The organism is Dactylosporangium sp. CA-152071 (genome assembly GCF_050936335.1).
Classification (GTDB): Bacteria; Actinomycetota; Actinomycetes; order Mycobacteriales; family Micromonosporaceae; genus Dactylosporangium; species Dactylosporangium maewongense.
Genome location: NZ_JBNJMZ010000001.1, coordinates 5,791,155 through 6,021,840, shown reverse-complemented (window position 1 = coordinate 6,021,840; position 230,686 = coordinate 5,791,155). Strand labels below are relative to the sequence as shown.

Sequence of the window (230,686 nt, the reverse complement as noted above, 5' to 3'; positions counted from 1 at the left end):
CCACGTAGGGCGCGCCGAACGCGTCGAGCGCCTCCGCCAGCTCCTCGGGCGAGGTGCAGACGAACGAGCGGGCGGTGGGCACGCCCGCCGCCCGCATCACGTCCTTCGCGAACGCCTTCGAGCCCTCCAGCTGCGCGGCCGCCTGCGACGGGCCGAAGCAGGCGACGCCCTTCGCCCGGACCGCGTCGGCGACCCCCGCCACGAGCGGCGCCTCCGGGCCGACGACGACCAGGTCGACGTGGCGCTCGACGGCGAGGGCCGCGACCGCGTCCGGGTCGAGCGCGTCGACCCCCACGTTCGTCGCGATCGCGGCGGTGCCGGGGTTGCCCGGGGCGACGATCAGGTCGGTCACGGCCGGGTCGGCAACCAGGGCGGCGGCGATGGCGTGTTCACGACCACCGGAGCCGAGCAGGAGTACGCGCACGCGACAGATTAAAGCAGGCTGTGACGCACCACGTTCTCGTCACGCCCGGGACCCACCCCGACGATCGACACCCGGGTGCCGGCGAGCTCCTCGATCCGCTCGATGTAGCGCTGCGCGTTGACCGGCAGGTCGGCGAACTCGCGCGCCTTCGAGATGTCCTCCCACCAGCCGGGGAGCTCCTCGTAGACCGGGGTGGCGTGGTGGAACTCGGTCTGCGTCATCGGCATCTCGTCGGTGCGCTTGCCGTCCACCTCGTAGGCCACGCAGAGCGGGACCTTCTCCAGGCCGGAGAGCACGTCGAGCTTGGTGACGACCAGGTCGGTGATGCCGTTGAGCCTGGTGGCGTACTTGGCGACGACCGCGTCGTACCAGCCGGTGCGGCGCTCCCGGCCGGTCGTCGTGCCATACTCCCGGCCGATCTTGCGCAGGTGCACGCCGAAGTCGTCGAACAGCTCGGTCGGGAACGGGCCGGAGCCGACCCGCGTCGTGTAGGCCTTGGTCACGCCGATGACCTGCGTGATCGCGGTCGGCGGCACACCCGCGCCGACGCAGGCGCCGCCCGCGGTCGGGTTGGACGACGTCACGAACGGATACGTGCCGTGGTCCATGTCGAGCATCGTCGCCTGGGCGCCCTCGAGCAGGACGGTCCGGCCCTCCTCCAGGCCCTTCCACAGCACCTGACGGGTGTCGGTGATGTAGGGCCGCAGGCGCTCCGCGTAGGTCAGGTACTCCTCGACCGTCGCGTCGACGTCGATCTCCTTGCGGTTGTACACCTTGAAGAGGACCTGGTTGCGCTCGCGCAGCACGATCTCGAGCTTCTTGCGCAGGATGCCCGGGTCGAGCAGGTCCTGGACGCGGATGCCCATGCGGGCGACCTTGTCGCCATACGCCGGGCCGATGCCGCGGCCGGTCGTGCCGATCCGGGACGAGCCGAGGTAGCGCTCCACGACCCGGTCCAGGGCCCGGTGATGCGGCATGATGAGGTGTGCGTCACCCGATATCATCAGGCGGGACACATCGACGCCGCGCTCGGCGAGACCGTCGATCTCGACCAGCAGCACCTTCGGGTCGATGACCACCCCGTTGCCGATGACGATCGCCGCGTTGGGCCACAGTGCCCCTGACGGCATGAGGTGCAGGGCGAATTTCTGCCCGTCCGGCGTCACCACGGTGTGACCCGCGTTGTTGCCGCCGGAGTAGCGCACGACGTAGTCGACGTCGCCGCCAATCATGTCGGTAACCTTGCCCTTGCCCTCGTCGCCCCACTGAGCGCCGATGAGCACGATCGCTGGCATCGTCTGTTGCCCTCTCCAAAGGGTCGGGCGCCCCAGCGGGTCGCCCGGGGTGCCAGGCTAACAACCGCGTGAAAGGCAGGTTGACAACGGTGGTCGACGTGGTGGTGCTCGCGCTGGGCGAAGGCAGCTCCTGCGGCTGCGATGGCGGCGCGTGCGGCACGCGTACTCCTATTCTTGCCTGCCGCGACGCGCTGCGCACAGCAAGCGCCCAGGTCGAGACGGTCGTCGCACACACCGACGCGGAGATCGACGCGGCGCTGAAGGCCCTGCCGGACGTGCGGCTCGTCGTGGCGACCGCCGCCGACGGCCAGCTCCGCGCGGTCATGCGGCGGCTGGTCCGGATGTACGCCCCGGCACCCAGCAAGCGGGCACTGTCGGAGGAGGCCATCCCCGACGACCGGACGCTGCCGGACCTGCCGCCGGTCGGCATCCTGCCGCTCGGCCCCGACTCCACGGACCTCGTGACCCGCCTCGGACTGCCCCGCAACCCCGCCGACGTGGCCGCCGCCGTCCTCGGGGGCAACACCCGCCGCCTGGACCTGCTGCGCAACGACGGCGGCGGGGTCACCCTCGACGGCGTCCTGGTCGGCGGGGTCGACGCGAGCGGCTCGGCCAGCACGTTCCTCGCCCGGGTCGAGGTCGACGACGCCGTCCTCGCCGACGGCACCGAGCCCGTGCTCATGTCGGTGGTGGCCAACGCTTCGCGGTATGCGACGGTCGACGGCCTCCCGCTGGTCCTCTCGCCCTCCGTGGACGACGGCGTCCTGGACGTGGCGGTGGCGGTGCCGCGGGCGTCCCGGTCGCTCTTCCGCCGGCCCCGCGTCGAGATCGAGGTCCGCCGCGCGCACGGCCGGGCGGTCGCCATCACCCCCCGCACCGAGATCCCCTTCGTCGACGACGGCGCCGAGGGCACCCTCACGCGGAAGCGCTCCTGGTGGATGGAGCGCGCGGCCTGGGCCGTGTACGTCCCCTAAGCGTCTCCTTCGCATACGGTGCCGACTCGCATACGGTGGGGGAGCGCGGGAGGGGAACAGCTGTGAACGACGCACTCTGGCCGCCCGACGAGTTCGTCTCGGGCCGGCGCACCGAAGCTCACGCCGGCCGGGAGGGCGGCGGCGCTCCGCAGGAGGACGACACTCCGCAGGAGGAGCCGGAGCACGTCGGGTCGCCCTGGTCACAGCCGCCGACCCGGACGCGGTTGACGCAGGCGAGCGAGCGGGGCGACGCCGGCGATCCGGGGCCGTGGCTCGAGCCCGCACCGGACGCCGACGACCGCGGCAGTGAGATTCAGCACGGTCAGCCGGTCCCGCACGTGCCGGTCTCGGGCGCGGGCGCGATCCCGGTCTCCGGGGCCGGTGGAATCCCGGTCTCGGGCGCGGGAGCGGTCTCCATGCCGGGCGGCGGCGCGCCACCTGGCAACGGCGCGGTGCCGGTCAACGGCGTGCCGGTGCCGCGGCCCCCGGTCCTGTCCCACCCGCGGGCGGCGCCGCCGCCCGCGCCGCCCACCTACCGGGCGCCCGCCACGTATCAGCCGCTGCCCACCTACCAGGCGCCCCCCACCGATCAGCCGCCGGCACCGCCCGCGTATCAAGCTCCCCCGACGGATCAGCCGCCGGCGCCGCCCGTACATCAGCCGCCGCCACAACACCAAGGGCCTGCGGCCCATCAGGTGCCGCCCGGTCACCCGGCGCCGCCGGTGGCGCACCGGCCGCCGAGTGAGGCGCCGCCGCCGGCGAGCTGGTCGGACGGAAGCACGCCGACGGCGGACGAGTTCGCGCGGCGCAGGCAGGCGCGGCCCGCCGACCCGGTCGCGGCCCGCGGGGTGCGCGGGGCGGTGTCCAAAGGCACGCTCGGCGTGCTGTCGCTCAGCCCCGGACGACGGGAGCTGGAGTTCCGGCGCGACGTCGACCTCGTCCGGCGCAACTTCGGCGGGCTGCGGCAGGTGACCGTGGTCAACCCGAAAGGTGGCGCCGGCAAGACGGTCGCGGTGCTGCTGCTGGCGATGACGTTCGGGCAGAAGCGCGGCGGATACGTGCTGGCCTGGGACAACAACGAGACCCAGGGCACGCTCGGCATGCGGGCGCAGCAGGACTTCCACAACAGGACCGTCCGTGACCTGCTCCGCGACCTGGACCACTTCCAGGGCGCGCAGGGCCGGGTCGGCGACCTGTCGCAGTACGTCAGGGCGCAGGGCGAGGGCATGTTCGACGTGCTCGCCAGCGACGAGTCCGCGACCGCCGGCGAGATGCTCACGGCGCAGTCGTTCGGCGAGATCCGCGACGTGGTCAGCCGGTTCTACAAGCTGATCGTGGTGGACACCGGCAACAACGTCCGCGCGGAGAACTGGCAGGCCGCGATCGACGCCACCGACCAGCTGGTGGTCACGATGTCGGCCCGCAACGACTCGGCCGAGACGGCGTCGAGGATGCTCGACCACCTGGAGCAGCACGGCCGGCAGCGGCTGGTCCGGCAGGCGGTGACCGTCGTGTCGATGCCGCCGAGCCGCCGGCACCTCGACATCCCGGCGATCACCCGCCACTTCGCGGCGCGGACCAGGACGGTGCTGCTCGCGCCGTACGAACGCTTCATCGACTCGGGAGAGCCGATCCGCTACGGGGGTCTGACCTCGGCGAGCCGCGACGCCTGGTTGAAGGTCGCCGCGGCCATCTCCGAAGGGCTGTGACGGGTTACCGCAGGGCGGCCGTGGCCGCCGGGTCGCTGTCGTCGAGGAACTTCGCGCAGCGCTCCGCCTCGTCGGCCTCGCCGATCGACTCGGCGGCGAGGCCGAGCGCGTTCAGCGCGCGCAGGAAGCCCCGGTTGGGCTCGTGCGACCACGGCACGGGGCCGGCGCCGCGCCAGCCGCTGCGGCGCAGCTGGTCGAGGCCGCGGTGGTAGCCGGTGCGGGCGTAGGCATAGGCGGTGACCGGCTCGCCGTCGGCGAGGGCGAGCTCGGCGAGCTCGGCCCAGGCGGCGCTGAACGCCGGGTGGGCCGCTGCGACGTCCTTGACGTCCTTCTCGGAACCGGCGGCGGCGGCGAGCTTCGCGGCGGCCTCGGGCTCGGCGGGAAGCAGCGTCGGTGAAGGCTGGGGCAGCAGGTTCTGCATCCAGCCATTCAACCAGGTTGGCTGAACGGTGGAGGCTGCGTCCCGCGAGCGGGGGGTGTGCCCGGTTCGGGCGAGTACTAGAAAGGGAGGTCCGGAGCCTCCCCAGGACCCGGTTACGCGGTGGCCCGATCTCCACGGTCGGGCCATCGCCCTTTGCACCACCTGGCAAGATGGCGTCGTGCCCACTCCGCCCCCGCCAGACGTGGTCGCGCTGCACGACCACTCGCCCGACGAGATCGAGTCGCCGGAGGAGCTGCTGTTCCATCTGGACAACGGCTCGCTCGCCACGAAGGTCGTCCAGGGTCTCGACCTCGCCGCCGTGGACCTCTCCGGCGTCGACGTGCAGGACACGCTCTTCGTCGGCTGCCACTTCGCGGCCACCGAGGCCATCGTCGACCTGCTGCGGCGGCGGGCGGTGGTGGTGCCCGAGTTCGCCGGGCTGCCCTACCCGACGCACCCGTCGCAGCTGTACGTGCCGGACGACCTCGCCGCCGGGTTCGCCTCCGACGGGTTCGACGGCATGTTCGACACGCTGGTCTACGAGCACTTCCGGGCGACCGGCGGCGCGACGCCGGAGATCCGCGAGGCGATCGCGCAGCGGATGCACGACTCCGGGATCGACAACGCGCTGGCCAACGTCACCGCCGGCTGGATCGGCGCGCGCGGCCCCGCCGCCGCGATCGGCATCATGGGCGGCCACGCCGTCCCGCGCGGCGCTTCCGACTACCGCAACGCCGCCGAGCTGGCCTGGCGTCTCGCCGGCGCGGACCGGCTGGTGGTCACCGGCGGCGGCCCGGGCGTGATGGAGGCCGCCAACCTGGGCGCGTTCCTCGCCGACCAGCCGCTGAGCGCGCTCGCCGACGCGATCGACCGCCTGTCCGCGGCGCCCGACTTCCACGACCACGACCCCTTCACGAGGGCGGCGCTGGAGGTACGAGCGGCGTATGCGCGACCGGTCCCGCCGACGCCCGACTCGGTCGAGCCCGCCGACCAGGTGGCCGTCGACCCGGTGACCTGGGCCCGCCGCGGCGGCCTGGCGATCCCGACGTGGCTCTACGGCCACGAGCCCGCCAACCTCTTCGCCGCCAAGATCGCGAAGTACTTCTCCAACGCGATCCGCGAGGACACCATCCTGCGCCTGTCCCGCGGCGGCATCGTCTTCGCCCCCGGCATGGCCGGCACGGTGCAGGAGATCTTCCAGGCCGCGACGAAGACGTTCTACGCCACTGACGGCGTGAGCGGCCCGTTCGTCTTCCTCGACGGCAAGCACTGGACCGAGCGTCTGCCGGTCCGCAGCCTGCTGGAGCCCCTGCTGGCCGCGTCCCCCGTCGGCGACCTGCGCCACCTGCTCCACATCACCGACGACGTCGCCGAGGCCGCCGAGATCCTGACCGCCACCTCATAATCCGGCAGCTTTCGCCACCCAGCAGCGTCTCGACCTGACGGATCGCGAGCAGGCGATCCGGAACCACTGCCGCCTGCCGCGTACGGACGGCCACCCCGGCTCAACCCGGCCCGGCACAGGCATCGCTAGCAGGTCGAAAGGGGCATCTCGGGGCATTGACCAACGTCTGAAAAACCGGTGGCAACGTCAACGACTGCACCCGGTTCACCAACGTGATGGGCACGCTCAGGGTCGCCCGGCACGGACCCGGCCGGGCCCGCCTGCGCCCGGACCACGTCCTCGCCGAAAGCGACGGACCACGGGTCAGATCATGACCGCCTGTAGTCCCTTGAAACACTGTCCAGCCCCACCTCGCTTCCGCGACTCCGACAGGCACAGACATTGGTCAATGCCCGGGAATGTGGCTTTTCGGCATCGAGGTTGCGCGATCCACGTACAAGATGATCTCTGAATTGGGGGTGGATCGCGCAGCGTCTATGGCGCAAAGGGTGCAAAGGCTGGCATTGACCAACGTCTGTGCGGGTGGGGGCGCACGCGAAGGCCCGGCGCCCTCGGGAGAGGGGCCGGGCCTCGGGAACCGCGGAAGAACTACTTGGACAGCGTGGTGCCGGTCGAGCGGAGGTGCTCGCAGGCCTCGACGACGCGGGCGGCCAGGCCTGCCTCGGCGACCTTGCCCCAGGCGCGCGGGTCGTAGGCCTTCTTGTTGCCGACCTCGCCGTCGACCTTCAGGACGCCGTCGTAGTTGCTGAACATGTGGGCGGCGACCGGGCGGGTGAAGGCGTACTGCGTGTCGGTGTCGATGTTCATCTTCACGACGCCGTAGTCGAGGGCCTCGCGGATCTCCTCGAGCAGCGAGCCCGAGCCGCCGTGGAAGACCAGGGAGAGCGGCTTGTCCTTGCCGAACTTGGCGCCGACCGCGTCCTGGATGGTCTTGAGGATCTCGGGCTTGAGCTTCACGTTGCCCGGCTTGTAGACGCCGTGGACGTTGCCGAAGGTCAGGGCGGCCATGTAGCGGCCCTTCTCGCCGAGGCCGAGGGCGTCGACCATGGCCAGGCCGTCCTCGACGGTGGTGTAGAGCTTCTCGTCGATCGCGCCGACGACACCGTCCTCCTCGCCGCCGACGACGCCGACCTCGATCTCCAGGACGACCTTGGCCGCGGCGGTCAGCGCCAGCAGCTCCTCGGCGATCTGCAGGTTCTCGGTCAGGGGCACCGCCGAGCCGTCCCACATGTGGGACTGGAACAGCGGCTCCTCGCCCTTGGCGACGCGCTCGGCCGAGATGGCGAGCAGCGGCCGGACGAACTTGTCGAGGTTGTTCTTCGGGCAGTGGTCGGTGTGCAGCGCCACGTTGATCGAGTACTTCTTCGCGACCTCGCGGGCGAACGCGGCGAAGGCGACCGAGCCGGTGACCATGTCCTTGACCGTCGGGCCGGAGAGGTACTCGGCACCGCCGGTGGAGACCTGGATGATGCCGTCACTCTCCGCATCGGCGAAGCCGCGCAGCGCCGCGTTCAGCGTCTGCGACGACGACACGTTGATCGCCGGGTAGGCGAACGCGCCGGCCTTGGCGCGGTCGAGCATCTCGGCGTAGACATCGGGAGAGGCGATGGGCATGACGGCGCTCCTTGGCTGTTGGATCGTGCGGTGTTGGAGCCGGGCGTGCGCGGCTCGTCGAGGACCGCGCTGTCCTGCAACGGAGTATCTCGCAGTGGCATTGGCTCATGTACGGCGGGAGGGTGGGGACAAGGTGAATTGCCCGGCTAGGCCGCGTTACCGCCGATTCGGTCGTACGGTTGGAGAAACCTGAGGGAGGACACATGGCTCAGCCCGATGAAGACCTGTTGACCGTCGACGACCGGCTCGACCCCGATGTGCGCGACCCGGAGGCATCGCCCGCCGACGCCGCCGAGCAGGCACTCCCCGCCGACCCGACGGAGCGCGGGACGGTGTTCAAGAGCGCGCACCCCTGGGACGCGAACGAGTACGACGCCGTCGAACAGGACCGCGACGCCGGCCAGGACGACGAATACCGCTAGGACACGAACTGCGGATGCGCGGCGGCCCACTCCGGCACGGTGCCGTTGCGCAGCGCGGCGAACAGGCCGTCGCCGCCGGGCACGATCGTGCGGTCCGCCCTGAGCGGCAGCTTCAGGCCCGGCACGTGCGCGGCGTCGTAGCGGGCCAGCATGCCGGCCAGCGTCGGCAGCGACATGTCGCCGAGGTGCAGGTCGAGGGCGCCGCCCGCGACCGGCATCGCCTTGGCCAGCTTCACCGGGTCGCCGAGCTTCCGGGCGAGCGCGGCGAGGAGCTGCCGCAGGTGCGTGTCGCGGTCGTCGCCACCGTTCGTGAGCGACTGGCGCTGCCGGACGAAGTCCAGCGCCTCCCATCCGGCGAAGTGGCGGCAGCCCGGCTCGTACACGACGGGGCGCATGCCAGGACGGAGCGGCGCGGCGCGGCCCGTGGCGTCGTCGACGCCGAGGTGGATGGAGACGGTCCGCTGGTCGACGCAGAGGTCGACACCGCCGACGGCGTCCGTGACCCGCTGCATGCCGTCGAAGTCGACGACCGCGCCACCGACGATCCCGACCCCGAGCAGGTCGCCGAGGATGCGGGCGGTCAGCTCGTAACCGCCGAAGACGTACGCGTTGTTGGCCTGCTGGCGGCCGAAGTTGGGCACGTCCACGACCAGGTCGCGCGGGATGGACAGCTGGTAGACGGTGCGGGTGTCCGGGTCGACGTGTAACAGGAGGATCGCGTCGGCGCGCACCGTGTCGCCCGCCGACTGCGGCCGCCGGTCGGTGCCCAGCAGCAGGAAGTTGCTGATGTCGGGAGTGCCCGCGTCCACCAGCGACTCGACCTGGGGCGCGGGCGGCGACGGGTCGCGCAGGGTGAAGACCAGGGACGCGGCGAGCGCCAGCACCAGCGCGCCGGAGGAGACCGCCCAGCGGCGGCGGCGACGCGCGCGGCGCTTGCTGGCACCGGCGGCGATCGCCGGGCGCAGCGCCATGGCGTCCGGCACGTCGTCCTCGTGCCGGGCGAAGGCGTCGGTGAGGGCGTCGGTGAGGGACGAGGTCACGGCGTCGTTCATCGGACGTCGCCGCCGATCAGCTCCGGCACGACCTCGGTGCGCAGCGTCGCGAGCGCCCTGGAGATCAGCGAGCGGACGGTGCCGATCGCGCAGCCGAGGACCTCGGCGATCTCCACGTCGCTGAGGCTCTCGTAGTACCGCAGCACGAGCGCGGCCCGCTGCCGCCGGGGCAGCCGGGCGAGCCAGATCCACATCTGGTCGCGGTCGGCGGACGCCCCGGCGTGATCGGCCACCACGAGATCACGGTTGGCCGCCTCGGAGGGCGGCTCCGCCCGCAGCACCACCCGGCGCAGCCACGAGCCGCGGTGCAGGTCGATATAGGCATTCGTGAGCATGCGCTTGACGTAGTGCTCAGGCACGCTGGCGGCGGCGATCCGGCGCCACTTCAGCTGCGCCCGGATCATCGTCTCCTGCACGAGGTCCTGCGCGGTGTGCGGATCGCCGGTGAGCATGACCGCGTAGCGCAGCAGCGCCTGCAGCCGCGCCTCCACGAACTCCTCGAACGTCAACCCGACCCCCTCCCCCTGACCCTATGACGGGTCAAGGGGAGGATCTGTTGCGAATGTCAGGGAATCAGCGGAGGGTAACCGGGGTCCAACAGCCCGCGGTCGCGCAGCGCCTCGTAGAGCGGCGTGGTCTGCGGGTAGTGGCCCCAGTGGTGGTCGCCGTCGGTGCCGTTGTCGTGGCCGTGTCCGCCACCGGTGTTCCCGACGCCGCCGAGCAGCTGCTGCTGGACCGGGTTCAGGCCCGACCACCAGGGGCGCTGCGGCAGGCCGGTGACGTCGTCGCGGATGGCGATCCACCGGTACGTGTAGCCGAGGAACACGCACTTGCGCGTGATGTCGGAGAGGTTGTCCGACCGTGCGTGCCAGATCCGCCGGTCGAAGAACACGACGTCACCGGCGTCGACCGCGACCTGCCGCGCACCGTCCGGCGTCGGCCACGGCACGTCGCGGGTCGGCGGGCCGGGCAGCCAGTTGGTCCGGTGGCTGCCGGGGATCAGGGTCAGATTGCCGCGGCCGGTCTCCGACACGTCGGACAGCCAGTAGGCGAGCTTCACCGACAGCCGGGGGCGCGGGTCGGTCTCCAGCTCGCGGTTCTGCCGGCCGCCGTCCTGGTGCCAGTGCCACCAGTCGGGCTTCGGCGCCGCCAGCGGCGGGTGTACGTCAAGATGCGAGTGGTAGATGTGCACGTTCCACCCGAGGATCGACCAGACCAGCGGGAACGTCGCCGGGTGGTCGATCAGGTCGATCAGGTCGGGGTGGTGGGTGACCGGGCTGAGCAGGTGCAACGAGCCGTCCGCGGCGCGGGGGTGCTGCTGGTGCGCGGTCTCCAGCACCGACGCGTAGTGGCGCACCTCGTCCGGGCTCAGCACGCCCTTGATCACGAGGTAACCGTCCGCGTCGAACTGCTCGCGCTGCTCGCGGGTCATCGGCGTCCAGGTCGCGGTGCCGTTGTCCGGCGCTGCCGCTATCGCTGACATCCCCGTCTCCAGTTCCGGCGCCGTCCGCAGGCGCCCTCACCGCACCAGACGGGCACGGGCTCCACGACCGTGGTCGCCCGTTCGTGCGGCAATTTCTGGACATTTCGCGTGCAACGGATGAACCCGTCCGCGACGTCTACCTAGTAAGGCGCGTGGGACAGGCGCACCGCCGGGTAGCCGACGACCCGGTCCTTCGGCCCGCCGGTGTCCGCGGACGTGGCGAGCGCGAGCCGGTCCACGCGCAGCGCGTGCCGCCGGCCCCAGGTGAGCAGGCCGCGCAGCGCGTGCCGGCCGCAGGCGTCGCCCGCGCCGATCCGCTCCGGCGCCAGGTCGTCGATGGCCGCCGCGGTGGCCGCGTCGCGCCGCCGGGCCTCCTCCTCGGTCAGGTAGTGCGACAAGTCGGTGCTGCACAGCACCACCGTGCCCGGTCCGGCGACGGCGTCGAGCAGCGCGGCGACCGCGTCCGGATCGTCGGGCCCGATGAGCACTGGCAGCAGTTTCGGCAGGTGTACGCGAAGCAGCAACGGCACCTGCACCTCGATCGAGTGCTCAGGGGCGTGCGGGCGGTCGTCGGCGACGGCGAGCCCGCGGTCGACCAGCAGCCGGGCGCCGTCCGTGTCGATCGCGATCTCGCCGAGGGGGGTCGCCCACGCGGTGGCGGTGGACACGGCGGCACCCCGCAGCGGCACGTGATGGGCGGGCCCGAGGACCACGGCCCGCTCGAAGGGCGCCGGGCGGTCGCGCAGCTCGCGGTAGACGTGGGCGGCGGTCGGGCCGGAGAACTGGTAGCCCGCGTGCGGCACGATGTAGGCCACCAGCCCATCGACGGCCGTGGTAGGGACCACCGTCTGTGCCGGGGCCGCGGCGTCGAGCATCGCGTCGATCAGGGTCGCGAGCTCCACCGGATCGGCCGGGTAGAACGTGCCAGCCACTGCCGCCGGGCGCGTCATGACAAAACTACTGGCAGGCGGCGCTGGCCCCAGGTCCCGGCCGGGCCGTCGTAGACGCCGGGCAGCCGGTGTCCGCAGTGGACACAGAGGCCGTCGTCGGTCAGGTGGTAGGCGCGCAGGTCGTACCAGTCGCGGACGACGACCGGCCGGTCGCAGCCCGGGCAGTGCGTGGTCTGGCCGTCTGGGTCGTGGACGTTGCCGGTGTAGACGAACCGCAGGCCGGCGTCGAGCGCGATGCGGCGGGCCCGGCGCAGCGTCTCCGGTGGCGTGTGCGGGATGTCGCGCATCTTGAAGTCGGGGTGGAACGCGGTGAAGTGCAGCGGCACGTCGGTGCCGAGGTGCTCCAGCAGCCAGTCGCACTCGCGGCGCAGCTCGTCGTCGCCGTCGTTCTGCCCCGGGATGAGCAGCGTCGTGATCTCGAACCACACGTCGGTGCCGCGCAGGTACTCCAATGTGGACAGCACCGCGTCGAGGCGGGCGAAGGTCACCTTCTCGTAGAACCGTTCGGTGAACCCCTTCAGGTCGATGTTGGCCGCGTCGATGTGCCGGTAGAACTCCTCCCGCGGCGCCGGGTTCATGTAGCCGGCGGACACCGCGACCGCCTTGATCCCGGCCTCGCGACAGGCGTCGGCGACGTCCATCGCGTACTCCATGAAGATCACCGGATCGTTGTAGGTGAACGCGATCGACCGGCAGCCCAGCCGTACAGCGGCCGCGGCGAGCTGCGAAGGGTCGGCGGAGGCGGCGAGGGTGTCGATCTCGCGGCTCTTGGAGATGTCCCAGTTCTGGCAGAAGCGGCAGCCGAGGTTGCAGCCCGCGGTGCCGAAGGACAGCACCGGCGAGCCCGGCAGGAAGTGGTTGAGCGGCTTCTTCTCGATCGGGTCGACGCAGAAACCGGACGAACGGCCATAGGTGGTGAGGACGATCTCGTCACCGGAGCACTGCCGGACAAAGCAGAATCCGCGCTGGCCCTCATGGAGCCGGCACGCTCTCGGGCAGACGTCGCACTGCACCCGGCCGTCAGCCAACCGGTGCCAGTGCACGGTCGGCACCGTCGCCATAAGCCCGACTGTACGCCCGGGAAAACCGCCTGACCCACCGATAATCACGGCGGGACCATGGCGTGGTGCTGCTGACCATCACCACCACCCACCGGCCCGCGACCGACCTCGGCTACCTGCTCGTGAAGCATCCCGGCAGGTTGCAGTCGTTCGAGGTCAGCGGCGGCACGGCGCACGTCTTCTATCCGGAGGCGGGCGAGGACCGGTGCACGGCCGCCCTGCTGCTGGACGCGGATCCGGCGGCGGCGCGCAGTGCGAAAGGGCCCGGGAAGGGGCCCGACACGTTCACGCTGCGCCAGCACGTCAACGACCGGCCCTACGCCGCGTCGAGCCTGCTGGCGGTGGCGCTCGGCCGGGTGCTGCGCACCGCGCTGCGCGGCGACTCACGGGACCGGCCCGAGCTCGCCGCCACCCCGATCCCCCTCGAGCTGCGGATCCCGGCGCTGCGCTGCAAGGGTGACGCGGCGACGTTCTTCGAGCCGCTCGGCTGGACCGTCGAGGCGGCGCCGATCCCGCTGGACGCCGCGCACCCGGAGTGGGGGCCCAGCCGGTACGTCGACCTGACGCTGCGAGGCACGATGCGGCTCGCGGACGCGCTCAACCATGTGTACGTGCTGCTGCCCGTGCTCGACGACGCCAAGCACTACTGGGTCTCCTCCGACGAGGTCGAGAAGCTGATCCGGGCGGGGACCGGGTGGCTGGCGGAGCACCCGGCGAAGGGCGTGATCGCCCGCCGGTACCTCGCGCACCGCACGTCGCTGACCAACGAGGCGCTGTCCCGGCTGTCGGACGTGGAACCCGACGCCGACTCCGTGATCGAACGGGCTCCCCGGCCCGAGTCGCTGGCGGCGCTGCGCCGGGCCGCGGTCGTCCGGCAGCTGGCCGAGGCCGGCGCGAGCCGGGTGCTGGACCTCGGCTGCGGCCCCGGCGCGCTGCTCGGCGAGCTGATCCGGGACCGGCGGTTCACCGAGATCGTCGGCGCCGACGTGTCGACCGTGTCGCTGGAGATGGCCGCCCGCCGGCTGCGCCTGGACCGCCTCCCCGACCGGCAGCGGGCACGGATCCGGCTGCTGCAGACGGCCCTGACCTACCGCGACGACCGGCTGCGCGGCTACGACGCGGCGGTCCTCATGGAGGTCGTCGAGCACGTCGACCCGCCGCGGCTGCCGGCGCTCGCGGCCGGCGTCTTCGGGCACGCGGCCCCGCGCACGGTCGTCGTCACCACACCCAACGTCGAGTACAACGTCCGGTACCCCGGCCTGGAGCACGGCCGGATGCGCCACCACGACCACCGGTTCGAGTGGGACAGAGCGCAGTTCGGCGCGTGGTGCGACGACGTCGCGGCCCGCTACGGGTACACCGTGACGCGCCACGGCATCGGCGAGGAAGACCTTGAAGTCGGCACGTCCACCCAGATGGCGGTGTTCAAGAAGTGACCACGGTGACGATCCCCGAGCTGTGCCTGGTGGCGCTGGTCGGCATCTCCGGATCCGGCAAGTCGACGTTCGCGCGGCGGCAGTTCGCGCCGACGCAGGTGCTGTCGTCCGACGCGTTCCGGGCGCTGGTCGCCGACGACGAGAACGACCAGTCCGCGTCCGCGGAGGCGTTCGACGCGCTGCACTACATCGCCGGCAAGCGGCTGCGGGCCGGCCGGCTCACCGTCGTCGACGCGACCAACGTGCAGGCGCACGCGCGGAAGGCACTGGTCGACCTGGCCCGGGCGCACGACGTGCTGCCCGTCGCGATCGTCCTGGACGTGCCGGAGAGCGAGTGCTGGGCGCGCACCGAGCTGCGCCCCGACCGGGACTTCGGCCGGCCCGTGCTGTCGCGGCAGCACCGCGACCTGCGCCGCTCACTGAAGCACCTCGGGCGGGAGGGCTTCCGCCAGGTGCACGTCCTGCGTGACGTGGCCGAGGTGGAGTCGGCGGTCGTGGCGTACGAGAAGCTCTTCAACGACAAGAAGGAGCTGACCGGCCCGTTCGACATCATCGGCGACGTGCACGGCTGCCGGGAGGAGCTGGAGCTGCTGCTCGACCGGCTCGGCTACGTCCTGGTCCGTGACGCCGCCGGACGGCCTGCGGACGCGCGGCACCCGGACGGGCGCACGGCGGTGTTCGTCGGCGACCTCGTCGACCGCGGTCCCGACTCCCCCGGTGTCCTGCGGCTGGTCATGGGCATGGTCGCGGCCGGGCACGCGCTGTGCGTGTCGGGCAACCACGAGGCGAAGCTGCTGCGGGCGCTACGGGGCGCCAACGTCAAGCGGACGCACGGGCTGCAGGAGACCCTCGACCAGCTCGAGACCGACGCCGAGCTCGGCGCCGTGCTGCCCGCCTTCCTCGACGGGCTCATCAGCCACTACGTGCTCGATGGCGGGCGGCTGGTGGTCGCGCACGCCGGGCTCAAGGAGGCCTACCACGGGCGGGCGTCGGGGCGGGTGCGGTCGTTCGCGCTGTACGGCGACACGACCGGCGAGACCGACGAGTACGGGCTGCCGGTCCGCTACCCGTGGGCGCAGGAGTACCAGGGCGCGGCGACCGTCGTCTACGGCCACACGCCCGTCCCGGCCACCGAGTGGGTCAACAACACGATCTGTGTCGACACCGGCTGCGTCTTCGGTGGCGCGCTGACCGCGCTGCGGTACCCGTCCCGGGAGCTGGTCTCGGTGCCGGCCGTCCGCGCGCACTACGAGCCGGTGCGGCCGCTGGCCGCGCCGGTGCCGGAGGAGCGCGGACTGGACATCGCCGACGTGACGGGACGGCGCACCCTGGAGACGCCCGCGGGGCGGGTGACGGTGGCGGCCGAGAACGCCGCGGCGGCCCTGGAGGTCATGAGCCGCTTCGCGGTCGACCCGCGCTGGCTGGTGTGGCTGCCGCCGACGATGGCGCCCGCGTCGACGTCGGCGGTCGAGGGCTACCTGGAGCACCCGGTGGAGGCCCTGGCCGACTACGCCAAGGCGGGCGTGCCGCGGGTCGTGTGCGAGGAGAAGCACATGGGCTCGCGGGCGGTCCTCGTCGTGTGCCGCACCCCATCCGCGGGCCTTCGGCGCTTCGGCATCGCCGGCGGCGGGGTGATCTACACGCGGACGGGGCGGCCGTTCTTCGGGGACCCGGCGCTGGAATCAGCGATCTTGGACCGGGTCAGGACCGCTGCCATGGGGCTCTTCGACGAGCTCGGCACCGACTGGCTGCTGCTGGACGCCGAGGTGCTGCCGTGGTCGGCGAAGGCCGAGCCGCTGATCCGCGAGCAGTACGCGAGCGTCGCCGCGGCGGCGGGTGCCGCGCTGCCCGCCGCCGTCGCGGCCCTGACCGCGGCCGCCGGGCGGGGCATCGACGTGGCGTCGTTGCAGGCCCGTTTCACCGGCCGGGTGGCGTCGATGGCGGCGTTCACGGAGGTGTACCGCCAGTACTGCTGGCCGACGGACGGCCTCGACGGGCTCCGGCTGGCGCCGTTCCACGTGCTGGCCGGGGAGGGCGCGTCGTACCTGCGCCAGGACCACGAGTGGCACCTGGCGATGGTGGACCGGCTCGTGGCGGCGGACGACCTGTTCGCCCCGACCCGGCGGCTGGTGGTCGACCCGGCGTCCCCCGCGGACGTCGCGGCGGCGACCGACTGGTGGCTGGAGCTGACCGCGGCGGGCGGCGAGGGCATGGTGCTCAAGCCTGCCGTCGACGCGGGACCGCGGGTCCAGCCGGCGCTGAAGTGCCGCGGCCGGGAGTACCTGCGGATCATCTACGGCCCCGACTACCTGACGCGGCTCGACCAACTGCGGGCCCGGGGGTTGCAGCGCAAGCGCAACCTGGCGCTGCGGGAGCAGGGCCTGGGGCTCGCGGCGCTGGACCTGCTGGCGGCCGGAGGCTCCGCGCGAGCTGTGCACCAGCTGGTGTTTGCCCTGCTGGCCTGTGAAAGCGAGCCGGTCGATCCCCGTTTGTAGCCGGGCTCACGTAGGCTGGTGCGCCATGGAAGAAAAGACTCGCGCTTTCAGCGAGCTGCTCGCCTTCAACCCGCTCGACGCGAAGGGCCTGCTCAACACCTTCGGCGTGATCGGCGTCTGGATCATCATGTTCGTGGAGACGGGCCTCCTCGTGGGCTTCTTCTTCCCCGGAGACTCACTGCTGTTTTTGGCCGGCGTCGGCGCGTCATCGGTCGCCGAGGAGCTGCTGGGCACCAGGCTGAGCCTGACCCAGCTGCTCATCGGCGCGCCGCTGTGCGCGATCGCCGGCGCCCAGTTGGGCCACTTCCTCGGTGCCAAATATGGCCGCAGGATGTTCGATCGGCCCAACTCGCGGCTGTTCAAGAAGGAGTACGTCGAGAAGGCCGAGCACTACTTCGTGAAGTTCGGCCCGGCGAAGGCCGTGGTGCTCGCCCGGTTCATCCCGATCGTCCGGACGTTCCTCAACCCGGTCGCCGGCACGATCGGCATGCCGGCCCGGCAGTTCTTCCTGTGGAACGTGATCGGCGGCATCCTGTGGACCGACGGCATCCTGCTCGTCGGCTGGGGCCTCGCGAAGCAGATCAACGACGCGATCCCGGACGGCCAGATCGACAAGTACCTGCTGCCGGCGGTGCTGCTGATCGTGCTGATCTCGGCCTTGCCGATCTTCATCGAGATCTTCCGCGGCTGGCGGGAGCGCCGCCGCACCCCCGCGGTCCCCGTCGAAGAGGGCCGCGCCGGCGCCCACCGCGCCGCGGAGTAGCGCTAGCTGGTCCTGATCAGCGCCTGCAGGAAGATGTTGCCGATCTGCTCGGGGTCGGTGACGACGAAGGACCGGCCGCCGGTGGCCGCGGCGATCTCCGCCAGCTCCTGCTGCTTGACGTCGGGCCCGACCCCCAGTAGCACCACGCGTACTGGACGGGTCGGGTCCGTCGCTCGTTCCAGCTCCAGTTTCAGCGTCTCCAGGCTCATCCCCGGCTTGGAGTTGGTGCCGTCGGTGAAGACGACGACGGTGTTGGAGCGGCCCTCCTTGTAGCCCTCCTTCAGCGCCTTGTACGCCGCCAGGACCGTCTCATAGAGCCCGCAGACGTCGGCGGTGGTGGCCTTGGCCCCGGCGACGGCGGTGCTCAGCCTGGCGCGCTGCCCCTGGCTGAGCGGGTTGAGCGGCACGACCTCCTGATGGCCGGAGGCGTAGGCCCACAGGCCCAGCTCGCTGTCGTCGGTGAAGAGGGCGAGCCCGTCGGTGGCCGTCTTGCGCAGCACCTGCAGGCGCGACGGGGAGCCGGCGCCGGCCATCGGCCGGTTCATCGACGACGTCGTGTCGACGAGCGTGAGGACGCGCGACGGGGCGGTCGTGGCGTTCCAGTACCCGAGGATGTCGGTGATCTTCCGTTCCTCGGTGAGCGCCTTCACCGTGACCGGAGCGGTGGCGGCGCCGCGGCCGGCGGGGAAGCCGGCGCTGGTCGAGCCGTCGGCGGCGCGGAAGCCGAGCCTGGCGAAGAGGTCGCGGTTGCCCTCCGCCGTCAGCGCGGCCCGGAAGCGGCCCGCCGCCTCGAGGCTGGCTCTCGGTTTGCCGTTGATCATGGCGTACGGGTAGTCGAGCGTCACCGCCGGATCCACGGTCAGGACGGTGAGCGGCACGACCGGTCCGCCCGCGTTGTGGGCGATGACGGCCTGCTCGCTCATCGGCGCCACCTGGGCCGGGCCCGTGCTCTTGTCCAGAGCGGTCTGGTCGGCGGCGACGGCGATCGACCGGTACGCCTTGACCACGTCGACCAGTCGCTTGGGGTCGGTGAGGATCGAGTCGTAGAGCAGGCCGGCCCCGGCGAGGCCGGCGGTGCTGCGGCGCGGGTCGACGGCGGCGAGCTGGACCTGCTTGTCGGCGACCTTCGCGAGCAGCGCCGCGACCTGGGGGGCGCCCGCGGTGCCGCCGGTGGCGTCGAGCGTGGCGGCGAGCGGATCGGGCACGGCGAGGGCGACCGGGCTGGTGGCGACGGACTGGGCGTCGGGCTCGAACGCCTCGCGGCTGACCGCCTGCATCCGCACCAGCCACGCGGTCGAGTCGGGGATCCACACGGTCGGCACGTCGGCGTCGGCGGGGGAAGGGACCGCGGTGGCGGCGACGTTGATCGCGCCGCCGGCCCGGGCGGCGAGCTGGCCGGCGACGTCGGCCGGCTCGGCGGCGCGCACCTGCACCTGGACGCAGTCGCCGCCGACCTCGGGCTTCGTGGCGCTCCAGCGGGCCGCGGCGTCGCGGACCGCGGGCGCGATGTCGGGCGCCGCGGCGACGACGAGCCTGATCCCGCCGTCGCAGTCGCCGGAGCCGCCCGCCACGGCTCGGACGGCGACCACGGTGACGCCGATCAGCGCCACGATCCCGGCGACCGCCAACGGTGCTTTCCCTCGCGCCACGTGCCTCACCGTGCCCTTCGCCGCCTGCTCGCGTCCCTGGACGGGTCTTCGCGTGCCTCTGCTCGCGTCTCCGCGTGTCTTCGCGCGTTGCCGCGTGTCTCCGCTCGCGTCGACGCGATCGGAGCAGTGTAGGCGCAGGTCAGGCGGTTGCTGAGGGAAGGTTCAGCCAGTCGGTCGGCACCGGCTGCGGGGTGCGACCCAGGGTTAACGCTCGGTAAGTCAGCAGCGCGGCTTCCTCCAGGTAGAGGGCGCGCTTATGGGCCAGCTCGACCGAGTCGGCGATCACGGAGCAGCCGTGATGGGAGAGGATCACGCAGTTGACGCCACCCGCGCACGCGGCCGCGGCCAGCTCACCGACCCGGGGATCGCCGGGCGGGCTGAACGGGGTGGTCACGACCTGCCGCAGGTAGAAGGCATGGTCGGTGGTGACGAGCCGGATCGGCTCGCCGATCGCGTCGAGCAGCAGCACCGTCTGCGGGTGGAGGTGCACGATCACGTTCGCGTCGGGTCGGACGCGGTAGGTCGCCAGGTGGAGCCCAAGCTCAGATGATGGCGCGGCATCTTTGTCAAGCGCCGCGCCATCGCTGATTCGGACCCGAACAAACGAGTCTGGCGACAGTCCGTCGAGCCAGGTGCCGGCAGCCGTCACCCAGCATTCGTCGGAGCCGGGCGCCCGGGCGGACAGGTTGCCGCCCGAGCCCACGACAAGCCCTGACCGCACGACCGCCCGCCCCAGGAGGGCAAGCTGGTCGCGCAGGTCGCCGGGCCGCTGGAGCAACCTACCGAGGTGCCTTCTTGGTCGCGCGCTTGCGCGGCGGCGTCAGAAGGTCGGCGATGGTGCCGATAGCGGCGGGCACCAGGCGGTAGAACGCCCAGACACCCCGCTTCTCGCGCTCCAGGAGACCGGCCTCGGTCAGGATTCGCAGGTGGTGGCTCACCGTGGGCTGCGAGAGCCCGAGCGGGGCCGTCAGGTCACACACACACGCCTCGCCGTCCGGTGCCGACTGGATCAGGCTCAGGAGCCGGAGTCGGGCAGGGTCGGCAAGTGCCTTCAGGACGCCGGCAAGACGCTCGGCATCGGCGCGGTCAATCGGCTCGCCAGCAAGTGGCGAGATCTGGGGCAGGGTCATCTCAGCCAGCGCAGTTCCCACGTATTCCATCCTTCCACCAACACCATCGACCCGCCTGCATATACGCAGGTCCGAATCGACAATTTTTCAGCCCTATTGGCCGAGGTCGGCCAACGAAAATGCTGAGCGATAGCTCAGCCCCGCGGCGCGGACCGCCTTTTCCGCCCCACGGTCGACGATAACCGCGACACCGACAACTTCCGCGCCGGCCTCGCGCAACGCCTCTACTGCAGTGAGGACGCTTCCCCCAGTCGTGGAGGTGTCCTCGACCGCCAGCACCCGCCGGCCCGCCACGTCGGGTCCCTCGACCCGGCGCTGCAGACCGTGAGCCTTGTCACTCTTCCGGACGACGAACGCATCGAGCTCGCGTCCCGTCCCCCGCGCGGCAGCCGCATGCAGCATCGCGGTGGCCACCGGATCGGCGCCGAGGGTCAGCCCTCCCACAGCGTCGAAATCCCAGTCGGCGACCAGATCGAGCAGCACCCGGCCGACGAGCGGCGCACCAGCATGGTGCAGCGTCAAGCGACGAAGGTCCACGTACCAGTCAGCTACTTGTCCCGACGACAGCGTCACCTTGCCTCGGACCACAGCCAGGTCGAGCACGAGTTTCAGCAGGTCGTCACGGTCGGTCATGACCGAAGCGTACGCGCTAAATCTGCTCGGCGAATCGATGACCCGCACTCTCGCAGAAATATAGGGCCGTCAAGTGGACAAGGAGGAATACGAAGGTGATCGCAGCGATCACCACGAGTGACACGAGGGGTGACGGTGACAGGGGTCAACGAACCGCACGTGAGGGAGATTCGCGTTGGTTTCACCGGTTCGTACCCCTCGCCAGACCCTGTCACATCAGCCCTGACCTGCGCGAACACCGCTTCTGGGATGGGCTTGTCCCAGGGACTCAGCCCTTCGCCGCACAAGTCCGACCGTTCGGCGGCATCGTGACGTCAATCATGCTCGATGCTGGCACCACTCAATGATCATCGCGGCCGATGCGGCTCCTCGTGCCGCGGGCGACACGCCGCATCAGTGCCTGCGGGGCGTGCCGCACCCCGAAGACGACCATCTTGTACTTCCAGCTGGGCACGCTGACGAGCTTGCCCTTCCCCAGGTCGCGCAGGGCGTCGCGGACCACGCTGCCGGCATCCAGCCACAGCCACGGCGGCGTCTTGCCCGCGTCGATGCCGGCCCGCTGGTGAAACTCGGTGCGGGTGAACCCGGGGCACAGCGCCATCACGCGGACCCCTCCGGCCCGCACCAGCTGGCCGGTCGACTCGCTGAAGTTGGTGACCCAGGCCTTGGTCGCCGGGTACGTGGAGCCGGGCATCATCGCGGCGAACCCGGACACCGAGGAGACGTTGATGATGTCGCCCCGGCCGCGGGCGGTCATCCCGGGCAGTGCGGCGAGCGTCAGCCGCATGACCGCGTGGACGTTGAGCCGCAGCAGCAGCTCCTCCCGCTCCACGCTGGAGCGGGGGAACGGCGTGTTGAGGCTCATCCCGGCGTTGTTGACCAGCAGGTCCACGGGCCGGTCCGCGGCGGTGATCCGGGCCGCGACCAGGTCGCAGCCCTCGGGCGTCGACAGGTCCGCCGGCAGCACCTCGGCGCCGCCCGCCCCGGCCGCCACGGTCTCGGCCGCCACGGCCTCGAGGCGGGCCTTGTCCCGGGCCACCAGCACGAGGTCGTGGGTCTTGGCGAGCTCGCGGGCGAACGCGGCACCGATGCCTGCGGTGGCGCCGGTGATGAGGGCGACTGGCCGTTGGGTCATGCGCGCCAATCTAGTCCCGGGCACGCCGAAGGCCCCGGTCTCCCGGGGCCTTCGAGTGTTTGCTGAGCCGCTTCGGCGGTGTCGCCCTACAGAGGCGGTGCGGCCTTACGGAGCCGGCGGCGGCTGGTGCGGCGGGCCGTCGGCGGGCGGCGGGTAGCCACCCGGGTAGCCGGAGTCGCCGGGCGTGCCGGGCGCCGGCGGCTCCCACTGCGCCTCGACCTTGCGGAAGTACGGGTGCGACGCCGGCAGCGCCAGCAGCACGATGACCGCCAGGATCGCCAGGATCAGCAGCACGCCGAGCACCGTGGTCACCGGCTGGAACCAGCCCGGCACCTCGGAGTAGAGCAGCTCGTTGTACTTGTCCCAGGTCGGCAGCTTCGGGTCGTTCTTGCGCGCCTGCTCCCAGAGGCTCTCCCCGGCGAGCGAGAAGGCGAACCCACCGAGCGAGCAGCACGCCGCGAGGCCGCCGAGCACCCACGTGAGGATGCGGGCGACCTGCTTGCCCTTGCCGACGAAGACGGCGAGCAGGACCAGCAGGACGATGATCAGAATGCCGAAGATCAGCGTGACGGCACCGTTGGCACCGGCGCCGAACCCGGCGCCCTCCTGCGACGTGCCGGCGACGGCCTTCTTGGCGCCGTCGGCGAGCGCACCGGCATAGACGAGTGAGATGATGATATTGATAAGTTCGATCCCGGCCGCCGCGTAGAGCAGGTAGACGGCCAGGTTGACGGTGGACGGTCGGGCTCGCGGCCCAGACGCTGGGTCGGCGAATGCCATCGGATCTCCTCCCAGGAAACCTTGAGGATCAACCGTATCGATGTCGGGCTGCGGGCGCAGGTTATAGGCTCAGCTGTTGAGGCGATCTTGCGCATACTGGGCCAGCGTGGTGCTGCCCATCATGCAGCCGGTGAACGTGCTGACCGCGGCGTCCTGCCCCGCCAGGCGCTGCCACGCGGCCCTGCCGGCCGCCGGGTCGATGCGGGTCAGCAGCTCCGCCGCGTACACCCGGCCGGCGGGCGTGGCGTGGTCGAGGAGCGCCTCCAGCTTGGGCCGCAGCTCGGCACCGTGCCGGTGGAGACCCTCCCCGACCGCGAAATAGGCCTTGGTGGCGGGCGTGAGCGTGCCGGCGAAGCCGACCCCGCCGAACGCCAGCGTGTCGGCGGCGGCGAGCTGGCTCAGCTCATCGTCGAACGCGCCCTTCCTCTTCCACAGCATCGCCCTCGTCCTTATCCGGCGCTGACTGCGAGCGCCTTCTTGTCGTCCGCCAGGTCCACCACGACGCGGTCGCCGTCGCGGATCGTGCCGGCCAGCAGCGCCTTGGCGAGCTGATCGCCGATGGACGTCTGGACCAGGCGCCGCAGCGGGCGGGCGCCATACACCGAGTCATACCCCAGACTGGCGAGCCAGTCACGCGCCGCGTCGGTGACGTCCAGCGTCAGCCGCCGGTCGGCCAGCCGCCGGCCGAGCGCCCGCAGCTGGATGTCGACGATCTCGCGCAGGTCGGCGGGCGACAGGGCGTCGAACACGACCATGTCGTCGAGCCGGTTGACGAACTCCGGCTTGAAGTGCTGCCGGACGGCGGCGATCACGGCGTCGCGCCGCTGCTCCCTGGTCAGCGTCGGGTCGTCGGCGAGCACCTCGGAGCCGAGGTTGGAGGTCAGGATGAGGATCGCGTTGCGGAAGTCGACCGTGCGGCCCTGCCCGTCGGTGAGCCGGCCGTCGTCGAGCACCGCCAGCAGCACGTCGAACACGTCGGGGTGCGCCTTCTCGACCTCGTCGAGCAGCACCACCGAGTAGGGCCGGCGGCGGACCGCCTCGGTGAGCTGGCCGCCCTCCTCGTAACCCACGTATCCGGGCGGCGCGCCGACGAGCCGGGCGACCGTGTGCTTCTCGCCGTACTCGCTCATGTCGATTCGGACGATGGCGCGCTCGTCGTCGAAGAGGAACTCCGCGAGCGCCTTCGCCAGCTCGGTCTTGCCGACGCCGGTCGGGCCCAGGAACAGGAAGCTGCCCGTGGGGCGGTCGGGGTCGGCGATCCCGGCGCGGGCGCGGCGCACCGCGTCGGAGACGGCCTGCACCGCGGCCTCCTGGCCGATGACCCGGCTGCGCAGCGCCTCCTCCATCCGCAGCAGCTTGGCGGTCTCGCCCTCCAGCAGCCGGCCGGCGGGGATGCCCGTCCACGAGGCGACCACCGCCGCGATGTCGTCGGCGGAGACCTCCTCCTTCAGCATCGAGCCGGCGGACTGCAGCTCCTCGAGCTCGACCTCCGCGGTGCGCAGCTCCTGCTCGAGGTCGCGGATCCGCCCATACCGCAGCTCCGAGGCCTTCGCGAGGTCGAGGTCGCGCTCGGCCCGGTCGGCCTCGCCGCGCAGCTGCTCCAGCTGCTCCTTGATCGAGGAGACGGCGGAGATGTGCTGCTTCTCGTTCTGCCAGCGCTCGGTCAGCGCGGTCAGGTGCTCGCGGCGGTCGGCCAGCTCGGCGCGCAGCCGCTCCAGCCGCTCCGCGGAGGCGGCGTCGGGCTCCTTGGCCAGCGCCATCTCCTCGATCTCCAGCCGCCGCACGGTCCGCTCGACCTCGTCCACCTCGACTGGCCGGGAGTCGATCTCCATGCGCAGCCGCGACGCGGACTCGTCGACCAGGTCGATCGCCTTGTCCGGAAGGAAACGGTCGCTGATGTACCGGTCGGAGAGCGTGGCCGCCGCGACCAGGGCCGCGTCGGTGATCCGCACGCCGTGGTGCACCTCGTAGCGCTCCTTGAGCCCGCGCAGGATGCCGATGGTGTCCTCGATCGACGGCTCGCCGACCACGACCGGCTGGAACCGGCGCTCCAGCGCGGGGTCCTTCTCGATGTGCTCGCGGTATTCGTCCAGGGTGGTCGCGCCGACCATCCGCAGCTCGCCGCGGGCCAGCATCGGCTTCAGCATGTTGCCGGCGTCCATCGAGCCCTCGCCCTTGCCGGCGCCGACGATCGTGTGCAGCTCGTCGAGGAACGTGATGACCTGCCCGTCGGAGCCCTTGATCTCCTCCAGGACGGACTTGAGGCGCTCCTCGAACTGGCCACGGTATTGCGCGCCGGCGACCATGGCCGCCAGGTCGAGGCTGACCAGGCGCTTGTCGCGCAGGGACTCGGGCACGTCGCCGGCCACGATCCGCTGGGCCAGGCCCTCGACGATCGCGGTCTTGCCGACGCCCGGCTCGCCGATCAGCACGGGGTTGTTCTTGGTGCGGCGGGACAGCACCTGGATCACCCGGCGGATCTCGGAGTCCCGGCCGATGACCGGATCGATCTTGCCGTCGCGGGCGGCCTGGGTCAGGTCGACGCCGTACTTCTCCAGGGCCTGGAAGGTCTGCTCCGGGTCGGCGGTGGTGACGCGCCGGTCACCGCCGCGGACCTGCGGGAACGCGGCGACCAGGGTCTCCTCGGTGGCCCCGGACTCCTTGAGGCGGGCGGCGACCGCGCCGCCGACCCGGGCCAGGCCGGCCAGCAGGTGCTCGGTCGAGGTGTATTCGTCGCCGAGCGGGCGGGCGATCTGCTCCGCGGCCGCGATCGCGTTGGCGAACTCGCGGGCGACATTGGGCTCGACCACGCTGGAACCCTTGGCGCTGGGTAGCCGGTCCACGGCGTGCAGCGCGGCGCGGCGGATGTCGGCGGGGTTGGCGCCCACGGCGCGCAGCAGGCCCGCGGTGGTCGAGCCGCCCGTGTCCAGCAGTGCCAGCAACAGGTGCCATGGTTCGACGGTCGCGTGTCCGCGCTGGCTCGCCGCGTCAACGGCGGCCTTGATGACCTCGCGACTCTTGGTGGTCAGGCGTTCGGCGTTCATCGGCTCCTCGTTCCGGTCCATACCTGTGCACCAGGTACGACGCTCGCGAGGTTGAGTCTATTCCACTCAAGTCTTATCGTGCAGCGACAGCGACCCTCGACCACTCACAATTCTTGTCTTTCACCTCGCACAGCCACACCTCACCCGACTGCTGCGCGGGGTAGCCGAGGATCGTCGTCTCCGACAGCCGGCGCAGCCGGAAGACCAGCCGGCCGCCCTGGTCGCGGGTGCGCCGCTCGCTGTCCACCGTCCAGACGCCCTGACCGCTGGCGACCAGCAGCAGGCCGCCGGGCAGGACCTCCGCGCTGTACACCTCGGCGACCTCACGCATCGCGCTCGCCTCGACCCAGGTCCCGCCCTCGGTGCGGCGGGCCGCGAACTGGTTGGCGGCGAGCCACACGTCGGAGCCGTCGGGGGCCACCACCACGTGCGGCTCCACGCCGCTCTGCTGCGGCAGCCTGGCCGTGCCCTCGGCGTGCCAGGTGCGGCCGCGGTCGGCGCTGCTCCAGACGCTGACCGTGATCATCGGCGGGACGCTGCCGGAGGTCTCGACGGACTGCGCGGTCAGCCACAGCTTGCCGTCCGCCTGCGCGACCAGGCTCGTGAAACGCTGGTTGCCCTGCGGGTGGCTGGGCAGCGCCACGCGCTTGCCGTCGTCGGTGATCTCCATCGGCTGGCGCGCCGCGCAGTCGACCGTACCGTCGAGGCAGCCGACGCTGAAGCGCGGCTCGGTGAGGTTGAGGTCTGGCGGCGGCGGGTTGAGCGGGTACTGCTTGAACGTGTGGCCGGTGTCCTTGGAGACGTACCAGCCGCCGGGCGCCGTGCGCAGCAGCAGCACGTTGCCCCGGCCGAGGCGCATCTCGACCTCGGTGGCGTCGTCGAAGGGCACCTTGCGGGGCACCCACGACTGCCCGCCGTCGAGCGTGATGACCAGGCCGACCTGGCAGGCCTGCCCGTTGACGCACGTGCTGAACAGGGCATACCCGGTGTCGGCGTCGGCGAACTCGACCGCGCGCGGCGAGGTGCCCTTCGGCACCTGGACCACCGACTGCCGGTTGTGCGGGTCTTCCGAGCCGGCCGGGGCCGGCGCCTCCTCCTGGTAGGACACGTCCGGCGCGGGGTCGTCGGCCTGCTCCTCGCCGGGGCCGCAGGAGCCGGCGGTCAGCGTCATGGACAGCGTGACGGCCAGGGCGGCGGCCAGCGCGCGACGCTTCCCCGACGCCACCTGCTTCACCACCGCCACCTGCTTCGCCACCGCCGCCTGTTTCACCACCGCCACCGCAGGAACCTCCGCTGGTAGCGCACCTTGACGCTGCTGCGCTTGACCTGGCCGCTGATGCGGAACGCGACGCCCGGCCCGGACGGCTCGACCTTCGACCGCACGTTGCTCGCGTCGGCGTCGATGCTGTCGAGGTTGGCGGCGGCGCCGGCGGGCAGGATGAGCTCGACCGAGCTGGACTGCGCGTCGAGCGCGATGTCCACGGCGGTGGCACTGAAGATCGCCTCGGTGAAGTCGATCTTCACCGACCCGGACCGGGTCGAGATCGACAGCAGGCGGGGGACGGTCCAGCGGCCCTGCCGCTTCAGCGCCGACGCCCGGTTGCGGATCTCGACCAGCTTGGGCGCGGTCACCTGCTGCACGGGAAGGTCGATCACATACGGCTCGACCTCGCCGAACGTGCGGGACCGCAGGACGCCGTCGACGCGCTCCTCGAACTCCGCGAGGGTGAGCCGACCCTCGGACACCGCCGTGTTCAGCTGGGCCACAACCCGCTCGCGCTCCGCGTCTGAGATGCGCATGTCGCGATGGTCCGTGCTCACGACGACACTGTAGACCCAGGCGAGATCCATTGATATAGCCCTGAACCGGGGCGACTTTTCACCCTAAAGCCACCCGTATGGCTGTATCCGGAGAGTAACCGGTCCCTTCGGCTCTTCCGCAGTCGCCAGGTGGCGGGCTAAGTTGTCGCCGACTCCAGGACCTCTGGCGATCACATACCCGCTGGCCACGGGAGCTGACAGTGAGCGTGCAACAAGCGGGATTCCGGGGCTTTGCCAATCCGGTCGACCCTACTCCAGCCGAGCTGCGTGCCTGGGCCTACCACCCCGACGCGGCGGTGCTGCAGACGATGCCGCCCGACTGGGACCTCCTGGTCGCCGGTGACCGGCTGATCGGCACGCTGTTCGACCTGGCGATGGACCCGGCCTGCCCGGCCCGCCGGTTCGCACTGCACTGCCTGTACATCTACGCCGCCGACGGAATCCGCACGCACTTCCGGGCCCACCCGAAGCGGCGGCTGCGCAAGTTCGTCGAGCAGGCCGAGGAGCAGGGCGACGAGCTGCTGACCACCTGGGCGCACAACGCCCGGATGCTGCTGGCCCGGCCGGAGCTGTTCGAGTATCACGACTGGTGCGAGGGCGGCCTGACCCGCGCACCCCGCAGGATCAGCTGAAAGGGCGCCGTCAGCGACGGCGCCCTCTCATTGACCACACCCTGCGAGCATCCGGTCAGCCCTCCGGATGACCACACCATTCCCTGCGCACCTGATGCCCTGCGGCGGGGAACGGCAAACACGTCATTTCTGCGAAGGCCGCCACACCACCAGCGCCGTCGGGTGCTGGTTGGTCGGCACCAGGTCGCGGCGCGGGAAGCCGGCCGCCTCCAGCTGCGCCAGCCTGGTCCGGGTGCGGATCAGCTCGTCCTCCAGGTCGGCCACCCGCTGGCGCAGGTCACCGACGAGCCCTTCCAGCTCGATGATCCGCTTGATGCCGGCGAGGTTGACGCCTTCCTCCTGGCTGAGCCGCTGCACCTCGCGCAGCAGCGCCACGTCGCGCTCGCTGTAGCGGCGGCCGCCGCCGGAGGTGCGGCCGGGCTGCACCAGCCCCATGCGGTCGTACTGCCGCAGGGTCTGCGGGTGCATCCCGGCCAGCCGGGCAGCGATCGAGATGATCAGCACCTTGGCGTCGGAGACCGCCTCGAAGCCGATGAAGATCGCACGCTCGTCATCGTCATCGTTCATAGCTGCTGCGCTCCCGTGCGATCGCGTCGAGCCGCTCCCTCGGAGCCGGCGGCGCCGCGGCCGCGTAGTCGGACAGTGCCTGCCGGGCGGCCTCGCTCAGCTCCGCCGGCACGTGGACGTCGATCGTGACGAGCAGGTCGCCGACCTTCCCGTCGCGCCGGGCGACCCCCTTGCCGCGCACCCGCAGCGTCCGCCCGCTCGGGGTGCCCGGGGGCACCCGCAGCGTCACGGCCGCGTCGAGGGTCGGCACCCGCAGGTCGGCGCCGAGCGCCGCCTCCGCGAAGGTCACCGGCACCGTCAGGGTCAGATCGTCGCCGGTCCGGCCGAAGACCGAGTCGGGACGCACCCTGATCAACACGAACAGATCGCCGGCCGCGCCGCCACGCGTGCCCGGCTCGCCCCGACCGCTCAGGCGGATCCGCTGACCCTCGGCGACCCCCGGAGGGATGCGCACGTTGATCGTGCGGGTCTTGGTCACGCCGCCGCTGCCCACACACTCCGGGCACTTCTCGTCGACGATCGTGCCCACGCCCTGGCACTCGCGGCACGGCTCGGTGAAGCTGAACGAGCCCTGGTTGCTGCTGACGACACCCTGGCCGCGGCAGTTGGGGCAGGTCCGCGGCGTGGAGCCGGGGGCCGCGCCGTTGCCGTGGCAGGTCTCGCAGGTGCCGGGCGTGCGCAGCGTGATCGGCAGCGTCGCGCCCTGGACCGCGTCGGCGAAGTTGAGGACCACCTCGGTCTCGACGTCGCGTCCGCGGCCGCGGCGGCCGGGCGTCCCACCGGGCGCGCCGGGTCCGCCGCCACCGGAGAAGATCGAGCTGAACAGGTCAGAGAAACCCGCACCGCCGAAGCGGCGGTCGCCACCGACACCCGCGCCGGCGGCGGGGCCTGCCCCGCCGCCCTGCGCGCCATTGGCGAACAGGTCGGAGAAGTCGAAGCCGGGCCCGCCCGGGCCGTGGTTGCCGGCCCGGGCGTTGCGCCGGAACGCGCCCGCCCCGAAGAGCGACCGCATCTCGTCGTACTCCTTGCGCCGGCCCGGGTCGGAGAGCACGTCATACGCCTCCGACACCGCCTTGAACCGCTCCTCGGCCGCCGCGTTGTTGGGGTTGCGGTCGGGGTGCAGCTCGCGCGCGAGCTTGCGGTACGCCTTCTTGACCTCGTCGGTGGTAGCGGATTTGGTGACGCCCAGAACCGCGTAGAAATCCTTTTCCAACCAGTCCTTCGAACTCATCGCGCCACCTCCTCCAGGCGTCTCTTACTCCGGGTCGGCAACGGCGACCAGGGCCGGTCGCAGCAGCCGCTCGCCGAGGAGGTAGCCGCGCCGCATCACGTCGATGCAGGTCGGCTCGCTCACCTCGGCCGAGGTCAGGTGGGCCACCGCCTCGTGACGGGTCGGGTCGAACGGATCGCCCTTCGACCCGAAGACGGTCAGCCCGAACTTCGTCAGCGCCGCCGTCAGCTGCTCCGCCACCGCGCCGAACGGCCCGACCAGGTCGCCGTGCTCGCGGGCCCGGTCCAGGTCGTCGAGCACGGGCAGCAGCGCGCCGAGCACGTTGCCGGTGGACTGCTCGACCACCAGCGCCCGGTCGCGGTCGACCCGCTTGCGGTAGTTGGCGTATTCGGCGGTGACCCGCTGCAGGTCACGGGTGCGCTCGTCGAGGTCGGTGCGCAGCGCGGCCAGCTCGGCGCCGAGGCCGTGCTGGTGCGCGTCGTCCGTGGTGCCCTGCGCGGCGGCCTCGCCCGGCTCGCTGGCCGGCGGCGCGTGCACCGTGAACGCCTCGTCCACGATCTCGCCCTCGACCGGTGTCTCGTCGGCCGCTTCCGCTTGCACCTCTGCCTCTTCGGTCTCCTCGACCGCCACTTCGACCTCCTCCGCGGTGTGTCCGGCGTCGGGTGTTTCGACCGGCTTGCTGTCGGCCGACACCTTCCGCTTGTCCTTGATCACAACGCGCTCCGCCGGCCCCTCCGGGCCGGCGGCGCGGGCTTCGTCGGTCACTTCTTGTCGCCCTCGTCGATGATCTCGGCGTCGACGACGTCATCCGGGCCGTTTCCGGCGGTGCCGGCGGTGCCGGCCGTGTCGCCGCCGCCGAACCCGGCGCCGGGAGCCTCGCCGCCGGCGCTCTGCTGCCGCTGCTGCTCGTAGAGCGCGCTGCCGGCCTGCTGCGAGACCTGCGCCAGCTTCTCGTGCGCCGCCTTGATCCGCTCGGTGTCGTTGCCGCCCAGTGCGCTGCGCAGGTCGCCCAGCGCCTCGTTCATCTGGTCGCGGGCGTCGGCCGGGATCTTGTCACCGGACTCGGCGAGGAACTTCTCGGTCTGCCACTGCAGGGCCTCGGCCAGGTTGCGGGTCTCGGCCTCCTCGCGGCGGCGCTTGTCGTCGTCGGCGTGCTCCTGCGCGTCGCGCATCATCCGCTCGATGTCGTCCTTCGGCAGCGCCGAGCCGCCGGTGATCGTCATCGACTGCTCCTTGCCCGTGCCGAGGTCCTTGGCGGACACGTGCACGATGCCGTTGGCGTCGATGTCGAAGGTGACCTCGATCTGCGGCACGCCACGCGGCGCCGGCGGCAGGCCGGTCAGCTCGAAGGTGCCGAGGCGCTTGTTGTAGGCCGCCATCTCCCGCTCACCCTGGAAGACCTGGATGAGCACCGACGGCTGGTTGTCGTCGGCGGTGGTGTAGACCTCGGAGCGCTTGGTCGGGATGGTCGTGTTGCGCTCGACCAGCTTGTGCATGATGCCGCCCTTGGTCTCGATGCCCAGCGACAGCGGGGTGACATCGAGCAGCAGGACGTCCTTGACCTCACCCTTGAGGACACCGGCCTGGAGGGCGGCGCCGACGGCGACGACCTCGTCCGGGTTGACGCCCTTGTTGGGGTCCTTGCCGGTGAGCTGCTTGACCAGCTCGGTCACCGCGGGCATACGGGTCGAGCCACCGACGAGGATGACGTGGTCGAGCTGGCCGACCTTGATGCCCGCGTCGCGGATCGCGTTCTCGAACGGGACCTTGGTGCGGTCGAGCAGGTCCTGCGTCATCCGCTGGAACTCGGCGCGCGACAGCTGGGTGTCCAGGTGCAGCGGGCCGTCGGGGCCGGCGGTGATGTAGGGCAGGTTGATCGAGGTGGTGGTGGCGGCGGACAGCTCGATCTTGGCCTTCTCGGAGGCCTCGCGCAGACGCTGCATCGCCATCTTGTCGGCGGACAGGTCGATGCCGTGCTGGCCGCGGAACATCTTCACCAGGTGGTCGATGACCCGCTCGTCCCAGTCGTCGCCACCGAGGTGGTTGTCACCGGAGGTCGACTTGACCTCGACGACGCCCTCGGCGAGCTCCAGGACCGACACGTCGAACGTGCCACCGCCGAGGTCGAAGACCAGGACGGTCTGCTCCTTCGGGCCCTTGTCCAGGCCATAGGCCAGGGCGGCGGCGGTCGGCTCGTTGACGATGCGCAGCACGTTGAAACCGGCGATCTCGCCGGCCTCCTTCGTGGCGGTGCGCTGCGAGTCGTTGAAATATGCCGGCACGGTGATGACCGCGTCGGTGATCTGCTCGCCGAGGTAGGCCTCGGCGTCGCGCTTGAGCTTCATGAGCACCCGCGCGGAGATCTCCTGCGGGGTGTACTTCTTGCTGTCGATGTCGATGGCCCAGTTGGTGCCCATCTCACGCTTCACGGAGCGGATGGTCCGGTCCGGGTTGGTGACCGCCTGGCGCTTGGCGACCTCGCCCACCAGCACCTCACCGTTACGGGCGAACGCGACGATGGACGGCGTCGTGCGCGCACCTTCGGCGTTGGCGATGACGCTGGGCTCGCCGCCCTCCAGGACACTGACCACCGAGTTGGTGGTTCCGAGGTCGATGCCGACCGCACGTGCCATAGCTGCTTGACCTCCAAGAGACAGCCGGTGCGAGAGCCCCGACTGCGAAGTTGAGTGACTGTCACTCAATAGTGCCATGCAAGTCACGATCGTCAAGTCCAACCTTGAGTGAGACCGACGCAACTTGTCACACCCGGGGCCGCCGCTGTGGTACGTCATGGGTGAGATTGCGCTGGGTGACATCGATGCTTACGGCCATTGCATGGCGCTCGACAGCGACATCGTGCACGCTTTAGCGGTGACCACACAGGGCGAGTCGGTGTCCGCCCGGTCGGCGGCTGCCAGCCCTTCAGCTGATGGCCCGTCCGCCGGTCGGCCCCCACGCGCCCGGGAGCCGGAGCGGTCCGGACTGGCCGACCTCGTCTCGGCGCTCGTCGATCTCCGCGACCTCGGCAAGGAGACCCGATTCGCGCTGCCGCTGCCCAGCGCCGAGCGCGCCACCGCGGTCGCCGCCGCCATGGTCGGCCAGCTCGACGACTATCTGCTGCCCAGGCTCGACCGGCTCGACGCGCCGCTGCTGGTGGTCGTCGGCGGCTCGACCGGCGCCGGCAAGTCGACGCTGGTCAACAGCCTGGTCCGCACCCCGGTCAGCCCGTCGGGCGTGCTGCGCCCCACCACCCGGGCGCCGGTCCTCGTCTGCCACCCCACCGACATGTCGTGGTTCGCCAAGGCCAACGTGCTGCCTTCGCTGACCCGCACCAGCGGCGCGAGCAGCGATGCCAGGACGCTGCAGGTCGTGTCCGCCCAGGCGCTCAGCCCCGGGCTGGCCCTGCTCGACGCGCCCGACATCGACTCCGTCGTCGACGCCAACCGGCAGCTCGCCTCGCAACTGCTCGCCGCCGCCGACCTCTGGCTCTTCGTCACCACCGCCGCGCGGTATGCCGACGCGGTGCCGTGGGGCATGCTGCGCACCGCCCGTAACCGGGGCACCGCCATCGCCCTGGTGCTCGACCGGGTGCCCGGCGGCGGCGCGGCCGACGAGATCGGCCCGCACCTGACCGGGATGCTGCAGGAGCAGGACCTCGGCGGGGTGCCGCTGTTCATCCTGCCCGAGGCCCGGCTCGACAGTCAGGGGCTGCTCAGCGAGGCGCAGGTGGCGCCGCTGCGCGACTGGTTCGGCAAGCTGGCCCGCTCCGCGGAGGCGCGCGCGGCCGTGGTCCGCCAGACCGTCGGCGGCGCCGTCGACGCGCTCACGATGGACGTCGGCGTGCTCGCCTCGGCCGCGGAGGACCAGGTCACGGCGGCGAAGTCGCTCGACGACGCGGTCCGCGGGTCCTACCGGGCCGCCGCCTCCTCGGTCGAGCAGGGCATCCACGACGGGGCGCTGCTGCGGGGCGAGGTGCTGGCCCGATGGCAGGAGCTCGTCGGCACGGGCGACATCATGCGCGCGCTGCAGGCCCGGGTCGGGCGCGCCCGCGACCGGGTCGTCGCCGCCGTCACCGGCCGGCCGGCGCCCGGCGAGCGCTTCCAGGAGGCGATCGGCTCGGGACTCGCGATCCTGCTCAAGGGCGCCGCGACCGACGCCGCCGAGCGGGCCGGCGCCGCCTGGAAGGCCCACCCCGCGGGCACCGCGCTGCTCACCGCCGCGCCCAACCTGACCCGCCCCTCCGACGACCTCGACGAGCGGATCGCCCGGCTCATCCGCGACTGGCAGCGCTCGGTCCTCGACCTGGTGCGCTCCGAGGCCGGCGACAAGCGGGTGCTCGCCCGGGCCAGCGCCTATGCGGTCAACGCGACCGGGCTGCTGGTGATGGTCTCCGTCTTCGCGGCGACCGCGTTCATCCCGACCGGGCTGGAGATCGTGGTCGCCGGCGGCACCACCGTCACCGCGCAGAAGGTGCTCGAGGCGATCTTCGGCGACCAGGCGGTGCGGTCACTCGCCGCCCGGGCCAGACAGGACCTGCTGGAGCGGGTCACCGCCCTCTTCGACGAGGAGGCCGGCCGCTACCGCAGCGCGCTGGCCGGTGCGGGGATCGACGACGACTACGCCGGCCGCCTGCGCGCCGCCAGCACCGCGGTGCAGCTCGCCCGCGCCGACGTCCGGCTGGAGCCGCAGAAATGAGCTTGGTGGACAAGATCAAGCAGGTGATCCCGCGGCAGGGCGGCGCGGTGGACGCCGACCAGCTCGCCGACCGGGTGGAGTCGCTGCGGCGGTTCGTGCAGGCGGCCGAGGACCACGTGCCCGACGCCAGGCTGGTCACGGCCCGCACGGTCATCGACCGGGCCGGCGAGCGGCTCGCTCTGTCCAGGGCGCACACCGTCGTCGCGCTCGCGGGCGCCACCGGCAGCGGCAAGTCCAGCCTGTTCAACGCGCTGTGCCGGTTTCAGCTGTCGCGGGTCGGGGTGCGCCGCCCGACGACCGGCGTCGCGCACGCCTGCGTGTGGGGCGCGCAGGGCGCCGGGCCGCTGCTCGACTGGCTCGGCGTGCCGCCCAACCGGCGCTTCACCCGCGAGAGCGCGCTCGACGGCGAGGACGAGGCCGGCCTGCGCGGGCTGGTGCTGCTCGACCTGCCCGACTTCGACTCCATCGAGGCACGGCACCGGCTGGAGGTCGACCGGCTGCTGCGCCTCGTCGACCTCGTCGTGTGGGTGCTCGACCCCCAGAAGTACGCCGACCGCGTGGTCCACCAGCAGTACCTCTCCCAGTTCCAGCGGCACCGGGACGTGACGGTCGTGGTGCTCAACCAGGCCGACCGGCTCAACCGCACCGACAGCGAGCGGCTCGTCGCCGACCTGCGCCGGCTGCTGGAAGCCGACGGGCTCGGCGGCGTGCCGGCGTTCCCGACGTCCGCGAAGGGCCAGCCCGGCCTCGACACGCTCCGCGCCACGCTGGAGCGCACCGTCGCGCAGCGCCAGGCCTTCCTGCAGCGGCTCGCCGGCGACGTGAGCGGTGCCGTCGGTGAGCTCGATCCGCTGGTGGCCGCCGATGTACGGGGCGAGCGCATCCAACCCGCCGCGATCGACCGCCTCGCGGAGTCCCTCGCCACAGCGGCCGGGGTGCCGATCGTCGTCGCGGCGACCGAGCGCACCTACCGGCACCGGGCCGCCGGCGTCCTCGGCTGGCCGGTCGCCCGCTGGGTCCGCCGGCTGCGACCGGATCCGTTGCGGCGCCTGCACCTGGACCAGCCTGCCGGCAGTACACCTGCCGCATCGTCACTGCCTGAATCGAGCGCCGCGCAGAAGGCCGCGGTCGCGCTCGCGTCCCGAGAGGTCGCCGAGCAGGCGGGCGCGGAGCTGCCGGAGCCGTGGCCGGCCGCGGTCACCGCCGCTTCCCGCGCACGCCTCGACGACGTGCCCGACGCGCTGGACGTGGCGGTCGCCTCGGCGGACCTCGGCATGGACCGCAAACCGTTCTGGTGGCGGCTGGTGGGGGCGCTGCAGTGGCTCGGCGCCGCGACCGCGCTGGTGGGGCTGCTGTGGCTGACGGTGCGGGCGGTCTTCGCGTTCCTCGGGCTGCCGGACGTGGCGGCGCCGCACTCCGGGCGGCTGCCGGTGCCGACCGCGCTGCTCGTCGGCGGGCTGCTGTTCGGGGTGCTGCTGTCGGTCGTCGTCCGTCCGGTCGTGGGGATGGCCGCCCGCCGGGCCAGGGCGCGCGCCGACCGCCGGCTGCGGGCCGCGATCGCGCAGGTCGCGGATGTGCACATCGTCGCGCCGATGCGTGGGGTGCTGCGCTCGTACGATGACGCGCGTGACGCTTTACGCGCCGCCGCCCGCTGACTTCGTCCGCCGCGCCGGTTTCTCCGTGATCGCCCTGGTCAACGTCGCCTGGGGGGCGTGGGCCGTGGTCTTCCCGGAGCGGTTCTTCGCCACGTTTCCCGGCTTCGGGCTGCACTGGACGGCCGCGTACCCGCCCTACAACCAGCACCTGATCGTCGACCTGGGCGCCACGATGCTCATGATCGCGGTGCTCTGCGGCGGCGCGGCCGTGCTCGACCGGCCCGCCACCAGCTGGCTCGCCGGGGTGGCCACGGCCGTCTTCGGCACCCTGCACTTCGGCTTCCACGCGCTGCACGCCGGGCACATGGGCGCGACGGATCGGGTGCTGAGCCTGTTGAGCCTGGTGGCCGGGGCGCTGGTGCCGCCGGCGCTGGCCGCGACCCACTTGGTTTCTCTGCGAAGGCAGCGCTGATGGATCTGGACTTCTTGCGCGCACACCCCGGGCAGCTGCCGGTGTTCATCAAGCACCAGCGGATCCGCGAGACGCCGGTGCCGGGCGGGTCGATCTGCACCGCGCAGCGGCTCACGCTCGACGACGGCAGCTCGATCTTCTGCAAGTCCCTCGATGACCCGCCCGCGGGGTTCTTCGCCACCGAGGCCGCCGGTCTGCGGTGGCTTCAGGAGGCCGGCACGGTGCAGGTGCCGTCGGTGATCGCCGAGCTGCCGGCCATGCTCGCCCTCGAGTGGATCGAGCACGGTGAGGCGACCCCCGACGGGGCTTCCTCGCTGGGGCGGCAGCTGGCGGCGATGCACCGGGCGGGCGCGCCGTCGTTCGGGGCCGCCTGGCCCGGGTTCATCGGCACGGCGCCGCTGCCCAACGACCCCTCCGACGGGCCGTGGGGACCGTGGTTCGCGGAGCGGCGGCTGCTGCCCTTCCTGCGGACGTCGATCGACAACGGCGCGCTGACCGGCTCCGACGTGGCCGATGTGGAGCGCGTGATCGCCGGCATCTCGTCGTACGGTGGCGACGAACCGCCCTCTCGAATCCATGGCGACCTGTGGCCGGGCAACGTGCTGTGGGACCGGTCCGGCGCCGGGTGGCTGGTGGACCCGGCGGCGCACGGCGGGCACCGGGAGACCGACCTGGCGCTGCTGGGGCTGTGGGGCGGGGCACCGCACCATGACCGGATCATGGCCGCGTACCGCGAGGCGTGGCCGCTCGCCGACGGCTGGCAGGACCGGGTGGCGTTGCATCGGCTGTACCTGCTGCTGGTGCACACGGCGCTGTTCGGGGCGGCGTACCGGGAGTCGGTGCGGTCGACATTGCGGGCACTCTGAACTGTCAGACCCCTGGGGTACCGTTTCCGGCATGAAGCCTTCGGAGCCACCTGATGCCGGTCTCGCCGACCGTCATGGCCGTGTGGCTACCGACCTTCGGGTCTCGCTGACCGACCGGTGCAACCTGCGCTGCACCTATTGCATGCCCGCCGAGGGCCTCGACTGGCTGCCGAGCCCGACCCTGCTCACCGACGACGAGGTCGTCAGGCTGATCGGGGTCGCGGTCATCCAGCTCGGCGTGACCGAGGTCCGGTTCACCGGCGGCGAGCCGCTGCTGCGCCGCGGGCTGCCGGGGATCGTGCGGGCCGTCGCCGCGCTGAAGCCGCGCCCGAGCACCATGTTGACGACCAATGGCGTCGGCCTGGCCCGCCTCGCCGGCACGCTCGCCGAGGCGGGCCTCGACCGGGTCAACGTCTCGCTCGACACCATCGACCCCGCCAGGTTCCAGACCCTGACCCGCCGTGACCGGCACGCCGACGTGCTCGCCGGGCTCGCCGCCTCGGCGGAGGCCGGCCTGGTGCCGGTGAAGATGAATGCGGTGCTGCTGCGCGGGGTCAACGACGACGAGGCGGTGCCGCTGCTGCGGTTCGCCCTCGACCGCGGCTATGAGCTGCGGTTCATCGAGCAGATGCCGCTGGACGCCGGGCACACCTGGCGGCGCGAGGAGATGGTGACCGGCGAGGAGATCCTCGCCCGGCTGCGGGAGTCGTTCGACCTGCGGCCCGACCCCGTCCTGCGCGGCGGCGCTCCCGCCGAGACCTGGCTGGTCGAGGGGCACACCGCCGTCGGCGGCGGACCCGCGCGGGTCGGTGTGATCGCGAGCGTGTCGCGCCCGTTCTGCGGCGCCTGCGACCGCACCCGCCTGACCGCCGACGGCTCGGTGCGCTCGTGCCTGTTCAGCCAGGAGGAGACCGACCTGCGCGGCGCGATGCGCGGCGGCGCCACCGACGGCGAGCTCGCCGACCTGTGGCGCAAGGCGATGTGGGCGAAGCCGGCCGGGCACGGCATCGACGACCCGACGTTCCTGCAGCCCGCCCGTCCCATGTCAGCGATCGGGGGATGACCGCGGTGCTGCTCGTGCGTTACTTCGCCGGGGCCCGCGCGGCCGCCGGCGTGCCCGAGGAGAAGGTCGAGGCGGCGACGCTCGGCGAGCTCGTGGCCGTGCTCACCCACGACCGGCCCAGGCTGGCGTCGGTGCTCACGGCCTGTTCGTTCCTCGTCGACGGCACGTCCTGGCGGGACCGCGAAGCGGCCCTGCCGTCGACGGCGACAATCGACGTCCTTCCACCGTTCGCGGGCGGCTGACACGTGTTGTTCATCGCACTGTTCCTGGTGGTCGTGCTGCTCATCGTCTTCGGCATCCACTGGTATCTGTGGAAGCGCCTGGTCAAGGACGTCTTCACCACCCGCCGCGGCCGCAGGATCGGCGCGCTGGTGGTAGTGCTGCTCGGGATCCTGATCCCGGTGACGCTGGTCGGCTCGCGGGTGCTGCCGCTGAAGCAGCAACCGATCCTGGCGTGGCCCGGATTCCTGTGGCTGGCCCTGATGTTCTACCTGCTGGTGACGCTCGCGCTGCTGGAGTTGCCCCGGCTCGCCCTGCGCCCGTGGACCCGCCGCCGCCCTGTGGATAACTCTGTGGAAACCACTGCCGGGCCTGTGGACAGAAGTCCCCGACCTGTGCAGGAGACTGTGGACGCGGGCGGGCGGGCTGTGGATATCGGCGCCGCCGCCGGGCCGGCACAGGCTGTGGACAACGGCGAGCTCGCCGAGGTCGTGGACGAGCGGTCGGCGGCGGAGCCGCTGCCGGAGGCTGTGGACAGCAGGCACGACCCCTCACGGCGGCTGCTGCTCGGGCGGTCCCTGGCCGCGACGGCCGGGGTGCTGTCCGTGGGCGCGGTGGGCATCGGCACGTGGCAGGCCAAGAGCGCGCCGCAGCTGAAGCGCGTCCCGATCCAGCTGGCGAAGCTGCCGGCGAGCATGTCCGGCTTCAAGATCGCCCTGGTCTCCGACATCCACCTCGGCCCGCTGCTGGGCCGCTCGCACACCGAGCGGATCGTCCGGATCATCAACTCGGTCGACGCGGACGTCGTCGCGATCGTGGGGGACCTGGTCGACGGTTCGGTGGCCGAGCTGGGCCCAGCGGCGGAGCCGCTGCAGGACCTGCGGTCGCGGCAGGGCAGCTTCTTCGTCACCGGCAACCACGAGTATTTCTCCGGCTACCAGGAGTGGATCGACGAGGTGAACTCGCTCGGCGTGCGCGTGCTGCGCAACGAGCGCCTCGACATCCAGGGCCTCGACCTCGCCGGCGTCAACGACGTCACAGGCTCGGACGTGGGCGACGGGCCGGACTTCGCGAAGGCCCTCGACGGCCGCGACGCCTCGCGCCCGGTCGTGCTGCTCGCCCACCAGCCGGTCCAGGCCCACGACGCCGCCAAGCACGGCGTCGACCTGCAGCTGTCGGGCCACACCCACGGCGGCCAGATGGTGCCCTTCAACCTGCTGGTGGGCCTGGAGGCCCCCGTGGTGTCCGGCCTCGGCACCGTCGACGGCACCCAGGTCTACGTCACCCGCGGCGCCGGCTTCTGGGGCCCCCCGGTCCGCTTCGGCGCCCCACCGGACATCTCGGTCATCGAGCTGCACCGCGCCTAGCTCTGCGCCCGGAACGGCGGGCCGAGACGAGACAGCTAGGCGAGCGCCAGGCCAGTCCGGACGCCGGGTTTGTCCGGACGCCGGGTTTGTCCGGACGCCGGGTTTGTCCGGACGCCGGGGCCGGGCTTGTCCGCACGCGGCGGAGTCGCTGTTGCCTTTGGTGATCGAAGGCGCGTGGCGGCCGTCCGGACGGCCATAGTCGTCCTTGGATCACGCCGCGCCGGAACCGACGAACAACCACCACGCACCGCCCCCATGATCCGGAAGACTTTACGTCGCCAGAACAGCACAAACTCTTCCGGATCACGGAAACCCGGCAGACGGCCTTCCGAAGTCACAGACAGTGTGAGCCGGAATAGGCCCGGCGGCACGGCGTCCGGTGGCACGATTGCCCGCTGCTCGTGATCCAAGTCGCGTGGCGGCCGTCCGGACGGCCATAGTCGTCCTTTGATCACGCCGCGCCGGGACCGCCGACAGGCGCGCCGCCTGTTCGCCGGTTTGCGGTGTCCGCGTGCGGGGGCGTTCCGCCGCGTGCCGTCGAGGGGTGTCGTTCGGTGCTTCCACGTTGTCGTTGGTTTCGCAACCAGTGCACGGTGCGCTCGCCATCGTGGGGTTGTGGTAAGTGCGGTCCCGGCGGTTCGCCGGATATTTCGGGTTTGTGGTGGTTGCAGGGGTGATGTCGAAGCAGCCTGTGATGGCGGCCGCCGGATGCGGCGCGCACGCGGGTGAGGCTGCCGCGCGGCAGCGTGGGCAGTGCGTCGCGGAGCGGCGCATTGGGGCTGCGGGTGAGAATCCCCGCCGGGCCCCGCCGCGACAGCGGTGGGGGGAAGCACAGTGGGTGAGAATCCCCGCCGGGACCCGCCGCGCCAGCGGTGGGGTGGCAGCACAGTGTGACAGTATTCGGCGTGCCTTCGAACGTCGCCGACCACTCGTTCGTAGCCGATCTGCACATCCACTCGAAGTATTCCCGGGCGTGCAGTCGCGACCTCAGCATCGAGACGCTCACCTGGTGGGCCCGGCGCAAGGGCATCACGCTGCTCGGCACCGGCGACTTCACCCACCCCGCCTGGCACGACCACCTGCGGGAGGCGCTGGTCCCGGCGGAGCCGGGCCTGTTCCGCCTCCAGCCGGACCGTGAGGCGGAGATCCTGCGGCGGCTGCCCGGCCGGCTGGCGAACGCGGCCGACGGGGCGCCGGTGCGGTTCATGCTGTCGGTGGAGATCTCCACGATCTACAAGCGGGGCGATCGGACCCGCAAGGTGCACCACCTGGTGTACCAGCCGGACTTCGAGGCGGCGGGGCGCTTCAACGCCGCGCTCGGCAGGATCGGCAACCTCGGGTCCGACGGGCGGCCGATCCTGGGGCTCGACTCGCGGGACCTGCTCGAGATCACGCTGGAGGCGAGCCCCGACGGGTTCCTGGTGCCGGCGCACATCTGGACGCCGTGGTTCTCCGCGCTGGGGTCGAAGTCGGGGTTCGACGCGATCGCCGACTGCTACGGCGACCTGGCCGGGCACATCTTCGCCGTGGAGACGGGCCTGTCGTCCGATCCGGCGATGAACTGGCGGGTGTCGTCGCTGGACCAGTACCGGCTGGTGTCCAACTCGGACGCGCACTCGCCGCCGGCGCTGGCTCGCGAGGCGACGCTGCTGACCAGTGAGCTGGACTACTTCAAGGTGCGGGACGCGTTGCGCACCGGCGACGGCCTCGCGGGGACGATCGAGTTCTTCCCGGAGGAGGGCAAGTATCACGGCGACGGGCATCGGGCCTGTGACGTGAACTGGCTGCCGGCTCAGACCCGCGAGGCACAGGGCCTGTGCCCGGTCTGTGGCAAGGCGCTCACGGTCGGCGTGCTGCACCGCGTCGAGGAGCTGGCCGACCGGCCGGATGGGTACGTGCCGCCCGGCGCACCGCAGGTCACGCACCTGATCCAGCTGCACGAGATCCTCGGCGAGATCCACGGCGTCGGCGCCAGGTCCAAGACCGTCGACACGCAGCTGGCGTCGCTCGTCGCGGAGCTGGGCTCGGAGCTGGCGATCCTGCGCGAGGTCCCGGTCGACGAGATCAGCCGCGTGGGCGGGGAGCTGCTCGGCGAGGGCATCGGCAGGTTGCGGCGCGGTGAGGTGCGGCGCACGCCGGGCTTCGACGGCGAGTACGGGGTCATCAAGCTCTTCGAGCCGGACGAGCTGCGGTCCCGTGGCATGCAAGAGGACGTGCTGTTCGACGTACCGATGCCGCAGCTGCCGAAACAGCGCAAGGCTGAGCCCACGCCGAAGCCGGCGCCGAAGCGACGCCGACCGGCGCCCGCCGCGGCACCCGAGCCCGCGCCGCCGATCTCGGCGCCCGCGTCGCCGCATGAGCCGCTCGAGCCGATGCTGGCCGGGATGGAGGAGGTCGGGACGGGGCTGCTCGACCGGCTCGACGCGCTGCAGCGGGTGGCGGCGTCGGCGCCCGGCGGGCCGCTGCTGATCGTGGCCGGACCCGGCACCGGCAAGACGAGGACGTTGACGCATCGCATCGCGTACCTGTGCGCCGATCTGGACGTGTACCCGGAGGAGTGCCTGGCGATCACGTTCACCCGGCGGGCCGCGGAGGAGCTGCGGGAGCGGCTGGAGGGCCTGCTCGGGCCGGTGACCGAGGCCGTGACGGTGTCGACGTTCCACGCGCTGGGCCTGTCGATCCTGCGGGAGAACGCGCCGGCGGTCGGGCTGACGCCGAAGTTCCGGATCGCGGAGGAGGCCGATCTGCTCGCGGCCCTCGACCCGCTGTCGGAGCGGGAGGCGCGGCGGGCGCTCGCGGCGATGGAGCCGTCGACCGTGGACGCGCTGGCCAAGGCGCTGCGGGCGAAGGACATGGTGTCGCTCGACGAGCTGCTGACGCTGAGCGTGCAGCTGCTCACCGAGTCGGCGGCGCTGGTCGACCGCTACCGCGACCGGTGGCAGTGGATCTTCGTCGACGAGTATCAGGACGTCGACCCCGTGCAGTACGAGCTGCTGCGGCTGCTCTGCCCGCCCGGCGGCAACCTGTGCGCGATCGGCGACCCTGACCAGGCGATCTACTCCTTCCGCGGCGCGGAGGTGTCGTTCTTCCTGCGGTTCGCGACCGACTTCTCGACGCAGGACATCGACGCGCGGGTCGTGCGGCTGACCCGCAACTACCGCTCGTCGGCGCCGATCCTGGCCGCGGCGGTGCAGGCGATCGCGCCGACGACGCTGGTGCCGGGGCGGCGGCTCGATCCGGCGCGGCTGGACCTCGAGGCGCCGATGGTCGGGCTCTACCCGGCGACGTCGGTCGCGGACGAGGCGGACTTCGTCGTCCGTACCGTCGACGAGCTGGTCGGCGGGCTGTCGCACCGGTCGCACGACAACCGGGTCGACTCGCGGGCGGCGGTCGGCGCGATGTCCTTCTCCGACATCGCCGTGCTGTACCGGACCGATTCGCAGGCGGCGCCGGTCGTGGACGCCCTGGCGCGGGCCGGCGTACCGGTGCAGAAGCGGTCGCACGACCGGCTGCTGGACCGTCCTGGTGTCGCCGCCATCGCCCGTGAGCTGCGGTTCGCGACCGGGCTCGGCGGGTCGATCGCGGCGCGGGTGCGGCTGGCCGGGCAGGTCGTCGCGGGCCGCTGCGGGCAGCTGGACACCGACGTGATCGGGCTGACCGAGGCGGACGTGTGGACGGCGGTCGAGCTGATGACGCCGCCGGCGTTGCGGGCGGGCAGCGACCTGGACGAGTTCCTGGGCGCGCTGGCCACGGGGGCCGAGGTCGACGGCTGGGACCCACGGGCGGACCGGGTGACGCTGCTGACCCTGCACGCGTCGAAGGGCCTCGAGTTTCCGGTCGTGTTCCTGGTCGGCTGCGAGGACGGCCTGCTGCCGTTGCGGATGCCCGGCTCGCAGGGTCGGTCGGAGGACGACGTCGCGGAGGAGCGGCGGCTGTTCTTCGTCGGGCTGACCCGGGCGCAGGACCGGCTCTTCCTGTCGCACAGCCGGACCCGTTTCCGCCACGGCTCGGAGCGGGAGATGGCGCCGACGCCGTTCCTGTCGTCCATCGATCCCGGGCTGTTGGAGCGGCGGGGTCCGGCGGCACCCAGGAAACCCAAGGACCGGCAGCTCCGGCTCATCTGAACGGCGTACAGACCGGCTTCTGTCGCTTATCCGTGAGACGAAAGTGTCGGGGGGTGGCGCTACCGTAGCTGCATCGACGCAACTAGGCTGCCTTGAGCTTCGCGGGAGCAGGAGGATCACATGTCCGGTTACGGACCGCCGGGCCCGTACCAGGGCCAACCCCAGGACCCCTGGCAGGGCGGCCAGCAGGATCCCTATGGCCAGCCGGACCCTTACGGTCCGCCGCCCGGGCAATACGGGCAGCCTGACCCGTATGGTCAGCAGCCTGACCCGTATGGTCAGCGTCCGGACCCGTATGGCCAGCCTCCGCAGTGGGGTCAGCAGCCGCAGTCGGGTGGCCCCTATGGGGGCAACTACGGGCAGACGGGCACCTATCAGCAGCCGGCCTATGGCCAGCCGCCCGGCCCGGGCCCCGGTGGCGACCAGTGGGGTCCGCCCGCCGCCCCGCCGCGGCGGCGGGGATCCGGCGGCACGGTGGCGCTCGTCATCGTCCTGGTGCTGCTGCTGTGCGGCGGTGGCGCCGCCGGCATCTGGTATGTCCTGAAGAACGACAAGACCGGCCCCGCGACCACCTCGCCGACGACGGCGGCGCCGAAGCCGAGCGGCTCGGGGAAGGCGTCCACGAGCGCGGCGCCGAGCGGTGGCGCATCGTCGCCCGGTGGCGTGCAGGCGGGCGACGCGAAGACGGTCAAGGTCGGCGAGTGCCTGACCAACACCGGCACGGCGACCGCTCCGGTGATGCAGAAGACGACCTGCGCGGCCGGCACGTTCGAGGTGTTGAAGCGGATCGAGGGCACCTCCGACAAGGAGAAGTGCAACGGCGTCACCGGCTACACGCACAACTACTTCTTCAAGGCGACGCCGGAGACGTTCTCCTTCGTGCTCTGCATGAAGCTCCGGAGCTGACCCTTTCGTCCCGTTTTCGACGGCGCGCCGGGCGACGGCGCGCCGTCGAACTTTTTGGGACCCCCCCTTGCACGGGGCCCCTCAGACCATGTAGTACATTAGTTCGAGCTGGTGAACAGGTGTTCGATCACCTTGTTATAAGCCTGTCTTGCGTCTGCCCTAGACTTCGCTAGACAAGGCACGACACGCCACAAGGATGTTCTATGCGGTTCTAGCGTTTTGGCTAGAGACGCCGATACGGTGCGATCGTGGACCCCGTTCGAAACCCGTATGCCCCCGGTGCGGGCCAGCGCCCGCCGGAGCTCGCCGGTCGCGACCGCGAGCTGCAGGCCTTCGAGGTTGTCCTCGAGCGCGTCGCCCGCGGCCGCCCAGAGCGCTCGCTGATGCTGACCGGCCTGCGTGGCGTCGGCAAGACCGTCCTGCTCAACACGCTGCGCTCGCAGGCGATCTCGCGGCTGTGGGGCACCGGCAAGATCGAGGCCCGGCCCGACCAGTCGCTGCGCCGGCCGCTGACGGCGGCGCTGCACATGGCGATCCGTGAGCTGGCGCCGCACCACCGCGCGCCCGACCGGATCGACGAGTTCCTCGGGGTGCTGAAGGCGTTCGCGATCCGCGAGGACCCCAACAAGCCGCCGGGCAAGCTGCGCGACCGGTGGCAGCCCGGGATCGACGTGCCGGCCACCGCCGGGCGGGCCGACTCGGGCGACATCGAGATCGACCTGGTGGAGCTGTTCACCGACGCGGCCAGCGTCGCCACCGACGTCGGCACCGGCGTGGCGATCTTCATCGACGAGATGCAGGACCTGTCCGCCGAGGACATCTCCGCCATGTGCGCGGCGTGCCACGAGCTGTCGCAGACCGGCGCGCCGCTGATCGTGGTCGGCGCCGGGCTGCCGCACCTGCCGGCCCTGCTCACGGCGTCGAAGTCCTACTCCGAGCGGCTCTTCCGCTACCAGCGCATCGACCGGCTCGACCGGATCGCCGCCGACCTGGCGCTCACCGCACCCGCGATGCGTGAGGAGGTGGAGTACGAGGCGAAGGCGCTGGACGCCCTCTACGAGGCCTCCGGCGGCTACCCGTACTTCGTGCAGGCCTACGGCAAGGCGACCTGGGACCACGCGCCGCACTCGCCGATCACCGCGGCGGACGTCCGGGTGGCGGCGCCCGAGGCCGAGGCGGAGCTGGCCGTCGGCTTCTTCGGCTCCCGCTACGAGCGCGCCACGCCGGCCGAGCGCGAGTACATGCGCTCGATGGCAACTCTCCTGCCCGCCGTCGACGTCTCCGAGGCCGTGCCGACCGCGGAGATCGCCCGCTCGCTCGGCCGGCGCCCGGCGAGCCTCTCTCCGGCGCGGGACGCCCTGATCAAGAAGGGGCTCATCTACTCCGGCGAGCGCGGCACGGTCGCCTTCACCGTGCCGCACTTCGCCCGGTACATCCGCTCGCAGCCCGCCGACTAGATCGCCCTAGGTTTTCGACTTCTCGATGACGCCGCGCAGGTCGCGGCGCTCGATGGCGGCGGCCATCAGGTCGGGGAAGACGTCCGGCGTACAGGCGAACGCCGGCACTCCGAGCGCCGCCAGGGCCGCCGCGTTCTCGTGGTCGTAGTCCGGCGCGCCCTCGTCGGACAGCGCCAGCAGCACGATCACCTGCACCCCGGCGGCCGTCATCGCCGCGACGCGCCGGAGCATCTCCTCGCGGACGCCGCCCTCGTACAGGTCGCTGATCAGCACGAAGATCGTGTCCCGCGGGCGGGTGATGAGCTGCTGGCCATACGCGATGGCCCGGTTGATGTCCGTGCCGCCGCCGAGCTGGGTGCCGAACAGGACGTCGACCGGATCCTGCAGCCGCTCCGTCAGGTCGACCACCGCCGTGTCGAACACCACGAGCGACGTCTTCAGCGACCGCATCGACGCGAGCACCGCCGCGAACACGCCCGAGTACACGACCGACGCCGCCATCGATCCCGACTGGTCCACACAGAGCACGATGTCCCGCTGTACCGACTGGGCCCGCCGGCCGTAGCCGACCAGCCGCTCCGGGACGACCGTGCGGTGCTCGGCCTGGTAATGCTTGAGGTTCGCCCGAATGGTCCGGTTCCAGTCGATGTCGTGGTGCCGCGGTCGGTTGATCCGCGCCGCCCGGTTGAGCGCCCCGGCCAGCGCGGTCCTGGTCGGCTGCGCGACTCGCCGCTCCAGCTCGGCGACCACCTTGGCGACCACCTTCCGCGCGGCCCGCTTGCTCTTGTCGGGCATGACCCGGTTCAGCGACAGCAGCGTGCCGACGAGATGCACGTCGGGCTCGACGGCGTCGAGCATCTCCGGCTCGAGCAGGAGCCGGGTCAGGTCGAGCCGCTCGATCGCGTCGGCCTGCATCACCTGCACGACCGTCGAGGGGAAGTACTGCCGGATGTCCCCCAGCCACCGCGCGACCCGCGGCGCCGACGCACCGAGCCCCGCGCCGCGCTGGCTGCCCGTGCCTTCCCCGCCGTCGTACAGCGCGCCGAGCGCCGCGTCGATGGACACGTCCGCGCCGGTCAGCCCGTAGCCGGTGCCTTCACCGCCGGCCGCTCCACCGAGCGCGAGCCGCCAGCGCCGGAGCCGCTCGTCCGTGTGCTGCTCGTCGCCGTGCTGCTCATCCATGGTCCGCCCCCTTCGCCCGCCGCCGTTCGGACCGCTCCTGGCACTTGACTGCGCAGTCGCGGCCGGTCGCGCTGGGGCGGGGTCTTACCTCGGTCGCGCTGCTGTGGTCAGGCATGTCGGAGCTCCTTGCCCAGGAGGCGGGCCACCACCGGAAGCAGCAGGGCGCCGCGGTCGGGGTCGACCTGGTCGTTGTGGTCGCCGGTGCGGGGGCGGCCGCCGGTGCCGATGTGGGCGGCCCGCTCGCCGATCATGCGGCGCTGCGGGGCCGGGTAGCCGCTGAACGTGCGGCGCAGCAGCGGCAGCACCTCGACGAACGCGTCGGCGGGGATGCCCGTCAGCCAGGCGTCGACCAGCGCGAGCAGCCGCTCGTCGTGGACCAGCAGCAGGCCGTCGCCGGCGAGGAAGCCCTCGATCCAGGCGGCGGCCTTGGCCACGGGTACACCCACGGTCAGGACCAACGCCATCCTGGCGCCGATCTCGTCGGCGTCGACCACTCCCGCGTCCAGCAGCAGCCGGCTCATCCGCCCGGTGAGCAGCCCGTGCAGGTCGTCGCGGGTGGACAGGCCGCCGAGCAGCGCCTGCCAGCGTCCGCTCGCGTCGGCGTCGTCGATCAGCGCGAGCGCGCCCTGCACGCCGTCGATCCGGTCGCGCATCACGGTGGCCGCCGCGTCGTCGAGCCCGCCGACCGCCGCGGGCAGGCCGACGCAGACGCGGGTGATCATGCCGAGGGTCACGGACCGCAGGGCGGAGAGGTCGGTGCCGCGGACATCGCCGTACCGCAGTGTCCGGGCCAACGCGGGCAGCGCGTCCATCAGGTGCGCGACGTCGGCGTCGAGCGCCATCCGCTCGTCCAGCGCGTCGAGCACGCCGGGTAAGGCGTCGGACAGGTCGGACAGCAGGCACCGCTCGACCAGCGCGGTCACGTCCGCGAGCGTCTCGGCCTCGGCGGCCTGCTCGGCGACGCGGGCCGTGGCCGCCTCGCGGACCGTGGTGCCGTAGACGCCGGCCTCGACGAGGTCGACCGCGAACTCCGGCTGCCACGCGATCTGCCACGACTCCCAGAACGTGCCCCGGCCCTTGCGGTTGGCCAGCACCTGACCCCACTCCACGCCGAGCAGCCGCAGCCGGTGCAGCAGCTGGCTGCGCTGCAGGTCGAGGTCGCGGCGCAGGTCGAGGTCGATCTCGCGGCTGCTGACCGCCGGCTGGAGCCGCAGCCTGCGCTGGCTGCTGGCCACGTCCTTCGCGATCGGCACGCCCGGCGTCTGCTCCGGCACCCGCCCGAGCCGGTCGCCGACGACCAGCCGCCGGTTGATCAGGCTGAGCCGCAGGTCGTCGCCGTCGCACAGCACCGCGTGCGCGGCGTCGGTGACCTCGGCGAGCCCGGCGAGCGGTCGTCCCCGCATCGTCGCGAGCGCCTCGGCGAGTCTCGTCGCCTCGATGACGTGGGCGCTGGAGACCGGGACGCCGTCCTTCCGCAGTACACCCGCCGCCTTGACCAACCATCGGGCCACGACGTGCTCGTCCACCGCCGTGAACAGGTGGTGGTACCAGCCCGGCGAGCGCACCCCGGCCCCGTACCCCTGCCACGACGCCAACCGGTTGTGCGTCCACGGCACCCAGGTCATCGAGACCTTGACCTTCGGCAGCCCCTTGAGCACCGCGGCGTCGGAGGACGCGCTGGGCAGCGGCGCGGTCAGCGCGGGCACGTGCCACGCCCCGCACACCACGGCAACCCTTTCGAACTCCTTCACCGCCGCTCGCAGCGATTGCCGCATGTACGCCTCGCGCCGCTCCTCATCGACCCGTTCCGCCTCGGGCGGTGCGGGCGCGTGGGCTCTGACGACGGTCATGGCCTCGGCGATCGCCTCGAACGGCGCGACGGCCGCGGCCAGCTGCTCGGCATCGATGTCGTCGCCCGGCGCTCCCTCCGGCGCCATCGCGAACAGCGCCCCCGCCTCGCCGGCACGCAGCTCGGCACCTGCAACGTCGCCGTCGCCGCTTCGCTCCGTCGCTCCCCCTTCGTCACCCGCCGCCGCTTGACCGTGACCACCGACAGCAGCGCCACCGGCCACGGCTTGAGCGGCGGCGGGGTCGGTCGCGGGCAGAGGGGGTGGGGTGCCCGGTTCGCGGCGGTGCTCGACGACGTCTTCCCACCAGCGCTCGGGGTCGTCGTAGCCGGCGGCCTCGGCCAGGGCGCCGATCGGGTCGACCCGCACCGCGTCGTCGGCGGGGGTCGGCGCGGACGGCGTGCCCGACGCGAGGCGGATCGCCGCGGGCAGGTCGATGAACCGGACGGGGATGCCGCACGCGACGGCCCAGCGGATCGCCTGCCACTCGGGGGAGAACTCGGCGAACGGCCAGAACGACGCCCGCAGCTTCGGGTCGGGGTTGTCCGCCGGATACGCGAGCAACGCCACCGGGGCGCGCATGTCCTCGTCGCCCGCGAACGGGACCAGCGGGTCGGCCTCCGGAGGGCCTTCGATGAGGATCACGTCGGGGCGGAAGGCCGAGAGGGCGCGCCGCACCGCCCGGGCCGACCCTGGCCCGTGGTGACGCACGCCGAGCAGCAGCGGATCACTCACCGCGACGGGCCGCCCGGTAGAAGTCGCGCCAACCCTCGCGCTCCCGGATCACGGTCTCCAGGTACTCCTGCCAGACGACCTGGTCGGAGACCGGATCCTTGACGACCGCGCCGAGGATGCCGGCGGCGACGTCGCCGGCGCGCAGCACCCCGTCGCCGAAGTGCGCGGCGAGGGCCAGTCCGTTGGTGACCACGGAGATCGCCTCGGCCGTCGAGAGGGTGCCGCTGGGCGACTTCAGCTTGGTGCGGCCGTCCTCGGTGGCGCCGTTGCGCAGCTCGCGGAAGACGGTCACGACCCGCCGGATCTCGTCGACCGCCGGCGGCAGCTCGGGCAGCTCCAGGGCCTTGCCCAGCGCCGCGACCCGGCGCGACACGATGTCGACCTCCTCCTCGACCCCGGCCGGCACCGGCAGCACGACGGTGTTGAACCGGCGGCGCAGCGCCGAGGACAGCTCGTTGACCCCGCGGTCGCGGTCGTTGGCCGTGGCGATGACGTTGAACCCCTTGCGGGCCTGCACCTCCTCGCCGAGCTCGGGCACCGGCAGGGTCTTCTCCGACAGGACGGTGATCAGGCTGTCCTGCACGTCGGACGGCACGCGGGTCAGCTCCTCGATCCGCGCGATCTTGCCGTCGGCCATGGCGCGCAGCACCGGGCTGGGCACGAGCGCGGCCCGGCTGGGCCCTTCCGCCAGCAGGCGGGCGTAGTTCCACCCGTAGCGGATGGCCTCCTCGGGCGTGCCGGCCGTGCCCTGGACCAGCAGCGTCGAGTCGCCGCTGATCGCCGCGGCCAGGTGCTCCGACACCCAGGTCTTGGCGGTCCCCGGCACACCGAGCAGCAGCAGCGCCCGGTCGGTGGCGAGCGTCGCGACGGCGACCTCCATCAACCGCCGCGACCCGACGTACTTCGGGATGATCACGGTCCCGTCGGCGGCGGCTCCGCCGAGCAGATACGTCACGACGGCCGCGGGGGACAGCCGCCACCCCGGTGGCCGCGGGCGGTCGTCACCGGCGGCCAGCGCGGCCAGCTCCGCCGCGAACTCGTCCTCGGCGTGCCGCCGCTGGACTGCCTGCACGTTCTCAGCCTCGGTCGCGGTGTCGGCCTCGTTCACGGTCACGGTCACGCGAGCTCCTCGAGCATGTCTTGTCGGAACCGGAGGGTGTCGGCGAATCGGCCGACGATGGAGGACATCGGGTCATCGGACGCCAGGCCGGACGCGAGCTTCGCGGCCCGGTCGGCGGCGTCGGCGGGAAGTCGCAGCGCGGCCAGCTCGCACAGGCCGGCGAGCCGCCACCCCGCCGACCGCCGCCCGCCGAGGTCGTCGAGCGCGGCGAACACCGCCTCGAGCAGCGCCGACGGCCACGGTCGCGGGCACAGCTCCAGGACGTGCTCGACGCCGACGGCGGCCGCGCCGGCCAGCCCGCGACGGAGCACCTCGACCGCGATCGCGGAGAGTGCGTCGGACGGCAGGGCGTCGTACAACGCCTCCAGCAGCAACCGGTCATCAGGCCGCCCACCGGCCGCGACCTCCTCGGTCAGCTGCCCGGTGAGCGCCGTCGCCCATCGTGCGTCGCGCTGCCCCGCCGCAGCCCGCGCCAGCCCGCGGCGCAGCACGGCGGCCCACTCGTCGGTCACCGGCAGCCGCAGGAACTCCTCAGGCTCGCCCCAGACCCGCAGGGGAGTCCGCGTGAGCAGCTCCTCCAGCCACCAGGCCCGCTCACCGACCCCGACCGGCGGCCGGGGCGTGATCCCGTCGCGCCGCATCGCCTTGTCGCACGCGGCCGGCGGCGTGACCATGATCCGCCCGCCGCTGATCCGCACGCATGCCGTCGACCGCTCGGCCATCCGCCGCGCATACGCGCTGTCCGGCAGCAACGCGAGCAGCTCCACCGCGGCCGCACGGACCTCCTTGCGCCGGTCGTCGAGCGCGGTCTCCAGGATCGGCTCGTCGTCACCGGACAGGCCGGTCGCCATCGCACCGAGCAGCGCGGCCCGGTCGTCGGGCGTCTCGGCGGGCCAGGCCGTGCGCAGCAGGTCGCGCGCCGCGTCGGGGTCCCGCCGCCGCAGCGTGGTCAGATACCCCACCCGGCGCCCGATCGACCCGAGCTCCCACGCGCTGCCGTCGTCGACGGGCCCGTCGACCGCGGTGGTGACCAGGTAGCCCCAGTCAGGCCGCTGCGCCGCCAGCCACGCCGCCCGAGGTCCGCCCACCGAAGCGATCAGCCCCCGCAGGACCCGGTGCCGCCGCCCGACCTCCAGCAGTGCCGGCAACAGCTCACCGGGCACCCTCCTGGCCCCGACGGCGCTGAGCCATTCGGCGAGGAGCTCCAGTCGCCCATCCGCATCACGCACTGGAGTCGCGTTGCTCGACCCATACCCCGCCGCGTCGACCGCGAGCAGGTCCGCCGCCCGCGCCGAGGCAGGCCAGGGCACCAGCGGAATCCCCGAGTCGTCGGGCGCGGGCGCCGGCACCGGCACCCCGGCCCGCGCCGCGATCCCGGCCCGCCGATACATCGTCAACGCCGCCGCCGCATCGAGCAGCACCTCGGCCGGGTCCCCGTCACCCGCCGCAAGGTGCCGCCGCTGCGTGCCGACGAGCGCCGTCGCAAGGACGTCCCCCCACTCCGGAAGCTCGCTCACGACACCTCCCCCTCACCAAGATCGAGCCCCACCGGCCATCCCCCGAACGCGCCCCCGCCCGCCACCCGCACCCCCGCCGGCGACACGGCAGCACCACCCACCGACGACAGTGCCCGAACCGCGCCACCACCTGCCGACCACCGCGACGAACACGTGGCCGCGACAGCCACCGGCAACAGTGCCCGAACCACAGCGAGGCCGGCTACAGCCCTGGTGGCGAGCACCGCATGCCCGGCCGCCGCGGGCCGGGTGGTGGTAACGGCTCGACACGCCGGCAACGCTCGCCTGGTCGCAGCTGCCCGAGTGGAGGAGAACGCTCCGCCCGTCACAGACGCATGCCCGGCCGCCGCGGGCCAGATGGAGGTGACGGCTCGCCACGCCAGCAACGCTCGCCTGGTCGCAGCGGCCCGAGTGGAGGCGAACGCTCCGCCCGTCACAGACGCATGCCTGGTCGCAGCGGTCCTGGTGGAGGCGAAAGCTCGGCCAGTCACAGACACATGCCCAGCCGCGGCAGGCCGGATGGAGATGACGGCTCCGCACGCCGGCAACGCATGCCTGGTCGCGGCGGAAGCTCGGCCCGTCACCGGCGCATGCCCGACCGTGGCGGGCCGGACGGAGGTGACGGCTCCGCACGCCGGCAGCGCACGCCTGGTCGCGGCGGACCGGGTGGAGGCGGAAGCCCGGCCCGTCGCGGGCGCGGCGGAGCGGGTGGAGGCTCGGCACGTCATAGGCGGACCAGCCGGCCTTCGGACCAGGCGCCGAGGGGGCGCAGGCCGCCGGCGGACCATTCGCCGGTGACGGTGGTTGGGCGGCCGGCGGTGATGGCGAGGAGGCGCCACGGGTCGCCGGCGGCCGGGTCGAGGGGGAGCGCGGAGCCTGACGGGTCGACGAGGTGCCAGGTGCCGGCGTCGCGGGTGGGGCAGACGGCGTCGAGGGTCATCGGCCAGTAGTCGAGCCAGGGGTCCTCGGCGAGGGCGGCGGCGTGGGCGCGCAGGTTGGGCTCGATGCCGGTGGCGCCGGCGACGGTGTGCATGCGGGCGGGCGGGGCGTGGCGCTTGGCGATCAGGGCGCGGGCGGGCTGGCCGCCCGGGTAGAGGCAGACGTCTGCGTCGAGCTCGGTGCCGGGGAGCAGGTCGACCGGGAGGGACTGGCCGGCGACGGCGAAGGACAGCACGAGCAGGGGGCGCAGGGTCGAGGCGCCGCGCAGCCAGGCCCGGCGGACGGTGAGCTGGTCCTCGATCTCGTCGCGGACGCCGTGGATCTGCCAGCGGTCGCGCAGCGCGGGGCCGGCGAGCACGGTCTCGGTCGCGATGGGCAGGCCGACGCGCATGCGGACGCTGGCGGCGAGGTCGTCGGGCAGATCGGCGAGCCGCCGGTAGCCACCGACGAGCAGGTGGAGGCGGGCGAGCTCGCCGAGGAGCCGCTCGGGGGAGCCGGTGACGGCCGAGGTGCGGCGCAGGATGCCGGCGGCCCCCGCGGCCTGGGCGTCGACGAGCCGGGCGGCCATCGTGTCCCAGTGCGCATAGCCGCTCTTGGCGACGCCGGCGAGCCCCGCGCGGGCCTGGTCGGCCAGCCAGCGGTCGAGCTCGTCGAGGCCCGCGGAGATCCGGTCGGCCCGGCGGGCCTGCGCCTTCTCACCGGGCAGAGCCCTGCCACCGCCCGTGGAGCCGCTGCCGGCCGGGCCTGCACCGTCGGCCGGAGGCGCCGCCGCCGAGACGCGCCGGGAAGCGCGCGAGGACTGCCACTCCTGCACCCAGCCGGGCGCGGTGGCGTCGGTGACGCTGCCCGCGGACCAGCGCAGCAGCAGGGCGAGGGAGTGCTTGCAGGGAAACTTGCGGCTCGGGCACGTGCACTTGAACGCGGGCTCGGTCAGATCGACGGCCGTCTGGTAGGGCGTGCTGCCGCTGCCCTGGCAGAGGCCCCAGATCGTCGGTGGCAGCTCGTCGGTGGCGCTGAGCCCCGACTCCAGCCAGGCGCGGTCGCCGGCCATGCCCCGGGCCGCCCGCTGGGCGGACGCGTCAGGGGCGAGCGCCATCACCTGGTCGGTGGTCCAGACCGTCGTCTCCGTCGAAGTTTCGGTCATGCTGCGAAGCGTAGTGATGGGGTACGACATTCCTTGGCTGGGTATGAACCCGGGCATGAGACCCGTGCGCACCGCGGCCCGCTCGATGCTCGCCGCGATCTTCGTAATTCAGGGCTGGGCCGCGCTGCGTGCCCCGGCGAAGCTCGCCGACAAGGCCAGGCCGGTCACGGACCGGTTGGAGCCGGCGTTGAAGGCGGTGCACCCGAGCCTGCCGACCGACGCCGAGACGTTGGTACGGGTGAACGGCGCCGCCCAGGTCGCCGGCGGGATCCTGCTGGCCACCGGCCGTGCGACGACCCCGGCGGCGCTGGTGCTGGCGGGGTCGCTGGTGCCGACGACGCTGGCGGGTCACGCGTTCTGGGAGGTCGAGGACCCGGTGCAGCGCAACCAGCAGCGGATCAACTTCCTGAAGAACCTCGGCCTGGTGGGCGGCCTGATCTTCGCCGCACTGGACAACGAGGGCCGCCCCAGCATCGCCTGGCGGGCGCGCAACACCGCCGAGCGTGCCCGGCGCGAGGCCGGGTACACCGCCAAGACGGCCCGGCGCGAGGCCAGGCACGCGATCCACACGGCGCAACGCGAGGCGAGGCACGTGGTCAACGCGACCCAGCGCGACGCCCGAATTGCCCGCCTGGCCAGGAAGCTCCCGTAAGCCGGTCAAAGGCCCTAAGGGCAGTTGACCCACTCCTCCTCGCCGTCGGTGAAGACCTGCCGCTTCCACACCGGCAGCCGCGCCTTCACCTCGTCGACGAGCCGTGCGCAGAGCACGAACGCGTCCGCCCGGTGCGACGTGGAGATGGCCGCGGCCAGCGCCACGTCGCCGATCTCCAGCCGCCCCACCCGGTGCGACACGGCGAGCGCGTGCACCGCGGGCTCGGCCGCGATCTCGGCCGCGATCTCCGCGAGCACGTCACCGGCGCTGGGGTGCCCCTCATACTCCAGCTCGACGACCCCACGCCCGCCGTCGTGGTCGCGCACCACGCCCGCGAAGGACACGACCGCTCCGGCCGCGCGGTCGGCGACCGCCTGCTCGTGCGACGTCACGTCGATCGGCTCGGCGGTCACGAGCACCGTGATTCGGTCGGTCACACCCGCTCCCCATCCAGTATCGGCAGTGGTACGAGCTGTGCCGGCGTCCCCGCGAGACCGCGCCCTCCGGGCGGGATGACGGCGAATCCGATCGAGTTGGCCAGCCCGCGAAGCATGGAAGACCCAGCGTGTGCGACCGGATAGGCCAGTCCGTCCACCGGGTCTCGGCGCACCAGGGCGAGATGGGTGAAGTCACCCCGTCCGGGGATGTCGGCGCCCAGGCTGACGGTCGCGTGCGTGGGCCGGGGTCGGCCGGCCAGTCCGGCGAGCAACGGCTGTACCAACGACACCAACGCAACGAAGGTGGACTGTGGATTGCCGGGGAGCCCCGCGACGAACTGCCCGCCGGGCAGCTGCGCCACCAGCATCGGGAATCCGGGCCGGACGGCCACCGTGTTGACGACATAGGTGGCACCGAGCTCGGCGAGCGCCGGGTGCAGGTGGTCGACGGGCCCGTGCATGGTGCCGCCGGTGGTGCAGATGACCTGCGCGCCGGCGTCGACGGCGGTCCTGAGCGCGGCGACGTGGTCTTCAAGGGTGTCGGCGACCGGGGCGCGGTGGTGGACGACCTCCGTGCCGGCGCGGCGCAGCCACGAGGGCAGCGAGGGGCCGAGCGCGTCGCGGACCCGGCCGGCGCCAGGCACGCCGGCGGTCAGCAGCTCGTCGCCGAAGACCAGCAGCGCGCTGCGCGGCTTGGGCCGGCAGCGCAGCGTGTCGTAGCCGCAGGCGGCCGCGAGACCGATGACGCCGGGGGTGATCGGGGTGCCGGCCGGCAGCAGCTCCTCGCCGAGGGCGGCCTCCTCGCCGATCATCCGCCAGTCGGGGATCTTGCGCGGCTCGCCGGACAGGACCCGGTCGCCGTCGACCTTGGAGTCCTCGACACGCACGACGTAGTCGGTGCCTTCGGGCACCATGCCACCGGTCGCGATCTCCACGCAGGTGCCGTCGGCCGTCAGTGGCCGCGCGACGTCGCCGGCGAGGACCCGGCCGGTGATCCGCCAGGGCGCGGCGCCGCGGACGGCCCAGCCGTCGACGCTCGAGGTGGGAAACGCCGGCAGCGCGGTGAGCGTGGTCAGCGGATCGGCCAGCGTGAGGCCGTCGGACTCGGCGAGGGGGACGGACACGGCGACCGAAGCGGCCGCCGAGCCGGCCTCGAACACCGCCTCGCGGGCGTCGACCCACGCGATCGGTAACGTCACGCGTCGAGCCTAGACCGTCAGTGATCGCCGCCGCGGAGCTGGTCGACGGCGTGCGCCAGGACCGGCCCGAGCACGGCGAGACCGTCCTTGGCGCCGCCCTTGGAGCCGGGCAGGTTGACGATGAGGGTGCGCCCGGCGACCCCGCTGAGCCCGCGGGACAGGATCGCGGTCGGCACCTTGGCCGCGCCCGCGGCCCGGATGGCCTCCGCGATGCCGGGCACCTCGTAGTCGAGCACGCGGCGGGTCATCTCCGGGGTGGCGTCGGTGGGCGTGACGCCGGTGCCGCCGCTGGTCACGATCACGTCCGCGCCGCCGGCGACCGCGGCGCGCAGCGCCTCCTCCACGGGTGGCCCGTCGGGGACGACGACCGGGTCGCCGACGTCGCAGCCCAGCTCGCGGAGGCCGGCGACGAGGACGGGTCCGCTGGTGTCGGCGTACACGCCGGCGGAGGCCCGGTTGGACGCCACGATCACGACGGCCTTCATGCGCTGCGCTCCCACAGTCCGGTCTTGCCGCCTTCCTTACGCAGCACCCGTACGCCTTCCAGCGAGGCCGCCGGGTCGACCGCCTTGATCATGTCAATGAGGGCGAGACCTGCGGCGGCGACCGCGGTGAGGGCCTCCATCTCGACGCCCGTGCGGTCTGCGGTCCGGGTCGTCACCGCAATATCAACCGTATCGTCACGCAGCGTCAAGTCCACGGTCACCCCGTGAAGCGCGATCGGATGACATAAGGGGATGAGATCGGGCGTGCGTTTGGCACCCATGATTCCGGCGATCCGAGCAACCGCCAATGCGTCACCCTTGGGTAACGCACCGTCGTGCAGCAACGCTATTACGTCCACCGTGGTGCGGACGGAACCAGCGGCAACCGCACGTCGGGCGGTGATTTCCTTGCCGGCGACATCCACCATCCGAGCCGCACCGGACCGGTCGACGTGGGTCAGTTCGTTTGCCACGACATCACCCTAACGGCCGTGCAGTGGAGTTCGATTTGATCATGCACGCTAAGGGGGTGGGTGCGTCGATTCCGCTACACGGAGAGTAACTTTCACGTTACCAAAATATGACAAGCCGTGCCCTTCTTCGCAAACTATGAGTCGACGGACATATTGGGATGGGCAACTCGCGCCCTGCACCCTAGGCTTCGTTCATCAAGCCAGGGGTTGATGAACATCAATCCCTTGTTACACGGGGACCGTTCGCCGCGATGAACGAACCTCGAAGGGGGCAGCAATGCGTATCCACGAGTGGCTCTGAAATCGAAACCGGGCTTGACAGGGACGCCCGACCATCCGTCACGATGAACAGACCGCGATGCAACGACCAATCGGTACCGACGACGCGACCAACCGGCGCCTCTGGCGTCTCGTTGGTCCCGTCGTCGTCGGTGCGGGCATCGCCGTCATTGCCGCGCTTTGGCTGATCACGGACTACGGCAGCCTCGCGCTCTTCCTCCCGCTGCCGACCGTGCTCGTGCTCGGCTGCCGCTACCTGCGGATCAGCATCCGCATCCGTTCGGCCAACACCGGCTCCACACCCGTATCGGCGGTCATCATCGCCACCGCCGTGTTCCTGCCGCCGCCGTTCGTGATCCTTTCGGTGGCCATCGGCAAAATCGTCGATCAGTCGCTGAATCGCACGCACGTCCCGGTGAAGATCGGTTTCAACATCGGCAAGGAGGTCCTCGCCGGTGCCGCGGCGGCCTTCGCCTGCGCGGCGACCGGCTTCGAGCCGCTCCTGGTGCACGTCGACCGCGCCGACCCGCTCACCTCGGCGCTCTCCGCGACCGTGGTCGCCTTCCTCGCGTACACCGTCGTCGACGAGCTCGTCTCGCAGGGCCTGTTCGCCATGCTCACCGGCACGCCCTACCGGCAGCGACTGGTCGCGGACTGGAACATCCTCGCCGTCCTGCGCGTCGGCACGCTCGGCATCGCCGTCACCACCGTCGTGCTGTACCACGTCAACCAGTGGCTCCTGTTCGTCCTGCCGCTGCTGCTGTGGTGCATCCACCTCGCCTCCGGCAACCGGATCCGCGCCCGCCAGGGCAACGAGGCCTGGCAGCGGCTCGCCGAGGCGACCGACGAGTTCAACTCCGTCGACCAGACCGCCGTCCTGCACGCCGCCGTCCGCAAGGCCGCCGCCCTCTTCTCCACCGACGAGGTCGAGGTCCAGATCCGCCCGCCGACCGGCGAGACCCGCCTCGTGCGCAGCAACGGCCGCGACATCCTCTACGACGGCACCCCCGAGGACGCACCGCCGGCGGGCGGCTTCGTCATCCCGATCAGCCTGGAGAGCTACCGCGGCGACGCCGACCTCGGCGAGCTGCGCCTGCGCTTCCGCGCACCGGTCAAGCTCACCGAGCGCGAGGGGTACACGCTGCACACGTTCGCCGCCGCGCTGTGCACCGCGATCCGCAACGCCTCCACCTTCGCCGAGACGCAGCGCCTCGCCGACAGCCACGCCCGCGCCGCCGCCCAGGACCCCCTCACCCGGCTCGCCAACCGGCGCAAGCTGCAGCAGTACGGCGACGAGGTCCTCGCCCAGGGCATCGTCGGCGTCCTGCTCATCGACCTCAACCACTTCAAAGAGGTCAACGACACCCTCGGGCACTCCGCGGGCGACCGCGTCCTGACCACCGTCGGCGAGCGCCTCTCCGCCGCCGTCCGCGAAGGCGACCTCGTCGCACGGTTCGGCGGCGACGAGTTCGCCGTCATCCTCGCCAACCTCAGCGCGCCCGCCCTCGCCGAGATGCGCGCCCACGCGATCCTCGACGCCCTCGCCCCGCCCATCCACCTCGACGACATGCGCATCAGCGTCGAGGCCAGCTGCGGCGTCACGACCGCCAGCGGCGGCACCATCGGCGAGCTGCTCCGGCGCGCCGACGTCGCCCTGTACCAGGCGAAACAGGACGGCCAACGGGTCGTCGTCTACGCGCACGCCCGCGACACCGCCGACATCGGCACCCTCACCCTCGGCGGCGACCTCGCCCGAGCCGTCGCCGAAGGCCAGTTCGTCGTCAACTTCCAGCCGATCGTCGACCTCGCCACCGGCCGGGTCATCGCCGCCGAGGCGCTCACCCGCTGGCACCACCCAGACCGCGGCGACCTCGCGCCCGACCGCTTCCTGCCCGCCATCGAACGCTCCGGGCAGCTGTCCGCGTTCGCCGACGCCGTCCTCGACCAGGCCCTGATCGCCGTCTCGCAGTGGGCCGACGCCGGCCACCCCATCCCGGTCGCCGTCAACGTGTCGCCCCGCAGCCTGCTCGACCCGTCGTTCCCCGACGCCGTCGCCCGCCGCCTCGCCGCGCGCGGCGTCCAGTCCTCGTCGCTCATCATCGAGCTCACCGAGTCCGTGACGCTCAGCAAGCTCGAGGTCGTCGACGACGTCCTCGCCGCCCTGCGCGACCAGGGCATCCGCCTCGCCCTCGACGACTTCGGCACCGGCTTCTCCTCGCTGGCCACCCTCGCCCGCGTCGCCGTCGACGAGCTCAAGATCGACCGAAGCTTCGTCGCCGCCATGAACGCCTCCGCCCCCGGCGCCGTCGTCCGCTCCACCATCGACCTCGGCCGCAGCCTCGGCCTGGTCGTCGTCGCCGAAGGCATCGAACGCGAGGACCAGCGCCAGCAGCTCTGGGAGCTCGGCTGCCCCGCCGGCCAGGGCCACCTCTTCGCCCGCGCGATGCCCGCCGACCGGCTCCTCGCCGCCCTGCGCCGCGGCCACGACGGCCAGCCCGGCTGCCTCGCGCCGCCCCTGCACGACACCGACACCGTGATCCGCCTCCCGCGCAACCGCCGGTCCCGCCGCTCCGCCGCCGCCGAGCCCGGGCAAGAATGGACCCCATAGCCACCTCGCCACGCTTCTCGACGACTGACGCGGTCCTCTACGGACTGTCGGCCGCCTTCGCCCTGCTCACCGCCCTGACTTCGACCCTGCTGCCGCACCGCGCGTGGGGGGCGATCGCCTGGTGGGGCTACGCGGCCGCCTTCGTCATCACATTCGTCGTGCTCCGCCGCCTGCTGCTCACGGCCCTGGTCTTCGTCGCCGTCACGGTCGTCCCCCTCGTCACGCAGGCCGTCCAGCGCGCCGGCGGCCGCACCGACCGCGCGCAGGAAGAGGTCCTCGTCGTCGAGCAGATGGGCCGGCGCCTCCTCGACACCGGCACGCCCTACCTCGACCGCCCCGCCATCGCCGCGCTCCCCGAGTCGGAACGGCTGCTGGGCTACTCCCCGTACCAACCCGGCATGTCGATCTTCGGCATCCCCCGCGCGCTCTTCGGCGCCCACTGGTGGACCGACGCCCGGATCTGGTTCCTCGTCGCCACCGTCGCCGTGATGCTCTGGACCCTGCGGCTGCTCGCCGACCTGGTCGCCCCGCCCGGCATCGTCCTCGTCGCCCAGTCCGTCGCCGTCCTGCCGATCTGCGCCCTCACCCTCACCACCGGCGGCGACGACCTTCCCGTGCTCAGCCTCTGCCTGCTCGCCCTGGCCTTCACCGCCAAACACCGCTGGCTCGCCGCCGGCATCGCGATCGGCCTCGCCGGCGCGCTCAAACTCTTCGCTCTCCCTGCGGCGTTGGTACTGGTAGCGCTCGCCCTCCCGCTCCGCCGCCGCACCCTGTCCTTCGCGGCCTTCGCGTTCGGCCTGCCGCTGCTGGTGATGCTGCCGGCGTTGGCGGTCGCACCCTCCGCCTTCGTCGAAAACGTCCTGCGCTTCCCCTCCGGCCACGGCCTGGTCACCAGCCCCGCCCAGTCGCCGCTACCCGGCCAGCTCATCGCCTCGTCCGTGCCCGCCGGCCGCACGATCGCGCTGTCGCTGCTGGTCGCCGCCGGGCTCGCCATCGGCGTCTGGCTCCTGCGCCGCCCGCCCCGGACCACTGCCGCCGCCGCCCTGGTCATCGCCGTCGGCCTGACCGCGGCCATCATGCTGATCCCGTCGACCCGCTTCGGCTACCTGCTCTACCCGGCCGCCTTCGCCGCCCTGTGGTGGTCGCTGCACGCCTCGGCACCTGGCGGCCGCTGGTCGACCCCCACACCCGCCCCGGCCTCGGCGCCGTCCTCGCTCGGCAGCCCCTGACCAGTTTCCTTTCGCCGCTCTTGTACGACCATGCAGCCGCTCGCTGGCGACCTGGCCGGGACGCTGGCCGGCCTCCTCACTCCTGGCGTACACAGGAAGCATGGCCTTCAGGGACCGGAGCGAGGCCGGCGCCGCCCTCGCCGACCTGCTCACCAGCTACGCAGACCGGCCAGACGTCATCGCCCTCGGCCTGGTCCGCGGCGGGATACCCGTCGCCGCCGAGGTCGCCACGCGGCTCCGCGTCCCGCTCGACGCGCTGGTCGTGCGCAAGCTCGGCGTGCCCTGGTCACCGGAGGTCGCCTTCGGCGCCATCGGCCCCTGCGACGTGAAGGTCCTCAACCGGGAGATCCGCCTCGCCCCAGAGGAGATGGCCCCCGTCATCCGCCACGAAACCGCCGAGCTCCGCCGCCGCGATCGCGTCTTCCGCCTCGGCCGCCCCCCGCTCGACCTCACCGGCCGCGTCGCCCTCGTCATCGACGACGGCCTGGCCACCGGCGCCACGGCAGGCGCGGCGGTCGCCGTGGCCCGTGCGCTGTCCGCCGCCCGCGTCGTGCTCGCCGTCCCCGTCGGCGCCACCCAGGCCGTCCACCGCCTGCGCACCCTCGCCGACGAGGTCGTCTGCCCCGTGACCTCCGACTTCTTCGGCTCCGTCAGCCGCTACTACGACGACTTCCGCCAGGTCCCCGACACCGAGGTCGCCCGCATCCTCAACCGCACCTGACACCCCTCCCACCGCACCAGCCCCGACAACCCCTTCGCGCTCATCGCCCCAGACCTTCCGCCCCGACACCGTCAACGCGCCCCCGGACAGCACCGGCAACGACAGCCCATCGGACACCAGCTCAGCGCGCCAGACGCCGACACCTTCAACACGGCCCCGACAGAACCGGCCACGACGATCTTTCGGACACCAGCTCGCCAGACACCCCTCCCACCGGCACCCTCAACACGGCACCGACAGGACCGGCCACGACGATCCTTCGAACGCCAGCTCAGCGCGCCTTCCGCCAGCCACCCGCACACGCACGCCAGACAACGCCGACCGCGAGGCCGACCGCCGCCCTCGACCGCCGCCCTCGACCGCAGCCGGACACTCCGGACAACACGCCCGCCGACGCACTCCAGACAGCTCCGGCCGCGGCGATCCGTCAAACGCCAGCTCAACGCGCCGGACGTCCCTCCGCCGACCCCGCACACGCACCGCTGCACCAGGCCGACCGCGAGGTCGACCGCAGCCCTCAACCGCGGTCGGGCGCTCCCGTTGCCACCGTCAACGCGCGCATCGCCAGCCAGATGAGGCCGGCCACGGCGACTCCCCAGATGGCAGCCGAGGAGGTGCCTTCCGCACTCACGCCGCGAGCTGGCGTGACACGTCTCCCCGTCACGCGGCATCGGGACGAGGAGACGTCGCCGCGGGCCTCCTCGGTCAGATCGCCATGTCGACGAAGCGGGACAGGTGCAGTTGTGCCGCCACCGTGATCGTGTCGGTCGGGCCGTTTCGGTGCTTCGCCACGATGAAGTCGGCCTCGCCCGCCCGCGGCGACTCCTTGTCGTAGTAGTCGTCGCGGTGCAGAAGGATGACGACGTCGGCGTCCTGCTCGATCGAGCCTGACTCACGCAGGTCGGACAGCTGCGGACGCTTGTCGGTGCGCTGCTCGGGTCCACGGTTCAGCTGACTGACCGCGACCACCGGGCACTCGACCTCCTTGGCCAGCAGCTTCAGGCCACGCGACAGGTCCGCGACCTCCTGCTGCCGGCTCTCGGTCCGCTTCGGGCTCGTCATCAGCTGCAGATAGTCGACGATGATCAGCTTCAGGTCGTGCCGCTGCTTGAGCCGGCGCGCCTTGGCCCGGATCTCCATCAGGTTCATGTTCGGCGTGTCGTCGACGAACAGCGGCGCCTCACTGATCTCGCCCATCCGCCGCGCCAGCTTGGTCCAGTCGTCGTCGGACAGCTGCCCGGACCGCAGCACGTGCAGCGGCACCCGCGCCTCGGCCGAGAGCAGTCGCATGACGATCTCGACCTTGGACATTTCCAGGCTGAAGATCGCGCTGGCCAAGTTGTGCTTCACCGACGCCGCCCGGCTGAAGTCCATCGCGGCGGTGGAGTTGTGGGTCGGGATCATCGCGCGCCCGGCCAGATACATGTGGTCGTCGTTGTCGACCTGCACACAGCGGACCGGGACGCTCGCCACCGGCCGGACGTCGACGATGTACCTGGAACCAGTCCTCGACGTGCTGGTGGTCCGCCGTCGTGCCTGATGCGTCGCGCGCTTCCGACCCAACCGGAACAGGTCGTCGGCCGCGGTGAAGTTCAGGGTGTAGGCGATCGAACTTGCCGGCGTCCGGCCCCGAACCGATCTCGTCGTCACGGTGCACCGGTAGCCGAGGCTGACCACCAGCTCCTGGACATCGCCGGCGAGCCGGGCCGAGGTCGACGTGAACTGTGCATTGCCCGTGGCCGTCACGGTGCCGTCGGTGTCCAGCAGACCAGCGAGGAGCGCGCGTCGCTGCTGCTCCGACCCGCGCAGATACTCGGACGGAACGTGCTTGTTGTTGAGGACACCGAGCAGCCGGAGGCTGTGGACCAGCGCGGGACCGTGATCGCCCGCCCGGCCGATGCCATACAGCATCGGATGTGCCGAGCTCGGCCTGATCTCGAACCCATCGGCTGCGATGTTGCCGACGATCTCCGGATCATCGGTGGTGATTCGACCGGCGGCGGAATGGCCGTCGCCGAGCCACGCGCCGAGCGTGTAGGGCGGCACCAGCAGGTCCCTGTCAGGAAGCCGCAACGGCATGCAGGTCTCAACGGCGTGGTTGAGGCGACCGTCCATCGAACACCGGAGAGTGTCGGCGATGTCCTGCGTGGTCACGACCCCGTCGTGCCTGACCTTCGTCTCGGCGTTCATGGTCCTGTTGACCCGCCGGTGCAGCGTCGTCAGCAGCGCGTGCTTGGAATATGCCTGAATGGAACGACGCCACGGCTTGCCGGCACGCTGATATTCGCGCACGACGTCGGCCGACGTGCCGACCTCGCTGCCCACGACATGCAGCACATGCCGGGACCGAGGTCCGACCAGGTCAACCGCCTCGCCGAAGGTCAGCAACGAATCGGGGCCGGCCATCGCACTGGCGAAGACCGCGCCCACCTCGGCCCGAGCGGCTTCCGGCCATTGCGGCGTCTGCGCAGCTTCAGCATGCTGGCGACGCGCCGCTCTCGTGGTGGTCTTCCAGAGGTGCTCCGCATCGGCGACGATCACGCTGCCGTCGGAGAACTCCACCTCGAAGCACGGACGGCCGTGCAGGACCTCGAAGGCGTTGACGATCGTGGTCGGCCGGCCGTCGGCACCCAGCAGCTGGTCGCCGGCCTTGACATCCCCCATCGTCGTCCAGCCGTCGGGCGTCGGCAGTGGAGTGTCGAGCGCCAGCGCCTTCCCGAGGCCGGGGCGGCCGGCGACGATGATGAGCTGGCCGGGGTGCAGGCCGTTGAGCAGGCGGTCGAGGTCTTGGAAGCCGGTGGGGACGCCGGTCATGACGCCGCCCTGGGCGCCGACGGCTTCGATCTCGTCGAGGGTGGGCTGGAGCACCTCGGCGAGGACGGCGAAGTCCTCGCTGACGCGCTTCTCGGTGACGTCGTAGATGGCCTGCTGGGCCAGGTCGACGACGTCGTCGACGTCGCGGCCGCCGGGGCCGGCGGAGCCGTAGCCGAGCTGGACGATGCGGGTGCCGGCCTCGATGACGCGGCGCAGGACGGCGCGCTCGGCGACGATGCGGGCGTAGTAGGAGGCGTTGGCGGCGGTGGGCACGGCCGCCATGAGGGTGTGGAGGTATGCGGCGCCGCCGACCTTGGCGATCTCGCCCGCGTCGGTCAGGGCCGCGGCGACGGTGACGGCGTCGGCGGGCTCGCCGCGGCCATACAGGTCGAGGATCGCGTCGAAGACGACGGTGTGGTTGGGCCGGTAGAAGTCGTGGGACTTGAGGATCTCGACGACGTCGGCGATGGCGTCCTTGGACAGCAGCATGCCGCCGAGAACGCTCTGCTCGGCGGCGACGTCCTGCGGCGGGGTGCGCTCGAAGGTCTCGGCGCCGCCGGAGGGCCGCTCAGATTCCTGGTCCTGGTCCTTGGGTGGCCGCCGGCGCGACTCGGCCGGGGTCGCGTCGTCCCATGGATCGCTTCGCCTGTCTTCGGTGATCGACACTCGCCCCTCCAACGTCATACCCCCACGCATCAGTAGACCTCGCGGGTATGACAAAACCTCGCGGCGCGCCTCGGAAGACGTGGAGCGCCCCGCGCAACGGTATGGAGCGACTGGCGTTCGTCAAAACTAGCCGGTGGACAACCCTGCGGACAACCTGTGGACCGTCGTCCACAAACGGGGGATCAGGTGTGCACAGGCCTGTGGAAAACTTTGCCGCCGGGATCCTCAAACAGGCTCTGAGCTGGGCGTACACAATCCACAGCCTGTGTGTGAAAAATAGTCGCCCCGATCGAGTGACGTGGCCGCCGGCTGGACGGATGATGGCGGCTGCTCTACCGGAGGGTGACGCGGGACGCAGTGCCAAGCGGATCGGTTCCCTTCGACGGGTCACAGCATCCTTGCGAGCTGATCACCGATGCTCACGCTTGGGTCTCTGTCCGGTTACGCTCGGAGCCGCTCGGAGGTGGGTCGTCGTCTGACTGGCCAAACACCTTTCAGGGAGGCTTCCATGGTCAGTCAGTTCCGCGTCGCCGCCGTGGCCGTGATCGCCGCGTTGTGCCTGACGGCGTGCGGTGCAGAGGGGAAGAACGACAGCACCAGCTACGAGAAGGCCCCGGCGGGGACGATGAACCCGCAGGGCGGCCAGCCCGGTCCGGCGATCACCGGCGGCGCGGGCGACGAGGCGCCCGGCGAGCAGGCGGCGTCGAGCCAGCCGGTGTCGACGTTCGCGGTCGACGTGGACACCGCGTCCTACGGCTACGCGAAGCGCCAGCTGTTGGCGGGGCAGCGTCCGGCGGCGGGCACGATCCGGCCCGAGGAGTTCGTGAATTCGTTCCAGCAGGGGTACCGGCAGCCGTCCGGCGACGGGTTCGCGGTTGCCACGGACGGCACCCGGCTGCCGAAGACTCACAGCAACTCCGGTGACACAGCCCGGTTGCTACGGGTGGGGCTGCAGACGAGAGCGGAGCCGGAGGGGCAACGCCTCGACGCGTCGTTGACGTTCGTCGTGGACGTGTCCGGTTCGATGGCGGAGCCGGGCAAGCTCGACCTGGTCAAGAGCGGGCTGCACACGTTGGTGGACCAGCTGCGCACCACGGACTCGGTGGCGCTGGTCGCCTACTCCGACGACGCGGAGGTGCTGCGGCAGATGACGCCGGTCCGGGACCGCTCGGCGCTGCACGGGGCGATCGACCGGTTGCGGGTGGCGGGCAGCACGAACCTGCAGTCGGGGCTGCGGCTCGGCTACGAGACGGCGCGCAAGAGCTTCCGGGAGGGTGCGACCAACCGGGTCATCCTGCTCTCCGACGGTCTTCCGAACGTCGGCACGACGAGCGCCGCGCCCCTGGTCCGCGAGGTGCAGGAGGCGGCGGCGAAGCAGATCACGATGATGGGCGTCGGCGTCGGCAGCGACTACGGCGACAAGTTCATGGAGGAGCTCGCCGACAAGGGCGACGGCTATGTCGTCTACGTCAGCAGCACCGCCGAGGCGAACAAGGTCTTCGTGGAGCAGCTCCCGGCCACGTTGTCGGTGCGGGCGCTGGACGCGAAAGCGCAGGTCGAGTTCGATCCGGCGGCGGTCGTGTCGTACCGGTTGATCGGTTACGAGAACCGCACCCTCTCGGCGTCGGCGTTCCGCAACGACCGGGTCGACGGTGGCGAGGTCGGCCCCGGTCATTCGGTGACGGCGCTGTACGCGCTGCATCTTCGCGAGGGCGCGGAGGGGCATCTGGCGGATGTACGGGTGCGCTGGCAGGACCCGCGGACGCGGGAGCCCAGCGAGCAGAACGTGTCGGTGACGGTGGCGTCCCTGGACCGTGTGTTCACGGAGGCGGGGCCGCGGCTGCAGGTCTGCTACACGGCGGCCTACTTCGCCGAGGTGCTGCGGTCCAGCCAGTACGCCGGGGAGGTCCGGCTCGCGGACCTGCTGCGGCTCGCCGAGGGCCTGTCCGAGGGGGACAAGCAGGTCGCGGAGCTCGCCGAGGTGATCCGGGCGGCGACGAAGCTCTACCGGTAGGGGGACAGCGAAGGGGCCCGTCCTGCCGGACGGGCCCCTTCGTGTTGCCGCGTGGTGTTACTTGGCGGCCGTGACCTTCAGCGTGAAGCTGGCGGCGACCTCGGGGTGCAGCTTGATCTGCACCTTGTAGTCACCGACCGACTTCACGTGGCCGGGCAGCTCGAGGCGACGCTTGTCGAGGGCCGGACCGCCGGCCTTCTGGACGGCGTCGGCGACCTCGGCCGGGGTGACCGAGCCGTAGAGGCGGCCGCCTTCGCCGGCGCGGACGGCCAGCTTGACGGTCAGGTTCTCCAGCTGGGCCTTGACCTCGTTGGCGTGGCCCAGGTCGCGGATCTCGCGAGCCCCACGGGCGCGCTTGATGGTCGCGATCTGCTTCTCGCCACCCTTGGTCCACGGAATCGCGTAGCCCTGCGGGAGCAGGTAGTTACGCCCGTAGCCGTCCTTGACCTCAACCACGTCGCCGGGGGTCCCGAGACCGGAGACCTCCTGCTTCAGGATGATCTTCATGTCAGCCTCCCCTTATCGCGCAGTCGCGGTGTAGGGGAGCAGCGCCATCTCGCGCGCGTTCTTGACGGCACGCGCGATCTGCCGCTGCTGCTGAGCGGTCACGCCGGTCACCCGCCGAGCGCGGATCTTGCCGCGGTCGGAGATGAACTTCCGCAGCAGCGCGGTGTCCTTGTAGTCGATGTAGGCGATGCCCTCCTTGTCGAGAGGGTTCACCTTCTTCTTCGGTTTGCGCAGGGCCGCAGCCTTCGCCATTGCTCTTGCTCCTGATGCCATTAGAACGGGGGCTCGTCGTCGAAGGATGAATTCGACCTGCCGCCACCACTGGAGGCGTTCGCCGGCGCCGCGCTGGCCCACGGGTCATCGCTGAACCCGCCGCCACCGCTGTTGCCGCCGCCACCACCAGAAGCGCCGAAGCCGCCACTGCCACCGGAGCGCTGCATCTTCTGCACCTTGGCAGTCGCGTTGCGCAGCGAGGGGCCGATCTCGTCGACCTCAAGCTCGATGACGGTGCGCTTCTCGCCCTCGCGAGTCTCGTAACTCCGCTGCTTCAGGCGACCGGAGACGATCACGCGGGTTCCACGCTGCAGCGACTCGGCGACGTTCTCAGCCGCCTGGCGCCACACCGTGCAGGACAGGAACAGCGATTCGCCGTCCTTCCACTCGTTGGTGTTCTTGTCCAGGAACCGGGGGGTGGATGCCACCCGGAACTTGGCCACAGCCGCACCAGACGGAGTGAAGCGCAACTCGGGGTCGTCGGTCAGATTGCCGATGACCGTGATCGTGGTGTCTCCTGCTGCCATATCGAGTCAACTCCTCGCGCACTGGGGTATGGCCCACCTTGTCACAGGGGTATGACAATTCCCGGTGACGTGTGGCGGGCGAAGCAGGTCGATCTCGCCCGGGATCCGCTTAGCGGACCTCGGGCCGGATGACCTTGGTGCGCAGCACGGACTCGTTGAGCCGCAGCTGACGGTCCAGCTCTGCCACCGACTCCGGCGATGCCTGGAGGTCGATGACGGCGTAGATGCCCTCGGTCTTCTTGTTGATCTCGTACGAGAGGCGCCGGCGGCCCCACACGTCGAGCTTCTCCACCGAGCCACCCGACGTCCGGATCACGTTCAGATACGTGTCGAGCGACGGTGCGACGGTGCGCTCCTCGAGACTTCCATCGAGGATCACCATGATTTCGTAATGACGCAAGACGTTCTCACCTCCTACGGGCTAAGCGGCCGCGGTCCATCCGCGGCAGGAGGTCGTGCGTCGTCGGCCGTCCGATGGACGGCAGACCGAGCAAGAGTACACGGTGCGTGTACACAGAAAGACCGCGGGGCGCGTCATCCGCTTCTCTGGGTGGGACCTGGGGAGGAACGACCACACCGGTGCGTTGGATGACGGCGCCCCGCGGAGCTACCTAATTGTACCTTACGCGTAGCTAGCGCGTGATGACCGCTGCGCAATAATAGCCCGAATTGCGGCGATTCCAACACCGACCACGCAGACCGTCGCGACAAGTGCCAGCAGACCCGTCGGGGCGTTGGTGGCCGGGCCGGTCGCGGCGACGGGCTGCTCCACGTATACCCGCTCGTCCGTCGACGCACTCGGGTTCGCGCCGGCGGCCGGCGCGGGCGACGCGGTCGCGTCCGGGCCGAGCAGCGACGGGTCGACCGGCTCGGTGCCCTCACCGGTGGAGCTCGAGGCGTTCGCCGACGGCTTCCGGGTCGAGCGCGTGCCCGTGATGGCCTTGTTCGCCGCGTCGGCGGCGGCACCAGCCGGGCCTTCGGAGGAGGACGGCCGGCCGGCCTGACCGCCCTGGCCCGCGCCGGGGTTGGCGGCGGGCGCGGCGGGCGGCGCGGTGACCCCGACGGAGACCTCCTTGAACTGCTCGACCACGCCGACGCCGCAGGAGAAGGTCATGGCGACGTTGACCGGGCCCTTCTTGAAGACGACCGGCACCGCCTGGTTGGGCTGCACCGTCGAGACCGGCTTGCCGTCGACCTTGAGGGTCGCGCCCTGGCCGAGCCGGTTGACGAAGTTGATCCGCGACTCGGCGGGCACCGAGACGCTGCCGGCGCTGGGCTCCGACTTGCACACCAGCAGGCTCAACACGCTCCCGCCGCTGAACTCGACGGTCGGGGTGGAGGGTGCGGCGTGCACGGGGCTGGCGCCCACGGTCAGGGCCGCGGCGAACAGCGCGGCGGCGGCTGCCGCCACGCGGAGTGCCGGTCGGTGTCCAGACAAGGTAGCCATCCAGGGTTGAGGATTGATCAGATGCGGTTCCATCGAGGTCGCGCGATCACGGGCGACCTAGTTGCGTAACGACGCGGCCGACAGGACGGTGACGGAACCCTGCTATTCCGGACCCTTCGGTCGGGTTGCCACCGAGGCCGGGCCCCGGGGTCGCGCAAACTGTCGGTCCCACGTCGTAGGCTCTGCGGCATGCGAATCGGTGCTCACGTCGACCCCGCGGAGCCACTGGCCGAGGCCGCGGCGCGCGGCGCTGACCTGGTCCAGTTCTTCCTGACCGACCCGCAGGTCTGGATCGATCCCAAAGACCGCCCCGATGCCGAGGCACTCATCGCCTCCGACGTCGACGTCTACATCCACGCGCCCTATCGGATCAACGTCGCGTCGTCCAACAACAGAATCCGCATCCCCAGCCGCAAGCTGCTCTTCCGCCACGCGTCGGCGGCGGCGAAGGTCGGGGCCAAGGGGCTGATCGTGCACGGCGGGCACGTCGAGAAGGCGGAAGGGCGCGACGCCGGGTTCGACAACTGGCGGAAGACGTTCGCGTTCGCGGCCGAGGAGGGCGGCTTCGCCACCCCGATCCTGATCGAGAACACCGCCGGCGGCGACAACGCCTGCGCCCGGCGCTTCGACGCGCTGGCCCGGCTGTGGGACGCGATCGGCGAGTATGAGGTCGGGTTCTGCCTGGACACCTGCCACGCCCACGCGGGCGGCGAGGACCTGCTCGACATCGTCGACCGGGTCAAGGCGATCACCGGCCGGATCGACCTCATCCACGCCAACAACTCCCGCGACGGCTTCGACTCCGGCCGCGACCGGCACGACAACCTCACGGCCGGCGAGATCGACCCCGAGCTGATCGTCTCGGTGATCCGGTCCGCCGGCGCGCCGGCGCTGGTCGAGACGCCCGGTGGCGCCGAGGGGCAGACCGCCGACATCACCTACCTGCGGGAGCGGCTGGCGTGAGCAACGTGTCCGAGACCGAGAAGGACCCGGAAGCGGGACCCTCAGCCGCCGAGCCCGGTGACCCGGCGGCCTTGACCTCGGGGAAGCCCGCGCCGGGCAACGGCAAGCCAGCAGCGGCGGACACGCCGCCCGCGGCCGCCGGCGCCGCGACCGGCACCGCAGCGTCGGCAGCCGACGCGCCGGCGGAAGACGCCACAACCGCAGCAGGCGATGCGGGGACGGGAGGCGCGAAGGCCACAGCGCGCGACGCCAAGCAGGCGGCGCGCGGCGCCAGGGCGGCCACCGGCGAAGCGAAGACCGGCGGTGCGACCCAGGCGTCCGGCGACACGAAGCAATCGGCGGCCAGCGCGGAAGGCGGCGCCGCACAGGGCGACACGACCACCGCTGAAGCGCGCAACACCGAGGATGGCGCCGCGAAGGCCAAGGCCGACACAGCCGCTGGAGAAGCGGGCAGCGCAAAGGACGGCGCGGCGAAGGACGGGAGCGCCACAACCACTGGCACCAAGGATGGTGCGGCGAAGGCCGGGGCCGATACGACCGCTGGAGAAGCGGGCAAGGCGGATGGCGCGGCCGCTCAGGGCGGTGAGCGGGTCAGTCTCGTCAAGGCGGACCCGTTCGGATCGTTCGCGCCCGTCCCCGACGAGGAGCCCGGCAAGGCCCGCAGGGTGACGGCGCGCATCGGCAACGCGGTCGGGGAGTTCCTCGGGCACGAGTGGACGATGGCGGCCGTGGGCTCGGTGCTGCTCGCCGCCGTCATGACCTGGCCGACGCTGCGGGAGCCGGGCACGACGATCCCGCAGGACACCGCCGACCCGACGCTGCAGGCCTGGCAGATGTCCTGGGCCGGGCACATCCTCACCACCAACCCGGCGCAGCTGTGGAACGCCAACGCGTTCTTCCCCTCGAACTACAGCTACGCGTTCTCGGACACGCTGCTCGGCTACGCGCCCGCCGGCATGCTCGGCAGCGGGCCGGTGGCGGCGCTCGTCCGGTACAACATCATGTACGTCCTGATCTTCGCCCTGGCGTTCTTCGGGGCATACGTGCTGGCCCGGCAGCTGGGTGCGCGGCCGACCGGTGCGGTGGTGGCCGGTGCCGCGTTCGCGTACGCGCCGTACCGGCTGGGGCAGGCGGGCCACCTGCACGTGCTGTCGATCGGCGGGATCGCGCTGGCGCTGGCCATGCTCGCCCGCGGCCACGGGTTCTCGCTGCGCGACGGCTATCAGCCGGACAAGCGGCGATGGGGCTGGGTTCTCGCGGGCTGGCTCGTCGCCTCATGGCAGATCAGCCTGGGCTTCGGCATCGGCATCCCGTTCGTGTACGCACTGCTGCTGGCGGTGCTCGCCACGGCGGTCTCCTGGGGCTACCGACACGTGCGCAAGTGGGGCGTGACGCGCCCGTTCGGCTGGAAGCTGTTCTTCGCCAACCTCGGCGGCGGGGCGATCTTCGCGGCGGTCGGCGGGTTGATGGCGTACCCGTACCTGCAGGTGCTGAAGGATTACCCGTATGCGCGGCGCAGCGAGGAGCTCGTCGGGCTGTTCTCGCCGCCGCTGAAGGGATTCTTCATCGCGCCGCCGGAGTCGTGGCTGTGGGGCGAGGCGTATGCCGACGCCCGCGGCACGCTGACCTGGGCGCCGGAGATGGCGCTGCTGCCGGGCTTCTTCCTGTACGGCCTGGCGTTCGCCGGACTGTTCGTCTCCACCTGGCGGCTCAAGCACCGCGTCTGGATGCTGGTCGGCGTCCTCGGCACGGTGGCGCTCGCGATGGGGACGCACGGCCCCGGCAAGGGCGAGTTCGGCTACCTGGCGCTGTACCGGGCGCTGCCGGGCTTCGACGGCATCCGCACGTCGGGGCGCCTGGTGGTGTGGACGACGCTGTTCCTGGGGCTGCTCGCGGCGGGAGCGGTGAGCGCGTTCGCGGAGCGGGCGGTGGAGCTGTTCGCCGACCGGACCCAGTCGGAGCCGGGTGACCGGGCCGGGTTCCTGCCGCGGCTGGCGACCCTGATCCCCGTCATGCTGGTGCTGTTCGAGGGCGCTCACAACACGCCGCACCCGGTGGTGCCCACCACACCGATCGCGATGAGCACGGTGCAGGGGCCGCTGATGGTGCTGCCCAGCCACGAGCTCTTCGACATGAACGTCATGCTGTGGAGCACCGACGGGTTCCCGAAGATCGTCAACGGCGGCAGCGGCTTCACGCCGATGGACCAGCAGGAGCTGCGGCAGACGATGCAGCAGTTCCCCGACGAGCAGACGGTGGCGCTGCTGCGTGAGCGGCACATCCGCACGGTCGTCGTGGTGCGCAGCCAGGCCCTCGGCAGCGCGTACGAGCGCGCCATCGACGCACCGATCGACGGCCTCGGCCTGACCCGCACGGAGCAGGGCGACGTCGTGCTCTACAAGGTCGAGGACAGCTGACGCCCGGCGGCACAGGCCAAGGAACGGCGGCCGCGGCGAAGGGGCAGGCCGGGGCCGGGCACGAGCCGCTCACGCACTAAGGCGCCCGGCACCCGAAAGCGCCGAGACACGAAAAGGGCCGGCGGGAGAAGATCCCGCCGGCCCTTGCCGTTGTGCAGAAGTGCGAGGTGCAGCAGTGCGAAGTGGCTACGCCTCCGCCTTGACCAGGGGTGGGGGTTCGATCAGGGGGCGTTCGACGGGTTCGGGGTTGAAGACGCCGCCGTCGGGGTCCTCGCCTTCGTAGGTGTCGCGGACGACGTCCATCTCCGGGTGCCTGATGTCGCGGATGACGTAGCCGACCAGGACCGCGAGGGTCACCAGGCGCAGGATCGAGGCGAGGACGAACACGCCCTCCGGGAAGACCTGACGGCCCGAGGCGCCCATGAGCTCGCCGTAGAACGAGACGAAGTACAAGACCTCGGCCGCTTGCCAGGCGAGGAAGGCACCCCAGCGAGGCCGGGCGAGCACCGCGAGGGGGATGAGCCACAGGACGTACTGCTGCGACCACACCTTGCCGGTGAGCAGGAACGCGGCCACGATCAGGAACGCGAGCTGCGCGAGGCGGGGCGTGGTCGGGGCGGTGAGGCCCAGGACGAGGATGCCCACGCAGCAGATCAGGAAGAGGCCGAGGTAGAGCACGTTGAGGGTGGCGTGCTCAGGGTCGGAGTCGAGGTTCTGGAAGTAGGGGAACCCGTACTGGCCGGAGCCGCGCGGGAAGTGCGCGCCGATGTACCAGAGGGTGCCCCAGTCGATGCCCCGCTGGGAGTTGAAGTCCCAGAACTTGATCCAGGAATCCCAGTAGAGGGCCGCGATGGGCACGTTGACGGCGAGCCAGGTGCCGGCGCCGACGCCGAAGGTGGCGAGGGCCTCCTTCCACTTGCCGGTGCGCAGGCAGAGGACCAGGAGGGCGCCGAGGATCAGGACCGGATAGAACTTCGCGGCCGTCGCCAGGCCGAGGAAGAGACCGGCGAGCAGTGGTCTTCGGCGGGCCCAGCACGCCATGGAGATGGCGGCGAGGCCGACGCAGAAGAGGTCCCAGTTCACGGTCGCGGAGACGAACAGCGCGGGTGCCGCGGCGAACATCGCGGCGTCCCAGGGCCTTCGGCGCCGGACGGCGAGTGTGGCGGCGACCGCGGCGATGCCGAAGGCGCTGAGCACGACCGCGTTGAGGTCGTAGAAGGTCTGGCCGGGGTTGTCGAGCGCCCCCTGCTGGCCGAGGGAGTGCACGGGCAGGCCGAGCACGCCCATGAATGCGCCGGTCAGGACCGGGTACTCGACCTGGTGGTCGGCGTAGGGGACCTGGCCCTCGTTGAGGCCCTCGGCGTAGTAGAGGGCCAGCACGTCGGTGTAGCAGAAGTACTTGTACTGCTTCATGTCCGCCCAGGCGCCGTCGCGGCAGGGGGACTTCTGCATCCAGGAGAAGCTGAGCATGGCGCAGATCAGCAGCAGGACCACCCGCGCGGGGGTCCAGAACCGGTTCGGTGTCCGCACGGCGTGACTACCCAGGGGCCCACCGATCGACTCGGAGAGGCCACCGACGAAGCGGTCGGAGGTGGCGGGCTCGTCATTCAGGCGGTGCTCGGGTCGCACAGTCGGCGGCATCGCATCACCGTACCGTCGCAACCTCCGAGGCGGGTGCACCACCCGACGTGGTTTCCTCGCCGACCCGCCGGATCGGCATCGCGAACAGCAGCGCGACGGCGAGCAGGACGTACCAGTTCTCGATGAAGAATCCGAGGACGCCCTCGCCCCACGGGTCGACGGGCAGGCCCTGGTCGTACAGCGACACCATGCCCACACCGACGGTGACAGCGATCAATACGGCGAGCCATCGCCGGCCGGCGTCGAACAGGACGACGATGGCGGGCGCGAACCAGTAGATGTGGTGGATCCAGGTGATCGGGCTGGCCAGGCAGCCGACGAGGCCGGCGATGGTGAGCCCGACGAGCTCGTCGCCGGCGAGCGCGGCGCGGCGGGCCCGCCACAGGCCGACGCCGACGACCGCCAGCACCAGCAGCACCCACAGCCAGCCGGGCGCGTCATACCGGGCGAGCAGCCCGCGCAGCGACTGGTTGGGGATGTATGCCGTCTTGCCGATCCCCTCGCCCTTCCACAGCGTGTCGGTCCAGAAGTCCCACGAGGCGCGGGGCGCGACCGCGGCGGTCAGCAACGTGGCGGCGGCGGCGCTGACGATCGCCGTGATTCCCGCCCGGTACCGGCGGCTGACCAGCAGATACACGATGAAGATCGCCGGGGTGAGCTTGATGGCGGCGGCGAGCCCGATGAGCACACCCGCCCACCGGCTCCGCCGCGGCAGCAGCACCAGCAGGTCGGCGAGGATGAGCACGATCAGCAGCACGTTGATCTGGCCGAAGCTGAACGTTTCACGGATCGGCTCGAGCGTGGTGAACACGACGGTCGACAGCACCAGCGCGAAGGGTAGCGACCAGCCGTGCCGGCGGGCCGCCGGGGCGACGAGCCAGTACGTGGTGATCAGCAGGCCGGCGCAGGCGAGGATCGCGTACACGGTGACGGCGGCGTTCTTCGCCAGCAGCGCGAAGGGGACCAGCACCATCGCGCCGAACGGCGGATAGGTGAAGCCGAGCTCGCCCTGCGTCATGTCGGGTTTGGTGAACGTGTAGAGGTCGTGCCCGTCGAGCCACCAGTCGACGGCCTGCCGGTAGATCTTGAGGTCGTAGAAGTGGTGCCGGATGCCGTACCACCAGTGCGCGTAGGCCACCAGCGCTACGAGCAGCGCGAGCAGCCCCCACCGGACGGCCTTCAGCCTGCCCGCTTCCAACGGACACCCCCCAAACGACAGCGGCCACGGTCCCGGCGAACATACCGCCGTTACCGTGGCCGCACATCTTCGGCCTACCTTGATCAGCGTCTTCGTGTCGGCGTGGGGAAGATGCCGCCACCGATGCCGCCCGGGCCCGGGCTCTGCGTGTCACCGGGGTTGCCGCCGTTGCCGTTCCCATTGCCGTTCCCGTTGCCGGGACCGCCCGGGAGGCTGGGTTCGACCGGGAGGCTCGGCTGCGGCGAGATGCCGGTGCCGACGTCCTGGTTGCCGACGTGCTTCGGACCCGGGAAGTTGATCTTCGGCTGCTTCATGATGGCCTCGGCCTTGTCCATGAAGTCCTGCCAGATCGGGCCGGGCAGGTTACCGCCGATGACGCCCTTGCCGCTGCTGTCGACGATCTTCTGCTCTTCGGCCTTGTTGCCGACCCACACCGCGGTCGCCAGGCCCGGCGACTTCTTGCCCGGGTCGTAGGCGGTATAGCCGACGAACCACGCGTGCGCGTTGGCGGTGGTGTCGCGCAGCTGCCAGGTGCCGGTCTTGCCGGCGATCTGGCGGCCGTCCTTGAGCTTCAGGTTGTAGTGCTTCGGCACGCCCTGCAGGACGGTGTTGAGGTCGTCGGCCATCTGGTCGGTGAAGCCCGGGATGCGCTTCGGGTTGATCACCTCGCCGTAGGTCTTCTTGCCGTCCTCCCACACCTCCTTCAGGAAGTGGGTCTTCGCCGCGACGCCGCGGGCGGCGAACGTGGCGATGCCGCCGGCGTGCTCCAGCACCGTCACCGGGTACTGACCGAAGGCGACCTCGGTGTTGAAGTACTTCGGGAACACGTCGGAGCCCTTGTTGGCCACGAGGTCGATCTTCTTGGACTTGTTGTCGACGTTGGCCCACATGTCGGTGATGCCGGCCGCGCGGGCGGTGTCGATCACCTTCGCCGGGCCGACCTTCTCGGCGAGCGCGAAGAACGGCACGTTGAGCGACATGACGGTGACCTCTTCCAAGGTGCACCACTTGCCGTCGCCCGACTTGCACTTCGGCGACGAGACCGCGCCCTCACCGGCGTTCTTGACCGGGTTCTTCGCGGTCCGGCCGCTGGCCGGGAACTGCTGCGGCGAGTCGCCGTTCCAGTAGGAGTCGATCGTGTAGCCGGCCATCAGACCGGTGGCGAGGGTGTAGACCTTGAACGTCGAGCCCGGCGGGTGGCCGCCGCAGCAGCTGTCTTCGCCGTTGCTGAGCACCGGGTCGTTGTAGTAGCCGGCGAAGTCGCCGCCGTTACCGCTGTCGCCGCCGTAGTAGGCCTTGACCGCGCCGGTGCCCGGCTCGACGGCCACGAGCGCGGCCTGCAGGTTGCCCGGGTACTTGTTGATCCGCGACTCGGGGTTGCGGCTCGCCTCCTGGACCGCGGCCTGCTGCAGCTTCTGGTCGACGGTCGTGACGATCTTCAGACCACCGTTGCGGATCTTGTCGAAGTTCTTGCTGCCGTCGGGGTCGACATTCTCATACAGCGGGGCGTTGGTCTTCGGGTCCTTGAGCGCCGCGACCTCGTCGAGCACGTGGTGCACGATCAGGCCCTCGGGCTTGTCCATGCTGCCCTGCGTCTTGACCGCGTTGGCCCGGGCGACGGCCGGCGCGATGACCGTCGTCGGGTAGGCCATCTTCGTGTCCGCCTCTTCGGGCTTCACGAACTTGAGCGAGAGCATCTGCCCCTTGATGTAGTTGAACCGATCCGTCGCCTGCTGCTTGTCGATGTTCGGATCGAAGGGGCTGCCCTTGGCGTTGTTGCCCTCGGGGTTCTTGATGATGCCGGCCAGGACCATGCCCTCGGCCATGCTCAGTTCCTTCGCGGGCTTGTTGAAGTACGCGATGGATGCCGCCTGGATGCCGTACGCCCCTCGTCCGAAGTAGACGATGTTGAGGTACATCTCCAGGATCTTGTCCTTCTCGAACTCCTGGTTGAGCTTCAGCGCGATGACGGCCTCGCGCAGCTTCCGCGCGTAGGTGACGCCCTCGAGATCGGCCCAGTGGCGCGCGTACTGCTGGCTGATCGTCGAGGCGCCCTGCCGGTCGCCGCCGGTCACGTTGTTCCACGCCGCGCGGACGACGCCTTTGTAGTCGACGCCGTCGTTGGTGTAGAAGCTGTTGTCCTCGGCCGCGACGACGGCGTGCTGCACGTCGGGCGGGATCTCGGTGATCGGGATGACCGTGCGGTTCTTGTCGCCGATACGGCCCATCGGGGTGACGCCGTCGGCGTAGTAGATCGTGGTCGACTGCTCCATGGCCAGGTCCTCGGGCAGCCCGACCTGGTCGAAGTAGTAGGTGCCGCTGACCATGCCGATGCCGGCGATCATGATGAACGAGGCGATCGCGGCGATGACGATGTTGCGGCGGCGCCGGCGCTTGGCCTTGGCGCTGCTGCTCCGGCCCCGGCCAGGGCCGCTGCCGCCGGCACCACCGGGACCGTCGGGGCCACCCGGGCCGCCTGGACCGCCCGGCCCGCCGGGACCGTCGCCGAAGCCCTCGGCACCCATCGACACCGACGCGCGGCCGACGGTGGCCCGGCCGACCGTCGCACGGCCGGCGGAGGAGCCGGGCACCGACGCGGACCCGGACACGGAGGCGGAGCCAGACACCGAGGCGGCACCGGAGACGGACGCCGACCCGACCGACGCCGACCCGGACGCGCCGGACACCGGCACGGACGCGCGCCCGGTGCGCGGCTCGTCGCCGCCCGGGCGCCCTACGCTGGCGCGGCCGACCGTCGCGCGGCCTGCGGCGCCGGCGCTCGGCGCGGGCGCGGGTGGCGGCAGGGCAGGCGGCGGTGGCAGGGGCGGCACGCCGAAGTCGTCACCGTCTGGTCCCGGAAAGGATCCAGGAACCTGCGCCCGGCCCGAGGGGGAGTTGGTCGGGTCACCGTAGTTCATTCGTCCCACCTTGCCGGTTGCGTCGTTGTCGCATGCTCCGTCGCCACCATGTCTGTGAGCTGAGGCACTCGTCGGTCAGGTCTCAAAGTCTGCGGTCCCGGGCGTCAAGCGGCCGTGAGGCCGCGAGAGGTCACCGCTCGTCAGGGCATCGATGCAAATCGGCCCGCAGCGATCGCGGGCCAGGTTCACTCGGCCGCCCCTCCTCGGACCCGCGTCGTTGACCGACCGCCGGCTCCATCGTCCGATCCGGCCGTCAGGCCGTCGCGCCCCAGCAGATATTGCTCCACGAGGTGGTTCCAGCCGCAGGCGCGACAGACCTCCACCACGTAGACGTGAAACTCACTCAGCGTCATCGCCAGGAGTGGCAGCTCGGTCAGGCGGCGAGCCTGACCCGACGACTGCCGCAGCTCATCCCCATAGATGTAATGCACATGGGTGAGGTTCTCCCGGCGGCACACCGGGCACAGCTCCTCCGTCGGCTCGCCGTGGAACTTCGCTGCGCTCTTCAGGTATGGCGACGCGTCGCACACCTCATAGGTGCCGACACGCCCGGAATGCACCTCACGCAGCAGGGCGCGTCTCCGCAAGGAGAAGTCGACCACCTGACGCTGGGTACGCATGCGCCGAGGGTACGCGGTCCCGCGCCGCTCGGCGACATCGGTCACGATCGGTAACCGTCGGATAGACGATCAGAGGTGTGGTCCAGGCCACTTGGTCACGCGCGTTGCATCCGTTCGGCTGGGGGCCTACCGTTGCGATGTATCGGGCCGATACATCGGATCGGGTAAACGGAGGGAGGCCGGGAATGCTCGAACTGGCGATCCTGGGTCTCCTGCACGAGTCCCCGATGCACGGTTACGAGCTGCGTAAGCAGCTCACGACCAAGCTGGGCGCGTTCCGGGCCGCGATCAGCTACGGCTCCCTCTACCCCACACTGCGCCGTCTACAGACGGACGGCTGGATCACCGAAGGTGCCCCGCCGACTGGCATGCCGGCGTCACCCGACGAGGTCCCGTTGCTCACCGGCAAGCGCGGCCGCGTGGTCTACACGATCACCGCCGAGGGCAAGGAGCGCTTCCAGGAGCTGCTCACCGCCGCCGGGCCCGAGACCTACGACAGCGAGGCCGGCTTCGGCGTCCACTTCGCCTTCTTCGCACGCACCGACCCGGCGACCAGGCTGCGGATCCTCGAGGGCCGCCGCCGCCGGGTGGAGGAGCGTCGCGAGGGCATGCGTGACGTGCTGAGCCGGGCCGCGGAGCGGCTCGACGCCTACACCCTGGAGCTGCAACGCCACGGCCTGGACGCGTGCGAGCGCGAGGTCCGCTGGCTCGAAGAGCTCATTGCGAACGAACGCAATGGCACCACCCCTCAGCCGCCTTCGGCAGATCCGGAGCGGTCATCGTGAACAACAAGAAGGAGGCATCCGCGATGGGCTCCGTCCGCGTTGCCATCGTCGGTGTAGGCAACTGCGCCTCGTCCCTGGTCCAGGGCGTGGAGTATTACCGCACCGCCGACCCGAATGACCGGGTACCGGGTCTCATGCACGTCAAGTTCGGCGACTACCACGTCGGTGACGTGCAGTTCGTCGCCGCGTTCGACGTCGACGCGAAGAAGGTCGGCCAGGACCTCGCGGCCGCGATCAGCGCCAGCGAGAACAACACCATCCAGTTCTGCGACGTGCCGCCCACCGGCGTGACCGTCCAGCGCGGACCGACCTTCGACGGCCTCGGCCAGTACTACCGCGAGATGGTCGACGAGTCCGACGAGCAGCCGGTCGACGTGGCCGCCGCGCTGCGCGAGGCTCAGGTCGACGTGCTCGTCTGCTACCTGCCGGTCGGCTCGGAGCAGGCCGCCAAGTACTACGCCCAGGCCGCCATCGACGCGGGCGCCGCCTTCGTCAACGCGCTCCCGGTGTTCATCGCCTCCAACCCGGAGTGGGCACAGAAGTTCACCGACGCTGGGCTGCCGATCGTCGGCGACGACATCAAGAGCCAGGTCGGCGCCACGATCGTGCACCGCGCCCTCGCGAAGCTGTTCGAGGACCGCGGCGTCGAGCTGCTGCGCACGTACCAGCTCAACTTCGGCGGCAACATGGACTTCATGAACATGCTGGAGCGCACCCGCCTGGTCTCGAAGAAGATCTCGAAGACCCAGTCGGTGACCTCGCAGATCCCGCACGAGATGGCGAAGTCCGACGTCCACATCGGCCCGTCGGACCACGTGCCGTGGCTCGACGACCGCAAGTGGGCCTACATCCGCCTCGAGGGCAAGTCCTTCGGCGACACCCCGCTCAACGCGGAGCTGAAGCTCGAGGTCTGGGACTCGCCCAACTCGGCGGGCGTCATCATCGACGCGCTGCGCGCCGCGAAGATCGCCAAGGACCGCGGCATCGGCGGCCCGATCCTGTCCGCGTCGAGCTACTTCATGAAGTCGCCGCCGGTGCAGTACAACGACCACGACGCGCACCAGTCGGTCGAGCAGTTCATCGCCGGCGAGATCGAGCGCTGAACCACTCCTTATAACTAGGAACGCCCCCTCTCCGGACCACCGGAGAGGGGCGTTCCTCATGACAGGCCGAACTCGCGCTCGATGCGGACCTTGGCCTCCAGCTCCAGCAGCACCTTCTTGCGCCAGATGCCGCCGCCGAACCCGACCATCTTCCCGTCGGCGCCGACCACGCGATGGCACGGCACGATGATCGGCAGCGGGTTGCGGTTGCAGGCGACCCCGACCGCCCTGGCCCCGTCTGGCTCGCCGACCGCGGCGGCGATCTGCCCGTACGTGCGCATCTCCGCATACGGGATGGCCCACAGCGCCCGCCAGACGGCCCGCTCGAACTCCGACCCGCCGCGCACCGACAGCGGCACCGTGAACGGCGCCGACTCCCCGCCGAAGTAGCCGGTCAGCTCCTCGACGGCCCGCTCCAGCACCGGATCGCCGGCGGGGGCGAGCGGACCGGCCGCGCCGCCGAAACGCACCGAGCACACACCGGTGTCGTCCACCGCGATCCCGACCGAATCGATCGGCGCCTGCATCTCCGCCCAACGCACGCGTCAATTGTGCCCGAAAACGCGAGTGTCAGATTTGCGTCGGATGGATACCCTGCTAGTTCCAACGGGGAGGGGGCGCGATGGATGTGGTGTTCCTGGTCGTCGGCGGCCTGGGCGTCCTCGTGCTGGCCCTGTCGCTACTGCTCGGCGACCTCTTTCATTTCGACGTCGACCATCCGGACGCCGGCGGCCTGTTCTCGCTACCGGCGGTCGCCGGATTCATCGGCGCGTTCGGGTTCGGCGCGGCGATCGTGTCGGCGCTCGGCGTCCCGGGGGGCTCGGCCGTCGCCGCCCTCTGCGGGATCGCGGCGGCCTTTCCGACGGCCTGGTTCGCGACCCGGCTCGCCCGGATGGCGATGAACATGCGTACCGACGCGACACCGACGCAACGGGACATGATCGGCACCATCGGCGTCGTCGTCACCCCCATCTCCGTGAACGGTTTCGGCGAGGTGCGGATCTCCCTCGGCGGACAGCCCGTGAAGCTCAGCGCCCGCGCGGACCATCCGATCGCGCTCGGCGCGCGGGTCCTCGTGGTGGAGGCGACCAGTTCCACCAGCGTGATCGTCGAAGAAACCCCTTTGTAGGTCGAGTAAACCCTTTTCAAGAAGGGACGTACATATGAATACGGTCCTGCTCATCGCGATCGGCGGCGGCGTGCTGCTGATCCTCTTCCTGATGCTGTTCATCGTCGCGCGGATCAAGGTCGCCGGCTCGAACGAGGCATTCATCATCACCGGCCGCAAGGGCAAGTCGGTGCAGGCGCTCGACGGGTCGCGCTCCACCGACCTGTCCGGGCAGAAGGTCGTCATGGGCGCCTCGGTGTTCGTGGTGCCGATCGTGCAGAAGCTGCAGGTCCTGGACCTGTCCAGCCGCCGCATCCACGTCGAGATCACCGGCGCGGTCAGCAAGCAGGGCATCCGCGCCAACCTGCAGGGCGTCGCGATCGTCAAGGTCGGCGGCACCGAGGACGCGATCCGCGCCGCCGCCCAGCGGTTCCTCAACCAGCAGCAGGGCATCGACCTGTTCACCAGCGAGGTGCTCGCCGGCGCGCTGCGCTCGATCGTCGGCCGGCTCACCATCGAGGAGATCATCCGGGACCGGACCGCGTTCGCCAGCGCGGTCGCCGAGGAGGCGGAGCACTCGCTGACCAACCAGGGTCTGGTGCTCGACACGTTCCAGCTCCAGGACATCCTCGCCGACGGGTCCTACCTGAAGGATCTCGGCCGCCCGGAGGCCGCCCGCGTGCTGCGGGACGCCGCGATCGCCGAGGCGCACGCCCGCCAGGCGGCCGAGTCGGAGCGGCTCAAGGCGGAGGAGGCCATCGCCGAGGCCAACCGCAACCTGGCGCTCAAGCAGGCCTCCATCCAGGCTGAGATCGACGCCGCGAAGGCCCGGTCCGCCGCGGCCGGCCCCCTCGCCCAGGCCGAGCGCGAGCAGGTCATCCTGGCCGAGCAGCAGAAGGTCGCCGAGCGCAACGCCGAGCTCAAGCAGCGCCAGCTCGACACCGAGGTCCGCAAGCCGGCCGACGCCGAGCGCTACCGGGTGGAGCAGGAGGCGGAGGCGGCGAAGAACGCCGCGATCTTCAAGGCCGACGCGCAGCGGCAGTCCGTCATCGCCGCGGCGCAGGGCTCCGCCGAGCAGGCCCGCCTCACCGGTGAGGGCGAGCGGTCCCGCCGGGCCGCGCTCGCCGAGGCCAACGCGATCGAGGGCGCCAAGGAAGGTGAGGCGGAGCAGCGCCGGCGCGTCGCGATCGCCGAGGCCCTGGAGCGGGAGGGTTCCGCCGAGGCGTCGGCGATCCTGGCCCGCGGCCAGGCCGAGGCCGAGGCGATGAAGCTCAAGGCGGACGCGTTCGCCGCGTACGGCGAGGCCGCGATCCTGGACCTGCTGGTGCGGGTGATGCCGGAGGTGGTCAAGGCCGCCAGCGAGCCGATGGCCAACATCGACAAGATGACCGTCATCTCCACCGACGGCGCGTCGTCGCTGACGAAGTCGGTCGCCGGCAACGTCGCCCAGGGCCTGCAGCTCAGCACCGACCTGACCGGCATCGACCTGGCGAAACTGCTCGGCCGCCTCAGCGGCATGGTCGCGGACGAGCCCGCCAACGGCCGCGCCGCGGTCGAGGCGCCGAAGCCCCGGCAGGCCTGACAGACCCCGTCGACGGCCGAGCCGCCGTCGACTCGCCGGAGCCGTGGGTGAGCCCGCCGACCGCGGGCCCGCCCACGGCCGAGGTGCGGTCAAGCCGCCAAAGGCCTGAACGAGCCGTAGGCTTTTGGCGTGTCCACCGCCACCGCAGCCGCTCATCCACAGTCCCACTTCGTACGGGCGGTCCTGCGGCAACGTGGCTTCCGCCGCCTGCTCGGCGTGCGGATGGTGGCGCAGATCGGCGACGGCCTGTTTCAGGGCGCGCTGGCCGGCACGGTGTTGTTCAACCCGGAGCAGCGCGCCGGCGGCATGGCCATCGCCGCCGGCTTCGCCGTCCTCCTGCTGCCGTATTCGCTGATCGGGCCGTATGTCGGGGTGTTCCTCGACCGGTGGCGGCGGCGCACGATCATCCTGCGGGCCAACCTGCTGCGCGCCGTCCTGGTGCTGCCGATCGCGCTGTACATCTGGCAGGGGCACGAGTCGCCGGTGCCGTTCCTGCTGGCGCTCGTGGTCACCGGGTTGAACCGGTTCTTCCTGGCCGGGCTGTCCGCGGCGACCCCGCACGTCGTCGACGACCACATGCTGGTGACCGCCAACTCGTTCGCCGCGACGCTCGGCTCGCTCAGCTTCTCCCTCGGCATCGGCGTCGGCGCGACGCTGATCAAGACGGTGCTGGCCACGTCGTTCCACGGCTACGCGCTGGTCGCCTCGATGGCGGCCGCCTTCTACCTGGCGTCCGCGCTGATCGGCCGGTCGTCGTTCGCCGCCGACGAGCTGGGGCCCGACGCCGCGCAGCAGACCAAGGGCTCGATCCGGCAGGCGGTCGGCGAGGTCAACCGCGGCACCGTCGCCGGGGTCCGGCACCTCGCGGCGAAGCGCGGCGCCGCCTATCTCGTCCTGGTGCAGGCGGTGTTCCGGCTGCTGTACGGCGTGGTCCTGCTGGCCTGCCTGCTGCTGTTCCGCTCCGTGTTCAACACCGGCAGCGAGGTCAGCGACTCCTTCGGTACCATCGCCAACGCCTTCGCCGCAGGCGGCGTCGGGATGCTGCTGGCGTCCTTCGTGACCCCGCCGGTGGCCCGCCGGATGGGCGGCTGGCGCTGGGTGACGGTCGTGCTGGCGGCCACGGGCGCGGCGATCCTCGGCTTCGGGCTGCCCTTCGACCCGGTGCTGCTGCTCGGGGCGGTCTTCGTCACCAGCCTCGCGGCCCAGGCGATCAAGATCGTCACCGACACGTCACTGCAGCACGAGTGCGCCGACGAGTTCCGCGGGCGGGTGTTCAGCATCAACGACACCGCGTTCAACATCATGCTGGTCGCCGGCATGTACATCGGCGCGCTGACCCTGCCCTACACCGGCCAGTCGGCGGTGGTGCTCAGCGGGGTGGCGATCTGCTATGTGCTGACCGCCGTGGGCTATGCGGTGCTCGGCGGCCGGTGGGCCCGCCGGGTCGGCGACGACATCGCACAACCCGGCGGGAAACGCCTCACGTCGTTAGCTTGAGGTCTTCTTCGCCTGCACCTGGGTCGTCGTGTTCGAGAACGACAGGGTGTTGCCGTTGCACGTGTACTTGCTCGGCGTGTCGTCGGCGGTGAACGCGTCCTCCTCGCTGGAGCCGGTGGCCGGAACGGCCGTCACCATCTTGCCGGTGGCCTTCACATCCTCGTACACGATGCTGCCGCTGGTGGTGTGCACCTTCGCGGTGACGGTCGCGTTGACCGTGACCGTCACGGCGACCGGCGTGCCGGAGACCGTCGGGTTGGCCTTGTAGAGGCTGTTCTCGTAGGTCTCGGTGTAGTTGCCGTCGGCGTCGAACTTCAGCTTCGAGCCGTTCTTGTCCAGCGTGAGCTTGAGGCCGCCCTCGACGCCCGCCATCGGTGCTTCCTGGCTGTAGCTGGTCGTCGTCCAGGTGCCGATGAGGCAGGTGTCGATCGCCGCGCTCGGCTTGGCGCTCGCCCCGGCGCTCGCACCGGCGGTGGTGGTCTTGCCCGGGTCGGCGACGTTCTTCGGGTCGTCGTCCTTGCGCAGGGCGACCACGGCGACGATCGCGATCACGAGGACCACGACCACGCCGGACAGCGCGATCAGCGGCATCATGAACTTGTTGCGCCGCGGCGGGGTCGGCGACGCGCCGTACTGACCGCCGTAGGTCGCCGGCGGGAACGCCGGCGGTCCGCTGACCTGGCCGGGGTAGGCCGGTCCGCTGACCTGGCCGGGGTAGCCCGGCTGGCCGCTGACCTGGCCCGGGTAGCCCGGCCCGCTGACCTGCTGGTCGGGGAACGAGGGTCCGCTGCTTTGGTAGCCGGCATAGGGCGCGCCGTACGAGTCGCCACCGTAGGGCGAGCCGCTCACCGGCGGTTGCGGCGCCTGCGGGACGCCTCGATAGGTGCGGCACTGCGTGCAGTAACCGTTCGTATCAATGCCCATGCCGCCGCATGTAGGACACGGCTGCATGTCTGCCTCCAGAGTTTGTTCAGGGGTGGCCGGACCCAAACCGGGGAGCGGCCGAAAGGGGGAACGTGTAGCGACGGTAGCTGACCGGGTCTACGTGCAGAACCGGCTGAATCGCCACATGCACGACGCAACCGGGGTCAGAGTTCTGACAGCGTTGAACCTGCCAGGAGTCCTCCAGGAGAATGTGAGCCGTGCCTCAGCCGCTGGTCGTCGTCTTTGCCGGAACGTCGTGGGACGGGGTGACCGGCTCTGACCGGCTGCTCGCCTCGGCGCTCACCTCACATGCTGACATTCTCTGGGTCGATCCGCCGATCTCTGCGGCGACTCCGGACCGATACCGTTACGGCGCCTCCCGCCTGGGCGTCTCCCCACAGATCCGTCAGGTGTCCGACGGTGTGACGCGGCTGACGCCGCGGGTGCTGCCGCTGCACACCCGCCCCTACATCAAGGTCAGCACCGCGGCGCTGATCCGCTCGCAGACCCGCTGGGCGCTGCGCAAGCTCGACCGCCGGCCGGCCGCGGTGATGGCCTGCAACCTCGTCGACGTCCTGCGCAGCTGGGGTCCCGGGGTGGCCAAGGTGCTCTACGGCACCGACGACTATGTCGCCGGCGCGGAGCTCATGGGGCACGACGCGGCGCGGGTCGCCGAGGACGAGCGACGCCAGTTGGACAACGCCGACCTGGTCGTGGCGGTTTCCACGGTACTGGCGGAGCGCTGGACGGGACTGGGCGCCAAACGCGTCGAGCTGATCCCGAACGGCGTGCAGACCTCGGCGTACCGGACCCCGGGCGAGCCCGCCGCGCTCCCGAAGCCGCTCACCGGGCCCGTGGCGGGTGTGATCGGCCAGTTCTCCGACCGCACCGACTTCGAGCTGCTCGCCGCCCTGGCCGACGACGGAGTGTCGCTGCTGCTGGTCGGGCCGCACGACGCCCGCTGGGAGCCGGACCGCTTCCCGGCGCTGACCGAGCGGCCCAACGTGGTCTGGGTCGGGCGGCAGCCGTTCGAGTCGCTGCCGACGTTCCTGCGGCACATCGACGTGGGCGTCACGCCGTACCGTGACACGCCCTTCAACCGGGCGTCGTTCCCGCTCAAGACGCTGGAGTACCTCGCGGCCGGGAAGCCGCCCGTGAGCACCGACCTGCCGGCGGTGCACTGGCTCGACACCCCGCTCGTGCGGATCGCCGGCACTCCGAAGGCGGTGGTCGCCGCGGTACGGGAGGCGGCGGCCGAGGCGCACGACCCGGCGCTGGTGGCCCGGCGGCAGGCGTTCGCCGAGCAGCACTCGTGGGCGGAACGGGCGAAGGCGTTGGCGGTGGCCCTGCCGCTTTGAACTGTTTGTAATCGTATGATCACATAATGTCATCACCTCCACCGCCTTTGTCCGCTTCGCCGCCGGATCCCGATTCCGGGCACGACCCTCGAGGCGCTCGCGACCCTCGCGGCGCTCAGGACCCTCGCGGTCCACGTCGGTTCGAGCTGGAGTCGGGTCCGCCGGCGCGGCCGTCGCTGCCGTCCCGCGCGCACGATCCCAACGCGTACGAGGAGTACGAGTACCGGGAGCCCGTGTACGGGTTCCCGTCCCTGGCGTCGGCCGCCCATCAGCCTTCGTCCGAGCACGAGGTGCCGGACTACGAGCCGCCGCGGCCCGGTGCGCCGCGGCCGCAGGAGCTCGCCGAGCCGTTGCCGCCGTCGGCGCCGGACCCGACCCTCCCCGCGTGGCTGCGGCCGGCGTACACCGCCGATGACGTGCCGGACTTCCATCCACCGGGCGAGTCCCACCATGGCGCTTCCCGCAGCCCTTCACAGGGTCCTCCGCACGGCCCCTCCTTCGATCAGCAGCCACCCGGTCCCGCCGGGCCCGCCGCCGGTCCGGCCGGTTCCGGCCCTGGATCTGGCCCTGCTTCTGGTGGTCCGCCCGGGCAGCGCAAGCGGCGGCGCTGGGTCATTCCCGTTGTCGGCGGGGCCGCCGCGCTGCTGATCCTGAGCGGGGCCGCCACCGTCCTGCTGTACGTGCGGGCCAACGACTCGGTCGACACCACCGCCGGTCCGGTCGTCTCCGTGGCGGCGTCGACGGCCGAGACGGGCTCCCAGAGCGCACCGAGCGCCGGCGACGGCACGAGTCGCGGTCCCGCGGCGGCCGGACCGAACGGCGCGGCATCCCCGTCGGCTCCCGGTGCGGGCGTGACGTGCACGTACTCGCCCGCGGACCGCGGCGGCGGCGAGCCCCGCCTGGTGGCCACGCCCGCGCCGCGCGCGACGCTGACCGGCAAGCCGAACGCCACGCTGGAGACCAACCTCGGTGCGATCGGGATCCAGCTGTACGCCGACCGGGCGCCCTGCACGGTCAACTCGTTCGTCCACCTGTCCCGGGACGACTTCTACAGCGACACGCCCTGCCACCGGCTCACGACCGAGGGTCTGTGGGTGCTGCAGTGCGGCGACCCGGGTGGCACGGGGACCGGGACGCCCGGCTACCAGTTCGGCGAGGAGAACCTGCCGACGACGCTGCCACCGTACCCGCGGGGCACGCTCGCCATGGCGAACGCCGGGCCGGGCACGAACGGCTCGCAGTTCTTCATCGTCTACAAGGACAGTGCCATCCCGCCGGACTACTCCGTGTTCGGCCAGGTGACGAGCGGTCTGGACCTGCTGGACCGGATCGCCGCCGCCGGCACCACCACGGGGGGTGCCGACGGCGCGCCGAAGCTGGCCGTGAAGATCACGGAGATCAGGGTTTCGTGAGGCCCTCGGCGGCAGCCCAGCGCAGCAGCTCGGCCTCGGCCTCGTCCCGGTCGAGCGGGCCGCGCTCCAGCCGCAGCTCTTTGAGGTGCCGCCAGGCTCGACCCACGAGCGGGCCGGGCGGCACTCCGAGCAGTTCCATGATCGCGTTTCCGTCGAGGTCGGGCCGGACGCGGGCCAGGTCCTCCTCGGCGGCGATCCGGGCGATCCGGGCCTCCAGCGCGTCGTAGTCGGCCGCGAGCTGCGCCGCCTTGCGCCGGTTGCGGGTCGTCACGTCCGACCGGGTCAGGCTGTGCAGGCGCGACAGCAGCGGCCCGGCGTCGGTCACGTAGCGGCGCACCGCCGAGTCGGTCCACTCGCCGCGGCCGTACCCGTAGAAGCGCAGATGCAGCATGACCAGCTCCGAGACGTCCGAGATCACGTCCTTGGGGAACTTGAGCGCCTTCATCCGCTGCTTGGTCAGCCGCGCGCCCACGACCTCGTGGTGGTGGAAGCTGACGCCGCCGTCCGGGCCGACCGCCTTGGTCGCCGGCTTGCCAACGTCGTGCATCAGGGCGGCCATGCGCAGCGTGAAGTCCGGGCCGTCGCTCTCGTGGCCGATGGCGTTGCGCACGACGATCAAGGTGTGCTCGTAGACGTCCTTGTGCTGGGCGTGCTCGTCGATCTCCAGCTTGAGACCGGTCACCTCCGGCAGGAACGTCTCGGCCAGGCCGGTGTCGACCAGCAGCCGCAGGCCCGTGATCGGATCGGCGCCGCACATGAGCTTGACGAACTCGTCGCGGATCCGCTCGGCCGTGATCCGTGCGAGGTCGCCGGCCATGGCGGTCATCGCCGCCCGTACCTCGGCCGCGACGGTGAACTGCAGCTGCGCGGCGAACCGTGCGGCCCGCAGCATCCGCAGCGGATCGTCGGCGAACGACTCCTCCGGGGCGCCCGGCGTGCGCAGAACACGCTCGGCGAGGTCGGTGAGGCCGCCGTACGGGTCGGTGAACTCGTGCCCCGGCACCGAGACGGCCATCGCGTTGACGGCGAAGTCACGGCGGCGCAGGTCGTCGACCAGGTTGTCGCCGTACTGGACGATCGGGTTGCGGCTGACGCGGTCGTAGGCGTCGGCGCGGAACGTGGTGACCTCGATGCGCAGGCCCTTGCGGGCGAGCCCGATCGTGCCGAACTCCTGGCCGGTCGTCCACACCGCCTCGGCCCAGCCGTCGATGATCCGCAGCGTCTCCTCGGGCCGGGCGTCGGTGGTGAAGTCCAGGTCGTCGCCGAGGCGCCCGAGGAGCGCGTCACGCACCGAACCGCCGACGAGGTGCAGCTCGTGCCCTGCCGCAGCGAACCGGCGGCCGAGCTCGTCGGCGACGGGGGAGACGCGCATCAGCTCGTGCACGGCACGGCGCTGGGCGTCGGTGAGGGCGCGGGTGCTCCCGGCGCGCGCGGCTTCGGCCCGTGCGGCTTCGGCCCGAGCGGCGTCGGTTCGTGTGGTTTCGGACATCGGTCGGTGAGCCTATCGCGAGGGCATGTGCGGTGGGCAAGGAGCGGACACCGAGGGTAGTCGCCGTGTCGGCGACCGGTCGCGTGATTTGTCGGCTCCTCGGTCGGGCGGTGGAAATGTCGGGGGGTGCCACTATGGTCTGTGCTGCGAGCGGAAGCACGGCCGAGTTGGGGTGTGGCGGATGGACCCGGCAGACGACGGGCGCTGGAGCAACGAGCCGACGGCGGTGCTGCGGCCGGTGACCGGGGGCGCCCACAGAGCGCCTGACCCGCACGGCGACCTGCCGACCCAGCCGCTCGACCCGGCCAACGCGCCCACGGTCAGCCTGCCACTGTTCACGCCCGCCCCCGAGGTCACCTCGGACGCCCCTCAGGTGGAGCAGTCGGCGCCGGCGCCCGGGCCTGCTTCCGGGCCCGGCGACGACGAGAGCACCGGCACGGTCGTGCGCAACAGCAGCACCATGGCGATCCTGAGCCTGGTGAGCCGTGCCACCGGCTTCCTGCGGGCCGCGGCGATCTCGGCCGCGATCGGCGGTTTCGCCGTCGGCGACGACTACACGCTGGCCAACAACCTGCCCAACCAGATCTATGAGCTCCTGCTCGGCGGCGTCCTGGCCAGCGTGCTGATCCCGACGCTCGTGCGGGCGCGCAAGCAGGAGCCCGACCGGGGCGAGGCCTATGCGCAGCGCCTGCTGACCCTGGCGGTGGTCTCGCTCGGCGCGGCGACGCTGGTGGTGGTCCTGGCCGCGCCGCTGCTCACCGCGGTCTACACGGTGGGCAACGACCGGGTCACGGCGACCGACCGTGACCTGATCACGCTGCTGGCGTATCTGCTGCTGCCCGAGATCTTCTTCTACGGGCTGGCCGGCATCTTCGCCGCGATCCTCAATGTGCGGGGGCACTTCGCCGCTCCCATGTGGACACCGATCCTCAACAATTTCGTGATCATCGCCACGGCCGGCATCTTCGTGCTGCTGCCCGGCCCCAACCTGCCGACGCCCGAGTCGATCACGCTGCCGCAGGTCCTGGTGCTCGGCATCGGCACCACGCTCGGCATCGTGATCCAGTCGCTGGGCCTGTGGCCGGCGATGCGCAAGACGGGCTTCCGCTGGAAGTGGCGCTTCGACTTCGGCAAGCTCAACCTGGGCGAGCTGGCCCGCCTCGGCACCTGGATGCTGCTCTACGTCGGGGTCAACCAGATCGGCATCACGGTCGTGATGGTGCTCGCGAAGAACAACTCCCTGCGTGGCGGCGACGGCCCCGCGATCTTCAACAACGCGTTCCTGATCTTCATGATGGCCCACGGCATCGTCGCCGTCTCCGTGATCACCGCGCTGATGCCGCGCATCTCGTCCGCCGCGGCCGACGGCAGGTTCGGCGACGTCACCGACCAGCTCTCCCAGGGCACCCGGCTGGCGTCGGTGATCCTCATCCCGGCCGCCGCCATCTACCTGGTGCTGGGCCAGCCGCTCGCCGTCACGCTGTTCAACTGGGGGCAGTATGACTACGACACCGCCCTCGCGACCGGCTGGGTGGTGAGCGCGGCAGGACTGGGCCTGCTGCCGTTCGCGCTGAGCCAGATGCAGACCAGCGTCTTCTACGCGATGCGCGACACGCGCACGCCCGCCCTGGTCAACATCGGCGGCGTGGCCGTCCGGCTGCTGCTGGACGTCGCCTTCTACTTCGTCCTGCCGATCGCGGCCGTGACGGCCTCGCTGATGGTGGGCACGGCGCTCTCGTTCGTCGCGGCCCTGGTGATGGGCTACTGGCTGCTGCGCACCCGCCTGGGCCGGCTCGGCCTGGCGAAGGTCGCCGACACCCTGGGCCGGCTCGCGGCCGCCGCGGCCGTCGGCGGTGTCCTCGCCCTCGCCGTCTCCTGGGCCATCGGCAAGATCCTCGACCCGGGCAAGATCACCAGCTTCGTGCAGCTCCTCGTGGGCTGCGCCGTCCTGCTGGCCGCCTACGCTGCGACCGCCCTGGCCCTCCGCGTGCCCGAGGTCCGTCAGTTCGCCGGCCTGATCAAGGGCAAGCTGGGCCGATGACCGTCCTCAAACCGGTTCCCAGGGCGGAGCGCTTCCGGCCGGAACCTCCGGAGGCCACCGCGCGAAGTTGTGCGGAAGGTCGCACGGGCGTGCGTCGCTTCCGGGTCCGTCGAGTCGCGCCGTTCCCCGCCGGTGGGCGGATCGCGAGACGGGGCGAGCCGGTGAAAGACGGGTGAAAGGTATATGACCGCTATGTCCAGGCATGGGTGATCAATTGGCATCGCCGTGGGTGGTCCGGAGAAGATGACGTGTCGGAACCCTTAGACCTGACCGGTAAGGTCAACCTCGACGCCCCGCCGGAGCGCTTAGGCTTAGTGACTGCGACTCGCGTTACGACGGACGCCCCAGGTGAGCACACGAATCGGAAGGGAGGACGGGTGGCTGAGCTCGACGAAGGGCTGGAGGCCTCGGGAGGAATTCCGCAGGTCCTGACCTTCGGCACCCCATCCGTCGGTGAAATCCTTGCCGAGCGATACCAGCTCGAAGAGCACATCGGCAACGACTCATTGGGCCGTCAGCTGTATCGCGGGATCGACGTGATCCTGCGGCGGCCGGTGGCGGTCGTCCTGCGCTACCCCGGTGGGGAGAGCGCCAAGGAGATGCTGGGCGCGGCCGTGGCCGCCAGCCGGATCGTCCACCCGCACCTGGTCGGCGTCTATGACGCGATCGACGAGGGCCACCGGGCCTATGTGGTCCGGGAGTGGGTCGACGGGATCGCGCTGCGCGAAATCGTGGCGTCGGGTCCGCTGGACGCGGGGCGGTCGGTGGCGATCGCGTGGGCCGTCACGGACGCCGTGGCGTCGCTGCACGGGACGGGGATGGCGCACGGCAACGTGCACCCCGGCACGGTGCTCGTCGCGCACGACGGACGGGTCGTGCTGACCGACGCGCGGGCCGACGACCTGGCGACCCCCGAGACGGACATCCGGGCCATCGGTGCGGTGCTCTACTGCGCGCTGACGGGATACTGGCCGCACCGCGAGGCCGGCACCTATTCGGTGCCGGACGGCGTGCGGGACAGCTCCGGCGCGCTGGCGGCGCCGCGGCAGGTGCGGGCCGGCGTGCCGACGCATCTCGACTCGCTGGTGACGGACCTGCTCAACCCTGACCTGCCGCTGCCGTCGGCGGAGTCGCTCGCCGGGGAGCTCGCCTCGTTCGGGCAGTTCGACGAGAGCGACCTGGCCGAGGGCGGCGCAGAGCGCGGCGGCGAGCAGCTCGACTTCGAGGCGTTCGACGCCGCGTCGCAGTCCACCGCGCCGCCGAAGCCCGCGGGGCGGAAGCTGGCCGTGGGCGTCGTGGGCCTGCTCGTGCTGGCGCTGGCCGGCACGCTCGCCGCGGCGAAGGTCCTCGGCGACCCGGCGACGCCCAGTGAGACGCCCCCCTCCGCGGCGGGCAGCAGCGCGCCGCAGCAGGCGAAGCCGCCGGCCGGCCAGCCGACGGTGCTGACGCTCAAGTCGTCCCAGGTCCGGATCGTCGACCCGAAGGGCAACCGGTCCGAGGTCAAGGACGCCGAGAAGACGATCGACGCCAACACCGAGACGACCTGGCGCACGGAGCGATACCCGAAGGCCGACTTCGGTGGCAAGAAAGACGGCATGGGCGTCTGGCTCGACCTCGGCGAGGCGAGGCAGATCGTGTCCGTGGAGGTCAAGCTCGCCACCCCGGGGGCCAGCGGTGAGCTGCGCACCGGCACCACCGACTTCGGTAGCGGCGCCACGCAGGACCAGCAGACCGTCGACCAGTACAAGGTGGTCGAGAACACGGCGAAGGCCGCGATGGACCCCACGAACCTGTACGTGGGTCCGGCGCAGCCGACGCGCTACCTGCTTGTCTGGATCACGAAGTTGCCCAAGGAGAGCAGCGGCAGCGGTTATCGAGTTGCCATCGCCGAGATAACCGTTCGAGTCCAGTAGTCCCCACAAGCCGTTCGCGGTCGATAAGGTGCCAGCCGTGGAGGCGGAGCCGGGCGTGCGTCAGACGCCGGATGACACCGCGCTTCTGCATGCCCACGCCGCGGGCGATCCGTACGCGTTCGCGGAGATCGTCCGGCGGCACCGTGACCGGCTGTGGGCGGTCGCCCTGCGGACCCTGGGCGACCGCGAGGAGGCCGCTGACGCGCTCCAGGACGCGCTGCTGTCCGCGTTCCGGGCGGCGGGCAGCTTCCGGGGCGACTCGGCGGTCACGACGTGGCTGCACCGCATCGTGGTCAACGCCTGCCTGGACCGGATACGGCGCCGGCAGTCGCGGCCGACCGTGCCGCTGCCCGAGACGGACGTCACACCCGCCCCGGCGACCGACCGCGACACGGCCATGGACGTGCAGCACGCGCTGCAGCAGCTGGCGGTCGACCAGCGCTCGGCGCTCGTGCTCGTCGACGTGCAGGGATACTCCGTGGCCGAGGCGGCCGTGATCCTGGGCGTCGCGGAGGGCACCATCAAGAGCAGGTGCGCGCGCGGGCGGGCCCGCCTCGCTGTGATGCTCGGCCACCTGCGGAACCCGGTCGGCACCAGCGGCGTCCCATCACCGAGCAGCGCTGAGACAGCGACTGGAGCCGCGGCGATCAGGAAGGAGGGCGGCTCGTGACGATGTTCTCCGACGCCGACTTCGACCTGCTCGCCGACTTCGTCGGTGGCGCGCTGGACGGCACCCCCGAGGCGGACGACGTGCGCCGCCGGGTCAGCACCGACGCGAGTTGGGCCGAGGCGTATGCGGCCCTCGTCACCGCCGAGGTGGCCGTCCGGGACGAGCTGACCGCCCTGGGCGCCGAGACGCCGGCCGTGCCGCCGGACGTCGAGCACAGGCTGAATGCCGCGCTGCAGGCCGCGGTCGTCGCACCGACCTCCGACGCACCGGTGCTCGACCTCGCCCGGGCCCGCGAGGCGCGCCGGCACCGGCGGCAGCGGTGGGCGGTCGGGCTGGCGACGGCCGCCGCGGTGCTGATCTGCGGCGGGTTCGGCGTGAGCCTGGTCGTGAGCGAGCAGACCATCACCAACAGCCCGGGCATGTCCGCGGCCGACGGCGGCAGGAACAACGGCGCGGCGCCGCAGGCAGGGCCCGCTTCGACCTCGGGCGGCACCAGGGCGTCCACCCGCTCCGACGCCGCCCTCGTGGCATCCGGCCAGGACTACGGGCCCGGCACGGTCGGCCAGCTGGCCCTGGGGTCGCCATCGTCCGCCGCGATGATGCCCGACGTCGAAGGCAGCCGCGGCACCGACGTGGCCAAGTCGGCGAAGCCGCCGGCCGGCGTGCCCGAGGCGTTGCGGCGGCTCACGGACCCGGTGGCCAGGGCCGCCTGCCTCAACGCCGTGGTCGGGGAATACGGTGGTCAGGTGGCAGTGGTCGACTATGCCCGGTTCGAGGGGAAGCCAGCGCTGGTCGTCATCGTCGACGGCACGCGGGTCGGGGCCGGCAAACGTCTGGTCATCGCGGTCGGGCCGGACTGCGGCATCGGCGGGGCGATCGCCGACGAGCTTTACCGCGGCACTGTCTGACCGTAGTGGTGATGTGGCACACGCGTCACCCCACAACGGGAATCATCGGTTCGTAGGATGACGTTTTGCTGGCACAGGCTTAACTCGAGGAGTCGACCGTGGACGAGGTCCGCAACCTGATCATCGTGGGGTCCGGCCCCGCCGGGTATACGGCTGCCGTCTATGCGGCCCGGGCCAACCTCAAGCCGCTGGTGATCGAAGGCGTCACGTCAGGTGGCGCGCTGATGACGACCACCGAGGTGGAGAACTTCCCCGGTTTTCCCGACGGCATCCTCGGCCCGGAGCTCATGGACAACATGCGCAAGCAGGCCGAGCACTTCGGGGCCGAGTTCGTCACCGACGACGCGACCCGCGTGGCCCTGGAGGGCCCCGTGAAGAGCGTGTGGGTCGGCGAGACCGAATACCAGGCCCGCGCCGTCATCCTGTCGACCGGCTCCGCCTGGCGCCCGCTCTCCGTCCCGGGGGAGCAGGAGCTGCTCGGGCGGGGCGTTTCGTCCTGTGCCACCTGTGATGGTTTCTTCTTCCGTAACGAGGACATCGTGGTCGTCGGCGGCGGTGACTCGGCGATGGAGGAGGCGACGTTCCTCACCCGGTTCGCCAAGTCGGTGACGATCGTGCACCGGCGCGAATCGTTCCGTGCCAGCAAGATCATGGCGGAGCGCGCGCTGGCCAACGAGAAGATCCAGGTCCGGTGGAACAGTGTGGTGACCGAGGTCCTCGACCGCGGCGGCCGCGTGGGCGGCCTGCGCGTGCAGGACGTCAACACCGGCGAGGAGACCGACCTCGAGGTGGCCGGCGTGTTCGTGGCGATCGGCCACGACCCGCGCAGCGAGCTGTTCCGCGGCCAGGTCGAGCTGGACGACGCCGGCTACGTGAAGGTGGCGTCGCCGAGCACCCGCACCAACATCGAGGGCGTGTTCGCCGCCGGTGACCTGGTCGACCACACCTACCGGCAGGCGATCACCGCCTCGGGCACCGGTTGCGCGGCGGCCCTCGACGCCGAGCGCTACATCGCCACGCTGTAACTCAAACGCGGAGCACGACAGTTTCACAACAGGTAGAGGAGTGCGCATGGGAGCCATCCAGCCGGTCAGCGACAAGACCTTCGAGGCTGACGTCCTCAAATCCGATATTCCGGTTTTGGTGGACTTCTGGGCTGAGTGGTGCCAGCCGTGCCGGAAGATCGAGACGATGCTCAACGAGATCGCCGTGGGCGACCTCGCCGACAAGGTGAAGATCGTCAAGGTCGACATCGACAGCAACCCGGAGACGGCCCGCGCTTACCAGGTGCTGTCCGTCCCGACACTCACCGTGTTCAAGGACGGCGAGCCTTTCCGGTCGGTCGTCGGCGCGAGCCCGAAGAGCGCACTGGTGCGTCTCATCGAGTCTGCGCTCGAGCCAGCCTGAGGCCAGCCACAAGCATTGATGCGCCCCGCCTTCAGGTAAGGCGGGGCGCGTTTTCGTCAATGGCCGCGTGATGACGCGTCCCTGTGCCGTGAGCGGTACGCTGCGGTGCATTCGCTGGCTTTTTCAGGAGGACCACATGCGGGCAATCCGGCGCGGGGCGCGGGGAGCGGCGGTCGCCGAGATCCGCAGCATTCTTGTCGTGCTGGATCTGCTGGCTGACACCGCACCTCAGACCGATCCCGAGTTCGACGAGGCCACCGAGCGCGCGGTCCGCGCGTTTCAGCAGAGCCACGGCCTGACGGTCGACGGCGCGGTCGGCGACGAGACGTGGCGGTCCCTCGACGCGGCGCGGTGGCGGCTGGGGCAGCGGGCGCTGTTCCACACCGTCGGCGACCCGTACATCGGCGACGACGTCCGTCAGTTGCAGGAGCGCCTGCTGGAGATGGGCTTCAACCCTGGACGCGCCGACGGGATCTACGGCAGCCGCACGGCGCACGCCGTCGCGCAGTTCCAGCGCGAGGTGGGCCTGCGGCCGGACGGCGAGTGCGGGCCGGCCACGGTCGGTGCGCTGCGCCGCCTCGGCCGCAAGGTGATCGGCGGCCGCCCGCAGCTGCTCCGCGAGGCGGAGGCCTTCCGCGCCTCCGGCCCGACCCTGCTCGGCAAGCGCATCGTCATCGACCCGGGCCACGGCGGACCCGACACCGGACACGTCGTGCCCGACGGTCCGCTCCGGTGGGCGGAGGCCGACCTCGTATATGACCTCGCAGCCCGTCTGGAAGGCCGTCTGGCGGCCGCGGGCATGCGGGTGAACCTCACCAGGGGTCCGCAGCCCACGGCGGCTCTCAGTGACCGTGACCGGGTCCAGCTGGCCAACGAGCTCGGCGCCGACCTTCTCATCTCGATCCACCTCGACGGCTACCGCAACCCCGAGGCCGAGGGCGTCGCCACCTACCACTACGGCACCGTCTCCGGCCCGACGTCGATCGTCGGCGAGCGGCTCGCCAAGCTCGTGCAGCGCGAGATCGTCGTCCGCACCGGGCTCCGCGACTGCCAGACGCACGCGAAGACGTGGGAGCTGCTGCGCCTCAGCCGGATGCCCGCCGTCCGGGTGGACGTGGGCTACCTGACCTCGCCGACCGACCGAGAGCGGCTCATCGACCCGGCGTTCCGCGAGCGGGTCGTCGAGGCGATGATGGCCGCGGTGCAGCGCATGTATCTGCCGGTCGAGATCGACGTGCCGACCGGCTCCATCGACGTCAGCCTGCTGCGGGCGCTGACCAACAACGCCGTCTGAGGCGCTTCCAGCGCCTGCCAGTGCCTCCCAGGCCGCCGTTCGGGCCGGGAGGCACTGTTCGTTGGACGGCCCTTCAGGGCCGCGTGGTCCGGGCCTCTCAGGGCTGCATGGTGCGGGTCGCCGGCCGCACCGGCAGCACCGGGCGGAGCAGCGACTCGGGGCTCATCGAGCCGAGCAGCTTCTCCAGCGCATACTCGACGTCCGACTTCCACGACAGCGCGGTGCGCAGCTCCAGCCGCAGCCGCGGGTAGCGGGGGTGCGGCCGCACGGTCTTGAACCCGATCGAGGTGAAGAAGTCCGCCGGCGCGAGGCAGCCCTGCTCGTTGCGGCCGGCCTCGTCGACCTCGCCGAACTTCGCGTCGCCGAACGCCTCGATCGCCTTCACGCCGCGCTTCGTCAGGTCGCGCGCGACGCCCTGGACGAGCATCCGCCCCAGCCCGCCGTCCGCGAACGGCTGCACCACGTGCGCGGTCATCAGCAGCACCGCGTCGGGTGACACCGGCGAGGTCGGGAACGCCATCGACCTCGGCACGTACGCCGGGGGAGCGAACATCACGAACCCTGCCGGCATTCCGTCGACGTACACCAGCTTGCCGCAGGAGCCCCACTCGAGCAGCGTCTGCGACACCCAGGCCTCTTTTTCGAGGCCTGGGTCGCCGTTGGCGCAGGCTCTGTCGGCGGCTACCGGGTCGAGCTCCCAGAAGACGCAGGCACGGCACGATCGAGGTAGATCCTCGAGGGTGTCGAGCGTCAAACTCACGAGACGTCGCGACATTGGCCCATCTCCGCGCGTGCTGCTTACGTACGGTCAACCGTCATGATGGTACGCACCGATCACGGGCCGCGGGAGTCATCCGGCGAGAGTTCCTCGATCGGCGCCGCCCCTGCGGCTCATCTGCCTCAGCAGCACCGTGCGCCGCGGCCAGGTCACAGGGCGTCTGGCTCCTTCTTGTCCAGCACCGGCGCCGCATCTCCTCCTTGGGAAGGCGCCGCCGCCGCACCTGACCCCGCTGCACCCGGCCCCGTGGCCGCTCCAGGCCCCGCTGCCGCTCCGGTCGCCGCTGCCGCGCCGGGCGCTGCTGGGCCGGATGTCGCTGGACCGGGAGCCGCTGCGCCCGCTGCGGGCGTTGTGGTGCTTCCGGCCGTACCGATGCCGCCATCGCCGACAGAAGGCTCGCTCGCCGCCGCCGGCTCGGGCGGGTCCACGTGAATCCCCGCGTCTCCGAGCGCCGCCTCCTCGCGGAACCGCGCCGGCGCCGTCCAGTTGATCCGCGGCGGCTCGGCGAGGGGTCGCCCGCCGAACTCCGCGAGCCAGGCGGCGACCAGCGCCAGGTTCTCCCGCCACTGGTCTTCCGGGATCGGCGGCAGGATGTCGTCCCACAGCGCGAGGAACGTCCCCTGCAGTTGCAGCCGCCCATACGGTCGCGCGAGGAACCACAGGTGCAGGTGCGCGGCGCCGTCGCCCCACCGGTTCACGTGGACGCGCGCCACCCCGTCGAGCGACCGGATCGCCCGCTCCAGCCGCACCGTCATCACGCCGAGCTCGGCGGCGAGCATGTTGGGCAGATCGCCGAGGTCGAGGTGCGACCGCGACTCGAGGATCAGCACGGCCGGCAGCCCGGTCGGCCGGTCGAGGCTGCGCACCCGCCACCGGTCGCTCACCCAGATGTATGCCTCGTCCGGCGCACCACACGCCCGACACTCCGCCGGGTTGTCCCCATGCCGCGGCGGCTCGATCGGCACCGGGTCGAGCAGACGCTTCACCCGGAGGTCACCCTCGAACGGGAACGTGGGCCAGTAGGTAAACGAGGGCAGCTGCGATGGCGTCTCGGGCACGAGCCGACCCTAGCCCAATCGCAACCCCGCTGTCCGCACCCTGTGGACAGTGCACCCCAGGGACCTTCGTCCACAGGCACCTAAGCCCTCTACCACGCGGTTTCACGTGAAACGGTGAGCCTGTGGATAACCCCTGTGGATAAAGTTCCCCCAGAACGATCCTGAGGCGGAATCCAAACACCCCAAGATTTCGCCCCCAGCCGTTCTGATTGGCGTTTTCGGCGTTTGTACGACTAGCGCCAGCCCGTCGCCCGTACCCGGCCGCTCCAACGGCACCCTTCGCAAGTCATTCAGACATACCGCCAAGCGGTGCCACGGTCAGCGCGCCCCCTCACCCACCCGACGGGCCACGACGGCCCTCCGGTCGAGCGTGACCGTTCCGTAGACGCGCCCGATCGCCGCGACCACATGCGGACCCTCTCCACCGACGCGACCGACGTCAAACAACAGCCGCACGTTCTTGCTCGAAGCCACGCCCCCGTCGTGCCGCGACCGCCGCCGCCCGGGGTCGCAACATCTCAACGCCTCGGTCTCCCGGGCGAACTTCGCCCAGATACACCGCGGTCCGGGCCGCTGCTCCGTTCTGCAGCTGCCCGGACCGTCGGCCGGATCGTTCACCGCGGACGTCGCCGCGGCCGAGAATCTCAGTGCTACTGCTCCCGCTGCTGGCCGCGCTGGTCGACACCGATGATGCCGACGATGCGCTCCAGGTCGTCCACGGTCGCGAACTCGATCGTGATCCGCCCCTTGCGCTGGCCGATGTCGACCTTCACCCGCGTGTCGAACCGGTCCGACAGCCGGTCGGCGAGGTCCGACAGCGCCGGCGCGTGCGGCTTGGCCCGCCGCTGCGGCGCCGCCTTCTTCGCCGTGGCGCCCTCGGACACCGCGAGCGAGACCATCTCCTCGGTCGCCCGGACCGACAGGCCCTCCGCGACGATCCGGTGCGCGAGCGTCTCCTGCTCCTCGGAGTTGTCGAGTCCGAGAAGCGCGCGGGCGTGCCCGGCGGACAGCACGCCGGCGGCCACGCGACGCTGTACCTGAGCAGGCAGGTTCAGGAGGCGGATCGTGTTCGAGATCTGAGGGCGGCTCCGGCCGATGCGCCGCGCCAGTTCCTCGTGGGTCGCGCCGAACTCCTCAAGGAGTTGCTGATACGCGGCCGCCTCTTCCAGAGGGTTGAGGTTGGCGCGGTGGATGTTCTCGAGGAGCGCGTCGCGGAGCATCGCGTCGTCGCGGGTCTCGCGGACGATGGCCGGGATCGCTTCCTTGCCGAGCGCCTGGGCCGCGCGCCAGCGACGCTCGCCCATCACGAGTTCGTACTTCTTCTGCGCGCCTGACTCGTCGTCCGACTCAACCGGCTCGGTGAGCTCGCGGACGACGATCGGCTGCAGGAAGCCGACCTCCTGGATCGAGGTCTTCAGCTCCTCGATCGCATCGTCGTCGAAGACCTGCCGGGGCTGCTTCGGGTTCGGCACGATCGACGTCACCGAGATCTCGGCGAACCGCGCGCCCGGCACCGGAGCGAGCTGCTCCACCGGGGAGTCGACGGCGGTCACGCCGTTGGTCGGGGCGTCGGTCTCGGCCGGGGGAGTCGCCAGCGCGGTGGCGGTGCCGCCCGTCGCGCTCTCGGCCGCCGGCGCGGCGGTGGGGATGAGGGCGCCGAGCCCCCGTCCGAGACCTCCACGTCGGTTCGACTTCATGCCACTCCTCCAACCTGCGCATCGTGCGCACCGCGCAGCGCGATCTCCTGCGCCGCCTCGAAGTAGCTCACCGCACCGCGGGAGCCCGGGTCGTACGTCATCACGGACTGGCTGTAGCTCGGCGCCTCGGACACGCGAACGTTGCGGGGGATGACCGCGTTCAGACACTTCTCGCCGAAGTGGTTCCGGACGTCCTGCTCGACGAGGTCCGCGAGGCGGGTCCGCCGGTCGTACATCGTCAACAGCACCGTCGAGATGTCGAGCTTCGGGTTGAGGTGCGACCGCACAAGCTCGATGTTGTTCGTGAGGGCCTGCACGCCTTCCAGGGCGTAGTACTCGCACTGGATCGGGATCAGGACCTCTTCGGCTGCGACGAGCGCGTTGACCGTCAGCAGGCCGAGCGACGGAGGGCAGTCGATGAAGATGTAGTCGTAGTTGCTCCCGCCGGCCTCGATCGCCCGCTTGAGGCGCGACTCACGGGCGACGACCGAGACCAGCTCGATCTCGGCGCCGGCGAGGTCGATCGTCGCGGGCACGGCCCACAGGTTCGGGATGCCCTCGACCTGCTGGGTCACCGCGTCGAGCGGCGCGCCGTCGATCAGGCAGTCGTAGACGTCCGGCACACCGGAGTGGTGGGGGACGTTCAGACCAGTGGAAGCGTTGCCCTGCGGGTCGAGGTCGATCACCAGGACACGATTGCCGTGCAGCGCCAGGGCGACGGCGATGTTGACCGCCGTGGTGGTCTTACCCACGCCGCCCTTCTGGTTCGCCACACACATCGTGCGCCGCCGTGGCGGACGGGGCATCGTGATCTCCCCGCTCGGGTTGAGGATCTCCACGGCGCGCTTTGCCTCCTGAGCCAGCGGGGGGTCTTCGGTTTCACGTGAAACATACGCGTCTGTCATGGCGCCCTCGGTATCCGCGGTGACGACGGACGGGTGTGGCCGGGGGGACGGACTGCTCCGTCGCTCGGACCTCATATCTGCTCTCGTCTCGGCTTTCGCTTCGTCTGCAGCGGATTGTGAATCGGCTCTGGGCACGACCGGTTTTCCGCCCCGGCCGTAAACAGTACCGGTAGATGCGCGATCGACTGGGCCGCTGCCGCGAAAGTCCACCGTGGTGCCGCGTGTCGTTTCGGCCGGGTTGTCGACCCGCGGCTGGGGCACTGGCCGCGCGGGCGGACGAACCCCCCAGCCCTCGATTTCCTGCCCGTCGGATCCCTGCGCATTCGCCGCTTGGGCGACCGGCCCTGGACTGTCCGACTGATGGGTCCCGTGCCCGTAGTCCGGACCGGGAACACCGGGCTCGCTCACTGCACCGAAACCGGGGTGTGCGACGTGCCCGGCGGGCGAGCCGTAGAGGCTTCCGGCGCCAGCGGCTGGTCGCGGACCTATCGGTGTTTCACGTGAAACATGAGAGCTGCCATCGCCGTAGTCCGGACCATCACCGCTGTCGCGCACCATGTCAGTCCCGTCCCGCTCGGAAAGATGTGCACTGCCGGCCGTCAGCGACGTTGTGCCCACCTCCGGCGCACCGCCCGACGCGAGGTCTCGAGTGACTGCGGTGACCGGCGCCGGGAACGCAAAAACGGCGCGCGGCCAGCCTACGGCGCACAGGCGACCAGAGCCATGGCCGATCGGCGAGTCGTTGGTCTTCTCACTCGCATTCGGCCGTAAGAAGACCAGAAAGCCGTCGACTCGGCGGAGGAGACCGCCGAGTCGCTTGGTCGGTGCGGCCGGCCAGCCGCTGTTGCAGTTTCTGATGTCCATCGTCGAACCCCCGCGTTCCCCCGTGTCCGGAGGACGCTTTCGGCCCGTCCCCCGGTTTACCGCCCGCGCTTGGCCTTCCGGCGCTGCGCGACTTCCCGCTCCCGCACGACCTCGACGACCGTCGTCGGCTCGGCGAGGACGGCGTCCCCGCACAGCCGTACCGACGGCGCGCCCGCTCCAAGCCGGCTCAGGACTTCTGCGTGCTCGGCGATCTCCGCCGCGGCAGAGGATCCCTTGAGCGCGAGCAGTCGCCCACCGACGGCGGTGAGGGGAAGACACCATCCGGCAAGCCGGTCCAGCGGTGCGACTGCTCTGGCGGTGACGACATCGGCGAGGGGAAGCTTCCCGACGCACTCCTCGGCCCGCGCCCGGACCACGGTGGTCCGCTCGAGGCCGAGCGCCGTCACCGCTTCGGTCAGGAACGCGGTGCGTCGTGCGAGCGGCTCGACCAACGTGACGAACAGGTCGGGACGAGCCACTGCCAGCACCATACCGGGCAGGCCGGCGCCGGAGCCGACGTCGACGACCGTGGCGTCCGATTGGATGAGTTCGCCGAGGACGGCGCAGTTGAGCATGTGGCGTTCCCAGATGCGCGGCGCCTCGCGAGGGCCGATCAGCCCTCGCACCACCCCGTCGGTGACAAGCAACTGAGCGAACCGCTCAGCCAACGGGAGCCGATCGCCGAACACCTTCTCGGCGGCCGGCAACACCTCGTTCGGAACAGCACCATCCATGCGGTCAAGCAAATCACGCCGCCCCCGCGCGACCGGCCACTGGGGACAGATCGGCGCACGGGGGCGGCAAGAAGAGGGCCGCTCGAAGACGCGGCCCCCGATGTTTCACGTGAAACGTCGCTCCGCGGCCGTCACGGCGTTGCGGAAGAGCATGGCGACCGTGGTGGGGCCGACCCCGCCGACGCGCGGCGTGATAGCGCCCGCGACCTCCGCGCACGACTCGTCCACGTCGGGCAGGAGCCGCCGGCCGGAGTACCGGACCCCGCCGCCGATGACCGTCGCTCCGGGCTTCACGTGCTCGGGCTGGATGATGCCCGGCACGCCAGCCGCGGCGATGAGGATGTCGGCCCGCTGCGTGTACCGCGGCCAGTCCGCGACACCCGTGTGCACGACCGTCACGGCGGCGTTGGCGGTCGGCCGCTTCTGCGACAGGAGCATCGCCAGCGGACGGCCCAGCGTCGCCCCGCGCCCGAGGATGACGACCTCCCTGCCGCTGACCGGAATCTCGTAGTGCGCGAGGAGCGCCTCGATTCCGGCGGGCGTGCAGGGGAGCGGCCCAGGCATGCCCGCGGCAAGACGCCCGAGGTTCAGCGGGTGCATGCCGTCGACATCCATGTCCGGATCGACCCGCTGCAACGCGACGTCGTAGTCAAGGTGCTGCGGCGTCGGGTACTGAATGAGCAACCCATGCACGTCGGGGTCATCGTTGAACCGGTCGATGACCGCGTGCAGCGCCTCCTGCGTCGTGTCTGCCGGCAGGTGCTCGTGCGGCGACTCGAACCCGAGCTCCGCCGCCTGCCGCTGCTTGATGCGGATGTATCCCGCGCTCGCGTCGTCATCGCCGACAAGGATGGTCGCCAGCGAGGGCACAACCCCCCGCGCGCGCAACGCCGCCACCCGCGTCGCAACGTCAGCCAGGATCTTCTCGGCGACAGGAGCGCCGGGCAGGAGAACAGCAGTGGTCGTGGACATACGACTCCCCGACGTGAGGACCCAGGCGGTCGACCCTCACAACTCGAGCTCCCCGATGGTCCGTCCCATCCCGGTGCCGCCAGTCGCGTCTGCCACCCATTGTCCCCGATCCCATCCTCTCCCGACCACGCGGGGACGAACCCCGACGAAGGAATGCAGGAACAACGCCTACAGCCGACACGCCCCACCCAAGACGCCATCACCAGCCCTCGTGACGCGCCGCCCGCCTTGTACGCCCCAGGCTCACGACCCACAGGTGATCGAAGGCTAGTCCTGGTCGTGATGACGGCCAGAACACTCCTTCGATCAAGCGCTGGTATAGGAGTCGGCACTTCGACTGCTGCGAGGCCGGGATCCGGAGGAACGGTCAGGACCCACGACCCGGACACGGAGAAGCAGCGCTGTGCTCGAACCCAACGAGCACGGCGCGTGGGTGACGTTCGGACGCAACGCCGAGAGCAAGAGGGCAGGCGGCCGACTTGGACGCAGGCGCAGGGCAGTTACACAGACGCACCGGGCCCGCAGCACGCGGCTACGGGCGCAAGCCACGGGTGCGAGGCACGGTCGCAACCGACGTCGACCGGGCGCGGAGCCGGGGGCGAGCAGTCGAAGTGCCGACCCCCGTGCCGGCTTGATCGAAGGAGTGTTCTGGCCGCCATCGTGACCAGATCCAGCCTTCGATCACCACGTGGCTGGATGCCGGCGCGGTTGCCGGTGGGTCGCGACGGATCTCCGCGGCATGGTCCCCGGTTGCGAACGCAGGCCAGCGGCACAGCGTCGCCCGCACGCGGCGGGAGTCGACGCAGTCCCGTCCGCCGGGTCTCGCGTCTTGCGCCCGGTGGCGTCCCAATAGCCCACAACCGCCGAACTGTCCCTGAAGCCCCGTGGCAGTTCTTCTGCATCACATGTGCCTCGGTCGTACAGGTGCGGACGTAGGGCACGAGCTCCGGAGGCGGGGCATCGTGCCACCGGACACGGGGGCGGGGCACGCGGCACAGGCGCAAGGCACGGACACCAGAGCGCGGAAGCACGGGGCGTGCGAAGAACAGGGCGCGAGGGCACGGCGAGCAGCGACCGACTGGTGCGTGGAAGAGCGAGGCCCGTATGCGCCCCCGTGAGATGCGTGCGGGGTTGGACGCGGGGGACAAGGCACGGAGTCGGAAACGTGCGGGGGCGTGGGCGAGCAGAGCGGAGACGCGTCGGGTCAGGACGCATCGTGTGGGGAGGCAGACAGGTGGGTGTACGGAGGTGAGCCGCAAACGGAAAGCGGGGCGCCCCGTCATGGGGCGCCCCGCTTCGCGGTGGGCTTGGGTCAGGCGACCGGGCGGACCACGATCCGGCGGGCCGGCTCGACGCCCTCGGACTCGCTCTCCACGCCGGGGAGGGCGTTGATGACGTCGTGGACGCACTTGCGCTCGAAGGCGCTCATCGGCTCCAGGCGGACGGCCTCGCCGTACTCCTTCACCTTCTCGGCGGCGTTCTTGGCGATCGCGCCGAGCTCCTTGCGGCGCAAGGCCCGGTAGCCGCCGACGTCGAGGAGGAGACGGCTGGGGGAGCCCGTCTGCCGGAAGACCGCGAGGCGGCTCAGCTCCTGCAGTGCCTCGAGGGTGGCGCCGCGCTGGCCGACGAGTGCCTGGAGGCGGCGGCCGGAGCCGTCGCCGCCCTCGACGACCTCGACGACGGGGCGGCCGCTGACGACGAGCTCGTCGATGTCGCCGTCGTAGTCGAGGATGTCGAGGAGGCCTTCGACGTAGTCGGCCGCGATCTCGCTCTCCCGGAACAGGTCGGCCGCGGCACGGCCGTTGCTGCCGCCGGAAGCCTTCGCCGATTCGCCGTCGCTGGAGTCGGCGTCCTCGTCGGCCTCGTCCGTGTCGTCGGCGTCCTCGATCTCGTCGAGGTTGGCGTCCTGATCCGCAGCGTCGTCCTCGGTGCCGCGCGCGTCGAGATCACTGGTGGTGTCGGTCACGAAACTCATCTCCGCTTGTTTGGGGCGCCGAGGCGCCGTCACAGGTCGTCGGTGAGGGGTGGTGGTGCACAGGGAGCGCCGCTCGCCGGCCCGAGGAGGGGTGGGCCGACGGGGTCGCATCAACCCGACTGCCGCTTCGCGGCGCCACCCTTCTTCGGGTTGATCGGCTTGGCGCCGGGCTTCGGGGCAAGGGCCTTGCCGTTGGCCTGGGCCTGCTTGGCGGCGGCCGCCGCGGCCTGCTGCGCCGCTGCCTCGTCCTTGGCCTTGCTGAGCATCGAGCGGAGGCCGCCGGCCGGCTTCGCCGCGGGGGCGCCGCCCTTGGTCAGCGAGGGGCCGCCCTTGCTCTTGTACGGGGTCGTGTTGGCGGTCGCGCTCGCCGGCGGCGGGTACTTGTGCAGGACCCAGTACTGCTGGCCGAGGGTGATCGCGTTGTTGGTGACCCAGTAGATGATGACGCCGATGGGGAAGTACCAGCCGGAGGTGAGGGTGAAGAACGGGATGCCGTAGAGCATGAACTTCTGGATCATGCGCTGCTGCGGGTCGCTGTTCCACCCGGTCTTCATAATCATCTGACGCTGGGTCAGGTAGGTCGTGGTGATCATCAGCGCGACGAGGATCGCGGCCACGATCTTCACGGTGGTCGAGTTGGCCTCGATCTTCGCGAGGTCGGCGGCGCTGCTGCTGAACTTGGCGACGATCGGGGCGTCGAAGAGCCGGGCGTCGACGGCGCCCATGAACTCGGGGATGCTCCAGCCGTACAGCTCCATCTGGTGGTTGGAGGTGCCGGGCTTCAGGTGGCGGAGCACGTGCAGGAGGCCGATGAAGACCGGGATCTGCAGGAACATCGGAAGGCAGCCCATGAGCGGGTTGACCTTCTCCTCCTGGTAGAGCTTCATGACCTCCTTCTGGAGGGTCTCCCGGTCGCCCTTGTGCTTCTCCTGCAGCTCCTTCATCTTCGGCTGGATCGCCTGCATCGCACGCTGCGACTTGATCTGCTTCACGAAGATCGGGAACAGCACGACCCGGACCGTGATCACCAGGAACACGATCGCGAGAACCCATTGCCAGTTGGTGCCGAGCGTGCGGTGGTCGGGCATGACCTTGTCCCACACGGTGTGCCAGAACAGCATCACCTGCGAGATCAGCCAGTAGATCCCGCCCATCAGCTTGCTAATCACGACACTGCTCCAGTCACGTCGACTCGGGCTCGGGCGAGGCTCCCCGGCGCGGAGGCACCGGATCGAACCCACCGGGGTGGAATGGGTGGCAGCGCAGCAGCCGCCAGATCGCGAGACCGATTCCCCGGATCGCGCCGTGAGTGCCGACCGCCTCCAGGGCATAAGCGCTGCACGACGGGTAGAACCGACAACGCGCCGGCAACGCCGGGCTTATCCAACGACGGTACGCGACGATGGGAGCGGCAACGACCCGGGCTCCGACGTTCATCGACGTCCCTCCCGGCTTCTGGGGCGGCGCGCGGCCGCCAGGGCCGCCTCGAGGTCGCGGCCCAGGTCTTCGTAGCTTGCTGTCGCCGAGGGGGGTAGTGCCCTGACGACGACCATGGCCGCCGGGGGGAGGTCGGCCAGGTGCGGCCGGACCAGGTGCCGGAGCCGGCGTTTCACCAGGTTGCGGACGACGGCGTTGCCGACCGCCTTGGAGACCACGAACCCGGCCCGCGCCGGCTGGACCGCGTCGGCCGATGCCTCGCCTGTACTGCTGGCGACTTCACGATCAAGGACAGCGTCAGACACGACGAAGCCGGCGCGCGCAGACGGTTGATCTGCTGGCGCCGGCTCGACAGTCGACTGCAGGAAATGCACCACGAGGGCTCCGCGACCGGCGCGGCGACCGTTGCGAATGGTGGCGGCGAAGTCTTCCCGCCGCCGCAGACGCTGAGCGGCCGCCAGCACGCTGCCTCCCGGAGGACCCGCGTCGGTCAGGCCGACAGGCGGTCGCGCCCCTTGGCGCGGCGCGCCGACAGGATCGCGCGGCCGGCCCGGGTGCGCATGCGCAGCCGGAAACCGTGGGTCTTCGCGCGCCGGCGGTTGTTCGGCTGGAAGGTGCGCTTGCTCACGTCGGGCTCCGTCTTCGTAGCGGCGTAGGGCTGGTCACTGGAGTTTATCAGGGAAAGCTTCCCCAGCCGAACCAGGGTACGCGCGGCCCTACAGACCGTCAACGATGCCACGGATCGGCCCGAAATCCACAGGTTACTTGTGGACAACGGTTGAGTGGTTGTGGACAACGCTGTTAACGTGCCCGGTTGCCGGTAGACACCGCGACGACCGGCGACGGGGCACAAAGGACTTTCCGCCACTAATCGGATGCGCCACAGGGGGCATGGCACCGCATCCGACCTGCAGAACCTCCGCCACGGGGCCACGACAGCCGCCAACTCGGCACGGGGCGAGGGGGAATCAGGACGATCCGTCCACGGCACATGACTCGTTGATACACAGGTTGTGGAAAACCTGTGGACAATGGGACCCGGGACGGGCGGAACTTCCGGCGCACGGTCCACTCGCGGTGGGGGGCGACGATGGGGGTGCGCGAACGGTGACTGACACCGACCTCGCAGCTGTATGGCATGCGGCAACGGACGAGCTCGCAGACGAGATCGTCTCGGCGCAGCAGCGTGCCTATCTGCGGCTGACGAGGCTACGGGCCATCGTCGAGGACACCGCGCTGCTCTCCGTGCCTGACGCGTTCACCCGCGACGTCATCGAGTCGCGCCTCCGGCCGGTCATCACCGAGGCGCTGTCGCGGCTGCTCGGCCGGGCCATCCAGGTCGCCGTCACGGTCCGCCCCCCGGAGGACGCGCCGCCGCTGCCGGCCCCGTCAGCCTCGCACTGGTCCAACGGCACCGCCGGCCAGCTGGCGGACACGGCTTCGGCACCGCAGTATCCACAGTCGCAGTACCAGCCGCCGCCGCAGCCGTCCTACGAGCAGGACCGGCTGATCCAGGACCGCATGCTCCCGGACCGGCCGAACCAGGACCGGCCGACCTATGAGCAGGCCCGGCCGGGGTACGAACACGACCGGCCGGGCTACGAGCAGGACCGGCGGGCACACGAGCCGCAGGACCAGCGGCCCCAGAGCGACCGCCTGTTCGATCTTCCGTCCGACACCCCCTCCAAGGGCACGACCGGTTGGTCGCCGGCGGAACGCACGGAGCACTCCGGCACCGCCTTCGAGGCCGCCCGCGACGAACGCCTGCGCCGCTCGCCGCTGCAGGACGAGGAGCCCCTGCCGCCCCGCCCGCCGTCCAACCCCGGCACCGGCCGCGAGGACCGCCGCAGCGCACAGACCCCCGCGGGCGACTCCGCCGGCAACCGGCTCAACCCGAAGTACACGTTCGAGACGTTCGTCATCGGCTCCTCGAACCGCTTCGCCCACGCCGCGTCGGTCGCGGTCGCCGAGTCGCCGGCCAAGGCGTACAACCCGCTGTTCATCTACGGCGGCTCCGGGCTCGGCAAGACGCACCTGCTCCACGCGATCGGCCAGTACGCCACGATGCTCGGCAACGCCCGCTTCGTGCGCTACGTGTCGACGGAGGAGTTCACCAACGACTTCATCAACTCGCTGCGCGACGACAAGACGCAGGCGTTCCAGCGGCGGTACCGCGACGTCGACATCCTCCTGATCGACGACATCCAGTTCCTGGAGACGCGCGAGCGGACGCAGGAGGAGTTCTTCCACACCTTCAACACCCTCCACAACGCCAACAAGCAGATCGTGATCAGCTCCGACCGCTCGCCGCGGCAGCTGGCGACGCTCGAGGACCGGCTGCGGACGAGGTTCGAGTGGGGCCTGCTCGCCGACATCCAGCCGCCGGACCTGGAGACCCGGATCGCGATCCTGCAGAAGAAGGCGGCGCAGGAGCGGCTGTTCGCGCCGCCGGACGTGCTGGAGTTCATCGCGTCGCGGGTCGCGTCGTCGATCCGCGAGCTGGAGGGCGCGCTGATCCGCGTCACCGCGTTCGCCAACCTGACCCGCGCGCCCGTCGAGCTCGGCCTCGCCGAGGAGGTGCTGCGCGACTTCATCCCCGACGGCTCCGGGCCCGAGATCACCGCGGACCAGATCATGGCGTCGACCGCGGACTACTTCGGCGTCAGCCTGGAGGACCTGCGCGGGCACAGCCGGTCGCGCGTGCTCGTCAACGCGCGCCAGGTCGCCATGTACCTGTGCCGCGAGCTGACCGATCTCTCCCTGCCACGGATCGGCCAGGCGTTCGGCGGCCGCGACCACACCACCGTCATGCACGCCGACCGAAAGATCCGCCAGCAGATGGCCGAACGGCGCTCGCTCTACAACCAGATCGCCGAGCTGACCAACCGCATCAAGCAGACGACGTAGGGGCCGACGTCCCGCAGAGGGCCGGATGGGCGCGTGACGGCGCCGGTCCGGCCCTTCTGTTTGCGGTCGCGGCAGGTGTACGACTGCCGCCCGCCGCCCTGTCCGCGACCCCGATCGGCGGGGCCGACGGGCTGTGCACAACCGCCGACCTGAGCGGTGCTCACAAACAGCCTGTGGACAACATTGTGAGTTCCCTCGCGACACCGAGTCGATTTGCGAAGAATGCACTGTCCACCGACGTTGCGCACAGCCTGTGGACAACCCGCGTTATCCACTGTTTCCACAGGCCTCCGACCTGGGATCCAGGCGCTTATGGCAATAAGTTGTCCACAGCGCCGTCCCCAGGTTGCCCACAGCTTGTGGGCATATACCCCCGAGGGGTTTGCCGGAGTTATCCACACATTTTGTCCACAGAACCTGTGGATAACTTCGTTTGTGCCAACTCTTCGCCACGCTGGGTGGTCGAGTGCTCACAAGTGACGGGGCGGCTACGGATTGCACACAAGGTCCGTCCACAGTCTGTGGATAACTCCTGGGGAGAGCGTGTGGAAGACGTGTGGATACATCCGAAGAGTGATCGAATCATCGACAGAACGTGAACACGGCTCGGGACGAGTTATCCCCAGATGGTGGAGGAACCCTGTGGATTCCCGGTGGATAGCCGGTGGACAACGCCTGTGGATGACCGCTTATCCACAATCCACAACCTTGTACACAGAGGGTTATGCACAGCTCATACCCAGAGACATAACCCCGCTGAGCTGCTAAAACAGGGGTTGTCCACAGAATCCACACCACCTATGACTACGAAGTAAATCTCTTTAAAAGAGAGAAAAAAGCAATCATCAGCAAGTGGAAAAGTCTCGGGCTGGAATTTTGGTGGGGTCGGTGCACGGCACCGCCGGGGAAGCCCTAAGGTTCGATGCAGCACCACGCTTGAGACGAGACGACGCGGGAGGACCGCGATGAAGTTCCGAGTCGAGCGCGACGCGCTCGCCGATGCCGTCGCCTGGACAGCCAAGAGCCTGCCCAGCCGCCCTTCTGTGCCGGTGCTTGCCGGTGTTCTGCTCAGAGTCGGTGACGGCCGCCTGCAGGTGTCCGGCTTCGACTACGAGGTGTCCAGCCAGGTGACCGTCGAGGTCCAGGCCGACGCCGACGGCGCGACGCTCGTCTCCGGGCGCCTGCTCGCCGAGATCACCAAGTCGCTGCCCGCCAAGCCCGTCGACGTCGCCGCCGTCGGGTCGCACGTCGAGATCACGTGCGGCAGTGCCCGGTTCACGCTGCCGACGATGCCCGTCGAGGACTATCCGACGCTTCCGGAGATGCCCGAGCTGGCCGGCACCGTCGACGCGGCCACCTTCGCCGGTGCCGTCTCGCAGGTGGCGATCGCCGCCGGCCGCGACGACACGCTGCCGATGCTCACCGGCGTGCGGGTCGAGATCGAGGGCACCAAGCTGACGCTGCTCGCCACCGACCGCTACCGCCTCGCCGTGCGCGAGCTGGAGTGGCGGCCTGACGAGCCCGACGTCAGCCTCGCCGCCCTCGTGCCGGCGCGCACCCTGGACGACACCGCGAAGACGCTCGGTCCGACCGGTGGCTCGGTCTCCGTCGCGCTGTCGCGGGGCAAGATCGGCGAGGGCATGATCGGCTTCGCCGGCGGCACCCGGCGCACCACGTCCCGGCTGCTCGACGGCGACTTCCCGAAGGTGCGGGCGCTGCTGCCCGACACGCACAACGCCCAGGCCCGCATCCGGGTCTCCGCGCTCAACGAGGTGGTCCGGCGCGTCGGCCTGGTCGCCGAGCGGTCCACCCCGGTGCGCCTGTCCTTCAGCGCCGACGGTCTCGTGGTCGAGGCCAGCGGCAGCGAGGACGCGCGGGCCAGCGAGGCGATGGACTGCACCTATGAGGGCGAGCCGATGACCATCGCCTTCAACCACCAATACCTGCTCGACGGCCTCAAGGCGCTCGACGCCCCGATCGCCGTGCTGTCGTTCACTGACCCGAAGAAGCCTGCGGTCATGTCCCCGGCCAAGGATGATGGAGAAATCATCCCTGGATACTGGTACTTGATCATGCCGGTTCGCATCGGCAGCTGAGTTTCGGAGGCACCAGACATGCAGCTCGGTCTCATCGGCTTGGGCAGGATGGGCTTCAACATGCGCGAGCGGCTGCGCGCCGCCGGGCATGAGGTCATCGGCTACGACCACCACCCAGACGTCACCGACGTGTCGTCGCTCAGCGAGCTGGTCGACAAGCTCGCCGCGCCCCGCGTCGTGTGGATCATGGTCCCGGTGCAGTACACGGAGCCGACCATCGACGAGCTCTCCGGTCTGCTGTCTCCCGGTGACATCGTCATCGACGGCGGCAACTCGCGCTTCAGCAACGACCGCCCCCGGGCCGAGCGGCTCGCCACCAAGGGCCTCGGCTACCTCGACGTCGGCGTCTCCGGCGGCGTCTGGGGCCGGACCAATGGCTATGCGCTGATGGTCGGCGGCGAGAAGAAGCACGTCGAGCACTGCATGCCGATCTTCGAAGGGCTCAAGCCCGAGGGCGAGTTCGGCTTCGCGCACGCGGGCGGCGTCGGCGCCGGTCACTACGCGAAGATGGTCCACAACGGCATCGAGTACGGCATGATGCACGCCTATGCCGAAGGCTACGAGCTGCTCGAGGCCTCCGAATACGTCGAGAACATCCCCGAGGTGTTCAAGTCGTGGCGGGCCGGCTCGGTCGTGCAGTCGTGGCTGCTGGACCTGATGGACCGGGCCCTCGACGAGGACCCCAACCTCGACGGCCTGCGGGGCTACGCCGACGACACCGGTGAGGGCCGCTGGACGGTCGAGGAGGCCATCCGGCTGGCCGTGCCGATGAACGTGATCGCGGCGTCGCTGTTCGCCCGGTTCGCCTCGCGGCAGGACGACTCGCCGGCCATGAAGGCGGTCGCCGCGCTGCGCAACCAGTTCGGCGGTCACGCGGTCAAGAAGGGCTGAGTTTGTACGTCCGCGGTCTCGAGCTCGTCGACTTCCGCAGTTACGAGCGGGTCGTCGTCGAGTTCGGGCCCGGGGCGTGCGTGCTCGTCGGGCCCAATGGTGTGGGCAAGACCAACCTGGTCGAGGCCCTCGCGTATGTGGCCAGCCTCGAGTCCCACCGGGTCGCGACCGACGCGCCGCTGGTGCGCTTCGGCACGAGCCGCGCGGTGGTCCGCTGCGCCATCGTCCACGAGGAGCGCGAGCTGCTCGTCGAGCTGTCGATCGAGCCCGGCAAGGCCAACAAGGCGCGACTGGGCCGGTCGCCGGTGGCCCGCACCCGCGACATCCTCGGCGCGCTGAAGCTGGTCCTGTTCGCGCCGGAGGATCTGTCGCTGATCCGCGGTGACCCGGGCGAGCGCCGCCGGATGCTGGACGAGCTGCTGGTCACCCGGCAGCCGCGGTTCGCCGGCGTGCGCTCCGACTACGACCGGGTGCTCAAACAGCGCAACGCGCTGCTGCGCAGTGCCTACCTGGCCCGCAAGACCGGCGGCAGCCGCGGCGGCGACCTGTCGACCCTCGACGTGTGGGACAGCCACCTGGCCCAGCACGGCGCCCAGCTGGTCCGGGCGCGGCTCGACCTCGTCGCCGCGCTCGCGCCGCACGTCGCCAAGGCATACGCGGCGGTCAGCGCCAGCCGGTCCGACGCCCGCATCGCCTACAGCCCGTCGTTCCCGCTGCCGGTACAGGGGGAAACGGCACAGGGGGAGATCGAGCAGGCGCTGCTGGTGGCGCTCGGGGAGGCCCGCAAGCAGGAGGTCGAGCGGGGGGTGACCCTGGTCGGCCCGCACCGCGACGAGCTGACGCTGACGCTCGGCGACCTGCCGGCGAAGGGGTACGCCAGCCACGGGGAGTCCTGGTCCTACGCCCTCGCGCTGCGGCTGGCGGCCTACGATCTGCTGCGGGACGACGCGGTGGAGCCGGTGCTGGTGCTCGACGACGTGTTCGCCGAGCTCGACGTGGGCCGCCGCGAGCGGCTCGCCGAGCTCGTCAGCGGCGCGAGCCAGGTCATCGTCACGTGTGCCGTCGACGACGACGTGCCCCGCGCGCTCCGAGGCGCGCGCTACGAGGTTGGCGGAGGCGAGGTGCGACGTGGCTGACACCGGTGGCGGCCCCGGCGGAGACCCCCGGACGGGCGCCGGCGACAAGAGCGGGCCGGAGCTGGCCCGGGCGGCGGTCGAGGCGGCCCTCGCCAAGCGGAAGGCGCAGCCGCGGCGCAAGGCCGTGCCCGAGGGCGGCGGCGACTCGCGGCGGCGGCGCGGGTACACCGGACCGGGGCCCGACCCGAGGGACCCGCAGTTGTTCGGCGCGCTCCTGGGGCGGGTCGTGAAGGCACGGGGCTGGCAGCGGCCGGCGGCCGAGGCGACCGTGTTCGGCGAGTGGGAGCGGGTCGTCGGCGCCGACGTGGCCGCCCACTGCCGGCCGATCAAGCTGGAGGACGGGGAGCTGACTGTCGAGGCGGAGTCCACGGCGTGGGCGACGCAGCTGCGGATGCTCTCCGGCCGGCTCATCGCGCGCATCGCGGGTGAGGTCGGTCACAACGTCGTGAAGAAGCTGCACATCCACGGTCCGTCGACGCCCTCGTGGAGCCGCGGGCCCATGCGGGTGCGCGGGCGAGGTCCGCGCGACACCTACGGCTGACCGGCCGCCACGCGGACCCGACCCTCGGCCCGATGGGCTACGGGTGTCGGGCCCGCTGAGTCCGTACAGATGCCGCAAACGCCGAATCTAGAAGTCGGCGTATACGGCGAACCCGCGGTTGGCGCAGCGCCGGTAGAACTTCGCGAGCACGTCCAGCTCGGCGATCGTGTAGCTCCACTGCGGAGCGTCGCCGGTGTCGTCACGCAGCGCGTCGAGGCGGCTCTGCAGCCAGCGCAGCTGCTGCTCGGCGAGGCGGGAGCCTTCGAGGGCCCGGCGCAGCACCGTGCTCACCGTCTCGAACGTGATCTCGTCGCCGAACTCCTGATGCCCGTTGACGAAGCGCTCGAGCCCGCCGGCGATCCAGGCGCAGTCGTCCGGGCTGATCACCGGATCCTCGTCCTCGGCGGCCGCATCGGTGGCGAACAGCACACCGTTGAGCCCGAAGAGCAGGTCCACCAACTCCGTATAACCGGTGACGCGCACCGTGCCGGTCTTCGCCACATGGTCCGCCAGTGCCGCGGCCGGCCCCGCGTGCAGCGGCAGCTTCTCTGCCAGCTCGGCGAAGTCGACGAACTCGGCCGGCGCCACCGGGTCGTAGAACCGTCCGGTGCGCGGCCACTGCACGGCGACGTTGTCCAACCCCATCGCGGACCCCTCGCTCTCACACTTGCCCCGCCCCCGCGGCGGGGAACATACGGCACGAACGGCCGCTTGCGCGACCCCCGCAGGTGCCGAACCCGGCGACAGCATCCCAGCGCTCGCCGTGCCGCCCGTCATCGCCCGTCCGGACCCCTCCCGCGTAGGGGGACCTTCGCCCCGTACCGTTCGGGCCGCTACGACGACTACAGGCGCCGTCCCGATGCGAAAATGTCGCAGGGGCACAGTAGGATTGCGGGCAGAGCGAAGGCTCTGAGAACCAGCCGACACATCCCCGCGTGCACGCGTCCGCGGTGTCGGCCCGCCGGTGGTCGCGGCGCCCGTTCGGTGGGGCGCAGGCCACTTGCGTGCCCGCATCCGCGACCGTAGTGCTCGCACGACTCCGCACGAGACCCGGGGCGCCTTCCAGCGTGGCCGGCCAGTGCGAGAAAGCGACCGAGGGTGGTAGCAAACAAGCCCGAAGGCCAATACGACTCCTCCGCGATCACCGTCCTCGAAGGGCTCGAGGCGGTCCGCAAGCGCCCAGGCATGTACATCGGCTCGACCGGCGAGCGCGGCCTGCACCACCTGGTGTGGGAGGTCGTGGACAACGCCGTCGACGAGGCCCTGGCGGGCTTCTGCGACACCATCGAGGTCACGCTGCTCGAGGGCGGCGGGGTCCGGGTCGTGGACAACGGTCGTGGCATCCCGGTCGACATCCACCCGAAGGAGCAGCGCCCGACCGTCGAGGTCGTCCTGACCGTGCTGCACGCCGGCGGGAAGTTCGACGGCAAGGCATATGCGGTCTCCGGCGGTCTGCACGGCGTCGGCATCTCGGTCGTCAACGCGCTGTCCACGCGCATCGACCTGGAGATCCACAAGGACGGGTTCGTCTGGCGGCAGGTGTACCGCAACTCGGTGCCCGACCCGCTGCAGAAGGGCGAGGCGACCGACCGCACCGGCACCAGCGTGACGTTCTTCCCCGACGGCGCGATCTTCGAGACCCTCGAGTTCAACTACGAGACGGTCTACCGGCGCATCCAGGAGTACGCGTTCCTCAACCGCGGGCTGAAGATCGCGCTGCGCGACGAGCGCACCGACGCGCCCGAGGAGAAGCGGGAGGTCGTCTTCTGCTACGAGAACGGCATCGCCGACTTCGTCCGCCACCTCAACGCGACCAAGACGCCGATCCACCGCTCGGTCGTGGAGTTCGGCTCCGACGGCGAGGGCATCTCCGTCGAGATCGCCATGCAGTGGAACGAGTCGTATGGCGAGAGCGTCTACACGTTCGCCAACACGATCAACACGCATGAGGGCGGCACCCACGAGGAGGGCTTCCGCAGCGCGCTGACCTCCGTCGTCAACAAGTACGGCGCGGACAAGAAGCTGCTCAAGGGCGACGAGAAGCTCACCGGTGAGGACATCCGCGAGGGCCTGGCCGCGATCATCTCGATCAAGCTGACCAACCCGCAGTTCGAGGGCCAGACGAAGACCAAGCTCGGCAACACCGAGGCCCGCAGCTTCGTGCAGAAGGTGTGCAACGAGTGGCTGGTCGACTGGTTCGACCGCAACCCGGCCGAGGTCAAGACCATCATCACGAAGGCGTCCCAAGCCGCCCGTGCGCGACTGGCCGCCTCGCAGGCGCGCAAGCTGGCCCGGCGCAAGTCGCTGCTGGAGTCCGGCTCGATGCCCGGCAAGCTGGCCGACTGCCAGTCCAACGACCCCCGGGTCTCCGAGCTGTTCATCGTCGAGGGTGACTCCGCCGGCGGCTCGGCCAAGCAGGGACGCGACCCGCGGGTCCAGGCGATCCTGCCGATCCGCGGCAAGATCCTCAACGTCGAGAAGGCGCGTATCGACCGCGTCCTCAAGAACAACGAGGTCCAGGCGCTGATCACGGCGCTGGGCACCGGCATCCACGACGAGTTCGACATCGAGAAGCTGCGCTACCACAAGCTGATCCTGATGGCCGACGCCGACGTCGACGGCCAGCACATCCAGACGCTGCTGCTGACGCTGGTGTTCCGGTTCATGCGCCCGCTGATCGAGCTCGGCCACGTGTATCTCGCGGCGCCCCCGCTGTACAAGATCAAGTGGAACAAGAAGGGCGACGACGCGCAGTACGCGTACACCGACCGTGAGCGCGACGGCCTGATCACGCTGCGCCAGCAGAGCAAGCCCAACGCGAAGCCCGACGACATCCAGCGGTTCAAGGGTCTCGGTGAGATGAACTACCCCGAGCTGTGGGAAACGACGATGAACCCGGCGACCCGCATGCTCCGTCAGGTGACATTGGACGACGCTGCAACCGCGGACGAGCTCTTCAGCGTCCTGATGGGCGAAGACGTGGAAGCACGCCGCTCGTTCATCCAGCGCAACGCTAAAGACGTCCGGTTCCTCGACATCTGACCGTCGACACTGAGAAAAGGGATAAAGAGTGACGGAACCGACTTCCACTCCGGAGACCCCCGACGAGAGTGGTTCAGCGGTCGCGAGCCGGATCGAACCGATCGGCATCGAAGTCGAGATGCAGCGGTCCTACCTCGACTATGCGATGAGCGTCATCGTCGGGCGGGCCCTTCCGGACGTCCGTGACGGCCTCAAGCCAGTCCACCGCAAGATCCTCTACGCCATGTTCGACGGCGGCTACCGGCCCGACCGCGGCTACGTGAAGTGCGCCCGCGTCGTCGGCGACGTGATGGGTAACTACCACCCGCACGGCGACGCCTCGATCTACGACGCCATGGTCCGTATGGCGCAGAACTGGTCGCTGCGCTACCCGCTGATCGACGGCAACGGCAACTTCGGCTCGCCGGGTAACGACCCCGCCGCCGCCATGCGGTACACCGAGGCGCGCCTCGACCCGCTCGCCATGGAGATGCTGCGGGACATCGACGAGGACACCGTCGACTTCGTCCCCAACTACGACGGCCGGGCCCAGGAGCCCACGATCCTGCCGTCGCGCATCCCCAACCTGCTCGTCAACGGCAGCACCGGCATCGCCGTCGGCATGGCGACCAACATCCCGCCGCACAACCTGCGGGAGATCGCCCAGGCCGTCCAGTGGTGCCTGGACAACCCCGACGCCGACGAGGCCGAGACGCTCGACGAGCTGATCAAGATCGTCAAGGGCCCCGACTTCCCGACCAAGGGCCTCATCGTCGGCACGTCGGCCATCATCGACGCGTACCGGACCGGCCGCGGCTCCATCCGGATGCGCGCCGTCGTCGAGGTCGAGGAGGACGCCCGCGGGCGGACCATCCTCGTGGTCACCGAGCTTCCGTATGCGGTCAACCCCGACAACCTGGCCGAGCGCATCGCCGACCTGGTCAAGGAGGGCAAGCTCGCCGGCATCGCCGACATCCGCGAGGAGTCCTCCGGCCGCACCGGCATGCGCCTGGTGATCGTGCTCAAGCGCGACGCCGTCGCCAAGGTCGTGCTCAACAACCTGTACAAGCACACGCAGCTGCAGGAGACCTTCGGCGCCAACATGCTGGCGCTCGTCGACGGCGTGCCCCGCACGCTCAACCTCGCGCAGTTCGTGCGGCACTACGTCACGCACCAGATCGAGGTCATCGTCCGGCGCACCGCGTACCGGTTGCGCAAGGCCGAGGAGCGCGCCCACATCCTGCGCGGCCTGGTCAAGGCCCTCGACATGCTCGACGAGGTCATCGCACTCATCCGGCGCTCGCCGAGCGCCGAGGAGTCGAAGAACGGCCTCATGAACCTCCTGGACATCGACGACATCCAGGCCACCGCCATCCTCGACATGCAGCTGCGGCGGCTCGCCGCACTGGAGCGCCAGCGCATCTTCGACGAGCTGGCGAAGATCGAGATCGAGATCGCCGACTACAAGGACATCCTGGCCACGCCGGCCCGGCAGCGGCAGATCATCTCCGAGGAGCTCGCCGAGATCGTCTCCCGCCGCGGCGACGACCGGCGGACCCAGATCATCCCGTTCGACGGCGAGGTCTCCATGGAGGACCTCATCGCGCGGGAGGACGTCGTCGTCACCATCACCCGCACCGGGTATGCGAAGCGCACCAAGGTCGACCTGTACCGCTCGCAGAAGCGCGGCGGGAAGGGTGTCTCCGGTGCGACACTGAGGCAGGACGACATCGTCAGCCACTTCTTCGTCTGCTCGACGCACGACTGGATGCTGTTCTTCACCAATAAGGGACGCGTCTACCGGGCGAAGGCATACGAGCTGCCGGAGGCGAGCCGGGTCGCGAAGGGTCAGCACGTCGCCAACCTGCTGGCGTTCCAGCCCGACGAGCACATCGCGCAGGTGATCGAGATCCCGAACTACCAGGTGTCGCCGTACCTGGTCCTGGCCACCAAGGACGGCCTGGTCAAGAAGACCAAGCTGGAGGAGTTCGACTCCAACCGGTCCGGCGGGATCATCGGCATCAACCTGCGCGACGAGGACGAGCTCGTCGGCGCCGCGCTGCTCGGCCCGGAGGACGACCTGCTGCTGGTCAGCAAGCAGGCGCAGGCGATCCGCTTCACCGCAAACGACGACACCTTGCGCCCCATGGGCCGCGCGACGTCGGGGGTGATCGGCATGCGCTTCGCCGAGGGTGATGAACTGCTGGCGATGGAAGTTGTGCGCGAAGGGATGGATCTGGACGTGTTGGTGGCCACCGACGGTGGCTTCGCCAAGCGGACTCCTATCGAGGAATATCCGGTGCAAGGTCGCGGCGGCAAAGGTGTCCTCACCGCTAAAATCACGTCTCGTCGCGGCGGGCTCGTTGGCGCCGCGGTGATCTCTCCGGACGATGAGCTTTTCGCCATCACCTCAAATGGTGGCGTGATCCGGACTCCCGTGAAGCCTGTACGACGTACGCGGGATCGGAACACAATGGGGGTCAAGCTCATGGACCTGCCGGAGGGTGTGACCATCGTCGCGATCGCCCGCAACGCCGATGAGCCCGACGAACAGGACTAGTTGATGACAGACACACAGGCGAAGTCGGGGAGCGCCTCGGCAGCAACCGATGAGGCCAAGCCGGCCGGAGAGGCTGCCATGACGGGATCCGACTCGGGGGCGCCTGCCGCCGGCGGCGACGCCGGCGCGGTCAACGGGACCAGCACGCCCGGCGAGACCACCATCGGCGGCACGCCGAAGTTTCAGCGTGCACCGGGGATGGCCCCGCCGCCCGACTCGTTGACGGTGCCGATCCAGTCGCCTTCAGCGGCGATGGGCAAGGCGGGCGTCACGACGCCTCCGCCGGTCACGCTCGGCGCCGGCGGGCCGGCGGCGCCCACCAGCGGCGCGGCGACCGGCACGGCCAGCGTCGCCGTCGCACGCGCCTCCGTGCGCCCGACCAACGCGGGCGCCACGCAGGCGCTGAACACGCCCGCGGCGGCGGTGAGCGGCTCCGCCCGCGTCACCGAGGCCGTCCGTGCCGCTCGCAAGACGGTCAGCTCCGCGGTCGGCCGCGGCCCGCGCCGGGCCCGGCTGCACCTCAAGCGCATCGACCCGTGGTCTGTGATGAAGTTCGCGTTCGCGGTCTCGTTCGTCCTGTTCGTCGTCGTGATCGTCGCCACGTCGGTGCTCTACCTGGCCCTCGACGCGATGGACGTCTTCAACAGCGTCAACAAGGCCCTTGCCGACATCGTGAGCTCCACCGGCGGCCAGGCCAACAACACCTTCCGCATCACCGCGAAGGGTGTCATCGGCGGCGCCGCCCTCCTCGGCGTGGTCAACGTGGTCCTCTTCACCGCGCTGGCCACCCTCGGCTCCTTCATCTACAACGTCTGCGCCGACCTGGTCGGCGGCATCGAGCTGACCCTCGCCGAGAAGGACTGACCTGCGTTTTCCCTCGCGGCGGGCGCTTCGACTCGCCGCGGGGGGAACCGGTTTGAGGCTTGGGTGTCGGGTGCGGTAACCTTCATCGTCGCGCTGATACGCCGCTTTTCGCGGGGATCGGTGTAACGGGGCTATAGCTCAGTCGGTTAGAGCGCAGAGCTGATAACTCTGAGGTCGCTGGTTCGATTCCAGCTAGCCCCACATGTGGAAAAAGGTGCTCGTGGTGGTCGCAGTCGTCGGTGCCGCTGCCTATGTCGCCAAGCGCGTGAAGACCGCAAGCGAGGAGCGCGCGCTCTGGCACGAGGCCACCACCGCACCTGACCTGCGCTAGGTCAACACCGAGGGATTCCCTCGCTCGGGGGCGTAGCTCAACTGGCAGAGCACCGCCTTTGCAAGGCGGGGGTTAGGGGTTCGAGTCCCCTCGCTTCCACCAATCGGCGCACTCTGCTCGCGCGCCTGCGGCGGGCTCGCCGGGGTGGTGTCAGCATTCCCCGCGCGGCCCTTCGGGCCGCTCCCCAGTGGGGGAGCTTCGCTCCACCCAACGCCCCCTCAAGACCAGTAGCTGGTGCTGCTGGTCTTTCGCCGTCCTATGGACAGTCCAGGCCGGTCACCTCGACGCAGTTGTCGGAGTACTGCCCGCCTTGCTGCTCGTGACCCAGGTCGCGCAGGGCAGGTCAACGGTCGCGCCGCCCTGCTCACCTGCCGGCTTCCTGTCTGCTGGGCGGCGACGGGTGGGCGGGCATCAGTTCCCGCAGCTTGACGCGTATGCCAAGGCCTCGTCACTGAGGCGTTCTGCTGCCTGGATCGCGGTGTCCCATGCGCCGCCGAACCCGAAGTCGATGACCACGGTGCGGCGCATCTCGTACAGTGCCGGCTCATGGGTTGGTACGGAACGCTCCTGCTCGCGAAGTCTGCCGACGGTCCTCTTCCGGCGTGCCGGGGGGTGCGGCAGGCGTTCGGGTCGTGGTTCGCCACGCCGAGCAGAATGCGGGTGTTCGGTAACCCGCTCGGGCTGTACGACCTGGGCGACGGCCGGCCCGGACGGGTCGACCCGCACCGTGTGGTCGAGGGGTTCGAGGCTTGGGCTCACGAGGCCGGGCGGACCCCGGTGCCGGAGACCATGGCCGGACCCGCAATCGAGTCATCGCTATGGGGATTGACGTGGCCTGCTTCGACTGGGGTCAGCGGGCCAGGTCGGGGATGACCTCGGCGGTGGGGAGGGTGGCCAGGGCGGCGCCCGGGAGGACGATCTTGCTGCGGCGTAGGCCGCTGCCCACGATGACCCAGGGGACGTCGACGACGCGGGAGTCGATGAGGACGGGCCAGTCGGCGGGGAGGCCGATGGGGGTGATGCCGCCGTACTCCATGCCGGTCAACGAAACAGCGTCGTCCATGGGGGCGAAGCTGGCCTTGCGGACGTCGAGGCGCTTGCGGGCCACGCTGTTCACGTCGGCTCGGGTGGTGGCCAGGATGACGCAGGCCGCGTAGCGCACCGAACCCTCGCGTTTGCCGGCGACGACGACGCAGTTGGCGGATTGCTCAAGGGAGACGTCGTACGCGGCGCAGAACTCGGCGGTGTCGGCCAAGGAGGGGTCGATCGGAGCGACGAAGATTTCCGGGGAGTGCAGCGCCGCGAGGACCGGGGCGGCCAGCAGGTCCGGGGCCGAGGCGGCCGGGACCGTCTCCAGCTTGCCTATCAACGGCCGTCGTCCAGGGCGAGTGCCTTCATGAAGATGTCTCCGATCTTGGACGGGTCCTGGGCGATGAAGACCGCACCGCCCGTCGCGTCGACGATCTTCTGCATCTCGGCCTGGTTCACTTCGGAGCCGACGCCGATGATGATGATCTGCACCGGCTGGTCCTTGTTCTCCGCTTTTCGCAATGAGCTGACGAGCGTGTCGAGGGACATGCCGGCGGGGTTGTTGTTGCGGCCGCCGGTGATGACCACGACCGAGTTGCCGCGGGTGGGGTCCCAGCCCTGCTGGACCGACTGGTACGCGGCGAACACGGTGTCGTAGAGGTTGCTGCCGCCCTTGGGGTTGGGCTTCAGGCTGCCCAGCGCGCCGCGGAGCTGGTCGCGCTGGGCGTTCAACGGGCCGATGGGCACCAGTTGCTGGTGGCCGGTGGAGAACGACCAGAGGCCGACCGCCCAGCTCTCGGGGAACATGTCCAGGCCTCCGAGCGAGGCCTGGACGGCGATCTGTTGCTTGGTGAGGCCGCCGGCGGACGGGACGGCCGTCTTCATCGCCGCGGAGGTGTCGAGGACCGCCAGCATGCGTGACGGCTGGGTGATCTCGATCCACATCTGCAGCGCCGCGTTGATGACCTTCGGCTCCGGCACGGGGGTGACGGTGCCGCCGGTCGAGGCGCTGGGGCCGAGGGTCATGTTGGCGCCGACGCTGCCGTCGTTGGCGCGCAGCTGGTGCGAGGAGAGCATGTTGCGGAAGTCCGCCCCGGACAGCACGGCGCGGAACTGCTCCGCGGCGGCGGCCCGGTTGGGTGACAGGCGGGGCATCGCGGCGTACGGGTAGTCCAGCGCGATCGGCGCCGGGTCCGGGTAGACAGCGATGAGCGGGACCGCCGGCCCGGTCGCGTTGTACGCGTGCAGCGCCTGCTCCGACAGCGGCGCGAGCGTGACCGCGGTGGACAGGGTCCGCGGGTCGGCGTCGCGTGGGAACCGGGCGATGAGGCCCGACTGCTGCTCCGACTTTCCACTGGTCAGAGCCTTGATCGCGCCGACCGTCAGGGCGTCGCCCTCAGGGCCGAACTGGTCTCGTACCGACGCCATCGCCACCATCGTGGAGATGCCGACGGCGTCGTGTTTGGGGTCGACGATGCCCGCGGTGATCCGGGTGTCGCCGACGATCTGCTGCAGCACCTGCTTCCAGGTGAGCTTGTTCTCCAGCCAGCCGAGTGACTTCGCCGTCGGCTCCGGCACCGCCAGCACTATCGGGCTGCGCGCCAGCGACGGTGCGGCCTGCGGCACCAGGTCCTCGCGGGCGGCGCGCATGCGCTGAAGCCAGATCGAGGAGTCCGGGATCCACACGTGCGGCACCAGCGTCTTGCCGTCGGCCTGGCCGAGCGTGTTGATGGAGACGCCGTGCTCACCGGCGATCGCCGCGGCGACCTCCGATGCGCCCACGGCGGCCACATCGACCGAGACACACTCGTTGTCGACCCGCGGCTCGGTCTTGACCCACCGATTCGCGGCGTCCTTGATGGCCGGCGCGATCTCCGGGCTCGCCGCGACTGACAGCCGCACCGTGCCCGAGCACCCCGCCGCCGACATCACTTGGTAGCCGCCATAGACGGCACCGATGACGACGAGGGGAAGGATCATGCCGGCGGCGAGTGCGACGAACCCGTTGCTTCTCAGGTCCGCCGCTGCGTGCCGTCCTCTCACGGGTACCAATATTCCCTAGATACGAGGTAAATGGGTCCCGCGTTCGGCTATTCGTCACACAAGTTCGCGCGACACGAGTACACTCCGCACCTCAATGATCACGTTGAGTCCGAAACTTGTTCGGATCCTTTCGGAAGCCTTTGCAGATCGTTTGGACGAACTCCCGCGCCTCGGCGCCGTTTCCGGGCCGCCAGGTGCACGCGAGGTCCACCGCGACCACCCTCCCCGTCGCGATGATCTCCTCCACCTTCGCGAGCACCGTCCCGAGCGACGGCCCGCCCGGCACGGGGAAGAGCAGACCGGGTAGCTCCGCCCCGTCCACCACGTCGAGATCCACATGTACGACCAGCGGGCCTTCCGGAAGTTCCAGGTCCTGCAGCCGGTACCGGCGGATCCCCGACCCCTTCAGGTATTCCTCCTCGGCCGGGTCGAGGTCCCGGGCGTCGACCAGCACGGCCCGCTCCTCGGCCAGCGCCCGGATCCCGAGCCGGTCGGCGATGAGCTCCGGCCGGTACCCCACCAGCACCCGCAACGGCATCCCGCCGATGTACCCCGAGGTGGTCGTCTCCAGCGTCTGCACATCCCCGTGCGCGTCGAACCACACGATCGCCGGGTCGACCCCGCGCCGCTGCAGTCCGGCGACGGTCCCCAGCGCGGTGGTGCAGTCCCCGGAGATCACCACGGGCGCCTCGGCGCCGCTCACCTCGTCGGCGACCCGTTCGTACAGCACCGCCAGCCGCCCCCAGATGTCACCATCCTTGGGGAACTCGACGGTGACGGTCACGTCCGCCGGCTCGTCGACCAGCCCGTCCAGCCGCTCGTCCAGGTGGTAGGGAACGTAGATCGTGGTCATGCCCTCAGTCTCCCCCGACGTCGCCTGGGGACCGCCGCCGGTGCGCGGCCTGCCGGCCCGGGTCACCGTCCTGTCCGGCCCGTCCGGAAGTCGGCAAGACCCGGCTCGCCGACGCGTACGCCCACCGGTGCATCGCCGACGGCTGGCCGCTGGTCCTGCGGCTGTCGGCCACGGACGAGATCAGCCTGCTGGTCGGCCTCGACCAGGTCGCGGAGTCGCTCGGCGCCTGGGACGCCGGCTCCGACGTGTCGCGGACCGTCCCGGCGGCGCTCACCCTGCTCCGTGACCATCCCGGCCCGGTGCTCATGGTCTACGACGACGCGCCCGACATGGATCTGGTGCACCGGTGGCGGCCGTACTTCGGCGCGATCCACGTCGTCGTCACCACGCGGGCCGCGGTCCCCGGCTCCGTCGAGCTGGGCGGCCACCCGCCGGCGGACGTGCCGCCCGCCCTCGCCGGGCTCGCCGCGCGGGTCGATCACCACCCCGAGGCGCTGGCGATCGCGGCGGCGACGTGCGGGCCGGGGCGGCGCTTCCCGGCCCCCGACGACCATCCCGGCACCGACGTGGTCCGCCTCGCGCACGAGTCGCTGTCTCCCGAGGTGTACTGGCTGCTGGAGTGCCTCGCCGTCCTGGCGCCGTGCGGCATCGACCCGCGGCTGCTCGGCGGGAAGCAGCCCCTCGACGTGCCGCCCGCGCTCGCGACGGTCACCGCCGACCGGGTCACGCTCACGAACTTCGTCCGGCACGCGATCGCCGCCCGCAGCCGCGAGCTGGGCCGGGCCGACACCGTGCTCACCCACGTCGCCGGCGCCCTGGCCCGCATGGTCAAGCGGATCGACGGATCAAGGGCCGCCGCGGCCGAGCTCGCGCTGCATCTGCAGGCGGCGTTCCTGCACGGCGACACCGCCACCGCGAAGACCCGCAAGCGGCTCGTCCACCTGCGCAGCAAGAGCACCGACCTGCTGCTGCGCAGCCACAACACCAGCGCCGTCGACACGCTGGGCCCGGCCATCCTGACCGACGCGACCTTCGTGCACGGCAATGTCGCGCACGGCGACCTGGTCTTCGCCCACGCCACCCTCAAGCGGGCCCGCGACGCGTTGGGCTACCCGGCCGACACGCTGCGGGCGGCGCGGGACCAGGTCGCGGCGGCGACCCGGGTGCTCGGTCCATGGCACTCCGAGACGCTGGACCGCCGCGTGACGCTGGGCATCGTGCTGCGGCGCCAGTACGCGTTCGAGGACGCCCTGGCCGTTCACGCCGCGCTCCTGGCCGACTGCCGGGCGGCCCTGGACGCCGATCATCCCGACACGCTGGAGGCCCAGTACCAGGTGGCCGTCGACCATCGGCTGCTCGGCCGGCTGGACGAGTCGGAGCCCCTGTTCGAGCACACGTACGCCGTCCGCCGCCAAGTCCTCGGCCCGCACCACGTCGCCACCTGCTACAGCGGTGAGTCGCTGGCCCTCGACTGGCTGGAGACCGGCCGCATGGACGAAGGCATCCAGCTCCTTTCACAGGTGCTGGCCGACCAGTTGGCGTCGGCGGCTCCTGTACCGGAGTGCGTCGCCAACATCGAGCACAACCTCGCCGACGCCTACCGGCTCGTGGGCCGCCACGCGGAGGCGAAGGCCCTGTATCAGCGGTGCATCGCCGGCTACCCGCGCGGAGGGGTCATGGATCTCATGGCGCGGGGCGGGTTGGCCGCGCTGCGCTGAGTCCCGCGGGTGGAGACGACGGCCGCGGCGGTGAGCAGGGCGAGCATCAGGGACGTGATGAGCCGGACGATCACGATGTGCGGGCCGTGGTACCCGAGGTGCCACGTCACCAGGGCGCCGGCGGTGAACACGGCGGCGGTCGTCGGCCAGAACAGCTTCGGGGCGGGCTTGACCGGCGGTGGCGTGCCGTGCCAGTCGCGGAGGAGGCGGTGGCTTCCGGCGTACCAGATGAACAGCGGCGTCAGGAGCAGGGATGCGTAGTCGCTGGTCTGCCGCACGGCGAACCACGAGGTCAGCGGGCCGGGGTGGGTGACGAGGTCCCACAGCAGGTGGCTGGCGACCCCGATCGCCGCCGAGCTCACCGTGATCCACCACCGGTGGCGGACCCGGCCGAGGACGCCGTAGTCGCGCGCCCAGCCGCCCTTGCGGCCCAGGTGCGCGGCGACGGCCGGGGCGCCCAGGCGGATGAGCCAGGCGACGAGCAGCGCGACCGGCACGCTGAACCACAGCGCGCCGAAGAGGTGGTCGGGCTCGTAGCCCCAGGCGTGCACGGCGTGCCGCGGCGCCGGGACCGGGAGCCGGTCGAAGAGGTAGGCGGTGTCGGGCGCCGCGGCCCCGGCCACCAGCGCGACGCCGTCGAACCACCTGGGCCGCCACAGCTTCAGTGGCAGGACGGCGAGCGGATGGGTCGGCAGCGTCGAAGGCAAAGTTTTCCGCTCCTCGTGTCGAAAGGGTTCGTCGTCGTTCGACGCGTCATTAGAACCCAACCTTAAGGAGCACCGAGATGCGCAAGATCGTTGCCGGGCTGCACATGTCCCTCGACGGCGTCGTCGAGTCGCCGGAGCGGTGGAGCTTCGACTACTTCTGCGACGAGGTCGGCCAGTCGATCAAGGACCGCCGGGACGCCACCGGCACGCTGCTGCTCGGCCGGCAGACGTACGAGGAGTTCGCCAAGATCTGGCCCGGGCAGAGCGGCGAGATCGCCGACTTCATGAACCACACGCCGAAGCTGGTCGCGTCGACCACGCTGACCTCGGTCGACTGGGCCGGGTCGACGCTGCTGGAGGGCGATGTCGCAGCCGCCCTGACCGCGTTGAAGCGCCAGGAGGGCGGCAACATCACCGTCACCGGCAGCGCCACGCTGGTCCGGTCGCTGCTGGTGGCCGGTGTACTGGACGAGCTGCACCTCCTGGTGTGCCCGATCGTCCTGGGCGCCGGCAAGCGCCTCTTCGACGACTCGCGGGTGCCGCTGCGGCTGGCGGCGTCCGAGATGTTCCCGACCGGCGTCGTCCACCTCACGTACGGGCTGGCCTGAGCCCCCCGCGTCGAGCCCGAGGATCGGCCGTTCCGCAGGTCGCGGCGACGTTGCACGTGAAACATGAGCCGTTCGTGCGAAGACCCGGTGATCGCGGCGTGCGAGGTTGTCAGTCGTGACAACGCTTGCCAAGGGTGGGAACACGGCGGTGCAGGTCGGCGCCGTCCGGGTGGTCGTCGGCTGGCAGCAGGGGGCCGGGGTGCCCGACGTCGACTGCACGGCGTTGCTGCTCGACGCGGCGGGCAAGGTGCGCGGCGACAACGACATGGTGTTCTACAACCAGCCGAAGCACCCGAGCGGCGCCGTCGTCCACGACGGGAAGCAGCAGGCAGGTGGCTGGGGGTACGACGCGGTGAGCGCCGACCTGCGGACCGTGGAGCCGGGCGTCGACCGGATCGTGGTCGCCGCCTCGGCGGACGGTGGCTCGTTCGGGCAGGTCCCCGGGCTGCACGCCACGGTCTACGACACCGCCACCGGCGCCGAGATCGCCCGGTTCACCGATATGCGGGCCACGACGGAGACCGCGTTCGTCGTGGGTGAGCTGTACCGCCGGCAGGGCGCCTGGAAGTTCCGCGCGGTCGGGCAGGGCTGGGACACCGGGCTGGCCGGTCTGGCGACCGCCTTCGGCATCTCGATCTCCGAGGAGGCCGCGGCTCCCGCGGCTCCCGCGGCGCCCGCGCCGGCTGTTCCGGAGCAGCGGCCGGGGGTGCGGTTCACCAAGGGCGAGGAGCGGCTGCCCGCCGCCGACCGGCAGCGGCTCAACCTGCGTAAACAGCAGGTGCTGGTGTCGCTGGCGAAGCGCGGCGCCGCCGGGATCCGGGCCAGGGTCATCGTGGTGCTCGACGCGTCGGGGTCGATGCATCGGCTGTACAAGAGCGGCATCGTCAGCCAGGCGGTCGAGCGCATGGCCGCGGTCGCCGCTCAGCTGGACGACGACGGGACCATGCAGGTGTGGGCGTTCGCCGACCTCGCCCGCCAGCTGCCGGATCTGACCATCGCCGAGATGCCGGGATGGCTCGCCGCCCAGACGCCGAAACGGCCCTCGGGCGTGGGCGGCAGCAACAACGAGGCGAGCGTCATCGACCAGGTCCGGCGCTGGACCGCCGCGAACCCGGTGCCCGACCCGACCCTGGTGCTTTTCTTTTCCGACGGCGGCGTCCACCGCAACGCCGAGATCGAGCGCCAGCTGCGCGACGCCGCGAGCGAGCCGACGTTCTGGCAGTTCATCGGCCTGGGCAAGGGCAACTACGGCATTCTCGAGCGGTTCGACCGGATGGCGGGCCGGGTCGTGGACAACGTCGGGTTCTTCGCGGTCGACGACATCTCGAAGGTCAGCGACGCCGAACTCTACGACCGCCTGCTCGGCGAGTTTCCGACCTGGATCCCGGAGGTCAGGAGGCTAGGCATCCTGCGCTGAGGCCGCCTCGCGGACCTGGCGCTGGAGGCGGGTCAGGACGGCGGTGCCGCCGCGGACGCGCAGCGGGCTGATCGCCGTGGCGAGACCCATCCGGTGGTACAGGTCGGTGGGGACGGCCAGGACCTCGGCGGCGGTGGCACCCTCGAGGCCTTCGCTCAGGATGCCCGCGAAGGCGCGGGTCGTCGGCGCCTCGGGCGGGCAGTCGAAGTGGAGCTCGACCTGATCCGTGGGTGTCACCACCGCCTTGAGGAAGAACGGCGTCTGGCACTCGGGCACCTGCTCCATGCCTTCGTGCCCGTCGAACGACGCCGGCAGCGGGCGGACCGCGTCAGCGAACTCGAGCAGCATCTCCAGCACCACGTCGCGGGGCGCGGAGGCGAACTCGTCGACGATGGCGGCCAGCTTGCCGGGCATGTCCATACCTCAAATCTAGCCGCTCAATTGTTGGGTGCGGCCTTGCTGATGCCGCCGAGCACCGAGTCTGGGTCGATCTCCTCGGCCAGGTCCCCGATCGAGACGATACCCACGAGGCCCTGCGCGTCGTCGCAGACGAGCACCCGCCGCACGGCCTGGTCGCGCATGAGCAGCGCCGCCGTGTGGATGGAGTCCTCGGGGCGGACCGTGACGAGGTCGCGGGTGACGATCTCGCCGATCGTCGTGGCGGCGGGGTCGCAGCGCTCCGCGACGGCTCGCACGACGATGTCGCGGTCGGTGACCACGCCGGTGAGACCGGGACCGTCGGCCACCACGACATCGCCGATGTCCTGCTCACGCATGGTGCGAGCCGCCTCGGCGAGGGTCGTCTCACTCGGGAGATACACAACATTGGTGGTCATCACGTCGCGGACGGTCTGCATCGTCATGGTCGCCCTCCCGGCTGTTGATGCCCGTTTGTTACCCGAACCCGGAAGGGCTGAACCAGGTGTGGCGTGTGGCAAAGTCGCTTCCAACCCCCCTGGTGCCCTGAAAAGATGCGATGCAGGCATGCAGACCATGGGGAGGTTGTGCGGTGGCGGGGTGGACGAGCTACGTCGCGGTCGGTGACAGTTTCACCGAAGGTATGGACGATCCGAGACCGGACGGCAAGGGCTACCGCGGCTGGGCGGATCTGGTGGCGGGCTGTCTCGCCCAGGACCTGCCGGACTTCCGCTACGCCAACCTCGCGGTGCGGGGCCGCCTCTTCGACAACATCGTCGCCGAGCAGGTGCCGCTCGCCACGGCGATGAAGCCCGACCTGATCAGCTTCGCCGGCGGCGGCAACGACGCGCTGCGGCGCGGGTTCGAGGTGGACATCCTGGTCGCGCGGTTCGACAAGACGATCGAGCGGCTGCGGGCCACCGGCGCCGACGTGGTCCTCTTCCGCTTCGCGGACCTGACCGGCAGGATGCCGGGCGGCAAGATGCTCCGCCCGCGGGTCGACGCGCTCAACACCGCGATCGACGGCATCGGCGCGAAGCACGGCGCCCACGTGGTGAACATGTGGGACGACGCCGAGTTCGGCAACCCGCGGCTGTGGGGGATCGACCGGCTGCACCTCTCGCCGGCCGGGCACCGCCGGGTCGCCGGCCACGTGCTGACGGCGCTCGGCGTCGACTGCGACGCATCGTGGCTGGCCGCACCACCACCGCCGGAGGATCTGTCGTGGATGTCGCGCAAGGCGGCCGACGCGCGCTGGGCGACGCAGCACCTGGCCCCGTGGGTGAAGCGGCGGCTGACCGGAAAGTCTTCCGGGGACATGGTGACCGCCAAACGGCCCGAGCTCGCGCCGCTAGATTGAACTCATGAAACTCGTCACCACCGACTGGCTGGCCGAGCGGCTCCACGACGACGGTCTCGTCGTCGTCGAGTCCGACGAGGATGTGCTGCTGTATGGCACCGGCCACATCCCAGGCGCCGTGAAGGTCGACTGGCATACCGAGCTCAACGACCAGGTCACCCGCGACTATCTCGACGCGGAAGGCTTCGCCGCGCTCTGCGAGGCCAAGGGCATCGGCCCCGACGACACCATCGTCTTCTACGGCGACAACTTCAACTGGTGGGCGACCTACGCGCTGTGGGTGTTCTCCCTCTTCGGCCACCGCGACCTGCGGATCCTCGACGGCGGACGGTCCAAGTGGATCGCCGAGGGGCGGCCGCTCACCAAGGACGCGCCGGATCGCCCGAAAACCACCTACCCGGTGCCCACCAGGGACGACACGGGGATCCGTGCGTTCCGCGAGGACGTCATGGGGCACATCGCCGCCGACCGCCCGCTGGTCGACGTCCGCTCGCCCGGCGAATACACCGGCGAGCTGCTGCACATGCCCGACTACCCGCAGGAGGGCGCGCTGCGCGGCGGCCACATCCCCGGCGCGGTCAGCAAGCCGTGGAAGCAGGCGACCCAGGAGGACGGCACCTTCAAGCCCGTCGACGAGCTGCGCCAGATCTACGTCGGCGAGCTCGGCCTCTCCCCGGACGACGACGTCATCGCCTACTGCCGCATCGGCGAGCGGTCGTCCCACACGTGGTTCGTGCTGACGCATCTGCTCGGTTTCCAGCACGTACGCAACTACGACGGCTCCTGGACCGAGTGGGGCAACCTGGTCCGCGTCCCGGTCGTTAAAGGCAACAGCCCGAAGTAGCGACAAACAGGACGGCGGCCCACTGCAGGGGGCCGCCGTCCTGCCCAAGCGGGTCGAACCTCACGCCGGCCGACGCCCTCGACCCGCTCCCCGCCCGGCACTGAACCAACCGACACACCCGTCTCTGTCTCTGGTCTCGTCTCCGCGCGAATACGTTGGTCAATGCCCCGATTTTTGGCATTTGTTCCACAGACGCTGCGCGATCCACCCTCAAATCAGTGATCGAACTGTGGGTGGATCGCGCTATGTCTATCCGGAAAAGGGGCATTTCGGGGCATTGACCAACGTCTGGGTGGATGGAGGGGTAGCCCCTGTGTGTTTCGTCGGTGGCGTTTCGGGAGGGGCTGGGTGTTGCGGGGGTATTGACCAACGTCTGGGTGGGTGGAGGGGGTAGGCCCTGTATGTGGGCGCCAGGTGCGTGGCGAGCGGCTGCCTGGTGTGGTCCGCGGCCTCTGTCCATCAGGAATGGGGCGTTTGGGCATTGACCAATGTCTGGGTGGGTGGGAGAGGGGTGGCCCTGTGCGTTTCGCCGGTGGCGGCCCGGGAGGGGTGGGGTTGGGTGGTGCTCGCCGGGCAAGGTCGGGTGGTGGGGCGCCTGGAACATGGCGAACGGCGGCCCTGACAGCGGGCCGCCGTTCGGCTGGCAGAGCTAGTTCGGATGGCAGGGCTATTCGTTCTCGGCGGGCAGGCTGACCAGGTAGTCGACCACCTCGGAGAAGCGGGCGCTGGCCATGGCGACGCACAGGTCGGCGGCGCCGTAGTACAGGCGGAGCTCGTCGCGGGCCTCGTCGTGGACGAGGCCGGTGGGGAAGACGACGTTGGGCACGTCGCCGACCCGTTCGTACTCGGCGTCGGGGCCCAGGACCCAGCTCGGTGTCCGCCGGATGATTTTCGTGGGGTCGTCCAGGTCGAGCATGAGCAGGCCCACGCGGTACAGCGACGTCGCGACCATCTGCTTGACGCCGTGGTAGACGCAGAGCCAGCCGTGCGGGGTCTCGACCGGCGGCGGGCCCATGCCGATCCGGGTGGCGTCCCACCAGGGACCGGAGCGGGACTGCATGACCGGCTCGGGGGTCGTCCACGCCTGCAGGTCCGAGGACTTCGACAGCCAGACGTCGGCCCGTGCGGACAGCACGGACACGGGCCGGTGGAACAGCACGTACTGGTTGTCGATCTTGCGGGGCAGCAGCGAGGCGTTCTTGTCCTCGGGCGGCATGACGATGCCGAGCGGCTCGACCGACTCGAAGTCCTCGGTGCGGGCGAGCGCGACGCAGGGGCCGCCGGGTCCGTACGCGGTGTAGGCGATCACGTAGCCGCCGAGCTCGTCGACGTACGTGACCCGGGGATCCTCGACGCCCCAGCAGCTGTGCTGGTCGGTCGGGTCGTCGGCGATCAGCGGCTTGGCGTCGACGACCCAGTCGGTGCGGCCGTCCTTGCTGCGGGCGACGGTCAGGTGCGAGATGCCTCGCCGGTCCTCGATCCTGCACAGCAGGACCGTGTCACCGTTGTGCAGGCAGGCGCCCGGGTTGAACACGCTGTTGATCGGATAGGGCCAATCCCCGGCCGTGAGCAGGGGATTGGTGGGTTCCCGGTGGAACAGCTCCGCGTCAAAGTGCATCAGGTTGGCCCTCCGTGGTGCGCAGGCGGGGCGGCTGGGCGGTCGCGCTGAAGCCGGCCGAGGCCCGTCCGACGGCCCGGGTGCCCGTCGGTGCCTTGTTCGGAGTCGGCCGTGACGGGCCGGTGACCGGCAATGACGTCGGGACCGGCGTCGTGGCGACGACAGGGTGGGGCAGAGCGGCCAAACCGGCCTTGAGCAGGCTGAGTAGCGCTTGGTAATAGGCTAGCGTGGACTCGGCACCCTGGTTCCCATTTGGCTCAGTAGCAGACAAACCATCGTGGCAGGCGCCCGTCGCGTCGACGTAGAGCCGCGCGCCGGCCCGGTTCCTGCCGAGGAACCAGGAGTAGCCCCAGCCCGCCAGCCGCGCCAGCGCCGGGTCCGCGGTGTACTGCCAGGCGTCGACCATCGCCTCGGTGATCGCGGCCGCGTCCAGCGGCTGCTCGTCGCCGTCGTCGGCCAGCCAGACCGACGGCGACTCGCCCCGCCGGTGCCACCGGTTGCCGACGCAGCGCAGGGTGCCGTCGGCGAGCCCGACGTGCTGGGCGTACCAGTCCAGCGCCGCGATCGCCCGCGCCGCCATCGTGTCGTCTTCCAGCAGCGCCGCGCCGAGCAGCATCGCCTGCGGCAGCCGGGCGTTGTCGTAGGTCAGCTCCGGCTCGAACCAGCGCCACGACGGGTCCACCGCCGACGTCGCGACCAGCGCCTCGTCGAGCCGGCGCAGCAGCGGCGCCGCCTGGTCGGTGCGGCCCGCCCGGGCCAGGCCGATCAGCGCGTACGCGGCGGTCCGCAGCCCGATGTCCGGCAGCTGGTGGGTGCGCGCGCCCAGCTCGTCGAGCAGCGCCGCCGCCGGCCGCCGGATGTCGTCGGGGACGGCCGGCGTGCCGACCAGGACGCCGAGCGCCCAGACGGCCCGGCCGACGTGGTCGCCCTGGTGCGGCCAGTCCTGCCACGTGCCGTGGTAGCTCAGCATGTTGTGCATCGCGCCCGACGGGTCGTAGGCGGCGGTCAGGAAGCGGATCGACTGGCGCAGCCAGCGCGTCGCCTGGGCCGTCTGCTTCGTGTCGATGCCGATCGCGAGCAGGTCCGCCGCGACGATCGCGAGCCGGGCCACGTCGTCGACGCAGTAGCCGGATTCCAGCGAAGGGTTGGCGCCGTGCGAGAACTGGATGATGCCGATCTCGTCGGTGAGCCGGTCCAGGTGCGCGAGGTTGAGCAGCGGGGCGGCCGCGGTCGAGTGACCGGGGCGGGCCGTCGCGGCCTGCGTCTGGCGCAGCACGTCGGCGACCAGCTCCGCCTCCCGCGCGGCGACCGCCGGCCAGGGCAGCCACACGGCGCACGCCTCGGCCACCGACTTCGCGGCGGCGAGCGCGCGGCCGTCGGTGAGCAGGTCGATGATCTCCGCGGCGAGCGCCGCGTCGTCGCCGCACGGCACCACCCGTCCGGCGCCGCCGGCGAGCATGTCCTCCGCGTAGCTGTAGGACGACGAGACCGCGGGCAGGCCCGCGCCCAGCGCGAACGTGAGCGCACCCGAGCAGATCTGCTCCGGCGACCGGTACGGCGTCACGAACAGCGTGCTCGCGTGCAGGATGGCCGACAGCTCGTCCAGGCCCAGGAAGGCGTCGACGAAGTGCACGTGGCCGGCCAGGCCCAGCAGCTCCACGCGGGACTGCAGGCTGTCGCGATAGGCCTCGCCGTCGCGCCGCTTGATCTCCGGATGCGTCGCGCCCGCCACGATGTACTGCGTGTCCGGGTGCTCCTTGACCACCGCGGCCAGCGCGTCGATCGCGATGTCGATGCCCTTGCCCTCACTGAGCAGGCCGAACGTGGTGAGGGTCGGCTTCCCGGCGACCGTGTCCAGCAGCTCGCGCAGCTCGGGCCGCAGCGTCGCGGGGTCCGGTGGCTGGCGCATCGCCTCGGGCGCGCCGTGCGGGACCACGACCAGCTGGTGGCCGGCGGCCACGCCGGTGCGGATAGCGACCCGGCGCGCGGTCTCGGTGAAGACCGTGACCCTCGCCGCCCGGGCGCAGAGCGCGCGCAGCGTCGCCGCCTGCCCGGACGAGGGCCGCGACAGCACCGTGTGCAGTGTCAGCAGGTAAGGAATGCCGCACGCGTTGAGCGCGCGGGTCAGTTCGAGCAGGTGAGAGCCGTCGGTGCCGCCGAAGATCCCGTACTCGTGCTGGATCAGCACGACCTGGACGCCGGCCTCCCGCATGGCGCGGGCGGCGGCGGAGTAGTCCTCGATGCGGTCCTGATTGATGGTGACGACGACCTCGTCACCGTAGCTGTGCCCGTCACGGTCGATGGCCACGACGACTGTTTCCAGATCGTCGCTGGCGACACCAAGTGCCTCCCGCAGGTCCGCGGTGTACGTCGCGAGCCCGCAACGGCGAGGCAGATAGGTCGACACGATACCGAGGCGATAGGTCGCGGCAGGGTGTGACATGAGCACATTGTTACCCCCGGGCCTGCCAAAAAACCTTGATACGCCCGGATGGGACTCCGGGGTGAATGTGCTGCTCAGTCCATCTTCGTGGAAACCTGGTCCGGCGTGATCGTTCGGGTGAATTACCGTTCAACTGTCACGTAGAGTGTTCAGCCCCACGTGGGTAGCGGTTCACGTGACTCGATCCATTCCGGCGGCACGCCGACCGTGTCACCGTGTGCGCCGACGCCCGTGTGCGCCGCGATGACGCCGCCGGCGATCGCGCACATCGAATCGGTGTCGCCGCCCACCCGTACACACGCCGCCAATGCCTCCGGATAGTCGTCGAGATACCGCGCGGCCACCCACAGCGCGAACGGCACGGTGTCCTGCGCCAATGCGTGCGCGCCGTTACCGACCTCCGCGGCGACCTCCCCGGGATCGGACGCCTCCGCCATGCGGGCGGCGCGGCCGATGCCGTCCCGGACGTCGGACGGCGGCAATGCGTTGAGCACCATGCGCAGCAGCGACTCGCGCGGCGTGTGCCGGGCCGCGAGCGCCCCCGCGAGGGCGACCGCGACGGCACCCGACACGCCTTCCGGATGCCGGTGGGTGACCTCCGCCGACAGCGCCGCCTGCCGCGCCGCGACGTCGGGGTCGCCGGAGAAGAACGCGCCCAGCGGCGCGACCCGCATCGCCGCACCGTTGCCCGCGGAGCCGCGGCCGGCGAACAGCGCGCCGGCGGCGACCCGCCACGGGACACCCTCGTCGATGCTGGTCAGCAGCGACCGCGCGCCGCGGCCGTAGCCCCGGTCGCGGCTCCAGCGCTGCGCGAACGCGCCCGCCAGCCAGTCCTGGTCGACCCGGCCGTCCCGGCGGAGCCCTTCCAGCAGCGTGCAGGCCATCTCGGTGTCGTCGGTCCAGCGCCACGGCGCCGGCGGCGGGGCGAATCCGGCACCGGCGGGCAGCGGCGGGTGCATCTCGAACGGCGCGGCGAGCGCGTCACCGACGGAGAGACCGGTCAGGCTGTCGAGCGCGGCACGGAGATCCACCCGCCGAAAATAGTCGATGCGGGCCGGGAACGGCGCCGGCGGATCGCGGCTCGTGGTGGGCATGAAGCGTCGTGAACTGCTCGGCCTGGGCGGGGCCGTCCTGATGGCGTCCTGCGGATCCGGCTCGAAGCCGAAGAAGGTGGAGCCGGGGGAGCTGCTCGCCGTCTCCGTCGGGGACGGGATGACCGTCGTGGAGTCCGGCACCGGCCGCCGGGTGGTGACACCCGCGGCGACCCTCGCGACCGCCGACGGCAGGCGGCTCGTCAGCGCCGTCGCCGAGCCGGGCGCGTCGCGCGTCGTCACCCGCGACGCGCGCACCGGCGACGTCGTCGCGCAGACGACGGTGCGGGGCGCCGGCCGGCTGGCCGCGGTCGCGCCCGACGCCGGGCTGGTCGCGCTCGTCGACGGCGATCCCGCGGGCCGGCTGGAGACAACGATCGTGGTCGCCGGGCCGGCGGGCGAGCGGCACCGGCTGAAGCTGCCGGGATTCGTGCAGCCCGAGGCGTTCTCGTCCACCGGCACGAGCCTCTTCGTGCTGGACATGCTGCCCCCGGAGCATCCGGACAGCTACCGGGTGCGGGTCCTCGATCTCGCGGCGGGGCAGCTCACCGCGCTGAACCTGCCGAACGCGGAGGCGGGCGTGAAGGTCCTCGTGCCGGAGGGCGCGGAGGAGCAGATGCGCGGCGAAGGGCGGCAGGCGGTCTTCGACGCCCGGCGGCAGCGGCTCTTCACCCTGTACAGCCACCAGCCGGACCACGTGCACGTCCGCGACCTGCTGCACCCGGAGACGGGGGCGCGGGACGGCAGGCCGGACGTGCACGCGTTCGTGCACACGCTCAGCGTCGCCGACGGGTGGGCGGTCTGCGTCGACCTGCCGTCGTCGTTCGGCACGGGGCCGGTCGAGGGGCTGACGATCGCACAGCGTGGCGAGGAGGTGTGGGTCGCCGACGCGGGCAAGGGTGTTCTTGCGGTCATTTCCGCCGATGTACTGGCCGTCACGCAGGAGCTCCGGTTCACGGCGGTGGCGGGCCGGGCCCGGTTGGCGGTGTCCAGCTCGGCGGCGTACCTCGCGGCCGGGCGGCAGGTGCAGGTGTTCGACACCGGTTCGAAGTCGCCGCGGGCGACCTGGGCCCTGCCGGGCGACGCGCGGGGCGTCGCGGTGTCGGACACGGGGCTGTACGTGGGGCAGGCGGAGGCCGTACACCGGCTGCATCCGGAAACCGGAGCACCGGTGGCGACCGTCGCCGTGCCGGGGCTCACCGCCGTGGAGCACGTCCTGGGGTGAGAACGGGGCGGAGAATGTCGGTGGGTCGCGGTAGCGTGCGCGCGTGGATCGGACGTTCCAGGTGGACCTGCGCGGGGTCGTGGACCTGCTCAGCCACCATCTCTATGCGAGCCCGCGGGTTTATGTGCGCGAGCTGCTCCAGAATGCCGTCGACGCGATCACCGCGCGGCGCGCGCTCGACCCGGCGGCGCCGGCACGGGTGCGCATCGACCCGCCCGACGTCACCGGCGACGGCACCCTGCGCGTGTCCGACACGGGGATCGGCCTGACCGAGGAGCAGGTCCACCAGTTCCTGGCCACGATCGGGCGCAGCTCCAAGCGCGACGACTTCGGCTTCGCCCGGCACGACTTCCTCGGCCAGTTCGGCATCGGCCTGCTCTCCTGCTTCCTCGTCGCCGACGAGATCCGCGTCCTGACCAGGGCGGAAGGCAGCCCGACGGTGCTGTGGCGCGGCTTCGCCGACGGCCGCTACAGCGTCGCGCCCGCCGGCGAGGACCGGCTGCACGTCGGCACGACCGTGACGCTGGTGCCCCGGCGCGACGCCGACCAGTGGCTGCTGCGGCGGACCGTGACCGAGCTCGCCACCCTCTATGGCTCGCTGCTGCCGGTGACCGTCGAGGTCGGCGACGTCCAGGTCACCGGCGACGGCCTGCCGTGGCGGGCGGGCGGCGACAACCGGCGGGAGCGGCTCGTCGCGCACTGCCGGGAGGTCTTCGGGTTCACCCCGTTCGACGTGGTGGACCTGTCCGTGGCCGAGGCGGGGCTGACCGGGGTCGCGTTCGTGCTGCCCACCCCGGCCAACCCGGCGGCCCGCGCCGGCCACCGCGTCTATCTCAAGCGGATGCTGCTCGCCGAGGGCGCCGAGGGCGTCCTGCCCGAGTGGGCGTTCTTCGCGCGGTGCGTCTTCGACGCCGGCGAGCTGCGCCCGACCGCGAGCCGCGAGGCGCTGTATGAGGACCAGCTGCTCGAGTCGACCCGCGAGACGCTCGGCGACCAGCTGCGCGGCTGGCTGGTCCGGCTCGCCACCCGCGACCCGCGGCGGCTGGCGGAGTTCCTGGAGATCCACCACCTCGGCGTCAAGGCGCTCGCCGTGCACGACGACGAGATGCTGCGCCTGGTCGAGCGCTGGTGGCCGATGGAGACCAACACGGGCCGGATGACGCTCGCCGACTTCCGCGCCCAGCATGGCCTCGTGCGATACACGGTGCAGGTCGACGAGTTCCGCCAGATCGGCGCGGTCGCGGCGGCGCAGGGCATGCCGGTGGTCAACGCCGGCTACGTGTATGACGCGCAGCTCATCGAGCGGCTGCCGCTGATCGAGCCGGGCGCGCTGATCGAGCGGGTCGAGCCCAGCGACCTGACCACGCACTTCGACGCGCTGGAGCCGGGGCTGGAGCTGGCCCGGCGGCCGTTCGTGGCCCGCGCGCAGCGCGCCATGGACCGGCTCGGCTGCGAGGTGGTCCTGCGCGCGTTCGACCCGGCGGGCATGCCGGCCATGTATCTGGTGAACCGGTCGGCCGCGTTCGCCGCCGAGCTGCGGGCCACCCGGGAGCGGGTCGACGAGGTGTGGGCCGACGTGCTGGACGCCCTCGCCCGCACCGACGACGAGGACCGGCCCCAGTTGGTGCTGAACCATCGAAACCCGCTGGTCCGGCGGATCAGCGAGCTCGCCGACGAGGACCTGGTGCGCCTCGCCGTCGAAGGCCTGTACGGTCAGGCGCTGCTGCTCGGACACCATCCGCTGCGGCCGGCGGACGCCGCGCTGCTCAACAGCTCATTCCTGGGCCTGCTCAACAAGGCGGTCGCGCATGAAGACTGAAGACGAGCTCTGGACCCTGCTGCGCGAGGCCGACCACATGCCGTATGGCAGTGGCCAGATCGCGCTGGTCGAGCAGATCGTGCAGCACGCCGACGCCGGCGGCTTCGACGAGCTGCGCTTCGCGGCGCGGATGCAGGCCACGACGGCGTATGTGCACGGCGGGGAGACCGCGAAGTCGTTCGTGACGTTCTCGTGGTGCCGCGCGGAGTATGACGCGCACCCGGAGCGCTTCGACCGGCACGCCGAGAGCCTGCTGCTGTGGCAGTTCAAGTACATGGTGTCGGGCCTGCTGAAGTTCCCCGAGGTGCCGCTCGGCCGCACGCACGACGTGCTCGACGACATGGAGCGCCGCTTCCGCGCCGGTGGGCACAGCCTGCAGGCCGTCTACTCCTACCGGCACGCCGTGGCCGCGCACATCGGCGACCCGGCCGCGGACGAGTGGTATGAGCAGTGGTGCGCGACGCCCCGCGACGACAACTCCGACTGCGTCGGCTGCGACCCGACGTCGAAGGTGTATCACCTGGTGTCGGCCGGCGACGACGAGGCGGCGGTCGCGCTCGCCCAGCCGGTGCTCGCCGGCCACCTCACCTGCGCCGAGCAGCCCCAGTCGATCCTGACGTCGCTGCTGGTGCCGTATCTGCGCACCGGCCGGCTCACGGAGGCCGCCGACGCGCACCGCCGCGCCTACCGCAGTCTGCGGGGCAACCTCGCCGACCTGCAGCGCATCGGCGAGCACGTGGTGTTCTGCGCGCGGACCGGCAACGAGACCCGCGGCCTGGAGATCGTCGAGCGGCACCTGACCTGGCTCGACAAGGCCCCGCACCCGCAGGCCGACATGTGGTTCTCCGCCGCGGCGGCGCTGCTGCTCAGCCGCCTCGACGCCACGGTCGTGATCACCGGGGTGCCGGCGGCGGAGCGGGCGGCGCCGGGGGGTGCCGAGGGGCTGCCGGCGCCGGTGCTCGCCGAGCGGCTCGCGGCCCGGGCGCGGGCCCTGGCGGCGCGCTTCGACGCCCGCAACGGCACGGCCAACATCGGCCGGCTCATCGAGGCCCGGCTGCACGCCGAGCCGCTCGTGGACCACCTGCCGCTCAGCGCCGTGGCCCGCACGCTGCGGACCGCCGCCGCGCCCGCCGTGACCACCGCGCCGCGCCCGCTGCCGACCGACCCGGCGGAGCTGCTCGACCGGGCGGAGGAGCTGTTCGAGGAGTACCGCTTCACCGAGGCGCGGGCCGCGTGGCAGCGCTTCGACGAGCTCTTCGACGACCCGGCGCCCGCGCTGGCGGTCCGGCGGGTGGAGGGCCGTGGCCGGATCGCGAGCGTCGACGAGGAGCCGGAGGTGGCCGAGGCCGCGTTCCTGGAGGCCGCCGCCGGTCACCGGCGGCTCGGCGACGAGCGGTCCGCGCTGATCGCCGAGGCCCGCGCGCTGCTCGCCCCCGACGCCGAGGACCGGCAGGAGGAGGTCCTGGCCCGGCTGACCGAGGTCACCGAGCGGATCGTCGCGATCGGCGACGCCGACACCCGGGCCGAGGCGCGGCTGCGGCTCGAGTATCCGCTGCTGGCGCTCGACCGGCTCGACGACGCCCTTGCCGCGGTCGAGGCCGCGGTCGCCGAGGAGCCGGCCCGCCCGGCGCTGCGGGCCGAGCTGGCCGGGCGGCGCGCCCGGTGCCTGCTGGTGCTGGAGCGCTTCGAGGAGGCGGTGGCGGCCGCCGCCGACTGCCGCGAGCAGTATGGCCGGCTCGGCGACCCGCCGCCGGTGGCGCTCGCGGCGCTGATCCAGGGGCACGCGCTGGCCAACCTCGAGCAGTTCGACGCCGCGGTGGAGGCGTTCGACGCCGCGCTCGCCGCCGCGGTCGAGCGCGACCCGCGGCTGTCGGCGCTGGTCGGCCGGGGGCGGGCCAGGCTCGCCGGCGGCCACCCGGCCGAGGCCGTCGACGACCTCGTCGAGGCGATCGCCGACCACGTCGCGCACGGCGAGGACGGGCCCGCCGCGATCCTGCGCTTCGACCTGGCCAATGCCTATGACCAGGCCGGGCAGCCGCTCGACGCGGCCGAGGCGGCGGAGAGCTCGATCGACGTGCTCGACCGGATCGGCGCCCAGGAGTATGCGGACCGCACCCGCTACCTGCTGTCGCGGATCTACCGGGAGCTCGACGAGCCCGACCAGGCGCTCGCGCTGCTGGAGACGCTCGCCGGCAACCTCGACGGGTTCGACAACCTGCAGTCCCGCGGCCGGATGCTGCAGGAGGCGGCCCAGCTGCTCTACCGGGCCGACCGCGACGCGCAGGCCGCCGAGCGGTTCGGCGCGGCCGCGGCCGCGTTCGGGGCCGCCGGGGTGGTCCAGGCCGAGCTGTACAACCGCCGGATGCGGGCCCTCGCGCTGCGCTGGGCCGGTAGCGTCGAGGAGTCGCTCGCCGCGCTCGCCGAGGCCGACGCGCTGGCCGCGTCGTTGAGCCAGACGGTCGGGCCGTCCGAGCCGTGGCTGGTCTGGCAGCGGGCGATGCTCGACTGCGACGCGGCGCGGGTGCTGCTCGGCGCCGGCCAGGGCGACGAGGCCCTGGCCCGGGTCCGCGGCGCCGCGGACGTGCTGCGCGGCATCGGCGCGCTCGGCGAGGCCCTCGAGGCCGACCTGCTGCACGCCGAGCTGCTGCTGCGCTCCGGCGATCCGGCACCGGCCGAGCCGCTGCTGCGCTCGGTGCTCGGTGCCGCGCCCGCGGGCTCGCAGGCGGGGCAGAACGCGGCCTGGATGCTGGCCGAGGCGCTCGAGGCGATGGATCGCTCGGAGGAGGCCGCCGAGATCCGTCAGCTCCACCTCGGGCAGTGACAAACTTAACGACCGTTCAGCAGTTGTCTTGACACAAGGTTAGGCTTTCCCCATGACGCTGGAGCAATCGTCCGTGCGCCCACCTGCACAGACCCGCGGTGCCGGGCCTGCCGGACAACGCCGCCGCTCACGGCGGGAGGAGATCCTCGAGATCGCCGTCGGGCTCTTCGCGACCCGCGGTTATCACGGCGTGTCGATGGACGACATCGGCGCGGCGGCCGGCGTGACCGGCCCGGCCCTCTACCACCACTTCGCCGGCAAGGAGGCGATGCTGGCGGCCGCGCTCATCCCGGTCAGCGAGCAGCTGCTCGACGGCGGGCAGAAGCGCATCGCCGACTCGTCCGACGACCCGGCCGCCGCGCTCGCCACGCTGGTCGACTTCCACGTCGAGTTCGCCCTCGCCAACCCGGCGGTCATCGCGCTGCACCTGCACGAGCTCGACCGGCTGCCCGAGGAGCCCCGCCGGCAGATCCGGCGCCTGCAGCGGCTCTATGTCGAGGAGTGGGTCAGCACGCTCACCGCGCTGCGCGGCGAGCTCAACGCCGGGGAGGCCCGCGTCCTCGCCCACGCCGCCTTCGGTCTGATGAACTCCACGCCGTTCCTCGGCGGCGAGGTCGACCGGACCCGCCGTGCCGAGCTGTTGCGCGCCGCGACACTCTCCGCGCTGCAAGGGTGACCCTCCGAGGGTTATCCACAGGCCAGTCACGTGTTAACCCACAGAGTTATCCACAGGAGCGGTCCGCATGCTGAGTTCGCTGCTCGTCGCCAACCGCGGAGAGATCGCTCGCAGGATCATCCGTACCGCGCGCAGGCTGCGGATCCACACCGTCGCCGTGCACTCCGAGGCCGACGCCGGGCTGCCCTTTGTCAGTGAGGCCGACGAGGCGGTGCTGATCGGGCCGGCCAACCCGGCCCAGTCGTACCGCAACACCGAAGCGATCCTGGCCGCGGCGAAGTCGACCGGCGTGGAGGCGATCCACCCCGGCTACGGCTTCCTGTCGGAGAACGCGGCCTTCGCCGCCACCGTCACCGAGCACGGCCTGATCTGGGTCGGTCCCGGGCCGGAGGCGATCGCCGCGATGGGCGACAAGATCAACGCCAGGAACCTCATGGCCGCCGCCGGCGTGCCGGTCGCGCCGGGCAGCACCGACCCCGCCACCACTGTCGAGGACGCCGTCGCCGCCGCGGCCTCGATCGGCTTCCCCGTGATGGTGAAGGCCGCCGCGGGCGGCGGTGGCATGGGCATGGCGGTCGCCGCCGACGAGGCCGCCCTGGTCGTGGAGTACGAGAAGGTCCGCGGCTTCGCCGAGCGGATGTTCGGCGACGGCTCGGTGCTGATCGAGCGCTACTTCCCCCGCGTCCGCCACGTCGAGGTGCAGATCCTCGGCCTCGCCGACGGCCGGGTCGTCGCCCTCGGCGAGCGCGAGTGCTCGGTGCAGCGGCGCAACCAGAAGCTCGTCGAGGAGACCCCGTCGCCGGCCCTCGACCCGCGGCAGCGCGCCGACCTGCTCGCCGCCGCCGTCCGGGCGGGCGAGGCGGTCGGCTACCGCAACGCCGGCACCGTCGAGTGCCTGTTCGACCCGACCTCCGGGCAGTTCTTCTTCCTGGAGATGAACACGCGCCTGCAGGTCGAGCACCCGGTCACCGAGGCCGTGTTCGGCATCGACCTGGTCGAGGAGCAGCTGCGGGTCGCGTCCGGCCTCGCGCCGACCTTCGACCCCGCGGCGCTGCGCGTCACCGGCCACGCCGTCGAGGTCCGGGTCAACGCCGAGGACCCGAAGCGCTTCCTGCCCGGCCCCGGCGCGATCACGACCTGGGTCGAGCCGACCGGCGACGGGGTGCGCGTCGACGCCGGGTACGGGCCGGGCAACGTCGTCACGCCCAACTACGACTCGCTGATGGCGAAGCTCGTCGTGCACGGCACCGACCGCGCCGACGCGCTGGCGAAGCTGCGCGCCGCGGTCGCCGGGTTCGAGGTCGTGGGGCCGAAGGTCAACCTGCCGTTCTTCGCCGAGCTGCTCGACAACGCCGAGTTCCTCTCCGGTGACTACGACACCGGCATCGTGAGCCGGATGCGCCCAGGAGGTGCGCGGTGAGTTTCATTTCCATCCGTGAGGTCGGGCCCCGCGACGGTCTGCAGAACGAGGACCCCGTCCCCGCCGCCGCCAAGGTACGGCTGCTCGACGCGCTCTCCGCGACCGGTGTCGGCCGGATCGAGGCGGTGTCGTTCGTCCACCCGAGGGCGATCCCGCAGATGGCCGACGCCGACGAGGTGTGGGCCGCCGCGGTCAAGAACCCCGCGGTGCACTACTCGGCGCTGGTGCCCAACTCGCGGGGCGCCGAGCGGGCGCTCAAGGCCGGCTTCGGCGAGATCGAGGTCGTCGTGTCGGCGTCCGAGACGCACAACCAGCGCAACGTGAACCGGTCGACGGGCGAGTCGCTCGACGACATCGCCGCGCTGATCGCGCTGCTGCACGGCGCCGGCGCCACCGCCGAGGTGATCATCTCCACCAGCTTCGGCTGCCCGTTCGAGGGCGACATCGACCCGGCGCGGGTGGCCGGCATCGTCGACCGGGTGGTCGCCGACGGCGCGGACCGTGTCGCGTTCGGCGACACGACCGGCATGGCCACCCCCCGCCGCGTGCAGGACGTCGTCGGCCTCGTCCGCGACCGCCACCCCGATCTGCCGCTGCTGCTGCACTTCCACAACACCCGCGGCGCCGCCCTCGCGAACATCCTCACCGCGATGCAGCTGGGCATCACCGAGTTCGACGCGAGCGTCGGCGGGCTCGGCGGCTGCCCGTATGCGCCGGGAGCCACCGGCAACGTCGCCACCGAGGAGGTCGTGCACCTGCTGCACGACATGGGCCACGACACCGGCATCGACCTCAAGGCGATGATCGAGGCGGCGGCGATGGCGCAGGAGATCGTCGGGCGGGAGCTGCCATCGGGCGTGCTCAAGGCCGGTCCGCGAATCCCTTTCTGACGCCTGCTGTCCCACTTGTGCCCGATTCGCCGGGATAGTGGCGTGTCCCCGGCCGGGACGATTCGTTGCTCAGTACGGAACTGTCAGATGTCGGGCGACCCGCCCGGCAGCGAGCCCGTACTGAGAGGCAGCCATGGCCCGGTCAAGGAGCGAGCGCAACCCGCGCACGGCCCCCTGTGCCCGGTCTGCTGCCCGTTTCGCCGTCAAGGGTCTGGTCGTCGCCGGTTTCGCCGGCGTGGCCTGGCTGCTGTCGGCGTCGGCGGCGCACGCCTCGGAGTCGTCGGGCTCGGACGGTTTCGCGTCCGGGACCTCCCTGATCGCGCCGGTGACCAACCTGGTCACCGGGGGCGGCGGGACGGGACTCGACCTGCTCGACCTCGGCGCCGGCGGCAGCCGTCACGGCGCTGATGGTCACGCCTCTTCCAGTGGCCACACCTTCGGTCACATCGGGTCCACCGGTGTGCCTTCCAGGGTGTCCTCCGGCGCGCCTTCCGGGGTGTCGCCGCGCGAGTCGAGGGGTGACCTGCTCACCGGGACGGTGCTGACCGTCCTGCGACCGGTGACGGGCACGGTCCTGGCCACGACCGACGGGGTCACGGACAAGGCGGCCGGCAAAGCCGCCACTCCGGCGTCCACCAAGATGCCCCGCTTGACGACGGTGAACGCGTCGAGCGCCACGAACTCACGAACCAAGAGGCCGGCAAAAGCCGGCATCACGATCGCCCGCAAGACGCAGACGCAAGAGCCGGCCGTCCAGGCCGAGCCGGTCGGCGTCGGGTCACCCGGCGACGTCGTAGCCGCGGCGACCGGCACCTCCCGTGCCGGCGTCGACTCGACACGCGTCGTCGTCTCCCGTGCCATGGGTCAGCTCGACCGGCTCGACGCCGGCGACGCCACGCACGAGAAGCCGGTCGCGGACCGGACCGAAGCGCAGGGCACGCGCCACGTGCCGCTGCTGCCCCGCCCGGCGCCCGTTCCGGCGCCGGCGGCCGGCATCACCTCGGGAGTTCCGGGCACCGGCTCGGGCCTCAACCACGACGGTGGCGCCGCCGCCACGCTGCCCGCCGCTCCGGCCGGCACGAAGGTGGTCACCTTCAGGCTGGATGCGGTCGAAGACGCCGAGCTGCGGCTGCTCGCAGCCGAGAAGCCGACAGTCTCACCCGACTGAGGCCGGCCGGCCAGCCGACGCGAAGCGAAGCGGGCCGAGCCGGAGCCAGCCAGGGTCCCCTGGGCCAGCATCGATCCGCATCGACCACATCGCGGCATCTCGCAACACCGAACACGCACCATCCGGGCGCACGTCGACAGGGCGGAGCCGGGCAGAGCCTGCCCGCACGCAGGTTTCGCGGCTCCGATCCGCGCCCACGCAAGCAGCACTGAACAGAAACACCTACCGAAGGGTCTCACTTTCACCATGAAGACGTGGGTTCGTAAGTCGCTCAACGTGGGCGTGCTTTCCGCGGGCTTCCTGCTCATCTCGGGCGGGGCCGCGCACGCCGACTGGACGACTGGCTACAACGCCGGCCTGCTGAACGGCAATCAGTTCGACACCACCCTCCAGCTGCCGGTCAACGTCTGCGGCAACTCGATCGCGGTGCTCGGCTTCGCCGACGCGTCCTGCGGTGGCGGCGCCGCGGCGGTCGACACCGAGAGCGCCACCACCGAGGACTGGACGACCGGCTACAACGCGGGCGTCGCCAACGGCAACCAGCTCGACACCACCCTCCAGGTGCCGGTCAACGTCAGCGGCAACGCCGTCAGCGTCCTGGGCTTCTCGAGCGCGTCCAGCCAGGGCGGCGCGTACGCCGTCAAGGGCGGCATGGCCTCCGACAACGGCCGGGGTCACGGGCACGGCCACGGCCGGGGCCACGGGCACGGCGGTGGCAACGGTGGCGGCAACGGCGGCGACAACGGTGGCTACACCGGGAACAACAACGGTGGCTACACCGCCGACGCCGACGACTACACCGAGAGCACCGGCAACCGCACCGAGGACTGGACCTCGGGCTACAACGCGGGCCTGCTCAACGGCAACCAGTTCGACACCACGCTGCAGCTGCCGGTCAACCTGAGCGGCAACGCGATCAGCCTGTTCGGCTTCTCCAGCGCGCAGAGCGCCGGCGGTGCCTGGGCGGTCAAGGGTGAGAGCGCCTCCACCGAGAGCGCGACCACCGAGGACTGGACCACGGGCTACAACGCGGGCCTGCTCAACGGCAACCAGTTCGACACCACGGTCCAGGCGCCGATCAACGTCTGCGGCAACGCGATCGCGGTGCTCGGCTTCTCCAGCGCCTCCTGCGGCGGCGGCGCGGTCGCCGTCGACGGCGATGGCTGGGGCGGCGGCAACGGCGGTGGCAACGGCCACGGGCACGGCCACGGCCACGGTCACGGCGGCGACAACGGCGACTGGGACGACGACGACAACGGCAACGGTGGCGGCAACGGCGGCTACGGTGACGACGACGCCGACAACGACGGCGGCTACGGCAACGGTGGCAGCAACGGCAACCCCGGCGCGTACGGCAACGCCGCGGGCAACGCCAGCAACATGAGCTCGCACGGCGCCTCCGCGTCGCACGGCAAGGCGAAGACCAAGAAGGTCACCAGCGAGCACAGCCGTGGCAACGGCGCCGGCACCGGCACCGCGAACGACGGCGGCTACGGCAACGGTGGCGGCAACGGCAACAACAACGGCGGTTACGGCAACGGCCAGAACAACGGCGGTTACGGCAACGGCAACGGCAACGGTGGCTACGGCAACGGCGCCGGCAACGGCGACGACGACCGGGGTCACGGCCGTGGCCACGGGCACCACGGGCGCGGCAACGGCGGCGGCTGGAGCAACGGTGGCGGCGCGACCGCCGTCAAGAACTCGTGCAGCGACTGGACCACGGGCTACAACGCCGGTCTGCTGAACGGCAACCAGTTCGACACCACGCTGCAGGTGCCGGTCAACATCAGCGGCAACGCGATCAGCCTGTTCGGCTTCTCGCAGGCGTCCAGCCAGGGCGGCGCGGTCGCGTACTCCTGCTGACACCGGTACCGGGGTCCCTCTGATCCGCAGGGGGACCCGGGGTCCCGCCGGGTGCACACCGACCCGTGCCCGACGAGCCATTGGTACTTGACCTCCGCTTCGGCTAACCTGAACGATCGTTAGGCATAACGATCGTTCAGGTTGCTGACGCGGAGGTCGCGCCATGTTGGAGGAGCTTCGGAAGCGTGTCGAGGCCGGCGGTGCCGAGAAGTACCACGCGGCCAACGCTGCCCGGGGCAAGCTCTTCGCCCGTGAGCGGATTGCCCTGCTCGTCGACGAAGGAACCTTCGTCGAGGACGGGATGTTCGCCAACGTGCTGGCCGAAGGCCTGCCGGCCGATGGCGTCATCACCGGCACCGCGACCGTCGACGGCCGCCCGGTCTGCCTGATGGCCAACGACTCCACGGTCAAGGCCGGCTCCTGGGGCGCCCGCACCGTCGAGAAGATCATCCGGATCATCGAGAAGGCCTACGACACCGGCGTCCCCATGGTGTACCTGGTGGACTCCGCCGGCGCCCGCATCACCGACCAGGTCGAGCTCTTCCCCGGCCGGCGGGGCGCCGGGCGCATCTTCCACACGCAGGTCCGCGCCAGCGGCAGCATCCCGCAGGCCTGTGCCCTGTTCGGCCCGTCGGCCGCCGGCGGCGCCTACATCCCCGCCTTCTGCGACGTCGTCGCGATGGTCGAGGGCAACGCGTCGATGTACCTGGGCTCCGACCGGATGGTCGAGATGGTCACCGGCGAGAAGACCACCCTCGAGGCGATGGGCGGCGCGCGGGTGCACTGCACGGAGTCCGGCGTCGGGCACTTCCTGTGCAAGACCGAGGCCGAGGCGATCGAGACGGTCCGTCGCTACCTGTCCTACCTGCCGTCCAACTGGACGCAGCCCGCGCCGGTCGCCGCGGCGGCTGCCGCCACCGGCCTGCCGGAGATCCCCGTCAGCGAGCGGCAGGCCTTCGACATGCGCAAGTTCGTGCGCGGTCTCGTCGACGAGGGCTCGTTCTTCGAGATCCAGGCGCTGTGGGCGCGGGAGCTCACCGTCGGCTTCGCCCGCATCGACGGCCGGCCCGTCGGCGTCGTCGCCAACAACTCGATGTTCAAGGGCGGCGTGCTCTTCGTCGACTCCGCCGACAAGGCGACCCGGTTCGTGCAGCTCTGCGACGCGTTCAACGTGCCGCTGCTCTTCCTCGCCGACGTGCCCGGCTTCATGGTCGGCTCGGCCGTGGAGAAGCAGGGCATCATCCGGCACGGCGCCAAGATGATCACCGCGATCTCCGAGGCGACCGTGCCCAAGCTCTGCGTCGTGGTCCGCAAGGCGTATGGCGCCGGCCTCTACGCCATGGCCGGCCCGGGGTTCGAGCCCGACGCCACCATCGCCCTGCCCACCGCCAAGATCGCCGTGATGGGGGCGGAGGCGGCCGTCAACGCGGTCTACGCCAACAAGATCGCCGCGCTGCCCGACGACGAGGCGCGCGCCGCGTTCGTCGCCTCGGCCCGGGCCGAGTACGAGCGCGACATCGACATCATGCGCCTGGCCAGCGAGCTGGTCGTCGACACGGTCGTCGAGCCGGGCGCGCTGCGCGACGAGGTGGCCCGCCGGTTCGCCGCCGCCACCGGGAAAGACCGTCAATTCTCGCGCCGCCGTCACGGCGTCACGCCCGTCTGAGAGGTACCCGTCATGGTCGACTTCACCCTCGGCGAGGAGCTCGAGGCCCTCCGTCAGAGCGTTCGCGAGTTCGCCAACGACGTCGTGGCACCGGTCATCGGCGACTACTACGAGCGGCACGCGTTCCCGTACGACATCGTGCGCCAGATGGGCAAGATGGGCCTCTTCGGCCTGCCCTTCCCGGAGCAGCACGGCGGCATGGGCGGCGACTACTTCGCCCTCTGCGTCGCCCTGGAGGAGCTGGCGCGCGTCGACTCCTCCGTCGCGGTCACCCTGGAGGCCGGCATCTCCCTCGGTGCCATGCCGATCTACCGCTTCGGCACCGACGAGCAGCGGGCCCAGTGGCTGCCGCGGCTCGTCACCGGCGAGGCGCTGGCCGCCTTCGGCCTCACCGAGCCGGGCGCCGGCTCCGACGCGGGCGGCACCCAGACCCGCGCGGTGCTGGACGAGGCCACCGGCGAATGGGTGATCAACGGCTCCAAGGCCTTCATCACCAACTCCGGCACCGACATCACCGCCCTGGTCACCGTCACGGCCGTCACCGGGGTCAACCCGGACGGCTCCAAGGAGCTCTCCTCGATCATCGTGCCGAGCGGCACGCCCGGCTTCACGGTCCAGCCCGGCTACTCCAAGGTCGGCTGGTGCGCCTCCGACACGCACGAGCTGAGCTTCTCCGACTGCCGGGTGCCGGCCGCCAACCTGCTCGGGCAGCGTGGCCGCGGGTATGCGCAGTTCCTGCAGATCCTCGACGAGGGGCGGGTCGCGTTCGCGGCGCTCGGCGTCGGGCTCGCCCAGGGCTGCGTCGACGAGTCGGTGGCCTACGCCAAGCAGCGCCGGGCGTTCGGCAAGGCGATCGGTGAGTACCAGGCGATCCAGTTCAAGCTCGCCGACATGGAGGCCCGCGCGCACACCGCCCGGCTGGCCTACTACGACGCGGCGTCCCGGCTGGTGAACGGCCGGGAGTTCAAGCGCCAGGCCGCCATCGCGAAGCTGCAGGCCAGCGACGCCGCGGTCACCAACGCCCGCGAGGCGACCCAGGTGCACGGCGGCTACGGCTTCATGAACGAGACGCCGGTGGCCCGCATGTGGCGCGACGCGAAAATCCTGGAGATCGGTGAGGGCACGTCGGAGGTACAGCGGATGATCATCTCGCGGTCGTTGGGTCTCTAACAAGACGGAGGATTTCGCCGCGCTCCACTGCCGTGCTTGCATACTGCGATGTTCGCGAAACTGGGCACGCTCATGGACCGCTACCGGTGGCCTGTCATCGGGGTGTGGCTGGCTGTGACCGTGGCCGGTGCCGTCTTCGGTGGCGCGCTGTTCGACCGGCTCGCCACCACGACCACCAACCGGGCCGACAGCGAGTCGGCGATCGCGCAGCAGCGCATCGACGAGCTGGCGCCCGAAGGGTCGATGGTCATCGCCGTCATCGAGGGCAAGGACGTCTACGACCCGGGGCTCAACGCGAGCGTCACCAAGGCCAGCCAGGAGATCAAGGCGATGGCCGGGGTGAAGGAGGTCAACGACCTCTACAACGGCCCCGGCGGGCAGATCGGCGCCGACAACATGAGCTCGACGGTGCGGGTCGAGCTCGACCCGAAGCTCGGTGAGGCCGCCCGCGAGAAGCTCGAGGACAAGGTCAAGGCGCGCCTGAAGCTGATCGAGGCGCCGAAGGTGACGGTCGGCGGGACGAAGATCGCGGAGCGGGCGTTCGGCGAGCAGTCGGTGCGGGACCTCGCGATCGGGGAGAGCATCGCGCTGGTCGCGCTGCTCGTCGTGCTGGTGCTGATCTTCGGCGGGGTGGTCGCCGCCGGGCTGCCGCTCGCGGTCGCGGTCGTCGGGGTCACGGGGTCGCTGCTGCTGCTGTTGGTGCTCAGCTTCGCGACGAAGGTGAGCGAATACTCCCTGAACGTCGTGACGCTGCTCGGGATCGGGCTCGCCGTCGACTACTCGCTGCTCATCGTCGCCCGGTTCCGGGAGGAGCGGCTCACGCACGAGCCGGCCGAGGCGCTCGTCGAGGCGGTCGCGCGGTCCGGCCGGGCGGTCGCGATCTCCGGCGTCGCGGTCGCGGCGACCCTCGCGGGGCTGACCGTGTTCGCCGAGCCGCTGCTCGCCGCGGTCGCGCTCGGCGGGGCCGCCGTCGTCGTGCTGGCGACGGTCGCGGCGCTGACGCTGGTGCCGGCGCTGCTCTCGCTCGCGAAGGACAGGATCCCGGCGACCGGCGAGGGCCGGTTCACCTTCAAGACCGACCTGCTCGCGAAGCTGGCCACCAAGGCGCAGCAGTCGCCGTCGGCGGTCGCGGTCGGCGTGACCGTGGGCCTGCTGGTGCTGGCGGCGCCGCTGCTCGGGGCGAACTTCGCCAACTCCGACGCGCGGGCACTGCCGCACAGCAACGAGGCGCGGCAGGCGTACGACGCGCTGCAGAAGAAGTTCAACGACGAGCACCCGGAAGACGTGGTCGTGCTGCTGGAGGCCGGTCCCGAGCGCGCCGACGTCCGCATGTTCATGAACCAGGTCAGCAAGGACCTCTCCGGCCAGGTGTTCCGCCAGGAGGTGCGCCCCGACGTGCCCAAGGGCTGGACGGTCCTCGACCTGACCCCGAAGGGCGAGGTCGGCGGGCAGGAGGGCCTCGACCTGGTGCGCAAGGTGCGGGCCATGCCCACGCCGTTTCCGAAGTGGGTCACCGGCCCGAGCGCCGAGGTCGTCGACTACCAGGACTCCCTCGCCCGCCGGCTGCCGATCGCGGCGCTCATCGTGCTGATCGTGACCGTCGCGGTGCTGTTCATGCTCACCGGCTCGGTCGTCATCCCGCTCAAGGCCGTCCTGATGAACCTGCTGACCCTGATCGCCACGCTCGGCGTCCTGGTCGTGGTGTTCCAGTGGGGCTGGGGGCAGATCCCGCTCTTCTTCGACTCCTGGGGCGGCATCGACCTGACGACGCCGGTGCTGCTGTTCGTGTTCATCTTCGGCCTGTCGATGGACTACGAGGTCTTCCTCCTGGCGCGGATCAAGGAGGAGTACGACCGGCGCCCCGACACCAACCGGGCGGTCCTGCGCGGCATCACGAAGTCCGGCCCGGTCGTGACGGCGGCCGCGATCTGCATCGTCATCGTGTTCCTCGGCTTCGCGGTCGGCGGGCTGGTCGCGGTGAAGGAGATCGGCGTCGGCATGACGGTCGCCGTGGTCATCGACGTCACGGTGGTGCGGGGGCTGCTGCTGCCGGCCCTCATGACGATGCTCGACAGCTGGAACTGGTGGGCGCCGACCTTCCTCAAGCAGCTGGGCAGGCGCAGGCCGGCGGCGGCCGGAAAGCCGGTCGCGGAGGATGAGACCGTCGAGGTGCCCGCCCTTGGCAACAACCGCGCCACCGGCAGGTAACGCATCGATAACCGTCGTAGTTCCGACGCCTGGCTACTTCCAGACGGCTCCGATAAGTACCCTTCCACAACATGTCTCCAGTTGCGGATCATGATCCGCGGGGCGCCGGGGCAGGGTTCGCCGCCGCGTTGCGGACCCGCCGCCTGGCCCGGGGACTGACCCAGGAGGAGCTGGCCACACGGGCCGGCCTCGGCGTGCGCACGCTGCGTGAGCTGGAGCGGGGCAGGGTCGCGCGGCCGCAGCGGGGCACCCTCGCGCTGCTCGCCGACGCCCTCGACCTCGTCGGCACCGACCGCGAGGACTTCCTCACCGGCACCGTCACCGCCGCCCCGGCGACCCTGCCGCTGCCGACCGCGCCGGCGCTGATCGGCCGCGACGCCGACGTCGCCGAGCTGCTCGACCTGCTGGCGCACGCCGACCTGGTCGCGCTCGTCGGCCTCGCGGGCGTCGGCAAGACCGGGCTCGCCCACGCCGTCGCGCACGCGACCAGCGGCACCGCGGTCTCCGTGACGATCACCGACGTGTCCCAGCCGACCGACGTGTTCGCCGCGGTCGCCGCCGTCTTCGGGGTCGCCCGCGCCGAGGAGCTGCCCGACCGGCCGGCGCTGCTGGTCCTCGACGGGATCGACCGCTCGCACCGCAGCGCGGTCAAGGCGATCGGCTGGCTGCGGGCCCGGGTGCCGTCGGTGAAGATCCTCGCGACCAGCCGGCGCCCGCTCGCGGGCGCGGTCCCCGGCGCCGTCGACTGGCAGGTCGAGCCGCTGGAGCTGCCGCCGTCCGCGCCGGGCTCCGCGGCCGACGCGCGTCGCGTGCCGGCGGTCGCGCTGTTCCTCGACCGGCTCCGGCAGGTGCGGCGCGAGCCGGTGCCCGACGCGGAGATCCCGGCGGTCGCCGAGCTGGTCCGGCGCCTCGACGGGCTGCCGCTCGCGATCGAGCTCGCCGCCGCCCGCGGACGGGTCCTCGAGCTGCCGGAGCTGCTGTCCCGCTACGGCAACCGCGTCCTCGACCTCGCCGCCACCGACCCTGCCGGGCAGCGGCTCCGCGACGCCGTCGCCGCGAGCTACCACCTGCTGGACGAGCCGGAGCAGGCCGCGCTGCGCCGGCTGGCGATGTTTCGGGGACGGTGGTCGCTGGAGCTGGCCGAGGCGCTGCTCGGGTTCAACGCCGAGGCGGTGCTCGACCGGCTCGTCGGGCTCGGCCTCGTCAGCGTCCGCGGCCCCGGCGACCTGCGCTTCCGCCTCCTCGACGTGGTCCGCGACTTCGCCACCGAGCGCTGCGTCGAGCACCTCGAACTGCGCGCCCTGCGCATCCGGCACGCCGAGGTCATCACCCGCCTCGCCGTCCGGCTGGCGGCCGACCTCGTCGGGCCGGCCAGCGGTGCCGCCGTGTCGCGCCTGGACTACCTCAACAGCGACATCCGGACGGCGCTGCGGTACGCCGCCGTCCGCGAACCCGTGATCGCGCTGCGCCTCGCCGGGGCGATCCCGCGCTGGTGCCGGCTGCGGGGCCGGGACGTCGAGGCGCACAGGCTGCTGCGGCGGCTGCTCGACGACCCGCGCACCGCCGGCTGCGACCCGCTGATCCGGGCGACAGCGCAGGTCGCGGCGGGGATGCTCGCGATGGCGCACGGGCGGGGCTTTGCCGAGCTCTGGCCGACCGAGGCGGCGCTCGAGGTGCTCGTCGCGCACGGGGACGCGGCGGGGGAGTTCGCCGCCCGCGGGGTCCTCTCCGGGGTCTGGCAGGCGGTCGGCGGCGCCGACGAGTCCCGCCGGCACGCCGAGGCGATGCTCGGGCTGGCGATCCGGACCGGCCGGATCCGCGAGATCGCCGTCTCGCAGAACAACCTGGCGTGGCACGACATCCGCACCGGTGACCTGGCCACCGCGGCCCGCCGGCTGGCCGGCGCCGGGCGGCGCGCCGCCGAGGCCGGTGACGCCCGCGTCCAGGCCCTCACCCAGGCCAACCTGGCGGAGGTCGCGCGCCTGGACCGCCGCTTCGACGAGGCCGTCGACCTGGCCCGCCGGGCGGCGTTCGCGTCCGCGGAGGTCGGCGACCCCACCCACCACGTCCGGGCGCTCGGCACGCTCGGGCAGGCGCTCGCCGAGTCGGGGCGCCCGCAGGAGGCGGCGGATGTCCTCGTCGAGCTGGCCGAGCTGCCCGGGAGCGCCGGGTTCACGGCGATGATCGGGGGCTATCTCGCGCTGGCGCGGGGAGACCGGCCGGCGGCGGCGGTCGCGTTCGAATCCGCGGCGAACCTGCTCGCCGGTCGCGATGACATCCGCGATGTGCTGGAGGCGCTCGTCGCACTGGCCGCCTGCGCCGCGCCGGACGACCGGGAGCGGGTGCTGGGCGAGCTGGCCGGGATCCGCGCACGGGGTGGGCTGGCGCTGCTGCCGCGGGAGCGGGCGCTGCTGGAGTCGCCCGAGCAGTAGGGCACGGACGAAGACCCCCCGGGCGCGTGTTGCCTTCCCACCTGCTTCGTCCGTGCCGGTCCCCCTGGGGTGTTTCTTCCCCGGGCGGACACTAACGAAGTCGATGGCCCGGAATGCGGCTTTGCGGGGGTTTCACGACCTCGGGTCGGCGGAAGCTGCCGGTGATCCTGCCGGTCGCTTTCTTTCCGTTCACGCGGCGCGGTGTCCGGTCGCCCGGCTGGTGTCTCGGCGTGCCGGTTCACGCGGTGCGGTGTGCTTCGTCGCGCCGGGCGGTTTCTACGCGGCGCGGTGTGCTTCGGTCGTGCCGGGCGGCTTTTACGCGGCGCGGTGTGTTTCGGTCGTGCGGCTCTGGTCCGCGACGCCGGAGGTGGCGCCGGGGCGGACGGCGTCACGGATCGTGCGGAGACCGCTGAGCAGCGTCTCCAGGTGCTCAGGCGACAGCCGGCCGGTGAACCACTCGTCGATCAGCGCGAGGTGGTCCGGCAGGACCTCGTGCATCTTGGCCACGCCGGCGGGCGTCACGACGGTGAACGAGCCGCGCCGGTCGGTCGGGCAGGCGCGGCGGGTCGCCAGGCCGTCGCGCTCCAGGCGGTCGACGACCCGGGTCACGCCGCTGGTCGACAGGCCGGTCTGCGCCGCGAGGTCGGTCATCCGCAGCTCGCCGCCCGGCGACCGGGCGAGCCTGACCAGCACCTCGAAGTCGACGTTGCCGAGGCCGTGCTCGGCCAGCTGGACGTTGAGACGCGCGGTCACACCGGTGAAGGCCTCGACGAACAGGCCCATGGCAGTGATTCGCGGATCTTCAAGCATCTCGTCGGTCACAGTGGCAGTCTATCAGAAGAGCTTGACAAGCGAGACTCTGCCGTGAGTATATTTGCTTCAGCAAACTTCTCCACCACAGCTCATCTGGAGGGCATCATGACCGCACCGGTCGGCACCCGCGAGTACAACGGCGTCACGATCCCGACGCCGGGCAAGTTCGACATCGACCCGGCGCACACGCGGGTCAGCTTCGTCGCCAAGCACCTCATGGTGAGCAAGGTCCGCGGCGGCTTCACCAAGGCGACGGGCACCATCGTCATCGCCGAGGACCCGCTGGAGTCGCACGTCGAGGTCGAGATCGACGCCGCCAGCATCGACACCGGCGTGGCCGACCGGGACGGTCACCTTCGCAGCGCCGACTTCCTCGACGTCGAGAAGTGGCCGGCGCTGACCTTCAAGAGCACCCGCGTGACCGGCTTCTCCGGCGGCGAGTTCAAGCTGGTCGGCGACCTGACGATCCGCGACGTCACGCGCCAGGTCGAGCTCGACGTCGAGTTCGAGGGCCACGCGAAGAGCCCGTGGGGCCAGGAGGTCATCGGGTTCAGCGCGACCACCGAGATCGACCGCGAGGACTTCGGCATCACCTGGAACCAGGCGCTGGAGACCGGCGGCGTCCTCGTCGGCAAGAAGGTCAAGATTGAGATCGGTGCCGAGGGCGTGCGCCAGGGCTGAGCCTGAATTACAGCTCTTTGCTCCTTAAGCCGGAGTTTGACCATGCTGCAGAGGGTGGGCGAAATCTCCCACCCTCCGCAAGGTTTCGATCACCGTAGGCTGAGGTTGCGCCCGTTTTGTCCCTAGCGGTACATCCAGACCACTCCTAACGTGGAGGGTCCACGGGGTCGGCCGGGGAGTTGGGGAACGGAATGGGGCAAGACGTCATACGGGGTGCGTTCACACGGGAGGATCGTGCCCGATATCGGTATAAAGTCCGCCGATGTCTAGACGTCTTCGCGCTGATGCTCAACGACTTCCGGTTCGATTCAGACCGGCCGATGACGGGGCTCGAGATCGAGCTCAACCTCATCGATCCCGAGGCGCAGCCCGCGATGCGCAACGCCGAGGTGCTCGCCGACCTGGCGGACCCGTCGTTTCAGACCGAGCTCGGGCAGTTCAACCTCGAGATCAACGTGGCGCCCAGGGTCATCGAGGGCGACGGCCTCGATGTGTACGAGCGGGAGGTCCTCGCCAGCCTCGTCCACGCCGACGAGCGCGCCCGCAAGTCGGACGCCCAGCTGGTGCTCATCGGGATCCTCCCGACGCTGCGCCCAGAGCACACGGTGCTGGCCAACCTGTCCAACAACCCGCGCTACCAGCTGCTCAACGAGCAGATCATCAACGCGCGCGGCGAGGACATCGCCCTGGACATCCGCGGGCAGGAGCGGCTCGAGGCGGAGTCCGACTCGATCGCCGCCGAGTCCGCGTGCACCAGCGTCCAGTTTCACCTGCAGGTCGCCCCCGAAGACTTCGCCATGCACTGGAACGCGTCCCAGGCGATCGCCGGGATCCAGGTCGCGGTCGGGGCCAACTCGCCGTACCTCTTCGGCAAGCGCCTCTGGGCGGAGACCCGCATCGCGCTGTTCGAGCAGGCCACCGACACCCGCCCGGAAGAGCTGAAGGCCCAGGGCGTCCGGCCGCGGGTCTGGTTCGGCGAGCGCTGGATCACGTCGATCTTCGACCTCTTCGAGGAGAACGTCCGCTACTTCCCGCCGCTGCTGCCCATCACCGACGACGAGGACCCCGTCGCCGTCATCGAGGCCGGCGGCGTGCCCAACCTGGGCGAGCTGCGCCTGCACAACGGCACGATCTACCGCTGGAACCGGCCGGTGTACGACATCATGAACGGCCGCCCGCACCTGCGCGTCGAGAACCGCGTCCTGCCCGCCGGCCCCACCGTCGTCGACCAGGTCGCCAACGCCGCGTTCTACTTCGGCCTGGTCGGCGAGCTCGTCCAGCAGGACCGTCCGATCTGGACGCAGATGACGTTCTCCGCCGCCGAGGAGAACTTCCACACCGCCGCCCGCGAGGGCCTCGACGCCCGCCTCTGGTGGCCCGACCGCGGCGAGGTGCAGGTCGCCGAGCTGGTCCTGGACGAGCTGCTGCCGCTGGCCTCGGCGGGCCTGGACCGCTTCGGCGTCCGCCCGGCCACCCGCGACCGCCTGCTCGGCGTCATCGAGGGCCGCTGCCGCACCGGCCGCAACGGCGCCGCCTGGCAGACCGAGACCGTCAACGATCTCCAGTCCAGACACCACCTCGATCGCCCTGCCGCCCTCCGCGCCATGCTCCAGCGGTACAGCGTCGGCCTGCACGCCAACGAACCCGTCCACACCTGGCCCATCTGACCCACCCGCCGATCCGCACCTCTCCGCCCTGCCGTTGGGGGAGCGGCCTCGTCCTGCCTTTCGGGTCGTTGGACGGTTGGCGCCGTCCGCATCATGCGTGACCAGGCACGGCGATCGTCCGGTGTGCGGACCGCCTCGGGTGTTGAGCTTCCCGCTGCTCTGGTCGTGTGGTGGGCGTGGCCGGACCGTCGGGGTTACTCGGCGGACTTGCCGCGGCCGCGGCCTCGGGTGCGGCCCGGGGCGGGTTTGGGCGGCTCCGGGGTCGCCGGGGCGGTGTCGGTGGGCCACAGGGGCTCGACGGAGCCACGGGCCGGGGCCGGCTTCTTGGGTGCGGGGTCGGTGTCGTCGGAGACGGTGTCCTCGGCGTACGCGCGGTTGGCGGACTCGGAGGCGTAGGTGCGGCCCGAGGACTCGCCGCCGTAGGCGCGGGACGGGGCGTAGGCGTCGGACTCGAGGTCCTTGGCCGAGTCCAGGTCGGCGGCCTTGGCGGCCGTGGCCTTGGTGACGGCCGCCTTGCCGGTGGACGTCGGGGTCGGGGGCTTGGGAGCGGCGGCCGGGGACTTGCCGCCCGCGCCGATCGTGACCGGCTCGGGGGTGCGGTCAGGGGCGGCGGTCCAGGGGTCGTCGGCGTCCTGCGGCTCGCCCCGCTCGGTGCGGCGGCGGGCCTCCGCGGCGTCGGCGTCAGCCAGGGCCTGGGTCCAGTCGGAGATGTCGGAGGCGGCCCGGGCCTCGCGCTCCGCGGCGGCGGCCTGGCGGGCGGCGCGGGCCTGGGCGCGGGAGCCGCGGGGGCCGATGGCGGAGACGATGACGGAGCCCGCGAGGCCGGCGAGGACCGCATACGGGGCGATGACGAACGCCGACAGCTGCGGGTCGCGCTCGCCGACGGCGGGAGCGGCCAGGAAGTAGGCGAGGGCGACCAGGAGCGGGCCGGCCGCGCCGGAGACCGCGACGCCGACGCGGTTGTCGCCGCGGCGGCTGGCGGGCCAGGCGGCGAGGGCACCGATGACCAGCGCTATGGCGAGCATGAGGAGCGCCCCGGGCAGGTTCACCATGTTGCGGATCCAGGTGGCGTCGGTGAACTGCCAGGTGCCGAGCTGGGCGGCGGTGGCGAGGTTGCCGTCGGCGCGGACCACGTCGACGACCGCGACGACCGCGAGGACCCACAGCCAGGCCGAGGAGGCGATGACGTTGGATGCGATCGCGCGGGCGGCCAGGGCGCCGACCGCGATCAGCAGGCCGACGATGATGCCGGCGATCGCATAGCCGCCGGCGGTGAAGTAGGGCGCGACGTTGTCGGGGCGGGGCGTGCGCGACGGCACGGCGACCAGCGGCACGACGATGAGGGCGCCGACCGCCGCGGACAGCGCGATCACGATCCGCCAGGCGGCGGTCAGTGCGTGTGCCCCGGGGGTCGAGGCGTTGCCCGCGACCGGGGTGTCGGCGGGGCTGAGCCGGTCCGCGCACAGGGCGCCGATGACCGTCGAGGACGCCGCGAGCCAGGCCACCCAGGCCAGGCTGCTGACCCAGATGGTCGCGCTGTTGCCCGCCGGCTGCCAGGAGATGATGCCCAGGCCATAGCCAAGACCGAGCTGCGCGGCACCCGCGCCCGCCGCGACACCGATCGCGGTGAATATTGAGGTTGCCCAGCTTCGTGCCGCCATGCCGCGCAGCGTACGCCCAGCCGTCCACCCGGGCGAGTCGATGTCAGCGGAACGTCAGGCCGTGCAGACGGCGGTCGCGGAGGGTGGGCCTGAGGTGGGCAACCTGTCCACTGGCAGGCGATATGTCGGACAAGGTGGTGAACTGGAACCTATGTCAGACGAGCCGGACGCCACCGCCCCGTTCGATCGATTGCCGCCGTCGGACGGGGGACCGACGCCGCCACGAGCGGAAGACCCCGACGCGACCCGGATCGGTCCGGGTGGCCAGGACCCGGACGCGACCCGGATCGGCCCGCCGAGCAGCAGGCCCACGGATCCGGACGCGACCAGGATCGGTGGCGGCACGTCGCCGCTGCGCCCCGACGACAGCGGCGCCACCAGGATCGGCGGTCCGCTCGGCAGCGACGAGCCGCCGCGGTGGTCCGCCCGCGCCAACGTCCCCCAGCCGGGTGACCCGTCGCTCCGCCCGGCCGCCGCGCCGGAGGAGTGGATCGAGGAGGAGGATCCGTACCAGGGACGCTCCTGGTTCACCCCGGTGATCATCGGCGTCGTCGCGCTGGTCCTCGTCGGCGCGCTGAGCTTCGGCCTGTACCTCATCTATCAGGCCACCGCGGACGGCGACAACGCACCGTCCGACCAGCTGCCGGTGCCGATGGTGGCCGGCAGCAGCGTCGTACCGTCGCCGACACCGCAGCCGACGACCGCCGCCCCGACCTCGGAGGCGCCCACGGCGACCACCGCGGCCGCGCCGACCAGCGTCACGATCCCGCCGCTGACGGGCAACACCCTGGCCCAGGCGACGATCAAGCTGCAGCAGCTCGGGCTCGAGGTGAAGGTCGTCCGTCGCGCCGACGACTCCGTGCAGCCCGGCGAGGTCGCGGGGACGGACCCGGGCGCGGGCGAGATCGTCGCGCCGGGTGAGACCATCACCCTTTTCGTGGCGACCGAGCCGACGAAGGCGCCGTCGAGCAGGTCCCCGTCAGCGGTACCCAGTTAGGCGCCAGCGCTTCGCGATCGCCGGCTCCTGCACCGACGTCGGCCCTATGCGGATGCGGAGACGGGCACCCGGCTGCCGGTCCGGGCGGTGCGGGTGACGAAGCCGGGCCGAAGGCCCTGGAGCTGCACGAAGATGGATCGGCGCTCGACGGCGTCGCCGGTGGCGTTGAGCTGGTAGCCGTCCAGCCACGCCCACCCGTCATAGGTCTGCCAGTCGTGCACCCGGATCACCCGGAACAGCATCGGCTGCACGAACTGCACGCTCGCGGCCTTGGTCACACGCAGCACGTCACCGGTCTTCGGTAACACAGGTAAGACTCCCGTCATCTGCCGGCAGGGGGAAGATCGGTCACGGGCCCCCGTAACCGCCGATCGGCTCGATCGTTTGTCGCTGCGTCCGCAGTGGTGTCCCGGTCGTCCTTGAGTCTCGTTGACGCGAAGATGAACAGACCGTGACCACCGCCACACCCACAGATTGCCCGAGGTCGGTGATCAATGCAACTTGCAGTGAGAAATTTCCATCTCACGCATGAGAGCGTCGCTCCCGAGTGGCGGGACCCCCGGGAGGTGGCGAGAATGTCGTGCCGATCCGGGTTGCGGACCTTCGTCAGGTTGCGCTGATCTATACGTATCGGAAATTCCGTGGGCCGGCGCGGAGGTGCAAGCGTGGCAAGTCGACGAGGCAGCCCGACGCTGCGACGCAGACAGCTCGGTATGGAGTTGCGCCGCCTTCGCGAGGCGGCACACGTCACCATCGATCATGTCGCCGAGCGACTGGAATGTTCCGGATCCAAGATCTCGCGGATCGAAACGGGACAGACCGGCGTCACCCCGCGCGACGTAAGGGACATGCTGGACATCTACGGTGTCGAGCCACAATACGCCGAGCAGTTGCTGAAATTCGCCAGGGAGGCACGCCAGAAGGGTTGGTGGCAGCTCTACGGTGACGTGCTCACCGGGGCCTACGTAGGCCTCGAAGCGGCCGCCGATCACATTCGTTCATATGAGGCGCTCGTCGTCCCCGGACTGCTGCAGACCGAGGAATACGCGCAGGCCATGATCCACGCGGCCCGTCCGGACATCAGTGTCACGGAGGTCGAGAAACGTGTGCGTGTCCGGATGAGCCGCCAATCGTTGGTCACCCAGGATGACCCGATAGATCTCTGGGTGGTGCTGGACGAGGCAGTGCTGCGCCGCCCGGTCGGCGGAAGAGCGGTCATGCGCCGTCAGCTCGAGCACCTGGGCACGGCAGCGGGATGGCCGAACGTGACCCTCCAGATCCTGCCCTTCTCCGCCGGTGCTCATGCCGGGATGGACGGGACATTCACGATGTTGCTGTACGACGAGTCCGCAGGGCAAAACTTCGTGTTCGCCTCGAACGCGGCCGGCGGTCTCTTTCTCGAGAAGGACGACGAACTGCAGCGCTACGGATTCATCTTTGACTACTTGCGCGCCAACGCACTCCGTCCGGACGAGTCAGTATCGATGATCGTGAAGCTGGCAAAGGAGTCGTAGTGAACATTGAGGCCAAGGGCTTCAGCGTGAATCTTGAGGGTGCCCGCTGGCGCAAGAGCACTCGCAGCGGTCCGTACTCGGACAACTGCGTCGAGGTCGCGTTCGTCGGCGGGGCTGTCGCGTTGCGCGACTCGAAGGACAAGGCCGGACCGGTGCTGCTGTTCACCCCCGAGGAGTGGGTGGCCTTCGTCGGCGGGACCAAGGACGGGGAGTTCGATCTCTCGTAGGCGAAACGCCAGGTCAAAATCGACCGGCCCGGCCCGCGACGGTGGTATCGCCGTTGCGGACCGGGCCGGTCATCGTTGTATTCAATGAGCGCTCAGGAACTTCACGCCAGATCCGAACACCCGAGTCAGATAAGGCTTGTATCCGATGAACAATGGCCCCGACAACTTCGGCAACGGTTCGTCGAAGACCGACGACCGTTTCTCCGGGCAGCTCGGTAGCTACCGCCCGGGCGGCCGCCGGGACGTCATCGGCGACGGGCCGATCGACGAACTGTCGCCGCGCAACGGCTCGCCGCTGGACCGCGCCTCGTCGCCGTTGGACCGTGCCTCGTCGCCGTTGGACCGTGCCTCGTCACCACTGGACCGTGCGTCCCTGCCGCTGGACAACTCGCCGATCGCCGCATCGCTGACGCCGCCGAAGCTGCCCGAGTCGTCCCTGGTGGCGGACCTCAGCCCGCTGACCGAGCCGATGTTCGGCCGCGGCGGCGTGCTGCAGGACTCCTGGCTCGACGGCCCCAGCCAGTCGATGGCCGACCACCCGCTGCTGCGGGGGCTCCTGCTGGAGCTGCCGCCGAAGGGCACCATGCCGCAGCAGGAGTGGCTGGACCGCTGGTTCGAGGCGGCCCGCTCGATCCTGGAGCTCATCTACTCGCAAGAGGCCCGAGGCCTGAAGTAGCTCGCCGGTCGACAGGTCGAATCCCATGCCGTAGAAAGCAGGGAGGCTCGACCTGGGGAGGTCGGACGGGCTCCGGTGCGCGCGAGCGCGCCGGGCCCGTCGATAAGTTGAACCCATGAGTTATCCCAAGATCGAGCTGCACGTGCACCTCGAAGGGGCGATCCCGCCCGCGACGCTGCTGGAGATCGCCCGGCGCAACGACCTGCCGCTGCCGGTCGACACCGTCGAGGGCGTGCTGGGGCTGTATGAGTTCACCGACTTCAAGAAGTTCGTCGAGGTCTGGATCCTCACCACGAACTGCCTGCGCACCGCGGACGACTTCCGGCAGATCGTGGTCGACTACGCCGGCGTGGCCGCGTCGCACGGTGCCGTGTACCTGGAGGCGATCTTCTCTCCCGGGGAGCGGGCCCAGCGCGGTGTGGCCTGGGAGGACCTGTACGAGGGCTACACCGACGGCATCGTCGAGGCGCGGGAGCGGCATGGCGTGATCGTCCGGCTGACCCCGGACCTCTACCGGGGCATGCCGGTCGACGTGGCGGAGGACGTCGCCCGGTGGAGCGTGCGCTACGCGGACCGGGGCATCGTCGGCCTCGGCCTCGGCGGCAACGAGCAGGCGGGCCCCGCGACGACCTACGCGAAGGCGTTCGAGCTGGCCCGCGACGGCGGACTGGCGATCGTGCCGCACGCCGGCGAGTCGGCCGGCGCCGAGTCGGTCCGCGAGATCCTGACCCTCGCACCCGACCGGCTGCGGCACGGCATCCGTGCCGTCGACGATGCCGGTGTACTGGCAGAGATCGTCGACCGGGGGCTGGTGCTGGACGTCTGCCCGACCTCGAACGTGCGGACCCGGTCGGTAGAGTCGCTCGCGTCGCACCCGTTGCCGGCCCTGCTGGCGGCGGGGGTGCCCTGCACGGTCAACACCGACGACCCGGCGATGTTCAACACCGATCTGGCTCAAGAGCACCGCGTCGCTGCCGATCTCGGTCTCAGTGCGAAGGACGCCTACCTGGCCGGCGTCGCGGGCGCTGCCTGCGACGACGACACTCGCGCACTGCTGAAGAGCAAGATCAGTGATATCGGCTGAATGTCCGATTGGTGCGCTACGTTCGGCCCGGGTCGGGTGTCGCAAAGTTGATGGTCGATCTTGAAATGTCCGCTTAGCTTTGGGCGGGTTCGCTGGTAGGAACGGGGAGGCAAGGGTGAGTGACGTGTCTGATTTGATGTTCGCATTGATGAGTGGCGGCGGCCTCCTGGCCCTCAGCATCGGTGCATTCGGCGTGCTTGACGCCTACCACAAGCGCGGGATCGGCGAGAAGCGCGTGGACTGGCTGATCGGCCTCTACGCGTTCGGCGTCGTCATGAACATCGTCGCTTACGTGTTGCTCGACCGCTGGTACATCGCGGCGCCGCTGGCACTCATGCTGGTGCCGGCCGAGCGCGCGCTGGAGAAGCGCGGCACCTTCAAGCGCCGCGCCGTCAAGGTCGACGCGATCACCGGTCGCTGAGCACGGACAAACACTGACGCCGGTCCCCGAGGGGGCCGGCGTCATGCTGTGCTTTCATGCTGTGCTTCCGGACGGGCTACCCGCCGGGCTTCAGACCGCGAACGTGCTCAGCGGCTCCGTGGCCGGCGCCGGCGGCGTGGCCCGCCACAGGCGGGTCTTCTGCGCGCCGAGCCGGGCCAGGTAGGCCGGGTTGAGCAGCACGTAGCGGCGCCAGAGCCGCTTGGGCTCCAGGCCGAGCCGCCACAGCCACTCCAGGGCGTACTTCTGCATCCACGCGGGCGGGTTCTTCAGCCCGCCGGCGTGATAGTCGAATGCCGCGCCCACCGCCAGCATCGGCGCGTCCACCAGGTGGCGCATGCCGTAGACGAAGATCTCCTGGCGGGGGCAGCCGAGGCCGACCATCACCACGCGCGCGCCGGACGCCTTGATCCGCGCCGCGATCTCTTCGGGCTCACCCGGCTGCGCCGAGCGGAACTTCGACGCCTCCATGCCGGCGATCTTGAGCGCCGGGAACCGCTCGTGCAGCTTGCTGATCAGAAGTTCGAGCGTCTGCTCGGTCGAGCCGTACAGGTACACCGGCAGACCCTGCTCCGCGCTGGCCCGCAGGACCCGCAGCGTGAGCTCCGGGCCATAGACCCGGTCGGCGAGCCGCGCGCGGTGCAGCAGGTTGAGCGCCCAGCGCACCGGCTGACCGTCGGGCGTCACGAGGTCGAACGCGTTGAGCCTGGCGCCGTGCGCCTTGTCCTGCACGCCGGTCATCACACCGTGCACGGCGAGCGCCGTCACCGCGAGCGGCCGGCCCTCCCGGGCGGCGCTCATGACCATCTCGACGGCGCTGTCGTAGTCGACGGCGCTGACCTGCACGCCGAGGACGTTCTGCTTCCCCTGGTCGATCAAGTCAGGCCGCCGGGGTCCACTTGCCGACGTTGGCCTCGTAGATCTCCTGACAGATCATCGGCACGTCGTACACCTGCTTCCAGTCCGGGTAGTCCAGCTGGAAGCGCTCGTTGGACCCGATCCACCACTGGTGGTCGCCGACCCGGTTGGCCTCGTGGTATTCGGTGACCATCTCGTTGCCGGTGATCCGCTGCGCGAGCGCGAACACCTCCAGGTGCGAGGTGTTGGAGTGCCGCCCGCCACCGAGGTTGTAGACCGCGGCGCTACGCGGCGCCCGGAAGAAGGCCTCGAACGCGGCGACCACGTCGTGCGAGTGGATCGCGTCGCGGACCATCTTGCACTTGTACCCGAAGATCTTGTACGTGCGGCGCTCCATCGCGCACCGCATCACGTACCCGAGGAAGCCGTGCAGCTCGGTGGCCGAGTGCGCCGGCCCGGTCAGCGTCCCACCCCGGAAGCACGCGGTCTTCATGTCGAAGTAGCGCCCGTACTCCTGCACCATCACGTCGGCGGCGACCTTCGAGGCCCCGAAGACGGAATGCAGACAGGCGTCGATCGACATGTCCTCCTTGATGCCGTTCTCGTACGGGTGACCCGCCTCGATCTCCCACCGCGTCTCCTGCTCGACCAGCGGCAGGCTGTTGGGCCGGTCGCCATACACCTTGTTGGTCGAACAGTGGATGAACGGCGCCTCGATGCAGTGCTCCCGCACGTTCTGCAGCATGTTGAGCGTGCCGCCGGCGTTCACGTCGAAGTCCGTGAACGGGTCTCGCACCGCCCAGTCGTGACTCGGCTGCGCCGCGGTGTGCACGACCAGCGCCACGTCCTTGCCGTAGCGCCTGAAGATGGCAGCCAGCGCGTCCCGGTCCCGGATGTCCACGTCATGGTGCGTGTATGCGTCCCCGAGGTCGCTCGTCAGCCCCACCACGTTCCACGCGGTCGAGGCCTCCGCCCCGAAGAACTGCTTCCGCATGTCGTTGTCGATGCCGACGACATCCAGCCCCAACGAGGCAAAGTGTCGGACAGCCTCGGACCCGATCAACCCGGCAGACCCGGTGACGATGACGACGCTCACGAGCAGAACTCCTTGCCACTCCAGCAGGACCGGCCGAGCATACCCCGCACGCGAGAGTCGCTATTTTGACGCACGACCAAGACAAAGTCCGACCACCCGCCGCTCTTGAGGGGGCGTGGGTGGAGCGCAGCTCCCCCAATGGGGAGCGAGGCGTCAGCCTCGCGCGAGGGAGGACGCAACGAAAAAGTGAGCGCACTCCGCGAACAGAGTGCGCTCACCGTTGTGTGGGGAAGGGGGGAGTTGAACCCCCACGCCCTTTCGGGCACACGGACCTGAACCGTGCGCGTCTGCCATTCCGCCACTTCCCCTGGCAGTGCCCCAGCGTAGCGTGTGCCAACTCGGCGTTTTCACCGGGTTAGTACTAGGCTGCCCTGGGCGCCACGGAAGAGTAGCACGGGCTAGCCGGTGAGGATGCAACCGGGCGTGCGACGTCCGGATACCATCATGACCTCGGAACCCGAGGAGGAACCGGTGAGTGTGCTGCAGCGCTTCGAGAAGCGCCTAGAGGGCCTGGTCGAGGGGGCCTTCGCAAAGGTCTTCAAGGGGGTCGTCCACCCCGTGGAGATCCTCAACGCCATGCAACGGGAGGCGGAAGCCCACAAGGCGATTCTGGCTGGCGGGCGCACGCTCGTGCCGAATCGCTACGTGATCGACCTGTCGCCCTATGACCACAGTCGGCTGGCGCCGTACGCCGCCGCGCTCGCCCAGGAGCTCGCCCAGTCGCAGGCGGAGTTCATCGGCGAGCAGGGGTGGACGGTCTACGGCGACGTGATCGTCGAGATCGAGCGGGGCGACGGCCTCGACACCGGCATGTTCCGGGTCACGGCCGAGGTCTACACCGGCGGCGAGGTCGCGCCGCAGGCCGCGCCCGACCCCTACGGCGGCTACAACCAGGGCGGCGGCTACGGCCCCGGCCCCGGCGGCCCCGGTGGGCCCGCCCGCAACGTACGACTGGTGTCCGGCGACGGGCGAAGCTACCCTCTGTCGATCGGCTCGACCGTGATCGGCCGGGGCGATCAGGCCAACATGCGCCTGCCAGATGTCGGCATCTCGCGCCGTCACGCGCGACTCGACTTCGACGGTGCGCAGGTGGTGCTCACCGATCTCGGCTCGACGAACGGCACGATGGTCAACGGGCAACGCGTCTCCGCGGTCGCGTTGAATCCCGGTGACATGATCCAGCTCGGCACGACCACGCTCACCTACCGCGTGGATGGCTGAAGTCCTGCACCACGTGGTCGACGTTAGGCGGATCTGCATGAGTGCACCTGCTCGACCGGGCCTCCGGGCCCCTGATAGGTCGTAGATGGAATTTGTCATTACGGTCGCCCGCTACGGGCTGCTCGTGCTGCTGTGGATCTTCGTGTTCACGGTGGTGGGAGTGATCCGGCGCGACCTGTTCGCGGGCTCTCGAACGAGCCGGATCGTCGCCGCGCCCCGGGGGGTTGGTGCGGCGACGGCTCCTGGCCGTCCGGCGAAGGTGAAGCGCGGCAAGACCGCCCACCAGCTCTTCGTCACCGCCGGCTCACTGGCGGGCACCCGGATCACACTCGGTGAGGCGCCGATCACAATCGGCCGCGCCGAGGATTCGACGCTGGTGATCACCGATGACTACGCCTCGGCGAAGCACGCCCGCCTCGTGCCCCGCGCCGGCCAGTGGTACCTCGAGGATCTCGGCTCGACCAACGGCACCTACCTCGACAAGACCAAGGTCGGCGCACCTACCCCCGTCCCCCTCGGCGTGCCGATTCGCATCGGCCGCACTTCTCTCGAGTTACGGCCATGACCCTCACCTTGCGCTACGCGGCCCGCAGTGACCGCGGTCTGATTCGGAGTGGGAACCAGGACTCCGTCTACGCCGGACCGCGGCTGCTCGCCGTTGCCGACGGAATGGGCGGCATGGCCGCCGGTGACGTCGCCAGCAACATCGTCATCGCCACCATGGCGCCGCTCGACGAGGATGTGCCCGGCAACGCCATGATCGACACGCTTCGCGGCGCCGTCGACCTGGCCAACCAGCAGATCCGCGACGCCGTCGAGGAAAACCCGGCCATGGAAGGCATGGGCACCACCCTCACCGCCATGCTGTTCTCCGGCACCAAGATGGGCATGGTCCACATCGGCGACTCCCGCGCGTACATCGTGCGTGACGGAGAGTTCGCCCAGGTGACCAAGGACGACACGTACGTCCAGATGCTCGTCGACGAGGGCCGGATCAGCCTGGAGGAGGCCAACAGCCATCCCCAGCGCTCGCTGCTGACGCGCGCCCTCGACGGGCGCGACGCCGACCCCGAGTATTCGGTGCGCCAGGTCAAGACGGGCGACCGCTACCTGCTGTGCAGCGATGGGCTCTCCGGCGTGGTCAGCGCCGAGACGATCGAGTCGACGCTGCGCGAGTACGTCGACCCCAACCAGTGCGCCGGCCGGCTCATCGAGCTCGCCCTGCGCGGTGGCGGCCCGGACAACATCACCGTGATCGTCGCCGACGTCACCGACGAGGACATCGTCGAGGAGCGGCCGATCGTTGGGGGTGCGGCCGCCCAGGACCGCGGCATGGCCACGTCCGCCGACCAGTCGATGTCCTCGGCCCGGGGTGCCGCGCTCGCCGCGCCGCGCCCGCCGGTGCCGGAGTCCGACGAGGATGCGCGGGCGCACGCCGCGGCGACCGCCCGTGACGAGGCCGGCCGCCCGAAGCGCCACCCGGTGCGCACCGTCGTCCTGCTGGTGGTGCTGCTGGGCCTGCTCGGCGGTGGCCTCTGGTACGGGTGGAGCGTCACCCAGTCGCGCTACTACGTGGGCGCGACCGACGACGGCACCGTCGCGATCTTCAAGGGCGTCCCGGGCAAGATCGCTTGGATCGATCTGTCCGAGGTCTACGAGTCGAGCGAGCTCAAGCTCGACGACCTGACCCCGGCCGCCCAGGGCACGGTCAAGCAGGGCATCCAGGTCGACAGCCTGGACCAGGCCAAGGACAAGCTCGCGGCGCTGACCGACCCCGAGAACCCGTCGCGGAAGCAGCCGTGCCCGAGCGGCGAGCCGACCACCGACGCGTCCGCCAGCCCCACCGGCGCGGTCGTGCCCAGCATGACCTCCAGCGTCTCGGCCGGCACGGGTGCCGCGTCGCCGGCGCCGACCACGGCCGCGGTGACCACCGAGCCGCCGATGGCGTCCGAGACCCCGACCCCGTCCGCCAGCTGCTGATCCGACGATGACCCTGACCGCGAGGCCAAGAGGAATTCTGCTGTGACCGCAACAGCCATCCCTTCCCCGTCGCCCATGGACCCGGGTGGCGGGGCAGGTGCGCCGCAGCCGGGCACCCGGCGCAACGTCGAGCTGGGGCTGCTGCTGTTCGTCGCCGCGATCCTGGTCATCTACGCGGGGGTCGTCGAGGGCAACGCGATCGGCGAGATCACCCCGGACTTCTGGGTGCAGACCGCGATCCTCGCGATCATCTTCGGGGTCGCCCACATGGCGATCCGGTTCCTGGCGCCGTACGCCGACCCGGTGATCCTGCCGGCGGTCGCGCTGATCAACGGCCTAGGCGTCGCCTTCCTGCGCCGGCTCGACCTCGCCAACACCAAGGCCCCCCAACGGGCCGACCTGAGCGTCTTCGGCGGCGACGGCTTCCGCCAGCTCGGGTGGACCGCCGCGGCCGTGGTCGGCGCGATCGTCCTGATGGCGATCGTGCGGGACCACCGGTCGCTGTCCCGTTACGCGTACACGCTGGGCCTCGCCGGCATCGTGCTGGTGCTGATCCCGGCGGTGCTGCCAGCGCGGTTCTCCTCGATCAACGGCGCAAAGCTGTGGATCAAGTTCCCGGGCTTCTCGATCCAGCCCGGTGAGTTCGCCAAGATCTGCCTGCTGGTCTTCTTCGCCTACTACCTGGTGCGCAAGCGCGAGGTGCTGTCGATGGCGAGCAAGCGCATCCTCGGCGTCGACTTCCCCCGCGGCCGCGACCTGGGCCCGGTCGTGCTGGTCTGGCTGCTGTCGCTGATGGTCCTCGTCTTTGAGAAGGACCTCGGCACCTCGCTCATGTACTTCGGCATGTTCGTCGTGACGCTCTACATCGCGACGGTCCGGGTCAGCTGGCTCATCATCGGCCTGGCGTTCTTCCTCGGCGGCGCGTTCCTCGCGTACTTCCTCGGCAAGACCGTCGGCGGCCCGTTCCTCAACTTCTCCGAGCGCGCGACCACCTGGCTCGACCCGTTCGCCGACGCGGACAACAAGGGCTACCAGCTGGTCCAGTCGCTGCTCGGCCTGGGCACCGGCGGCCTGACCGGGGCCGGCCCCGGTGCCGGTCAGCCGCTCAAGGTGCCCGAGGTGCGCACCGACTTCATCTTCTCTGGCATGGGCGAGGAGATCGGGCTCTTCGGCCTGACCGCCCTGCTCGTGGTCTACCTGCTGCTGGTCGAGCGGGGCCTGCGCGCCGCGATCAACGTGCGGGACTCCTTCGGCAAGCTGTTCGCCGGTGGCCTCGCGTTCACGCTGGGGTTGCAGGTGTTCGTCATCGTGGGTGGCATCAGCCAGCTCATCCCGCTGACGGGCCAGACCACGCCGTTCCTCTCGGCGGGTGGCTCGTCGCTGGTGGCCAACTGGCTGCTGATCGGTCTGCTGCTGCGCATCTCGGACGCGTCGCGACGCCCGGCCGGCGGTGCGCCGTCGATCGGGCTGGGCGGGGTGTCCACCGGTGGTGGGGGCGGCGCGCCGGTCCAGATCCAAGAGCTTCCCACGGAGGTCGTGCGATGAACGCCCCACTGCGCCGGGTCGGCGTCGTGGCGCTGGTGCTGTTCGCGATGCTGTTCGTGAATCTGAACTACCGCCAGGTGGTCAAGGCCGACGACTACCGGACGCACCCGCGCAACGGCCGGGTCCAGGCCAGCGAATACGAGCGCGCCCGCGGCAAGATCATCAACGCGCAGGGCATCGCGATCGCCGACTCGCAGGAGACCGGCGACACGCTGAAGTTCCTCCGCACGTACCCGCTCAAGGACAAGTACGCGCACGTCATCGGCTTCAAGCCGGTCAACCTCGGCGCGACCAACCTGGAGAAGCTCAACAACGACTTCCTGATCGGCACCTCCGACAAGCAGGCCGCCGACCGGATCGCCGGGCTGTTCACGGGCAAGGACCCAGCTGGCGGCAACGTGCTGCTGACGCTGTCGCAGGCGACGCAGGAGGCCGCGTACACCCAGCTCGGCAACAACAAGAAGGGCGTGAAGAGCGGCGCGGTCGTGGCGATGGACCCGGCCACCGGGGCGATCCTCGCCGAGGTGTCGCTGCCCAGCTACGACCCCAACCTGCTGAGCACCCACGACATCAACGCCGCCAGCGCCAACTACAAGAAGCTGGACAGCGACCCGGCCAAGCCGATGCTCAACCGCGCGGTGCAGGAGATCTACCCGCCCGGGTCGACCTTCAAGATCATCACGTCGGCGGCGGCGCTGTCCGCGGACTCGTCGCTGACGCCCGACTCGGTCGTGCCGGGTGGCGAGTTCTACCAGCCGCCGCAGACCTCGACGTTCCGCATCAAGAACGCCCACGAGGGCATCTGCCCCGACCAGATCACGCTGAAGCAGGCGCTGACCGTGTCGTGCAACACGGTCTTCGCCCGCATGGGCGTCGAGCGGCTCGGCGCGGAGAAGCTCAAGTCGATGGCGCAGGCGTTCGGCTTCGAGGCCCAGCCGCGCTTCATCGAGGACCAGGAAAAGAACTACTGCAACGTCGCGGCCAGCCACACCGGCCCGATGACCGCAGGCGACGACAACCGCGTCGACCCGCCGGCCGTGGCTCAGTCGAGCATCGGACAGCGGGAAGTGAAGATGTCTCCGCTGCAAGGCGCCATGATTGCGTCGACGGTCGCCAACGGGGGGCGCGAGATGCGTCCCTACATCGTCGACCGTCTGCAGAACGCCGACCTGTCCAACGCTGACCGGACCGACCCGAAGGAGCTGGGCCGCCCGATCAGCGGCGACGTGGCAGCTTCGCTGCAGCAGATGATGTTCAGTGTCGTCACTGCCCGTGACGGCACGGGCCGCAACGCCAACATCCCCGGCTTGCAGGTTGGTGGTAAGACCGGAACGGCGGAGGACGGTGACGATGCCGGTGACCACGGCTGGTTCATCGGCTTCGCAATGAAGGACGGCAAGCCGATCGTCTCGGTCGCGGTCTTCCTCGAGAACGCTGGCAAGGGTGGCAGCGCGGAGGCGGCTCGCATCGCCGGCCTGGTCATGAAGGCATACGCGGACGAAAAGGGCATCAAATAATGAGGTGCGCGACATGTTGAGCGCCGGCACCACGTTGGGTGGGCGCTACCGCCTGGACGAGCGCATCGCCGGCGGTGGGATGGGTGACGTGTGGCGTGGCACCGATGAGGTGCTCGGCCGCACGGTCGCGATCAAGGTGCTGCTGCCCTCGCTGCTGGAGGAGGCCGGCTTCGCCCAGCGCTTCCGCGACGAGGCGCGCACCATGGCCACCATCAACCACCCCGGCGTGGTGGACATCTACGACTACGGCAGCGAGGGCGGCACCGCCTTCCTGATCATGGAGTACGTGGAGGGCGACGCCCTCTCCCGCACGCTGTCCCGCGTCGGCCGGCTCACCCCGGCCCGCGCCATGGCGCTCGTCGCCCAGGCCGCCGACGCGCTGCACGCGGCGCACGAGAAGGGCATCGTCCACCGCGACGTGAAGCCCGGCAACCTGCTCGTGCGGCCCAACGGCACGCTGGTCCTCACCGACTTCGGCATCGCCCGCTCCGCCGCCGCCGCGCAGCTCACCGCGGCCGGCTCGGTGCTCGGCACCGCCTCCTACATCTCGCCGGAGCAGGCCTCCGGCGCGCAGGCCACCCCGCTGTCGGACGTGTACGCCCTCGGCGTGGTCGCCTACCAGTGCCTGTCCGGGCAGCGCCCCTTCGAGGGCGACAACCCGCTGCAGATCGCGATGCGGCACGTCCGCGACATGCCGCCGCCGCTGCCGGCCGACATCCCGCCGCCGATCGCGCAGCTCGTCGAGCGTGCGATGGCCAAGGACCCGTCGGCCCGCTGGCCCAGCGCCGCCGCGCTCGCGCAGGCCGCCCGCCGGGTCTCCGGCGCCGGTGGCGGCACCACGTCGGGCCCCGGCATCCCGATGGCGGCGCCGCTCGGCCCGCCCGGGTCGCCGGTCGGACCGCCCGGCTCGCCCGTCGCGTACACCCCCGTCTCCGGCCCTCCGGTCTCCGGCGGTCCCATGTCGGGCGCGTTCGGCACCCCGGTCTCCGGCGGCGCCCCCACCTCGCCGGGCGTCGGCGCCGGCGGCACGCGGATCATGCCGGGTGGCGCGGTCCCACCGCCGCCGGGTGTCGCCGCGGCAGGTGCCGGGCACGCAGCCCGGGGCGCGGCAGGTGTCCCGCCGCCGCCCAGCAACGAGACCGCGTACTTCCCCGGCGACGCCGGCAACTACCCGCCCACCGGCGGCTACCAGCCGGCCCCGCCGTCCAACAACCGGCCGGGCGGCAACCGCAACACGATGGTGCTGCTCGGCGCCGCCGCTGCCGTCCTGGTGCTGCTCCTTGGTGTCGGCGGCATCTGGTACGCGATGAGCGGCAACGACACGAAGGACGAGCCCAACGCCCAGGGCACCACGGCGGCGGCCTCGCAGGCGCCGTCCAGCGCGAAGCCGACCGGTAAGACGGTCAACATCCCGTGCGACTGGTCCAGGCTTCAGACGCGGGCAAACGTGGTGCGGCAGCTGCAGCGGCAGGGCTTCAAGGTGAAGGAGACCCCGCAGGACGGCAAGAAGCCGATCCCGGGCCAGGTGCTGAAGGTCGAGCCGTGCGGCCCGACGACCCCGGTGGGCGACATCGAGGTGTTCTACCAGGAGGGCGGCGGCAAGCTGCCGACCACCGAGCCGTCGGACGACAACGGTGGCGCCGACGAGTCGCCGAGCGCGGGCAACTCGTCCGCGCCGGCAGCCGGCAACAAGCCGTCCTGCCCGCCCGGCGAGACAAACGTCGGCGGCCTGTGCGTCAAGACAGGGTGATCCGTCCCACCGGACGGGTGCGTCCCGGCGGGCCGGATCGTCCCGACGGGCTGGATCGGAATGGGTTCTCGTCGCAAGACGTGGCAAGGTAAGAGTCGATGACCGAAGGACGACACGACATGACCGCCCAGCCTCGCCTCCTCGGCGGCCGTTACCAGGTCGGGGAGTTGCTTGGCTATGGCGGCATGGCCGAGGTCCATCGGGGCCGTGACCTGCGCCTTGGCCGCGATGTCGCGATCAAGACCCTGCGCACCGACCTGGCCCGCGACGCGACCTTCCAGCTGAGGTTCCGCCGTGAGGCGCAGAATGCCGCCTCGCTCAACCACCCCGCGATCGTCGCCGTGTATGACACCGGCGAGGAGCGGGGGCCGGCGGGCGAGGAGCTGCCCTACATCGTCATGGAGTTCGTCAACGGCCGCACCCTCAAAGAGGTGCTCGCGGCCGAGGGGCGGCTCATGCCGAGGCGGGCCCTGGAGATCACGGCCGACATCTGCGCGGCGCTGGAGTTCAGCCACCGGCACGGCATCATCCACCGGGACATCAAGCCCGGCAACGTGATGCTCACCCAGACCGGCCAGGTCAAGGTGATGGACTTCGGCATCGCGCGGGCCCTGGCCAGCGGTGCCACGACGATGACGCAGACCTCCGCGGTCATCGGCACCGCGCAGTACCTGTCGCCGGAGCAGGCCCGCGGCGAGCCCGTCGACGCCCGCAGCGACGTCTACGCGTCCGGCTGCGTGCTCTTCGAGCTGCTGTGCGGCCATCCGCCGTTCGTCGGGGACAACCCGGTGTCGGTGGCCTACCAGCACGTCCGGGAGGACCCGCGGCCGCCGAGCAGCACCAACCGCGACGTGACCCCCGACATCGACGCGGTCGTGCTCAAGGCCCTGGCCAAGAATCCGCTCAACCGCTACCAGAGCGCCGGCGAGATGCGTGCCGACGTCATGCGTGCGGCGGCCGGCCGGCCCGTGTCGGCGCCGCCGGTCATGACCGAGGACGAGATGCAGACCGTGATGGCGGCGCAGACCGCCTACCGGCCCGCGCCGCCCGCCTCGCGCCAGCCCGCCCGAGCCGCGCAGCGGCAGAAGCAGAAGAACTCCACCGGCATCGTGGTCGCGCTCACGGTGCTGAGCCTGCTCGCCGTCGCCGCGCTGTCGATCGGGCTCTACCTGGCCAACCAGGAGCCGATGGCGACGGTGCCTGACCTCGTCGGCAAGAGCGAGCAGGAGGCCCGCGACGCGCTGCGGCAGGCGAAGCTGGAGGGCGACGGGCGCCCCGGCGCCAACGAGAACTGCAAGACCGGCACGGTCACCCGGCAGAACCCGCCGAAGGGCCAGGAGGTCAAGGCGGGCACCCAAATCGACTACGAACTCTGCGGCGCGCCCACGATGGCCACGATCCCGACCCTGATCCGGTCCACCAAGGACGAAGCCAGCAAGCAGCTGGCCACCCTCAACCTGAAGCCCAACTTCGTCGCGAAGGACGGCTACCAGCCGAAGGACGAGGTCATCGAGTCCGACCCGCCGGCCGGCTCGTCGGTGAAGATCGGCTCCACGGTCACGATCTACGTCTCCAGATTCAACCAGGCGGTCATGCCCGACGTCACGAACAAGACCCTCGCCCAGGCGCAGGCGCTGCTCGAGACGGCCGGCTTCACGGCGGACCCGAAGACGACGGAGACGCAGGTGATCGACCCGACCAAGGACGGCCTGGTCATCAGCGCGTCGCAGCCGACCGGCAGGGTGCTGATGAAGACCGATGTGATCACCCTGAAGATCGGGGTGCTGGCGGGCGGCAACCAGTCCGGCTCACCGAAGCCGAGCGGCAGCGCCTCGCCCGGCAATTAGGCCCGGTTCACCCGGTTTTTCCACCCATCACCGTACGTACCCTGTGGATAACACGGCAGTTATCCACAGGGTTATGCACAGGCTCGCCCGCGTAGGCGCACACGAGGTGCGCCTACGCGAACGCGGCGATCCGGCGGGCTTCCACCTCGGCGACGAGCTCCGGGGCCCGCTCCAGCGCGGCGGGCAGGCCGCAGGCGGCCAGCCAGTTCGCCAGCATCTGGTGGCCGCCCTGGGTGAGCACCGACTCGGGGTGGAACTGCACGCCCTCGATCGGCAGCTCACGGTGACGCATCGCCATGATCACGCCCGACTCGGTGCGGCCGGTCACCTCGATCTCGGGCGGCAGCGTCGACTCCACCACGGCGAGCGAGTGGTAGCGGGTCGCGATGAACGGGTCCGGCAGCCCCTTGAGGACGCCCTGGCCGCCGTGGGTGACCAGAGAGGTCTTCCCGTGCAGCAGCTCGGGTGCGCGGGTCACGGTGGCGCCGAACGCCGCGCCGAACGCCTGGTGCCCCAGGCACACCCCGAAGATCGGGATCTTGCCCGCGTACTCGTGGATGACCGCCATGCAGATCCCGGCCCGCTCCGGCGTGCCCGGCCCCGGGGAGAGCAGGATGCCGGCCGGCCGCGCCGCGCCGATCTCCTCCACCGAGACCTCGTCGTTGCGGCGCACGTCGCACTCGACGCCGAGCTGGCCCAGGTACTGGACCAGGTTGAACACGAACGAGTCGTAGTTGTCGACGACCAGGATGCGCAAGCGGCTCACCTAGCTCGGTAGGACCTGCGGGGCTGACGGCGTCTTCGTGGGCAGCTTCGACGGCTGCTTGGAAGGCTGCGTCGACGACTGTGTCGACGGCCGTTGCGACGGGTCTGTGCTCGGCTGCTGCAGTTGTCCGCCGTCCTGGTCGGTGGTCTCGACCTGGACGTCGTCGAACGGCAGGATCGGCTCGACCGCCGGGAAGACCTTGTACCACAGCAGCGCCCCGAGCGCACCGATCAGGATCACCGAGACCAGCGACTTGAGCTGCCATTGCTTGAACGGGATGTGCCGCCAGATCCATCCGTACACGCGGCTATCCCTTCAGCTCGGCGGGGTCGCCGGCGGAGACGGGCTGGGACCGGTCGAGCTTCGCGTGCACGACGAGCCGCTGGTAGTTGTTGAACTTCGGGTTGCAGGTCGTCATGGTCAGCAGCGCCTCGGTGGGGGCCGCCCCGGGCTTGCCCGGCACGGGCGCGACGACCTGGACCGCCGTGGGCAGCACGATCTCGTGGCCGATCACGCGGTAGACATACCAGGTGTCCTGGGTCTTGATGACCACCGGATCGTTGGGCTTGAGCTGGTCGAGGTCCCACCAGATCGCCGGCGTGCGGTGCCCGGCCATCGAGAAGTTGCCGATCTGGCCCGGCAGCGCGGTGTCCGGGTAGTGCCCCGGCGCGTAGCGGATGTCGGCGGCGGTCACGCCCTGCACGACGGCCCACTTCTTCTTGAGCCGCGGGATGTGGACGGAGGCGATCACCGCCCCGTTGGCGGGCTTGGCGACCGGGGCCGGTGGTCCGGACGGCGACACGGTCGGGTCGGGCTCCGGGTGGGACCACTGCTGCTCCAGCTGGCGGTTGAGCTCGTCCTGGTGCGCCTCGACGATCGCCGACTTGCCCCAGACCTCGTAGCCGGCGAAGAGCAGCACGATGAGGCCGAACGTGATGAGCAGCTCGCCGGTGCCCCGGCTGACCGCCCGCACGACCGTGCCGAACGTGGTCCTCGTGTATTCGGAGTACACGCTGCGATAACCCTCCTGGGTGCGGACCGGCCGCAACGGCACGACCTTGACACCCTTTTCGGCGTCAGGCTCCGTAGTCGCTTCCGGTTCATCCTGGGGGGTGGCTTTTGGGGTTGTTTCCGCCGTTGCGGGGACCTTCGGCAGCACCGTGGTGGCGTCGGCCGCTCCCGGCGGCCCGCTGTGCTCGGTGAACTTCGGGATGTAGGCAGTGGCGTCCGCCGGTCCCGCCGTGGCGGTCTCGGCGGCGTCCATCGGCGGGCGGTCGTCCCGGATGCGGGGGATCATCCGGGTCGCGATGTCGTCCTGGTCGAGGGCGCGATGCCGGGGACGGTGTGCGTCGCTCATGCCGCCGCCTTCCGCGTCGGCCTGAGCCAAGCTGCGTTCATGGTTCGCGGCTCCTCGCTCCGCTGCGCCCCGCTCATGGTCAGGACCCAGTCGTCGCCGACCGGAGCGCGGTGGAGCCGTCGTAGGCCTTCGCCCGCACGTCTGCCTCCATCCGCACCTGGTAGCCCAGACCGAAGTTGTCCGCGGCGTTCCTGAACAGCGCAACCCCCTCCGTGTCGTCGAGGGAGCGCTGGAGGCGCACCTGGTCACCGATCGCGGCGATCTCGAACGGGGGCGAATACACCTGACCGTCGAGCAGCAGCGTGTTGCCAACGCAGCGTACCGCGCTCGTGGCGATGACCCGGACTCCCATGAGCGTCATCGCCTCGGCGCCGCCGGCCCACAACGCGTTGACCACGGCCTGTACGTCCTGCTGGTGGACCACGAGGTCGTCCGGACGGGCACCCGCCGGGCGGCTGCCGTCGGGCCGTCTGGGGGCGTCGTCGAGCACGACCACGAGCCCCGGGCCGTGCACAGCGGTCAGCCCGGCGCCGGCCAGCTGGCTCTCGCCGCGGCGGCGTTGCTCGCCGACGGCGCCGTCCGCGCCCTCCTGGCTCTGCTGCTGCGCCTCGATCTCGCCGCGCAGCCGGGCGGCCCGGGCGCGGGCCGTGGCGATTTCCTGTTTTCTTCCAGCGATCAGGTTGGTCAGCTCGGGGCGCCGGTCGTCGCGCAGGTCTGTGCCGCCCGCGGTCGCAGCCGTCAGCGAGAAGAGCAGCCCGGCCGCCGCGAACACCAGCGGAGTCGCCGCTGACCAGCCGAAACGCTGACCCTTGCGGGGGTGCGGCAGCATAGCGCGGCCGAGCCGGCGCAGGGCGCGGGCCCATGAGGAATCGCCTGATGTGTACTCCACCACGACCCCTCCCCCCGGACGCGTGCCGACTTGACTACGCTAGACGTAGAACATTATTCAGGCCGACGCTGGCGGAGGTGGCGGCGTCACGTGGATAGTGTTGGCCAGACGACCCCTCCAGGAGAGCGCCGTGCCGAAGTCGACAGTTCGTAAGAAGAAGGTGTACACGCCGCCGGCGGAGTTGCGCCCACAGGAGACGGTGGCCGCCAAGCGCCGTCCGAGCCCGGTCTGGGTGCCGATCCTCGCGGTGAGTCTCATCGTGATCGGCATCGGGTGGCTGGTGACGTACTACCTGACGCAGGGCTTCTTCGACGTGGAAGCGTTCTCCGCCGTGGCCAAGCTGCAGTACTGGAACCTGGCCATCGGGTTCGGGTTCCTCGTGGCCTCGCTCGGCGTCCTGTCCAAGTGGCGCTGATCTAGTCCCCTGCTCCGTCACAGCCCCTTCGGTGCGTTCGCGCGCCGAGGGGGCATTTGGCGCTATTCCGTCACAACTTGCGGCGTCGTCTGTGGTGTCGCTCCCGCGCGTCATAGCGTGTGCTGCGACAAACTTCACGTTACTCATGAGTAACCAAGGGGACTAAGGTCTCCTGAAGGACCAGCGGCGTGGGAGGCAAACGGCATGGGCCCAGTGCAGATCATCGCGACCAGTGTCGCGGCGGTGATCACCGTCGTGGCCATCGTGCTCGTCGTGCGCACCGTGCGCCGGATGCTCTCCGTGGTGCGGCTGGGTCAACCCGACCCGTCCCGGAGCGGCCCGCGCGGCCTGCGCCTCAAGACGATGCTCGCCGAGACCCTGGGGCACACCAGGATGCTGCGGTGGACCGTGGTCGGCGCCGCGCACTGGTTCGTCATGATCGCCTTCATGGCGCTGTCGTCGCTGGTGCTGGAGGCGTACTTCGAGGTCGCCGACCCGGACCACGGCCTGCCGCTGATCGGCGCCTGGAACGTCTACGGCCTGGTCACCGAGTGGATCGGCGTGCTCGGCTTCATCGGCATCCTGGTCCTGATCGGCATCCGCCTGCGCAACCTGCCGGGCAACCCCAACCGCCGCTCCCGCTTCACCGGCTCGACGATGTGGCAGGCGTACTACGTCGAGTACACGATCCTCGCCGTCCTGCTCTGCGGCTTCTTCATCCGCGGCTTCAAGGCCGCCAACGACACGCTCGAGTGGCCGGTGTGGGCCGCGCCGGTCAGCCACGGCCTCGGCGCCGTGCTGCCCGCCAGCGCCGCCGCCGTCAGCCTCATCGCGATGCTGAAGATCGTCGTCTCGATGACGTGGGTCATCGTGATCGCCAGCAACATCACGATGGGCGTCGCCTGGCACCGCTTCCTGGCGTTCTTCAACATCTACTTCAAGCGCGAGCCGGGCCGCGCCGGCTCGGGCCTGCGCGCCCTGCGGCCGATGATGAGCGAGGGCAAGCCGCTCGACTTCGAGGAGGCCGACCCGGACAAGGACCAGTTCGGCGTCGCGCAGGTCGAGCAGTTCACGTGGAAGGGCATCCTCGACTTCTCCACCTGCACCGAGTGCGGGCGGTGCCAGTCGCAGTGCCCGGCCTGGAACACCGGCAAGCCGCTCTCGCCGAAGCTGCTGATCCTGAGCCTGCGCGACCACGCCTACGCGAAGGCGCCCTACCTGCTGGCGGGCGGCCCGTCGGCGGCCGAGGAGGCGCTCGCCAAGGTCGACGTCCTCGCCCTCGCGGAGAAGGACCGCCCGCTGATCGGCGGCGTCGACGAGAACGGCGTCATCGACCCCGACGTGCTGTGGTCGTGCACCACCTGCGGCGCCTGCGTCGAGCAGTGCCCGGTCGACATCGAGCACGTCGACCACATCGTCGACATGCGTCGCTACCAGGTGCTCATCGAGTCGAACTTCCCGACCGAGGCGGGCGTCATGCTCCGCAACCTCGAGAACAAGGGCAACCCGTGGGGCGCCGCCCAGTCGACCCGCGAGGACTGGACCAAGGGTCTGGACTTCACGGTGCCCAACGTGGCCGACGGCGGCGACTTCGAGTACCTGTTCTGGGTCGGCTGCGCCGGCGCCTTCGAGGACCGCGCGAAGAAGACGACCCGCGCCGTCGCCACCCTGCTCAACGAGGCGGGCGTGTCGTTCGCGATCCTCGGCCAGGGCGAGACCTGCACCGGCGACCCGGCCCGCCGCATCGGCAACGAGTTCGTCTTCCAGATGCTCGCGCAGCAGAACGTCGAGACGCTCAACGAGGCCGGCGTCAAGAAGATCGTCGCGACCTGCCCGCACTGCTTCAACACCCTCGCCAACGAGTACGGCCAGCTCGGCGGCCACTTCGAGGTCATCCACCACACGCAGCTGCTGGCGCAGCTGGTCTCGGCCGGCAAGCTCACCCCGGTGCAGCCGGTCGACGGCGCCATCACCTACCACGACCCGTGCTACCTGGGCCGGCACAACCGCGTCTTCGCCCCGCCGCGCGAGGTGCTCGGCGCGGTCGCGTCCTCCCGGGACGACGCCGGCCTGGTCGAGATGGACCGCTTCGCCGAGCGCTCGTTCTGCTGCGGCGCCGGTGGGGCGCGCATGTGGATGGAGGAGCGGATCGGCAAGCGCATCAACGTCGAGCGCGTCGAGGAGGCGCTGTCGACCGGTGCGAAGACGGTGGCCGTGTCCTGCCCGTTCTGCCTGACGATGCTCGGCGACGGGGTCACGGGCAAGAAGGCCGCGGGCGCCGCCCCTGACGACGTCGAGGTCGTGGACGTGGCGTCGGTGCTGCTTCGGTCGCTGTCGTCCAACAATTCTTGACAAATCGGACTTTTCGCTCTAGTTTGCTGAGGGACGGGGTCAGCGCTGCCCGATGACGTTCATCGCCATCGCCAGCGCTACCAGTACCGCCGCCGCCGTCGCGATCACGCGAAGGCCTCGCAGGCTCTCCGACCACGCTGCCTTGCGCGCGCCCGGGACCAGCGCCTTTGTGCGCGAGTAGTCCAGCCGCGCGCGCTTGGCCTTGGTGTTGGCGCTGCCGGCGGCGAACCCCGCGACGACTGCTATGAAGACACCGATCAGTGCCGCTCCCATACCGCCCTCCTTGGGTCGTTTTCACAGCATCGAGGCTGCTTCGGGGTGCGAGAAGTCCCCGAAAGAGGGAGGGTGATCTACGCCTCTCGATACGGGTGACATTCGAGCGGGCCGCCGTCGGCGGAGCGTGGGTTCACGTGGAACAATCGGCTGTCACCTCGAAGGGATCGTCGCGCGCGCGTGTTCACCACCCTGTTGCCCCTGCTGGCCTTCGCGCTGCTCACCGCGGCGAACGCGGGCTTCGTCGCGGCCGAGTTCGCCCTGGTCACGGTCGACCGGGCGGAGATCGAACAGCAGGCCGCCAGCGGCGACCGCAAGGCACGCACCGTCCGGGTCGCGCTGCGTGAGCTGTCCTTCCAGCTGTCCGGCGCGCAGCTCGGCATCACCATCACCGCCCTGCTCGCCGGCTACCTCGCCGAGCCGGCCCTGGCGCACATCTTCGAGCCGCTGCTGAAGCCGGTGTTCGGCACCATGACCAAGGGCGCCGCCCACGTCGCGGCGCTGATCCTGGCGACCCTGCTGTCGATGCTCTTCGGCGAGCTCGTGCCGAAGAACGCCGCGCTCGCCAAGCCGATGCCGGTGGCCAGGGCGACCGCCGGGCCGCAGCGGATGTTCTCCAAGCTGTTCTCCTGGCTGATCAGCCTGCTCAACGGCTCCGCCAACTGGATCGTCCGCCGGTTCGGCGTCGAGCCGCAGGAGGAGCTCGCCAGCGCCCGCTCGCCGGAGGAGCTCGGCCTGCTCGCGGCGATCTCGGCCCGCGCCGGCGCCCTGCCGCGGGAGACCGCGGTGCTGCTGCAGCGCACGATCCGCTTCGGCGACAAGCGCGCCGCCGAGGCGATGACCCCGCGCGTCGACGTCATCTCGCTGCGCGCCGACGCCACGGTCGCCGACCTGCTCGCCACGTCGGTGCAGACCGGGTACAGCCGCTTCCCCATCTACGTGCAGACGCTGGACCAGGTCACCGGCGTCGTGACGGTCACCGACGCGCTCGGGGTGCCGCCGGTGCGCAGGCCCACGACGAGGGTCGGCGCGGTCGCGCGGGAGCCGGTGTTCGTGCCGGAGAGCCTCGACCTCGACGGCGTCCTGCAGGCGCTGCGCCGCGGCGGCTCCGACTTCGCGATCGTCGTCGACGAGTACGGCGGCACCGACGGCGTCGTCACCGTCGAGGACCTGGTCGAGGAGCTCGTCGGCGAGATCGTCGACGAGCACGACATCGAGGAGGAGCCGACCACCGCGCACGGCATGCCCGACCTGACCGCCCCCGGCGACGAGCGCACGCTGCTCGTCGACGGCGTGCTGCGCGAGGACGAGCTGGCCGAGGTGACCGGCTTCCGGATGCCCGAGGGCCCGTACGAGACGCTCGCCGGCTTCCTGATGGCCCGCCTGGGCCGGATCCCCTCCGTCGGGGAGATCTGGAAGGAAGAGGGCTGGGAGTTCACCGTCGTGGAGGTCGAGCGGCGCCGGATCGAGCAGGTGCGTGTCGTGCGCCCGGAGGCCTACGATGAGTGACCTGCTGATCACGGTACTGCTGCTGCTCGGCAACGCCTTCTTCGTCGCGAGCGAGTTCGCGCTGATCGCGTCGCGGCGCACGGTGATCGAGCCGATGGCCGCGACGTCCCGCCGGGCCCGCACCGCGCTGCGGGCGATGGGCGAGATCCCGCTGATGATCGCGGGCGCCCAGCTCGGCGTCACGATCTGCTCCCTCGGTCTCGGCGCCCTGGCCGAGCCGGCGCTCGCGCACGGGCTGCAGGGGCCGTTCGAGGCGCTGCACGTGCCCCACCAGCTGATCCATCCGGTGGCGTTCGTCCTGGCGCTCGGCGTGGTCGTGTTCGCGCACACCGTCATCGGCGAGATGGTCCCGAAGAACCTGACCCTGGCGTCGCCCGAGCGGGCGGTGCTGTGGCTCGGGCCGCCCATGCTGGCGTTCTGCATGGTGTTCAAGCCGGTCCTGGTCGCCATGAAGTGGGCGTCCCGGGTGATCCTGTCGCTGTGGCGGATCGAGACGACCGGCTCGGTCAAGACCGTCTTCACCGCCGAGGAGCTCGCCGGCCTGGCCGCGCAGGCCACCACGGAGGGCCTGCTGGCGCCGGAGGAGCACGCCCGCATCACCGGCGCGCTCGCGCTGAGCCGGCGCACGGCCCGCGACGCGCTCCGGCTCTGGTCAGAGATCACGACCGTGGCGGAGGACGTGTCGCCGGCGTCGCTGGAGGTCCTCGCGACCCGGACCAACCGGTCGCGGTTTCCCGTCGTGGAGCGGTCGTCGCGGCGGGTGCTGGGTTTCGTGCACGTCAAGGACGTGCTCGGGTTCGTCGGCCCGCAGCGGCGGGCACCGATCCCGCTCGACCTGATCCGCCCGCTCGGCATCGTGCCACCGACCAGGACCCTTGCCGAGCTGCTGCTGGCGATGCGCCGGGAGCGGCAGCACATCGTGCTGGTGAGCGACGGCCGGGTGCCGATCGGCGTGGTCACCCTCGACGACGTGCTCACCGCGGTCGTCGGGCAATCCGTCCCCTGATCGTGTTCAGCCGGGATTTTGTCTCCCGGATTTCGGCATAATGTCCGGTTATGCGTACGTGGCTCCTCCTCCTGGCTGCGCTCGTGCCTCTCGCCGGCTGCGCTTCCCCCACGCGACAGCAACCTCATGAGTCCGCGCCGTCGGCCCGGCCCTCGCCCGGGCACGCCACGGTGTCCGGGGCTGCCCCCTCTTCCCCGGCCGCGCCCTCGCTCGTCGCCGCCGCGCCTTCGGCCACGGCCCTGCGGTACAGCTTCGACAGCGGGATCACGGGACCGGTGCTGGACGGCGCGGGCCGGCTCCCGCTGCGGGTCCGCAGGGCCGGCGGCCAGCTGTCGACCGTGCCGCACAACGGCGGACTCGCGGTGCGATTTCCCCAGCCGTGTGAGCACTACGGTGCGGAGAGTTGCGCACGCGCCATCCTGCAGAGCGGCCCCGCTGAATTCCTCAATCCAGGCCAGGAAGCGTTCTCGTATGGCGCGAGCGTGCTCGTCGCGCCCAATGAGACTTCCAAAGGCGCCAATGTTCTGCAAAAAGGGTTCTCGGTCGGTGACAGTCAGTTCAAGTTGCAGGTGGACGGCGCCGCGGGGCGCCCCAGTTGCGTGATTGTCGGCGTGGGTGGATCTACTATTTACGTAGCCCTCGCATCGCTTAGCGTGGCTGACGGGCGATGGCACCGGATCGAGTGTTCGCGCAGTGACGCCCTGCTCACGGTGGCCGTGGACGGTCAACCCAGGGGTCGGGCGGCCATTCCTCCGTCACTGTCCATAGTGAACGCGGATCCACTCTGTATTGGCGGTAAGGGAACCAGTGCGAACAACGACCAGTTCGCCGGTGCAATTGATGATGTGTTCATCACTCGGGCGCCCTGACTTTTCGGTTAAATCGGACACCCGCTTGCTCCTCTGGGTCACTCGCCATACCGTAAATTCCGGTCGGATGGATGTCCGCGCCCACCACGGGTGCGCCAGACGGCACCGCCGAGTCGATTTTTGAACCGGGGACCCACCTGCGTCATCGGGGTGAATCCGCGATCTGCGGTAGGACGACCTTCCCGTCCGAACCCGTCAGCTAACCCGGTAGGCGGCTGGAAGAAGGAGTGCCCCCTCGATGCGGCCCAACCGTCTGGTTCGGCTCCTCGTTGCCACGCTCGGCTGTCTCTCGCTCGTCGTCGGAGTCACCGGACTCGCTCACGCCGACCCGACGCCCGCCGAGCTCGAAGCGCAGATCGACAAGAAGTGGAATGAAGTCGAGCCCATCATCGAGCAGCACAACCAGCTCAAGGGCGAGCTGAAGGCCAACCTGGCGAAGCAGGCGCAGCTGAAGAGCCAGATCGACCCGCTGCAGGCGCAGGTCGACAACGCGCTGCTGCGGGTGAGTGCGTTCTCGGTCCTGCAGTACAAGACCGGGCGGGTCTCCAGCTTCAACGCGCTGATGACGACCGGCTCGCCGGACACCTTCGCCGAGCAGCTCGTCATGCTGAACATGCTGGCCAAGGACGAGGCCGAGGGCATCAAGGACGTCATGGACAGCAAGAAGGTCCTCGACGACCAGAAGAAGCCGCTCGACGAGCTGATCGCCAAGCAGAAGGCCGCCGAGGCGGAGATGGCGACGAAGGAAACCACCATCAACGCCGAGATCAAGACGCTCAACGACATGCGCACGAAGGCGTATGGCTCCAGTGGCGCGACCGGCGAGCTGCGCCCCGTCGCCTGCCCCGTCGAATACTCCGGTGGCGACGCCGCGAAGGCCGCGCAGGTCGCCTGCCAGCAGATCGGCAAGAAGTACGTGTGGGCGGCCGAGGGCCCCAACACCTTCGACTGCTCGGGCCTCACGCTCTACGCCTGGAAGCAGGCCGGCCACACGCTGCGGCACTACACCAAGTGGCAGTACTCGGACACCAAGCGCGTCAGCAGAGCCGATCTCAAGGCCGGCGACCTGGTCTTCTTCTACAGCGACATGCACCACATGGGGATGTACGTCGGCGGCGGCTGGATGGTCCACGCCCCGACCACCGGCGACGTGGTCCGCATGAAGAAGATCGACACCGCACCGATCTCCGGGTACGGCAGAGTGGCTTAGGGCTTCGGGACCTGGCCGCCGGCGTTCACGTCGTCGGCCAGGTCCGCCAGTTCTGGTGGGAGCGGCTCGCCGTCGGGCCGCGCTGGCCCTGGTACCGGGAGCCGTACACCGCGGACCCGTACGGGTGCTCCGACGGCGAGGACAGCCGGAAGATGCACAGCTGCCCGATCTTCATCCCCGGCCAGAGCATGATCGGCAGATTGGCCACGTTGGACAGCTCGAGCGTCACGTGTCCGGAGAACCCCGGGTCGATGAACCCCGCGGTCGAGTGCGTCAGCAGCCCGAGCCGCCCCAGGCTCGACTTGCCCTCCAGCCGGCCCGCGAGCTGATCGCCGAGGCTGATCACCTCCAGCGTCGAGGCGAGCACGAACTCCCCGGGGTGCAGCACGAACGGCTGGCCGTCGTCGACCTCCACCATCGCGGTGAGGTCGTCCTGCTGGATCGCCGGGTCGATGTGGGTGTACAGGTGGTTGTTGAACACCCTGAACCACCGGTCGAGCCGCACGTCGATGCTCGACGGCTGGACCAGGTCCTTGTCGAACGGCTCGAGCCGCAACTGGCCGTCGGCGAGCTCTTTGGTCAGGTCACGGTCGGAGAGCAGCACGTCCTGACCCTATGTGGTTTGGTTCGTGGCTTTCGCGGTGGCCCCTCGGACTGCCTCGATGACCCGCTTCGTGGCTTCCAGATCGTGCTCGTCGAACTCCGCGAGCGCCTCCCGGATGTGTTGCCCGAGCGGCGCGAAGAACTCCTGCGCCAAGGCCTTCGCCGGCGGCTGCATCACGAGGTGTACGCGACGCCGGTCCTCCATGTCGTGCCGCCGCTCGACGTGCCCGGCCTTCTCCAACCGGTCCAGCAACGCGGTCGTCGCCGCCGGGCTCAGCCGCAGTGTCCTGGCCAGCTCCCCGGGCGTCAGCGGCTGCTGCTCCTCCGTCGCCCGCCAGATGTACGCCACGGCGTTCATGTCCGTGCGGTGCAGCCCGTGCCGGCGGGTGAACACCTCCAGGAACCGGTCGGCCTCGAGGTTGAACTTCCTCAGCAGGTCGATCAGCTCGCCGCTCGCATCACCCACAGGGTCATTGTCCTTCATTCGTGGAATCACACACTTTTCGTACACGTGTACGAGTAAATTGGAGGCATGGCGACGTGGGCTGAATTCTCCGCGGCCGAGCCTTTGCTGGCGACGGCCATCCGCACCCTGATCTGCCAGTACGGCCCCGGCATGGGCTACCTGGCCACCATCCGCCCCGACGGAGGTCCCCGCGTCCACCCCGTGATGCCCGTCATCACCGACGAAGGCCTCTACTGCTTCATCCTCCCCTCCCCGAAGCGCCACGACCTCGACCGCGACGGCCGCTATGCGCTGCACAGCTTCCCCGCCGAGGACACCTCCGACGAGGCGTACCTCTCAGGCCGCGCCGCCCCCGTCATGGATCCCCTGGTCGTGGCCTCCCTGGCCCTCCAGATGCGAGCCGCGCAACGCGTGGACTGGAAGCTCTACGCCCTCACCATCGAGGTAGCGATGATCGTCCAACGCGACTCCCCCCTCACCTCCACCAAGACCCTCTGGCGCGACCGCTTACCCCGACTTCCCAAAGCCCGCCGGAATGGTCCGTGCACGGCGGCCGCGGATTCGGTACAGTAGGCGTCGCTCGCGGGTGTAGTTCAATGGCAGAACATCAGCTTCCCAAGCTGACAGTGAGGGTTCGATTCCCTTCACCCGCTCCACGACGAAGGCCCTGGTCAGGACGGAAGTCCAGCCAGGGCCTCGTGCATGTCCGGTCACTCGGAACCCGCTGCGGGCCATTAGCGTGCCATTAGCCCGATTGTCAGCCGTCCTGATGCGACTCAGGCGGCAGCGTCGCGGTGAGGCTTGAAGGTGATGTCGAGCTCCGCGTCGAGTGCTGCTGCGAGTCTGGCCAGCAGCGGCACGGTAGGCGTGGCGCCGCCCGATTCCAGGCGTGACAGTTGCGGCTGGGTCATGCCGGCGCGCTCGGCGAGTTCGCCTTGGGTGAGGCCGAGTTCGGTGCGACGGTCGTAGACCATCTGGCCGAGCAGGAGCGCTGCCCGTGCCTCCTCGTAGGCGGAGTTGTGCTGCTCGGCGCCGGTGCGCTCCCAGCGAGAGTGACGTGCCGTCATGGCCCTTCCGCCCTTCCGTTGTGCTTCATTGCCATTTTCGCTCGAAGATCTCGGTCGCCGGCGCATGGTCCTCATGGCCCAGTTCGCACGTCTGCTGAGCGGCGATTGCCCGCATGACCTCAGCGCGTTCGACCTGGCGGGACTTGCGAAACACGGTCAGCAGCACCACCCGGGTCTGTGGCGCGAGCCAGTAACTGATGCGGACGGCCGACCTGTCGAGGTGGAATCTCAGCTCACGTGTCTTGCCGCCGAGATGGCGTGAGTAGGGTTCGCCGAGCGTCTCGGCGCGCTCGGCGAGGATGTCGGCCATCGCTTCGACTTTGGCGTACTCCGTGAGCCGCAAGGATTCGAGCCAGTCGCGCACTTCTGGCTCCAGCTCGATGATGTAGCGTCTCACTCTTCGAACGATATACCGTTCTTGGTATATCGCCAAGCTGTGTCCGGGCCATTAGCGGGCCATTCGCCCAGGCGACGGCTGGCCGCTCCAGGCCGGTTGCCGCAGGTGTGACCTGGTGGTCCGTGTGTCTGGTCAGGGGCACCTGTACGGTTCCCAAGCTGACAGTGAGGGTTCGATTCCCTTCACCCGCTCGGACCTGAGGGCCCTCTGTTCGCGGAATGCGCGAACCGGGGGCCCTCGCCATACCCGCCTGGGGTCCCGAACCCCAGACCCCACGATCTGTGGGCCTCGCCGTCGTGGTTGCTACGCACCAAGCACCCTCACTCTCCGCCGGCTGGCGCCTGCCCGGCGATGAGGCGAAGGCGGGTTCGGGATGACAGGGTCGTGTTGGCTCCCTATAGCATCGATGCTATGGCCTGGGGTACCGTCGAGTTGGAGCCTGAAGTTCAGGAGTGGCTCGAAGAGTTGGCGACCGCACAGTTCGCGCGGGTGGCCTTCTACATCGACCTGCTGGCGAATGAGGGACCGCTGCTGGGTGAGCCGTATACGAAGCAGTTGGATGGCAAGCTTCGTGAGCTGCGGTTTCATCTGGAGCGTGACGCCGTGCGGATCACGTACTGGATCGCGTCGGGGGAGCGAATCATTCTCCTCACGGTGTTCCGGAAGACCCGCGACCGCGAGACCAGTGAGGTCAAGCGGGCCCAGCGGGCGCTGGCGCGATGCGTCGCGGAGATGCACACCGTCGAAGAGGGAGACAGGGAATGAGCAGTCGCGGCGACTGGAGTGAGCTGCGGAGTCGGCGTATGGCTGAGCCCGGCGCAGCAGAGGCTTACGAGTCGACGAAGCTTGCGTTCGAGCTGGGTCGGGCGGTCCGTGAGCTCCGCGAGCGCCGCGGTTGGAGCCAGACCGAGCTGGCGGAGGCGGCCTCCATGACGCAGTCCGCGATCGCACGCTTCGAAGCCGGCGGGACCGTGCCGACGCTGCCGGTCCTCGAACGTCTGGCGCGAGCGCTCGACGTCGAGCTGGCGGTTGGTTTCCAAGCCAGGCCTGACGCGGCATGACCAACTCGGCGTGCCATTAGCGTGCCATCGCGGCGACTGTCAGCTGTCCTGTGACGGCTGCTGCGAATGCTCAGCATGGTCATCGAGCAGTTGCTGGCGCCAGTCGGCGAAGCGGGCCCGCATGGTGATGAGGTGGTCAGCGTCGGCACCGTAGAAGGCGAACCGTCTGTCTGGGTAGCGCTCCAGCATGGCGAAGAGGTCGGCAAGAATCTGACGGTCGAAGCCGGCATCGGCCTGCTCGGCGAGTTCGCACAGGTGTTGGCAGGTGTAGAGGCCTGACGTGATCGCGGCATCAACGTCGAGGAAGTCGCGCGGTTCGGCTCTGGTGAAGAGGGCAGACATCTTGCCGGCGACGACATCGTCGCGGTGCAGGACCGGGCCGATGTCCATCTGCACAGGTGGCTGTGCACGCCAGTTGGCGGCGAGTTCGACCTTGTAAGGGTGCCCAGGTTCAGCAGGGTCGGTGACTGCGAGCCGCGCGAACGTCTCGAACTGCTGAGTGATCTCGACGGCGTAACCATGCTCGGCGTAGGCGCCGACGACTGCGTCGACCGCGACGGTGAAGTCGTCCCGACGTTCCCAGGCGGTGAACAGGTCGACGTCTTCGCTCGGGCGGTGCAGGATGCCATGTGCCTGGACGGCGTATCCGCCGGCCAACGCGAATCCGTACTGCGCGGCTACCTGAAGCCCAAGTTCGGCCAGCCGAAGGTGAACGGGTTCCACTTAGCCGGCCATCGTTGCCGGCGGCGCGCTCAGTTCGGGGAATCGAGCCTGCCAGAGTGCACGCAACCGACCTGGTAGCCAAAGCTCGTGCCATACCTGGCGGAGCGTTTGCTCATTGAGCCATCGACCCAGCTCGCCAGCGGTGCCAGCCTGATTCAGGACCGTCTGGTACAGCACCTGAAGGTCGCCGGGATCGTCAAGGTCGTATCGCCCGTCGCCGGACCAGTCGAGTCGCTGGTCCAGGGTGATGACGCCAGTAGTTGGTCCACGAAGCTCGGTGAGGCTTGCAGGGATCACGTAGTGTCGCTGCTCCGCGTACGACGAGCCGGGCGGTGCGACTCTTCCAGCCATGAGGACTTCCTCCCGTCCGTACCTCACAGATGGTACGACCGTCCTCCGCCTCAGGAGAGGTAGCGCGGATGAGGCCATCGTCGGGACCTGGTGCGCGTACCTTTAGCGTGCCATTACGGCAGGCCCGTTGGGGGCGCTCCAGACCGCTCCGGACGGTTCGGACAAGCGCCCCACCCGGGACTACTCAGGCTGCCTGTCCAGTTCCCAAGCTGACAGTGAGGGTTCGATTCCCTTCACCCGCTCGGACCTGGGGCCCTCTGTTCGCGGAAAGCGCGATTGTGGGCGAATGGCTGCGGCCCGGAAGCGGGTGCTTCCGGGCCGCAGGTGGGGGATTGTCAGGTGAACATGAAGGTTGCGGTGTGGGTGGTGCCGTCGATCAGGGTGACGATCAGCTGGCCGCACGTCTTTGCCTGGGTTTTCTGGGTCTTCCAGACGTAGTTGTACTGGTCGGCTGCCGCGTCGTAGGTCAGTGAGCTTGAACCCGCCGTCACCGTCGTCTCGACCGGGTCCTGCGGGGCGGACGTGTTGCACGCCACCGTCTGCAGGGTGGGGGCGCCGCCGGTGAAGATGTTCAGGCCCTGGTTGCCGGAGAGGCCGAACTTCACCGGGATCGCGCTGCCGGCCTTCACGACGTTGAGCTTGTCGACGTTGATCGGCGAGCTGAAGTCGTGCCAGCCGTACACCACCTGGTAGGTGACGCTGACCGGCGCGGCCGTGTTGCCGGCGCGGTCACGGCCATCGGTGCAGGTGGCGGTGAAGTAGCCGACCTTCGGGCCGCCGGTGACGGACAGGGTCGCGGACTTCGCCACGCCGCTGCCCGCGTCGGTCGTCGTGCAGCCGGGGGTGACGGACACGCCCAGCGTGACCTGCTGGCCCTGGGTGACGCCGGTGACCGCCACGGTGGGCGCGGTGACGTCCTCGGCCTCGGTGACGGCCTTGTACGCGTTGACCAGCCCGTGTCCGAAGAAGCCGTTGACGTTCGGGTTCGCGGGGTCGACCTTGCACCGGCCCTGGGTGAAGTCGGTGCCGGAGGTGGGGCAGGCCAGCGGGATCGCCTGCTTGCGCAGGAGCTCCGCGATGTAGTCCGGGGTCGCACCCGGGTGCTTGGAAACCAGCAGCGCGGCGACGCCCGCAACGTGCGGCGACGCCATCGAGGTGCCCGAGAGCGTGCGGTAGCTGCTGACCCCGGTCGAGGGGGACGTGGAGTAGATGCTCGAGCCGGGTGCGGTCACGTCCACGGCCCCGAGGCCGAAGCTCGAGAAGGACGACCGCGCCGGCTGCGTGGTCAGGCCCGCGGCCCACGGCCCGACGGCCGTCGCGGGGACGGTCGGCTGGGTCGTGGAGGAGACCGTCACCACGCCGGGCAGCTCGGCCGGCAGGTCGAGGCAGCTCGGGTCGAGCGTGCGGCGCACCGGGTTGGTGTCGTCGGGGCTCGTCGTGTCCACCGTCTTGTTGGCGAGGTCCTGGTTCTCGTTGCCCGCCGCCGCCACGTTGAGGATGCCGTGCGCGGTGGTGTAGTCCACCGCGCGGCGGACCGCCTCGACGACCGGCGCCTGGTCGGACTGGCTCTCGCACCAGTACAGCCACGGGTCGATGTAGTAGCTGTTGTTCGTGACCTGGATGCCGTGCTCGGCCGCCCAGACGAAGCCGCAGATCGCGTACTCCGGGTAGATGAAGCCGTCGGAGTTGACCACCTTGATGGAGGCCAGCTTCACGCCGGGCGCGACGCCGACGATGCCGACGCCGTTCTTCGCCGAGGCGATGGTCCCGGCCACGTGCGTGCCGTGGTAGTCGGCGGTCAGGCTGGTGGGCCGCCACGCACCCGGCGTCGTGTCGGGAGCGCCGGTGCCGACGCAGTTGACGGACTTCGACTGGTCCACCACCGGTGCGAGGTCCTGGTGGTTGGCGTCGATGCCGTCGTCGAGCACACCGACCGTGACGGTGGGGCTGCCGAGGTTGGCCTCGTGCGCCGCACGCGCGCCGATGAGGACCATGTCGCTCTGCCGCGTCGCGTTCTCCATCGCGTCCGGCGTGTAGGCGTCCACGGCCTCGACGGCCTCGGTGTCCTCGGTCATGGCGGGCAGGGCCGCGGTCCGGGTCGCGCCCACGGAGAGGACGGCGTCGCCGGTGGCGGCGCCCTTCACCGCCTGGACGAACGAGGGGTTCGTGGAGCGTGCGATGACCACGCCGATCTGGGCGTACGACACCGTCACCGTGCCGCCGGCCGCGGTGACGGCGGCGGCGACGTCCGCCGTCCGATCCTTGTTCACCGCGTTGACGACGTAGCTGAGGTTAGGGCCGGTGGTTTCGGCCGCCGCGGCCATTGGCGCGATTGTTGCGCCCACCACGACGGTTGTTGCCGCTGTTGCGGCAAACAGGGCATACCTGGGTAACCGGGATTTCAATCCTGGCCTCCTGCGAAACGGGGGGTGACCCCGTGTTGTGATAGGGGTTCGGTGATCGTATTTGTGTCGTCAGACAAATTTCACTCGTCTGTACGGCGGATGGTCATTACCGCTCGGAAACGCCTATTTCCGCGAGCGCGCCCGAGCGCGCCTGAGCGCGACACAGTGGCATTTCTGTCATTGCAATAAACATGCGAAAAGCTACTTGTCGAAATGCGACATGGCTTTCGCACCCAGCACTGAACCGCACGATGCGGCGTCACCGGATCCCGAACGGGCGCATCGTTGCTGGTCAGTGGCGTCCCGGGGCAGTGACCGGGGTGAACACTCATGAGTGCGAAACCTTGACGACATCGGAGCGAAACCCAATACTGCTGACGGGTGATATTCCATTCGATAGTGAATAGATATTCACTAGAGAGGAGCTGCTATGCAGACGTCCGGACCCCGGGACGGCTCGGCTCCTGGTGCTCGGCACCGTTTCCGTGTGCTGGCGGCGGCGGTGGCCACCGCTGGGCTCGCGGTCGCGGCGAGCGTGACCGCGCAGCCGGTCGCCGCGGCGAGCCAAGGTGTGGAGCGGGCTCAGAAGCCACGCACGGTCGTCACCACCGACATGGAGCAGGACGACCTCGCGTCGCTGATCCGGTACCTGTACTACACCAACGATGTCGACACCCAGGGCATCGTCTATGCCAGTGGCCGGTACCACTGGGCCGGCGACGGGAAGGGCACGACCTTCTTCCTGCCGGGTCGCGAGTACAAGACCCCGCAGACGTCATGGCGCTGGACCGGCACCAACACGATCCAGGACGACGTCCTCGCCGGGTACGCCAAGGTCTACCCCAACCTGAAGAAGCACGACCCGGACTACCCCACGCCGGGCGAGCTGCTGTCGCGGGTCAAGGTCGGCAACATCGACTTCGAGAACGAGATGGACCACGACACCGACGGGTCGAACCTGATCCGGGATCTCCTGTTCGACAACGACCCGCGGCCGCTGTACCTGCAGGCGTGGGGCGGCACGAGCACGATCGCGCGGGCGCTCAAGTCCATCGAGGAGCAGTACTCCGGCACCCCGCAGTGGAGCAAGGTCAAGGCCGCCGTCTCGACGAAGGCGGTGATCCTGGCCAGCGGTTTCCAGGACGACACCTACGCGCAGTACATCGCGCCGGTGTGGCCGGACCTCCGGGTCGAGAACCTGCAGGCCGGCTACTCCACCTGGGGCTACAACTGCAGCCGCGGCGCGGGCAACACCCGCGGGCTGCCGCAGGACCGGGTGTACTTCAGCGGCGCCTGGATCAAGGCGAACATCCAGGTCGGCCCGCTGGGGTCGCTCTACCGCTCCTGGCTGGACGGGCAGGCGATGCCGGGCGACCAGCTCGACATCTTCGGTGACCCGAAGCTCGCCCCCACCGGCTGGTGCAAGCCGCTGTCGCCGTACGACTTCCTCTCCGAGGGCGACAACGTCGCGTTCAACCCGCTGCTGCACACCGGCCTGCAGGACCCGGCGAACCCGGGCCTGGGCGGCTGGGGCGGCCGGTCGGTGCAGACGACCACCTCGCCCAACCTGTGGACCATGGTCGGCACCGAGAAGGACGGGACCGGCGCGTCGGTCTCGGCCTACACCACGCTGCGCTGGGCCGCTGCCGCGCAGAACGACTTCGCGGCCCGTGTCCAGTGGAGCCTGGACGGCGACCACCGCGCCGGCAACCACGCGCCCGTGCTGAAGATCGCCGGCAACGGCACCGTCAAGGCGGCGCCGGGCTCGGTCGTGAACCTCAACGGCGTGGCCAACGACCCCGATGGGGATCAGGTCGCGACCAGCTGGTGGCAGTACCAGGAGGAGGGCACCTACCCGGGCAAGGTCGCGATCGCCGACCGCGGCGGCCACGACCACGTGACGGTCACGGTCCCGGCCGACGCGGTGCCGGGTCAGACGATCTCCGTCATCCTCCAGGGGACCGACTCCGGTCAGTTCCCGCTCACCCGCTACGACCGGGTGCTCATCCAGGTCATCTGACCACCGGATCGCCACAGCCAGGCCGGTGCGGACGTCGTGTGCGCCCGCGCCGGCCCGGCACCCATGAACGTTCTTGGAATTCCTATTCATGTCCGCATGTACATGCGTACGTAGGAACAGATGGAGGTTCTCCCTGTGACTCCGACCGTTCAACCCCCGAGCGGCAAGCGCCTGCGCCGTGGCGCCGTGGCGTTCGCCGCCGCCCTGGCCGTCCTGACACCCCTCACGACGCCCGGCGCCGCCTTGGCTGCCACGGAAGCCCCCGCCGGGACCTCCGTGGCGCGAGGCCAGTCGCCGTTCCGGATCATGGTCACCAGCGACGCCGAGATCGACGACGTCGCGTCGTTCCACCGGCTGCTGCTCGAGGCGAACGACCTGAGCGACAGCCTGGAAGCGGTCATCTACTCCAGCTCGACGTTCCACTGGGCCGGCGACCCGGCCGCGAACCCGCCGGTCCCGGCGTCGAACTGGGCCGGCAGCGACGTTTTCCAGAACATCATCAACGGCACCGGGCCCCAGGGCGTGGGCGGCGGCTACAAGGCCGTGCTCGACAACCTGCGCAAGCACGACCCGCGGTTCCCGTCGGTCGAGCATCTCAACAGCCTGATCAAGGTCGGCAACATCAGTTACCGCGGTGAGATGCAGAAGGACACCGAGGGCTCCGACGCCATCAAGGCGGCCCTGCTGGACAACGATCCGCGCCCGCTGTACCTGCCGGTCTGGGGCGGGACGAACACCATCGCCGCCGCGCTGCGCTCCATCGAGAACCAGTACAAGGGCACGAAGGACTGGCAGAAGGTCTACAACAAGGTCGTCGCCAAGGCGAACGTCTACATCATCTTGGACCAGGACGAGACGTACAAGGACTACATCGATCCGCACTGGCCCGACCTCAACGTCACGGTCAACCGCGACCAGTTCTGGAGCTTCGCCTACAACACGTACCGCTACCAGGGCGCCAGGGGCCTCCCGCGGGTCCCGAAGCCGCTGGAGGACGCGTACTTCGGCCCGGCGTACGTCGGCGCCATGCGCACCGGCCCGCTGATGGGCACCTACCCCGTCTCGGCGGACGCCTACGTCCTCGCGGGCGACCGGTTCCCGAACACCACGGAGTTCCTCTCCGAGGGCGACTCCCCGAGCTACTTCGGGCTGCTGGACAACGGCCTGCGCAGCTGGGAGGACCCGAGCTTCGGCGGCTGGGGCGGGCGCTTCACCCAGGTCTCGCAGCACCGCTGGACGGACTTCCCGTCCTACCTGGCCAACAAGGACCAGGCGTACAACCAGCGCAACTACGACCTGGAGCCCAGCCGCGTCCGGGACGCCAACCCCTACGGCGAGAGCTTCGACGTCGCCTACGCGCAGACCCGGTTCATCCCCGCCCTGCAGGAGGAGCTGGCGGCACGCTCCGAGTGGCAGACCAAGTCGTACGCCGACGCCAACCACGCGCCGGTCGTGCGGCTGCGCGGCAACACCAGCGTCACCGCCAAGCCCGGCGCGCGCGTCAACCTCGACGCGGCCGTCTCCGACCCGGACGGTGACAAGGTCACGACCACGTGGTGGCAGTACCGCGAGGCCGGCACCTACCCGGGCGCCGTGGCCATCGCCGGCCCGTCCGACCTGCGCACGTCCTTCACCGTCCCGGCCGACGCCCAGCCGGGGCAGACCATCCACCTGATCCTGGAGGTCAAGGACCAGGCCGGCAAGCCCATGACCCGCTACGCGCGGGTGGTCGTGACGGTTCACTGACGGGACCGCACGAGCACGTCATGTCGCGCGGCCCCGCGGGCCGCGCGACATGACCGGTTGCGGGCTCAGTCGCGCAGGAGCTCGGCGGCCGTGGTCTGGTCCGTGATGAGCACGTTCAGCCAGCCGCCGAGCAGCGCCGCGCGGATGGAGCGCCACTTGCGCTCCCCGCCGGCCACCCCGATGCGGCGGGGCACCTTCTTCAGGGTCTCGGCGCCGATGCCCAGCACCCGATCGTCCAGCTCCGAGGCGATGTGCTGACCGCGCTCGTCGAAGAAGCGCATGCACACGTCGCCGATCGCGCCGAGCTCGCGCAGCCGCTGCTCCTCCTGCTCCGCGATCGCATTGCCGCTCTGCCGCAGCAGGGTGGAGGGCTCGAGGCTGCCCACGCCGACGAGCGCGACGGTGAGGTCCTGCCAGGCGTCCAGCACGGCCGCGATGCTCGGCTCGCGCACCAGCGCCTGGCGCATCTCGGACGTCGCCACGAGCCCGGGCGCGACCAGATAGACCGCCTCGGCCCGGGTGTGGCGGGCGAGCCCACCGGTGAGCCGCGTCGCCTGGCCCTGCGCGGCGCTCGTGCCCACGCCGCCGAGGATCTGCACCACCCGCTCGGTCGCGAGGCCCGCGGCCGAGTGCATGGCGTCGACGGTGGCCAGCAGCGTCGCGCTCCACGAGGAGATGCCGACCCGGTCGTTGCGGCTGAGGGTGGTCTCCAGGTAGACGGCGGCCGCGGCGGCGATCGACCGGGTCACCGCGATCTCGTCGGTCTGCCCGGCGCTGTCGGCGACCACGACCTCGCTCAACCCGTACCGCTGCTCGACGGCGTCCTCCAGGTCCGCGTGCACGCCGCGCGGAGTGATCACCACGGTGCGGACGATGCCGGCTGCCACCGCCTGCTTGAGCAGCCGGGACACGCGAGGCTGAGAGATGTGCAACAGCTCCGCGATCTGCGGCTGACGCACGCCGCGCTCGTGGTACATCCGGGCGACCTTGGTCAGCAGCCGGATGTGTTCGGCAGCGACCCCATAGGGCTCCGCGCCGTCGTTCGCGTCGAGCCTCGGGCTCACTGGTGCCTCCTCAACGTCCTCAGCGAGAGCGTAACCAGACCGGCCAGGCCGGGGTAGCGGGAGTCCGACGCCGCCGCCCGCCAGGGCGAATCAACCCGTTGACAAACCCGACATGGGAAGTTCACAGTACATGCATGTCCAATCACAACTGAATGGATATTCAACATGAGGGTGACTCTTCTGCTGCGGTGCGCGATCGTGGGCCTGCTTGCACTGCCGGTGCTTTCGGCGTGCGGCCGCGTGCCGGGCGTGTACGTCTACGAAGCCCAGCAAGCCGGCGGCCGGCCGGGCGGTGCGGCGGCGTTCGATGCCAAGACCTACGTCGACGGCATCTGGACGTCGAAGATCGTGCCGGCCGTGCACGACGACGCCGTCGACATCTCCACCGTCGCGGCGGCTGTCGCCAAGGACGTCGACGCCGCCGGCAAGCAGTACGGTCACCAGGCCGGCACCGGCAGCCCGTACGCCTTCCTGGTCAAGGGCACCGGCAAGGTGGTCAAGGTCGACACGTCCGCGCCGACCGGGCCGGTGACCGTCGAGATCGCCCAGGACGGCGGCCAGCCGATCACGCTGTACGTGGCCACCGGGCCCGTCATCGCCGGCACGGCGATCCGCGACGGCGTCGGCTTCATCTCCTTCGGCGACTTCACCAACCAGATCGACTACGCCAACGTGGCCAACGAGATCAACAGCCGCGTCAAGAGCGACGTGATCGCCAAGGTCGACCGCGCCGGTCTCACCGACAAGACGATCAGCTTCTACGGGGCGTTCTCGGCCCTGGCCCCGAACCAGATCATGGTGGTCCCGACCGAACTGCAGGTCACGCCGTGACGGGCACCGACGAGATCCTCGTCGCCCGGGGCGTGGGCAAGGAATACGGCGGCGTGCGGGCGCTCAAGGACGTGACCTTCACGGCGTACCGCGGAAAGGTCAACGTGCTGGTCGGCGAGAACGGTGCCGGCAAGTCGACGCTGATGAAGATCCTGTCCGGCACGGAGCAGCCCACCCGCGGCGAGATCCTGCTGGACGGCGAGCCGGTGCAGCTCGGCAGCCCGCGCGAGGCGATGGCGCGCGGCATCGAGATCATCCACCAGGAGCTCAGTCTCTTCCCGAACATGTCCATCGCCCGGAACATGTTCGCCGGCCGCGAGCTGCGCCGCGGTGGCCGCTTCGTCGACGACGCCGCCCAGCGGCGCCGGACGGCGGAGGTCCTGCGCCGTCTGGGTCAGGACCTGGATCCCGACACGCTCGTCGGTGACCTGCCCATCGGTCAGCAGCAGCTGATCGAGATCGGCCGGTGCCTGCTGTCCGACGTCCGGGTCCTGATCATGGACGAGCCGACCTCGGCCCTGTCCAACCACGAGGTCGACGTCCTGTTCGACGTGATGGCCGACCTGCGCGAGCGCAACGTGACGATCATCTACATCTCGCACAAGCTCGACGAGTTCCGCCGCATCGGCGACTGGGTGACGGTCCTGCGCGACGGCAGCCTCGTCGCGCACGAGTCCATGAGCAACACCGACACCGGGTGGATCGTGCGGCAGATGGTCGGGCGGGACCCCGACTCGCTGTACGAGCACAGCGACGCGCCGGTCGGCGACGTGCTGCTCGACGTCCGCCACCTCACGGTGCCCGGGACGGTGCGCCCGCTCGTCGACGACGTGTCCTTCACGCTGCGCGCCGGTGAGGTCGTCGGCATCTACGGGCTGATGGGCGCCGGCCGCACCGAGCTCGTCGAGGCGTTGATGGGCGCGCGCCGCGCCACCGCCGGCGAGGTGCGCGTGCGTGGCAAGCTCGCCGCCGAGGCCACCGTGCAGGCGCGCCTGGCCGCCGGGCTGGCGCTGGTGCCGGAGGACCGGCAGCGCGACGGCCTGGTGCAGACCATGTCCGTGCGCGACAACATCCTGCTCGCCACGGTCGACCGGGTCAGCCGCGCCGGGTTGCTCTCCACGTCGGCCGAGCAGCGCATCGCGGCCGGTCAGGTCAGCGACCTGCGGATCAAGATCCCGGGGCTGTCCGCCGCGGTCACCGCGCTCAGCGGCGGCAACCAGCAGAAGGTCGTGCTCGCCCGGGCGCTGCTCACCGAGCCGGTCGTGCTGCTGCTCGACGAGCCGACCCGGGGCATCGACGTGGGCGCGAAGGCGCAGATCGCCGCCCTGATGTCCCGGCTGGCCGCCGAAGGCATGGGCGTGCTGTTCATCTCCTCGGAACTCGCCGAGGTGATCGCCATGGCGAACCGGGTGCTGGTGATGGCCCGGGGGCGGATCACGGCCGAGTTCACCGCCGCGAACGTCACCGAGGAGGCCCTGGTCGGCGCCTCCGCATCCGACAGGGTCCTGGAGGTACAACCATGATCGACACGGACGTCGCCAAGTCCGATCCCGTCCCCGCCAGACAAGCGCCCGCCCCGGGCTCGCGGTTCGCCTCGGCGGCGCTGCTCCTGCTGCGCGGCCGGACGCTGATCGTGCTGGTGGCGCTGGTGATCGTCTTCAGCGCCATCTCGTCGGAGTACCTGACGCAGAGCAACCTGATCCTGATGACCAAGCACGTGGCGATCAACGCCATCCTGGCCATCGGCGTCACCTTCGTGATCCTGACCGGCGGCATCGACCTGTCCGTCGGCTCGATCGCCGGGCTCGCGAGCATGATCGCGGGCGGGTTGCTGTTCAAGGGACTGCACGTGCCGGGCGGCACGCTGTTCTTCTCCGTCGCGGTGGTCATCGTCATCGGCATCGCCGTCGGCGCGCTGGTCGGCGGCCTCAACGCGGTGCTGGTCACCCGGTTCAAGGTGGCACCGTTCATCGCCACGCTCGGCATGCTTTACGTCGCCCGGGGCGTCGCGCAGCTGCTGAGCAACGGTGGCACCTACCCGGACCTGGCCGGCACGCCCGGTCGCGGCAACGAGGGCTTCCACTTCATCGGCGTGGACAGCCTGCTCGGCATCCCGGTCGCGGTGTGGATCATGGTGGCCGTCGCGGTGGCGGCGATCGTCGTGACCACCCGCACCCCGTTCGGCCGGCGGGTCTTCGCCGTCGGTGGCAACGAGCGCGCCGCGGTGCTGTCCGGCATCCGGGTCAAGCGCGTCAAGATCGCCGTCTACGTGATCTCCGGTGCCTGTGCCGCGCTGGCCGGCCTGCTGCTCACGTCCGAGCTCGGGGCCGCGTACCCCGACACCGCCACCACCTACGAGCTCAACGCGATCGCCGCGGCCGTCCTGGGCGGCACCGCCCTCAGCGGCGGGCGCGGCACGATCGTCGGCACCGTCATGGGCGCCTTCGTCATCGGCTTCCTCAGCGACGGCCTGGTCCTGGTCGGCGTCTCCACCTTCTGGCAGTCGGTGGTCAAGGGCGCCGTGATCATCCTCGCGATCGTCGCCGAGCAGGCGCAGCAGGGGCTGCAAACCCGGCTGGCCAAACGCACCGCCTGATCGACACCCGTCACACCAACCCATCAGTCACGTCAACCCGCCTCCCCACCGAAAGGTTCCCCCGATGAAGACACCCTCGGCCCTGCGCCGCTTCGCGCTCCCTGTCGGCGTTGCCGCCCTGCTCACCCTCGCCGCGTGCGGCGGCGGGTCGTCCGACACCTCCTCGTCGGCGAGCGGCGCTCCCGCCGCCGGCGGCAGCAAGCTGATCGTCATCATCACGCCCTCGCCGGACAACGTCTTCTTCAAGGCCGAGCAGGACGCCGCGGCCGCCCAGGCGAAGAAGCTCGGTTACGAGACGCTCGTGCTCAGCCACGACGACGACCCGACCAAGCAGAGCCAGGAGATCGACACCGCGATCTCGCGCAAGGCGGCCGCGATCATCCTCGACAACGCCGGTGCCGACTCGTCGGTGAGCGCCATCCAGCGGGCCAAGGACGCGAAGATCCCGACCTTCCTCATCGACCGGGAGATCAACAAGACCGGCGTCGCGGTCGCCCAGATCGTGGCCAACAACGCCCAGGGCGCCGGGCTCGGCGGCCAGGAGTTCGCCAAGGTGATGGGCAACAAGGGCAACTACGCGGAGCTGACCGGCAAGGCCACCGACACCAACGCCGGCGTGCGCTCCCAGGGCTACCACGGCGTGCTGGACCAGTATCCGGACATGAAGATGGTCGCGCAGCAGAGCGCGAACTGGGACCAGGCCGAGGCGCTGACCAAGACCCAGACGATCCTGCAGGCCCACCCGGACATCAAGGGCATCATCGCCGGCAACGACACGATGGCGCTCGGCGCGTACGCCGCCATCCAGGCCGCCAACCGCAAGGACATCGTCGTCGTCGGCTTCGACGGCAGCCCCGACGTCGTCGCCTCGATCCTCAAGGACGGCATCAAGGCCACCGTGCTCCAGCCGGCCAGCAAGATCTCCCAGATGGCCGTCGACCAGGCCGACTACTACATCAAGAACGGCAAGGCGAGCCAGCCCGAGAAGCAGTCGGTGGACTGCGTGCTGGTCAACGCCGACAACGCCAAGCAGGTCAACGCCTTCGCCGTCGCAGGCTCCTGACGTGCTGCACCGGGCGGGCCCAGGGACCCGGACCCGCCCGGCTCGAACGGTCACCACAGCAGAAACGAGAGGACTCCCATGCTGGTCGCCGACTCTTCGGCCGCCGACGCCTGGCGCCGATTCCGGAAGGAACTCGCCGACGCCGAGCCCGAACATCGCCGTGAGATGCTGCGGCGCCGGGCCAACCAGTCCCGCACCACCGACCTGGCGATGATCAGCCGTGCCGGGCTGGGGCACGTGGGCGGCGACATGTCCGTCCTCGACATTCTCACCACCCTGTTCTTCGCCGTCCTGCGCGTCGACCCGGAGCGACCGGACTGGGCCGACCGCGACCGGCTCGTGCTCAGCAAGGGCCACACCGCGGGCGCGCTCTACGCCACCCTCGCGGCGGCGGGGTTCTTCGGCGCCCATGAGCTCGAGACCTTCGCCGCCCCCCACTCGGCGCTCAACGGTCACCCGAACCGGGTGAAGGTGCCGGGCGTGGAGACCAACACCGGCCCGCTCGGGCACGGCCTGCCGGTGGCGGTCGGCATGGCGGTGGCGGCGCGGCTCGACCGCTCGGCCCGGCAGGTGTTTGTCGTGCTCGGGGACGGGGAGCTGCAGGAAGGCAGCAACTGGGAGGCCGCGATGACGGCCGGGCACCGGCGGCTGACGAACCTCACCGCCGTGGTCGACCGCAACCGCCTGCAGCAGGGCGCGCGCACCGAGGACACCAGCGCGCTCGATCCGCTGGACGACAAGTGGCGCAGCTTCGGCTGGGACGTCGTGACGGTCGACGGCCACGACCACCTGGCGCTGCTGGAGGCGTTCACCGCCGCCCGCGGCGACCGGCCCACCTGTGTCATCGCCAATACGATCAAGGGAAGAGGCGTCTCGTTCATGGAAGACCGCGTCGAATGGCACCACAAGGTGCCCACGGCGGAGCAGATCAGCGCGGCCGTGGCGGAGCTGGCCCGATGAGCGCGGTCGTCGAGACGGACGCGCAGACCTACGACTGCCGCGTCGCCTTCGCCGAGGAACTGCTCGAGCTGGCCCGCGCCGACGAGCGCATCGTGGCCGTCTGCAACGACTCGGTCGGCTCCAGCAACCTCGGCGGCTTCGCCAAGGAGTTCCCGGACCGGCTCATCAACGTCGGCATCGCCGAGCAGGACATGGTCGGCGTCGGCGCCGGGCTCGCGCTCAGCGGCTACATCCCGTTCGTGTGCGCGGCCGCGCCGTTCCTCACCGGACGCGCGCTGGAGCAGATCAAGGCCGACGTCGCCTACAGCGAGTCGCCGGTCGTGCTGTGCGGGATGAGCCCCGGCATGGCGTACGGCGAGCTCGGCCCCACCCACCACTCGATCGAGGACCTGGCGTGGCTGCGGGCCATCGCCGGCCTCGGGATCGTGGTCCCCGCGGACCCGGCCGAGACCCGGGCCGCCGTGCGGTGGGCCGCCGGCGCCCGCACCCCCGTCTTCCTGCGGATCGGCCGGTTCAAGGTGCCGGCCGTGACCGGCGACCACCCGTTCACCTACGGCCAGTCGACCTGCCTGCGCGACGGTGACGACGTCACGGTGGTGGCGACCGGCACGATGGTCTCCCGGGCGCTGCAGGCGGCGGAGCAGGCCGCGGCGGAAGGCGTCTCCGTGCGTGTGCTCAACATGTCCACCATCGCTCCGCTGGACGAGATGGCGATCCGCCGCGCGGCCCGCGAGACGCGCGCGATCGTGACCGCCGAGGAAGCCACCGTCACCGGTGGGCTCGGCGCGGCCGTGGCCGCGATCGTCGTGGCGGACCGCCGGCCCGTGCCGATGCGGATGCTCGGCGTCCCCCGCCAGTTCGCGCCGACCGGCGACACGGCCATGCTGCTCGAGCACTTCGGCCTCACCGCCGCGGAGATCCGGGCCGCCGCCGTCACCCTCGCCCGCTCCGATGCCTGAGGACCTGATCCTCGCGATCGACCAGGGCACCAGCTCGACCAAGTGCCTGCTGGTCGACAGGAGCGGGGCGGTCGTCCGCGCCGGCTCCGCTCCCGTCGGCATCCGCTACCCCCGGCCCGGGTGGGTGGAGCAGGATGCCGACGACATCCTCGACAGCGTGTCGCGGGCCGCCGCCGAGTGTCTCGACGGCGTCGCCCTCGACACGGTCGTCGCGGTCGGGCTGAGCACGCAGCGCGAGTCGGCCGTCGTCTGGGACCGGCACACCGGCCGGCCGGCCGGGCCGGTCCTCGGCTGGCAGGACCAGCGCGCCCAGGCGTTCTGCGACGAGCTGCGGGCCGGCGGGCACGACGGGCCGGTCCGGGCGGTCAGCGGGCTGCCGCTGGACCCCATGTTCAGCGCGGCCAAGCTGCGGTGGCTGCTCGATCGGGCACCGGACGCCGCCGTCGGCACGATCGACGCCTGGCTGCTGTACGCCCTGACCGGCGAGCACCGCATCGAGGTCGGCAACGCGTCGCGCACGCAACTGCTCGACGTGCACTCGGCGAGCTGGAGCAGCGATCTCCTGGACCTGTTCGGCATCCCCGCGAGCGCCCTGCCCGAGATCGTGGCCTCGGCCGGCGACCTCGGCACGATCGGCAAGCACGGCGGGATCCTCGCCGGTCTGCCGATCACCGCCGTGCTCGGCGACTCCCACGCCGCCCTCTACGCCCACGGTCCCCGGGCGGCGGACGGCGTCAAGGTCACCTACGGCACCGGATCGTCGGTCATGCGGCTGCTGCCCGACACGGCACCGGACCCCGGCGAGGACGTCTGTGTGACCGTCGCCTGGGGCGATCCCGGCGCCCGGCTCGCCGCCGAGGGCAACATCCGCTCCAGCGGCGCGACGATCACGTGGCTGGCCGACCTGCTCGACACCACGCCCGAGCGGGTCGCCGCGCTGGCCGCGACCGCCTCCAGCGACGGCGTCCAGCTGGTGCCGGCGTTCGGCGGCCTCGCCGCGCCGTGGTGGGACGACACCGCCACCGGCACGATCACCGGCCTCACCTTCGGCGCCGGCGCGGCGCAGCTGGCCCGGGCCGCGATCGAGTCGATCGCGCACCAGGTGACCGACGTCGTCGACGCCATCGGCAGCGCCGGATGCCTGCTCGCCGACGGCGGCGCCAGCGGCAACGACCAGCTCATGCAGATCCAGGCCGACCTCGCCGGCGTGCCGGTGCGCAGGGCCCGGACCGCGAACCTCTCCGCGCTCGGCGCCGCCCACCTCGCGGGCCGCGCCGCCGGACTCTGGCCGGCCGGCGCCCCGTCGACCGGTGTCGCCTACGACGACTTCGCTCCGCGCGACGGCACCGCCGCCGCCGAGCTCCGCTCCGGATGGCGCCAGGCCGTCGCGCGAGCATCCACCCCGTCCGCACACCACCTCGGGAGCTGATCCGCCATGACCGAGTACCCGCGCTTCGGCGCCGGCCTCTGGCACTTCGCCACCTATGTCGACCGGTACGCCACCGACGGCTACGGCCCGGCCCGGACCACGCTGGAAGCCATCGAGCTGGCCGGGCAGGTCGGCGACCTGTCCGTCGTCGACCTCAACTACCCGTTCACCCCCGGCGTCGGTATCGGCGAGGTGAAGGACGCCCTCGCCGCCCAGGGGCTCGCCGCCATCGGGATCACCCCCGAGATCTACCTGCGCAAGTTCAGCCGGGGCTCGTTCACCAACCCCGACCCGGCCACCCGCGCCGCGGCGCTGGACCTCATGCACGAGGCCGCCGGCGTGGTCCGGGAGCTCGGCGCCGACTACGTCAAGATCTGGCCCGGTCAGGACGGCTGGGACTACCCGTTCCAGGTCGACCACCGCACCCTGTGGAAGCTCGCCGTCGACGGCATGCGCGAGCTGGCCGGCGCCCACCCCGACCTCAAGTTCGCCATCGAATACAAGCCGCGTGAGCCGCGCGTCAAGATGACGTGGGACTCCGCCGCACGCACCCTGCTCGGCATCGAGCAGATCGGCCTGGACAACGTCGGCGTCCTGCTGGACTTCGGCCACAGCCTCTACGGCGGCGAGTCGCCGGCCGACGCCGCCCAGCTCATCATCGACCACGGCCGCCTCTTCGGCATGGACGTCAACGACAACCTGCGCGGCTGGGACGACGACCTGGTCGTCGGCACCGTCCACCTCACCGAGATCTTCGAGTTCTTCCACACGCTGCGCAAGAACAACTGGGACGGCGTCTGGCAGCTCGACCAGTTCCCCTTCCGCGAGGACAGCGTCGACGCGGCCAAGACCGCCATCGGCACGCTCAAGCGTATCCACCGGGCGCTCGACCGGCTCGACGTCAGCGCGCTCGCCGAGGCCCAGGAGCGCCAGGACGCCATGGCCGCCCAGCGCATCGTCCAGGACGCCCTCTTCGGCGCCGTCGACTGAGGCCGTCGCACTTCAGCCGGAACAGGGGCGGCGCCGCTGCGGCGGAGCCGCCCCTTCGTCCTGCCGGGTCGACGGGGATCGATCGTATGGTGGGGGCGTGACGGGGCTGGGTGGGGTGCGGCTAGGGGTCGACTTCGGGACGTCGAACACGGTGGCGGTGGTGGCCGGCGGGGACGGGCGGGTGCGGCCGTTGCTGTTCGGGGCGTCGCCGGTGCTGCCGTCGGCCGTGTTCGTGGGGCCGGACGGGGTGCTGACCGGCAGCGATGCCGAGCGGGCCGGGCTCGGGGCGCCGGCGGGGCTGGAGCTCAACCCGAAGCGGCGGATCGATGACGGGACCGTGTGGCTGGGCGAGGAGGAGCACGCGGTCGCCGACCTGATCGCGGCGGTGCTGGGGCGGGTCGGGGACGAGGCGGCACGGGTCGGTGGCGGGACCCTGGCAGAGGTGGTGCTGACGCACCCGGCCGGGTGGGCGGCGCGGCGGCTGGGGTGCTGGCGTCGGCGGCCGAGCGGGCGGGGCTGGGGCCGGTGAGGTTGTTGCCGGAGCCGGTCGCCGCGGCCGCCTATTACGTGGACGTCCTTGGGGAGGAGTTCGCGTCGGGGCGTTGTCTGCTGGTGTACGACCTGGGCGCCGGGACGTTCGACGTCGCTGTGGTGCGGCGGACCGACGACGGGTTCGCGGTCGTGAGTGCCGATGGGCTGGGCGACGTCGGGGGCCTCGACATCGATGCGGCGGTGGTGGAGCACGCGCGGCGGGCCGGCGGGGGTGGCGCGGACTGGGGGCGGCTGGACTGGCCGCAGACGGCGGACGACCTGCGGGCGCGGCACCTGTTGTGGCAGGACGCGCGGGCGGCGAAGGAGCAGTTGACGCGGCGGCCCGGTGCCGAGGTGCGGGTGCCGCTCGTCGAGGCGGCGGCGCATCTGAGCCGGGAGGAGTTCGAGGCGCTGGCCCGGCCGCTGCTGGAGCGGACCGTCGCCTGGACCGTGCGGGTGCTGCGGGAGGCCCGGGTGCCGCGGGAGCAGGTCGCGGGGTTGTTCCTGGCGAGGGAGTTCGCCGCCGGCTGCGGCGACCCGGCCGACCTGCCGTTCGCGTCGACCCGGAACACGGCCCGCGACATGGACCGCGTGCGGGTGGCGCTCGGCGAGCGGAAGGTGTCGTACCTCGGCTACTCGTACGGCACCTACCTGGGCGCCGTCTACCTGCAGATGTTCGGGGAGCACGCCGACCGGGTGGTGCTGGACAGCGCCGTCGACCCCGGTGTGTACGGGCCGGGGCTGCTGTCGCGCAACGCGCCCGCGATCCAGGCGGCGCTCGAACGCTGGGCGGGATGGGGGGCGGGACGCGACGCCGAGTACGGGCTCGGGTCGACAGCGCAACGCGTCCTCGCCCGCGTGGCGCGGATCGGCCGGGCGCCGTCGCTGCGGATCGGTGTGTACACAGTGGACGAACACGTGGTGCCCTGTCTGCTGTTCGTCAGCCTGTACGACGACTCGGCCGAGACCTACGCGGCCCTGGCCGAGAACCTCGCGGTCTTCGACAGGGCGGCGCGGACGGGCGAGGCGGTGCCGCCGACCGAAGGCCTCGCGGCGTTTCTCGACGGTCTGTACACCGGCGCGGGCAATGCCTGTGTGGATGGCACCGTCGAGCGCTACCTGCTCGACGGGGTCCTGCCCCAGCACGACAGCGAGTGCTAGAGCAGCTTGGCGCGGACCGTGGTGGCATCGGGGTGGTCGAGGTCCTCGAAGATCTCCAGTGACCGGCGCCAGGTGTCGCGGGCGGCCTCCGGGTCGCCCGCGGCGAGGCGGGTGTCGCCGAGGTGGTGCAGGGAGTCGGCCTCGAAGTCCCGGTCGCCGGTGAGCCGGAACAGGGCGACCGCGCGCTCGAAGCAGGCCGCCGCCTCGGCCAGCTCGCCCAGGTGGTGGTGGGCGTAGCCGATGGTGTCCCAGGTCTCCGCCTCGCCCTGGCGGTTGTCGAGCTCCTGGTGCAGCGCGAGCGCCTGCCGGCAGGCGGTCACCGCCTCGCGGTGGTCGCCGAGCTGGGCGTGCAGCCAGCCCATCGCGTTGAGGGCGTTGGCCTCGCCGTTGCGGCCGCCGGCGGCGCGGAACAGGTCGCGGGCCTGCGACACGTGCCGGAGGCCCTCGACGGTGTGGCCGCGGCGGGCGGCGATCTCGCCCAGGTTCATGTGCCCCTGCGCCTGCAGGACGTGGTCGCCGACCTCCTCGTACAGCTCGAGGGCGCGAGCCGCGTGCGACGACGCGTCGTCGATCCGGTTGACCTTCAGGCAGGCGTGGGCGAGGAGCCGGTGCAGGTGAGCGGCCCCGCGGCGGTCGCCGAGGCGCTCGGCGGCGGCGAGGCCGGCCTCCGACGTGTGCAGCCAGTCGCGCCACAGCCCCTGCCGGTCCAGGAACGTGGCCAGGCACCACGCCAGCTGCCAGGCGTGCGCGTCGAACCCGAGCCGCTCGGCCTGGTCGACGGCGGCGAGCAGCACCGGCCGCTCCGCGGTGAACCACGCGAGGGCCTGCTGGGCGTCGGCCGGTTGCGGCGGCGGGTCGAGGTCGAGCGTCTCCCGGTGCGGGCTGAGCAGCCGGGTCCCCGCGTACGCGGTGTGCAGGTAGTGGTCGAGCATCCGCTGCTGCGCGGCGCGCCGGTCCGCGGGGGAGTCGACCGCGACCGCCTGTTCGCCGGCGTAGGCACGGAGGAGGTCGTGGCAGGTGTACCGGCCGGGAGCGGGCTCGGTCAGCAGGTGCGCCCGGGTCAGCTCGCCGAGCAGCTCCTCCACGGCCGGCCCGGTCGAGGCCGGCAGGCAGTCGGCGGTGAAGTCGGGGCCCGGGTGGAGGCCGAGCAGCCGGAACAGGCGCGCCGCCGCCGGGCTCAGCGCCGCGTAGGACCAGGACAGGACGGCCCGGGCGTCGGTGCCGCGCTCGGCGCCGGTGAACGCGTCGAGCTGCCGCCCGGCGTTGCGCAGCGAGACGGCGACCTCCTCCAGCGGGGCGTGCGCCGCTCGGGCCGTGACGATCGCGAGCGCGAGCGGCAGCCCCGCGCACGCCGCCACGATCTCCTCGACCGCGGCGGGCTCGGCCGCGACCCGGGCCGCGCCGAGCCGGGCGGCCAGCAGCCGGCGCGCGTCGGCGGTGGTCAGCAGGTCCAGCGGCAGCGGCTCGGCACCCTCCGCGGTGTGCAGCCCGGACAGCTCGTTGCGGCTCGTCACCAGCACGAGGCTGCCGCCGGCGCCCGGCAGCAGCGGCCGGACCTGGTCGGAGTCGCGGGCGTTGTCGAGCACGACCAGCATCCGCCGGCCGGCGAGCCGACTGCGGAAGAGCGCGACCTGCGCGTCGAACCCGGCCGGCACCCGCTGCGGCGGGACGTCCAGCGCGTCGAGGAACCCGCGGACCGCCTCCGCCGGGTCGGTCGGCGGCGCGGTCCGGTCGAAGCCGCGCAGGTTCACGTACAGCTGGCCGTCGGGGAACCGCGCCGCGACCTGGTGTGCCCAGTGCACGACGAGCGTGGTCTTGCCCACCCCCGCGGTGCCGGCGACGGTGCAGATCACGGTCTGCCGCCCGGCCTGCGCGAGCAGGGCGTCGAGCCGGGCGAGCTCCGCGTCGCGCCCCGTGAACCCGCGCAGCGCCGCCGGCAACTGCGCCGGCACCAGCGGCGTCGGCACCAGCGGCGCCGGCGAAGCCTGTGTCGTGACGGGGGTGGCGGTCGGGGGCTGGCCCCGGAGCACCGCGAGATGGAGGCGTTGCAGGTCCGGCCCCGGATCGAGCCCGAACTCCTGCGCCAGTCGCTGCTGATGCCGCCGGTACGCCGCGAGCGCCTCGATGCTCCGCCCGGCCGCGTGCAGCGCGCGCATCGACAGCCCGAGCAGCCCTTCCCGGGTGGGGTGCGCGGCGGTCAGGCGGGTCAGCTCCGGCAGCGCCTCCGTGTGCCGGCCCACGGTGATCTCGCAGTCGAGCCACTCCTCGGTCGCGACCAGCCGCAGCTCGTCGAGATCGCCGACGAGCCGGGGGCGCAGCCACGCCGAGACCGTGTCGTCGAGCGCGTCGCCGCGCCACAGCGCGAGCGCGTCCCGCAGCAGCGCACCCCGGGCGGCCGGGTCCGTCACCGCGCGGGCCGCCGTGACCATCGCGCCGAAGCGCCGGGCGTCGATCACGTCGTCGTCGACGTCGATCTGGTACGAGGTGCCGGTGCTGCTCAGCGTGACCGCCGGATCCTTGAGCGCCCCGCGGACCCGGGAGACGTGGCTGTGCAGCAGCTGGCGGGCGGTCGGCACCGGTTCGCCGTCCCACAGCAGGTACACCAGCCGCTCCACCGGCACGGGCGCGTGGTTGTGCAGCAGGAGCACCGCCAGCAGGCACCGCTCCCGGCGCCGACGCAGCACGACGGGACCGCCGGTCGAGTCGATCGTCAACGGACCCAGCAGCCGGAACCTCACAGCGGCACACCGTAGCCGGTCGCCTTCGCGGCGCCGCCGGTGGCGTGTCAAGCGTGGCGCAAGCGACGACATCCATATTCGCAGTTGGTCAATGCCGACCCGATCGGGGACGTACGGCGGCCGGCGCTCACCCGCCGGTCACCGTGCGCGGTCGGCATCACCGCACGGTGGTGAGCAGCCGCTCCCGGACGAGCACGTCCGGCTCGTCGAACCACTCGTCGAAGTGGCTGGCCGGGCCGAGGCCGTCGATGACGTCGACGTAGGCGGCGCTGTCGACGGAACGGCCGGTGAGCAGGCCAGTCACCGCCCGCAGGTAGTGGAAGTCGCTGTGCCCCTGGACGCCCTGCACGCCGGCCTCCACGACCGACGCCGCCTGCTCGTCGCGGCCCAGCTCGAGCAGCGTGAGCACGATCCAGCGGCACACGGTGGTGCGCAGCTCGCCGCCGCGCTCGTAGAGCTCCAGGAACCCGTCCAGCGCCGCCTCGAAGCGCCCGGCGGTGAAGTCGCGCAGCGCCGCCGCGTAGGGCAGGTCCGCCGGCGGGGCGTCCGCGTGGCCCAGCAGGTAGGCCCGGATGGTGCCGCCGGTGCCGCCGCCCTGCCGCCGCCCGACGACCTGCCAGCGCACGGCCCGGTGCCCGTCGAACGCGGGGAACGTCACCGGCACGGCCACGGCGCCGGCGGCCGTCGCGGCGGCCCGCCGCCGGAGCCGCCGCTCGACCTCGGTGTGGCTCTGGTCGAAGCGCAGGCCGCGCAGGTCGAAGCGCCACTCGTCGCGGGCGGGCGGCGGTGACCAGGCGGCCTGGGCGGCGCGGTAGGCGTCCTCGACCCGGCTGATGATCGTGTCCCACGAGTAGCCGGCCGCGGTCAGCAGCCCGCCCTCCCGCAAACGCGCCGCGAGCGCCGGCTCGTCCAGGACCCGCCGCACCCCCGCGAGCAGCCCGTCGGCGTCGCCGACGTCGGCGAGCAGCGCGTTCACGCCGTCGCGGGCGTATTCGAGGACACCGGTGTTCCTGGTCGCGACGACCGGCGTGCCGGACGCCATCGCCTCCAGGCACGGCAGGGAGAACGACTCGTAGTGCGAGCAGCAGACGTACGCGGCGGCCCCGCGGAACAGCGCGCCGAGCGTCGCCTGGTCCGGTGCGACGACGACCCGGCCGAGCGGCTCGCGCGCCGGTTTCGGCGTGACCCACACGAGGTCCAGCGCCGGGCGCTCGGCGCTGAGCGCCCGCCACACCTGCCGCATCTGCGCCATGCCCTTGAACTCGTTGCCGTCCCACCCGACGAACAGCACGTAGGGCCGCGCCTGCTCGGCGCCGCCCGGGTGGAACACGTCCGGGTCGACCGCGTTGCCGACGGCCGTCGCCGCGACGCCGAAGCGCTCGCGCAGCACGTCGGCGACGGTGCCGCTCACGGTCAGCGTCGCGTCGGCGGCCTCGAGGTGCCGGGCCACGAGCTCGTGCATCGCCGGCTGCAGGTCCTCGAACAGGTGCGAGTCGCCCTGCTCGAAGTGGACCACGGGCGCGAGGCCCAGCGAGCGGGCGGCGAGGACCTGGTCCCAGTATCCGGCGACGATCACGTCGCACTCCGGGACCGCCTCGGCGAGCTCCACGCCGAACGGCACCGTCCAGAACTCCGGTCGCAGGTCGTGCCACTGCGGCGGCGGGAAGTGGCTGAGCACCTTCACCTCGTGCCCGCGCCCGTGCAGGCGGTTGGCGTGCTCGAACAGCACACGCGCCCCGCCGCCGACGTCCGTGCGCGGCACGAGGAAGCACAGCCGCAACGGGCCTGCGCCTGCGTTCCTGACCTTGTTCCTGCGGTCGCGGCGGGCCGGCCGCGGCGCGGCGGCGGGCATGTCCCGCCTGCTCACGAACTCGGCCTGGCGGGCGGCGGCGATGATGGCGGCGAGATCCGGCCGCAGCGGTGGGTGCTCCTCGAAGGTCGGCACACCCTGACATCGGCCGCCCCGCGACCCGCTTGAGAAACATTCGCAGTCGATCGTCGGCGGCCGGTTCGTCGGTGGCCGGGTGAAGAACCGGCTGCATCCGAACGATCCGCAGTCACCGGCCCTCTGGGACCTGCGCACCGGACTCGTCGGCACCCTCACCGGCTCATCGTTGCGGACGCAGGTGGCGCACCCGCTGGCCTGGTCGGTCGCCGGCTCGTCGCTGCACGTCGTCGATGTGACCCTGATCTAGCGGCCCGTCGCCTCAGCGGCGGAAGCGGTCGACCAGGCCGGCGAGGGTCGAGGCGTTGGTGTTGAGGCGGTCGGCGGCGTGCCGGGAGCTCTCCACCGCCCGCTGGGCGGAGGCGACGCTCTCGGTCACGCCGTCGATGCTGCTGGCGATCGCGCCGCTGCCGCCGGCGGCGTTGCTGACGCTGCGGCGCATCTCGTCGGTCGTCGCCGTCTGCTCCTCGACGGCCGCGGCGATCGCCCGCTGGAAGTCGCTGACCCGGTCGATGGCGTCCGTGATCGCCTGGATCGCCTGGACGGCGCCGTCGGTGTCCGCCCGGATCGCGGCGACCCGGGTCGTGACGTCCTCGGTGGCGCGGGCCGTCTGCTGCGCCAGCTCCTTGACCTCGCCGGCGACGACGGCGAACCCCTTGCCGGACTCGCCGGCCCGGGCCGCCTCGATCGTCGCGTTCAGCGCCAGGAGGTTCGTCTGCTCGGCGATCCCGCCGATCACCTTGACCACGTCGACGATCTGCGCGCTGATCTCGCCGAGCAGGCCGCGCAGCTCGCCGACGGCGGTGTTCAGCGCGGTGCCCATCCCGGCGATCTCGTCGTCGCCCCGGGTCGGCACGCTGACCGTCAGGTCCCGCTGGGCGACCCGGGCGAGCGCACCCGTCAGCCCGGCGAGCCGGCCGGCGACCCGCCGGGACCACCACCAGGCGAGGGCCGCGGCGCACAGCGCGACCAGCAGCGCGGCGACCGCGAACGTGCGCAGCATCGTGTCGCGGCCCTCGTCGATCGGGGTGACCTGGGCCTCCGCGTCCGGGCGGTACGACTGGGTGACGATCGCCCACTTGTACGGGGCGTAGTAGGTGACGGTGAGGTCGCTGGCGGCCGGTGGCGCCCCGGTCGTGCCGGGCAGCGTGTAGGTCGTGTGCCACATGGCGTCGGCGCCGAGATTCGGTGCCTCGGTGGTGATCTTGTCGACGTACGCGGCGCCGCCGGCGTCCTTCGCGTCGAGGCGGACCTGACCGACCTCCCCGCCGCGGCTGGACGCGATGACCCGGCCCCGGTCGGTGGCCCCGGTCGAGTACACGGTGACGGCGCCGTTGGTGCCGACCTTCGTCCCGGCGATCGTGCCGGTGAGGCTCGCGATCGCCTCGGCCTGCGGCACCCCGTAGTAGATCGCGCCGACCACGGCCCCCGACGCGTCCTTCACCGGGTCGTAGCCGCTCACGTACCAGGTGTCGACGCCCAGCGCGACCAGGCGGTGACGCAGTTGCACACTGGGCGGATCGGCAGGTCCGGCGGCAGGTTGAGAAACGGCCGGGTTGAGAAAACCCTGTAGTCACGCACCGGAGTCGTACGGGTATCGTCGCCGAAGGCCTGTTTGAGAAGTAAGGCGGATGCCCGATGGTGCTGAAGATGTCCACGCTGTTCGTGCGGACGCTGCGCGAAGACCCCGCGGATGCCGAGGTGACGAGCCACCGGCTGCTCGTGCGCGCCGGCTATGTCCGACGGGTCGCGCCGGGCATCTTCACGATGCTGCCGATGGGCCTGCGCCTGCTGCGCAACGTCGAGCGGATCGTCCGCGAGGAGATGGACGCCATCGGCGGCCAGGAGCTGACCTTCCCCGCGCTGCTGCCCCGCGAGCCCTACGAGGCGACCGGCCGCTGGACCGAGTACGGCGCCAACCTCTTCCGGCTGAAGGACCGCCGGGGCGGCGACTACCTGCTCGGGCCCACGCACGAGGAGATGTTCACGCTCGCCGTGAAGGACTTCTACTCCTCCTACAAGGACCTGCCGCTCACCCTGTACCAGATCCAGACGAAGTACCGCGACGAGGCACGCCCCCGCGCCGGCATCCTCCGCGGCCGCGAGTTCCTGATGAAGGACTCCTACTCGTTCGACGTCGACGACGACGGGCTGCGGGCCGCCTATGAGCGGCACCGGCTCGCCTACGGCAGGATCTTCGACCGGTTCGGCCTGGACTACGTCATCTGCTCCGCGACGAGCGGCGCCATGGGCGGCAGCGCGTCGGAGGAGTTCCTCGCGGTCTGCGACATCGGCGAGGACACGTTCGTGCGCTGCACCAACGGCGACTACGCGGCGAACGTCGAGGCGGTCACCACGCCCGCCCCCGAGGCGCTCGCGATCGAGGGGCTGCCCGCCGCGCAGGTCGTCGACACGCCCGACACCCCGACGATCGAGACGCTCGTCGACCTGTTCAACGCCCGGGACGACCTGCGCCGCGAGGACCGGGCCTGGACGGCCGGCGACACGCTGAAGAACGTCATGCTCATGCTGACGCTGCCCGACGGCAAGCGCGAGCCCCTCGCCGTCGGCGTCCCCGGCGACCGCGAGGTCGACCTGCGCCGGCTGGAGGCCCAGGTGGCGCCCGCCGAGGTCGCGCCCATGTCGGAGGCGGAGTTCCAGCAGCATCCCGCGCTGGTCAAGGGGTACATCGGCCCCGGCGTCCTCGGCGAGAAGGGCTCCTCCGGGATCCGGTACCTCGTGGACCCCCGCGTCGTGGACGGCACCAGCTGGATCACCGGCGCCGACCAGCCCGGCAAGCACGTCGTGCACCTCGTCGCCGGGCGGGACTTCACCCCGGACGGCATCGTCGAGGCGGTCCGCATCCAGGACGGCGACGTCTGCCCCGTCGACGGCGGCGCCCTCGAGCTGGCCCGCGGCATCGAGATCGGCCACATCTTCCAGCTCGGCCAGAAGTACGCCAAGGCGCTGGGTCTCACCGTCCTGGACCAGAACGGCAAGGCCGTCACGGTCACCATGGGCTCCTACGGCGTGGGCGTGACCCGGGCGATCGCCGTGGTCGCCGAGCAGACCGCCGACGAGCGGGGGCTGTGCTGGCCCCGCGAGCTCGCCCCCGCCGACGTGCACGTGGTGGCCGCGGGCAAGACCGAGGAGATCAAGGCCGGCGCGGCGCAGCTCGCCGACGCGCTCTCCGCCACCGGGCTCGAGGTGCTGCTCGACGACCGCAAGGACGTCTCGCCGGGCGTGAAGTTCAACGACTCGGAGCTGCTGGGCGTGCCCACGATCGTCGTGGTCGGCAAGCGGCTCGCCGACGGCATGGTCGAGATCCGCGACCGCAAGACCGGCGAGAAAGAGGAGATTCCGGTCGAGGGCGCGGCGGAGCGCATCGCCGCGATCGTCCGAGCGGGGTGACAACGCGGGAAGGGTCGGCCGTTCGGCTCCTTGTCGGATCAGCCGTTCGGCCGGACCTATCCCGTCAAATCCCCGCACGTGCGGCACTTCGGTTTGACTGGCGCCAGGGACCGGCCGATACGTTCGGTCACGGCCATGCTGTCGACGAAGGGTGCTGACGTTGTCTGGCCGACACACCGCAATCCGCCGACGTCACCTCATTCCATTGATCGCCGGCACTGTCGCGGCGATCGCGCTCATCGGCGGTGCGGTTGTGACCGTCAATATGGGGTCGGATGATGCCAAACCGACCTCGGCGAGCGACCTGATCGACGGCAGCCGCAGCGCCGATACCCGCGCCGACCGCGGTGACCGGCCCTCCCCGTCCTCCACGTCGCCGTCCGCCTCGCCGTCACCCTCCGCGTCCGCGCAGGTCAGCAAGTCGCCGGAGGCGACCAAGACGCCGTCGAAGACGCCGACGAAGAAGCCCTCGACGAACCCCACGGGCGGCGTCGTCACGAACACCGGCACCTGCAAGGCGTCGTACTATGCGAGTGGGTCGCGCACCGCGAACGGCGAGAGCTTCGACCCCGACGGGCTGACGGCCGCGCACAAGGAGCTGCCGTTCAACACCCGGGTCCGGGTGACCAACCTGGCCAACGGGAAATCGGTCGTCGTCAGGATCAATGATCGCGGACCCTTCGTCAGCGGTCGCTGCCTCGACCTCGCCCGCGGGGCCTTCGTGGCGATCGCTTCGGTGAGTGCCGGCGTGATCAACGCAAAGTACGAGGTACTCAAGTAAGCCGCATCCCGGCCGTTTGTTTGAGCGGCTCGGGGGCCGGTTGGTGGCATGCTGTCGATCGGACCTATGAAACGACCGTTGCTTCCCGAAGCCCGCGCCGGAGTCGGCGCGGCCTTCGTGCTGCTCTGCCTGGTCCTGGCCGCTGAGCTCGCCGACGGCACCGACGCCAACTACGTCGGGCTGCTCGCCGCCGCGCCGTTCCTCGCGGCCGCGTTCGCCTCCTGGCCGGAGGTCCTCGCCGTCGGCAGCGCCTCGACGCTGCTCGCCGTCGTCTTCTGCAGCATCGAGCTCATGCACACCCGCGAGCGCACGCTGGTGATGATGCTCAACCTGGGCGCCGTCATCCTCGCCGCGGGCATCGCCTCCGCCGTCGGCGCCATCAGGCAGCGGCAGATCGCGCGGTATGCGGAGCTGTCGAAGCTCGCCTCCGTCGCGCAGCAGGCCGTCCTGCGCCCGCTGGGGCCACAGCTCGGCCCGCTGACGATCGCGGCCCGCTACATCTCCGCCAGCGCCGCCGCCGACATCGGTGGCGACCTGTACGAGGCGCTGGACACCCCGTACGGCGTCCGCATGATCATCGGTGACGTGCGGGGCAAGGGCCTGGACGCGGTCCGGCTCGCCAGCATCGTCCTCGGCTCCTACCGGCACGTGGCGTTTGAGCGGGCCGACCTGCGCGCGATCGTGGCCGACCTGGACCGGGCCGTGGCCAGGTCGGTCGGCGACGAGGACTTCGTGACCGCGGCGCTGATCGAGGAGCGCGGTGGCACGCTGACGATCGTCAACTGCGGCCACCCGGCGCCGCTGCTGCTGCGCCGCGGCCAGGTGATCCCGCTCGACCCGCCGTCCAACGCGCCGCCGCTGGGCTTCATGCCGGTGGTGAAGCCGCGCGTCGAGCGGCTGGAGCCGGGCGACCGGCTGCTGTTCTTCACCGACGGGCTGGCGGAGGCGCGCCGCGACGGGCAGTTCTTCCCGACGGCGGAGCGGGCGCAGCGGCTGCTGGGGCACGGCACCGTCGGCGACGGGCTGGCGTCGCTGGAGAGCGCGCTGCTGGAGTGGGTGCGCGGCCGGCTCGACGACGACATCGCGCTGGTGCTGGTGGAGTATCAGGGGGTCAAGGCTCCGGCGACGGTCCCCAGCTGGGAGATCGGCGGCGCCGGAGCTACGGCCGTCGGCTGACGTCCTTCGGGCGCTACTCCGCCACCATGCGGGGGCGGGGGACGAAGCGGCGCATCGGGGCGCGGTGCCGGCCCGTGTAGAAGCGCGGGTACTTGGGAGCGAACAGAGAGCCCATCATCCGGACGATCATCGCGGTGCCCTCCTTCTGACTGCGAGTAACCGCTCAACGATCACGTCACCCGCAGGTGACGGCGTGTCGTGCGCACGTACACCCTGTGCGCTACTCATCTGCCACCTTGGAGTACTCACCGGTCACCCTGACCTGCCGAAATAGGTGACGCCTGTTGTGACGGCCATCACCCGTCCGGGTGGGTTGCCTGAGGTTACTCGCAAGTAATAAGATTCCTGTTACCGACTGGTAACCTCGGTCGTCCATGCTCGATCTACAAAAGCGACCCAGAGACGGGGGCCACTCCGCGATGAGCCATTACAAGAGCAACCTGCGGGACCTCGAGTTCAACCTCTTCGAGGTCTTCGGCGTCGACAAGGTCCTCGGCCAGGGTCCCTACGGAGATCTCGACGTCGACACCGCGCGCAGCATCCTCGCCGAGGTCGACCGCCTCGCCCGCGAGGACCTCGCCGCGAGCTACGCCGACGCCGACCGCAACCCGCCCGTCTACGACCCGGCGACCCACTCGGTGAAGATGCCCGAGTCGTTCCGCAAGTCGTACGAGGCCTTCATGGCCGCCGAGTTCTGGCGCCTCGACCTCCCCGCCGAGCTCGACGGCACCTCCGCGCCGCGGGCCCTGTGGTGGTCCCTCGCCGAGATGGTGCTCGGCTCCAACGCGCCCATCTGGATGTACGCGTCCGGCCCCTCCTTCGCCAACACGCTGCGGATCGAGGGCACCGAGGAGCAGAAGAAGTGGGCCAAGCTCTTCGTCGACCGCCAGTGGGGCTCCACCATGATGCTCACCGAGCCCGACGCGGGGTCCGACGTGGGCGCCGGCCGTACACGGGCGATCCCGCAGGCGGACGGCTCCTGGCACATCGAGGGCGTCAAGCGCTTCATCACCAGCGGTGAGCACGACCTCGCCGAGAACATCGTCCACTACGTCCTGGCCCGCCCGGTCGACACGCCCGGCGTCGGCGGCCCCGGCACGAAGGGCCTCTCGCTCTTCGTCGTGCCGAAGTTCCACTTCGACGGCGACACCGGCGAGCTCAAGGACCGCAACGGCGCCTTCGTGACCAACGTCGAGCACAAGATGGGCCTCAAGGTCTCCACGACCTGCGAGGTCACCTTCGGCGGCCACGGCGTCCCGGCCAAGGGCTGGCTGCTCGGCGACGTGCACGAGGGCATCCGCCAGATGTTCCTCATCATCGAGTACGCGCGGATGATGGTCGGCACGAAGGCCATCGCCACCCTCTCGACCGGCTACCTCAACGCGCTCGACTACGCCAAGAGCCGCGTCCAGGGCGCCGACCTCGCCAGCAGCGACAAGAACGCGCCGCGCGTCACGATCATGCACCACCCCGACGTGCGCCGCTCCCTGCTGATGCAGAAGTCCTACGCCGAAGGCCTCCGCGCTCTCGTCCTCTACACCGCTTCCTGGCAGGACAAGGTCGCCCTCGCCGAGGCCGCGGGCGACGAGGCCGCCGCGAAGATCGCCAAGCGGGTCAACGACCTGCTCCTGCCCCTGGTCAAGGGCGTCGGCTCCGAGCGGGCGTACGAGTTGCTCGGCCACGAGTCGCTGCAGACCTTCGGCGGCTCCGGCTTCCTGCAGGACTACCCGCTCGAGCAGTACATCCGCGACTCGAAGATCGACACCCTCTACGAGGGCACGACCGCGATCCAGAGCCTCGACCTCGTCTTCCGCAAGATCGTGAAGGACCAGGGCAAGGCGCTGCTGACCGTCGCCGCCGAGATCCAGCAGTTCCTGGAGGCCGAGGGCGGCAACGGGCAGCTGAAGGTCGAGCGGGTCGCGCTGGGCAAGGCGCTCGGCGAGGTCCAGAACATGCTCGGCATCTTCACCGGCTGGCTCGGCGAGGCCCAGGCCGGCGACCCCCGGGCGCTTTACAAGGTCGGCCTCAACACCCGCCGCTTCCTGCTCGCCCTCGGCGACGTCGTGGTCGGCTGGCTCCTGCAGCGGCAGGCGGAGGTGGCCCTGAAGGCCCTGGCCGACGAGACCACGGAGAAGGCCTTCTACGAGGGCAAGGTCGCCGCGGCGAAGTTCTTCGCCCGCGAGGTGCTCCCGCGGACCGGCTCCGACCGCCGCGTCATCGAGGCCACCACGCTGGACGCGATGGACCTGTCCGAGGACGCGTTCTAGGGTTCTGTTCCACAGAGAGCTGGCGGGAGGGCAATGGCGCCCTCCCGCTTTTCTGTTCCGGCTTCTTTTCTGAGGTCAGCCGCGGGCCGTGTGGTGCGCCCGCAGCGGCGCGGTCTCCAGGTCGCGCCACGTGCCCGTCACGGTGTGGACCGCGATCCCGCTGGTGGCCAGGCCCTCGTCCGGGAGCGCGTCCGGGTCGAGCAGGTCGGACAGCATCGACAGGGTCGGGTTGTGGCCGATCAGCAGCAGCGTCGCCACGTCCGGCGAGTTCTGCAGCAGGTCGAGCGTGTCGTGGGCCGGGCCGAGGTACACCCGGTGCTCGAACACCACGGGCACCGTCTTGCCGTGCCCGCCGTGCTTGTCGTGCTTGTCGTGCTTGTCGTGCTTGTCGAGGCGTAGGCCGTCCAGTGTCTCGCGGGTCCGGACCGCGGTCGAGCACACCACCAGATCGGGCAGCAGGCCCTGCTCACGCAGCCAGTCGCCGGCCGCGGCGGCGTCCCGGCGGCCGCGGGGACTCAGCGGGCGTTCGAGGTCGGTGGGGTACGGATCCGGGTCGACGGCCTTCGCGTGCCGGAGCAGGATCAGGGTGCGCCCAGTGGTGCCGTCAGCCATGTCCTATAGCGTGCCCGATTGAGCGGCGTCGTAGGTGGGTAACCCGGCGGTACAGATGGTTACCAACCAAACGTCCTGGAGGCCCTCGATGGGTATCGGTGGCAGCATTCTTCTGATCGTTGTCGGAGCGATCATGACGTTCGGCTTGGACGACACCGATCTCGGGCCGTTCAACCTCGACACGATCGGCTGGATCTTCCAGCTCGCAGGCCTGGTGGGGCTGCTCCTCACGCTGTACTTCTGGAACAGCCGCCGGCGCACGGTCGTCCGGCAGGTTCCGACTGCTGGTGGCACCGCGATCCCGCCGACCGTGGACGAGGTCGTCGAGCGCCGCCGGACGTACGAGGACCGTTCGTACTAGAAAAATCCGCGGAAAACCGCACACATCGCCATCTACCTCGCGTACAGCGCGAAGTAGATGGCGATGTGGTGCAGGATCGCGGCGACGAGCGTGCAGGCATGGAAGAACTCGTGGTGGCCGAAGACGGTCGGCCACGGATTGGGCCGGCGCAGGGCGTAGAAGACCGCGCCGACCGTGTAGAACGCGCCGCCGACGATCGTCAGCACGAGCGCGGTCACGCCGCCCGTGCGCAGGATGTCCGGCAGGACCACCACGGCGACCCAGCCGAGCGCGACGTACAGCGGCGCCCCCACCCAGCGGGGCGCGTTCGGCCAGATCATCTTCATGCCCACGCCGAGCAGCGCGCCGCCCCAGACCACGCTCAGGATGACGTCGCCGGTCCGCCCCGACAGCAGCAGGACGCTGAACGGCGTGTACGTGCCGGCGATGAACACGAAGATCATCGAGTGGTCGAGGCGGCGCATCAGCTTGTACCCCGCGGGCGACCAGACCCGGCGGTGATAGAGCGCGCTGGTCCCGAACAGGGCACACACCGTCAGGCTGTACACGAGACAGCTCACGAACGGCGACCAGCCCGGGCGGCCCGCGGCCAGCGAGCACAGCACGATGCCGCAGATGATCGCGGCGCCGAACGCATAGGTGTGCAGCCAGCCGCGCATCCTGGGCTTGCCGAGGTCGACCGGGCGCAGGCGGGTCTCGGTCTTCACTGTCACGCCCTCCAGGTTACGGTACCGTAGGTTACTGGCAAGTATCGAAGCGGACACCAACTAGGGTGGCGGTCATGGAGATCCGCCCCGTCGGGAGCTCTGCCCTGCTGATCGAGGTCGACGATCCGCTGGCATGGTTCGCCGCGCTGGACGCCGAGCGGGCCGCCGGACGCCTCGCGGTCACCGATATCGTCCCCGGTGCGCGAACCGTCCTGCTCGACGGGGTCCCGTCGCCCGCGTCTCTTGCCGCTTCGCTGCGCTCGTGGCCGACGCCATCTTTTGCCCGCTTTTATGGCGACAAATTGGCGATTCCGGTCGTGTTTGACGGGCCTGATCTCGCGGCGGTCGCGGAATTGACCGGTTCGTCCGTCGAGGCGCTCGTCCGCACGCTCACCGAAACCACCCTCACGGTCGCCTTCGGCGGCTTCGCGCCCGGGTTCGCCTACCTCAGCGGCCTGCCGTGGACCATCCCCCGGCGGGAGAGCCCACGCCCTCGCGTCCCGGCCGGGTCGGTCGCGCTCGCCGCGGAGTACGCCGGCATCTATCCGACCGCATCCCCCGGCGGCTGGCAGCTCATCGGCCGCACCGACACGGTCCTGTTCGACATCGACCGTGACCCGCCCGCCCTGCTGACCCCCGGCCGGACCGTGCGGCTGGCGGTGGCATGAGGACGCTCACGGTCGAGACGGCGGGCCCGCTCACGACCCTGCAGGACCTCGGCCGGCCCGGGTTCGCGCACCTCGGCGTCCCCCGCTCCGGTGCCCTCGACCAGCCCGCCCTGCGCCTCGGCAACCGCCTCGTCGGCAACGACGCGTCC

General features: G+C 70.9%; 195 protein-coding genes, 4 tRNA genes, 2 pseudogenes and 2 riboswitches (2 of these 203 only partly in view). Of the genes and pseudogenes, 112 read left to right on the top strand and 89 right to left on the bottom strand.

The genetic code is table 11. The annotated features are described in order from the left end of the window. Positions 1-424: the beginning of a phosphoribosylamine--glycine ligase gene (purD, locus tag ACQEVZ_RS26925; protein WP_433371322.1), read on the bottom strand. 824 nt of this gene lie to the left of the window's left edge; only the first 424 of its 1,248 coding nucleotides appear in the window; its start codon is at positions 422-424; its stop codon lies beyond the left edge, outside the window. An 8-nt stretch (positions 425-432) separates the two neighbouring features. Then, entirely contained in the window at positions 433-1,719 is a 1,287-nt protein-coding gene (locus ACQEVZ_RS26920) for an adenylosuccinate synthase (RefSeq protein ID WP_344500838.1), read from the bottom strand. Positions 1,720-1,808: 89 nt separating this feature from the next. On the opposite strand from ACQEVZ_RS26920, the gene ACQEVZ_RS26915 reads away from it, so the two are divergent. Together ACQEVZ_RS26915 and ACQEVZ_RS26910 are read left to right on the top strand one after the other, a co-directional pair. Continuing rightward, positions 1,809-2,693: a diacylglycerol/lipid kinase family protein gene (locus ACQEVZ_RS26915; RefSeq protein WP_344500836.1), complete on the top strand. Its 885-nt coding sequence runs from the start codon at positions 1,809-1,811 to the stop codon at positions 2,691-2,693. A 62-nt stretch (positions 2,694-2,755) separates the two neighbouring features. Continuing rightward, a complete protein-coding gene (locus tag ACQEVZ_RS26910; protein WP_433371317.1) occupies positions 2,756-4,402 on the top strand; it encodes a MinD/ParA family ATP-binding protein in 1,647 nt (548 codons plus the stop codon). A 4-nt stretch (positions 4,403-4,406) separates the two neighbouring features. Here the strand turns inward: ACQEVZ_RS26910 and ACQEVZ_RS26905 are convergent, their stop codons facing one another. Further along, entirely contained in the window at positions 4,407-4,823 is a 417-nt protein-coding gene (locus ACQEVZ_RS26905; RefSeq protein ID WP_363393255.1) for a DUF3151 domain-containing protein, read from the bottom strand. Positions 4,824-5,001: 178 nt separating this feature from the next. Between ACQEVZ_RS26905 and ACQEVZ_RS26900 the strand changes: the two genes are divergently transcribed. Next, positions 5,002-6,228: an LOG family protein gene (locus ACQEVZ_RS26900; RefSeq protein WP_433371314.1), complete on the top strand. Its 1,227-nt coding sequence runs from the start codon at positions 5,002-5,004 to the stop codon at positions 6,226-6,228. A 588-nt stretch (positions 6,229-6,816) separates the two neighbouring features. Here the strand turns inward: ACQEVZ_RS26900 and fbaA are convergent. Continuing rightward, the gene (fbaA, locus tag ACQEVZ_RS26895) at positions 6,817-7,842 is read right to left on the bottom strand and encodes a class II fructose-bisphosphate aldolase (protein WP_360559164.1); all 1,026 of its coding nucleotides are present in this window, start codon (positions 7,840-7,842) and stop codon (positions 6,817-6,819) included. Positions 7,843-8,045: 203 nt separating this feature from the next. On the opposite strand from fbaA, the gene ACQEVZ_RS26890 reads away from it, so the two are divergent. Next, the gene (locus ACQEVZ_RS26890) at positions 8,046-8,264 is read left to right on the top strand and encodes a hypothetical protein (RefSeq protein ID WP_344500826.1); all 219 of its coding nucleotides are present in this window, start codon (positions 8,046-8,048) and stop codon (positions 8,262-8,264) included. Here ACQEVZ_RS26890 and ACQEVZ_RS26885 read toward each other — a convergent pair. The 5 genes from ACQEVZ_RS26885 to amrS form a co-directional block, all read right to left on the bottom strand. Further along, on the bottom strand, positions 8,261-9,316 hold the full coding sequence (locus ACQEVZ_RS26885; protein WP_433371309.1) for an LCP family protein: 1,056 nt from the start codon (positions 9,314-9,316) through the stop codon (positions 8,261-8,263). The genes ACQEVZ_RS26890 and ACQEVZ_RS26885 overlap by 4 nt on opposite strands. Beyond that, positions 9,313-9,825: a SigE family RNA polymerase sigma factor gene (locus tag ACQEVZ_RS26880; RefSeq protein WP_433371306.1), complete on the bottom strand. Its 513-nt coding sequence runs from the start codon at positions 9,823-9,825 to the stop codon at positions 9,313-9,315. Before ACQEVZ_RS26880 ends, ACQEVZ_RS26885 begins: the two co-directional genes overlap by 4 nt. A 56-nt stretch (positions 9,826-9,881) precedes the next feature. Continuing rightward, positions 9,882-10,799 carry a phytanoyl-CoA dioxygenase family protein gene (locus ACQEVZ_RS26875; protein WP_433371303.1) on the bottom strand — a complete coding sequence of 306 codons (918 nt, stop codon included), beginning with the start codon at positions 10,797-10,799 and terminating at the stop codon, positions 9,882-9,884. Positions 10,800-10,939: 140 nt separating this feature from the next. Next, on the bottom strand, positions 10,940-11,749 hold the full coding sequence (amrB, locus tag ACQEVZ_RS26870) for an AmmeMemoRadiSam system protein B (protein WP_433371300.1): 810 nt from the start codon (positions 11,747-11,749) through the stop codon (positions 10,940-10,942). Continuing rightward, a complete protein-coding gene (gene amrS, locus ACQEVZ_RS26865; RefSeq protein ID WP_360559160.1) occupies positions 11,746-12,810 on the bottom strand; it encodes an AmmeMemoRadiSam system radical SAM enzyme in 1,065 nt (354 codons plus the stop codon). Before amrS ends, amrB begins: the two co-directional genes overlap by 4 nt. A 65-nt stretch (positions 12,811-12,875) precedes the next feature. On the opposite strand from amrS, the gene ACQEVZ_RS26860 reads away from it, so the two are divergent. The 3 genes from ACQEVZ_RS26860 to ACQEVZ_RS26850 are packed head-to-tail and all read left to right on the top strand — an operon-like array spanning position 12,876 to position 17,504. Beyond that, complete coding sequence (locus ACQEVZ_RS26860; protein ID WP_433371297.1) at positions 12,876-14,246, top strand: 3' terminal RNA ribose 2'-O-methyltransferase Hen1; 1,371 nt, start codon at positions 12,876-12,878, stop codon at positions 14,244-14,246. After that, positions 14,243-16,741 (top strand): polynucleotide kinase-phosphatase, encoded by a 2,499-nt coding sequence (locus ACQEVZ_RS26855; RefSeq protein WP_433371294.1) that lies wholly within the window; start codon positions 14,243-14,245, stop codon positions 16,739-16,741. The genes ACQEVZ_RS26860 and ACQEVZ_RS26855 overlap by 4 nt, the downstream gene beginning before the upstream one ends. Before the next feature lie 25 nt (positions 16,742-16,766). Continuing rightward, a complete protein-coding gene (locus ACQEVZ_RS26850) occupies positions 16,767-17,504 on the top strand; it encodes a DedA family protein (protein WP_344500810.1) in 738 nt (245 codons plus the stop codon). Positions 17,505-17,506: 2 nt separating this feature from the next. On the opposite strand, the gene ACQEVZ_RS26845 is transcribed toward ACQEVZ_RS26850, so the two are convergent. From ACQEVZ_RS26845 to ACQEVZ_RS26800, 10 genes are all read right to left on the bottom strand, one after another. After that, positions 17,507-19,153 carry a VWA domain-containing protein gene (locus ACQEVZ_RS26845; RefSeq protein ID WP_433371289.1) on the bottom strand — a complete coding sequence of 549 codons (1,647 nt, stop codon included), beginning with the start codon at positions 19,151-19,153 and terminating at the stop codon, positions 17,507-17,509. Between the two features lie 139 nt (positions 19,154-19,292). Then, positions 19,293-19,931 carry a class II aldolase/adducin family protein gene (locus ACQEVZ_RS26840; protein ID WP_344500806.1) on the bottom strand — a complete coding sequence of 213 codons (639 nt, stop codon included), beginning with the start codon at positions 19,929-19,931 and terminating at the stop codon, positions 19,293-19,295. Between the two features lies 1 nt (position 19,932). Continuing rightward, positions 19,933-20,313, bottom strand: coding sequence for an ArsR/SmtB family transcription factor (locus ACQEVZ_RS26835; RefSeq protein WP_203848243.1), 381 nt, complete (start codon positions 20,311-20,313; stop codon positions 19,933-19,935). A gap of 63 nt (positions 20,314-20,376) precedes the next feature. Continuing rightward, a complete protein-coding gene (gene pyrE / locus ACQEVZ_RS26830) occupies positions 20,377-20,916 on the bottom strand; it encodes an orotate phosphoribosyltransferase (RefSeq protein ID WP_344500802.1) in 540 nt (179 codons plus the stop codon). A gap of 340 nt (positions 20,917-21,256) precedes the next feature. Beyond that, positions 21,257-22,051 carry an SDR family NAD(P)-dependent oxidoreductase gene (locus ACQEVZ_RS26825; RefSeq protein WP_344500800.1) on the bottom strand — a complete coding sequence of 265 codons (795 nt, stop codon included), beginning with the start codon at positions 22,049-22,051 and terminating at the stop codon, positions 21,257-21,259. 105 nt (positions 22,052-22,156) lie between these two features. Further along, the gene (locus tag ACQEVZ_RS26820) at positions 22,157-22,831 is read right to left on the bottom strand and encodes a hypothetical protein (protein ID WP_344500798.1); all 675 of its coding nucleotides are present in this window, start codon (positions 22,829-22,831) and stop codon (positions 22,157-22,159) included. Between the two features lie 69 nt (positions 22,832-22,900). Further along, complete coding sequence (locus ACQEVZ_RS26815) at positions 22,901-23,269, bottom strand: hypothetical protein (RefSeq protein WP_344500796.1); 369 nt, start codon at positions 23,267-23,269, stop codon at positions 22,901-22,903. A gap of 11 nt (positions 23,270-23,280) precedes the next feature. Beyond that, positions 23,281-25,875 carry an ATP-dependent chaperone ClpB gene (clpB, locus tag ACQEVZ_RS26810; RefSeq protein ID WP_433371282.1) on the bottom strand — a complete coding sequence of 865 codons (2,595 nt, stop codon included), beginning with the start codon at positions 25,873-25,875 and terminating at the stop codon, positions 23,281-23,283. Between the two features lie 73 nt (positions 25,876-25,948). Continuing rightward, positions 25,949-27,154, bottom strand: a complete 1,206-nt coding sequence (locus ACQEVZ_RS26805; protein ID WP_433371279.1) for a hypothetical protein — start codon at positions 27,152-27,154, stop codon at positions 25,949-25,951. Next, a complete protein-coding gene (locus ACQEVZ_RS26800) occupies positions 27,142-27,696 on the bottom strand; it encodes a DUF1707 SHOCT-like domain-containing protein (RefSeq protein WP_433371276.1) in 555 nt (184 codons plus the stop codon). The genes ACQEVZ_RS26805 and ACQEVZ_RS26800 overlap by 13 nt, the downstream gene beginning before the upstream one ends. Before the next feature lie 200 nt (positions 27,697-27,896). On the opposite strand from ACQEVZ_RS26800, the gene ACQEVZ_RS26795 reads away from it, so the two are divergent. Then, positions 27,897-28,328 carry a hypothetical protein gene (locus ACQEVZ_RS26795; RefSeq protein WP_344500788.1) on the top strand — a complete coding sequence of 144 codons (432 nt, stop codon included), beginning with the start codon at positions 27,897-27,899 and terminating at the stop codon, positions 28,326-28,328. Positions 28,329-28,451: 123 nt separating this feature from the next. Here the strand turns inward: ACQEVZ_RS26795 and ACQEVZ_RS26790 are convergent, their stop codons facing one another. The 4 genes from ACQEVZ_RS26790 to dnaK are packed head-to-tail and all read right to left on the bottom strand — an operon-like array spanning position 28,452 to position 32,759. Further along, on the bottom strand, positions 28,452-28,895 hold the full coding sequence (locus ACQEVZ_RS26790; RefSeq protein ID WP_360559149.1) for a heat shock protein transcriptional repressor HspR: 444 nt from the start codon (positions 28,893-28,895) through the stop codon (positions 28,452-28,454). Next, on the bottom strand, positions 28,885-30,126 hold the full coding sequence (dnaJ, locus tag ACQEVZ_RS26785) for a molecular chaperone DnaJ (protein WP_433371271.1): 1,242 nt from the start codon (positions 30,124-30,126) through the stop codon (positions 28,885-28,887). The genes ACQEVZ_RS26790 and dnaJ overlap by 11 nt, the downstream gene beginning before the upstream one ends. Positions 30,127-30,150: 24 nt before the next feature. After that, the gene (grpE, locus tag ACQEVZ_RS26780; protein WP_433371268.1) at positions 30,151-30,891 is read right to left on the bottom strand and encodes a nucleotide exchange factor GrpE; all 741 of its coding nucleotides are present in this window, start codon (positions 30,889-30,891) and stop codon (positions 30,151-30,153) included. Continuing rightward, positions 30,888-32,759 carry a molecular chaperone DnaK gene (gene dnaK / locus ACQEVZ_RS26775; protein WP_344500780.1) on the bottom strand — a complete coding sequence of 624 codons (1,872 nt, stop codon included), beginning with the start codon at positions 32,757-32,759 and terminating at the stop codon, positions 30,888-30,890. The genes grpE and dnaK overlap by 4 nt, the downstream gene beginning before the upstream one ends. Before the next feature lie 202 nt (positions 32,760-32,961). Between dnaK and ACQEVZ_RS26770 the strand changes: the two genes are divergently transcribed. From ACQEVZ_RS26770 to ACQEVZ_RS26725, 10 genes are all read left to right on the top strand, one after another. Continuing rightward, the gene (locus ACQEVZ_RS26770) at positions 32,962-34,821 is read left to right on the top strand and encodes a dynamin family protein (protein WP_433371264.1); all 1,860 of its coding nucleotides are present in this window, start codon (positions 32,962-32,964) and stop codon (positions 34,819-34,821) included. Continuing rightward, complete coding sequence (locus ACQEVZ_RS26765) at positions 34,818-36,476, top strand: GTPase family protein (RefSeq protein WP_433371261.1); 1,659 nt, start codon at positions 34,818-34,820, stop codon at positions 36,474-36,476. Before ACQEVZ_RS26770 ends, ACQEVZ_RS26765 begins: the two co-directional genes overlap by 4 nt. Then, positions 36,448-36,888 carry a hypothetical protein gene (locus ACQEVZ_RS26760; protein ID WP_344500776.1) on the top strand — a complete coding sequence of 147 codons (441 nt, stop codon included), beginning with the start codon at positions 36,448-36,450 and terminating at the stop codon, positions 36,886-36,888. The genes ACQEVZ_RS26765 and ACQEVZ_RS26760 overlap by 29 nt, the downstream gene beginning before the upstream one ends. Beyond that, the gene (locus ACQEVZ_RS26755; protein ID WP_344500774.1) at positions 36,888-37,754 is read left to right on the top strand and encodes a fructosamine kinase family protein; all 867 of its coding nucleotides are present in this window, start codon (positions 36,888-36,890) and stop codon (positions 37,752-37,754) included. The genes ACQEVZ_RS26760 and ACQEVZ_RS26755 overlap by 1 nt, the downstream gene beginning before the upstream one ends. 31 nt (positions 37,755-37,785) lie before the next feature. Then, positions 37,786-38,817, top strand: a complete 1,032-nt coding sequence (gene moaA, locus ACQEVZ_RS26750; RefSeq protein ID WP_433371256.1) for a GTP 3',8-cyclase MoaA — start codon at positions 37,786-37,788, stop codon at positions 38,815-38,817. Beyond that, positions 38,814-39,059, top strand: a complete 246-nt coding sequence (locus tag ACQEVZ_RS26745) for a MoaD/ThiS family protein (protein WP_433371253.1) — start codon at positions 38,814-38,816, stop codon at positions 39,057-39,059. Before moaA ends, ACQEVZ_RS26745 begins: the two co-directional genes overlap by 4 nt. Before the next feature lie 3 nt (positions 39,060-39,062). After that, positions 39,063-40,403 (top strand): metallophosphoesterase, encoded by a 1,341-nt coding sequence (locus ACQEVZ_RS26740; RefSeq protein WP_433371250.1) that lies wholly within the window; start codon positions 39,063-39,065, stop codon positions 40,401-40,403. 905 nt (positions 40,404-41,308) lie between these two features. Continuing rightward, a complete protein-coding gene (locus tag ACQEVZ_RS26735; protein ID WP_433371247.1) occupies positions 41,309-44,527 on the top strand; it encodes a UvrD-helicase domain-containing protein in 3,219 nt (1,072 codons plus the stop codon). A 120-nt stretch (positions 44,528-44,647) separates the two neighbouring features. After that, positions 44,648-45,433, top strand: a complete 786-nt coding sequence (locus tag ACQEVZ_RS26730) for an LppU/SCO3897 family protein (RefSeq protein ID WP_433371244.1) — start codon at positions 44,648-44,650, stop codon at positions 45,431-45,433. A 248-nt stretch (positions 45,434-45,681) separates the two neighbouring features. Beyond that, entirely contained in the window at positions 45,682-46,890 is a 1,209-nt protein-coding gene (locus tag ACQEVZ_RS26725; RefSeq protein ID WP_344508590.1) for an ATP-binding protein, read from the top strand. Positions 46,891-46,896: 6 nt separating this feature from the next. Here ACQEVZ_RS26725 and ACQEVZ_RS26720 read toward each other — a convergent pair whose 3' ends face one another. The 5 genes from ACQEVZ_RS26720 to ACQEVZ_RS26700 all read right to left on the bottom strand — a co-directional run bounded on the left by ACQEVZ_RS26720 (position 46,897) and on the right by ACQEVZ_RS26700 (position 55,374). Further along, complete coding sequence (locus ACQEVZ_RS26720; protein WP_360572427.1) at positions 46,897-48,072, bottom strand: VWA domain-containing protein; 1,176 nt, start codon at positions 48,070-48,072, stop codon at positions 46,897-46,899. 107 nt (positions 48,073-48,179) lie between these two features. Continuing rightward, complete coding sequence (locus ACQEVZ_RS26715) at positions 48,180-50,654, bottom strand: DUF5682 family protein (protein WP_433371239.1); 2,475 nt, start codon at positions 50,652-50,654, stop codon at positions 48,180-48,182. Continuing rightward, positions 50,647-51,774: an ATP-binding protein gene (locus tag ACQEVZ_RS26710; RefSeq protein ID WP_360572421.1), complete on the bottom strand. Its 1,128-nt coding sequence runs from the start codon at positions 51,772-51,774 to the stop codon at positions 50,647-50,649. Before ACQEVZ_RS26710 ends, ACQEVZ_RS26715 begins: the two co-directional genes overlap by 8 nt. Continuing rightward, positions 51,771-53,291: a DUF5691 domain-containing protein gene (locus ACQEVZ_RS26705; RefSeq protein ID WP_433371236.1), complete on the bottom strand. Its 1,521-nt coding sequence runs from the start codon at positions 53,289-53,291 to the stop codon at positions 51,771-51,773. Before ACQEVZ_RS26705 ends, ACQEVZ_RS26710 begins: the two co-directional genes overlap by 4 nt. Positions 53,292-54,015: 724 nt before the next feature. Further along, on the bottom strand, positions 54,016-55,374 hold the full coding sequence (locus ACQEVZ_RS26700; RefSeq protein ID WP_433371233.1) for an SWIM zinc finger family protein: 1,359 nt from the start codon (positions 55,372-55,374) through the stop codon (positions 54,016-54,018). 55 nt (positions 55,375-55,429) lie between these two features. On the opposite strand from ACQEVZ_RS26700, the gene ACQEVZ_RS26695 reads away from it, so the two are divergent. After that, entirely contained in the window at positions 55,430-56,026 is a 597-nt protein-coding gene (locus ACQEVZ_RS26695) for a DoxX family protein (protein ID WP_344508579.1), read from the top strand. A gap of 14 nt (positions 56,027-56,040) precedes the next feature. On the opposite strand, the gene ACQEVZ_RS26690 is transcribed toward ACQEVZ_RS26695, so the two are convergent. The 4 genes from ACQEVZ_RS26690 to moaC are packed head-to-tail and all read right to left on the bottom strand — an operon-like array spanning position 56,041 to position 58,620. After that, positions 56,041-56,463, bottom strand: a complete 423-nt coding sequence (locus ACQEVZ_RS26690) for a molybdenum cofactor biosynthesis protein MoaE (RefSeq protein WP_344508577.1) — start codon at positions 56,461-56,463, stop codon at positions 56,041-56,043. Next, positions 56,460-57,662, bottom strand: a complete 1,203-nt coding sequence (locus ACQEVZ_RS26685; protein WP_360572413.1) for a molybdopterin molybdotransferase MoeA — start codon at positions 57,660-57,662, stop codon at positions 56,460-56,462. The genes ACQEVZ_RS26690 and ACQEVZ_RS26685 overlap by 4 nt, the downstream gene beginning before the upstream one ends. A 17-nt stretch (positions 57,663-57,679) precedes the next feature. Continuing rightward, positions 57,680-58,147: a MogA/MoaB family molybdenum cofactor biosynthesis protein gene (locus tag ACQEVZ_RS26680; RefSeq protein WP_354890187.1), complete on the bottom strand. Its 468-nt coding sequence runs from the start codon at positions 58,145-58,147 to the stop codon at positions 57,680-57,682. Further along, positions 58,144-58,620, bottom strand: coding sequence for a cyclic pyranopterin monophosphate synthase MoaC (gene moaC, locus ACQEVZ_RS26675; RefSeq protein ID WP_433371227.1), 477 nt, complete (start codon positions 58,618-58,620; stop codon positions 58,144-58,146). The genes ACQEVZ_RS26680 and moaC overlap by 4 nt, the downstream gene beginning before the upstream one ends. Positions 58,621-58,978: 358 nt before the next feature. Between moaC and ACQEVZ_RS26670 the strand changes: the two genes are divergently transcribed. The 3 genes from ACQEVZ_RS26670 to ACQEVZ_RS26660 all read left to right on the top strand — a co-directional run bounded on the left by ACQEVZ_RS26670 (position 58,979) and on the right by ACQEVZ_RS26660 (position 63,457). Further along, positions 58,979-61,507, top strand: coding sequence for a putative bifunctional diguanylate cyclase/phosphodiesterase (locus ACQEVZ_RS26670; protein WP_433371224.1), 2,529 nt, complete (start codon positions 58,979-58,981; stop codon positions 61,505-61,507). Beyond that, positions 61,495-62,736, top strand: coding sequence for a glycosyltransferase family 87 protein (locus ACQEVZ_RS26665; RefSeq protein ID WP_433371221.1), 1,242 nt, complete (start codon positions 61,495-61,497; stop codon positions 62,734-62,736). Before ACQEVZ_RS26670 ends, ACQEVZ_RS26665 begins: the two co-directional genes overlap by 13 nt. A 100-nt stretch (positions 62,737-62,836) precedes the next feature. Further along, a complete protein-coding gene (locus ACQEVZ_RS26660; protein WP_344508565.1) occupies positions 62,837-63,457 on the top strand; it encodes a phosphoribosyltransferase in 621 nt (206 codons plus the stop codon). A gap of 705 nt (positions 63,458-64,162) precedes the next feature. Here the strand turns inward: ACQEVZ_RS26660 and dnaB are convergent. Continuing rightward, complete coding sequence (gene dnaB / locus ACQEVZ_RS26655) at positions 64,163-66,955, bottom strand: replicative DNA helicase (protein ID WP_433371217.1); 2,793 nt, start codon at positions 66,953-66,955, stop codon at positions 64,163-64,165. A gap of 490 nt (positions 66,956-67,445) precedes the next feature. Between dnaB and ACQEVZ_RS26650 the strand changes: the two genes are divergently transcribed. Continuing rightward, positions 67,446-68,951: a YfbK domain-containing protein gene (locus tag ACQEVZ_RS26650; protein ID WP_433371215.1), complete on the top strand. Its 1,506-nt coding sequence runs from the start codon at positions 67,446-67,448 to the stop codon at positions 68,949-68,951. A gap of 57 nt (positions 68,952-69,008) precedes the next feature. Here ACQEVZ_RS26650 and rplI read toward each other — a convergent pair whose 3' ends face one another. From rplI to ACQEVZ_RS26625, 5 genes are all read right to left on the bottom strand, one after another. Then, positions 69,009-69,458: a 50S ribosomal protein L9 gene (rplI, locus tag ACQEVZ_RS26645; RefSeq protein WP_344508559.1), complete on the bottom strand. Its 450-nt coding sequence runs from the start codon at positions 69,456-69,458 to the stop codon at positions 69,009-69,011. Between the two features lie 12 nt (positions 69,459-69,470). Then, entirely contained in the window at positions 69,471-69,710 is a 240-nt protein-coding gene (gene rpsR, locus ACQEVZ_RS26640) for a 30S ribosomal protein S18 (protein ID WP_033359945.1), read from the bottom strand. Positions 69,711-69,730: 20 nt separating this feature from the next. Then, a complete protein-coding gene (locus ACQEVZ_RS26635; RefSeq protein ID WP_360572399.1) occupies positions 69,731-70,258 on the bottom strand; it encodes a single-stranded DNA-binding protein in 528 nt (175 codons plus the stop codon). 109 nt (positions 70,259-70,367) lie between these two features. Then, positions 70,368-70,658, bottom strand: coding sequence for a 30S ribosomal protein S6 (rpsF, locus tag ACQEVZ_RS26630; RefSeq protein WP_033359943.1), 291 nt, complete (start codon positions 70,656-70,658; stop codon positions 70,368-70,370). 222 nt (positions 70,659-70,880) lie between these two features. Continuing rightward, complete coding sequence (locus ACQEVZ_RS26625) at positions 70,881-71,669, bottom strand: hypothetical protein (RefSeq protein ID WP_433371210.1); 789 nt, start codon at positions 71,667-71,669, stop codon at positions 70,881-70,883. Between the two features lie 225 nt (positions 71,670-71,894). On the opposite strand from ACQEVZ_RS26625, the gene ACQEVZ_RS26620 reads away from it, so the two are divergent. Together ACQEVZ_RS26620 and ACQEVZ_RS26615 are read left to right on the top strand one after the other, a co-directional pair. Beyond that, positions 71,895-72,668: a deoxyribonuclease IV gene (locus ACQEVZ_RS26620; RefSeq protein ID WP_433371207.1), complete on the top strand. Its 774-nt coding sequence runs from the start codon at positions 71,895-71,897 to the stop codon at positions 72,666-72,668. Beyond that, positions 72,665-75,085, top strand: coding sequence for a hypothetical protein (locus ACQEVZ_RS26615; RefSeq protein ID WP_433371204.1), 2,421 nt, complete (start codon positions 72,665-72,667; stop codon positions 75,083-75,085). The genes ACQEVZ_RS26620 and ACQEVZ_RS26615 overlap by 4 nt, the downstream gene beginning before the upstream one ends. A 186-nt stretch (positions 75,086-75,271) precedes the next feature. On the opposite strand, the gene ACQEVZ_RS26610 is transcribed toward ACQEVZ_RS26615, so the two are convergent. From ACQEVZ_RS26610 to ACQEVZ_RS26595, 4 genes are all read right to left on the bottom strand, one after another. Further along, positions 75,272-76,726, bottom strand: a complete 1,455-nt coding sequence (locus ACQEVZ_RS26610) for a glycosyltransferase family 87 protein (protein ID WP_433371201.1) — start codon at positions 76,724-76,726, stop codon at positions 75,272-75,274. 4 nt (positions 76,727-76,730) lie between these two features. Beyond that, positions 76,731-77,924: a glycosyltransferase 87 family protein gene (locus ACQEVZ_RS26605; protein WP_433371198.1), complete on the bottom strand. Its 1,194-nt coding sequence runs from the start codon at positions 77,922-77,924 to the stop codon at positions 76,731-76,733. Positions 77,925-78,007: 83 nt separating this feature from the next. Next, positions 78,008-80,842, bottom strand: a complete 2,835-nt coding sequence (locus ACQEVZ_RS26600) for a transglycosylase domain-containing protein (RefSeq protein ID WP_433371195.1) — start codon at positions 80,840-80,842, stop codon at positions 78,008-78,010. A gap of 185 nt (positions 80,843-81,027) precedes the next feature. After that, the gene (locus tag ACQEVZ_RS26595) at positions 81,028-81,462 is read right to left on the bottom strand and encodes a DUF5318 domain-containing protein (protein ID WP_344508543.1); all 435 of its coding nucleotides are present in this window, start codon (positions 81,460-81,462) and stop codon (positions 81,028-81,030) included. A 185-nt stretch (positions 81,463-81,647) separates the two neighbouring features. On the opposite strand from ACQEVZ_RS26595, the gene ACQEVZ_RS26590 reads away from it, so the two are divergent. Together ACQEVZ_RS26590 and ACQEVZ_RS26585 are read left to right on the top strand one after the other, a co-directional pair. Then, the gene (locus ACQEVZ_RS26590; RefSeq protein ID WP_344508541.1) at positions 81,648-82,247 is read left to right on the top strand and encodes a PadR family transcriptional regulator; all 600 of its coding nucleotides are present in this window, start codon (positions 81,648-81,650) and stop codon (positions 82,245-82,247) included. Between the two features lie 23 nt (positions 82,248-82,270). Next, complete coding sequence (locus tag ACQEVZ_RS26585) at positions 82,271-83,350, top strand: inositol-3-phosphate synthase (protein WP_344508618.1); 1,080 nt, start codon at positions 82,271-82,273, stop codon at positions 83,348-83,350. A 56-nt stretch (positions 83,351-83,406) separates the two neighbouring features. Here ACQEVZ_RS26585 and ACQEVZ_RS26580 read toward each other — a convergent pair whose 3' ends face one another. After that, positions 83,407-83,892, bottom strand: coding sequence for a methylated-DNA--[protein]-cysteine S-methyltransferase (locus ACQEVZ_RS26580; protein ID WP_354889686.1), 486 nt, complete (start codon positions 83,890-83,892; stop codon positions 83,407-83,409). Positions 83,893-83,972: 80 nt separating this feature from the next. Between ACQEVZ_RS26580 and ACQEVZ_RS26575 the strand changes: the two genes are divergently transcribed. The 3 genes from ACQEVZ_RS26575 to ACQEVZ_RS26565 all read left to right on the top strand — a co-directional run bounded on the left by ACQEVZ_RS26575 (position 83,973) and on the right by ACQEVZ_RS26565 (position 87,537). After that, positions 83,973-84,479 carry an NfeD family protein gene (locus ACQEVZ_RS26575; RefSeq protein ID WP_433371190.1) on the top strand — a complete coding sequence of 169 codons (507 nt, stop codon included), beginning with the start codon at positions 83,973-83,975 and terminating at the stop codon, positions 84,477-84,479. A 34-nt stretch (positions 84,480-84,513) separates the two neighbouring features. Next, a complete protein-coding gene (locus ACQEVZ_RS26570; protein ID WP_360569315.1) occupies positions 84,514-86,040 on the top strand; it encodes a flotillin family protein in 1,527 nt (508 codons plus the stop codon). Positions 86,041-86,169: 129 nt separating this feature from the next. Further along, positions 86,170-87,537 (top strand): MFS transporter, encoded by a 1,368-nt coding sequence (locus tag ACQEVZ_RS26565; RefSeq protein WP_433371186.1) that lies wholly within the window; start codon positions 86,170-86,172, stop codon positions 87,535-87,537. On the opposite strand, the gene ACQEVZ_RS26560 is transcribed toward ACQEVZ_RS26565, so the two are convergent. Beyond that, positions 87,529-88,461, bottom strand: coding sequence for a hypothetical protein (locus tag ACQEVZ_RS26560; protein WP_433371183.1), 933 nt, complete (start codon positions 88,459-88,461; stop codon positions 87,529-87,531). The genes ACQEVZ_RS26565 and ACQEVZ_RS26560 overlap by 9 nt on opposite strands. Before the next feature lie 218 nt (positions 88,462-88,679). Here ACQEVZ_RS26560 and ACQEVZ_RS26555 point away from each other — a divergent pair, with 218 nt between their 5' ends. Continuing rightward, a complete protein-coding gene (locus tag ACQEVZ_RS26555) occupies positions 88,680-89,819 on the top strand; it encodes a glycosyltransferase (protein ID WP_354889681.1) in 1,140 nt (379 codons plus the stop codon). Between the two features lie 233 nt (positions 89,820-90,052). After that, a complete protein-coding gene (locus tag ACQEVZ_RS26550; RefSeq protein ID WP_433371179.1) occupies positions 90,053-91,231 on the top strand; it encodes a peptidylprolyl isomerase in 1,179 nt (392 codons plus the stop codon). On the opposite strand, the gene ACQEVZ_RS26545 is transcribed toward ACQEVZ_RS26550, so the two are convergent. Further along, positions 91,218-92,720: a CCA tRNA nucleotidyltransferase gene (locus ACQEVZ_RS26545; protein WP_344508525.1), complete on the bottom strand. Its 1,503-nt coding sequence runs from the start codon at positions 92,718-92,720 to the stop codon at positions 91,218-91,220. The two genes, ACQEVZ_RS26550 and ACQEVZ_RS26545, sit on opposite strands and share 14 nt — an antisense overlap. A 181-nt stretch (positions 92,721-92,901) precedes the next feature. Here ACQEVZ_RS26545 and murJ point away from each other — a divergent pair, with 181 nt between their 5' ends. From murJ to ACQEVZ_RS26510, 7 genes are all read left to right on the top strand, one after another. Next, on the top strand, positions 92,902-94,761 hold the full coding sequence (murJ, locus tag ACQEVZ_RS26540; RefSeq protein WP_433371176.1) for a murein biosynthesis integral membrane protein MurJ: 1,860 nt from the start codon (positions 92,902-92,904) through the stop codon (positions 94,759-94,761). A gap of 377 nt (positions 94,762-95,138) precedes the next feature. Beyond that, positions 95,139-96,674 (top strand): protein kinase family protein, encoded by a 1,536-nt coding sequence (locus ACQEVZ_RS26535; protein ID WP_433371173.1) that lies wholly within the window; start codon positions 95,139-95,141, stop codon positions 96,672-96,674. A gap of 28 nt (positions 96,675-96,702) precedes the next feature. Next, positions 96,703-97,344 (top strand): RNA polymerase sigma factor SigM, encoded by a 642-nt coding sequence (sigM, locus tag ACQEVZ_RS26530; protein WP_433371170.1) that lies wholly within the window; start codon positions 96,703-96,705, stop codon positions 97,342-97,344. Beyond that, positions 97,341-98,252, top strand: coding sequence for a hypothetical protein (locus tag ACQEVZ_RS26525; RefSeq protein ID WP_433371167.1), 912 nt, complete (start codon positions 97,341-97,343; stop codon positions 98,250-98,252). The genes sigM and ACQEVZ_RS26525 overlap by 4 nt, the downstream gene beginning before the upstream one ends. 98 nt (positions 98,253-98,350) lie before the next feature. Further along, positions 98,351-99,277 (top strand): thioredoxin-disulfide reductase, encoded by a 927-nt coding sequence (trxB, locus tag ACQEVZ_RS26520; protein ID WP_354889675.1) that lies wholly within the window; start codon positions 98,351-98,353, stop codon positions 99,275-99,277. A 46-nt stretch (positions 99,278-99,323) separates the two neighbouring features. Beyond that, positions 99,324-99,659 (top strand): thioredoxin, encoded by a 336-nt coding sequence (gene trxA / locus ACQEVZ_RS26515; RefSeq protein ID WP_033359929.1) that lies wholly within the window; start codon positions 99,324-99,326, stop codon positions 99,657-99,659. A 136-nt stretch (positions 99,660-99,795) separates the two neighbouring features. After that, positions 99,796-100,953 carry an N-acetylmuramoyl-L-alanine amidase gene (locus tag ACQEVZ_RS26510; RefSeq protein ID WP_344508511.1) on the top strand — a complete coding sequence of 386 codons (1,158 nt, stop codon included), beginning with the start codon at positions 99,796-99,798 and terminating at the stop codon, positions 100,951-100,953. Between the two features lie 97 nt (positions 100,954-101,050). Here ACQEVZ_RS26510 and ACQEVZ_RS26505 read toward each other — a convergent pair whose 3' ends face one another. The 11 genes and pseudogenes from ACQEVZ_RS26505 to rpmH form a co-directional block, all read right to left on the bottom strand. Beyond that, on the bottom strand, positions 101,051-101,728 hold the full coding sequence (locus tag ACQEVZ_RS26505) for a GNAT family N-acetyltransferase (RefSeq protein WP_344508509.1): 678 nt from the start codon (positions 101,726-101,728) through the stop codon (positions 101,051-101,053). 152 nt (positions 101,729-101,880) lie between these two features. Continuing rightward, the gene (locus ACQEVZ_RS26500; RefSeq protein WP_433377004.1) at positions 101,881-102,768 is read right to left on the bottom strand and encodes a hypothetical protein; all 888 of its coding nucleotides are present in this window, start codon (positions 102,766-102,768) and stop codon (positions 101,881-101,883) included. Between the two features lie 671 nt (positions 102,769-103,439). Next, on the bottom strand, positions 103,440-104,486 hold the full coding sequence (locus ACQEVZ_RS26495) for a ParB/RepB/Spo0J family partition protein (protein WP_354889672.1): 1,047 nt from the start codon (positions 104,484-104,486) through the stop codon (positions 103,440-103,442). Beyond that, a complete protein-coding gene (locus tag ACQEVZ_RS26490; RefSeq protein ID WP_433377001.1) occupies positions 104,483-105,688 on the bottom strand; it encodes a ParA family protein in 1,206 nt (401 codons plus the stop codon). The genes ACQEVZ_RS26495 and ACQEVZ_RS26490 overlap by 4 nt, the downstream gene beginning before the upstream one ends. Positions 105,689-106,311: 623 nt before the next feature. Beyond that, positions 106,312-106,989 carry a 16S rRNA (guanine(527)-N(7))-methyltransferase RsmG gene (gene rsmG, locus ACQEVZ_RS26485; RefSeq protein WP_354889670.1) on the bottom strand — a complete coding sequence of 226 codons (678 nt, stop codon included), beginning with the start codon at positions 106,987-106,989 and terminating at the stop codon, positions 106,312-106,314. A gap of 105 nt (positions 106,990-107,094) precedes the next feature. Then, positions 107,095-107,961 carry a bifunctional 5,10-methylenetetrahydrofolate dehydrogenase/5,10-methenyltetrahydrofolate cyclohydrolase gene (locus tag ACQEVZ_RS26480; protein ID WP_433371159.1) on the bottom strand — a complete coding sequence of 289 codons (867 nt, stop codon included), beginning with the start codon at positions 107,959-107,961 and terminating at the stop codon, positions 107,095-107,097. A gap of 12 nt (positions 107,962-107,973) precedes the next feature. Beyond that, a riboswitch (ZMP/ZTP riboswitch) is annotated at positions 107,974-108,058 on the bottom strand. Between the two features lie 1,215 nt (positions 108,059-109,273). Continuing rightward, positions 109,274-109,936 carry a protein jag gene (locus ACQEVZ_RS26475; protein WP_344508501.1) on the bottom strand — a complete coding sequence of 221 codons (663 nt, stop codon included), beginning with the start codon at positions 109,934-109,936 and terminating at the stop codon, positions 109,274-109,276. 110 nt (positions 109,937-110,046) lie between these two features. Continuing rightward, on the bottom strand, positions 110,047-111,090 hold the full coding sequence (gene yidC / locus ACQEVZ_RS26470; protein ID WP_344508614.1) for a membrane protein insertase YidC: 1,044 nt from the start codon (positions 111,088-111,090) through the stop codon (positions 110,047-110,049). 11 nt (positions 111,091-111,101) lie between these two features. Then, positions 111,102-111,373, bottom strand: a pseudogene (yidD, locus tag ACQEVZ_RS26465) (membrane protein insertion efficiency factor YidD). Continuing rightward, positions 111,370-111,837 carry a ribonuclease P protein component gene (gene rnpA, locus ACQEVZ_RS26460; protein WP_433371156.1) on the bottom strand — a complete coding sequence of 156 codons (468 nt, stop codon included), beginning with the start codon at positions 111,835-111,837 and terminating at the stop codon, positions 111,370-111,372. The pseudogene yidD and the gene rnpA overlap by 4 nt, the downstream one beginning before the upstream one ends. 26 nt (positions 111,838-111,863) lie before the next feature. Then, entirely contained in the window at positions 111,864-112,001 is a 138-nt protein-coding gene (gene rpmH / locus ACQEVZ_RS26455) for a 50S ribosomal protein L34 (protein WP_033360019.1), read from the bottom strand. 104 nt (positions 112,002-112,105) lie between these two features. On the opposite strand from rpmH, the gene dnaA reads away from it, so the two are divergent. The 5 genes from dnaA (at position 112,106) to ACQEVZ_RS26430 (ending at position 118,944) form a co-directional block, all read left to right on the top strand. Then, on the top strand, positions 112,106-114,280 hold the full coding sequence (dnaA, locus tag ACQEVZ_RS26450; protein WP_433371154.1) for a chromosomal replication initiator protein DnaA: 2,175 nt from the start codon (positions 112,106-112,108) through the stop codon (positions 114,278-114,280). A gap of 965 nt (positions 114,281-115,245) precedes the next feature. Then, entirely contained in the window at positions 115,246-116,376 is a 1,131-nt protein-coding gene (dnaN, locus tag ACQEVZ_RS26445) for a DNA polymerase III subunit beta (RefSeq protein ID WP_433371151.1), read from the top strand. An 18-nt stretch (positions 116,377-116,394) separates the two neighbouring features. Then, positions 116,395-117,267, top strand: a complete 873-nt coding sequence (gnd, locus tag ACQEVZ_RS26440; RefSeq protein ID WP_344508493.1) for a phosphogluconate dehydrogenase (NAD(+)-dependent, decarboxylating) — start codon at positions 116,395-116,397, stop codon at positions 117,265-117,267. Between the two features lie 2 nt (positions 117,268-117,269). After that, on the top strand, positions 117,270-118,403 hold the full coding sequence (gene recF, locus ACQEVZ_RS26435) for a DNA replication/repair protein RecF (protein WP_344508491.1): 1,134 nt from the start codon (positions 117,270-117,272) through the stop codon (positions 118,401-118,403). Continuing rightward, entirely contained in the window at positions 118,396-118,944 is a 549-nt protein-coding gene (locus tag ACQEVZ_RS26430; RefSeq protein WP_344508489.1) for a DUF721 domain-containing protein, read from the top strand. Before recF ends, ACQEVZ_RS26430 begins: the two co-directional genes overlap by 8 nt. Positions 118,945-119,031: 87 nt before the next feature. Here ACQEVZ_RS26430 and ACQEVZ_RS26425 read toward each other — a convergent pair whose 3' ends face one another. Then, positions 119,032-119,589, bottom strand: coding sequence for a hypothetical protein (locus ACQEVZ_RS26425; protein ID WP_344508487.1), 558 nt, complete (start codon positions 119,587-119,589; stop codon positions 119,032-119,034). 453 nt (positions 119,590-120,042) lie between these two features. Between ACQEVZ_RS26425 and gyrB the strand changes: the two genes are divergently transcribed. The 6 genes from gyrB to ACQEVZ_RS26395 all read left to right on the top strand — a co-directional run bounded on the left by gyrB (position 120,043) and on the right by ACQEVZ_RS26395 (position 125,822). Continuing rightward, positions 120,043-121,986, top strand: a complete 1,944-nt coding sequence (gyrB, locus tag ACQEVZ_RS26420) for a DNA topoisomerase (ATP-hydrolyzing) subunit B (RefSeq protein WP_360569332.1) — start codon at positions 120,043-120,045, stop codon at positions 121,984-121,986. Positions 121,987-122,014: 28 nt separating this feature from the next. Beyond that, the gene (gene gyrA / locus ACQEVZ_RS26415; protein ID WP_344508483.1) at positions 122,015-124,525 is read left to right on the top strand and encodes a DNA gyrase subunit A; all 2,511 of its coding nucleotides are present in this window, start codon (positions 122,015-122,017) and stop codon (positions 124,523-124,525) included. 3 nt (positions 124,526-124,528) lie between these two features. Beyond that, a complete protein-coding gene (locus ACQEVZ_RS26410; protein ID WP_360569333.1) occupies positions 124,529-125,389 on the top strand; it encodes a DUF3566 domain-containing protein in 861 nt (286 codons plus the stop codon). Between the two features lie 127 nt (positions 125,390-125,516). Beyond that, a tRNA-Ile gene (locus tag ACQEVZ_RS26405) sits at positions 125,517-125,590 on the top strand. Position 125,591: 1 nt separating this feature from the next. Further along, positions 125,592-125,720: a DLW-39 family protein gene (locus tag ACQEVZ_RS26400; RefSeq protein WP_344508479.1), complete on the top strand. Its 129-nt coding sequence runs from the start codon at positions 125,592-125,594 to the stop codon at positions 125,718-125,720. A gap of 26 nt (positions 125,721-125,746) precedes the next feature. Next, positions 125,747-125,822: transfer RNA gene (locus ACQEVZ_RS26395), tRNA-Ala, on the top strand. Between the two features lie 748 nt (positions 125,823-126,570). Here ACQEVZ_RS26395 and ACQEVZ_RS26390 read toward each other — a convergent pair. The 3 genes from ACQEVZ_RS26390 to ACQEVZ_RS26380 form a co-directional block, all read right to left on the bottom strand. Then, positions 126,571-127,086 carry a YbaK/EbsC family protein gene (locus ACQEVZ_RS26390; RefSeq protein WP_433376998.1) on the bottom strand — a complete coding sequence of 172 codons (516 nt, stop codon included), beginning with the start codon at positions 127,084-127,086 and terminating at the stop codon, positions 126,571-126,573. Continuing rightward, positions 127,086-128,792 (bottom strand): substrate-binding domain-containing protein, encoded by a 1,707-nt coding sequence (locus ACQEVZ_RS26385; RefSeq protein WP_433371143.1) that lies wholly within the window; start codon positions 128,790-128,792, stop codon positions 127,086-127,088. The genes ACQEVZ_RS26390 and ACQEVZ_RS26385 overlap by 1 nt, the downstream gene beginning before the upstream one ends. Before the next feature lie 91 nt (positions 128,793-128,883). After that, positions 128,884-129,711: an arginase family protein gene (locus ACQEVZ_RS26380; RefSeq protein WP_433371140.1), complete on the bottom strand. Its 828-nt coding sequence runs from the start codon at positions 129,709-129,711 to the stop codon at positions 128,884-128,886. A 179-nt stretch (positions 129,712-129,890) separates the two neighbouring features. Between ACQEVZ_RS26380 and ACQEVZ_RS26375 the strand changes: the two genes are divergently transcribed. Further along, positions 129,891-131,363, top strand: a complete 1,473-nt coding sequence (locus ACQEVZ_RS26375) for a tetratricopeptide repeat protein (protein WP_433371137.1) — start codon at positions 129,891-129,893, stop codon at positions 131,361-131,363. On the opposite strand, the gene ACQEVZ_RS26370 is transcribed toward ACQEVZ_RS26375, so the two are convergent. Continuing rightward, positions 131,303-132,070, bottom strand: coding sequence for a DUF4184 family protein (locus tag ACQEVZ_RS26370; RefSeq protein ID WP_433371134.1), 768 nt, complete (start codon positions 132,068-132,070; stop codon positions 131,303-131,305). The two genes, ACQEVZ_RS26375 and ACQEVZ_RS26370, sit on opposite strands and share 61 nt — an antisense overlap. Before the next feature lie 77 nt (positions 132,071-132,147). On the opposite strand from ACQEVZ_RS26370, the gene ACQEVZ_RS26365 reads away from it, so the two are divergent. After that, positions 132,148-132,678 carry a dihydrofolate reductase family protein gene (locus ACQEVZ_RS26365; protein ID WP_433371131.1) on the top strand — a complete coding sequence of 177 codons (531 nt, stop codon included), beginning with the start codon at positions 132,148-132,150 and terminating at the stop codon, positions 132,676-132,678. Positions 132,679-132,793: 115 nt separating this feature from the next. Next, entirely contained in the window at positions 132,794-134,095 is a 1,302-nt protein-coding gene (locus ACQEVZ_RS26360; protein WP_433371128.1) for a VWA domain-containing protein, read from the top strand. Here the strand turns inward: ACQEVZ_RS26360 and ACQEVZ_RS26355 are convergent. Both ACQEVZ_RS26355 and ACQEVZ_RS26350 read right to left on the bottom strand, forming a co-directional pair. Continuing rightward, positions 134,078-134,515, bottom strand: coding sequence for a SufE family protein (locus ACQEVZ_RS26355; RefSeq protein ID WP_344508463.1), 438 nt, complete (start codon positions 134,513-134,515; stop codon positions 134,078-134,080). The two genes, ACQEVZ_RS26360 and ACQEVZ_RS26355, sit on opposite strands and share 18 nt — an antisense overlap. A 17-nt stretch (positions 134,516-134,532) precedes the next feature. Beyond that, positions 134,533-134,958 (bottom strand): CBS domain-containing protein, encoded by a 426-nt coding sequence (locus ACQEVZ_RS26350; protein ID WP_344508461.1) that lies wholly within the window; start codon positions 134,956-134,958, stop codon positions 134,533-134,535. 146 nt (positions 134,959-135,104) lie between these two features. Here ACQEVZ_RS26350 and ACQEVZ_RS26345 point away from each other — a divergent pair, with 146 nt between their 5' ends. Next, a complete protein-coding gene (locus tag ACQEVZ_RS26345; RefSeq protein ID WP_360568713.1) occupies positions 135,105-135,872 on the top strand; it encodes an SGNH/GDSL hydrolase family protein in 768 nt (255 codons plus the stop codon). A 4-nt stretch (positions 135,873-135,876) separates the two neighbouring features. Then, the gene (locus tag ACQEVZ_RS26340) at positions 135,877-136,716 is read left to right on the top strand and encodes a sulfurtransferase (protein ID WP_433371123.1); all 840 of its coding nucleotides are present in this window, start codon (positions 135,877-135,879) and stop codon (positions 136,714-136,716) included. 667 nt (positions 136,717-137,383) lie between these two features. Here ACQEVZ_RS26340 and ACQEVZ_RS26335 read toward each other — a convergent pair. From ACQEVZ_RS26335 to ACQEVZ_RS26325, 3 genes are all read right to left on the bottom strand, one after another. Further along, positions 137,384-138,334, bottom strand: coding sequence for a hypothetical protein (locus tag ACQEVZ_RS26335; protein WP_433371120.1), 951 nt, complete (start codon positions 138,332-138,334; stop codon positions 137,384-137,386). Then, on the bottom strand, positions 138,324-140,777 hold the full coding sequence (locus tag ACQEVZ_RS26330; RefSeq protein WP_433371117.1) for a glycosyltransferase: 2,454 nt from the start codon (positions 140,775-140,777) through the stop codon (positions 138,324-138,326). Before ACQEVZ_RS26330 ends, ACQEVZ_RS26335 begins: the two co-directional genes overlap by 11 nt. Positions 140,778-140,926: 149 nt before the next feature. Continuing rightward, entirely contained in the window at positions 140,927-141,871 is a 945-nt protein-coding gene (locus ACQEVZ_RS26325) for an ADP-ribosylglycohydrolase family protein (protein WP_433371114.1), read from the bottom strand. On the opposite strand from ACQEVZ_RS26325, the gene ACQEVZ_RS26320 reads away from it, so the two are divergent. The 12 genes from ACQEVZ_RS26320 (at position 141,870) to ACQEVZ_RS26265 (ending at position 161,229) form a co-directional block, all read left to right on the top strand. Beyond that, a complete protein-coding gene (locus ACQEVZ_RS26320; RefSeq protein ID WP_433371111.1) occupies positions 141,870-143,093 on the top strand; it encodes a hypothetical protein in 1,224 nt (407 codons plus the stop codon). The genes ACQEVZ_RS26325 and ACQEVZ_RS26320 overlap by 2 nt on opposite strands. 43 nt (positions 143,094-143,136) lie before the next feature. After that, on the top strand, positions 143,137-144,912 hold the full coding sequence (locus tag ACQEVZ_RS26315; RefSeq protein ID WP_433371108.1) for an HSP90 family protein: 1,776 nt from the start codon (positions 143,137-143,139) through the stop codon (positions 144,910-144,912). Beyond that, on the top strand, positions 144,902-147,733 hold the full coding sequence (locus ACQEVZ_RS26310; RefSeq protein WP_433371106.1) for a hypothetical protein: 2,832 nt from the start codon (positions 144,902-144,904) through the stop codon (positions 147,731-147,733). The genes ACQEVZ_RS26315 and ACQEVZ_RS26310 overlap by 11 nt, the downstream gene beginning before the upstream one ends. A gap of 52 nt (positions 147,734-147,785) precedes the next feature. Next, positions 147,786-148,409, top strand: coding sequence for a TetR/AcrR family transcriptional regulator (locus ACQEVZ_RS26305; RefSeq protein ID WP_344508443.1), 624 nt, complete (start codon positions 147,786-147,788; stop codon positions 148,407-148,409). Between the two features lie 67 nt (positions 148,410-148,476). Continuing rightward, complete coding sequence (locus ACQEVZ_RS26300) at positions 148,477-149,829, top strand: acetyl-CoA carboxylase biotin carboxylase subunit (protein WP_344508442.1); 1,353 nt, start codon at positions 148,477-148,479, stop codon at positions 149,827-149,829. After that, positions 149,826-150,719 carry a hydroxymethylglutaryl-CoA lyase gene (locus ACQEVZ_RS26295; RefSeq protein WP_344508440.1) on the top strand — a complete coding sequence of 298 codons (894 nt, stop codon included), beginning with the start codon at positions 149,826-149,828 and terminating at the stop codon, positions 150,717-150,719. The genes ACQEVZ_RS26300 and ACQEVZ_RS26295 overlap by 4 nt, the downstream gene beginning before the upstream one ends. 133 nt (positions 150,720-150,852) lie before the next feature. Further along, positions 150,853-151,887, top strand: a complete 1,035-nt coding sequence (locus tag ACQEVZ_RS26290) for a hypothetical protein (protein ID WP_433371101.1) — start codon at positions 150,853-150,855, stop codon at positions 151,885-151,887. 246 nt (positions 151,888-152,133) lie between these two features. After that, on the top strand, positions 152,134-153,753 hold the full coding sequence (locus ACQEVZ_RS26285; protein ID WP_433371098.1) for a chaplin family protein: 1,620 nt from the start codon (positions 152,134-152,136) through the stop codon (positions 153,751-153,753). Between the two features lie 163 nt (positions 153,754-153,916). Continuing rightward, on the top strand, positions 153,917-155,419 hold the full coding sequence (locus ACQEVZ_RS26280; protein WP_433371095.1) for an acyl-CoA carboxylase subunit beta: 1,503 nt from the start codon (positions 153,917-153,919) through the stop codon (positions 155,417-155,419). A 12-nt stretch (positions 155,420-155,431) separates the two neighbouring features. Then, complete coding sequence (locus ACQEVZ_RS26275; RefSeq protein ID WP_344508433.1) at positions 155,432-156,589, top strand: acyl-CoA dehydrogenase family protein; 1,158 nt, start codon at positions 155,432-155,434, stop codon at positions 156,587-156,589. Positions 156,590-156,637: 48 nt separating this feature from the next. Then, a complete protein-coding gene (locus tag ACQEVZ_RS26270) occupies positions 156,638-158,797 on the top strand; it encodes an MMPL family transporter (RefSeq protein WP_433371091.1) in 2,160 nt (719 codons plus the stop codon). 71 nt (positions 158,798-158,868) lie between these two features. After that, on the top strand, positions 158,869-161,229 hold the full coding sequence (locus ACQEVZ_RS26265; RefSeq protein WP_433371089.1) for an ATP-binding protein: 2,361 nt from the start codon (positions 158,869-158,871) through the stop codon (positions 161,227-161,229). 315 nt (positions 161,230-161,544) lie between these two features. Here the strand turns inward: ACQEVZ_RS26265 and ACQEVZ_RS26260 are convergent, their stop codons facing one another. Next, complete coding sequence (locus ACQEVZ_RS26260; RefSeq protein ID WP_433371086.1) at positions 161,545-162,051, bottom strand: MarR family winged helix-turn-helix transcriptional regulator; 507 nt, start codon at positions 162,049-162,051, stop codon at positions 161,545-161,547. Between the two features lie 96 nt (positions 162,052-162,147). Here ACQEVZ_RS26260 and ACQEVZ_RS26255 point away from each other — a divergent pair, with 96 nt between their 5' ends. Both ACQEVZ_RS26255 and ACQEVZ_RS26250 read left to right on the top strand, forming a co-directional pair. Further along, entirely contained in the window at positions 162,148-162,723 is a 576-nt protein-coding gene (locus tag ACQEVZ_RS26255) for a YceI family protein (RefSeq protein WP_344508427.1), read from the top strand. A gap of 191 nt (positions 162,724-162,914) precedes the next feature. After that, on the top strand, positions 162,915-164,390 hold the full coding sequence (locus ACQEVZ_RS26250) for a glutamate--cysteine ligase (protein ID WP_344508425.1): 1,476 nt from the start codon (positions 162,915-162,917) through the stop codon (positions 164,388-164,390). Positions 164,391-164,584: 194 nt separating this feature from the next. Here the strand turns inward: ACQEVZ_RS26250 and ACQEVZ_RS26245 are convergent, their stop codons facing one another. Continuing rightward, the gene (locus tag ACQEVZ_RS26245) at positions 164,585-166,051 is read right to left on the bottom strand and encodes a hypothetical protein (protein WP_433371081.1); all 1,467 of its coding nucleotides are present in this window, start codon (positions 166,049-166,051) and stop codon (positions 164,585-164,587) included. Between the two features lie 151 nt (positions 166,052-166,202). Between ACQEVZ_RS26245 and ACQEVZ_RS26240 the strand changes: the two genes are divergently transcribed. Next, positions 166,203-167,048: a PASTA domain-containing protein gene (locus ACQEVZ_RS26240; protein WP_433371079.1), complete on the top strand. Its 846-nt coding sequence runs from the start codon at positions 166,203-166,205 to the stop codon at positions 167,046-167,048. Between the two features lie 44 nt (positions 167,049-167,092). Here ACQEVZ_RS26240 and ACQEVZ_RS26235 read toward each other — a convergent pair whose 3' ends face one another. Continuing rightward, positions 167,093-167,356, bottom strand: coding sequence for a hypothetical protein (locus ACQEVZ_RS26235; RefSeq protein WP_433371076.1), 264 nt, complete (start codon positions 167,354-167,356; stop codon positions 167,093-167,095). Positions 167,357-167,761: 405 nt separating this feature from the next. On the opposite strand from ACQEVZ_RS26235, the gene ACQEVZ_RS26230 reads away from it, so the two are divergent. From ACQEVZ_RS26230 to ACQEVZ_RS26210, 5 genes are all read left to right on the top strand, one after another. Next, positions 167,762-168,562: a helix-turn-helix domain-containing protein gene (locus ACQEVZ_RS26230; protein WP_425552361.1), complete on the top strand. Its 801-nt coding sequence runs from the start codon at positions 167,762-167,764 to the stop codon at positions 168,560-168,562. After that, positions 168,562-168,789 carry a DUF397 domain-containing protein gene (locus ACQEVZ_RS26225; RefSeq protein ID WP_344508415.1) on the top strand — a complete coding sequence of 76 codons (228 nt, stop codon included), beginning with the start codon at positions 168,562-168,564 and terminating at the stop codon, positions 168,787-168,789. Before ACQEVZ_RS26230 ends, ACQEVZ_RS26225 begins: the two co-directional genes overlap by 1 nt. A gap of 145 nt (positions 168,790-168,934) precedes the next feature. Then, positions 168,935-169,465 (top strand): hypothetical protein, encoded by a 531-nt coding sequence (locus ACQEVZ_RS26220; RefSeq protein ID WP_433371072.1) that lies wholly within the window; start codon positions 168,935-168,937, stop codon positions 169,463-169,465. Positions 169,466-169,580: 115 nt separating this feature from the next. Then, positions 169,581-170,549 (top strand): adenosine deaminase, encoded by a 969-nt coding sequence (add, locus tag ACQEVZ_RS26215; protein WP_433371069.1) that lies wholly within the window; start codon positions 169,581-169,583, stop codon positions 170,547-170,549. A 115-nt stretch (positions 170,550-170,664) separates the two neighbouring features. Then, a complete protein-coding gene (locus ACQEVZ_RS26210) occupies positions 170,665-170,970 on the top strand; it encodes a hypothetical protein (RefSeq protein ID WP_360568737.1) in 306 nt (101 codons plus the stop codon). Between the two features lie 90 nt (positions 170,971-171,060). Here ACQEVZ_RS26210 and ACQEVZ_RS26205 read toward each other — a convergent pair whose 3' ends face one another. The 3 genes from ACQEVZ_RS26205 to ACQEVZ_RS26195 all read right to left on the bottom strand — a co-directional run bounded on the left by ACQEVZ_RS26205 (position 171,061) and on the right by ACQEVZ_RS26195 (position 173,250). Next, positions 171,061-171,795: a WecB/TagA/CpsF family glycosyltransferase gene (locus tag ACQEVZ_RS26205; protein WP_433376995.1), complete on the bottom strand. Its 735-nt coding sequence runs from the start codon at positions 171,793-171,795 to the stop codon at positions 171,061-171,063. Positions 171,796-171,868: 73 nt separating this feature from the next. Further along, positions 171,869-172,942 (bottom strand): NAD-dependent epimerase/dehydratase family protein, encoded by a 1,074-nt coding sequence (locus ACQEVZ_RS26200; RefSeq protein WP_433371066.1) that lies wholly within the window; start codon positions 172,940-172,942, stop codon positions 171,869-171,871. A 225-nt stretch (positions 172,943-173,167) separates the two neighbouring features. After that, positions 173,168-173,250, bottom strand: a tRNA-Leu gene (locus tag ACQEVZ_RS26195). 136 nt (positions 173,251-173,386) lie between these two features. Between ACQEVZ_RS26195 and ACQEVZ_RS26190 the strand changes: the two genes are divergently transcribed. From ACQEVZ_RS26190 to pknB, 7 genes and pseudogenes are all read left to right on the top strand, one after another. Further along, positions 173,387-174,163 carry a DUF3662 and FHA domain-containing protein gene (locus tag ACQEVZ_RS26190; RefSeq protein WP_344508403.1) on the top strand — a complete coding sequence of 259 codons (777 nt, stop codon included), beginning with the start codon at positions 173,387-173,389 and terminating at the stop codon, positions 174,161-174,163. A gap of 85 nt (positions 174,164-174,248) precedes the next feature. Beyond that, positions 174,249-174,728: an FHA domain-containing protein FhaB/FipA gene (locus ACQEVZ_RS26185; RefSeq protein WP_327007183.1), complete on the top strand. Its 480-nt coding sequence runs from the start codon at positions 174,249-174,251 to the stop codon at positions 174,726-174,728. Beyond that, positions 174,725-176,143, top strand: a complete 1,419-nt coding sequence (locus ACQEVZ_RS26180; protein ID WP_354889616.1) for a BofC C-terminal domain-containing protein — start codon at positions 174,725-174,727, stop codon at positions 176,141-176,143. The genes ACQEVZ_RS26185 and ACQEVZ_RS26180 overlap by 4 nt, the downstream gene beginning before the upstream one ends. A gap of 42 nt (positions 176,144-176,185) precedes the next feature. After that, positions 176,186-177,688: an FtsW/RodA/SpoVE family cell cycle protein gene (locus ACQEVZ_RS26175; protein WP_433371061.1), complete on the top strand. Its 1,503-nt coding sequence runs from the start codon at positions 176,186-176,188 to the stop codon at positions 177,686-177,688. Next, complete coding sequence (locus tag ACQEVZ_RS26170; RefSeq protein ID WP_433371058.1) at positions 177,685-179,205, top strand: peptidoglycan D,D-transpeptidase FtsI family protein; 1,521 nt, start codon at positions 177,685-177,687, stop codon at positions 179,203-179,205. Before ACQEVZ_RS26175 ends, ACQEVZ_RS26170 begins: the two co-directional genes overlap by 4 nt. A 13-nt stretch (positions 179,206-179,218) precedes the next feature. After that, a pseudogene (locus ACQEVZ_RS26165) lies at positions 179,219-180,484 on the top strand (serine/threonine-protein kinase); the annotation flags it as partial. 590 nt (positions 180,485-181,074) lie between these two features. Next, positions 181,075-182,802, top strand: a complete 1,728-nt coding sequence (gene pknB, locus ACQEVZ_RS26160) for a Stk1 family PASTA domain-containing Ser/Thr kinase (RefSeq protein WP_433376992.1) — start codon at positions 181,075-181,077, stop codon at positions 182,800-182,802. Positions 182,803-182,914: 112 nt separating this feature from the next. On the opposite strand, the gene ACQEVZ_RS26155 is transcribed toward pknB, so the two are convergent. The 4 genes from ACQEVZ_RS26155 to ACQEVZ_RS26140 all read right to left on the bottom strand — a co-directional run bounded on the left by ACQEVZ_RS26155 (position 182,915) and on the right by ACQEVZ_RS26140 (position 185,814). Further along, on the bottom strand, positions 182,915-183,559 hold the full coding sequence (locus ACQEVZ_RS26155; RefSeq protein ID WP_344508394.1) for an aminodeoxychorismate/anthranilate synthase component II: 645 nt from the start codon (positions 183,557-183,559) through the stop codon (positions 182,915-182,917). A gap of 9 nt (positions 183,560-183,568) precedes the next feature. After that, on the bottom strand, positions 183,569-183,871 hold the full coding sequence (locus tag ACQEVZ_RS26150; protein WP_363393510.1) for a hypothetical protein: 303 nt from the start codon (positions 183,869-183,871) through the stop codon (positions 183,569-183,571). Positions 183,872-183,875: 4 nt separating this feature from the next. After that, positions 183,876-184,925, bottom strand: coding sequence for a class E sortase (locus ACQEVZ_RS26145; RefSeq protein ID WP_433371053.1), 1,050 nt, complete (start codon positions 184,923-184,925; stop codon positions 183,876-183,878). A 79-nt stretch (positions 184,926-185,004) separates the two neighbouring features. Beyond that, a complete protein-coding gene (locus ACQEVZ_RS26140) occupies positions 185,005-185,814 on the bottom strand; it encodes a DUF881 domain-containing protein (protein ID WP_344508389.1) in 810 nt (269 codons plus the stop codon). 130 nt (positions 185,815-185,944) lie between these two features. Between ACQEVZ_RS26140 and ACQEVZ_RS26135 the strand changes: the two genes are divergently transcribed. Continuing rightward, on the top strand, positions 185,945-186,229 hold the full coding sequence (locus ACQEVZ_RS26135; protein ID WP_360568745.1) for a cell division protein CrgA: 285 nt from the start codon (positions 185,945-185,947) through the stop codon (positions 186,227-186,229). A gap of 204 nt (positions 186,230-186,433) precedes the next feature. Further along, the gene (locus ACQEVZ_RS26130; RefSeq protein ID WP_433371048.1) at positions 186,434-188,581 is read left to right on the top strand and encodes a (Fe-S)-binding protein; all 2,148 of its coding nucleotides are present in this window, start codon (positions 186,434-186,436) and stop codon (positions 188,579-188,581) included. 39 nt (positions 188,582-188,620) lie between these two features. Here ACQEVZ_RS26130 and ACQEVZ_RS26125 read toward each other — a convergent pair whose 3' ends face one another. After that, positions 188,621-188,854, bottom strand: coding sequence for a hypothetical protein (locus tag ACQEVZ_RS26125; protein WP_344508383.1), 234 nt, complete (start codon positions 188,852-188,854; stop codon positions 188,621-188,623). A 180-nt stretch (positions 188,855-189,034) separates the two neighbouring features. Here ACQEVZ_RS26125 and ACQEVZ_RS26120 point away from each other — a divergent pair, with 180 nt between their 5' ends. From ACQEVZ_RS26120 to ACQEVZ_RS26105, 4 genes are all read left to right on the top strand, one after another. Further along, a complete protein-coding gene (locus tag ACQEVZ_RS26120; RefSeq protein ID WP_344508381.1) occupies positions 189,035-190,363 on the top strand; it encodes a hemolysin family protein in 1,329 nt (442 codons plus the stop codon). Then, positions 190,356-191,369 carry a hemolysin family protein gene (locus ACQEVZ_RS26115; protein ID WP_344508379.1) on the top strand — a complete coding sequence of 338 codons (1,014 nt, stop codon included), beginning with the start codon at positions 190,356-190,358 and terminating at the stop codon, positions 191,367-191,369. Before ACQEVZ_RS26120 ends, ACQEVZ_RS26115 begins: the two co-directional genes overlap by 8 nt. Before the next feature lie 275 nt (positions 191,370-191,644). Beyond that, the gene (locus ACQEVZ_RS26110) at positions 191,645-192,238 is read left to right on the top strand and encodes a LamG-like jellyroll fold domain-containing protein (RefSeq protein WP_354889608.1); all 594 of its coding nucleotides are present in this window, start codon (positions 191,645-191,647) and stop codon (positions 192,236-192,238) included. Between the two features lie 96 nt (positions 192,239-192,334). Further along, positions 192,335-192,467: riboswitch (cyclic di-AMP (ydaO/yuaA leader) on the top strand. A 9-nt stretch (positions 192,468-192,476) separates the two neighbouring features. Then, positions 192,477-193,448 (top strand): C40 family peptidase, encoded by a 972-nt coding sequence (locus ACQEVZ_RS26105; RefSeq protein ID WP_344508375.1) that lies wholly within the window; start codon positions 192,477-192,479, stop codon positions 193,446-193,448. 25 nt (positions 193,449-193,473) lie between these two features. On the opposite strand, the gene dcd is transcribed toward ACQEVZ_RS26105, so the two are convergent. Then, positions 193,474-194,052 carry a dCTP deaminase gene (gene dcd / locus ACQEVZ_RS26100; protein ID WP_344508373.1) on the bottom strand — a complete coding sequence of 193 codons (579 nt, stop codon included), beginning with the start codon at positions 194,050-194,052 and terminating at the stop codon, positions 193,474-193,476. Between the two features lie 9 nt (positions 194,053-194,061). Further along, positions 194,062-194,517 (bottom strand): MarR family winged helix-turn-helix transcriptional regulator, encoded by a 456-nt coding sequence (locus ACQEVZ_RS26095; RefSeq protein ID WP_344508371.1) that lies wholly within the window; start codon positions 194,515-194,517, stop codon positions 194,062-194,064. Between the two features lie 66 nt (positions 194,518-194,583). Between ACQEVZ_RS26095 and ACQEVZ_RS26090 the strand changes: the two genes are divergently transcribed. Together ACQEVZ_RS26090 and ACQEVZ_RS26085 are read left to right on the top strand one after the other, a co-directional pair. Continuing rightward, positions 194,584-195,090, top strand: a complete 507-nt coding sequence (locus ACQEVZ_RS26090; protein ID WP_344508369.1) for a pyridoxamine 5'-phosphate oxidase — start codon at positions 194,584-194,586, stop codon at positions 195,088-195,090. Positions 195,091-195,099: 9 nt separating this feature from the next. Next, positions 195,100-195,173, top strand: a tRNA-Gly gene (locus ACQEVZ_RS26085). 120 nt (positions 195,174-195,293) lie between these two features. Here ACQEVZ_RS26085 and ACQEVZ_RS26080 read toward each other — a convergent pair. Further along, positions 195,294-195,584, bottom strand: coding sequence for a helix-turn-helix domain-containing protein (locus tag ACQEVZ_RS26080; RefSeq protein WP_203849401.1), 291 nt, complete (start codon positions 195,582-195,584; stop codon positions 195,294-195,296). 25 nt (positions 195,585-195,609) lie between these two features. Next, entirely contained in the window at positions 195,610-195,981 is a 372-nt protein-coding gene (locus tag ACQEVZ_RS26075; protein WP_433371040.1) for a type II toxin-antitoxin system RelE/ParE family toxin, read from the bottom strand. Positions 195,982-196,392: 411 nt separating this feature from the next. Here ACQEVZ_RS26075 and ACQEVZ_RS26070 point away from each other — a divergent pair, with 411 nt between their 5' ends. After that, positions 196,393-196,746 carry a type II toxin-antitoxin system RelE/ParE family toxin gene (locus ACQEVZ_RS26070; protein WP_433371037.1) on the top strand — a complete coding sequence of 118 codons (354 nt, stop codon included), beginning with the start codon at positions 196,393-196,395 and terminating at the stop codon, positions 196,744-196,746. Positions 196,747-196,784: 38 nt separating this feature from the next. After that, a complete protein-coding gene (locus ACQEVZ_RS26065; RefSeq protein ID WP_344508335.1) occupies positions 196,785-197,042 on the top strand; it encodes a helix-turn-helix domain-containing protein in 258 nt (85 codons plus the stop codon). A 39-nt stretch (positions 197,043-197,081) separates the two neighbouring features. Here ACQEVZ_RS26065 and ACQEVZ_RS26060 read toward each other — a convergent pair whose 3' ends face one another. Together ACQEVZ_RS26060 and ACQEVZ_RS26055 are read right to left on the bottom strand one after the other, a co-directional pair. Continuing rightward, positions 197,082-197,765, bottom strand: a complete 684-nt coding sequence (locus tag ACQEVZ_RS26060; protein ID WP_433371034.1) for a nucleotidyl transferase AbiEii/AbiGii toxin family protein — start codon at positions 197,763-197,765, stop codon at positions 197,082-197,084. A 686-nt stretch (positions 197,766-198,451) separates the two neighbouring features. Beyond that, positions 198,452-200,440 carry a S8 family serine peptidase gene (locus ACQEVZ_RS26055; RefSeq protein ID WP_433371031.1) on the bottom strand — a complete coding sequence of 663 codons (1,989 nt, stop codon included), beginning with the start codon at positions 200,438-200,440 and terminating at the stop codon, positions 198,452-198,454. A gap of 568 nt (positions 200,441-201,008) precedes the next feature. Here ACQEVZ_RS26055 and ACQEVZ_RS26050 point away from each other — a divergent pair. Together ACQEVZ_RS26050 and ACQEVZ_RS26045 are read left to right on the top strand one after the other, a co-directional pair. Beyond that, entirely contained in the window at positions 201,009-202,541 is a 1,533-nt protein-coding gene (locus ACQEVZ_RS26050; protein ID WP_433371028.1) for a DUF1593 domain-containing protein, read from the top strand. 135 nt (positions 202,542-202,676) lie between these two features. Next, positions 202,677-204,287 carry a nucleoside hydrolase-like domain-containing protein gene (locus ACQEVZ_RS26045; protein WP_433371025.1) on the top strand — a complete coding sequence of 537 codons (1,611 nt, stop codon included), beginning with the start codon at positions 202,677-202,679 and terminating at the stop codon, positions 204,285-204,287. A 65-nt stretch (positions 204,288-204,352) separates the two neighbouring features. Here the strand turns inward: ACQEVZ_RS26045 and ACQEVZ_RS26040 are convergent, their stop codons facing one another. Then, the gene (locus tag ACQEVZ_RS26040; protein WP_433371022.1) at positions 204,353-205,351 is read right to left on the bottom strand and encodes a sugar-binding transcriptional regulator; all 999 of its coding nucleotides are present in this window, start codon (positions 205,349-205,351) and stop codon (positions 204,353-204,355) included. Between the two features lie 165 nt (positions 205,352-205,516). Between ACQEVZ_RS26040 and ACQEVZ_RS26035 the strand changes: the two genes are divergently transcribed. The 10 genes from ACQEVZ_RS26035 to ACQEVZ_RS25990 all read left to right on the top strand — a co-directional run bounded on the left by ACQEVZ_RS26035 (position 205,517) and on the right by ACQEVZ_RS25990 (position 215,871). After that, complete coding sequence (locus tag ACQEVZ_RS26035) at positions 205,517-206,182, top strand: DUF2291 family protein (RefSeq protein WP_433371019.1); 666 nt, start codon at positions 205,517-205,519, stop codon at positions 206,180-206,182. Further along, positions 206,179-207,705, top strand: a complete 1,527-nt coding sequence (locus ACQEVZ_RS26030) for a sugar ABC transporter ATP-binding protein (protein WP_344508321.1) — start codon at positions 206,179-206,181, stop codon at positions 207,703-207,705. The genes ACQEVZ_RS26035 and ACQEVZ_RS26030 overlap by 4 nt, the downstream gene beginning before the upstream one ends. After that, positions 207,702-208,778, top strand: a complete 1,077-nt coding sequence (locus ACQEVZ_RS26025; protein ID WP_433371015.1) for an ABC transporter permease — start codon at positions 207,702-207,704, stop codon at positions 208,776-208,778. Before ACQEVZ_RS26030 ends, ACQEVZ_RS26025 begins: the two co-directional genes overlap by 4 nt. Before the next feature lie 64 nt (positions 208,779-208,842). Further along, positions 208,843-209,841 (top strand): D-ribose ABC transporter substrate-binding protein, encoded by a 999-nt coding sequence (locus ACQEVZ_RS26020; RefSeq protein ID WP_433371012.1) that lies wholly within the window; start codon positions 208,843-208,845, stop codon positions 209,839-209,841. A 78-nt stretch (positions 209,842-209,919) separates the two neighbouring features. Beyond that, a complete protein-coding gene (locus ACQEVZ_RS26015; RefSeq protein ID WP_433371009.1) occupies positions 209,920-210,801 on the top strand; it encodes a transketolase in 882 nt (293 codons plus the stop codon). Beyond that, entirely contained in the window at positions 210,798-211,760 is a 963-nt protein-coding gene (locus ACQEVZ_RS26010) for a transketolase family protein (protein ID WP_344508315.1), read from the top strand. The genes ACQEVZ_RS26015 and ACQEVZ_RS26010 overlap by 4 nt, the downstream gene beginning before the upstream one ends. Further along, positions 211,753-213,189 carry an FGGY family carbohydrate kinase gene (locus ACQEVZ_RS26005; protein WP_433371006.1) on the top strand — a complete coding sequence of 479 codons (1,437 nt, stop codon included), beginning with the start codon at positions 211,753-211,755 and terminating at the stop codon, positions 213,187-213,189. Before ACQEVZ_RS26010 ends, ACQEVZ_RS26005 begins: the two co-directional genes overlap by 8 nt. Before the next feature lie 6 nt (positions 213,190-213,195). After that, positions 213,196-214,179, top strand: coding sequence for a sugar phosphate isomerase/epimerase family protein (locus ACQEVZ_RS26000; protein ID WP_344508311.1), 984 nt, complete (start codon positions 213,196-213,198; stop codon positions 214,177-214,179). Positions 214,180-214,276: 97 nt separating this feature from the next. After that, on the top strand, positions 214,277-214,708 hold the full coding sequence (locus ACQEVZ_RS25995) for a hypothetical protein (protein WP_433371002.1): 432 nt from the start codon (positions 214,277-214,279) through the stop codon (positions 214,706-214,708). Continuing rightward, positions 214,705-215,871 (top strand): alpha/beta fold hydrolase, encoded by a 1,167-nt coding sequence (locus tag ACQEVZ_RS25990; RefSeq protein WP_433370999.1) that lies wholly within the window; start codon positions 214,705-214,707, stop codon positions 215,869-215,871. The genes ACQEVZ_RS25995 and ACQEVZ_RS25990 overlap by 4 nt, the downstream gene beginning before the upstream one ends. Here ACQEVZ_RS25990 and ACQEVZ_RS25985 read toward each other — a convergent pair. Together ACQEVZ_RS25985 and ACQEVZ_RS25980 are read right to left on the bottom strand one after the other, a co-directional pair. Beyond that, positions 215,868-218,609: a BTAD domain-containing putative transcriptional regulator gene (locus ACQEVZ_RS25985; RefSeq protein WP_433370996.1), complete on the bottom strand. Its 2,742-nt coding sequence runs from the start codon at positions 218,607-218,609 to the stop codon at positions 215,868-215,870. The genes ACQEVZ_RS25990 and ACQEVZ_RS25985 overlap by 4 nt on opposite strands. Before the next feature lie 157 nt (positions 218,610-218,766). Further along, positions 218,767-220,554, bottom strand: a complete 1,788-nt coding sequence (locus ACQEVZ_RS25980; RefSeq protein WP_433370993.1) for a glycosyltransferase family 4 protein — start codon at positions 220,552-220,554, stop codon at positions 218,767-218,769. Positions 220,555-220,633: 79 nt separating this feature from the next. On the opposite strand from ACQEVZ_RS25980, the gene ACQEVZ_RS25975 reads away from it, so the two are divergent. Beyond that, complete coding sequence (locus ACQEVZ_RS25975) at positions 220,634-220,804, top strand: hypothetical protein (protein ID WP_433370990.1); 171 nt, start codon at positions 220,634-220,636, stop codon at positions 220,802-220,804. A 12-nt stretch (positions 220,805-220,816) separates the two neighbouring features. Here the strand turns inward: ACQEVZ_RS25975 and ACQEVZ_RS25970 are convergent, their stop codons facing one another. Then, positions 220,817-222,064, bottom strand: a complete 1,248-nt coding sequence (locus ACQEVZ_RS25970; RefSeq protein WP_433370987.1) for a methyl-accepting chemotaxis protein — start codon at positions 222,062-222,064, stop codon at positions 220,817-220,819. A gap of 128 nt (positions 222,065-222,192) precedes the next feature. Here ACQEVZ_RS25970 and ACQEVZ_RS25965 point away from each other — a divergent pair, with 128 nt between their 5' ends. The 4 genes from ACQEVZ_RS25965 (at position 222,193) to ACQEVZ_RS25950 (ending at position 228,189) form a co-directional block, all read left to right on the top strand. After that, a complete protein-coding gene (locus ACQEVZ_RS25965; RefSeq protein ID WP_433370984.1) occupies positions 222,193-223,965 on the top strand; it encodes a proline--tRNA ligase in 1,773 nt (590 codons plus the stop codon). A gap of 205 nt (positions 223,966-224,170) precedes the next feature. Further along, the gene (locus ACQEVZ_RS25960; RefSeq protein WP_433370981.1) at positions 224,171-224,746 is read left to right on the top strand and encodes a septal ring lytic transglycosylase RlpA family protein; all 576 of its coding nucleotides are present in this window, start codon (positions 224,171-224,173) and stop codon (positions 224,744-224,746) included. Positions 224,747-224,812: 66 nt separating this feature from the next. Further along, positions 224,813-225,922, top strand: a complete 1,110-nt coding sequence (locus ACQEVZ_RS25955) for a PP2C family protein-serine/threonine phosphatase (RefSeq protein ID WP_344508290.1) — start codon at positions 224,813-224,815, stop codon at positions 225,920-225,922. Positions 225,923-226,341: 419 nt separating this feature from the next. Next, the gene (locus ACQEVZ_RS25950) at positions 226,342-228,189 is read left to right on the top strand and encodes an acyl-CoA dehydrogenase (RefSeq protein WP_433370977.1); all 1,848 of its coding nucleotides are present in this window, start codon (positions 226,342-226,344) and stop codon (positions 228,187-228,189) included. 75 nt (positions 228,190-228,264) lie between these two features. On the opposite strand, the gene ACQEVZ_RS25945 is transcribed toward ACQEVZ_RS25950, so the two are convergent. After that, complete coding sequence (locus tag ACQEVZ_RS25945) at positions 228,265-228,801, bottom strand: SixA phosphatase family protein (RefSeq protein WP_433370974.1); 537 nt, start codon at positions 228,799-228,801, stop codon at positions 228,265-228,267. Between the two features lie 55 nt (positions 228,802-228,856). On the opposite strand from ACQEVZ_RS25945, the gene ACQEVZ_RS25940 reads away from it, so the two are divergent. Beyond that, positions 228,857-229,162 carry a DUF6458 family protein gene (locus ACQEVZ_RS25940; RefSeq protein ID WP_433376989.1) on the top strand — a complete coding sequence of 102 codons (306 nt, stop codon included), beginning with the start codon at positions 228,857-228,859 and terminating at the stop codon, positions 229,160-229,162. 32 nt (positions 229,163-229,194) lie between these two features. Here ACQEVZ_RS25940 and trhA read toward each other — a convergent pair whose 3' ends face one another. Then, a complete protein-coding gene (gene trhA, locus ACQEVZ_RS25935) occupies positions 229,195-229,821 on the bottom strand; it encodes a PAQR family membrane homeostasis protein TrhA (RefSeq protein ID WP_344508600.1) in 627 nt (208 codons plus the stop codon). 122 nt (positions 229,822-229,943) lie between these two features. Between trhA and ACQEVZ_RS25930 the strand changes: the two genes are divergently transcribed. Further along, positions 229,944-230,537: a 5-oxoprolinase subunit B family protein gene (locus tag ACQEVZ_RS25930; RefSeq protein WP_433370971.1), complete on the top strand. Its 594-nt coding sequence runs from the start codon at positions 229,944-229,946 to the stop codon at positions 230,535-230,537. Next, positions 230,534-230,686, top strand: partial view of a biotin-dependent carboxyltransferase family protein gene (locus ACQEVZ_RS25925; RefSeq protein WP_433370968.1) — the 5' end (the start) only. The gene runs 702 nt beyond the window's last position; the window shows 153 of its 855 coding nt (coding positions 1-153); it begins with the start codon at positions 230,534-230,536; its stop codon lies off the right edge, out of view. Before ACQEVZ_RS25930 ends, ACQEVZ_RS25925 begins: the two co-directional genes overlap by 4 nt.

Excerpts from the sequence above, each read along its gene's own strand:
- ACQEVZ_RS26185 (WP_327007183.1), top strand. The coding sequence starts at position 174,249 with ATGGAATTTGTCATTACGGTCGCCCGCTACGGGCTGCTCGTGCTGCTG.
- dnaK (WP_344500780.1), bottom strand. The coding sequence starts at position 32,759 with ATGGCACGTGCGGTCGGCATCGACCTCGGAACCACCAACTCGGTGGTC.
- ACQEVZ_RS26080 (WP_203849401.1), bottom strand. The coding sequence starts at position 195,584 with ATGACGGCACGTCACTCTCGCTGGGAGCGCACCGGCGCCGAGCAGCAC.
- ACQEVZ_RS26585 (WP_344508618.1), top strand. The coding sequence starts at position 82,271 with ATGGGCTCCGTCCGCGTTGCCATCGTCGGTGTAGGCAACTGCGCCTCG.
- ACQEVZ_RS26600 (WP_433371195.1), bottom strand. The coding sequence starts at position 80,842 with ATGAACTACGGTGACCCGACCAACTCCCCCTCGGGCCGGGCGCAGGTT.
- ACQEVZ_RS26305 (WP_344508443.1), top strand. The coding sequence starts at position 147,786 with ATGACGCTGGAGCAATCGTCCGTGCGCCCACCTGCACAGACCCGCGGT.
- ACQEVZ_RS26700 (WP_433371233.1), bottom strand. The coding sequence starts at position 55,374 with ATGACCGAAACTTCGACGGAGACGACGGTCTGGACCACCGACCAGGTG.
- ACQEVZ_RS26510 (WP_344508511.1), top strand. The coding sequence starts at position 99,796 with ATGCGGGCAATCCGGCGCGGGGCGCGGGGAGCGGCGGTCGCCGAGATC.
- ACQEVZ_RS26505 (WP_344508509.1), bottom strand. The coding sequence starts at position 101,728 with ATGTCGCGACGTCTCGTGAGTTTGACGCTCGACACCCTCGAGGATCTA.
- ACQEVZ_RS26480 (WP_433371159.1), bottom strand. The coding sequence starts at position 107,961 with ATGTCCACGACCACTGCTGTTCTCCTGCCCGGCGCTCCTGTCGCCGAG.
- ACQEVZ_RS26765 (WP_433371261.1), top strand. The coding sequence starts at position 34,818 with ATGAGCTTGGTGGACAAGATCAAGCAGGTGATCCCGCGGCAGGGCGGC.
- ACQEVZ_RS26885 (WP_433371309.1), bottom strand. The coding sequence starts at position 9,316 with ATGAACGACGCCGTGACCTCGTCCCTCACCGACGCCCTCACCGACGCC.
- ACQEVZ_RS26105 (WP_344508375.1), top strand. The coding sequence starts at position 192,477 with ATGCGGCCCAACCGTCTGGTTCGGCTCCTCGTTGCCACGCTCGGCTGT.
- ACQEVZ_RS26015 (WP_433371009.1), top strand. The coding sequence starts at position 209,920 with ATGCTGGTCGCCGACTCTTCGGCCGCCGACGCCTGGCGCCGATTCCGG.
- ACQEVZ_RS26035 (WP_433371019.1), top strand. The coding sequence starts at position 205,517 with ATGAGGGTGACTCTTCTGCTGCGGTGCGCGATCGTGGGCCTGCTTGCA.
- ACQEVZ_RS26400 (WP_344508479.1), top strand. The coding sequence starts at position 125,592 with ATGTGGAAAAAGGTGCTCGTGGTGGTCGCAGTCGTCGGTGCCGCTGCC.
- ACQEVZ_RS26130 (WP_433371048.1), top strand. The coding sequence starts at position 186,434 with ATGGGCCCAGTGCAGATCATCGCGACCAGTGTCGCGGCGGTGATCACC.
- amrB (WP_433371300.1), bottom strand. The coding sequence starts at position 11,749 with ATGACGCGCCCGGCGGCAGTGGCTGGCACGTTCTACCCGGCCGATCCG.
- dnaA (WP_433371154.1), top strand. The coding sequence starts at position 112,106 with ATGCCACGGATCGGCCCGAAATCCACAGGTTACTTGTGGACAACGGTT.
- ACQEVZ_RS26270 (WP_433371091.1), top strand. The coding sequence starts at position 156,638 with ATGTTCGCGAAACTGGGCACGCTCATGGACCGCTACCGGTGGCCTGTC.
- add (WP_433371069.1), top strand. The coding sequence starts at position 169,581 with ATGAGTTATCCCAAGATCGAGCTGCACGTGCACCTCGAAGGGGCGATC.
- ACQEVZ_RS26365 (WP_433371131.1), top strand. The coding sequence starts at position 132,148 with ATGCGCAAGATCGTTGCCGGGCTGCACATGTCCCTCGACGGCGTCGTC.
- ACQEVZ_RS26065 (WP_344508335.1), top strand. The coding sequence starts at position 196,785 with ATGGCTGAGCCCGGCGCAGCAGAGGCTTACGAGTCGACGAAGCTTGCG.
- ACQEVZ_RS26180 (WP_354889616.1), top strand. The coding sequence starts at position 174,725 with ATGACCCTCACCTTGCGCTACGCGGCCCGCAGTGACCGCGGTCTGATT.
- ACQEVZ_RS26250 (WP_344508425.1), top strand. The coding sequence starts at position 162,915 with ATGGGGCAAGACGTCATACGGGGTGCGTTCACACGGGAGGATCGTGCC.
- ACQEVZ_RS26875 (WP_433371303.1), bottom strand. The coding sequence starts at position 10,799 with ATGTCAGCGATAGCGGCAGCGCCGGACAACGGCACCGCGACCTGGACG.
- ACQEVZ_RS26545 (WP_344508525.1), bottom strand. The coding sequence starts at position 92,720 with ATGTCCGAAACCACACGAACCGACGCCGCTCGGGCCGAAGCCGCACGG.
- yidC (WP_344508614.1), bottom strand. The coding sequence starts at position 111,090 with ATGGGCGGGATCTACTGGCTGATCTCGCAGGTGATGCTGTTCTGGCAC.
- ACQEVZ_RS26635 (WP_360572399.1), bottom strand. The coding sequence starts at position 70,258 with ATGGCAGCAGGAGACACCACGATCACGGTCATCGGCAATCTGACCGAC.
- ACQEVZ_RS26755 (WP_344500774.1), top strand. The coding sequence starts at position 36,888 with ATGGATCTGGACTTCTTGCGCGCACACCCCGGGCAGCTGCCGGTGTTC.
- ACQEVZ_RS26020 (WP_433371012.1), top strand. The coding sequence starts at position 208,843 with ATGAAGACACCCTCGGCCCTGCGCCGCTTCGCGCTCCCTGTCGGCGTT.
- ACQEVZ_RS26575 (WP_433371190.1), top strand. The coding sequence starts at position 83,973 with ATGGATGTGGTGTTCCTGGTCGTCGGCGGCCTGGGCGTCCTCGTGCTG.
- ACQEVZ_RS26265 (WP_433371089.1), top strand. The coding sequence starts at position 158,869 with ATGTCTCCAGTTGCGGATCATGATCCGCGGGGCGCCGGGGCAGGGTTC.
- ACQEVZ_RS26010 (WP_344508315.1), top strand. The coding sequence starts at position 210,798 with ATGAGCGCGGTCGTCGAGACGGACGCGCAGACCTACGACTGCCGCGTC.
- ACQEVZ_RS26695 (WP_344508579.1), top strand. The coding sequence starts at position 55,430 with ATGAGACCCGTGCGCACCGCGGCCCGCTCGATGCTCGCCGCGATCTTC.
- ACQEVZ_RS26145 (WP_433371053.1), bottom strand. The coding sequence starts at position 184,925 with ATGAGCGACGCACACCGTCCCCGGCATCGCGCCCTCGACCAGGACGAC.
- ACQEVZ_RS26300 (WP_344508442.1), top strand. The coding sequence starts at position 148,477 with ATGCTGAGTTCGCTGCTCGTCGCCAACCGCGGAGAGATCGCTCGCAGG.
- moaA (WP_433371256.1), top strand. The coding sequence starts at position 37,786 with ATGAAGCCTTCGGAGCCACCTGATGCCGGTCTCGCCGACCGTCATGGC.
- rsmG (WP_354889670.1), bottom strand. The coding sequence starts at position 106,989 with ATGGATGGTGCTGTTCCGAACGAGGTGTTGCCGGCCGCCGAGAAGGTG.
- ACQEVZ_RS26560 (WP_433371183.1), bottom strand. The coding sequence starts at position 88,461 with ATGGGCATTGATACGAACGGTTACTGCACGCAGTGCCGCACCTATCGA.
- ACQEVZ_RS26590 (WP_344508541.1), top strand. The coding sequence starts at position 81,648 with ATGCTCGAACTGGCGATCCTGGGTCTCCTGCACGAGTCCCCGATGCAC.
- ACQEVZ_RS26730 (WP_433371244.1), top strand. The coding sequence starts at position 44,648 with ATGTCCGGTTACGGACCGCCGGGCCCGTACCAGGGCCAACCCCAGGAC.
- ACQEVZ_RS26355 (WP_344508463.1), bottom strand. The coding sequence starts at position 134,515 with ATGGACATGCCCGGCAAGCTGGCCGCCATCGTCGACGAGTTCGCCTCC.
- dnaN (WP_433371151.1), top strand. The coding sequence starts at position 115,246 with ATGAAGTTCCGAGTCGAGCGCGACGCGCTCGCCGATGCCGTCGCCTGG.
- ACQEVZ_RS26850 (WP_344500810.1), top strand. The coding sequence starts at position 16,767 with ATGGAAGAAAAGACTCGCGCTTTCAGCGAGCTGCTCGCCTTCAACCCG.
- ACQEVZ_RS26115 (WP_344508379.1), top strand. The coding sequence starts at position 190,356 with ATGAGTGACCTGCTGATCACGGTACTGCTGCTGCTCGGCAACGCCTTC.
- ACQEVZ_RS26055 (WP_433371031.1), bottom strand. The coding sequence starts at position 200,440 with ATGGCCGCGGCGGCCGAAACCACCGGCCCTAACCTCAGCTACGTCGTC.
- ACQEVZ_RS26205 (WP_433376995.1), bottom strand. The coding sequence starts at position 171,795 with ATGGTCATGAGCGCCGCCCGGGAGGGCCGGCCGCTCGCGGTGACGGCG.
- ACQEVZ_RS26425 (WP_344508487.1), bottom strand. The coding sequence starts at position 119,589 with ATGGGGTTGGACAACGTCGCCGTGCAGTGGCCGCGCACCGGACGGTTC.
- ACQEVZ_RS26920 (WP_344500838.1), bottom strand. The coding sequence starts at position 1,719 with ATGCCAGCGATCGTGCTCATCGGCGCTCAGTGGGGCGACGAGGGCAAG.
- ACQEVZ_RS26005 (WP_433371006.1), top strand. The coding sequence starts at position 211,753 with ATGCCTGAGGACCTGATCCTCGCGATCGACCAGGGCACCAGCTCGACC.
- dnaB (WP_433371217.1), bottom strand. The coding sequence starts at position 66,955 with ATGACGTTGGAGGGGCGAGTGTCGATCACCGAAGACAGGCGAAGCGAT.
- clpB (WP_433371282.1), bottom strand. The coding sequence starts at position 25,875 with ATGAACGCCGAACGCCTGACCACCAAGAGTCGCGAGGTCATCAAGGCC.
- ACQEVZ_RS26000 (WP_344508311.1), top strand. The coding sequence starts at position 213,196 with ATGACCGAGTACCCGCGCTTCGGCGCCGGCCTCTGGCACTTCGCCACC.
- pyrE (WP_344500802.1), bottom strand. The coding sequence starts at position 20,916 with ATGACCGACCGTGACGACCTGCTGAAACTCGTGCTCGACCTGGCTGTG.
- ACQEVZ_RS26660 (WP_344508565.1), top strand. The coding sequence starts at position 62,837 with ATGGCCTTCAGGGACCGGAGCGAGGCCGGCGCCGCCCTCGCCGACCTG.
- ACQEVZ_RS26650 (WP_433371215.1), top strand. The coding sequence starts at position 67,446 with ATGGTCAGTCAGTTCCGCGTCGCCGCCGTGGCCGTGATCGCCGCGTTG.
- ACQEVZ_RS26745 (WP_433371253.1), top strand. The coding sequence starts at position 38,814 with ATGACCGCGGTGCTGCTCGTGCGTTACTTCGCCGGGGCCCGCGCGGCC.
- ACQEVZ_RS26320 (WP_433371111.1), top strand. The coding sequence starts at position 141,870 with ATGAAGCGTCGTGAACTGCTCGGCCTGGGCGGGGCCGTCCTGATGGCG.
- trhA (WP_344508600.1), bottom strand. The coding sequence starts at position 229,821 with ATGCGCGGCTGGCTGCACACCTATGCGTTCGGCGCCGCGATCATCTGC.
- rplI (WP_344508559.1), bottom strand. The coding sequence starts at position 69,458 with ATGAAGATCATCCTGAAGCAGGAGGTCTCCGGTCTCGGGACCCCCGGC.
- ACQEVZ_RS26410 (WP_360569333.1), top strand. The coding sequence starts at position 124,529 with ATGACAGACACACAGGCGAAGTCGGGGAGCGCCTCGGCAGCAACCGAT.
- trxA (WP_033359929.1), top strand. The coding sequence starts at position 99,324 with ATGGGAGCCATCCAGCCGGTCAGCGACAAGACCTTCGAGGCTGACGTC.
- ACQEVZ_RS26905 (WP_363393255.1), bottom strand. The coding sequence starts at position 4,823 with ATGCAGAACCTGCTGCCCCAGCCTTCACCGACGCTGCTTCCCGCCGAG.
- ACQEVZ_RS26890 (WP_344500826.1), top strand. The coding sequence starts at position 8,046 with ATGGCTCAGCCCGATGAAGACCTGTTGACCGTCGACGACCGGCTCGAC.
- gnd (WP_344508493.1), top strand. The coding sequence starts at position 116,395 with ATGCAGCTCGGTCTCATCGGCTTGGGCAGGATGGGCTTCAACATGCGC.
- ACQEVZ_RS26820 (WP_344500798.1), bottom strand. The coding sequence starts at position 22,831 with ATGGCATTCGCCGACCCAGCGTCTGGGCCGCGAGCCCGACCGTCCACC.
- ACQEVZ_RS25945 (WP_433370974.1), bottom strand. The coding sequence starts at position 228,801 with ATGGCTGACGGCACCACTGGGCGCACCCTGATCCTGCTCCGGCACGCG.
- ACQEVZ_RS26770 (WP_433371264.1), top strand. The coding sequence starts at position 32,962 with ATGGCGCTCGACAGCGACATCGTGCACGCTTTAGCGGTGACCACACAG.
- ACQEVZ_RS25950 (WP_433370977.1), top strand. The coding sequence starts at position 226,342 with ATGAGCCATTACAAGAGCAACCTGCGGGACCTCGAGTTCAACCTCTTC.
- ACQEVZ_RS26285 (WP_433371098.1), top strand. The coding sequence starts at position 152,134 with ATGAAGACGTGGGTTCGTAAGTCGCTCAACGTGGGCGTGCTTTCCGCG.
- ACQEVZ_RS26340 (WP_433371123.1), top strand. The coding sequence starts at position 135,877 with ATGAAACTCGTCACCACCGACTGGCTGGCCGAGCGGCTCCACGACGAC.
- ACQEVZ_RS26620 (WP_433371207.1), top strand. The coding sequence starts at position 71,895 with ATGCGAATCGGTGCTCACGTCGACCCCGCGGAGCCACTGGCCGAGGCC.
- ACQEVZ_RS26680 (WP_354890187.1), bottom strand. The coding sequence starts at position 58,147 with ATGAAGGCCGTCGTGATCGTGGCGTCCAACCGGGCCTCCGCCGGCGTG.
- ACQEVZ_RS26335 (WP_433371120.1), bottom strand. The coding sequence starts at position 138,334 with ATGCACTTTGACGCGGAGCTGTTCCACCGGGAACCCACCAATCCCCTG.
- amrS (WP_360559160.1), bottom strand. The coding sequence starts at position 12,810 with ATGGCGACGGTGCCGACCGTGCACTGGCACCGGTTGGCTGACGGCCGG.
- ACQEVZ_RS26835 (WP_203848243.1), bottom strand. The coding sequence starts at position 20,313 with ATGGAATACGTGGGAACTGCGCTGGCTGAGATGACCCTGCCCCAGATC.
- ACQEVZ_RS26475 (WP_344508501.1), bottom strand. The coding sequence starts at position 109,936 with ATGAGTTTCGTGACCGACACCACCAGTGATCTCGACGCGCGCGGCACC.
- ACQEVZ_RS26325 (WP_433371114.1), bottom strand. The coding sequence starts at position 141,871 with ATGCCCACCACGAGCCGCGATCCGCCGGCGCCGTTCCCGGCCCGCATC.
- ACQEVZ_RS26290 (WP_433371101.1), top strand. The coding sequence starts at position 150,853 with ATGGCCCGGTCAAGGAGCGAGCGCAACCCGCGCACGGCCCCCTGTGCC.
- ACQEVZ_RS26665 (WP_433371221.1), top strand. The coding sequence starts at position 61,495 with ATGGACCCCATAGCCACCTCGCCACGCTTCTCGACGACTGACGCGGTC.
- ACQEVZ_RS25930 (WP_433370971.1), top strand. The coding sequence starts at position 229,944 with ATGGAGATCCGCCCCGTCGGGAGCTCTGCCCTGCTGATCGAGGTCGAC.
- ACQEVZ_RS26610 (WP_433371201.1), bottom strand. The coding sequence starts at position 76,726 with ATGCCGCCGACTGTGCGACCCGAGCACCGCCTGAATGACGAGCCCGCC.
- ACQEVZ_RS26170 (WP_433371058.1), top strand. The coding sequence starts at position 177,685 with ATGAACGCCCCACTGCGCCGGGTCGGCGTCGTGGCGCTGGTGCTGTTC.
- ACQEVZ_RS26595 (WP_344508543.1), bottom strand. The coding sequence starts at position 81,462 with ATGCGTACCCAGCGTCAGGTGGTCGACTTCTCCTTGCGGAGACGCGCC.
- ACQEVZ_RS26350 (WP_344508461.1), bottom strand. The coding sequence starts at position 134,958 with ATGACGATGCAGACCGTCCGCGACGTGATGACCACCAATGTTGTGTAT.
- ACQEVZ_RS26025 (WP_433371015.1), top strand. The coding sequence starts at position 207,702 with ATGATCGACACGGACGTCGCCAAGTCCGATCCCGTCCCCGCCAGACAA.
- ACQEVZ_RS26230 (WP_425552361.1), top strand. The coding sequence starts at position 167,762 with ATGGAGTTGCGCCGCCTTCGCGAGGCGGCACACGTCACCATCGATCAT.
- ACQEVZ_RS26815 (WP_344500796.1), bottom strand. The coding sequence starts at position 23,269 with ATGCTGTGGAAGAGGAAGGGCGCGTTCGACGATGAGCTGAGCCAGCTC.
- ACQEVZ_RS26720 (WP_360572427.1), bottom strand. The coding sequence starts at position 48,072 with ATGGATGAGCAGCACGGCGACGAGCAGCACACGGACGAGCGGCTCCGG.
- pknB (WP_433376992.1), top strand. The coding sequence starts at position 181,075 with ATGACCGCCCAGCCTCGCCTCCTCGGCGGCCGTTACCAGGTCGGGGAG.
- ACQEVZ_RS26495 (WP_354889672.1), bottom strand. The coding sequence starts at position 104,486 with ATGAAGTCGAACCGACGTGGAGGTCTCGGACGGGGGCTCGGCGCCCTC.
- murJ (WP_433371176.1), top strand. The coding sequence starts at position 92,902 with ATGGACCCGGCAGACGACGGGCGCTGGAGCAACGAGCCGACGGCGGTG.
- ACQEVZ_RS26275 (WP_344508433.1), top strand. The coding sequence starts at position 155,432 with ATGGTCGACTTCACCCTCGGCGAGGAGCTCGAGGCCCTCCGTCAGAGC.
- rpsR (WP_033359945.1), bottom strand. The coding sequence starts at position 69,710 with ATGGCGAAGGCTGCGGCCCTGCGCAAACCGAAGAAGAAGGTGAACCCT.
- fbaA (WP_360559164.1), bottom strand. The coding sequence starts at position 7,842 with ATGCCCATCGCCTCTCCCGATGTCTACGCCGAGATGCTCGACCGCGCC.
- ACQEVZ_RS26070 (WP_433371037.1), top strand. The coding sequence starts at position 196,393 with ATGGCCTGGGGTACCGTCGAGTTGGAGCCTGAAGTTCAGGAGTGGCTC.
- ACQEVZ_RS26330 (WP_433371117.1), bottom strand. The coding sequence starts at position 140,777 with ATGTCACACCCTGCCGCGACCTATCGCCTCGGTATCGTGTCGACCTAT.
- ACQEVZ_RS26190 (WP_344508403.1), top strand. The coding sequence starts at position 173,387 with ATGACCTCGGAACCCGAGGAGGAACCGGTGAGTGTGCTGCAGCGCTTC.
- ACQEVZ_RS26090 (WP_344508369.1), top strand. The coding sequence starts at position 194,584 with ATGGCGACGTGGGCTGAATTCTCCGCGGCCGAGCCTTTGCTGGCGACG.
- ACQEVZ_RS25965 (WP_433370984.1), top strand. The coding sequence starts at position 222,193 with ATGGTGCTGAAGATGTCCACGCTGTTCGTGCGGACGCTGCGCGAAGAC.
- ACQEVZ_RS26825 (WP_344500800.1), bottom strand. The coding sequence starts at position 22,051 with ATGACCCAACGGCCAGTCGCCCTCATCACCGGCGCCACCGCAGGCATC.
- ACQEVZ_RS26125 (WP_344508383.1), bottom strand. The coding sequence starts at position 188,854 with ATGGGAGCGGCACTGATCGGTGTCTTCATAGCAGTCGTCGCGGGGTTC.
- ACQEVZ_RS26310 (WP_433371106.1), top strand. The coding sequence starts at position 144,902 with ATGAAGACTGAAGACGAGCTCTGGACCCTGCTGCGCGAGGCCGACCAC.
- ACQEVZ_RS26280 (WP_433371095.1), top strand. The coding sequence starts at position 153,917 with ATGTTGGAGGAGCTTCGGAAGCGTGTCGAGGCCGGCGGTGCCGAGAAG.
- ACQEVZ_RS26790 (WP_360559149.1), bottom strand. The coding sequence starts at position 28,895 with ATGAACGATGACGATGACGAGCGTGCGATCTTCATCGGCTTCGAGGCG.
- ACQEVZ_RS26570 (WP_360569315.1), top strand. The coding sequence starts at position 84,514 with ATGAATACGGTCCTGCTCATCGCGATCGGCGGCGGCGTGCTGCTGATC.
- dnaJ (WP_433371271.1), bottom strand. The coding sequence starts at position 30,126 with ATGAGTTCGAAGGACTGGTTGGAAAAGGATTTCTACGCGGTTCTGGGC.
- ACQEVZ_RS25955 (WP_344508290.1), top strand. The coding sequence starts at position 224,813 with ATGAAACGACCGTTGCTTCCCGAAGCCCGCGCCGGAGTCGGCGCGGCC.
- ACQEVZ_RS25940 (WP_433376989.1), top strand. The coding sequence starts at position 228,857 with ATGGTTACCAACCAAACGTCCTGGAGGCCCTCGATGGGTATCGGTGGC.
- ACQEVZ_RS26255 (WP_344508427.1), top strand. The coding sequence starts at position 162,148 with ATGACCGCACCGGTCGGCACCCGCGAGTACAACGGCGTCACGATCCCG.
- ACQEVZ_RS26240 (WP_433371079.1), top strand. The coding sequence starts at position 166,203 with ATGTCAGACGAGCCGGACGCCACCGCCCCGTTCGATCGATTGCCGCCG.
- ACQEVZ_RS26245 (WP_433371081.1), bottom strand. The coding sequence starts at position 166,051 with ATGGCGGCACGAAGCTGGGCAACCTCAATATTCACCGCGATCGGTGTC.
- ACQEVZ_RS26670 (WP_433371224.1), top strand. The coding sequence starts at position 58,979 with ATGCAACGACCAATCGGTACCGACGACGCGACCAACCGGCGCCTCTGG.
- ACQEVZ_RS26220 (WP_433371072.1), top strand. The coding sequence starts at position 168,935 with ATGAACAATGGCCCCGACAACTTCGGCAACGGTTCGTCGAAGACCGAC.